The following is a 200850-nucleotide window of genomic DNA, read 5'->3' as shown; positions in this document are numbered from 1 at the left end:
GGGGGCTGAGCGACGTTGCGGCGGGGACTCGGGGGCGCCGAAGTTTCAGGTGCGGGTGGGCCCAGGCATGGGTTGCGGCAGGTCTGACACCGCCGGGAGGGCTCGGTGGGGGCTGGGCGCCGTTGCGGCGGGGACTCGGGGCGCCGGCGTCGTCTCGCAGCGCCGCTGCACAGGCCGAGGGGGCGCCCGGCCGGCCTTGGCTGCAACGCCCCCTCCGCCCGAGCACCGCAGGCTAGTGCGCTGCCGACTCCCAGTCCGGGCCCACGCCGACCGAGACGTCCAGGGGAGCTCGGAGGTGGACGGCGTTGGACATTTCGTGGCGGACGATCTGCTCGGCGGCCGACCGCTCGCCGGGGGCGATCTCCAGGACGATTTCGTCGTGGACCTGGAGGAGCATGCGGGACTTCAGGTCCGCTGCCCGCAGGGCGCTGTCCACCTCGAGCATGGCGATCTTGACGATGTCGGCGGCCGTGCCCTGGATGGGCGCGTTGAGGGCCATGCGCTCGGCGGCCTCGCGGCGCTGGCGGTTGTCGCTGTTGAGGTCGGGGAGGTAGCGGCGGCGGCCGAAGAGCGTCGCCGTGTAGCCCGTCGCCCGTGCCTCGTCGACCGCCCGGCGAAGGTAGTCCCGGACGCCGCCGAAGCGCTCGAAGTAGGCGTCCATCAGGGCGCGGGCCTCCGCCGCCTCGATGTTCAGCTGCTGGGACAGGCCGAACGCGGACAGGCCGTAGGCCAGGCCGTACGACATGGCCTTGATCTTGCGGCGCATCTCCGCGTCCACCGCGGCGGGCTCGACGCCGAACACCTGGGACGCGGCCGTGGTGTGCAGGTCCTCGCCGGAGGCGAACGCCTGGATCAGGCCCTCGTCCTCGGAGAGGTGGGCCATCACGCGCAGCTCGATCTGGCTGTAGTCGGCGGTCATCAGGGACTCGAAGCCCTCGCCGACCACGAAGCCGCGGCGGATCGCGCGGCCCTCGTCCGTGCGGACCGGGATGTTCTGGAGGTTGGGGTCCGTGGAGGACAGTCGGCCGGTCGCGGCCACCGTCTGGTTGAACGTGGTGTGGATACGGCCGTCGCCCGCGATCGTCTTGATCAGGCCCTCGACGGTGACCCGCAGCTTGGCCTGCTCGCGGTGGCGGAGCATGATCACCGGCAGTTCGTTGTCGGTCTGGGTGGCGAGCCAGGCCAGGGCGTCGGCGTCCGTGGTGTAGCCGGTCTTGGTCTTCTTCGTCTTCGGCAGGGCCAGCTCACCGAAGAGGACCTCCTGGAGCTGCTTGGGCGAGCCCAGGTTGAACTCGTGGCCCGCGGCCGCGTGGGCCTCCTTCACGGCCTGCTGCACCGCACCCGCGAACGTCTGCTCCATCGCCTCGAGGTGCGGGCGGTCGGCCGCGATGCCGTGCCGCTCCATGCGGGCGAGCAGGGCGGAGGTGGGCAGCTCCATGTCGCGCAGGAGGTCTGCGGCGCCGACCTCGGCGAGGCGGGTCTCGAAGGCCGTACCGAGGTCGAGGACCGCGCGGGCCTGGATCATCAGGGCCTCGGCCTCGGCGCCCTCGTCTGCGCCGAAGGCCAGCTGGCCGTCGGCCGCGGCGGCGGGCGCCAGCTCGCGGTGCAGGTACTCCAGGGACAGCGCGTCCAGGTCGAAGGAGCGGCGGCCCGGCTTGACCAGGTAGGCGGCGAGGGCGGTGTCCATGATCACGCCCTCGACGCTCCAGCCGTGCTCGGCGAAGACGCGCATGGCGCCCTTGGCGTTGTGGAACACCTTCGGGCGGCCGGCGTCGGCCAGCCAGGCCGCGAACGCGTTCTCGTCGGCCTCGTCCAGCTCGGCGGGGTCGAACCAGGCGGCCGCTCCCCCGGCCGCGGCCAGGGCGACCTCGGCGACCGAGCCGGCGCCCAGCGCCCAGGTGTCGACGGAGGCGATGCCCAGGGTCTCGGCGCTGTGCTCGGCGAGCCAGGGGGCCAGCTCGCCGGTGCGCAGGATCTTGCCGTCCAGCTCCACCCCGTCGGTGGCGATCGGTGTGGCCTCGGCCTCCTCTGAGCCGGGGTCGACGGCGAAGAGACGCTCGCGCAGGGACGGATTGCGGATCTCCAGGGTGTCCAGAACCATCGAGACGGCCTTGCGGTCGTACGCGGCCCGCTCCAGGTCGGCGACCGCCTTGGGCAGCTCGACCTGGCGCTCCAGCTCGGTGAGGACGCGGTTGAGCTTGACCGACTCCAGGTGGTCACGGAGGTTCTGCCCGGCCTTGCCCTTGACCTCCTCGACGCGCTCGACCAGCGCCGCGAAGGAGCCGAACTGGTTGATCCACTTCGCCGCGGTCTTCTCGCCGACGCCGGGGATGCCGGGGAGGTTGTCGGACGGGTCGCCGCGCAGGGCCGCGAAGTCCGGGTACTGGGCGGGGGTCAATCCGTACTTCTCGAAAACCTTCTCCGGGGTGAACCGGGTCAGCTCCGAGACGCCCTTCGTCGGGTACAGCACGGTGATGTTGTCGGTGACCAGCTGGAAGGAGTCACGGTCGCCGGTGACGATCAGCACCTCGAAGCCCTCGGCCTCGGCCTGGGTGGCGAGTGTGGCGATGACGTCGTCCGCCTCGTACCCGTCCACGGCGAAGCGCGGGGCGTGCATCGCGTCGAGGAGCTCGCCGATCAGCTCGACCTGGCCCTTGAACTCGTCCGGGGTCTTGGAGCGGTTCGCCTTGTACTCGGTGAACCGCTCGGAGCGCCAGGTCTTGCGCGAGACGTCGAAGGCCACCGCGAAGTGCGTGGGCGCCTCGTCACGCAGGGTGTTGGCCAGCATCGACGCGAAGCCGTAGATCGCGTTCGTCGGCTGGCCGGTCGCGGTCGTGAAGTTCTCCGCGGGCAGCGCGAAGAACGCGCGGTAGGCCAGCGAGTGCCCGTCCATGAGCATCAGCCGGGGACGGGTACCGCCGGGGGTCTTGTCGGTCTTGTTCGATGCTGTCTCTGCCACGTCCCCGATCCTGCCACGCCGCACTGACACTCCGGTCCGGGACCGAGTGGAGGGCTGCGCAGGGTGGCCCTCGGTCACTGAGAGTGCCGGTGTTCTCGTATGGCCTCCGGGCACGGTTGTCGGTGCCCCGTGGCAGGATCGGCACCGTACTTCTCACACGCAGTCGAAGGGGAGCGTGCGATGGCGACGAAGCCGCCCAAGGGTGATCCGGTTCAGGACGCGCCGCAGGTCGCGGAGCCGAAGCACGCGGCGGCGGGGCTGCCCGCCATCGGGCACACGCTGCGCATCGCCCAGCAGCAGATGGGTGTGCGGCGCACGGCGCTGACGTTGCTGCGGGTGAACCAGAAGGACGGGTTCGACTGCCCGGGCTGCGCCTGGCCGGAGCCGGACCACCGGCACAAGGCGGAGTTCTGCGAGAACGGCGCCAAGGCGGTCGCCGAGGAGGCCACCCTGCGCCGGGTCACCCCGGAGTTCTTCGCGGCGCACTCCGTGGCCGACCTGGCGACGAGGAGCGGGTACTGGCTGGGGCAGCAGGGCCGGCTCACGCACCCCATGTATCTCGCCGAGGGCGGCACGCACTACGAGCCGGTCGGCTGGGAGCACGCCTTCGACATCGTCGCCGAGGAGATCACCGCGCTCTCCTCCCCCGACGAGGCCGTCTTCTACACCTCGGGCCGCACCGGCAACGAGGCCGCGTTCCTGTACCAGCTCTTCGCGCGCGAGCTGGGCACGAACAACCTGCCGGACTGCTCCAACATGTGCCACGAGTCGTCCGGGTCGGCGCTCAGCGAGACCATCGGCATCGGCAAGGGCAGCGTCCTGCTGGAGGACCTCTACAAGGCCGACCTGATCATCGTCGCGGGGCAGAACCCGGGGACGAACCATCCGCGCATGCTGTCGGCGCTGGAGAAGGCCAAGGCGAACGGCGCGAGGATCATCAGCGTCAATCCGCTGCCCGAGGCCGGCCTGGAGCGGTTCAAGAACCCGCAGACGCCGCAGGGCCTACTGAAGGGCGCCGCCCTCACCGATCTGTTCCTGCAGATCCGCATCGGCGGCGACCAGGCCCTCTTCCGGCTCCTCAACAAGCTCGTCCTGGAGACGGAGGGCGCGGTCGACGAGGAGTTCGTCCGCGAACACACCCACGGGTTCGAGGAGTTCGCCGAGGTCGCGCGAGCCGCCGACTGGGACGGGACCCTGAAGGCGACGGGCCTCACCCGCGCGGAGATCGAGCAGGCCCTCGGCATGGCGCTCGCCTCGAAGCGCACCATCGTCTGCTGGGCCATGGGCCTCACCCAGCACAAGCACGCCGTCCCGACCATCCGCGAGGTGGTCAACTTCCTGCTGCTGCGCGGCAACATCGGCCGGCCGGGCGCGGGCGTGTGCCCGGTGCGCGGGCACAGCAATGTCCAGGGCGACCGCACCATGGGCATCTTCGAGCGGCCCGCTCCGGCCTTCCTGGACGCGCTGGAGAAGGAGTTCGGGTTCGCGCCGCCGCGCGAGCACGGCTTCGACGTCGTAGGGGCCATCCGCGCGCTGCGCGACGGCGAGGCGAAGGTGTTCTTCGCCATGGGCGGCAACTTCGTCTCCGCCTCCCCCGACACCGAGGTCACCGAGGCCGCGATGCGGCGCGCGCGGCTGACAGTGCACGTGTCGACCAAGCTCAACCGCTCGCACGCCGTCACGGGCGCGCGGGCGCTGATCCTGCCCACGCTGGGCCGCACCGAGCGGGACCTGCAGGCGAGCGGCGAGCAGTTCGTGACCGTCGAGGACTCGATGGGCATGGTGCACGCCTCGCGCGGGCGGCTCGCCCCGGCGAGCGCGCACCTGAGGTCCGAGCCCGCGATCATCTGCGGCCTCGCGCGCCGCGTGCTCGGCGCGGACAGCGTCGTGCCGTGGGAGGAGTTCGAGAAGGACTACGCCACGATCCGTGACCGCATCGCGCGCGTGGTCCCCGGTTTCGACGACTTCAACGCGCGCGTGGCCCGGCCGGGCGGCTTCGTCCTGCCGCACGCCGCGCGCGACGAGCGCCGCTTCCCGACCGCCACGGGCAAGGCGAACTTCACGGCGGCGCCGGTGGAGTACCCCGAACTGCCCGAGGGCCGGCTGCTGTTGCAGACCCTGCGGTCGCACGACCAGTACAACACCACGATCTACGGCCTGGACGACCGCTACCGGGGCATCACGGGCGGCCGCCGGGTGGTGCTGGTGCACCCCGAGGACGCGCGGGCGCTCGGGGTCGCCGAGGGGTCGTACGTCGACCTGGTGAGCGAGTGGAAGGACGGCGTGGAGCGGCGGGCGCCCGGTTTCCGGGTCGTCCACTACCCGACGGCCCGTGGATGCGCGGCGGCGTACTACCCCGAGACGAACGTCCTCGTCCCGCTCGACGCCACCGCCGACACCAGCAACACCCCGGCCAGCAAGTCCGTGGTCGTACGTCTCGAAAGTCACACCGGTGACGCGGACGCCCGTCTGGAACAATCGGCGACCGACTGAGCGTTTGCTCAGCCATACAGACAGGTGTACGACGAAGGAGCCGGGCCCATGGGCGAGCAGCAGCAGGTGCAATTCCCACAGGAGGTCATCGACGAGTACGCCGCGCTCGGTGTCGACCTGCCCGCCCTGTTCTCGGCCGGGCATCTCGGCACGCGGATGGGCGTGCAGATCCTGGAGGCCTCGGCGGAGAAGGTCGTCGGGACCATGCCGGTTGAGGGCAACACCCAGCCGTACGGCCTGCTGCACGGCGGTGCCTCCGCGGTGCTGGCGGAGACGCTCGGCTCGGTCGGCTCCATGCTGCACGGCGGCAGCTCGAAGATCGCCGTCGGCGTGGACCTGAACTGCACGCACCACCGCGGGGTCCGCTCGGGCCTGGTGACCGGTGTGGCCACGCCGGTGCACCGGGGCCGTTCGACGGCGACGTACGAGATCGTGATCAGCGACGAGGAGGGCCGCCGGGTGTGCAGCGCCCGGCTGACCTGTCTGCTGCGGGACGTGAACGAGGGCGACGCCGCGCGCGTCCAGGGCGCCCGCCCCTGACACCGGCCGGCGGGGCCGGCCGGCCCCGCCGAGCCGTCATGCCCGGCGAAGAGGCTGCTCCCTGTAGCGGCCCGCCGGGCGCGGACCCCGGGCAAGGAACGACAACGGGCCAGTTCTGCTGTCGATTTGACGGGCCAACAGGTCCCGCCGGAGCCCGACCGACCGCCCGTCACACGACTCCGTCCCCGGCGCGGAAACAGGAAGAAGTTCCGAAGCCTTGCCTGCCGCCCCTGCTTCCGCCCCCGCCTCCGCTCTCCCCTTCCAGCCTCAACTCCCTTTTCCTGAGCGTAACACTGCGTAATATGCGTGCAATACACATTCATATTTTCACGCCTGCGCCCCCCGATGCACAACGGCACTCGGGACCACGGAAGTCGCCTGCAGCAACGGGTGTTGTGTAATCACCAAAACCCCCGAGACGCCTGAACCGATTACGGCAAGGCCTGCAGGTTCTCAGAATGCGGACGGGGTGAATCGGGCTGAATTCCTGCTTTCCCCCCACGGAGTACCGCTCTGCATTACCCCGTGTCATAACAAGAGCGTCACAGCCTTGGTCAAGCACTCCTCCACGTTCCTCACACACGCTTAGAGTCACGGCCAGTCACCGCTCCATAGGGAGTTCGGTACCGGCGCGGCATCCTCCGTGCCCCAAGGGGCGGAACGTGCCTGCGGAAAGGATCGATAGTGCGACAGCGTTCTCTGGTGATTCTTACCTCCGTGCTGACCACCGGAGCTCTGACCCTCACCGCTTGCGGCTCCCGCAACAACGACAGCAAGGGCGGCGACAGCGGCAACGTGACGGTCACGATCGGCGTCGATGCTCCGCTGACCGGCCAGAACTCCGCCACGGGCCTGGGTATTCAGTACGGCGCCCAGATCGCCGTCGACGACGCCAACAAGAACAAGACCGTTCCCGGCGTCACCTTCAAGATCAAGCCCCTGGACGACAAGGCGATCCCCGCCACCGGCCAGCAGAACGCCACCCAGCTCGTCTCCGACAAGAGCGTGCTCGGCGTCGTCGGCCCGCTCAACTCCGGTGTGGCCACGCAGATGCAGCAGGTCTTCGCCACCGCCAACCTGGTGGAGATCTCCCCGTCCAACACCAACCCCGAGCTGACCATGGGCAAGAACTGGCAGACCAGCAAGTCCCGCCCGTTCAAGACGTACTTCCGCACCGCGACCACCGACGAGCTGCAGGGCGCCTACGCGGCGGACTACGCCTACAACGGCATCCACGCGAAGAAGGCGTTCGTCGTCGACGACAAGCAGACCTACGGCGCGGGCCTGTCCAAGATCTTCACGGCGCAGTTCGCCAAGCAGGGCGGCAAGGTCATCGGCACCGACCACGTCAACACCGGCGACCGTGACTTCTCCACCCTGGTCACCAAGATCAAGAACTCGGGTGCCGACCTGCTCTACTACGGCGGCCAGTACGACGAGTCCCAGGTGCTGACCAAGCAGCTCAAGGACGCCGGCGCCAAGATCCCGCTGTTCGGCGGCGACGGCATGTTCACCCCGACCTACATCAAGACCGCCGGCAAGGCCGCCGAGGGTGACCTGGTCACCTCCATCGGCGTCCCGGTCGACACCCTGCCTGCCGCCAAGAACTTCGTCGACACCTACAAGGCCAAGAAGTACCCCGGCGACTACGGCACCTACGGCTCGTACGCCTACGACGCCGCCACCGCCATCATCAAGGCCGTCGGCCAGGTCGTGAAGGACGGCAAGCTTCCGTCCGACGCCCGCGCCCAGGTCGTCGACGCCGTCCAGAAGACCTCCTTCGACGGCATCTCCGGCAAGATCTCGTTCGACGAGTACGGCGACACCACGAACAAGCAGCTGACCGTCTACCAGGTCAAGAACGGTGAGTGGAAGTCCGTCAAGAGCGGCACGGCCAACCCGAAGTAAGCCACCGAAGCACATCGCCTCACCAGGGCCGCGCGGCGCAGACCACCGTCACCGCGCGGCCCGCCTTCTACCGCCCCCTTGACTCTCCCCACCACATGGAGGCCACGCGGTGAACACCCTGCCGCAGCAGCTGGCCAACGGGCTGTTCCTCGGCTCGATGTACGGGCTGATCGCCATCGGCTACACGATGGTGTACGGCATCGTCCAGCTCATCAACTTCGCCCACGGCGAGATATTCATGACCGGAGGCTTCGGCGCCCTCACGGTCTACCTCGTCCTGCCGGACGGCATATCCATGTGGATAGCCCTACCGGCGATGCTGATCGGCGGTGCACTGGTCGCCGTACTCATCGCTGTCGGCGCCGAGCGTTTCGCCTACCGACCACTGCGCGGCGCGCCACGCCTCGCCCCGCTGATCACCGCGATCGGCCTGTCGCTCGCGCTGCAGCAGGCGGTCTTCAACTGGTACCACGTCGACGGCGACGCCAAGTCCGCCCGGGTCTTCCCGCAGTTGCCGTTCGGCCCGCTGCACATCGGCTCCGTGACCGTGCAGAGCGGTGACGTCTTCCTGATCATCGCCGCCCCGGTGTGCATGGCGGTCCTCGCCTTCTTCGTCCGGCTCTCCCGCACCGGCCGCGCCATGCAGGCCACCGCCCAGGACCCGGACACCGCCCAGCTGATGGGCATCGACACCAACCGCATCATCGTCATCGCCTTCGCCATCGGCGGCTTCTTCGCGGCCGTCGCCGGTGTCTCCTACGGCCTGAAGTACGGCTCGGTCTCCTATGACATGGGCTTCATCGCCGGTCTGAAGGCGTTCACCGCGGCCGTCCTCGGCGGCATCGGCAACATCTACGGCGCCATGCTCGGCGGCCTCGTCCTCGGCCTCGCCGAGGCCATGGCCACCGCCTACATCGCCGACATCCCCGGCATGCACCAACTCGGCGGCGGCAGCTGGGCTCCCGTGTGGGCCTTCGTCCTCCTCATTCTCGTACTCCTCTTCAGGCCACAGGGCCTGCTCGGCGAACGCGTCGCGGACAGGGCGTGAGCAGCATGACCGACACCACCACCGAGACCACCGCCCAGGCCCCGGAACCGGCCGAGCGCGGACCCGTCCCGCTCCCGTCGGCCGCGGCCCGCCTGCTCATCGCGGTCGGCGCGATCGGCACCATCGCCAGCACCTTCCTCAGCTGGACCTGGACGCCCGACTTCCCCGGCGACCTGACGGTCTACGGCTACCCGGCGGGCCTGCAGGTCATCGCCCTCGTGGCCGGCGCCCTCACCCTGCTGTACGGGCTCACCCTGTGGAACGTACGCGGGCTGAACTGGCCGAACCCGGGCAAGTCCACCACCCCGGTCCTCCTGATCACCCTCTCGGCGTTCGCCGTCTGCTGGTTCACCGGCATCGCCATCGCCGTCGACCTCGGCGGCCTGGTGAACCTGGACCCCGGCGCCTACGTGGCGATGGCGGCCTCCGCACTGCCCGTCGTCGGCGCCCTCGCGCTGCCCCACCCGGCCCCCGGCACGGGCCTGCGCGGCTACCTCACCAAGCCCGACCAGCCCCGGCCCGGCGCGCTCTCGCCGCTCGCCGAGCGTGTCGCCATCACCGTCGGCACCGCTCTCGGCCTGGTGGTCTTCACCTACGGCATCGGCATCAACGACGACGACAGCGAGACCTTCATCGGGTTCCTGCTCGTCCTCGTCTTCGGTGCCTGGGGCCTGGTCCACTCCGGCCTCCTCGACCGGTACGCAACGATGTCCGCCCGCCACAAGGGCTTCGCCACCACTCTGGCCTTCGTCGCCGCAGTGATCTTCCCCTTCACGCAGAGCGACGACCACAACGCCAACATCGGCGTGAACATCCTCATCTTCGCCACGGTCGCCCTCGGCCTGAACATCGTCGTCGGCCTCACCGGTCTGCTCGACCTCGGTTACGTCGCCTTCCTCGGCGTCGGCGCCTACGCCGCCGCGCTGGTCTCCGGCTCCGAGTACTCCCCCTACGGCGTCCACTTCCCCTTCTGGGCCGCCGCCCTCACCGGCATGGCCGCCTCGCTGGTTTTCGGCGTCCTGATCGGCGGCCCCACGCTGCGACTGCGCGGCGACTACCTGGCCATCGTCACCCTCGGCTTCGGAGAGATCTTCCGCATCACCGTCAACAGCCTGGACGGCGACTCCGGACCGAACGTCACGCGCGGCCCCAACGGCATCACCCAGATCCCCGACATCAAGATCTTCGGGTTCAACCTCGGCGACCCCCACGACGTCGCCGGATTCACCCTCGGCCGCTTCGCCAACTACCTCTTCCTGATGCTCGTCATCACGGCGATCGTCGTGCTCGTCTTCACCCGCGCCGCCGACTCGCGCATCGGCCGCTCGTGGATCGCCATCCGCGAGGACGAGACCGCGGCCACCGCCATGGGCATCAACGGCTTCCGGGTCAAGCTCATCGCCTTCGCGCTCGGCGCCTCCCTCGCGGGCCTCGCCGGCACCGTGATGGCGCACGTCAACTACAGCGTCAACCCGCAGCCGTACCAGTTCGCCGGCGCCGCCCCGCCCAACTCGGCCTTCCTGCTGGCCGCCGTCGTCCTCGGCGGCATGGGCACCGTCAGCGGCCCGCTGCTCGGCGCGAGCGTGCTCTATCTGGTCCCGGAGAAACTGCAGTTCCTGCAGAACTACGAGCTGTTCGCCTTCGGCATCGCGCTCGTCCTGCTGATGCGCTTCCGGCCGGAGGGCATCATCGCCAACCGCCGCCGCCAGCTGGAGTTCCACGAGACCGACCAGCTCGACGTACCGGCGCAGAAGACGCTGACCGACGAACCGGCCGTCACCAAGGCAGGGGCGTAAGGAACCATGACGACACCTGTACTCGAAGCCCGTGACGTCACGATGCGCTTCGGCGGTCTGACCGCCGTCCGGTCCGTCGACTTCACGGTGAACAGCGGCGAGATCGTCGGCCTCATCGGCCCGAACGGCGCCGGCAAGACCACCTTCTTCAACTGCCTCACCGGCCTGTACGTCCCCACCGAGGGCACGGTCGCCTACCAGGGCAAGGTGCTGCCCCCCAAGCCGCACCTGGTGACGCAGGCGGGCATCGCCCGCACCTTCCAGAACATCCGGCTGTTCGCCAACATGACCGTCCTGGAGAACGTCCTCGTGGGCCGCCACACGCGGACCAAGGAGGGCCTGTGGTCGGCGCTGCTGCGCGGCCCCGGGTTCCGCAAGGCCGAGAAGGAGTCCGAGGCGAAGGCCATGGAACTCCTGGAGTTCGTCGGCCTCGCCGCCAAGCGCGACCACCTCGCGCGCAACCTGCCCTACGGCGAGCAGCGCAAGCTGGAGATCGCGCGGGCACTGGCGAGCGAGCCGGGCCTGCTGCTGCTCGACGAGCCGACGGCCGGCATGAACCCGCAGGAGACCCGGTCCACCGAGGAACTGGTCTTCGCCATCCGGGACAAGGGCATCGCCGTCCTCGTCATCGAGCACGACATGCGCTTCATCTTCAACCTGTGCGACCGGGTCGCCGTGCTCGTACAGGGCGAGAAGCTCGTCGAGGGCACCTCCGACGTCGTACAGGCCGACGAGCGTGTCGTCGCCGCCTATCTGGGTGAGCCCTTCGAAGGCGACCCCGGGGCGGCGGAGGTCGCGGAGGTCGAGGCCGCCGAGGCCGAAGCCGAAGCCGCGGCAGGCGAGGCCGAAGCCGAGGCAGCAGGAGAGGCAGCAGAAACCGACTCGGAGACGGAGTCCGCCGACGCGGAGAGCACCGGCACCACCAAGGGAGAGGCCCAGTGACCGCACTGCTGGAGGTCGAGGACCTCAGGGTCGCCTACGGCAAGATCGAGGCCGTCAAGGGCATCTCGTTCAGTGTCGAGGCCGGCCAGGTCGTCACCCTCATCGGCACCAACGGCGCCGGCAAGACGACGACGCTGCGCACCCTGTCGGGCCTGCTCAAGCCCACGTCCGGAAAGATCGTCTTCGACGGCAAGCCACTCACGGGCGTGCCGGCGCACAAGATCGTCGCGCTCGGACTCGCCCACTCCCCCGAGGGCCGGCACATCTTCCCGCGCCTGACCATCGCCGAGAACCTCCAGCTCGGCGCCTTCCTCCGCAAGGACAAGGAGGGCATCGAGAAGGACATCCAGCGCGCCTACGACCTCTTCCCCATCCTGGGCGAGCGGCGCAAGCAGGCCGCGGGCACCCTCTCCGGCGGTGAACAGCAGATGCTGGCGATGGGGCGCGCCCTGATGTCCCAGCCGAAGCTGCTCATGCTGGACGAGCCGTCGATGGGCCTGTCGCCGATCATGATGCAGAAGATCATGGCGACGATCGACGAGCTGAAGTCCCAGGGCACGACGATCCTGCTGGTCGAGCAGAACGCCCAGGCGGCGCTCTCGCTCGCCGACCAGGGCCATGTCATGGAGGTCGGCAACATCGTCCTGTCCGGCACGGGGCAGGACCTGCTGCACGACGAGTCGGTCCGCAAGGCCTACCTCGGCGAAGACTGACCCGTACGACGACACAGGCCCGCGCCCCCTTCTCCGGGGCGCGGGCCTCTGTCGTACAGACCAGCCGTCAGCCCTTCTTGGCCGCCCTCTTCTCCTCGCTGTCCGCGATGACCGCCTCCGCGACCTGCTGCATCGACATACGACGGTCCATCGACGTCTTCTGGATCCAGCGGAACGCGGCCGGCTCGGTCAGGCCGTACTCGGTCTGGAGGATGGACTTCGCGCGGTCGACCAGCTTGCGGGTCTCCAGGCGCTGGGTGAGGTCGGCGACCTCCTGCTCCAGCTGCTTCAGCTCGGTGAAACGGGAGACCGCCATCTCGATGGCCGGGACCACATCGCTCTTGCTGAACGGCTTGACCAGGTACGCCATGGCACCGGCGTCCCGGGCGCGCTCGACGAGGTCGCGCTGCGAGAAGGCGGTGAGCATCAGGACCGGCGCGATGGACTCCTCGGCGATCTTCTCAGCGGCCGAGATCCCATCGAGCTTGGGCATCTTGACGTCCAGGATGACCAGGTCCGGCCGGTGCTCGCGGGCCAGCTCCACGGCCTGCTCACCGTCCCCGGCCTCGCCGACGACGGTGTACCCCTCCTCCTCCAGCATCTCTTTCAGGTCGAGCCGGATCAGGGCCTCGTCCTCGGCGATGACGACACGGGTCGTCAGCGGAGGCACGTGCGACTTGTCGTCGTCGGGCACGTCTACGGGCTGGGGCGACTCGGCGGTCACGGGGGCTCCTCGTTCCAGGCAGGGGTACTGCTGACAAGAGCCTACCTAGCTACGGTATGGTGGACGCGCGGAGGGTCGGGGGAGACCTTGGATTCTGCGAGCCCCGGTAGCCCAATTGGCAGCAGGCAACGGATTCAAAACCCGTACAGTGTCGGTTCGAGTCCGACCCGGGGCACTTTTCCTTGCAATCCAAGGTCGGATCTGGCAAGCGGAGGATCACATTCGCGTGATGCTCCGCTTTTTGCTGCACGCAGCATCGATCAGTGACTCAGAGTGGTCACATGGACGACATCAGCACGCGCAAGCCCTTGCCCTGGTGAGCCAGGGACGCAGCCTCAAATCCGTCAGCAAGGAGACCCGGCATATCCCGGGCTGCGATCCACTCGTGGCAGCACCGCCCGTAGCCACCCTCATGGACACCCACGTCGGCCCCAAACACTGAAAAGGGCCCCACAAACGGAGCCCCGCCCACCTACTTCGGGCTGTCGTCCTCCCCGATGTGGTGGACCCGAACCATGTTGGTCGAGCCGGAGACGCCGGGCGGGGAACCCGCCGTGATCACCACGACGTCGCCCTTCTCGCAGCGGCCGTACTTCAGCAGCAGTTCGTCCACCTGGTCGACCATGGCGTCGGTGGAGTCGACGTGCGGGCCGAGGAAGGTCTCGGCGCCCCAGGTGAGGCTGAGCTGAGAGCGGGTGGCCGGCTCGGGCGTGAAGGCGAGCAGGGGGATCGGGGAGCGGTAGCGGGAGAGGCGGCGGGCGGTGTCTCCCGACTGGGTGAACGCCACCAGGAACTTGGCGCCCAGGAAGTCGCCCATCTCCGCCGCCGCGCGGGCGACCGCGCCGCCCTGGGTGCGGGGCTTGTTGCGCTCGGTCAGCGGGGGCAGGCCCTTGGCGAGCATGTCCTCCTCGGCCGCCGCGACGATCTTGGCCATGGTGCGCACGGTCTCGACCGGGTACTTGCCGACGCTGGTCTCGCCGGAGAGCATCACCGCGTCCGTGCCGTCGAGGACCGCGTTGGCCACGTCGGAGGCCTCGGCGCGGGTCGGCCGGGCGTTGTCGACCATCGAGTCGAGCATCTGGGTGGCGACGATGACCGGCTTGGCGTTGCGCTTGGCGAGTTTGACCGCGCGCTTCTGTACGATCGGCACCTGCTCCAGGGGCATCTCCACGCCCAGGTCGCCGCGCGCGACCATGAGCCCGTCGAAGGCGGCCACGATGTCGTCGAGGTTGGCCACGGCCTGCGGCTTCTCGACCTTGGCGATCACCGGGAGGCGGCGGCCCTCCTCGGCCATGATCCGGTGCACGCCCTTGGCGTCGTCGCCGCTGCGGACGAAGGAGAGCGCGATGACGTCGAAGCCGGTGCGCAGCGCCCAGCGCAGGTCCTCCTCGTCCTTCCCGGACAGGGCCGGGACGGAGACGGCGACGCCGGGGAGGTTGAGGCCCTTGTGGTCGGAGATCATGCCGCCCTCGACGACGAGGGTGCGGACGCGCGGGCCGTCGACCTCGGTGACCTCCAGGCACACCTTGCCGTCGTCCACGAGGACGCGCTCACCGGGGGTGATGTCGGCGGCGAGGCCGGCGTAGGTGGTGCCGCACTGGTGGCGGTCGCCCTCCACGCCCTCCTCGACGGTGATGGTGAAGGTGTCGCCGCGTTCAAGGAGTACCGGTCCTTCGGCGAAACGGCCGAGCCGGATCTTCGGACCTTGAAGGTCGGCGAGAATTCCGACGCTGCGGCCGGTTTCGTCGGCCGCCTTGCGCACTCGCCGGTAGCGCTCCTCGTGTTCGGCGTGGGTGCCGTGGCTGAGATTGAACCGGGCCACGTCCATTCCGGCGTCGACCAGTGCCTTGATCTGGTCGTACGAGTCGGTGGCGGGCCCCAGAGTGCAGACGATCTTTGCTCGGCGCATACGTCGAGCCTAGGCCTTACCCGTGGGTAGAGAATCGGCCCCACATGACCACTCAACAACCTTTGAGTAAAGGGTTATTGACAAGTGTTGAATTGTGCGGTCACTCGCTCCGATGAGCGAATTCCACTCGCGTGAGGTCTGGCGCCGCGGGTCATGTTCAAGTCAGAATCTACGCGCGTCGTTGACTGATCCACGAGGAGACCATGAGATGCCCTTGAACCGCCGGAAGTTCATCAAGCAGTCCGCCGCCACCGGGGCGGGAGTGGCGATCGCCGGCGCGGCGGCTCCGGCGGCCGAGGCCGCGCAGCCCCACCCGCCCGTTCACCCCGTCAAGCGGTACTCCCTGACCGTCATGGGCACCACCGATCTGCACGGTCATGTCTTCAACTGGGACTACTTCAAGGACACGGAGTACTCCGACAAGGCCGGCAACGCGATGGGCCTGGCCCGCATCTCGACCCTGGTCGAGGAGGTGCGCAGGGAGAAGGGCCGCCGCAACACCCTGCTGCTGGACGCCGGTGACACCATCCAGGGCACCCCGCTGGCCTACTACTACGCCAAGGTCGACCCGATCACCGCCGAGGGCGGCCCGGTGCACCCGATGGCGCGGGCGATGAACGCGATCGGGTACGACGCGGCGGCGCTCGGCAACCACGAGTTCAACTACGGCATCGAGACCCTGCGGAAGTTCGAGGACCAGCTCGACTTCCCGCTCCTCGGCGCCAACGCGGTCGACGCGAAGACCCTGCGGCCCGCCTTCCCGCCGTACGTCGTCAAGACCTTCCACGTGCCCGGTGCCAAGCCGGTCAAGGTGGCCGTGCTGGGCCTGACCAACCCCGGCATCGCGATCTGGGACAAGGCTTATGTACAGGGCAAGTTGGCGTTCCCGGGGCTGGAGGAGCAGGCCGCGCGCTGGGTGCCGAAGCTGAAGTCGATGGGCGCGGACGTGGTCGTGGTGTCCGCGCACTCGGGTACGTCGGGCACCTCGTCGTACGGCGACCAGGTGCCGTACGTGGAGAACGCGGCCGCCGCCGTGGCCCGGCAGGTGCCGGGCATCGACGCGATCCTGGTCGGGCACGCGCACGTGGAGATCCCCGAGCTGAAGGTCGTCAACGAGAAGACCGGCAGGACGGTCGTGCTCTCCGAGCCGTTGTGCTACGCCGAGCGGCTCACCCTCTTCGACATCGAGCTGGTCTTCGGCAAGGGCGGGTGGGAGGTCGAGTCGGTCTCCGCGTCGCTGCGCAACTCCAACACGGTCGCCGACGACCCGGAGATCACCCGGCTGCTGAAGGAGGAGCACCAGAAGGTCGTCGCGTACGTCAACCAGGTCGTGGGCCGGGCCACCGAGACGCTGACCACGGTCGAGGCCCGCTACAAGGACGCCCCGATCATCGACCTGATCACCAAGGTGCAGGAGGACGTGGTCAAGGCGGCCCTGGCGGGCACCGCGTACGCCTCGCTGCCGGTGATCGCCCAGGCCTCGCCGTTCTCCCGGACCTCCGAGATCCCGGCGGGCGATGTGACCATCCGGGACCTGTCGGGCCTGTACGTGTACGACAACACGCTGGTCGCCAAGCTGCTGACGGGCGCTCAGGTGCGGGCGTACCTGGAGTACTCGGCGCAGTACTACGTCCAGACGGCCGCCGGCGCCCCGGTCGACGTCGAGAGGCTCACCAACGCCGGTGGCCGACCCGACTACAACTACGACTACGTCTCCGGGCTGTCGTACGACATCGACATCGCCCAGCCGGCGGGGTCCCGGATCAAGGATCTCACCTTCAAGGGCGCCCCGCTGGACGACGCCCAGCAGTTCGTCCTGGCGGTGAACAACTACCGGGCGAACGGCGGCGGTGCCTTCCCGCACGTGGCCACCGCGAAGGAGCTGTGGTCGGAGTCCACGGAGATCCGCACCCGGATCGCGGAGTGGGTCACCGCGAAGGGTGTGCTGGACCCGAAGGACTTCGCGTCGGCGGACTGGAAGCTGGTGCGGGACGGCGAGCCGGTGTTCCAGAGGGTCGCGTAGCTCCGCGCTGGGCGGAGGTGGCGCGGCGGCCGCGTTGAGCCGCCGCCCGTCACCTTCCCTCGGCCCGTGGCGTGCGGCGCGGTGCCTGGCGGGCCTGCGGCATGCGGTGCTGGGGCGCCTCGAGTCCGAACGAGGTGAAGGCGGTTCGCGAGGGCTGCGGGTACGGCTCCTTTCCGGTGAGTGAGTTGAGGATGGTGGCGCTGCGCCAGGCGGCCAGGCCGAGGTCGGGTGCGCCCACCCCGTGGGTGTGCCGTTCGGCGTTCTGGACGTACACCGAGCCGGTCACGGACGGGTCGAGGACGAGCCGGAACTCCTCGTCGATGCACAGGCGTTCGCTGCTGTCGCGGCGGATGCAGGGGTCGAGCCCGGCGAGGACGCGGCCGAGCGGGCGTTCGCGGTAGCCGGTGGCGAGGACGACGGCGTCGGTCGTCAGCCGGCAGCGGCTGTCCTGCTGGAGGTGTTCCAGGTGCAGCTCGATCCCGGTGTTGGCCATGCGGCCCGCCGTGCGGACCCGGACGCCCGGGGTGAGGACGGCGTCGGGCCAGCCGCCGTCGAGGGTGCGCCGGTACAGCTCGTCGTGGATGGTGGCGAGGGTGCCGGCGTCGATGCCCTTGTGCAGCTGCCACTGGGCAGCGACAAGCCGGTCCCGGACGGGCTCGGCGAGGGCGTGGAAGTAGCGGGTGTAGTCGGGGGTGAAGTGCTCCAGGCCCAGCTTGGAGTACTCCATCGGCGCGAACGCCTCGCTGCGGCCGATCCAGTGCAGCTTCTCCCGTCCGGCGGGGCGGTGCCGCAGCAGGTCGAGGAAGACCTCGGCGCCGGACTGTCCGGAGCCGACGACGGTGACGTGGTCCGCAGCGAGGATCTCGGCGCGGTGGTCCAGGTAGTCGGCGGCGTGGACGACCGGCACACCCGGGGCGTCCACCAGGGGCTTGAAGGGACCGGGCACATGGGGCGCGGTGCCGACGCCCAGTACGACATTGCGGGTGTAGGTACGGCCCAGCGTCTCGGCCTCGCCCTCGGCGTCGAGCTGGATGAAGTCGACCTCGAACACGTCCCGTTCGGGGTTCCAGCGGACCGCGTCGACCTGGTGGCGGAAGTGCAGCCCGGGCAGGCTCTGCGCGACCCAGCGGCAGTAGGCGTCGTACTCGGCGCGCTGGATGTGTATGCGCTCGGCGAAGTAGAAGGGGAAGAGCCGCTCGCGGGCTCTGAGGTAGTTCAGGAAGCTCCACGGGCTGGTCGGGTCGGCGAGGGTCACCAGGTCGGCCAGGAACGGCACTTGGATGGTGGACCCCTCGATGAGCAGGCCGGGGTGCCAGTTGAAGCCGGGTCGCTGTTCGTAGAAGACGGCGTCGAGTTCGGCGAGCGGGTGGGCGAGGGCTGCCAGCGAGAGGTTGCACGGGCCGATGCCGATGCCGACCAGGTCGCGGGGGGATGTGGGCTCGTGCCGTGGGGGGTTGGTCATGCCAGGGTGCCTTCTTCGACGAGTTTCAGGAGCTGGGCCAGGTCGTCCGGCCGGGTGTGGGGGTTGAGGAGGGTGGCCTTGAACCAGAGGCGGCCGTCGAGCCGGGCGCGCCCGAGGACGGCCCGGCCCTCGTGCAGCAGCCTGCGGCGTACGGCGGCGACGGCGTCGTCGGTGGCGTCCGCGGGCCGGAACAGGACGGTGCTGATCACTGGCCGGTCGTACAGCTCGAAGCCGGGGTGTTCCTCGACCAGCGCGGCGAACTCGCCTGCGTGAGCGCAGATCTGGTCGACCAGGGCGCCGAGTCCGGTGCGGCCGAGGGTCTTCAGGGTGACCGCGGTCTTGAGGACGTCGGGGCGGCGCGTGGTGCGCAGGGAGCGGCCGAGCAGGTCGGGGAGTCCGGCCTCGGTGTCGTCGTCGGCGTTCAGATAGTCGGCGCGCTGGTGGAGGACGGCGAGTTCGCCGGGGCGGGCGACGGCGAGGAGGCCGGCGGCGACCGGCTGCCAGCCGAGCTTGTGCAGGTCGAGGGTGACGGTGTGGGCTGCCTCCAGCCCGGCGAGTTTCTCCCGGTGCCGGTCGCTGAAGAGCAGGCCTCCGCCGTAGGCCGCGTCGATGTGCAGGCGGGCGCCGTGCGCGGCGCACAGGCCGGCGATCTCGGGCAGCGGGTCGATGAGGCCGGCGTCGGTGGTGCCGGCGGTGGCGGCGACCAGCAGCGGGCCGGAGAGCGTGGTGAGGGCCTCGTCGAGGGCGGCGAGGTCGAGGGCGCCGCCCGCCGCCGGGACGACGACCGGGTCGGGCAGGCCGAGCAGCCAGGCGGCGCGCGGCAGCGAGTGGTGGGCGTTGGCCCCGCACACGAGGCGCACACTGCCGCCGTGTGCCTCGCGGGCGAGCAGCAGGGCGAGCTGGTTGGACTCGGTGCCGCCGGTGGTCACGAGGGCGTCGGCGAGACCGGCGGCGTGCGCGAGGGCGCGGGTGACCGCGGCTTCCAGGGCGGAGGCGGCCGGGGCCTGGTCCCAGGAGTCCAGGGACGGGTTGAGGGCGCTGACGGCGAGGTCGGCGGCGGTGGCCACGGCGAGCGGCGGGCAGTGCAGATGGGCCGCGCACAGCGGGTCGGCGGGGTCGGCGGCGCCCTCCGCGAGGGCGCGCACGAGGGCGCGCAGGGCGTCGGGGTCGCCATGGTCCGGAAGCACGTCCCCGAGCACGTCGGTGACACGTGCGGCGACGGCATCCGGTCCCCCGCCGGGCAACGGCCCGCCGCGCGCCCGGGCACCGGCCGCGAGCGCGTCGAGGACGGTGCCGAGGAGCGGGCGCAGGGCGTCGGGGCCGTGCGGGCCCGAGGCGAGGGGCGGCGTGCGCAGAGGTTCCGCACCGCTCATCGGCTGTCCCTCCGCTCGTGGACCGACCCCGGCTTCCGGCTTTACGGGGCCTTGGGCTTCCAGCTTGTATGGGAAGCGCCCCGTGTGTCCTGAAAGCTCAACGATCGGAACCCGAAAGTGGGTACGGCGGAAGGGCGTGCTCAGAACTTTCCGCCGAAGTCCTCCGCGTGATCCCGCGCCCACTGGGCGAAGGTCCGCGCGGGGGTGCCGGTGACCTTCCCCACCGTGTCGGTGATCTCCGGTGATACGCCGACCGTCTCCTCGAAGGTCCGCAGCAGCCGTTCGAGCATCTGGGGCGGGACGTGCGGAAACAGCTCCGGGCCCGCCTCGCGGGGGTCGACCTCCACGAACGTCAGCTCCCTGCCGACGGCCGCGCCGATCGCCGCGACCTGCTCGGCGTTGGTGGTCGCCGCGGGACCGGTCAGCCGGTGCGTGGCGCCCTGGTGTCCGCCGTCGAGCAGGACCCGCTCGGCGACGGCCGCGATGTCGTCCTCGTGGATCGGCGCGGAGAGCCCGTTCGCGAAGACCCCGCGGACGGTGTCCCCGGCGCGGACCTGCGGCGCCCACTGCAGGGCGTTGGTGGCGAAGGCGTTGGGACGCAGGAAGGTCCAGTCGAGCCCGCTGTCGCGGATCTGCCGTTCCACGGTGGCGTGCATGACGTGGATGGGGTGGGTCTCATCGGCGCCCTCCTGGATGATGCCGCTGGAGAGCAGGACGACATGCCGCACCCCGTGGGCGCGGGCGGCTTCAAGGAGGTCGGGCGTGCCGGCCTGTGCGTACAGGAAGAGGGCCGTCGCCCCGCCGAACAGGGTGGCCGGGTCGTCCGGCCGGAACCGGACCACCTCGGCGCCGGCGGGCAGGGCGGCCCGCTGCGGGTCGCGGGTGAGCGCCCGCACGGGCCGGCCCGCGGCGAGGAGACGGTCGACGAGGGCACGGCCGACGTTGCCGGTCGCGCCGGTCACCACGATCACGGAAGGTGCCTCCGAAGGCTCGGCTGATCGCTTCTGACAGCTCGAGCCTAGGGGGACGGTCCGGACCGCGGCATCGTCGGCACGGACCAGCCGAGTCCTAGGACGAGGGACCTACTCCACTCGTGCCACCTGCGCCTCTTCCGTCTCCTCGCCGCGCACCCGCAGGGCGCGGGCCAGGTCGTCGAGGCGGTCGGCGAGGGTGCGCCGCAGGGCCGGGGTGGGGTCGGCTTCGCGCAGACAGGCCTCGCCGAGCCGCAGGTTCTCGGTGTCGACGGCATGGGCCGGGAAGGCCCAGCGGCCGGCGGCCTGCGCGATGGCGGGCCCGCGCCGGGCACTGAGGGCGACGGCGTCCGCGTAGAAGCGCGGCACGTACTCCCGTACCAGATCGGCCTGTTCGGGCTGCCAGAAGCCCTGGGCGGTGGCCGTGAAGAGGTAGTTGGACAGGTCGTCGCCGGCGAACATCGCCTCCCAGGCCGCCCGCTTGGCCTTCGGGTCGGGCAGGGCGGCACGGCAGCGGGCGGCGCCCTCCTGGCCGGTGGCGCTCGGGTCGCGCTCCAGCTCGGCGGCGATGGCGGCCTCGTCGGTGGCGCCGAGCACGGCGAGCCGGCCGAGGATGCGCCAGCGCAGCTCGGGGTCGAGCTCCGGCCCGCCGGGCACCGTGCCGTCGGCGAGCCAGGCGGCGATGGTGTCGGGGTGGGCGGCCACGCCGATCAGGTGCCGTACGGCGAGCAGCCGCAGGCCGGGGTGGTCGCCGTCCTCGGTGCGCCGCAGCAGGTCGCGGCAGAGGGCGGTGAGGGTCGCCAGGGCGGCCGGGCGGTCCTCAGGCCTCAGGTACTGGTCGGCGATCTGGCCGGAGGCGAAGGCGAGGACGCCTTGGACCAGGGCGAGGTCGGTCTCGCGCGGCAGGTGGGCGCGGGCCGTCTCCAGGTAGGCGGCGGGCGCCAGTTCGCCGTCGCGTACGGCGTCCCTGAGGGCGTTCCAGACGACCGCGCGGGTGAGCGGGTCGGGCAGGCCCGACAGGCCGGCGCGGACCGTCTCGAAGGACTCGGCGTCGAAGCGGACCTTGGCGTAGGTGAGGTCGCCGTCGTTGAGCACGAGCAACGCGGGGCGCTTGCCGATGGGCTGCGGGTCGCTCTGCGGGACGTCGAGGTCGAGGCGCTCGCGCAGCACCAGCCGGCCCTCGTCGGCGACGTCGTGGTCGTACAGGCCGGCGGTGAGGCGGTGCGGGCGGCTGCCGGCGCGGTCGACGGTCAGCGCGCAGGTGCCGTCGGCGGAGGCGACGACGGGCGTGAGCTTGTCCACGCCCGTGGTGCGCAGCCAGCTGTCGGCCCAGGCGGGCACGTCGCGCTCGGTGGCGGAGGCTAGGGAGTCGATGAAGTCGGCGAGGGTGGCGTTGCCGAACCTGTGCCGGGCGAAGTGGGTGTTGATGCCGGCGAGGAAGTCCTTCTCGCCGAGCCAGGCGGCGAGCTGGCGCAGCGCGGAGGCCCCCTTGGCGTAGGAGATGCCGTCGAAGTTGAGCAGTGCGGAGGCCGTGTCGTCGACCTTCTCGGGGGCGACCGGGTGGGTGGTGGGCCGCTGGTCGGCGTCGTAGCCCCAGGCCTTGCGGGTGACGCCGAACTCGGTCCAGGGGCCGGTGAAGCGGGTCGCCTCGGCGGTGGTCTGGTAGCCCATGTACTCGGCGAAGGACTCGTTCAGCCAGATGTCGTCCCACCACTTGAGGGTGACGAGGTCGCCGAACCACATGTGGGCCATCTCGTGCGCGATGACCATGGCGCGGGTCTCCCGCTCGGCGTCGGTGACGGCGGAGCGGTAGACGAACTCGTCGCGGAAGGTGACCAGCCCCGGGTTCTCCATGGCGCCCGCGTTGAATTCGGGGACGAACGCCTGGTCGTAGGAGTCGAAGGGGTACGGCTCCTCGAACTTCTCGTGGTAGCGGTCGAAGCACGCGCGCGTGACGTCGAGGATCTCCTCGGCGTCGGCCTCCAGATGGGGGGCGAGGGAGCGGCGGCAGTGGATGCCGAAGGGCAGTCCACGGTGCTCGGTGCGCACCGAGTGCCAGGGGCCGGCGGCGACGGCGACCAGGTAGGTGGAGATCAGCGGGGTGGGAGCGGCCTGCCAGACGCCGTCGGCGCGCTGCCCGGTGATGCCGTTGGCGAGCACGGTCCAGCCCTCGGGCGCCCTGACGGAGACCTCGAAGACGGCCTTCAGGTCGGGCTGGTCGAAGGCGGCGAAGACACGCTGGACGTCGTCCATGAACATCTGCGTGTAGACGTAGGTCTCGCCGTCGCTCGGGTCGGTGAAACGGTGCATGCCCTCGCCGGTGCGGGAGTAGCGCATGGCCGCGTCGACGCGCAGCTCGTGCTCCCCGGTGGAGAGGTTCTTCAGCGGCAGCCGGCCGTCGTCGAGCGACTCGGGGTCGAGGGACTCCCCGTCCAGCGTCACCGCGCGCAACTCGGCGGGCTTCAGCTCCACGAACGTGTCCCCGGCGGACCGCGCGGTGAACCGGATCACGGTACGGGAGTCGAAGGTCTCGTCCCCGGTCGTGAGGTCCAGTTCGACCGTGTAGCGGTGGACGTCGAGGAGCTGTGCACGGAGCTGCGCTTCATCGCGCGTGAGTACGGACATGCAGGCCATGCTGCCTGATCGCACTGACAGCGCACAGGGGGTGGACGGCTTCACGGCTTATGTCCGACTCGCCGCCCCGACCCGTGCCCGCGCCCCGGCTGTCTCCGTCCCCTCCCCGACCGCCCTGCCCGTGACCGCGCCGCGCCTGCTTCTGCGCGCTCCCGACCACACCCGGCCGGCCCCGACCACACCTGGACCACGTGACCCGTCCCGACCGATCGCGCCCGATCCCCGAAAACCCCCTGCTCGCTCCCGACCGTTCCCGCACCCCGCCCTGGACCTCGCGCGCCCCGCCTCCGTCCAGCTGTCCCAGACCGGCCCTAGACTGCCCGCGCCCCGCTCCTGTCCAGTCGCCCTCGACCGCCCGCGCCCCGCTCCCGTCCGGTCGTCCCGGTCCGGCCTCCGACCGCCCGTGCCGCTCCCGGCCGTCCCCATCCGGCCTGCCCCCGACCGCCGCGCCGCTGCCGGCCGCCCCCGTCGGCTCCCTCACCGCTGCCGGCCGGCTCCGGCCGGGATCAGGCGTCCGTCTGTTGGCCGTTCGCGGTGTCCTCGGCGATGCGCTCGTGGTGCCGGATGACCTCGGCGATGATGAAGTTCAGGAATTTCTCGGCGAAGGCCGGGTCGAGCTTGGCGTTCTCGGCCAGGCGGCGCAGCCGCGCGATCTGGCGGGCCTCGCGGGCCGGGTCGGCGGGCGGCAGCTGGTGCACGGCCTTGAGCCGGCCGACCTGCTGGGTGGCCTTGAACCGCTCGGCGAGCAGGTGGACTACGGCCGCGTCGATGTTGTCGATGCTGTCGCGCAGCCGCTCCAGTTCCTGGCGGACCCCGGGGTCCACGTCACCGGTTCCGGTGTTGCTGGTGGTCATGCCCGTCACCCTATGGGTTCTCCGGGCCGCGCCTCCGGGCTGTCCGGAGAGTGGATCATCGGCGGATCGTCCGGGTCCGGAACGCGGTCGCTCCAGCCGCCGGGCACGCTGCGGCCCTGCTGGGCGCGGAAGCGGACCGGGGCGAGGCCCACACGGCGGGTGAACAGCCGGGAGAAGTACGCGGGGTCGTCGTAGCCGACGCGGCGGGCGACGGCGGCGACGGGCAGCTCGGTGGCGGCGAGGAGTTCCTTGGCGCGGCCGAGGCGGATGCCGAGCAGGTAGTCCTTGGGGCTGCAGCCGGCGGCCCGGCGCACGGCACTGCGCAGCTCGGCCGGGGTCATACCGTGCACGCGCGCGTGGTCGGCGACGCTCATCGGCGTGCAGGCGTCCCGCGCGAGCGCCTGGAGCACCTGGTCGCCGTCCGGCGCGAGGTCGGCGCGGGCACGGCGCAGGGCGACGAGGAGTTCGTGCACCGCGGCGCCGGTCTCCACCTCCAGCAGCGGGTTGCCGCGGCGGGCGGCGCGGGCGATGCGGGCGACCACCGCACGGGGCCCGGAGGCGTCGGAGAGCGGGACGACGGGCCGCTCGGGTTCGATGTAGCCGAGGTCGGTGTACGTCGTGGTGGCGGGTCCGGCGAAGTCGACGAAGCCCTCGTCCCAGCCGGTGTCCGGATCGGGCGCGTAGTGGTGGGGCACGCCGGGGGTGAGCCAGAGCAGCGCGGGCGCGGTGACGGTCGTTCGGCGGCCGTCGGCGCCCCGGTACCAGCCGCGGCCGGAGCTGATCACGACGGCCACGTGGTGGTCGAGGGCGCGCGGGCCGACCGTGGGCAGGGCGCCGTGCTGGAGCCCGACACCGAGGCAGACCAGGCCGAGGCGGTGGTGGGCGGGGCCGGGGCTGAAGAACCGCATCCAGGTCTGGTACATCGGCGCTCCTCCCGGCGTCGGCGACCGCGGACTTTCGTCCAGACGTTTCGTCCAGACATTCCGTCCAGACATTCCGTCCAACGTTTTGTCCAAGCAGCGACGATCTTCGTCCATGGCGCGGACCCCCGGAAGGGGTGAGGCTGGCGCGCATGAGCGAGTTCACGGTGGGGGAATCCGACTTCCTGCTGGACGGGCGGCCGGTACGGCTGCTGTCCGGGGCGCTGCACTACTTCCGGGTGCACGAGGGGTACTAGCGGCACCGGCTGGCGGTGCTCCGGGCGATGGGCCTGAACTGCGTGGAGACGTACGTCCCCTGGAACCTGCACTGGCCGGTCCCGGGCGGCTACCGGGACGTGCAGGCGCTCGGCCGGTTCCTGGACGCGGTCGGGGAGGCCGGGATGTGGGCGATCGTACGGCCGGGCCCCTACATCTGCGCCGAGTGGGAGAACGGCGGAGTGCCGCCCTGGGTGACGGGCGAGGCGGGCACGCGCGTGCGCACGCGTGACGAGCGGTATCTGTCCCGTGTGGAGATCTGGTTCCACCACCTGATGCACGAGATCGTGCCCCGGCAGATCGACCGCGGCGGCCCGGTGATCCTGGTGCAGGTGGAGAACGAGTACGGCAGTTACGGCAGTGACACCGGCTATCTGGAGGCGCTGGCCGGTCTGCTGCGCGCCAAGGGGGTCACGGTCCCGCTGTTCACCTCGGACGGCCCCGAGGACCACATGCTGACCGGCGGTTCGCTGCCCGGGGTGCTCGCCACGGTGAATTTCGGCTCCCACGCGCGCGTGGCCTTCGAGACACTGCGCCGCCATCGCCCCGAGGGCCCGCTGATGTGCATGGAGTTCTGGTGCGGCTGGTTCGACCACTGGGCCGGCGAGCACGCCGTACGGGACCCCGGGGAGGCCGCCGGGGCGTTACGGGAGATCCTGGAGTGCGGGGCGTCGGTGAACCTCTACATGGCGCACGGCGGCACGAGTTTCGGCGGCTGGGCGGGCGCCAACCGGGGCGGTGGCGAGCTGCACGAGGGCCCGCTGGAGCCGGACGTGACCTCCTACCACTACGACGCCCCCGTGGACGAGTACGGCCGCCCCACGGAGAAGTTCTGGCGCTTCCGCGAGGTGCTGGCCGAGTACCGCTCAGGGCCGCTGCCCGAACCGCCGCCGTCACCCGCCCCGTTGGGCCGCCCGGTGGAGGTGACGCTCGACGGCTGGGCGCCCTTGGGCGAGGTCCTGGAGACGCTGGGCGGCGAGGAGACAGTCGCCCCCCTGCCGCCCACCTTCGAGGAACTGCACGTCACCCGGGGCCTGGTGCGCTACGAGGTGGACGTGCCGGGCCCCCGGCAGCCGTACCCGCTGACCCTGCGCGGGCTGCGGGACCTAGCGGTGGTGTACGTCGACGGGGAGCGGGCCGGGGTGCTCACCGAGGAGGAGCCGCGCCTGAAGGAGCCCGTCGCCGGCCCCGCGCGCGTGGAGCTGTGGGTGGAGTCGCTCGGGCGGGTGAACTACGGGCCGCGCTTCGGCGAGGCGAAGGGGATCACCGGCGGCATCCTGCACGAGCGGCAGTATCTGCACGGGGTACGGGCGCGTGGACTGGATCTGTGCGCGTTCGACGACGGCGTGGACGCGGTGCGGTTCGGCGCGCTGCCGGAGGAGGGCACACCGGGGCTGTACCGGGGCACCGTCATGGTCCGCCGGGCCGGGGACGCCCGGCTGGCTGGAGCTGCCCGGCCGGACGCGCGGGTTCGTCTGGATCAACGGCTTCAACCTGGGCCGCTACTGGTCGGTGGGGCCCCAGCGGTCCCTGTACGTCCCCGGACCGGTGCTGCGGGAGGGCGAGAACGAGGTGTGGGTGCTGGAGCTGCAGGAGGCCGACCCGGACTGCCCGGCCCCCCGCCTCCTGCCGGTGTGACCGGCCCCCGGCCCGCCTACAGTGGAAAGGGGTTCCGGCGTCTTTGGGGGTGCGGACGTGGCGAACGGCGGACCGGTCCAGCACGGCTATCCGCATCTGGAGACGGTGCGGGCCGCCATCACCGCGCTGTACAAGCGGCTGTCCCGCGACACCGTCCAGACCTTCTCCACCAGTGTGATCCCCGCCGACGTGGCCTTCTGCGACACCGACGACCTGCATCTGGGCGCGCAGCGGGTGGCCCGGGAGATCGTGCGGCACTTCCGGCTGCCGGACGCGCGGCTGATCGTCGGCTTCCGGGAGATGACCCACGCGGCGAACGTCGAACTGGCGGCGGGCCCCGAGTACTTCGTGGAGCTGAACGACCGTTTCCGCACCCACCGGGGGGACATCGGCGCGGCGCTCGCCCACGAGGTGGCGCACGTGTACCTCCACCGGCTGGACCTCTCCTTCCCCACCACGGCGGAGAACGAGATCCTCACGGACACGGTGACGACGTATCTCGGCGCGGGCTGGCTGCTGCTGGACGCCTTCCGGGAGGACGCGGTCTCCTCGCAGAAGCTCGGCTACCTCACCCCGGAGGAGTTCGGTTACGTGCTGGCCAAGCGGGCGCTGCTCTTCCACGAGGACCCCTCGGTGTGGTTCACCAGCCCGCAGGCCTACGACGCGTACGTCAAGGGAATGACCCTGGCCCGCCGGGACGAACAGCAGCCGCCGCTGACCGGGGCCGGCTGGGCGGGGCGGCGCCGCTACGCCCACGACCGGCGGCACGTCTCCGGCGTCCAGCCGACGGCGCCCTACGCCTTCTCCCCCGACCCCACCGGCCAGCTCCGCGTGTCCTTCTCCTGCCCTACCTGCCATCAGCGGATCAGGGTGCCGGTGAAGGGGCGCGTACGGGCGCGGTGCGGGTTGTGCCGGACGGTGCTGGAGTGCGACACCTAGGTTCACGGCACCGCGCCGGGGCTCCGCCCCCAGCGGGTCCGGGGTGTCAGCCGAGCTCCTCGGACGCCGCCCGTCGGGGGAGCGCCGCACACAACCCCCCGCACACCACGAACGCCCCCACCACCCACGGCATCGCATCCCCCAACGCCCCGGTCATCCCCGAGGACACCCGCCCGAAGAACACAGTGCCGACCACGGCGGCACCCAGCGCTCCGCCGAACTGCTGAGCCGTGGAGAAGATCCCGGACGCCCCGCCGGCCAACTCCCCCGGCACCGCCGACAGCACCACGTTCACCAGCGGCACCACCAGGAACCCGAGTCCGGCCCCGGCGATCAGCAGCCCCGGCACCAGCGGCCACGCCCCCGCGTTCACAGCCGGCGCGCCGTCGACCACGGACCACACCCAGCCGAAGCCGCCCGCCATCAGCAGCGCGCCCGCGCCGAGCACCAGCCGCCCGTACCGTACGGCGAGCCCGTCCGCGGCGGGCGCGGTGAGGAAACCGCCGGCAGAGAAGGCGACCGTCACCAGCCCGGCCTGCATGGGCGTGTACCGCTCACCGGCCTGCAGCCAGACCGCGAAGACCAGGAAGAAGCCCTGCATGCCGACGGAGAACAGCAGTTGGACGAGCACGCCCACGGAGAACGCGGGGAGCCGGAAGGCACGGGCGGGCAACAACGGCGCGGTTCCGGGCCGGTGGCGTCGCGCCTCGTACACGCCGAGCCCCACCACGGTCACGACACCCGTGCCGAGGCAGACCCAGCCCCACAGCGGCCAGCCGTTCTCCCGGCTCTGCACCAGTGGCAGCACGATCGCGACCAGGCCGCCGGCCAGCAGCAGGCTGCCCAGGACATCCGGCCGGCCCGCCGACCGCTCGCGCGTGGCCGGGACCAGCAGCAGTCCGCCGACGAAGGTCGCCACGGCCACCGGCACGTTCACCAGGAACACCGAGCGCCAGCCCCAGCCGAACAGATCGGCGTCCGTGAGCACCCCGCCGAGCAGCAGCCCGACGGCGGAGGCGAAGCCGGCGACGGCGCCGTACATCCCGAACGCGGCCCCGCGTTCCTTGCCCTGGAAGAGGGTGCGGAACGAGCCGATCACCTGCGGCACCAGCACGGCGGCGAGGACGCCCTGCACCGCCCGTGCGGCGATCAGCTGTCCCGGTGACTGGGCGATCCCGCAGACGAGGCTCGCCAGCCCGAAACCCGCCGTGCCGGCGAGGAAGAGCGGGCGGCGGCCGATACGGTCGCCGAGGTGGCCGGAGACGATCAGGGCGGCGGCGAAGCCCAGCAGATAGGCGGAGACGACCCACTGCAGATCGCTCGCCGAGGCGTGCAGATCCCGGCTGATCGAGGGCACGGCCACGTTGACGATCGTGCCGTCCAGCAGGTCCATGAGCGCCGCGGTCATCATCACGACGGCGGCCGCCCAGCGGCGCGGATGGGGTTCCGCCACGGTGGCGGTGGGTTCGGTGAGCGTTGCGGACATGGAGGTCTCCTCGGCTCCTTGGCATCGGCCCCCGGAAGGGAAGCCCGAGATTTATTTCGTTCGAGCTAACGAAAGAGTTGCACCCACACCTCCGCCTCCGCAAGTCCTTAGTTCGATCGAACGAAATTTTTGCTAGCCTGGAGGCATGGCCAAGGCAGACGAGAAGCGGGACGAGGCGGCGCGGTCCGAGACGCTGGCGCAGCTCATGGAGGTGGGCCGGATCCACAGCGGGGTCACGGTCATGTTCCACTCGGCCGTCGCCGCCAAGCAGGGGCTGAACGCGACGGAGGAGAAGACCCTCGACCTCCTCCAGCGGCAGGGCCCGCTCACCGCGAAGGACCTCGCCGAGCTGACCGGACTCGCCCCCGCCTCCGTCACCGGGCTGCTCGACCGGCTGGAGACCAAGGGTTTCGTGCGCAGGGTGAAGCACCCGACGGACAAGCGCCGGGTGCTGGTCGAGCTGAACCAGGAGAAGATCGCCGAACTCGCCGTGTTCTTCGAGGACTGGGCGCGGGACGTCGTCGAGGCCTGCGAGGAGTTCAGCACGGACGAGCTTCGGACCGTCGTCCGCTTCCTGTCCGTCATGAGCGACCGCCAGCGCGCCGCCGCGGCCCGCCTGACCGGCTGACGCGTACGCCGACCCCTACGGCGCGCTATGCGCGTACGGCGATCCCGTCCAGCACCATCGACAGATACTGGCGGGCGATCTCCTCGGGACTGTGCCCGCCGCCGGGCCGGTACCAGGAGGCGGCGACCCACACGGTGTCGCGCACGAACCGGTAGGTGAGGCGGACGTCGAGGTCGGCGCGGAAGACGTGCTCGGCGACCCCGCGTTCCAGCGTGCCGAGCCATGCCTTCTCGAACCGCACCTGCGACTCGGCGAGGAACGCGAACCGCTCCTGGGCGACGAGTTGCCTGCTCTCCTTCTGGTAGATCGCGACGGCGGCGCGGTGCCGGTCGATCTCCCGGAAGGACTCGGTGACCAGCGCCTGAAGCGCCTCGCGGGGGCCGAGTCCGCCGGCGAGGACGGTGTCGTAGCCGTCCCACAGCTCGTCGAGGAAGGTCCGCAGGATCTCCTCGAGCATCGACTCCTTGGAGTCGAAGTGGTAGTACAGGCTGCCCGCGAGCATCCCGGCGTGGTCGGCGATCCTGCGGACGGTGGTCGCGTTGTAGCCGTGCTCGGCGAAGACCTCGGCGGCGACGCCGAGGAGTTCACCGCGCCGGGCCGCCGCCGCGGTCACCTGGGGCTTCTTCTTGGTCGGCACGACACCCATTGTTTCAAACGCTTGTTAGGGAATCCGTACGACGCCCGCGGCGCGCGCGGCGGCCAGCCACTGCGGGAACTCGCCGACAAGACGGTCGTACAGTTCGGCGTCGGTGACGCGCCGCGGGTCCTGGCCGGCATGGAAGAAGCCGGCGTTGTCCACGATCCGCCTGTCCGGCACGGCCAGTTCGTCCAGCTTCCGCAGGAACTCGAACTGCCGGCTGCCCGGGTCGCCGAAGCCGACGAACTGCCAGAACAGCGGGAGCTTCGCCGCCTTGCACAGATAGCGTTCGGCGGCGAGCTTGTCGATCGGGCCGCCGTCGGTCTGGAAGACGACCAGGGCGGGGTCGGTGGCGCCGCTGTCCAGGTAGTGGTCGATGACGGCGTCCATGGCCAGGTGGTAGCCGGTCTTGCCCATGTGCCCGAGCCGGGCCACGATCCGCTCGATCCGGCCCTCGTGCTCGTCGAGGGCGATGTCGGTGACCGCGTCGACGTCCGTGGAGAAGGTTCCACATATGGTCCCCTTGAGAGGACATCACCAGGAGGGGCCATGGCCACGGCAGCAGCGACACCGACCGCCAGGGAGTACCTGCGCGTCAGCAAGGGCAAGGGGCGCGTCGCCCGCAGCATCACCGACCAGCACAAGGACAACCTGAAGGCAGGGCAGGAGCACGGCCCGTGGACGTGGGGCGAGCCCTATGCCGACACCGGTAGCGCGTCCAAATTCGCGCGGAAGACTCGCGACGATTTCGACCGGCTCATGGCCGATCTGGAATCGAAGGAGTTCGGGGAGCCAGGGACGGTTCTCGTGTTGTGGGAGATCTCCCGCCTAGCGCGTGAAACCCTCATGGGCGTCTCCCTGGTCAACGCGTGCGAGAACGGCGGATATCGCATCCACGTGACCAGCCTTGGCCACACCTACGACCCCCAGAACTACGGGGACCGGCACAGTCTCATCTCCGGAATCAACGACGCGGAGAAAGAGGCTCGGCTGCTGTCTGTCCGTACGCTGCGCGGCGTGAACTCCGCATTGGATGAGGGCAGGCCGCACGGAAAGACCCCGTTCGGATACGCCAGGGACTATGAACTGATTGATGGCCGTCCACGGCCCGTGTGTCAGTATCCGCACCCTGAAGATGCTCCGTTGGTCCAGGAGTTGTTCAGGCGCGTCCTGGGCGGCCCTGGAAAGGCTCCGGAGCCCATCCGGTCCGTGGCCATGGATTGGGAGCGGCGGGGGGTGGTGAGTCGGCAGAGTGGGGCTACGTTCTCGCCGCAGAACCTGCGCAACATGCTCATGCGTAAGGCCTACGTCGGTATCCGCGTCCATGGCGGCAGTGAGCGCCCCGGTAACTGGGAACCGCTCATCGATCCAGAGACATTCGAGGCAGTACAGCGACTACTCGCCAACCCTGAGCGAAAGACGTACACCACGGCCAACGTTCAATACGTGCTGACCGGCACGCTGCGCTGCGACAAGTGCGGTGGACGCATGGGCGTCAAGAAGGGCACTAAGCGCCAGATCCGTCCGGCGTACGCCTGTTCCGCGTACGGGCATCTGCGGATCGATAAGGCGGAGACTGACGCATTCCTGATCGGGGATGCGGAACACCCTGGCGTGATCCTGGCCTATCTCTCACGGCCGGACGTGGCCGCAGGCCTTTCCGCCCCTGGCGACAGTGAAGAACTGACCGCCCTGCGCGCCGACATCGCTGCGACGCGCACCACCCTGGAGGCATTCGAGGCGGAGGACCCGGAGACCCCGGCGGAGGCGCGCATCATCGCCCGGAAGATCTCCACCCTGGAGACCACCATCAGGGAGATGGAGGAGCGCGAGAGGGCGCTCTCCGCGCCCAATCCCCTGGCGTCCATGTTCGATGTGGGCCCGGGTGCGGCGGAGCGCTGGGCGGCCACGGAGGTGACCGCACAGCGGGCTGTGGCGGCCTTCCTGCTCTCCCCCGCCATCCTCGGTCAGCCTCACGTTCGGCCGGTCTCTGACAGCCCCTCTGAGGCTGTGCCGGACCGCATCCGGTGGGCCAGGTAGCAAGAGGCCAAAAACGGCTCTGACAAGGCGCTTTGCAGATTTGTTTGGGGATCTGCGGAGCGCCTTGTACGTTCTGGATCGCCGAGCCAAGGAGAGGGCTGGCCGTAACGACGTGGGGTCGTTGCGTCGACCTGCCCTCCTGGAGAACGGCAATGCACAGCGTCCCTGTGCCGTCCGACCTGATCGGACCGATTCAAGCGGCGGAGATACTTCACGTCAGTCGCAGCACGATCTACAACATGCTCAAGTCCGGTGAACTCACCGGATATCGCGTCACGGATGGACTCACTCGGATATCCGAGACCGAGGTGCGCGCCCACATCAAAACCACGGCTCCGACAGTCGTAGAGCTGGACGCGCATATTCGCCGGATAGTTGACGCTGCGCCCGCGCTTACCCCTGAGCAGCTCGAAAGGCTGCGGGCTTTGCTGGCTCCGGCCCCTGCGCAGTCTGAGGCTGCCTGAGCAAAAGAGAACCGCCCCGAGGAGCACAGATATCCGGGGCGGTCTCAACACCCGCCCGATGAAAGGCATGACCAGCATGACATAGCGCGTGACTTCGGACCCCGGAGGAGAGGAACCCCGCCCTAGGCGGGGGCTAACGGCAGGTTCGAAAGCAAAGACAACCGCCCCGGAGAGGGAGAGGAATCCCACCGGGGCGGTTATGAGCCGTAAGGAAAAGAATGCCAGACCTCTCCGCCGATCGCGCAGCGGTGCACACGTTCCTTTCGACCAGGTACGGCGGAATCCCCGGCCTGTTCCAGGTCTGTTCAGATCCAGACAACTGGACCGGTCGCTTCTTCAACACGGACACCGTAGGGATTGACCGTGCCACCGCGTACGTCATGGAACTGGACGCGAGCAAGGTGCGCGGCATCTATTCACGGATGACCACGGTCACCGGGCTGCCTGGCCAGGGGAAGCGCGGTCAGGCTGATGACTCCTTCTGCTTCTCCGGCCTTTGGTCAGACCTGGACTTCGGAACGGTGGGCCACAAAGGGAGTGAGAATCCGCCGGACCCGGAGACCGCCCACAAGGTCTATCAGGCAACGGGACTTCCCAAAGCCACAATTCTGGTGAATTCGGGCGGCGGTCTGTATCACCATGTACTCCTGGGCAAGTCCGTGGATATCCGGGACCCGGAAACGCGAGAGAGGGTGAAGAACCTCTCTCAGCGCTGGCAGGCACACATCGAAAACACCGCCAAGGAGATGGGGTTCACGTACGGCCGGGGTGTTTCCGACCTGGCCCGTGTCCTGCGTATCCCGGGCACGGTGAACCGAAAGGCTCCGGACAACCCGCGTCCGGCGCAGGCCCGGTACTTCGACAACCGGTACTCACTGGAGGAGTTGGAGGCCGCGCTCCCTGCGCCCCAGGGACGGCGCTACGTGGCCGGAGGAGGCCGCAGCGGCGGCCACCGCGCCCAGGACAGCACGGGACGGCTCAGGGAGCTTCTGAGGGGCGTTCAGCGGGGCGCCACGGTGCAGGAGGACTTGCGCGTCCTGGTGGACACGTTCCGCACGAACTATGAGCGCGACGGAGGCCGCAACAACGCGCTCTACATCCTGGCCGGAGCGGCATTCCAGTACGCGGCTGCCGAACAACTCGACTTCGAGGACGTGAAGGAGGCGTTCACAGAGGCCGCGTACGAGCTGGAGATGGACACGGACACCGGTGGCGCGGAGGCCATCGAGAAGACGTTGGAGAGCGCGGAGAGGTACGGCAGGAACAACCCCCGGGCATTCGAGCCACGGCGTACGCCGACCGATCCGGAGAAATACTTCGCCCGTATCGAGGGAACGCGAACCTTCCTCGCGGCGACCCTGGCGACAGACGTTCTCGACATCGGACCGCTCGCGGCCGGTATCGACAGCCTCTTGTGGCAGTACCGGGAGGGAGTTTGGGTGCCATCCAAGGACGTGGCGCGTCACCGCGCTGCGAATCTCCTTGGGGAGAACTACCGGCGCAGTTACGCGGTCAACGCCGAAGACGTTGTCCGCAGTCGCATCCCGGACATCGAATGTGAGCCGATCTCAGAGGTCATCAACTTCCGTAACGGCCTGTACTACTGGCAGACGGGGATACTCGCCCCGCATTCACCGGACGTGCTGTCCACGGTTCAGCTTTCCGTGGACTGGGAGCCGGCTGCCACCTGCCCTGAATTCGACGCGTTTCTAGGCCAGGTCTTGCATGCCGACACGGTCGACATGATGTGGGAGCTGATCGGCTATCTCATGTACTCCGGCAACCCGCTCCACAAAGCGGTCATGCTGACCGGCAGCGGACGCAACGGGAAAGGCACGTTCCTGCGCGTGCTGGAGACGCTGCTCGGAAAGCAGAACATCAGCTCCGCGTCACTAACCGACCTGGTCAGTAATCGGTTCGCCACCGCGTCGCTGTTCGGGAAAATCGCGAACATCGCGGGTGATATCGACGGGACCTACCTGGAGACCACGGGCGTCTTCAAGAACATCACGGGGCTGGACTCGATCAGGGCCGAACACAAGGGGCGCGACGGATTCGAGTTCACGCCCTGGGCGGTCCCGGTGTTCAGCGCCAACAAGATTCCCGGGTCGGCGGACACCACCGTCGGCTACCTCTCGCGCTGGGTTATCCAGCACTTCCCGCACAACTTCGAGGGGCGCGAGGACCGCACGCTTGACCAGCGGCTCCAGACGAAATCGGAGCTGGCGGGAATCGCGGCCAAGGCCGTTCCGGCACTGAAGCGACTTATGGCGCGAGGGGACTTCGAGCTGTCCACGTCCGCGCAGGAGGCGCGGGAGGAGTTCATCCGCAGGGTGGACCAGGTGCGCACGTGGATATCGGAGTGCACCGCACCTGATCCCGCCTCCTGGTCTCCGCGCACCGCGCTGTACGCCGTTTACAAGAACTGGGCCGCCCGCGACGGCCACGGGACACTCAAAGCCACCGAGTTCTATGACCGGCTGGAGTCCGCCGGAGTACGGCCAGCAAAGGTGAACGGGAACCGTGGCTTTGCCGGAATCAGGGTCACGGACACGGCCGAAGGGACGGGCCGTCCACGGTGAACAGGGGGCACAGGGGGCAGGAACTGCCCTACCCCCCACGCGTACGTACGTAAGGGGGGTTAGAGATTTGTGCCCCCTTGTGCCCCCTGGCAGAGCCGGTATCGCTCTGATCAGCACGAATGCAGAAATCGGAGGGGGCACAGATTGTGCCCCCTGGAATCGAAGAGAAGGAGTGGCCGCTGTGGTCGACCGCCCCATGCCCACACCCGACGACTTTCCGTGCCCCCACTGCTCCGCTCCGGTCGGTGAACCGTGCGTCATGAAGAACGGCCGGACCGGCCCTCACGCCCCCAGGACGTGCCTTCAGATACAGGCCGCCATCAAATGGGCCACCGCACACGCAACCGAGGATGAGAAGTGACTGACACGCAAAACCAGTCCGACTACGGCCGCGCTCTGCACGCAGAGCCCCGACTCCAGACCGTCGTCAATGTCGTGGACGCGTTGGCCACACTTGCCCGGCCGACGGACGCGCTGTGCTCCTCATGCATTTGGGAGCACCTCGTGAAACCGATGATCGTGCCCCTCATCGGATGGGAGCGCGGCTATCTACCCCAGTCCGCAAAGGACCCCGCGCCGGGCGAGAACTCCTGGCGCCCCGTATCTGCGGCCGAACTCCTGGGCTCCGAGGAACGCCGGACCCCGGCCACCACGGAGACCGAGAAATGGCTCCGGTCATCGGAGGCATGGAACGGCTTTGTCGGTCCGCTCCTGAAGCGGCTGGAAGTGATGGACCCCGGTAACGGCCACGGCATTGGGCCCGTGGACTCCGCCGCATAAGCGTGTGGCCCACCCCCGGCCGGACCCCGGGGGTGGACCACTAATCCCTCAACGCCAATCAAGAGGAGGCGATCGTATGTCGCCCATCCCCGTGATCGCCATGTGCGGTCTCACTCGGCCACGCAATGAAGACAAGCCCTGCCAGCGAAAGCCAGGGCATCGAGGACTGCACAGGGACCGGTTCGGTATCCAGTGGCCGAACAGGGAGCGGCGGACAAAGCGGGTGCCCTATGTCCGGCCGGGCCTTGAGCGATTCCCCGGACAGCCCGGCCGGTATCTCCCGCCACACAAGCGAGACAAGGTCGCGGCGAACGCCTAGACCTTCACCGAGGAGGAGATGGCCTTGGGCATGGATATCGATATGGACCCCGGCAGCCGGCTCGGGGGGTCCATTTCCCCGGTAACCTGCTTTCACCGTCGGATCGCCCGGCCCCGGCGGATCTAAGTCCGGAGCGGAATCCCACCTAGTCCCCGCTGGGTGGCGGCCTTGAAAGGGGGCCCGTCGTGAGCTATTCGATGGGCTACTACGACGGCAACGAGTACGCCGACGAGTACGAAGAGCAGGACCAGTACGAAGAGCAGCCCCCGCAGCGCCAACGGCGCGACGGGCAAGGACTGCGCGCTTATGCGCAGAAGGTGCAGCGGGAAAACGCTGCCCTTAAGGAGAAGCTGCGGGAGCAGGAGGATGCGATCCGGGATCTGATGGGCGGACAAAGCCCACAGCCCGCCGGAGGCGCGCCTCAGAACATCCTCACGCAGCAGCCACACTCTCCCCGGCTCACGCAGGCGGAGATGATGCAGATGCAGCGGATGCAAGAAATGGGCGTTGTCGGCGTAGCCGCGCCCATGGGCACTGATCGCGAACAGGCCGCCCGCATCCAGAACGCACAGAGCCCTCAGGAACTCATGGACTATCTCCAGAGTCAGGGCAACCAGAACGGCACCGGTAACTACCAAGGGATGGGGTACTGATGGACTCCACGCGTGCCGTTCCCGGCACAGACCTTTCCGGCGACCCCGGCCACGAGGGCGGTTCTCAGCCCATGAGCGCGCTTAAGGGCGGCTGCGCCGCCCCGAATGTCGCTCCGCCTCTCGGGGGCACCAACAGCGGCGCACAGCGCCCCGGACCGAACGCCATGGACACGGAGTCTCCGAACTCCGGATTCATGGGCGGCTCCATGCAGACCTACGCAGGCTGAGACTGCACAAGCACCTGACAGGTCTGCATTCACGCTGAGGGATCCCGCTGACGCCATGGCAGACCGGCGTGAATAAGCCCTGACAGGCCATGAGAAAACCCACCGGCTCACCACCCCGGTGGGTTTTCCTATGCCTGCACTGTAAATGCAGCGCTTTTCCACGATAAAAGCCGCAGATGCAGAGCATTTCCTGGCGCTGCGCGCGGTAAGGGGACGACTCCTGCGCTCCCCCTACCGCTCTTGCGCCTCTACTCCTGCACTTACACAGCAGATGTCAGGCGTGTCGCCACAAGCGACACGTTGTAGATCACGGATGCCGTTGCGGCACCGGTGGCGTTCACTGAGAAGTTCGTGGTGCCGTCCGACGTGAAGTAGGTGCGCCACACCGTGGGCACGTTGTTGGCGGGGACGAGCGGAACGGATGCCAGGGTGGTGGCACCGAATCGAAACTCGATGTTCTTGTTGTCTGCGGCTGCGGGCGTGCCGGAGCCGGACAGGTAGGCCACCACATCTATCTGAAACAACCCCTTGCCGCCCGGCGGCAGTGAGGTCGCGATAGCGGCTCCGGCGGTCGGTGCTGTCACCGAGCCGAATGCCATGGAGGCATTCGCCAGCGGGCCGTTGTAGGTGCTCATCTCGGGCATTGCGCCTCCATGGGGACTGTCTTTTGGGGCCCCAGGTTAGGCAAGAGAAAGGCCACCCTGTTCAGGGGTGGCCCAGTTCTCAGTGTGGCTACGTCGTGACTCCTACCGCTCCTGTCGCTCTCCCTCATCCTTCGGGTAGAGCCTGCGCCATTCGGCGTCCCGTTCAGCGGCACGCTGGCGCAAGGTGCGGATGTCTTTCTCGGTGGCCTTGATGCTGGCGCGTGCCTGGCCGATGAGCCAGGCGACGGCCATTCCGGCGAGGAACTGAATCACGCGCTCTTCTCCCCGCCCTTCTGTGGCCTTGAGTTCATCCGAGCACGCGTTGCGCGGATGCGGGTCAGGATCGCTACCAGTTGCGGGTCCGGCTTCACGAGATGGGCGTGTGCCCGGTGGGCGTAGACACTCCAGCCGGGGCCGCTGTTGCTCATCTCGTGCCATACGAGAACTGCGTCTTCGGGGTCGGTGATTACCTCGTCGCAGTGGCGGCATACGTGGACGGCGCCGGTCATGATGCCGCCCGGTGACGCGGGCAGCGGCACGGCGGCCATTCGCCGGTCATCAGGGGCTCTTTGATGTCGGGTACGTGGACGGTGCCCCGATCCTCCACAACGGCACCGGAGGCGCTCACGCGGTAGACCCGGATAGTCAGGCGGGGGATATCGTCGGCCATGTCGACTCCTACTCAGTCGGCCATGCCCCGGGACCGTTCGCGCGGTCGCCGGGGTCCTTTCGGTTCACACGGTATCTGGGTGTACTACCCCCGGCTACCCCCATGGGTAGCTATGGCACGACTGGGCCAGTCACCTAACGTCCTGGATCATGAGTGCTATCGACCGTGAGGGACCCGTTCCGCCGTACCGGCAGATCGCCGATGATCTCCGTCGCCAGATCGCGGACGGCACGATCCCCGTTGGCCGACGCATTCCGAGCATCGTGGAGATGGAGGCCACCTACGCAGTGGCCCGTGACACGTTGCGGAAGGCCGTCCAGGTGCTCAAGGACGAAGGGCTTGTGGAAACGGTCACCGGCATGGGGACCTTCGTGGTGAAGCAGCCGCCGGGGGCGCTGGCCTGAGAGGTCTGGCACGCATGTGCGGGGTGGGTTCAGCCCAGCCCAGGAGCCCCGGCTTAACACCCCCGGGTCAGAGCTGGCGGCTCAGCCCTCTGACCTGCGGTGATGCGCGCCAGTCGGCGCGGCGGGCGTTTGCTCCGGCTCCGCTCGGACTGCGGCGCAGGGCTCGGGCAGGCCGCTGGCCTGCTCGTTCTCATGTATGTACGACCTTGCCACTGGTTGCTCAGCAAACCGGGCAATGCGCAGGCATGGTCACAGTCATGGACAGGCAATGCAGCGATGGCTGCGCCGTGCATGCGTGGCCAGTGAAAGAGCGCTCTCGTGCTGGCCGCGTCTTCACCGCGAACATCTCCACGGAGGCGGTGGTCTAGGTGGTGCTCACCATGGTCGTCACGGCCCTGTTCTTCGGCGTGAGCGTGGCCGTGCTGGCACGGCTCCGGTGGGCCAGTGCTGGCCGTCCCCAGGGCGGCTCTGCCAGCCTCCGGCGGGCCAGCCGGACCGGTGGGCCAGGGCGCCCCCTGGCCGCTCTCAGGGGCGCTCAGAGGGGCGAGTGTTTGCAGTCCGCAAATCCAGCATGATCCGCATGGTTATGCAGCGCTCTGACCTGCACTGATGCTCGGACCATGATCACGGACGATGGCCGCTCGCAGACGCACCCCATGTGGAACGTTGTCCGTGGAGAAGAACACGACCGGCACCCGGCCGTCGTCGTCCAGGTGCGCGGACAGGCCCAGCACCCGGTCGGCGAGCGCCTGCACGCTGCCGTCCTTGTAGTACGGCTTCATCGAGCCGGAGTAGTCGACCACCAGGTAGACCGCGGCGCGCAGCCCGTCCAGGCCGTGCTTGGTGAGCGACACGCCCGCCGACTTGTAGGCGCCGACGAGCGCGGGTGCGGTCTCCTCCACCTTGCGCAGACTGATCGCGGCCATGATCCCCCCTCGGCTTTCCGGGAAGCCTATGCGATCACTGGGCCCTGTTGTCGCTCCTGTCACAGCAGTTCGCTATTTTGTTCGCCGCCGTCCCCACCGGCTCATCCCGTCCCGACCTTCCTCAAGGAGCCGGCCGTGACCGCCGAGTCCGCCGTCACCACCTGCTTTCGTCATCCCAAGGTGGAGTCCCACGTCCGCTGCACCCGTTGCGACCGCTATATCTGCCCGGACTGCATGCGCGAGGCGGCCGTCGGCCACCAGTGCGTGGAATGCGTGAAGGAGGGGGCGCGGTCCGTCCGGCAGGCGCGCACGGCGTTCGGCGGCCGGATCAGCGCGGTGCCGCTGGTGACGTACGTCCTCATCGGGCTCAACGTGCTCGCTTATCTGTCCGAGTTGGCGCGGCCGTCCATCGAGGACCGCTTCGCGATGCTCGGCACGGTGCCCGCGGGCTACCTCCCGGAGGGCGTCGCGCACGGCGAGTGGTACCGGCTGCTGACCGGCGCGTTCCTGCATCTGACGCCCGGTGAGGGCACGTTCGGCATCACGCACATCCTGTTCAACATGCTCGCGCTGTGGAACGTCGGCCGGGTGGTCGAGGCACAGTTGGGCCGGGTCCGCTACCTCGCGCTGTATCTGCTGTCGGCGCTGGGCGGCTCGGTGCTGGTGCTGCTGCTCGCCCCCACGTCCTTCACCGTCGGCGCGTCCGGCGCGATCTTCGGCCTGGGGGCGGCGTACTACGTGATGGGCCGTCGCCTCGGCTACGACATGCGGGCGGTCAACCAGTACATGGGCGGGCTGCTGGCATGGCTGGTGATCTCCGCCTGGCTGACCTCCTGGCAGGCCCACCTCGGCGGTCTGCTCGCGGGCGGAGTGGTGACGCTGGCCTACGCGTACGCGCCCCGGGACGGCCGGCGCACACCGGTCCAGGCGGGAGTGTGCGTGGCGGTGCTGGCGCTGCTGCTGGTGCTCACCTGGATGAAGGTGACCTCGCTGACGGCCTGAGCGAGCGCGGGAAATCCAGGTGTCCGGCCGCCGAGCCGACCGTACGCTTCCGGCCATGCCTGAGCACCCGTGGTTCGTCATCGAACCGGAAGACGACGAAGAGTTCGAGTTCACCGACGACGAACGCGCCTTCGCGGCCGCGCTGCGGGAGCGCACCGCCGGTTGGGCCTCGGCAGGGGTCGGCGGAGAGCTCGCGCGGACGGACGCGTGGGATTCGCTGGTGGCCTACCTGTCCTTCAGCGATCCCGGGGGCCGGCTCCATCTGCTCTACGCAGGTGTGCACTTCAGCGGGGACCGCGTCCGCGGAGACCGTCTGCACAACCAGTTGTTCACGCTGACCGACCGCCCGTCGAGCTGGGCCCTGGAGACCACCGGCACGGTCGAGGAGCTGGCCGACCGGTCGGCGGACTGGTTCCGGACGGTGCTGGACAAGCCCGTCGTGCTGTACGTATGGCTGAACCCCGACCGGTACGCCTACGCGGCACGGTTCGCCTTCGCCGACGACGACCGGACGATCAGCCAGCTGTACCGCAAGGATCTGGCGCCGCCGGGGCAGGCGGAGGAGCTGATCGCGGCCGGGCATGTGCGCGGCCGTGGCTGGATCCAGACCGTCGGCCTGCCCACGCCCACGCTGTACCAGCACATCCGCGGCGATCTGGGCAGGGCCGCTCTGCCGCCGGGGGTGAGGGCCGTCACCGAGCGCAGGCCCCTCGCGGGCGTCTGGTACGAGTAGGCACGGCCCGCGGAAAAGCAACGACGCCTGCCCAGGCGTCCGGTCGGGGACAGGGGCAGGCGTCGTCTGGTGTTCCGTACGCCGTTGTACGGGACGTCTCTCGGGGTGCCGTCAGACCGCCAGGGCGCGGTCGGTCGGGCGGATCGGGGCCGGCAGGTCACTGGCACCGGTCAGGAACCGGTCGACACCGCGGGCGGCCGAGCGGCCCTCCGCGATCGCCCACACGATGAGGGACTGGCCGCGGCCGGCGTCACCGGCGACGAACACACCCGGCACGTTGGTCTGGAAGTCGGCGTCGCGGGCGATGTTACCGCGTTCGTCGAGGTCCAGGCCGAACTGCTCCACCAGGCCGTTCTCCCGGTCGGTGCCGGTGAAGCCCATGGCGAGGGTGACCAGCTGGGCGGGGATCTTGCGCTCGGTGCCCGGCTTGGAGGTCAGCTTGCCGTCCACGAACTCCACCTCGGCGAGGTGCAGCCACTGCACGTTGCCGTCCTCGTCGCCCTCGAAGTGGGTGGTGGAGGCGGAGTAGATGCGCTCGCCGCCCTCCTCGTGGGCCGAGGTGACCTTGTACAGGATCGGGAAGGTCGGCCAGGGCTGGTTGGTCGGGTGCCGCTCGTCGTTCGGGCGGGGCATGATCTCCAGCTGGGTGACGGAGGCCGCGCCCTGCCGGTGGGCGGTGCCCACGCAGTCCGCGCCGGTGTCACCGCCGCCGATGACGACGACGTGCTTGCCCTCGGCCGAGATCGGCGCGGTGACGTAGTCGCCCTCCTGGACCTTGTTCGCCAGGGGCAGGTACTCCATGGCCTGGTAGATGCCCTTGAGCTCGCGGCCCGGCACCGGCAGGTCACGGGCGGTCGTGGCGCCGGCGGCGATCACGATCGCGTCGTACCGCTTCTTCAGGTCGCGGCCGTTGATGTCGCGGCCGATCTCGACGCCGGTACGGAAGCGGGTGCCCTCCGCGCGCATCTGCTCGATACGGCGGTTGATGTGCCGCTTCTCCATCTTGAACTCGGGGATGCCGTACCGGAGGAGGCCTCCGATGCGGTCCGCGCGCTCGTAGACGGCGACCGTGTGGCCGGCCCGGGTCAGCTGCTGGGCGGCGGCCAGACCCGACGGGCCCGAGCCGATGACCGCGACCGTCTTGCCGGACAGGCGCTCGGGGATCTGCGGGGCGACGGTGCCCGCGTCCCACGCCTTGTCGATGATCGAGACCTCGACGTTCTTGATGGTGACCGGCGGCTGGTTGATGCCGAGCACACACGCCGACTCACAGGGGGCCGGGCAGAGGCGACCGGTGAACTCCGGGAAGTTGTTGGTCGCGTGCAGGCGCTCGGAGGCGGCCGTCCAGTCCTCGCGGTAGGCGTAGTCGTTCCACTCCGGGATCAGGTTCCCCAGCGGGCAGCCGTTGTGGCAGAACGGGATGCCGCAGTCCATGCACCGGCTGGCCTGCTTGCTGATGATCGGCAGCAGGGAGCCGGGAACGTAGACCTCGTTCCAGTCCTTGACGCGCTCACCGACGGGACGGGTCTCGGCGACCTCGCGGCCGTGGTTCAGGAAGCCCTTCGGGTCAGCCATTGATCGCCGCCTCCATCATCTTCTCGGTGATCTCGGTCTCGGAGAGACCGGCTCGCTCGGCGGCGTCCTTGGCGGCGAGCACTGCCTTGTACGTGCTGGGGATGATCTTGCTGAACCGCTCCACGGCCTGCTCCCAGTCGGCGAGCAGCTTCTCGGCGACCGTCGAGCCGGTCTCCTCGGCGTGGCGGCGCACCACGTCGTGCAGCCACTGCTTGTCCGCCTCGTCCAGCGCCTCGACCGACTGGGCGTTGCCGACGTTGACGTTGTCGCGGTCGAGGTCGATGACGTAGGCGATACCGCCGGACATGCCGGCCGCGAAGTTGCGGCCGGTCGGGCCGAGGACGACCGCGCGACCACCGGTCATGTACTCGCAGCCGTGGTCGCCCACGCCCTCGGACACGACCAGCGCGCCGGAGTTGCGGACGCAGAACCGCTCACCGGTACGGCCGCGCAGGAACAGCTCGCCGCCGGTGGCGCCGTAGCCGATGGTGTTGCCCGCGATGGTCGAGTACTCGGCGAGGTGGTCGGCGGCCCGGTCCGGGCGGACGACGACACGGCCGCCGGACAGGCCCTTGCCGACGTAGTCGTTGGCGTCGCCCTCCAGGCGCAGCGTGACGCCGCGCGGCAGGAACGCGCCGAAGGACTGGCCGGCCGAGCCGATGAAGGTGATGTCGATGGTGTCGTCGGGCAGACCCGCGCCGCCGAACTTCTTCGTCACCTCGTGGCCGAGCATGGTGCCGACCGTGCGGTTGATGTTGCGGATGGCGACCTGGGCGCGCACCGGCTGGGCCTCGGTCGCGTCGTTCGCGGCCAGGGCGTCGGCGGCGAGCTTGATCAGCTCGTTGTCCAGCGCCTTCTCCAGGCCGTGGTCCTGCTCGATCAGCTGGTGGCGGACGGCGCCCTCGGGCAGGTCCGGCACGTGGAACAGCGGCTCCAGGTCCAGGCCCTGCGCCTTCCAGTGGTCGACGGCGCGCTCGACATCCAGCACCTCGGCGTGGCCGACGGCCTCCTCGATGGAGCGGAAGCCCAGCTCGGCCAGCAGCTCGCGGACCTCCTCGGCGATGAACCGGAAGAAGTTCACCACGTACTCGGCCTTGCCGGAGAAGCGGTCGCGCAGGGTCGGGTTCTGGGTGGCGATGCCGACCGGGCAGGTGTCCAGGTGGCAGACGCGCATCATGACGCAGCCGGAGACGACGAGCGGCGCGGTCGCGAAACCGAACTCCTCGGCGCCGAGCAGCGCGGCGATGACCACGTCTCGGCCGGTCTTCAGCTGGCCGTCGGTCTGCACGACGATCCGGTCGCGCAGGCCGTTGAGCAGCAGGGTCTGCTGGGTCTCGGCGAGGCCGAGCTCCCAGGGACCACCGGCGTGCTTCAGCGAGGTGAGCGGGGAGGCACCCGTACCGCCGTCGTGACCGGAGATCAGGACGACGTCCGCGTGCGCCTTGGACACACCGGCCGCGACCGTGCCGACGCCGACCTCCGACACCAGCTTCACGTGGATGCGCGCCGCCGGGTTGGCGTTCTTGAGGTCGTGGATCAGCTGGGCAAGGTCCTCGATGGAGTAGATGTCGTGGTGCGGCGGCGGCGAGATCAGGCCGACACCCGGCGTCGAGTGACGCGTCTTTGCGACCCAGGGGTAGACCTTGTGGCCGGGCAGCTGGCCGCCCTCGCCGGGCTTGGCGCCCTGGGCCATCTTGATCTGGATGTCGTCCGCGTTGACCAGGTACTCGGAGGTCACGCCGAAGCGGCCGGAGGCGACCTGCTTGATGGCGCTGCGCCGCGCGGGGTCGTACAGACGCTCCGGGTCCTCGCCGCCCTCACCGGTGTTGGACTTGCCGCCCAGCTGGTTCATGGCGATGGCGAGGGTCTCGTGCGCCTCCTTGGAGATGGAGCCGTACGACATGGCGCCCGTGGAGAACCGCTTGACGATCTCACTCGCCGGCTCGACCTCGTCGATCGGGATCGGGGCGCGGCCGGACTCGAAGCCGAACAGGCCGCGCAGCGTCATCAGGCGCTCGGACTGCTCGTTCACGCGGGACGTGTACTTCTTGAAGATGTCGTAGCGGCCCGTGCGCGTGGAGTGCTGCAGGCGGAAGACCGTGTCCGGGTCGAACAGGTGCGGCTCGCCCTCGCGGCGCCACTGGTACTCGCCGCCGATCTCCAGCGCGCGGTGCGCCGGGGCGATGCCGGAGGCCGGGTAGGCCTTGGCGTGGCGGGCGGCGACCTCCTGGGCGATGACGTCGATGCCGACGCCGCCGATCTTGGTGGCGGTGCCGTTGAAGTACTTCTCGACGAAGGCCTCGTCCAGGCCGACGGCCTCGAAGACCTGGGCGCCGCGGTAGGAGGCGACGGTGGAGATGCCCATCTTCGACATGACCTTCAGAACGCCCTTGCCCAGGGCGTAGATCAGGTTCTTGATGGCCTTCTCCGGCTCCAGGCCGCTCAGGAAGGTGCCGGCGCGCAGCAGGTCCTCGACCGACTCCATCGCCAGGTACGGGTTGACGGCGGCGGCGCCGTAGCCGATCAGGAGGGCGACGTGGTGGACCTCGCGGACGTCACCGGCCTCGACCAGCAGGCCCACGTGGGTGCGCTGCTTGGTACGGATGAGGTGGTGGTGGACGGCCGCGGTGAGCAGCAGCGACGGGATCGGCGCGTGCTCGGCGTCCGAGTGGCGGTCCGACAGGACGATCAGACGGGCGCCGTTCTCGATCGCCGCGTCGGCCTCGGCGCAGATCTCCGCGATGCGCGCGGCGAGCGCGTCACCGCCGCCGGAGACCCGGTACAGACCGGAGAGGGTCGCGGCCTTGAAGCCGGGCATGTCGCCGTCGGCGTTGATGTGGATGAGCTTGGCCAGCTCGTCGTTGTCGATCACCGGGAAGGGCAGGGTGACCGAGCGGCAGGAGGCGGCCGTCGGGTCGAGCAGGTTGCCCTCCGGGCCCAGCGACGAGCGCAGGGAGGTGACCAGCTCCTCGCGGATCGCGTCCAGCGGCGGGTTGGTGACCTGCGCGAACAGCTGGGTGAAGTAGTCGAAGAGCAGCCGCGGGCGCTCGGAGAGAGCGGCGATCGGGCTGTCCGTACCCATCGAGCCGATCGGCTCGGCGCCGGCGCGGGCCATCGGCGCGAGGATGACGCGCAGCTCCTCCTCGGTGTACCCGAAGGTCTGCTGGCGGCGGGTGACCGAGGCGTGGGTGTGGACGATGTGCTCGCGCTCGGGCAGGTCGCCCAGCTCGATCTCGCCGGCCTCCAGCCACTCGGCGTACGGCTTCTCGGCGGCGAGGGTCGCCTTGATCTCGTCGTCCTCGATGATGCGGTGCTCGGCGGTGTCGACGAGGAACATCTTGCCGGGCTGCAGCCGGCCCTTGCGGACGACCTTGGCCGGGTCGATGTCGAGGACGCCGACCTCGGAGCCGAGGACGACGAGGCCGTCGTCGGTGACCCAGTAGCGGCCGGGGCGCAGGCCGTTGCGGTCGAGCACGGCGCCGACCTGGGTGCCGTCGGTGAAGCAGACGCAGGCGGGCCCGTCCCAGGGCTCCATCATCGTGGAGTGGAAGCCGTAGAAGGCGCGCCGGGCCGCGTCCATGGAGTCGTGGTTCTCCCACGCCTCCGGGATCATCATCAGCACGGAGTGCGGCAGCGAACGGCCGCCCAGGTGCAGCAGTTCGAGCACCTCGTCGAAGGAGGCGGAGTCGGAGGCGTCCGGCGTGCAGACCGGGAAGATCCGCTCCAGCTTCTCCTGGGGGCCGAACAGGTCCGACACCAGCTGCGACTCGCGGGCGCGCATCCAGTTGCGGTTGCCCTGGACGGTGTTGATCTCACCGTTGTGCGCGACGAAGCGGTACGGGTGCGCGAGCGGCCACGACGGGAAGGTGTTCGTGGAGAACCGGGAGTGCACCAGCGCGACGGCCGACGCGAAGCGGCGGTCGGACAGGTCCGGGAAGAAGGGCTCCAGCTGGCCGGTGGTCAGCATGCCCTTGTACACGATCGTGCGCGCGGAGAGCGACGGGAAGTAGACACCGGCCTCGCGCTCGGCGCGCTTGCGCAGCACGAACGCCTTGCGGTCCAGCGCGATGCCCTCGCTGGCGCCGTCGGCGACGAAGATCTGCCGGAACACCGGCATGGTGGAGCGGGCGGTGGCACCCAGCAGCTCCGGGGCGACCGGAACGTCACGCCAGCCGAGGACGGTGAGACCCTCCTCGTCGGCGATCGTCCCGATCCGCGAGACGGCGTCCTCGGTGCCATCGGTCGGCAGGAAGGCGATACCGACGGCGTACGAGCCGGCGGCGGGCAGTTCGAATCCGGCCACCTCGCGGAAGAAGGCGTCGGGCACCTGGGAGAGGAGACCCGCGCCGTCGCCCGAGTCGGGCTCGGAGCCGGTGGCACCGCGGTGCTCCAGGTTGCGCAGGACGGTGAGTGCCTGCTCGACCAGGGTGTGGGACGCCTCGCCGGTGAGGGTGGCGACGAAACCGACGCCACAGGCGTCGTGTTCGTTGCGGGGGTCGTACATACCCTGCGCAGCAGGGCGAGCATCCATGAACGACCAGTTCTGGCCATTCGCGGAATGCTGGGACGGCTGGCGCGGCGTACGCATCGGCTCTCCCGTCGTCGTCATGAGGCATGTGGCAAGTGCCGAGGGACGACGTTGGCCCTCTGCGTGATCTCAAAATTTCGTGCAGGTTACATGATGGGGCGGTTCCCGGGAAGCGGATAGGCCGTCCCAACATGCGGACGCCACGGGGTCCGTGGCGAAGGCGCCGCGCGGCGGCGGGATGCCGCGCGTGGCGGAGGACCGCGCCGGGCGGCCCGGATGCCGCGGTGGCGGCGAACGTGTGAGGGGGACCGTACGGACGCGATCGGTCGGATCGGCGGCCGGCGGCCCGATGGGGGGCGGAGGGAGCGGCTTCACTCACCCCGCAGGGGTGCGGCAGGCGTCATTGCCCACGGCGCTTACGGCTCATGCCCGGTGGTCACGCGGTCGAAACCAGCGAGTAACGGGCGATCGCTCGGCTACTTATGCGGCCCAACGCATAAGTACCGGCGCCACTATCCTACGGCCGTTCCGAACAGGGTACCCAGGGCGTACGTCACACCGGCCGCCGCGCCGCCCAGCGCGAGCTGCCTGAGACCGCTGTACCACCAGCTCCGCGCGGTCACCTTGGCCACCACGGCACCGCAGCCGAAGAGTCCGGCGAGGGCGAGCAGCACGGCGGGCCACAGCACGGTCGCACCGAGCAGATAGGGCAGGACGGGGAGCAGGGCGCCGAGGGCGAAGGACCCGAAGGAGGAGACGGCGGCGACCAGCGGCGAGGGCAGGTCACCGGGGTCGATGCCCAGCTCCTCGCGGGCGTGGATCTCCAGAGCCTGCTCGGGATCCCTGGACAGCTGGCGCGAGACCTCCCGGGCGAGGCCCGGCTCCACACCCCGTGCGACGTACAGCGCCGCGAGCTCGTCCTCCTCGTCCTGAGGGTGCTTGCGCAGCTCACGGCGCTCGACATCGAGTTCGGCCTCGACCAGCTCCCGCTGGGAGGCGACCGAGGTGTACTCGCCGGCCGCCATGGAGAAGGCACCCGCCGCGAGCCCCGCGAGGCCGGTGATGACAATGGTCTGGTGGCTCACGGATCCGCCGGCCACACCGGTCATCAGGGCGAGGTTGGAGACGAGTCCGTCCATGGCGCCGAAGACGGCGGGGCGCAGCCAGCCGCCGTTGACGTCGCGGTGCGTGTGGTTGTCGCGGTGCGCTTCGTGCAGCGCGGCCTGGGTTTCGATGACGGCCATGCGGGCCCCTTGAATAGCTTAGCCAAAGCTAACTTTGGACGAGTTCTACTTTTCGACAACACGGAACCTACGCCCCTTCTTCCGCTGCCGCCAGCAAGGAAAGGCTCGGCTAACCTGCACCTTTACCTGTTTATGCTCATCCGTGCATGATCTAGCTCAGTTGCCAAGTGGGTGACTTCGAGTCGGCGAGGCTCGCGGGGGCGTGCCCCGTGGCACACATCCGCAAAGCGCGTTCCCGGCCCCGAAGGAGTCCGCCCATGGCATCGTTCGCCTGCACTCCCCCGGCTCCGGCGCCCGACGACGCCGTCGGGGTCCGCGCGAGGGCCCGCGGCGCGCTGCTCGGCCTGGCCGTCGGGGACGCGCTGGGAGCGCCCGCGGAGAACCTCAAGCCATCCGAGATCCGCGCCCGCTGGGGTCGCATCACGGGCTATGTGGCCGAGATTCCGTCCGGCACGGACGACACGGAGTACGCGATCTTCTCGGGCCTGTTGCTCGCCCGGCACGGCTCGGCACTCACCCCGGCCCATGTGGAGGCGGCCTGGCACGAGTGGATCGCCGACCGGGCCGAGGGCCCCTTCCGGGGCGCGGGCTTCAGCGAACGCGGCACGCTGGAGAACCTGCGCCGAGGCCTCGCCGCACCGATCTCGGCCCAGCACCGGCACGCCTGGAGCGACGGACTGGCCATGCGGGCGGCCCCCTTCGGCGTCTTCGCCGCCGGCCGCCCCGCCGAAGCGGCCCGGCTGGTGGCGATCGACGGTTCGGTGAGTCACGAGGGCGAGGGGATCTACGGCGGCCAGGCGGTCGCGGCGGGGGTGGCGGCGGCGATGACGGGCGCCCCGGTTCCGGTGGTGATCGCCTCCGCCCTGGCGGTGATCCCCGAGGACTCCTGGACGGCGCGCTCCCTGCGCCGGGCGGTGGCCGTCGCCCACCGCGGCGAACGCGCGGTCCGCTCCGCGGTCGTCATCGGCGGCTATCCCTGGACCGACCTGGCCCCCGAGGCGGTCGCCCTCGCCTTCGGCGCGTACGCGGCGGCCGACGGCGACTTCAGGGAGGCGGTCCTCACGGCCGTCAACATGGGCCGCGACGCGGATACGACGGCAGCGCTGTCCGGCGCCCTGTCCGGCGCGACCCACGGCATCTCGGCGATCCCGCCCGCCTGGGCCGAGGCCATCGGGCCGGTCAGCGGCCGCTGCCTGCCGTCGATGGCCGGCCATCACGTACTGGACGTGGCGGAGCTGCTGATGCCCGGGGAGGGCGGGAAGTGGGGGGTGGTGGTGCCGGAGGTGCCGGCGGAAGGGTTGCGGGCGGAGGTGCCGGTGAAGGCATCGGTTCCGGCGGAAGCACGGGGGGCGGTGAGGGAGGCAGCCCCACCCCTCCCGTCCACCGTCCAGGCGACCGGGGCCAGGGGGCGCAGCCCCCTGGCCCGGGCGGGGAACACCGGGCACCCGGGCGGCGAGGGTCAGTCATGACAGCGCGCCGTATCGAGGGACTCCTGCTCGGCCTGGCCGCAGGCGACGCCGCCGGTTGGCCCGCCGCCCGGCACCGCGCCGCCCGCATGCCCGAGTGGACCCGCCGCCTCACCCGCGAGCTGGACACCTTCGCCGAGCAGAACGCCACCACCACCCTCCCGGTGCCGATCGCCCTCAACCAGCCCCCCGAACCCCTCTGCCTCGGCCCCTCCGACGACGCCGAGTGGGCGGCCTTCGCCGCGGAGGCGATCCTCCGGGCCGGCGCCGACGACGTCCTCGGCGACCTCAGCCGGGAGCGCCGTACCCGCGCCGCCATCGACCTCACCTGGACCGCCGTGGCCGCGGAAGTCGCCGCCGCGGCGGACCGCGCACCCGAGGTCGAGTCCGCCGTCCTCCCCCTGCGCGCCCGCATCTCCGTCCGCGCCGGCCTCGGCAACCTCGCCGCCGGCCTGCGCCCGCCCGCCACCGGCCACGACAACCCGCACTACTTCGACGACGCCGCCTGCGTCCGCGCCTGCGTCCTCGCCGTCGCCCACCCCGGCGACCCCGAACGCGCCGCCGCCCTCGCCGAGTTCGACGCCCGCTACACCCAGGACGGCGACGGCGTGCACGGCGCCCGCGCCATGGCCGCCGCCCTCGCGCTCGCCCTCGCGGACGCCGAGACGGGCACCTGTGTGACCGCCGCGCTCACCGAGCTCCCGCCCGACACCGAGATCGGCCGCAACGCCCGCCACGCGCTCGCCCTCGTCGAGGACGGCGAGTCCGCCTTCGCCCTCGTCCCGCTCCTGGAGCACCAGATCGTCGACCACGTCTACAGCTACGGCATCGCCGCCGCCGAGACCGTCCCGGTCGCCCTCGCCCTGGCCACCGCCGCCCGCGGCCGTATCACCGAGGCCGTGCCCGCCGCCGCCTGTCTGTCCCGGGTCGCCGACTCCGCCCCCGCCCTCGCGGGCGCCCTCACTGGAGCCCTCGGCGGCGGCGCGGCCATCCCGCGGACCTGGCGGGACGCCTGCCGCACCCTGTCCGGCTGCGCCCTGCCCCGCCTCACAGGCACCGACCTCGTGGAACTCGCCGGACTCCTGGAAGCCGCACAACCGGTCCACCCAGGAGGATGATTCGGGGCATGACGCCCAAGGAGCCCAAAGGACTCAAAGAAGAAGAAAGCAGCAGTCCATCCCTGCTCGGTCTCGACGACCGGATCACCGGCGCCCTCGTCGGAGCCGCCGTCGGTGACGCCCTCGGCGGCCCGGTCGAGGGGTACTCCCCCGACCAGATCGCCGAGCGTCACGGCGGCCGCGTCCACGGCGTCGTCGGCCCCTGGCACGGCGACGACTGGCGCACCGCCCGCCCCATCGCCCCCTACCACAAGGGCGACGGCCACGTCACCGACGACACCCTGATGACGCATGCGCTGATCCGGGTGTACGCCCGCGTCCGCGACCACCTTGACGCGTACGCGATCGCCGACCACCTGGTCCCGGACCTGATGACGAACCCGCGCTGGATCCCGGAACTGGAGGCCGAGGCCCTGCCCCTGCACCGCCTCTTCCTCGCCGAGAAGTGGCTCGTGGCCCGGCTCGCCTACGGTCACGCCGATCCCCGGGAAGCGGGCGTCGGCAACATCGTCAACTGCGGCGCGGCGATGTACATGGCCCCCGTCGGCCTGGTCAACGCGGCCAACCCGGCCGCCGCCTACGCCGAGGCCCTGGACATCGCGGGTGCGCACCAGTCGTCGTACGGCCGTGAGGCGGCCGGTGTCCTCGCCGCGGCCGTCGCCGCCGCCGCGACCCCGGGCGCGACATCGGACTCGGTCGTCACCGCCTGCCTGACCCTGGCGAAGGACGGCACGCGCGAGGCGATCGAGAAGGTCTGCGAAGTGGCCCGTGATCACAGCGACTTCGAGTCGGCGCTACGGCCGCTGCGCGCGGCGGTGGCCCCGTACGACACCGTCGGCCCGGACTACCGCGCGCCCTCGCTCGCCGCCCGCCGTCCCTCCCGGCTGCACGCCATCGAGGAACTGCCCATCGCCCTCGGCATGCTGCTGGTCTCCGGCGGCGACTACCGGCACGCCGTGCTCGGCGCCGTCAACTACGGCCGCGACTGCGACTCGATCGCCACGATGGCCGGCGCCTTCGCGGGCGCACTGGGCTCGCCCGTCCCGGAGGACTGGGCGAAGACGGTGGCGGAGGCCAGCCGGCTGGACCTGTGGGAGCCGGCCCGCACGCTCACCGAGGTGACGCGGGAGGTCTTCGAGCGGGACGTACGCCGGCGCCGCGTCCACGAGCGGGCGTTCACGGCCCTCGGAGGCACCGCATGCTCCGACTGACCTGGGTCCAGCCGGAGGACCTGCTCGGCCACGAGCTCCGCCAGGCCCGCCTGGACGGGCGGGAGCCGTCGGCGATCGAGGCGCGGTGGCGGGCGGCGGGCGGCCCGGACGCCCCGCCCCGGGCGGGCGCCTCCGCCCACGGCGTCTCCCGGTATCTGCGCCTGCTGGCGGAAGACCTCCTGGACGAACTCGCCGACCTCCCCAGCGGTTTGTCCCACGACGAGCCGACAGACCTCGCTCGCATCGAGTCCCTGTGCACGGACTGGCCGGCGTCTCCGAGCAGGACGCAACGGCCGTCACGCGACTGCGGGCCGGATGTGGCTGGTCGCGCAGGTCCCCGCGCCCCTTACGGGACGCCCTCGCCGCCGCGGCCTGAGGGTGCCCTCTCCGGGGGAGCCACCCCGCCGGCGCGGGCAAGCGACCCCACCCCCACGCCGGCCCCCTCCCCGGCCGCCCTCGAAGCCGCCTGGCTCGGGCGGGCCATCGGCTGTCTCCTCGGCAAGCCGGTCGAAAAGCTCCCCCTCGACGGCATCCGCGCCCTCGCCCAGGCAACCGGCAACTGGCCCCTGACCACGTACTTCACGGCCCGCGGCGTCCCCGACGACCTCCTCGCCCAGTACCCCTGGAACCGCCGCTCCGCCCCCACCTCCCTCGCCGAGAACATCGACGGCATGCCGGAGGACGACGACCTCGACTACCCCCTCCTGAACCTCCTGCTCCTCCGCCGTCACGGCAAGACCTTCACCACCGCCGACGTGGCCCGGCTCTGGCTGGACGAGCTCCCGCCCGGTCGCACCTTCACCGCCGAACGCGTCGCCTACCGCAACCTCCTCACCGGCATCGAGCCCCCGCACACCGCCCGCCACCGCAACCCCTTCCGCGAGTGGATCGGCGCCCTGATCCGTGCCGATGTGCACGGCTGGACCAACCCGGGCGACCCGGCCGCCGCAGCCGAGCAGGCGCACCGCGACGCGGTCCTCACGCACACCGCCAACGGCGTCTACGCGGCGATGTTCACGGCCGCCGTCATCGCCACCGCCGCCACCGGAAGCCATGACGTCCACGCCTGTCTGCGCACCGGCCGCAGGGTGATCCCACCCCGCTCCCGGCTCGCGCGGGCGATCGACCACGCCGTCCGACTGGCCGAGTCCCACGAGGACTTCGCCGACGTGGTGGACGAGCTCCACGCCCGCTACTCCCCCACCCACCACTGGGTGCACGCCATCCCCAACACCGCCCTGCTCACCGCCGCCCTCACCCACGCGGACGGCGACTTCACCGGCACCATCTGCCGTGCGGTGTCGGGCGGCCTGGACACCGACTCGAACGGGGCGATGGCCGGCAGCGTCGCGGGACTGCTCGCGGGCGACCCCGCCGCGCTCCCCGACCACTGGCGGGCCCCGCTGAAGAACCGGCTCGCCACCACCGTCGCCGACTTCGACGGCACCGGCTTCGACACCCTCGCCCACCTCACCCACCTGGAGGCGACCCGACCATGACCCACATCGTCGTCCTCGGCAGCACGAACATGGACCTCGTCACCTATGTCGCGAAGGCCCCGCAGCGCGGCGAGACCGTGACGGGACGGGAGTTCCGTACGATCCCCGGCGGCAAGGGATCCAACCAGGCGATCGCCGCGGCCCGCGCCGGCGCCACCGTCTCGATGATCGGCGCGGTCGGCAACGACGCCTTCGGCCTGCGGCTGCGCGACACGCTCGAACACTCCGGCGTGGACACCGACTTCCTGCGGACGGTCGAGGGCCCGTCCGGCACCGCGCACATCGTGGTGGACGACGAGGGCGCCAACTCCATCGTCGTCATCCCCGGCGCGAACGGCACCGTCGACCACCTCTCCCCCGGCGACGAGGGACTGATCGCCTCCGCCGACGCCGTGCTGCTGCAGCTGGAGATCCCGCTGCGCGCGGTCGTCCTGGGCGCTCAGGCGGCGCGCCGGCACGGGGTCCGTACGGTGCTCACCCCGTCGCCCGCCCAGCCGCTGCCGCCCGAACTCCTCGACGCGACCGACCTGTTGGTGCCCAACGAGTACGAGGCGATCACCCTCACCGGCCGCACCGATCCACGCGAGGCCGCCGCCGACCTGCTGCACCTGGTGCCGGAGGTCGTCGTCACCCTGGGCGCCACGGGCAGCCTCTACCTGACCCGGGGCACCGACCCGCTGGTGATCCCGGCACCACAGGTGACCGCCGTCGACTCCACCGGCGCCGGTGACACCTTCGTCGGCGCGCTCGCGGTGGCCCTCGCCGAGGAGAAACCGGTACGGGAGGCCCTGTCCTGGGCGGCGGCCGCCGCGGCGATCTCCGTCCAGCGGGCCGGGGCGTCGGTGTCGATGCCGTACCGCCCGGAGATCGACGCCCAGTTCACCGCATGAGGTTCGACGCAGAGGTAGGACGCATGAGTACGACGACTCCACCGCCTCTCACCGGTCTGCGGGTGCTGGACCTCGCGACCCTCTTCGCCGGCCCGCTGGCCGCCACGCTGCTCGGTGACTTCGGCGCCGAGGTGATCAAGGTCGAGCATCCGCTCCGGCCCGACCCCTCCCGTGGACACGGCCCGGCCAAGGACGGCGTCGGCCTGTGGTGGAAGGTGCTCGGCCGCAACAAGCGGACCATCACCCTGGACCTGTCCACGCCCGGCGGCCGTGCCACCCTGCTCCGGCTCGCCGCCACCGCCGACGTCGTGATCGAGAACTTCCGCCCGGGCACCCTGGAGAAGTGGGATCTGGGCTGGGCGGAACTGGCGGCCGCCAACCCCCGGCTGGTCCTCGCCCGGGTGACGGCCTTCGGTCAGTTCGGCCCGTACGCCCACCGCGCCGGCTTCGGCACGCTCGCCGAGGCGATGAGCGGCTTCGCCGCGATCACCGGCGAACCGGACGCGCCGCCCACGCTCCCGCCCTTCGGGCTCGCGGACTCGGTCGCGGGCCTGGCGACCGCCTACGCCGTGCTCACCGCGCTGGCCGCACGGGAGCGCACCGGCGCCGGGCAGGTGGTCGACATGGCGATCATCGAGCCGATCCTGTCGGTCCTCGGCCCCCACCCCACCTGGTACGACCAGCTCGGCCACGTCCAGGAACGCACCGGAAACCGGTCCGCGAACAACGCCCCGCGCAACACCTACCGCACCGCGGACGGCCACTGGGTCGCCGTCTCCACCTCCGCGCAGTCGGTCGCGGAGCGGGTGATGCGCCTGGTGGGCCGCGCGGAGCTGATCGAGGAACCGTGGTTCGCCACCGGCGCGGACCGCGCCGCCCACGCCGACGTGCTGGACGAGGCGGTCGGCTCCTGGATCGCCGCCCGCACCCGCGCCGAGGTCCTCGCGGCCTTCGAGAAGGCGGAGGCGGCCGTGGCCCCGATCCAGGACGTGCGGGACGTCCTGGCCGACCCCCAGTACCGGGCGCTGCACACGGTCACCACCGTCGACGACCCCGAGCTGGGCCCGCTGCGCATGCAGAACGTCCTCTTCCGGCTCTCCGCGACGCCCGGCGCGATCCGCTGGGCCGGCCGCCCGCACGGCGCCGACACCGAGGCCGTGCTCACCGAGCTGGGCCTCACCCCCGCCGAACTGCGCACCCTGCGCGAGGAGGGCGCCCTGTGACCCCGCACCCGCTCACCTGGCTCTACGTCCCCGGCGACCGCCCGCCCGTGGTGGCCAAGGCGCTGGCCACGGGCGCCGACGTGGTGGTGATCGACCTGGAGGACGCCGTCGCGCCGGACCGCAAGGAGTACGCCCGCGCGGCCACGGCCGAGCTCCTCACCGGCCCCCCGCCGGTCCCGGTCCACGTCCGCGTCAACGCCCTGGACAGCCCCTGGTCCGCCGGCGACCTGGCCGCCGTGGCCGCGCTTCCCGGCCTGGCGGGGCTACGGCTGCCGAAGGTGACCGCCCCGGCCGAGATCAGGCAGGTCGCCACGGCCACCCCCGTGCCGCTGTACGCGCTGCTGGAGTCGGCCCTCGGCATCGAGCACGCCTACGCCATCGCCACCGCCCACCCGGCCCTGAGGGGCATCGCCGTCGGCGAGGCGGATCTGCGGGCCGACCTGGGGGTACGGGCCGACGCGGGCCTCGACTGGGCGCGCTCCCGGGTGGTCGTCGCCGCCCGCGCGGCCAGCCTCGCCCCACCGCCGCAGTCGGTCCACCCCGACATCCGGGATCTGGACGGCCTCGCCGCCTCCTGCGCCCACGGCCGTTCCCTCGGCTTCCTGGGCCGCGCCGCCATCCATCCCCGGCAGCTCCCGGTGATCGAACGGGCGTACCTTCCGACCCCGGCAGAGATCGAACACGCCGAGACGATCATCAAGGCAGCCGCGACGAAAGAGGGCGCCCAGGCCCTCCCCGACGGCCGCTTCATCGACGCGGCGGTGGTGACGATGGCCCAGCGAACCTTGTCATTGGCGCGCCGGCGATGACATCCACGTCTTACGCCGAGGGCGCCCGGAGAGAACTCCGGACGCCCTCGGTGCCGTAGAAAAACCAGTCGTCAGCTCTTCTTGCTCGCCGACCCGGCCTCGTCCTTCGCCTCCGCCGCCTCCGCCGCGTCCACGGCCTCCGGCTCAGTCTTGTCCTCGACCTCGTCGGCACCTTCCGTACCGTCGGCCGAACCGTCGGGGACACCCGGCTCGACCACGGCTTCCCTGCCAGGCCGCTTCTTCGACGACACCACGATGTACGTCACCGCCAGCAGGAACACGATCAGCGCGGTCCAGTCGTTCAGGCGGAGGCCCAGGATGTGGTGCGCGTCGTCCACGCGCATGTACTCGATCCAGCCACGGCCCACGCAGTAGGCCGCGACGTAGAGGGCGAACGCGCGGCCGTGGCCGAGCGTGAAGCGGCGGTCGGCCCAGATGACCAGGAGAGCCACACCGATGCACCACAGGGACTCGTACAGGAAGGTCGGGTGGTAGTAGCCCGGCACCCGGCCGCCCTCGGAGGAGGTGATGTGCAGCGCCCAGGGAACATGCGTCTCACGGCCGTACAGCTCCTGGTTGAACCAGTTGCCCCAGCGGCCGATGGCCTGCGCGAACGCGATGCCGGGCGCGACGGCGTCGGCGTACGCCGGCATCGGGACGCCCCGGCGCCGCGCGCCGATCCACGCGCCGAGCGCGCCGAGCGCGATCGCGCCCCAGATGCCCAGGCCGCCCTGCCACACCTTGAAGGCGTCCGCCCAGTCACGGCCCGGGCTGAAGTACAGCTCGTAGTCCGTGATCACGTGGTAGAGCCGGCCGCCGACCAGGCCGAACGGCACAGCCCAGACCGCGATGTCGGCGACCGTGCCGGGCCGCCCGCCGCGGGCGATCCAGCGCTTGTTGCCGAGCCAGACGGCGACGAAGACGCCGATGATGATGCAGAAGGCGTAGGCGCGCAGCGGAATGGGGCCGAGGTGCAGCACCCCGCGCGCCGGGCTGGGAATGTAGGCAAGTTCCATGGCAAGTCCGACGCTACCCTGTCGGGCCGTGGTGACGGCAAGCAGCCCGGCTACGGGTGCATAACGGGGGTGTGAGAAATACGGGCGGCGGAAGGGGGATCCTTACCCGCGGTTGGCCGCCTCCACCATCTGCTTGAGCTTGGCCGGCGTCATGCCCTGCTCCTTGTAGATGTTCTTGCCGTCGAGCAGGACCGTGGGCGTGGCATTGAGGCCGCTGGTCTGGAAGGACTTGTGGGACTTGTTGACCCAGCCGTCGTGGGTGCCGTCCTTGACGCACTTCTGGAAGGCGGGGGTGTCCAGGCCGCCGACCTTGCCGGCCAGGTCGATCAGCTTGGCGTCGTCCGCGAAGGCGTCGTCGGTCTCGTTGGGCTGGTTCGCGTACAGCACGTCGTGGTAGTCGCGGAACTTTCCGGCGTCCTGGGCGCAGGCCGCGGCGTTGGCGCCGCGGAGGGAGCCGGTGCCGCCGCGGTTGCCGTCGATCAGCCGGACCAGGTGGTACTCGATTCTGAGTTTGCCGCTGTCGACCAGTTCATGGAGCGTCGGGCGGTAGGCGACCTCGAAGGCCTGGCAGGCCGGGCAGCGGGCGTCCTCCCAGACGGTGAGCGTCGACTTGGCGCCGTCCTTGCCGACCGGGATGGCGAGGCTGTCCTTGCCCTGCGCGCCCGAGGGCACCACGACCGGGCCCGCCTTCTCGCTGCTCTTGTTCTTGCCGGCGTTCGCGGCGAGCACGCCGATCACCGCCGCGAGGCCCAGGACGCAGATGATGCTCGCGCCCACGATCAGCGTGCGCCTTCGCCTGTCCGCGGCCTTCTGCTTCTCACGCTCGACCGCCAGCCGCTCCCGGGCGGTGCGCTTTCCGTCACGGTTCTTCTCGCTCACACCCCCAGAACGAACCGGGCAGGCGCAGCGCGCCTCCCCGGTTCCAGGTCCACTCGTTCGAGTGACCGAATGTTCTGACGGGGGTGTTCTGATAGGGAAAGCGAGCCGCGGTTACGCCTGTTCGCGCACGCCCTTCGCCAGCTCCGCGGCCAGCTCGCGGACCGCCTCCACGCCGGCCGCGTGGTCGGGGGCGTCCAGCATCCGCTTCACGAAGGCCGAGCCGACGATGACGCCGTCGGCGAAGCCGGCGACCTCGGCGGCCTGAGCGCGGTTGGAGACGCCGAGTCCGACGCAGACGGGCAGCTCGGTGCCGGTGGCGCGGGTGCGCTCGACCAGGTTCTGGGCCTGCGCGCCGACGGATTCCCGGGTGCCGGTGACGCCCATCAGCGAGGCCGCGTAGACGAAGCCGCTGCCCGCCGCGGTGATCTGGGCGAGCCGCTCGTCCTTGCTGCTCGGCGCCACGACGAAGACGGTCGCGAGGCCGTGCTTCTCGGCGTGCTCCCGCCACAGCGTCGACTCCTGGACGGGCAGGTCGGGCAGGATGCAGCCCGCTCCGCCCGCCTCGGCCAGCTCGGCGGTGAACCGCTCGACGCCGTAGCGGTCGATGGGGTTCCAGTACGTCATGACGAGCACGGGCTTGCCGGTCGCCGCGTACACCTCGCGGACCGTACGCATCACGTCAGCGATCTTGACCCCGCCGCGCAGCGCGATGTCGTCGGCGGTCTGGATGACCGGGCCGTCGAGGACGGGATCGCTGTGCGGCAGGCCCACCTCCACGACATCCGCCCCGCCGTCGAAGACGGCCTTGATCGCCTCGATGCCGCCGTCCACGGTCGGAAACCCGGCCGGGAGGTAGGCGATGAGCGCGGACCGGCCCTCTGCCTTGGCGGCGGCCAGGGTGCCCGACAGCAGCTGGATCTTCCCGCTCACTTGGCGTCCCCCTCGATCTCGGCGGTGTCGGCTTCGTCGGCGGCCACCTCGGCGTCGGTGTCGTACAGGCCGAAGTAGCGGGCGGCGGTGTCCATGTCCTTGTCGCCGCGGCCGGACAGGTTGACGACGATCAGGCCGTCCTTGCCCAGTTCCTTGCCGACCTCCAGGGCACCGGCGAGGGCGTGGGCGCTCTCGATGGCCGGGATGATGCCCTCGGTGCGGGACAGCAGCCGCAGCGCCTGCATGGCCGCGTCGTCGGTGATCGCGCGGTACTCGCCGCGGCCGGAGTCCTTGAGGTAGGAGTGCTCCGGGCCGATGCCCGGGTAGTCCAGACCGGCCGAGATGGAGTACGGCTCGGTGATCTGGCCCTCGTCGTTCTGCAGGACGTACGAGCGGGAACCGTGCAGGATGCCCGGCTCGCCCGCGGTCAGGGTGGCCGCGTGCTCGCCGGTCTCGATGCCGTGCCCGGCGGGCTCGCACCCGATGAGCCGGACGCCCTCGTCGGGGATGAAGGCGTGGAAGAGGCCGATCGCGTTGGAGCCGCCGCCGACGCAGGCGATCGCGGCGTCGGGCAGGCGCCCCGCGCGCTCCAGGAGCTGGCGGCGGGCCTCCACGCCGATCACGCGGTGGAAGTCGCGGACCATGGCCGGGAAGGGGTGCGGGCCGGCGACCGTACCGAACAGGTAGTGGGTGTGGTCGACGTTCGCCACCCAGTCGCGGAACGCCTCGTTGATGGCGTCCTTGAGCGTACGGCTGCCGGACTTCACCGAGACGACCTCGGCGCCGAGCATGCGCATGCGGGCGACGTTCAGGGCCTGGCGCCTGGTGTCGACCTCGCCCATGTAGATGGTGCAGTCGAGGCCGAACAGGGCGCAGGCGGTCGCGGTCGCGACGCCGTGCTGACCGGCACCGGTCTCCGCGATCACGCGGGTCTTGCCCATCCGCTTGGTGAGCAGGGCCTGGCCGAGAACGTTGTTGATCTTGTGGGAGCCGGTGTGGTTGAGGTCCTCGCGCTTGAGGAACACGCGCGCGCCACCCGCTTCCGCGGCAAAGCGCGGGACCTCGGTGAGGGAGCTGGGGCGGCCGGTGTAGTTGACCATCAGGTCGTCGAGTTCTCGGGCGAACTCGGGGTCGTGCTTGGCCTTGTCGTACTCGACGGCGACCTCGTCCACGGCGGCGACGAGGGCCTCCGGGATGAACTTGCCGCCGAATACGCCGAAGTAGCCTTCGGTGGTGGGGACTTGCCCCTGTGGATCAGGGAAGAAGAAGTTGCTGGGCATGCCGAAACCTCACGGTGAGTGCGTGGAAAAACACTATTCGCCGTGGGGGCGGAGTTCGTCGTACGACCTCAGGCCGTGTGTGGCTGGTCGCGCAGTTCCCCGCGCCCCTTTGGGGCGCGCTGCCATCGACGTCCGTTTACCTGCCCAGGTTCGTCACCGATGACGTATCGCACGCGACGGCCGTGCACACGCCGGGCCGGGGCGCGGCAGCCCCTCGGGCGGCAGCCGCGCGCCAGGCGGGCGTACCGGTCCACGGTCGTCACGGTGAGAGTCATCGGGATCAGCCTACCCGGTGATCAGCTCCGGCCGTGCCGCAGCGCGGGATGTTCGCCCGCGGCGACCAGGTCGGCGACGGCGGTCTTGGGGTCGCGCCCGGTGACCAGGGACTCGCCGACCAGGACCGCGTCGGCGCCGGCGTTGGCATAGGCGATCAGGTCGTGCGGGCCACGGACACCGGATTCGGCGACCTTGACGAGGTGGTCCGGGATCTCCGGCGCGACCCGCTCGAACGTGCCGCGGTCGACCTCCAGCGTCTTCAGGTTGCGCGCGTTGACACCGATGACCTTGGCACCCGCGTCCACGGCCCGCTCGACCTCGTCCTCGTCGTGCACCTCGACGAGCGGGGTGAGTCCGATCGACACCGCGCGCTCGATCAGCGACTCCAGGGCCGGCTGGTCCAGGGCGGCCACGATCAGCAGCGCGAGGTCGGCGCCGTACGCCCGGGCCTCCCACAGCTGGTAGGACGTGACGATGAAGTCCTTGCGGAGCACCGGGATGTCCACGCGCGCACGGACGGCCTCCAGGTCGGCCAGCGAGCCGCCGAAGCGGCGCTGTTCGGTGAGGACGGAGATGACGGCCGCACCGCCCGCCTCGTAGTCCGCGGCGAGTCCGGCCGGGTCGGCGATCGCCGCCAGCGCGCCCTTGGAGGGGCTGGAGCGCTTGACCTCGCAGATCACCTTGACGCCGTCGCCCTTGAGAGCGGCCACCCCGTCCTTGGCGGCGGGAGCCTTGGCCGCGCGCTCCTTGAGCTCGTCGAGGCTGACGCGTGCCTGCCGCTCCGCGAGGTCGGCACGGACTCCGTCGATGATCTCGTCGAGCACACTCACGCGAGCGGCCCCCTTTCCTGACGGTGGTTCCTTCAGGTTTTGAAAACCCGTGGTCACTGCGATGGTATCCGCAGGAGCGCGGAGCCCTCGCATCCGGCGGACACCGGTCCCACTACCTGGACGTTCACGATGTGATCAAGGGTGCAGCCAGCCACCCGACGGCAGGTTCCGGACAGCCGTGAACACCAGCAGCAACGCGCCGATCGCCCACAGGTGCGCCGGCCGCGGGTCCAGCCGCATCGGCCGGCCGCGTACGGAGTGGACCACCCATACGGTCCACAGCACCGCGAAGCCCAGGTAGGCGGCCACGCCCAGCGCGTTGTCGCGCAGCGCGGCGAGCAGGTCGCCGTGGACGAAGGCGTGCGCGCTGCGCAGACCGCCGCAGCCGGGGCAGTACAGGCCGGTGAGCCGGTAGAACGGGCAGACGGGGTAGTGACCGGGTTCGTTCGGGTCGACCGCGCCCACGTACGCGAAGGCCCCGGCGACGGCCGCGAGGAGCCCCGCCGGGACGGTGAGGCGCCGCCATGGCGGGCTGACCGGGGCGTGACGGGTCACGAGCGGGAACGGACGGCTCTCGGCGTTCACGTCAGCATTGTCTCCGGCGCGTGGGCATCGCGCGCGCCGGTCCGCCCGTCGTGGACGTCGTAGACCAGGAGGGGCGGCCCCGCACCTTCCGCAGGTGCCGGGCCGCCCTCGGGAAAACCGCTGGCTCAGCTCTCGACGCCGGCCGGCTCACGGGTCGTGAGGGGGGCGCCGCTCATCTTGAGAGGGGCCTGCTTCGCGCCGAGGCCCATGGCGCGCATGATGCCGCCGACCACCGCGCCGCCGAGGATGAGCACCATGCCGGCCCAGAAGCCGACCGGCTGGGCCATCACCATGAAGGCGCCCGCGACGCAGAAACCGATGAAGGAAATGATGACACCGGTCCAGGCGGCCGGGGTGTGACCGTGGCCGTGGCTGCTGCCCGCCATGTCTGTGCTCCTCGTTGCTGTGTACGTGTCCCAGGAGAGCGGCGTACGTGTCGTACGGCTCCGAGCCCGACCGTCACTGTCGTCACTGTCCGAGCCGGACGCTCGTCGTCCATTGTCCCGTACGAGCACGCGCCCCGGACGCGGGGGTCGCGTCTGTTTCGCCACACCCCGGCCGCGGATCAGGCTCCGGTGGGGTCCTCGCCGCGGTCGAGGGCCTTCCAGATCTCCTCGGGCCGTTCCGGGTCGACCGGGCGGGCCGTGCGGCGCGGACGGTCGGCGCCGCGCTCGTAGCGGCCGGACATGGCGGGCCACCGGCTGCCGTAGCGCAGCGCCAGCAGGCCGGCCAGCAGGATCAGCAGGCCGCCGGCGGCCGCGACGTAGGGCCAGCCGGTGTGGCTGAGCGCGGCGACGGTGGCGGAGGTGTCGCCGCTGGCCTGGGCGGCCTTCTCGTCCAGCGCGGAGCTGTCGGAGGCGGCCCTGAGCGCGGCGGCGACGATGCCGGCGCCGGACAGCGCGAGCAGCCCGGCGACGACGAGCCGGCCGGCCCCGCGGACGGCGAAGACGGCGACGAGCGCGGCGAGGCCCACTATGGCGAGGGCCGCGGGGACGCCCGTGACGTCGCTGCCCTTGGCGGTCAGCGGGAACGCGCCGCCGGCCACCGTCGCGGTGCCCTCGGCCCAACGCTGCCGGGTCGCGAGCAGCGCCACGGCCGCGCCGAGCGCGCCGCACAGGAGGGCCACGGCGAGGCTCCGCCGGCCGGACCGGACGGGCGCGGCGGCATCGGTACGAGGGGGAGGTACGGCAGTCACGTACTCCACTATCGCCTGAACGCCGTGCGAACCGTCACCCGGGTCCGTCAAGCCATGGGCGGGTCGAGTTTCGATCATGATCCGCCCAGGAACGGCACATGAACGTCTCAGGAACTGCAAAGGAATGTTCCTACTTCAACATCCATCTTGTTGACGTGGCCCCGCCATTCGTACGTTCTGCGCCACCACGGTGCGACACCACGCGCCGTGGTGGCACCCGCGCACCCCCCACAGCCCTTCCCGGTTCACCCACCTCGTGGAGGACGTAAGTTGCGCAGAACCGCTTCCCTCACCGCCGTGGCCACACTCGCCACGGCCGCGCTCGCCCTGGCCGCCCCGGTCGGCCAGGCCGCCCAGTCCACCGCCTCCTCGTCCCATGGCGTCACCGTCGCGCATGCCTGCGGCGCCCCGACGCAGAAGGGCGAGATGGCCTGTAACGCCCTCAAGGTCACCTCGGGCACCCCGAAGTCGGCGCACGCGGAGAGCGATCTGACCGCGGCCGCCGCACCCTCCGGCTACGGCCCCGCCTCGCTGCAGGCGGCGTACAACCTGCCCTCCGCGAGCGGCGGTTCGGGCCAGACGGTGGCGATCGTCGACGCCTACGACGACCCGAACGCCGAGTCCGACCTCGCCGTCTACCGCTCCCAGTACGGCCTGTCCGCCTGCACCACGGCCAACGGCTGCTTCCAGAAGGTGGACCAGAACGGCGGCACCAAGTACCCGCGCGGCAACTCCGGCTGGGCCGAGGAGATCTCCCTCGACCTCGACATGGTCAGCGCGGCCTGCCCGAACTGCAAGATCCTGCTGGTGGAGGCCAGTTCGGCCACCATGACCAACCTGGGCACGGCCGTGAACACCGCCGTCCGCCTCGGCGCGAAGTTCGTCTCCAACAGCTACGGCGGCTCCGAGTCCTCCAACGACGCGACGTACGACTCCTCGTACTTCAACCACCCGGGTGTCGCCATCACCGTCTCCTCCGGTGACAACGGCTACGGCGTCGAGTACCCGGCGGCGTCGAAGTACGTGACGGCGGTGGGCGGTACGTCCCTGAAGACGGCCTCCAACTCCCGTGGCTGGACCGACACGGTGTGGAGCGGGGCCGGCTCCGGCTGCTCCGCGTACGACGCCAAGCCCAGCTGGCAGAAGGACTCCGGCTGCGCGAACCGCACGGTCGCGGACGTCTCGGCGGTGGCCGACCCCAACACCGGTGTCGCGGTGTACGACACGTATGCCCAGGGCAGCGGCTGGATGGTCTTCGGCGGCACCAGCGCCTCCTCCCCGCTGATCGCGGCGACCTACGCGCTGGCCGGCGCCCCGTCCGCCGGCTCCTCCCCGGCGTCCTTCCCGTATGCGCACACCTCGGCGCTGAACGACGTCACCAGCGGCTCCAACGGCAGCTGCGGCGGCTCGTACCTGTGCACCGGCACCACCGGGTACGACGGGCCGACCGGGCTCGGCACCCCGAACGGCACCGCCGCGTTCACCGGCTGAACTCTCCTATGAGTTGAGCCTGTTGGCCGTGTGCACCGCGCGGAGGACCGCCGCCGCCTTGTTGCGGCACTCCTGGTCCTCCGCCACCGGGTCGGAGTCGGCGACGATGCCGGCTCCGGCCTGCACGTATGCCGTGCCGTCCCGGAGCAGCGCCGTACGGATGGCGATCGCGGTGTCGGAGTCGCCCGCGAAGTCCAGATAGCCGACACAGCCGCCGTACAGGCCGCGCCGGGACGGCTCCAGTTCGTCGATGATCTGCATCGCGCGGGGCTTGGGGGCGCCGGAGAGGGTGCCCGCCGGGAAGCAGGCGGTGAGCACGTCGAAGGCGGTGCGGCCCTCGGCCACCCGGCCAGTGACGGTCGAGACGATGTGCATCACGTGCGAGTAGCGCTCGATGGACATGAAGTCGACCACCTCGACCGAGCCGGGCTCGCAGACCCGGCCGAGGTCGTTGCGGCCGAGGTCCACCAGCATCAGGTGCTCGGCGCGCTCCTTGGGGTCGGCCATCAGTTCCTCGGCGAGGGCCTGGTCCTCCTGCGGGGTGGTCCCGCGGGGCCGGGTGCCGGCGATGGGGTGGACCATCGCCCGTCCGTCCTCGACCTTCACCAGGGCCTCGGGGGACGAGCCGACGACGTCGAAGCCGTCGAAGCGGAACAGGTACATGTACGGGGACGGGTTCGTGGTCCGCAGCACCCGGTAGACGTCCAGCGCGCTCGCCGTGCACGGGGTCTCGAAGCGCTGGGAGGGCACGACCTGGAAGGCCTCGCCCGCGCGGATGCGCTCCTTGACGTCCTCGACGGCGACCTGGAAGTCGGGGCCGCCCCACAGCGCGGTGTACTCGGGCAGCTCGGAGGGCGGCAGGACGGCCGGGGGCTGGGCGACCGCGCGCGTGAGGTCGGCCTCCATGGCGTCGAGCCGGGCCACGGCGTCGGCGTAGGCCTCGTCCACACCGGTGTCCAGGTCGTTGTGGTTGATCGCGTTGGCGATCAGCAGGACCGAGCCCTCCCAGTGGTCCATGACGGCGAGGTCGCTGGTCAGGAGCATGGTCAGCTCGGGCAGCCGCAGGTCGTCGCGCTCACCGGGGCCGATCTTCTCCAGGCGGCGGACGATGTCGTAGCCCAGGTAGCCGACCATGCCGCCGGTGAAGGGCGGCAGGCCCTCCTGCCGCGGGGTGTGCAGGGCCTGGAGCGTGGCGCGCAGGGCCTTCAGGGGGTCGCCGTCGACCGGGACGCCGACCGGCGGGGTGCCGAGCCAGTGCGCCTGTCCGTCGCGCTCCGTCAGCGTCCCGGCGGACCGGACGCCGACGAAGGAGTACCGGGACCAGGAGCGGCCGTTCTCCGCGGACTCCAGCAGGAAGGTGCCGGGGCGCTCGGCGGCCAGTTTGCGGTACAGGGCGACCGGCGTGTCGCCGTCGGCGAGGAGCTTGCGCGTCACCGGGATGACGCGCCGGTCGGTGGCGAGCTTGCGGAAGGTCTCGAGGTCCATGGCGGCCGACCTTACTGATCAGATGCCGGAACGGCGGAATCGGCGTCGGCGGCGTCCTTCAGGAGCACGTCCTCGTCGAAGCAGGTGCGCGCGCCGGTGTGGCAGGCCGCGCCCACCTGGTCGACCTTGACCAGGACGGTGTCGGCGTCGCAGTCCAGCGCGACCGACTTCACCCACTGGACGTGGCCCGAGGTGTCGCCCTTGACCCAGTACTCCCGGCGGCTGCGCGACCAGTAGGTGCAGCGGCCGGTGGTCAGCGTGCGATGCAGCGCCTCGTCGTCCATCCAGCCGAGCATGAGCACCTCACCGGTGTCGTACTGCTGGGCGACGGCGGGCAGGAGACCGTCCGCGCTGCGCTTGAGGCGAGCGGCGATCTCCGGGTCGAGGCTGCTGGGCCGGGGCGTCCCGGTCGTACTGGTCATGGATGCCATTGTGCCGCGCGGCTACGACAACGCCGGTGCCGTGTCCACTGCGCGGACTCGGCGCCTGGTCGTAGGCTGACTCCATGTCGACCTTCGCCAAGCGTGAACGGCTCCTGCTCGCCGACCTCTTGGAAACCGTCGGTCCGGACGCCGACACCCTCTGCGAGGGCTGGCGGACCCGGGACCTGGCCGCGCATGTCATCGTGCGCGAGCGCCGCCCGGACGCGGCCGGGGGCACGCTGATCAAGCAGCTCGCGCCGCGCCTGGAGAAGGTGATGGCCGAGTACACCGCGAAGCCGTACGAGGAGCTGGTCAAGCTGATCCGTACCGGCCCGCCGCGCTTCTCCCCGTTCCAGCTCAAGCAGGTCGACGAGGCGGCCAACATCGTCGAGTTCTACGTCCACACAGAGGACGTGCGCCGGGCCCAGCCGGACTGGAGCCCGCGCGAGCTGGACTCCGTCTTCCAGGACGCCCTCTGGTCCCGGCTGGAGCGCACGGCGCGGCTGGTGGCCCGGGGTGTGCCGACGGGTCTGGTGCTGCGCCGCCCGGACGGGCAGACGGCGGTGGCGCACCGGGGCGCGCCGGTGGTGACGGTGACCGGCGAGCCGTCGGAGCTGCTGATGTTCGTGTTCGGGAGGCAGAACGCGGCCAAGGTGGAGGTCGAGGGCGAGACGGACGCGATCACCAAGCTGAACGAGTCCAGGCAGCTGGGCATCTGAACCTGCGGCGAGCTCGTGGAGCCGCTTCGGCCGGGGGGGTGAACCGCGGTCAGCCCGGGAGTTCGGCGCGGCTCAGGGCCGGTACGGCGAGGGCGACGACCCCGCCGAGGCCGCAGACGCCGGCGCTGACGACGTAGACCGGCCCCAGGCCCCAGGCACCGATCGCGGCGGCCGCGAGCGGCATGCTGAGCGGGGTCAGACCGAGGCTGATCAAGCCGGCGACGGCGGTGACCCGGCCCAGGTAGGCGGGGTTGGACTGGGTCTGCAGCAGAGCCCCGCACAGGGCGCCGCTGAGCCCGGCGAGCAGGCCGACGAGCAGGGCCACGCCGACGGCGGCGACGAGCGCGGGGACGAAGGCGAGGGCGCCGATGGCCACGGCCCCCGCGGCACACGCCGACCCGGTGACGAGTCCCGCGCGTGGCAGCCGCCCCCGGACCGTGAGCAGCAGCGAGGAGGCTGCGGCCCCGACCCCGAACCCGGCCAGCACCCAGCCCATGCCGGAGGAGCCCCAGCCCCGCCGCTCGGCGAGCAGGGTCAGCCCGACGTTCAGCGGGCCGACGAAGCCGAGGTCGCCGAGGGCGATGGCCAGCATCAGCGGGGCGAGGACGCGGTGGCGGCGGATGTAGTGCAGACCGGCGCGTAGGTCGCTCCAGGCGGTTCCCGCCACCTCGGGCGTGTCGTCCTTCGGCAGGTCCCGTACCCGCACCGAGAGCAGCAGCGGCACCGAGACGGCGATGAGCAGCCCGGCGAAGGCGAACGCGGCCGGGGCACCGCCGACGGCCACGCCGAGGCCGCCGAGCGGGGCGCCGACCACACTGGAGAACCGGATCGCGAGGCCGCGCATCCCCTGGACCCGGGCGAGCTGGCCCTTCTCGGTGAGCCGGGCCGGAAGAGCCCCCACGGCGGGCATGAACACGGCGTCGACCGTGCCGAAGACCAGCGCCAGCAGGGCGAGCGGCCACAGCCCCGGCCTGGTGAGGAACAGCAAGGCGGCCACGGCGAGGACGGCCGCGCAGCGCACGGCGTCGCTGCCGATGACGACCCGGCGCGGCCCGAACCGGTCGGCGATCACCCCGCCACCGAGCATCAGCACGGCCCGGGGCAGCGCGCTCGCGGACATCACCAGGCCGGCCTGAGCGGGCGTTCCGGCCTGTACGGCGGCCCAGGACAGAGCGAGGTAGTACACGCTGTCGCCGAGCATCGAGGAGGTGTAGGCGACGAGCCAGCGCAGGACGTTGGGGTCGCGGTGGGCCTGCGGCGCGGTCACCGGCGGTGTGAGCGTGGCGGTCACGGGAGGAGGGTCCTCTCAGACGCGGAACGGGAAGCCGTACAGGTGGAGCGCGACGTGCTCGCGTCCCTCGGTCTCGCCCGCGGTCTCGGCGGCCCGGCCCCGCTCGTCGTACCTGCGCAGGACCGCTTCCAGTTCGTCCTTCAGCGCGGTGAGCTCCGCCGGGGTCAGCCGCAGCCACGACTCGTTGTCCACGGACGCGGTGTTCCACTCGGGCCCCCAGGTGGGGCGTTCGTCCAGGTAGCGGCGGTACTGGTCGGCCCGCTGGTCGTGGAAGAGACGCGTGGCCGCGAGGTGTGCGGCGGCCTTTCCCGGCTCGCCCCGGAAGTCCTCGTCCCGGATGCTCACCCCGTCCGACGCCGGCTGCCACCAGCGCTCCCGCCCGTCCGCCGTCTGCGGCCGGGCCTCCTCGATCAGCCCGTGGTCGGCGAGCTTGCGCAGGTGGTAGCTGACCAGGGACACCGCCTCGTCCACGTGTTCGGCCAGCTGGGAGGCGGTGGCCACCCGCTCCATGCACAGCAGCCGGTACAGATGGGCGCGCAGCGGGTGCGCGAGGGCCTTGAGCGTGCCCACGTCCGTGATCCGGCGGTTCTCTTTGGTCGCCATACACGCACCGTAGATAGAAAAGAAAAGTTGCGCAATAGATTTTGCGCAACTTCTCTTTCGTATCTGCCCACGAGAAAGCCCCGGCCGCCCGAAGAGGCGACCGGGGCTCAGCGCGGCGTCAGCGTACTGGGTGTCCCGCCTCCCGCAGCGTCTGCTTCACCTCGCCGATCCGCAGGTCGCCGAAGTGGAAGACGGATGCGGCCAGGACCGCGTCGGCGCCGGCGGTGATGGCCGGCGGGAAGTCGGTCAGCTTGCCCGCGCCGCCCGAGGCGATCACCGGGACGGTCACGTGCTTGCGGACCGCCGCGATCATCTCCAGGTCGTAGCCGTCCTTGGTGCCGTCCGCGTCCATGGAGTTGAGGAGGATCTCGCCGGCGCCCAGCTCGGCCGCCCGGTGCGCCCACTCGACGGCGTCGATGCCGGTGCCGCGCCGGCCGCCGTGCGTCGTCACCTCGAAGGAGCCCGACTCGGTGCGGCGCGCGTCCACGGACAGCACCAGCACCTGCCGGCCGAACCGCTCGGCGATCTCGCGGATCAGCGCGGGGCGGGCGATCGCGGCGGTGTTCACGCCCACCTTGTCGGCGCCCGCCCGCAGCAGCTTGTCCACGTCCTCGGCGGTACGGACGCCGCCGCCGACCGTCAGCGGGATGAACACCTGCTCCGCGGTGCGCCGCACCACGTCGTACGTCGTCTCCCGGTCGCCCGAGGACGCGGTGATGTCCAGGAACGTCAGCTCGTCGGCGCCCTCGGCGTCGTACACCTTGGCCATCTCGACGGGGTCGCCCGCGTCGCGCAGGTTCTGGAAGTTGACGCCCTTGACGACCCGGCCGTTGTCCACGTCCAGGCAGGGGATGACTCGGACCGCCAGGGTCATGACTGCTCAGGCTCCTCTGAATGCTTCAAGTTCCACTTCCACCAGGATGCGCGGATCGACGAACCCCTCCACGACCAGCAGGGTCGAGACCGGGCGCACGGAGTCGAAGATCTCCTTGTGTGCCCGGCCCACGGCGTCCACGTCCCGCACATGGGTGAGGTACATCCGCGTACGGATCACGGACCCGATGCCGAGCCCGAACTCGGCGATCGCCTCGATGGCGCTGGTGAACGCCACCTTGGCCTGTTCGTACGGGTCGCCCTCGCCGTACAGCACATCGCCCCGGAAGGACGTCGTGCCGGCGACCAGCACGCGGTCCCCCGCCGCGACGGCACGCGCGAAACCGAAACTCTCTTCCCAGGGACTTCCGCTCTGCACGCGCCGCACGGCTTCCGACGTCATGACGACACAGCCTCCAAGGCCTCTTCCAGGGTGAACGCCTTCGCGTACAGGGCCTTCCCGACAATGGAGCCCTCGACACCGAGGGGTACCAGCTCGGCGACGGCGCGCAGGTCGTCCAGGGACGACACGCCGCCGGAGGCCACGACCGGACGGTCCGTCGCGGCGCACACGTTCTTCAGCAGCTGAAGGTTGGGGCCCTGGAGGGTGCCGTCCTTGGCGATGTCGGTGACGACGTAGCGGGCGCAGCCCTCCTTGTTGAGGCGCTCCAGCGTCTCGTAGAGGTCGCCGCCGTCGCGGGTCCAGCCGCGGCCGCGCAGGGTCGTGCCGCGCACGTCCAGGCCGACCGCGATCTTGTCGCCGTGCTCGGAGATGACCTTGGCGACCCACTCGGGGGTCTCCAGGGCCGCCGTGCCGAGGTTGACGCGGGTGCAGCCGGTGGCCAGGGCGGCCGCCAGCGAGGCGTCGTCGCGGATGCCGCCGGACAGCTCCACCTTGATGTCCATCGCCCCCGCGACCTCGGCGATCAGCTCACGGTTGTCACCCGTGCCGAAGGCCGCGTCCAGGTCGACCAGGTGCAGCCACTCGGCGCCGGAGCGCTGCCAGGCGAGGGCGGCCTCCAGCGGGGAGCCATAGGAGGTCTCGGTCCCGGACTCGCCGTGCACGAGGCGGACGGCCTGGCCGTCGCGGACGTCGACGGCGGGGAGGAGTTCGAGCTTGGCCATGGTCTACAGGGTTCCGATCCAGTTGGTGAGGAGCTGGGCGCCGGCGTCGCCGGACTTCTCGGGGTGGAACTGCGTGGCCCACAGGGCGCCGTTCTCCACGGCGGCCACGAACGGCTTGCCGTGCGTCGACCAGGTCACCTTGGGCGCCGCGATCACCGGGTTGTGCGACTCCAGCTGCCAGTCGTGTACGGCGTAGGAGTGCACGAAGTAGAAGCGGGCGTCGGCGTCGAGGCCGGCGAACAGCTCCGAGTCGGCGGGGGCGTCGACGGTGTTCCAGCCCATGTGGGGCACGACCTCGGCCTGGAGCGGCTCGACCGTGCCGGGCCACTCGTCCAGGCCCTCGGCCTCCACGCCGTGCTCGATGCCGCGCGCGAACAGGATCTGCATGCCGACGCAGATGCCCATCACGGGCCGTCCGCCGGACAGCCGGCGGTCCACCACCCAGTCACCGCGGGCGGCGCGCAGCCCCTGCATGCAGGCCGCGAACGCCCCGACGCCCGGAACGAGCAGGCCGTCGGCGTTCATGGCCTTGTCGAAGTCGCGCGTGATCTCGACATCGGCGCCCACGCGCGCGAGGGCGCGCTCGGCGGAGCGGACGTTGCCGAAGCCGTAGTCGAAGACCACGACCTTCTTGCTGCCAGTGCTCAATTCCACACCCCCAGCCGCATGACGCCCGCGACCAGGCACATGCCCGCGCCGATGGAGAGCAGCACGATCAGGCTCGTGGGCATCTTCTGCTTGACGAAGGAGATGATGCCGCCGACCAGGAAGAGACCGACGACGATCAGCACGGTGGAGAGGCTGTTCATGGGTTTACAGCGCGCCCTTCGTGGAGGGGAGGATGCCGGCCGCGCGGGGGTCGCGCTCGGAGGCGTAACGCAGCGCCCGGGCGAGGGCCTTGAACTGGCACTCCACGATGTGGTGCGCGTTGCGCCCGTACGGCACGTGCACGTGCAGCGCGATCTGTGCCTGGGCGACGAAGGACTCCAGGATGTGCCGGGTCATCGTGGTGTCATACTCGCCGATCATCGGCGCCATGTTCTCGGGCTCGGTGTGCACGAGGTACGGGCGACCGCTGAGGTCGACCGTCACCTGGGCCAGGGACTCGTCCAGCGGCACCGTGCAGTTGCCGAATCGATAGATCCCCACCTTGTCGCCGAGCGCCTGCTTGAAGGCGGCGCCGAGCGCGAGGGCGGTGTCCTCGATGGTGTGGTGGGAGTCGATGTGCAGGTCGCCGTCGGTCTTCACGGTCAGGTCGAACAGACCGTGCCGGCCGAGCTGGTCGAGCATGTGGTCGTAGAAGCCGACGCCGGTGGCGATGTCGGTCCGCCCGGTGCCGTCGAGGTCTATCTCGACGAGGACCGAGGTCTCCTTGGTGGTGCGCTCCACGCGTCCAACGCGGCTCATGCCTCAAGCTCCTTCTTCAACTCACGGACCGCGTCGAGGAACGCGTCGTTCTCCTCCGGGGTGCCGGCGGACACCCGCAGCCACCCCGGTACGCCGTTGTCCCGGACCAGGACGCCCCGGTCGAGGATCTTCTGCCAGGCCTCGTGGGCGTTCGCGAACCGGCCGAACTGCACGAAGTTCGCGTCGGACTCGGTGACCTCGTAGCCGATCGCGCGCAGCTCGGCGACCAGCCGATCCCGCTCCGCCTTCAGCTGCTCGACGTATCCCAGCAGGGTGTCGGTGTGCTCCAGGGCGGCCAGGGCGGTCGCCTGGGTGATCGCCGACAGGTGGTACGGCAGCCGGACGAGCTGGACGGCGTCCACGACCGCCGAGTCGGCGGCGAGATAGCCGAGGCGGAGCCCCGCCGCGCCGAACGCCTTGGACATCGTGCGGGAGACGACCAGATTCGGGCGGCCCCGCAGCAGCGGCAGCAGCGAGTCGCCGTGGCTGAACTCGATGTACGCCTCGTCCACGATCACCATCGACGGCTTGGCCGCCTGCGCCGCCTCGAACAGCGCGAGCACCGTCTCCGGCGGGACCGCGTTGCCCGTGGGGTTGTTGGGGGTGGTGATGAAGACGACGTCCGGCTTCTGCTCGGCGATCGCCTCGCCGGCCGCCGCGACGTCGATCGTGAAGTCCTCGTTGCGCGGACCCGAGATCCAGCCGGTGCCGGTGCCGCGCGCGATGAGCGCGTGCATCGAGTACGACGGCTCGAAGCCGATGGCCGTACGGCCCGGCCCGCCGAAGGTCTGCAGCAGCTGCTGGATGACCTCGTTGGAGCCGTTGGCGGCCCATACGTTCTCGATGCCGAGCGGGTACTTGCCGGTCCTCGTCAGGTACTTGGCCAGCTCGGTGCGCAGCTGGACCGCGTCCCGGTCCGGGTAGCGGTTCAGGTCGCGGGCGGCCTCCCGCACCCGCTCCGCGATCCGCTCGACCAGCGGCTCGGGCAGCGGGTAGGGGTTCTCGTTGGTGTTCAGCCGTACGGGGACGTCCAACTGGGGCGCGCCGTAAGGGGACTTGCCGCGCAGCTCGTCCCGTACGGGGAGATCGTCGATGCGGGTCACTTGCTCTCGGGTACCTTCCAACCGAACCGTGCCTTGATCGCCGCGCCGTGCGCCGGCAGGTCCTCCGCCTCCGCCAGCGTCACCACGTGGTGGGCGACCTCGGCGAGCGCGTCCTTCGTGTAGTCCACGATGTGGATGCCGCGCAGGAAGGACTGGACGGACAGGCCCGAGGAGTGGCAGGCGCAGCCGCCGGTGGGCAGGACGTGGTTGGACCCGGCCGCGTAGTCGCCGAGCGACACGGGGGCCCAGGGTCCGATGAAGATCGCGCCCGCGTTCTTGACGCGATCGGCGACCTCGGAAGCCCGGGCGGTCTGGATCTCCAGGTGCTCGGCGCCGTACGCGTCGACGACCCTCAGGCCCTCCTCGATGCCGTCGACCAGCACGATCGCGGACTGCCGGCCCCTGAGCGCGGGCACGATCCGGTCCTCGACGTGCCTGGTGGCGGCGACCTGCGGCTCCAGCTCCTTCTCCACCGCCTCGGCGAGCTCGACGGAGTCGGTTACCAGCACGGCCGCCGCGAGCGGGTCGTGCTCGGCCTGGCTGATCAGGTCCGAGGCCACGTGCACCGGGTCGGCGGTGTCGTCGGCGAGGACGGCGATCTCGGTGGGTCCGGCCTCGGCGTCGATGCCGATCCTGCCGGTGAAGAAGCGCTTGGCGGCGGCGACCCAGATGTTGCCGGGGCCCGTGACCATGTTCGCGGGCGGGCAGGACTCGGTGCCGTAGGCGAACATCGCGACGGCGGTGGCGCCGCCGGCCGCGTAGACCTCGTCCACGCCGAGCAGGGCGCAGGCGGCGAGGATCGTCGGGTGCGGCAGCCCGCCGAACTCGGCCTGCGGCGGGGAGGCGAGCGCGATGGACCCGACGCCGGCCTCCTGGGCCGGGACGGCGTTCATGATCACGGACGAGGGGTAGACGGACCGGCCGCCCGGCGCGTACAGCCCGACGCGCTCGACCGGCACCCACTTCTCGGTGACGGAGCCGCCGGGCACCACCTGGGTGGTGTGGGTGCTACGGCGCTGCTCGCGGTGGACCAGGCGGGCGCGGCGGATGGACTCCTCCAGCGCGGCGCGCACGGCCGGGTCCAGAGCGTCGAGGGCATCGGTGAGGGCCTGGGCCGGCACACGGACGGATTCCAGCCGTACTCCGTCGAACTTCTCGGCGAAGTCGATCAGCGCCGCGTCGCCACGATGATGCACGGCCTCGCAGATCGGGCGCACCTTCTCCAGGGCGGCCGATACGTCGAAGTCGGCTCGGGGCAGCAGGTCGCGAAGGGCGAGGCCCTCGGGAAGGGCGTCGCCGCGCAGATCGATTCGGGAAATCACAGCCCCAATTCTCTCAGACCGCCGTCGCGGGCCGTGGACGCGTATCAATGACTGATACAGAACGTGGCGGAACTCGGAAGATCGCCTTCACGTCTAGTGTTCCGGACGTCACTCAGCGGGCATGACCGGCTGTACGAAAGCACTGGACCAGGAGAGGACGAAGGTGACCGAGGGGACCGGCGTCGTCGCCGGGGACCTGCCGGACGAGCTGACCGCGGCCGAGGCGGGCATGTGGCAGGCCTTCCGCAACGGCAGTTTGTACGACCTGAGCTGTGGGGACGCCGTGGTGGACGATCCGCACGGCGGACACCCCTGGGGTCCGGAGCGCACGGTGCGGGCGCGGATCGTGGCCTGGCTGCTGCTGGACGGCCCGCCGGCGCTCGCGGGCCGGGTGTCCGCGCTGAAGCTGACCGGCGTGCGGATCACCGGCACCCTGGACCTCTCCGGCGGCACGGTACGGCCGTACGTCGAACTGCGCGGCTGCCGCTTCGACGAGGAGGTCCTGCTGCCGGAGGCCCGGTTCACGACCTTGCGCATGGTGGACTGCGCGGTGCCCCGGCTGGAGGCGGCCCGGGTGCACACCGAGGGAGACCTGCATCTGCCGCGCTGCCGGTTCCAGAACGGGGCCCGGCTGACGGACGCGCGCATCGGCACCGATCTGATGCTCAACGAGGCGGTGGCGTACCGCGACCGCAGCGGGCGGTCGATCTCGGCGGACGGCATGACCGTCGGCCAGGACCTGCAGGCGGAGATGCTGCAGTCGCACGGCGAGCTGCGGCTGCGCGGCGCCAAGGTCGGTGTCTCGCTCAGCCTGCGCGGCGCCAACCTGGACAACCCCTACTCCCGCTACGCCCTGAACGCCCCCCAGCTGACCGTCGAACGCACCCTGTACCTGACCCCGGCCGGCGTGGGCAGCCCGCTGCTGAGTGGTACGACACCGGCGCGCGGGACGCGGATCCAGCGCTTCGAGTGCCGGGGCGGGATACGCCTGGACGACGGCCGGTTCGGGGACGCCGTCGACTTCGAGCGGGCCCGGTTCACCCTCACCGACGACCAGGAGCTGTCGCTGCGCCGGGTGCACGCGTCGGAGCTGCGCTTCCTCGGGGACGGGCCGCAGCGCGGCAAGGTGGTGCTGTCCGGCGCGCGGATCGTCAGCCTGGTGGACCGGGCGGCGAGCTGGCCGGGCCCCGGCAATCTGCACATGGGCGGCTTCGTGTACGAGAACCTCGTCCCGCGCGGCCCGTTCCCGCTGGCCGGCCGGCTGGACTGGGTGGCAGCGGCCACCGCGGAGTACGCCCCGGAGCCGTACGAGCGGCTGGCGGCGGTGCTGCGGGCGGCCGGGGAGGACGAGGACGCGCGGGAGGTGCTGCTCGCCAAGCAGCGCCGGCGCCGCGAGACGCTGCCGCTGGCCGGGAAGTTCTGGGGGTACGTCCAGGACTGGACGGTCGCCTACGGCTACCGGCCCGGCCGGGCCGCGGTGTGGATGGCGGTGCTGTGGGCGGCGGGCACGCTGGCGTTCGCGCACGCGGACCATCCGCCGATGAACCATGACGCCCATCCGTACTGGAGCCCGGCCCTGTTCACCCTGGACCTGCTCCTGCCGGTGATCGACCTGGGCCAGGTCGGCCAGTGGCAACTGCGCGGCGGCTGGCAGTGGCTGGCGGCCGTGATGATCCTGCTCGGCTGGATCCTGGCGACGACGGTGGCGGCGGGGGCGACCCGGCTGCTGCGGCGGGGCTGAGCTTCGACGCCGGTGCGAACCGGCCGCTCCCGGGGGTGCACGATCGACGCAGAAGCCACAGGCGTCTCAAACGTTGAAGAATCACCTTTACCGGTCCTTGACCGTCCGCCATACAACTTTCCATGACTTGCCCGAAGCCTCTGGCGCGCGGCCGACCTGCGGACTTTCAATGGTCAGCACCATGGTTGCGCTCCCCCCGTTCATCCGCCCCACCCGGATGTCCAAACGCTCCGCGCGCCCGGCCGACCGACCGCCCGCCGGGGACGAGGTCGTACTCGACGCACCCGACGACCGCCTCTCGCCCGCGCTCGTCGCCGCCGGCCGCGGCGAGTACCGGGCCGCGGCCGACCTGCTCGCGACCACCCGCACCGGGGGCGAGTGGGAGAACCACGACCGGTACGTCCGGCATCTGGCCGCCTTCGCCCGTTCGCGCCCCGAGTGGTTCGAGTCCTGGCGGGCGGCCGGCCCGGCGAAGCCCGACGCCCTGCTGGTCGAGGCACAGCTGGCCGTCGACCGCGCCTGGCCCTCGCCGGCCCGCGCCGAGCTGCTGCGCGAGGTGAGCCCGCTGATCACCGCCGCCGCCCGCGCCGACGACCGCGACCCGGTGCCGTGGCGGATCGCGCTGGACCACGCGCGCGGCTCGCGGGCGGGCCACCGCTACTTCGAGGAGCTGTGGGAGGCGGCCGTGCGCCGCGCCCCGCACCACTACGGCTGCCATGTGGCCGCCCTGCGCTACCTGGCCAGCTTTCGGCCCGGTTCCCACGGCGCCTGCTTCGACTTCGCCGAGCGGGCGGCGCAGGACGCCCCGGCCGACTCGCTCGTCCAGGCCCTGCCGGCCCGGGCCGCCTTCGGCTATCTGATCGACGGCCGCGACCACGAGATCCCGCGCGCCCGGCTGGACGCCGCGGCCGACCAGGCGCTCGCGCTCTCCGCCCGCTTCCCGGCGGCCGACCCGTGGGCCGCCCAGGTCCGCAACAAGCTCCTGTACGTCCTGCTGCGCCTGCACCGCTGGGAGGACGCGCGCGCCGAGCTGAGCCGGATCGGCCCGTACGCCACCTCCTTCCCCTGGGACCGGTTCTCCGAGGACCCGCTCGGCCACTTCCTGCGGCTGCGCGAGCACCTGCTGACGGCGGGATCCAGGCTCGCCCCCGCAGGCCTCATGGCCCTGGTGAGCGCTCCCCACGTGCCCCTCGGCAAGCGCGGCGGACACGCGCGCGCCGGTGACCACTAGGCTGGGGCGTCGTGACCACCGCCCGTCTCCCGCTCTTCCCGCTGAACACGGTGCTGTTCCCGGGGCTCGTGCTGCCGCTGAACGTCTTCGAGGAGCGCTATCGCGCGATGATGCGCGAGTTGCTCAAGACACCGGAGGAAGAGCCGCGCCGGTTCGCCGTCGTGGCCATCCGTGACGGCTACGAGGTGGCGCCGAGCGCCCCCGGCATGCCGGACCCCACGGCAGAGCCCGACCGGGGGCCGGCCGCGGGCTTCGGCCCGGACCCCCTCAAGGCCTTCCACGGGGTGGGCTGTGTGGCGGACGCGGCGACCATCCGGGAGCGGGCTGACGGCACGTTCGAGGTGCTGGCGACGGGCACGAGCCGGGTGCGGCTGCTCTCCGTCGACGCGTCGGGCCCGTTCCTGACCGCCGAGCTGGAGGAACTGCCGGAGGAGCCGGGCGACGAGGCGGGCGCGCTGGCCGAGGGGGTCCTGCGCTCGTTCCGGCAGTACCAGAAGCGCCTGGCGGGCGCCCGCGAGCGCTCGCTGTCGACGGGTGCGGAGCTCCCGGACGACCCGAGCGTGGTGTCGTACCTGGTGGCGGCCGCGATGGTGCACGACACACCGACGAAACAGCGACTGCTCCAAGCCCCCGACACCGCGTCCCGCCTGCGCGACGAGCTGAAACTCCTTCGCTCCGAGACGTCCATCATCCGTAGTCTTCCGTCGCTGCCCGCGTTCGAGCTGACCCGGGCACCGACGAGCCTGAACTGAGCAAGACGGCTGCTGAAAAAGACGTCCGAGGAACACGGCCGAGGAAGACGGATGGCGAAGAAGTCGAAGAAACAACAGTCCGGCGGCACCCCCGCGACCGTCGCCCTGTCCGCGGCCGGCGTGGACTTCACGGTCCACTCCTACGACCACGACCCCTCCCACCCCTCCTACGGCGAGGAGGCGGCGGAGGCGATGGGCGTCTCCCCCGACCGCGTCTTCAAGACCCTGGTGGCCGACGTCGACGGCGCTCTGACCGTGGCGGTGGTCCCGGTGTCCGGCTCCCTGGACCTGAAGGCCCTCGCGGCGGCGGTGGGCGGCAAACGGGCCACGATGGCCGACCCGACCCTGGCCGAGCGCACCACGGGCTATGTCCGCGGCGGCATCTCACCCCTGGGCCAGCGCAAGAGACTCCCGACGGTCCTGGACGACTCCGCCGAGGCCCACGAGACGATCTGCGTCTCGGCGGGCCGCCGGGGCCTGGAGGTGGAACTGTCCCCGACAGACCTGACCAAGCTGACGAGCGCGGTGCTGGCGCCCATCGGGCGGGGCTGACGGGTCCAGGGGGACGAAGCCCCCTTGGTCAGGGTGCCGGCAGCTCGGGGTCGCGGGGGCCGAACAATGCCGTGAGGCCGAGGTGGACCAGCAGCGCGCCCAACGGCCAAGCCAGCAGCGCGCCCTTGGCGCCCAGTTTCAGCGGCGCCGAGAAGGTGACCCCCTTCCCCGCGGCCTTGGCATGCGCCAGAACGTCGGACGTGGGTCCGAGCCACACTCCGAGCCGCCACGCCACCACCGAGCCGAGCAGCGCGCCGAGGCCGAGGGCCACCACGACCGGCACACCCCCACCCCGCCGCAGCAGGAAGACGACCATCGCGCTGACGAGCCCGAACGCCAGTCCCAGCAGGGCGAACGTGCCGTCCACCCCCGCGGCCTGCTCGCCCTCGCTGTCCTTGAGGTAGACGACCCAGTTCTTCTCGACCACATCGCCGACCAGCGGCACATGCGGCGCCAGCCACCACCACAGCAGCCCGAACAGCGCACCGACCAGGGCCATGGCCACCGTGATGACGGCGGCGTCCCGCAGTTCGGTCTTCATCCCGGGGCCGTCCTGTTCGTACACGCCCCCGGGCATCCCGGCAGGCGGCGGCGCCTGCCAGACGTCGTTCGAGGACTGGTTGTGCGGCGGCGTAGGCGGAGTCAACGGTGCGGTCACCCTGACATCGTGCCAGGTCGCCCTGTGCGCCGCGTCACCGGACGGCGGCCCTGCGGTACGCCCGGGCCGCCACGGCCAGCGAGACGACTCCGACACCCGCGCACACCCCCAGGTCGACCAGGACGACGGCCCAGTCCGGATGGGCCCCGAAGGTCCTGGCGTACGCCTCCACACCGTACGTCGACGGCAGCAGATCCCGGGCCAGCCGTACGATCTCCGGCATCCGGTCGGCCGGCAGCACACCCAGCAGCAGCGCCGCCGACATGCCCAGTTGCCCGAGCAGCGTGGCCAGCTCGGGCCGCGGCGCGAGCAGCCCGCAGGCGGCGCCGAGCCCGGACAGCGCGGCCCCGGCGAGCGGGATCACGGCCACCAGAATCCACAGATTGCCCAACGGCAGCCCGAACAGGACGCACCCGAAGACCGCGGTCACCAGCGTCCCCGGCACGGTGAAGGAGGCGTACGCCGCCGCCGCGCCCAGCACCACCGCGGCCGGCGGCACCGGCAGGGTGGCGTAGTGATCGAGCCCGCCGCTGGCCCGCAACTGCCCGAAGTACTGCGCCAGCAGATTCAGCGCCACATACGCGACGACCAGCACCGACGACCCGGCCACCACGGACTGGGCCTCGCTGCCGCTGTCGACGACACCCCGCATCATCACGGTGATGCCGACGGACTGGAAGGTGGCCACGAACAACAGCGGGATCCGCGCCACCCGGGCCCGGGACAGCTGCGCCCGGTAGACGGCCGCCAGCGACGGCCACAACCGCGCGGCCGGCCCGAGCTCGGCCGCGCCCGGAGCCGTCTGCGGCACCACCCGGCCGCCGCCCGGCAGCACCTCGGCGGGTACGACACTCACGACGAGCTGCTCCCCTTCCCTGCCCCGGTCCCACCGACCACAGTCACACGGACCGCGGTCGCACAGACCGCAGTCGCACAGACCCATACGCACCGCACGTCCGCCGCGCTCATGCCTTCACCAACCCCTGGCGGGCCGCGCCGCCGAGCGCCAGGTAGACGTCCTCCAGGCTGGGCGTGGCAAGTGTGAAGTCGTCCAGGGCGGCGAAGGCGGCCCCGCCGGTCACCGTGGCGACGGCGGCACGGGCCTCCTCGGGCGCGAGCCGCAGCGTCCAGCGCCGGCCGGACTCCACCGCGCGCTCGCGCAGCACGGCGACCTCGGGCACCTGAAGCGGCGCCCGGTCCCGCCACACCAGCTCGACCCGCACCTCGCCGGCGACCTGCTCCTTCAGCCCCGCCGGGGTGTCACAGGCGATCACCCGGCCCTGGTCGATGACGGCGACCCGGTCCAGCACGGTCTCGGCCTCGATGACGTTGTGGGTGACCAGCAGCACGGTCGTACCGCGCTCGGCGCGCCGCCGGTCCACGGCCGCCCACACCGCGCGCCGGGCCACCGGGTCCATGCCGGTGGTCGGCTCGTCCAGTACGAGCAGCGGCCGCTCGCCGACGAGGGCGGCGGCGAAGCAGGCGAGCCGCCGCTGCCCGCCGGACAGCTTCTTCAGCGCCCGCCCGGCGATCGGCGTGAGACCCAGCTCCTCCAGTACGGCGTCCCGCTCGGCCCGGGCCCGCCGTACCTCCAGGCCGCGCAGGCGTCCGGTGGTCTCGGCGGCGAGGGAGACGGTCAGCTCGTCCAGCGCGGAGGACTCCTGACCCAGGTAGGCGAGGAGGCGCGCGGCCCGCTCGGGGTGCCTGACGATGTCGTGCCCGAGGATCTCGACGCTGCCGGTGTCCGGCCGCAGCAGCCCGGTGAGCTGTCGTACGAGCGTGGACTTGCCGGCGCCGTTCGGACCGAGCAGTCCGAAGACCTCGCCGCGCCGCACCGCCAGCTCGACCCCGTCGGTGGCCCGCACCTCGGGGGTGCCGGGCGCACCCCGCCGCCCCTTCACGGCCGGATAGGTCTTGGCGAGCCCGCGCACGCGTACGACCTCGTCATGCCGAGGTGCCTGTGCCACGCGCGTACTCACAAGGGACGAGAGTACGGGGTCGGGCCGCTTTACTCGCCTTTGGGGCCGCTTCCGTACGCGACCGGTAAGGATTCCCCGCCGTCACTCCCCCGTCGCGCTCTCCGCCGCCGCCGGCACGTCGATCTCCCGCCAGAACCCCGCCCGAATGGCGTAACGGTCGTGCTCGTCGATCTGGTCGTCCTTGTGGGCGAGCAGCCCGAACCGCGCCGCGTACCGCAGCAGCTCGCCGTCGATGCGGTGCGGGATCCGCGGATACAGCTGCGACAACTTCTGCAGATGGGTCTGGTCGCCGAGCCGGGACATCCAGCGGCGCGCGAAGACCTGCCCCACCTCGTAGGGGTCGCCGCCGACGGTGGTGATGTCCTCCTCGCGGTCGGCCCACCGCTGCTCCGCCGTGGTGAGCTGGGCGAGCGTCGGCATGGAGGCTACCTCGGGCGGCTCGGCGACCACGCCCGGCCGGTCCACCCAGCCCTTGTCGGAGGACCAGCGCAGGGTCGCGGTCGCCGGGTGCTGGGCGGACTGGGTGCCGGGGGCGCGCAGCGCGGCGAGGTCCTTGGGAGTGGGGACGCCCTTGTGGGCGGTGGCCCGCTCCTGGGTGCCGTTCTCCGTCACCGAGGCCGGCTGGGGCCCGCCCTCTTCGGGCGGCCGCTCGGCCGCCGCGGTGAGCGCGGACTCGGGCAGCGGTGCGGAGAGGATCGCGGCGATCTCGGGCCGGGGCGCGGGCGGCGGGGCGCAGACGCCGGTCAGTTCCTTGGCGTGGACGGCCTGGGTGATCCAGGCCCGGTCCAGCACGCGCCGCTCGTCGGCCTCGGCGACCAGGTCCTCGGACTGGTTGTAGTCGCCGTCGGCGGCCTGTACGGCCCACAGGTGGACGGCGACGCCGTGCTCCTTGGCGGCCATCATGCCGGGCAGCAGATCACCGTCGCCGGTGACGAGGACGATGTCGGAGCAGGCTCGGTTGCGGGCCAGCTCGGTCAGCTCGGCGTGCATGGCGGCGTCCACGCCCTTCTGCGCCCAGCGTCCGTCGCTGCGGGTGAGGGCGCCGAGCCGGACGGTGACCCGGGGCATCACCCGCAGCCGGCGATGCTCCGGTTGGGGGACACGGTCGGGGGCGCCGTCGAACCAGTAGATGCGCAGCAGGGGACGCTCGGTGTCGGACTCCGCGCGTTCCCGCAGCGCCTGGATCAGTGCGGCGTGGTCGACGGTGATCCGGGACCGCGAGGGCTCACCGGCGAGGAGGCTGGCGGCGGCTCCCAGCAGGTACCCGGCGTCCACCAGGACGATGCAGCGGTCCACGCGACTCACCCTCTTCCCGGGAGGTTTTGCTTCGGACTTCCTTCGAGTCTGCCCGACGGCGCGGGGGTTAACGGCCCGAACTCGATCTTCGGCGTGGCGTTTGCGGGTCCCGCACGCCCACCTGCCCTGTCACACACGGTAATTATCCGACATGCGCTTGATGTCAGCGTATGTGAATCTGGTCCCGGCCCTGGCCCCTAGATCCCCCACAGGAGGCAGATCACCATGGCCAAGAACAAGAACCGTAAGCAGGCCGGCCCGCAGAACCGCGCGTCGCACCCCGAGCAGTCCAACGAGCACGCGCAGCGGCAGACGGAGGCGCATGAGTCGCCGGTGTCGCACATTCAGGGCAGCCCGGCTGATGTTGCCGGCAAGAAGCGGAAGAGCTTCGGCCACAACTAAAGGGCAGTTGAAGCCCAGGCACACAGGAGGGGCGCACCCTTGGCGGGTGCGCCCCTTCGTGCGTGCTCTCGCGTGGTGCGGTGTCAGCCGGCCAGGCAGGACGGGCCGAGCAACACCTTCAAGTCGCCGAAGAGCGCGGGGTCGGGCTTGACCCGGTGCCGGTCCAGGCGCAGCACGGTGGTCTTGCGCGGGCCCTGCAGCTTGATGCGGACCTCGCTGTCGCCCTTGTGGTGGCTGAGGATCTCGCCGAGGCGGCTGACCATGGGCGGAGTGACCTTCACGGCCGGGATGGTGAGGATCACCGGCGCGTTGGTGCCGGCGTTGGACAGGTCCGGGACCATCAACTCCATGGCGACGAGCCGGGGCACGTCCTCGCGCTTGTCGAGGCGTCCCTTGACGAACACCACGGCGTCCTCGACGAGTTGGGTCGACACCAGCTGGTAGGTCGCCGGGAAGAACATGCACTCGATGGAGCCGGCGAGGTCCTCGACGGTGGCGATCGCCCAGGCGTTGCCCTGCTTGGTCATCTTGCGCTGCAGACCGGAGATGATGCCGCCGATGGTGACGACCGCGCCGTCGGCGTGTTCGCCTCCGGTGAGCTGGGCGATGCCCGCGTCGGCCTTGTCGGCGAGGACGTGTTCGAGGCCGAACAGCGGGTGGTCGGAGACGTACAGCCCGAGCATCTCCCGTTCCTGGGCGAGCAGATAGGTCTTGTCCCACTCGTCGGTGGAGAACTCCACGTCGAGTCCGAAGCCGGGCTCGCTGCTGGTGTCCTCGCCCATGCCGCCGAAGAGGTCGAACTGCCCCTCGGCCTCCTTGCGTTTGACCGCGACCACGTTGTCGATCATCGGCTCGTACTGCGCCATCAGGCCCTTGCGGGTGTGCCCCATGGTGTCGAAGGCACCGGCCTTGATGAGCGATTCGGTGGTGCGCTTGTTGCAGACCACCGCCTCGACCTTGTCGAGGTAGTCGGGGAAGGAGGCGTACTTCCCCTTCGCCTTACGGCACTTGATGATGGACTCGACGACGTTGGTGCCGACGTTGCGGACGGCGGAGAGGCCGAAGAGGATCACGTCGTCGCCCTGGGCGGCGAAGTTGGCCTCGGACTCGTTGACGTTCGGCGGGAGAACCCGGATGCCCATGCGGCGGCACTCGTTGAGGTAGACCGCCGACTTGTCCTTGTCGTCCTTGACGGAGGTGAGGAGGGCGGCCATGTACTCGGCGGGGTGGTTCGCCTTGAGGTAGGCGGTCCAGTAGGAGACCAGGCCGTACGCGGCGGAGTGCGCCTTGTTGAAGGCGTAGCCGGCAAAGGGGACCAGCACGTCCCACAGGGCCTGGATGGCTTCGTCGCTGTAGCCGTTCTTGCGGGCGCCGGCCTGGAAGATGGTGAAGTTCTTCGCCAGTTCCTCGGGCTTCTTCTTGCCCATCACGCGGCGGAGGATGTCGGCCTCGCCGAGCGAGTAGCCCGCGATGATCTGGGCGGCCTTCTGCACCTGCTCCTGATAGACGATCAGGCCGTAGGTGACGTCCAGGACCTCCTTGAGCGGCGCCTCCAGCTCGGGGTGGATCGGCGTGATCTCCTGCTGCCCGTTCTTGCGCAGGGCGTAGTTCGTGTGGGAGTTCATGCCCATCGGGCCCGGTCGGTACAGGGCCGACACGGCGGAGATGTCTTCGAAGTTGTCGGGCTTCATCAGCCGCAGCAGGGACCGCATGGGGCCGCCGTCGAACTGGAAGACGCCGAGGGTGTCGCCGCGCTGGAGCAGGTCGAAGGTCGTGGGGTCGTCGAGCGGCAGGGACAGCAGGTCGATGTCGAGGCCCTTGTTGGCCTTCACCATCTTGACCGCGTCGTCCATGATCGTGAGGTTGCGCAGGCCCAGGAAGTCCATCTTCAGCAGGCCGAGCGACTCACAGCTCGGGTAGTCCCACTGGGTGATCGTCACGCCGTCGGTGTGCCTGACCCAGACCGGGACGTGCTCGGTGATGGTCTCGCTGGACATGATCACGCCGGCGGCGTGCACGCCCATCTGCCTCACCAGGCCCTCCACACCGCGGGCGGTGTCGATGACCTTCTTCACGTCCGGCTCGTTCTCGTACATCCCGCGGACCTCGCCGGCCTCGCTGTAGCGCGGGTGCTGCGGGTCGGTGATGCCGGACAGCGGGATGCCCTTGCCGAGGACGTCGGCGGGCATGGCCTTGGTGATGCGGTCGCCCATCGCGTACGGGTAGCCCAGCACGCGCGCGGAGTCCTTGATCGCGTTCTTGGCCTTGATGGTGCCGTAGGTGCCGATCATGGCGACCTTGTCGGCGCCGTACTTCTCGGTCACGTACCGGATCACCTCGACGCGCCTGCGCTCGTCGAAGTCGATGTCGACATCGGGCATCGAGATGCGCTCGGGGTTGAGGAACCGCTCGAAGATCAGGCCGTGCGGGATCGGGTCGAGGTCGGTGATGCCCATGGCGTAGGCGACGATCGAGCCGGCCGCGGAGCCTCGGCCGGGGCCGACGGCGATGCCGTTGTTCTTGGCCCACATGATGAAGTCGGCGACCACGAGGAAGTAGCCGGGGAAGCCCATCGAGATGATGACGTCCATCTCGTAGTCGGCCTGCTTCTGGCGGTCCTCGGGGACGCCGCCCGGGTAGCGGCGCTCCATGCCGCGGCGGACCTCCTCCTTGAACCAGGTGACCTCGGTGTAGCCCTCGGGGATGTCGAACTTGGGCATGAGGTCGCGCTTCTCGAACATGCCGTCCGTGTCGACCATCTCGGCGACGAGGAGCGTGTTGGCGCAGCCCTCCTGCCAGGCGTCCGAGGAGTCGATCGCGTACATCTCGTCCGTGGACTTCAGGTAGTAGCCGGTGCCGTCGAACTTGAAGCGGTCCGGGTCGGAGAGGTTCTTGCCGGTCTGGATGCACAGCAGGGCGTCGTGGGCGCCCGCCTCGTGCGCGTAGGTGTAGTGCGAGTCGTTGGTGACCAGCGGGGGGATGCCGAGCTTCTTGCCGATCTCCAGCAGGCCGTCGCGGACCCGGCGCTCGATCTCGATGCCGTGGTCCATCAGCTCCAGGAAGTACCGGCCCTTGCCGAAGATGTCCTGGTAGTCGGCGGCGGCCTTCAGGGCCTCGTCGAAGTGGCCGAGCCGCAGCCGGGTCTGGACCTCGCCGGAGGGGCAGCCGGTGGAGGCGACGATGCCCTCGGACCACTGGGCGATGGTCTCCTTGTCCATCCGGGGCCACTTCTGCAGCCAGCCCTCGGCGTAGGCGTCGGAGGAGAGCCGGAAGAGGTTGTGCAGGCCGGTCTTGTTCACGGCCCACATCGTCTTGTGGGTGTAACCACCGGAACCGGAGATGTCGTCCCGCTTCTGGTGCGGCTGGCCCCAGAGGATCTTGCGCTTGTTGCGCCGGGACTCGGGGGCGACATATGCCTCGATCCCGATGATCGGGGTGACTCCGGCCTTCTTCGCGGAGTGGAAGAAGTCGTACGCCCCGTGGAGGTTGCCGTGGTCGGACATGGCGATATGAGTCATGCCCATCTCGTTGCAGGCGTTGAACATGTCCTTGAGCCGCGCGGCACCGTCCAGCAGCGAGTACTGGGTGTGGACGTGCAGGTGCGTGAAGGGCGGCTTTGACACGGTATGGCCTCCGGCGGAAACACTGGGCGACGGGCGGGCGGACAGTTCTGGGGTCAGCGTCGAAGTCTATGCCTCGGGACTGACACACGCGGGCCCCATCCGCGTACCTTCATGCGGGAACCGGGCACTCCCGCGTGGCGTCGCCCGTTGGAGACGACGGAAACGCTGTCGTACTCATTCACGCACATTCATGCACCGCACCAGGAGGCACCCAGCGATGTCGGCACCCCAGCTCAGCGACGAGCAGCGCGGCGAGGAGATCCTCGCCGTCTTCGACACCGCCTTCGGCCGGCTCCTGGCCGCCGACCCGGCCGCGTTCCGGGTGAAGTTCCGGAAGATGGCGGCCTCGGCCTTCGCGTTCTACCGGGGCACGGCGTGCCTCTTCTACCACGACCTGACCGCGAACAAGGAGTTCGGCTCGAAGCGCGGAGGTCCATTTCTGGACGACCGCACCTCGCGGGTGTGGATCCACGGCGATCTGCACGCGGAGAACTTCGGCACGTACATGGACTCCAACGGCCGCCTGGTCTTCAACGTCAACGACTTCGACGAGGCCTACGTCGGCCCGTTCACCTGGGACCTGAAGCGCTTCTCGGCGTCGATCGCGCTCGTCGGGTACGCGAAGGCGCTCAGCGACGAGCAGATCACCGAGCTGGTGACGGTCTACGCGGCCGCCTACCGCGAGCGCATCCACGCCCTGGCCACGGGCGCGAAGAGCGACGAGGTGCCGCCGTTCACCCTGGACACCGCCGAGGGCCCCCTGCTGGGCGCCCTGCGCGCCGCCCGCTCGCTGACCCGCTTCGAGCTGCTGGACTCGATGACCGAGATCCGCGACTTCGAGCGCCGCTTCGCCCCCGGCGGCGGCTCCATCGAGCTGGACGCGGCCACCCGCTACAAGGTCCTCGCGGCCTTCGACGGCTATCTGGAGACGCTGCCGGACTCCTCCCTGGCCCGCCCCGACTCCTACCGTGTGAAGGACGTCGTCGGCCGCCGCGGCATCGGCATCGGCTCCGCCGGCCTGCCGTCGTACAACATCCTGCTGGAGGGTCACAGCGACGCCCTGGAGAACGACGTCGTGATCTACATCAAGCAGGCCCAGACCCCGGCCGTCTCCCGGCACATCACGGATCCGGCCATCGCCGGCTACTTCCAGCACGAGGGCCACCGCACGGTGATCTCCCAGCGCGCCCTGCAGGCGCACGCCGACCCGTGGCTTGGCTGGACGGAGCTGGACGGCGCGGGCCAGCTGGTGGCCGAGGTCTCGCCGTACGCCGTCGACCTGGACTGGGGCGACATCGACGACCCGGAGGAGATCGCCCAGGTCGTCGCCGACCTGGGCCGGGCCACGGCGACGATGCACGCGGCGGCGGACGACACCTCCGGCGAGTCCCTGGTGCCGTTCTCCACCGAGCGGGCCATCGACGCGGCCATCGCCGCCGACGAGGAGGGCTTCGCGCCGCTCCTGGTGGACTTCGCGCACGGCTACGGCGCACGCGCGCGTGCCGACCACCAGATCTTCGTCGACCTGTTCCGCAACGGCCGGATTCCGGGGCTGTAACCTTCGCAACTCACAGGCGCCCTTTAGGGGGCTCTTAACCGCCTTCGTGTCAGACTCTTCTTTCGCTATGGACATATCCGGGATCCAGCTCAGAGCCGTGCGCGCGGCGCTGTTCACGGCTGTCGTCGTGACGCTCAGCACCGCGTCGCACGTGCTGCTGTCCCGGGCCCCGCTGCCGGCGGCGACCGTGCTCGCGGTCGCCGCCGCGGTGTTCGCCACCACGTATGCGCTGGCGGGCCGCGAGCGCGGCTTCGGCCGGATCGCGGCCCTGCTGATCCCGCTGGAACTGGCCGCCGACACGGTGTTCACCACCGGCCAGAACACCTGTTACGGCCGGGCGGGCGGCCCGGTCGCCGGCCCCCTGCACGCGTTCGGCTTCGACGTGCTGTGCCGGGGCGGTGCCGTCGGCTCCCCGCTGGCCCAGATGACCGGGGCGCACGGCCGTCCCGGGGCGCTGCTCGCGCACGCCAGTCCGGCGACCGCCTGGCTGCTGCTCGCCGCCCATGTCTGTGTGGGCCTTCTCGCCGCCGCCTGGCTGCGCCGGGGCGAGCGGGCGCTGGTGCAGTTGCTGCGCGCGGTCGCCGCCACCACCTTCCGGCCGCTGCTGCTCGCGGTCGCCGCGGTCGCCGTCCGGCTGACCCCGGCGCGCCGGCTGCCGCGCCCGGCTCCGCGCCGGGCCGCCGCCCGCGACCGGCTTCTTGCGCACTCCCTGGGACGGCGTGGACCGCCGTGCTCGCCCACCCTCGCCGCCGGCTGAGCATCGCCGGCTGAGCGGCACCGGCTCCGCGACGCCCGGTCGAACGGCGCCCGAGCGGCGGCACTGAGCACACCCAGTCCCCCACACGTATCCCGCGTACGGCAGGTGCGCGTCCCACACGGAGATCACCAACATGAGCAAGCGGAACAGCCAGTCGGCGAAGACGGCGGCAAGGGAGCGGCTGCGCGAGGAGCGCGAGCGGCAGGCCAAGCGCGACAAGGCCAGGCGGCAGGTCATCGTGGCCGCCTCGGTCGTGGCCGTGCTGGCCGCGGCGGGCGGCATCGGCTATGCCGTCGTCCAGGCGAACAAGCCCACCGGGTGGGACGCCGCCAAGACCCAGACGCTCGTGAAGCCGGCCAACACCACGGGCACGGACGGCACGACGGTCGTCATCGGCAAGAGCACCGCCCAGAAGACCCTCACCATCTACGAGGACCCGCGCTGCCCCGTCTGCGCGCAGTTCGAGCAGACCGTCGGCTCGACGGTGAAGCAGGACATCGACAGCGGCAAGTTCAAGCTCCGGTACGTCGGTGCCACCTTCCTCGACAACAACCTGCCCGGCGTGGGCTCCAAGAACGGGCTCAGCGCGCTCGGCGCCGCGCTCAACGTCAGCCCGGAGGCGTTCCTCGAGTACAAGGCCGCGATGTACTCGACGAAGTGGCACCCCGACGAGAACGACGACAAGTTCAAGGACGACGCCTATCTGATCAAGATCGCCGACACGGTCCCCGCCCTGAAGGGCAACGCGGCGTTCCAGAAGGCCGTGAAGGACGGCACCTACGACCGGTGGGCGCTGGAGGAGTCCAAGATCTTCGACAAGGACGGCATCCAGGGCACGCCGACCCTGAAGATGGACGGCAAGACGCTGACGGGCGCCGACGGCAAGAACCCGCCCATGACCGTGGCCGACTTCAACAAGGCCGTCGACGCGGCCGTCAAGGGCTGACATCCCGGCGGAATCCGACGTTCCCGTGAAGAGCGGGCGAACATTGAGCGTTCGCCCGCTCTTGCGCGCGTACCGGTCAGTAACCTGATGGGCCGTGACCAGTCGAAAAAGATCACTTCCGGCCGTCGAAGGCCTCAACTCCCTCTCCCCTCGCCGCCGTACGGTCGTCAAGGCCGCGGCGGCGACCGCTGTCCTGGCCGGCCCGCTCGCCGCCTCCCTTCCGGCGCGCGCCGCCGACCAGGCCCCCGCCTTCCTGCACGGTGTCGCCTCCGGTGACCCGCTGCCCGACGGCGTCCTGCTGTGGACCCGGGTGACCCCGACCCCCGACGCCGTACCCGGCTCCGGGGTCGGCCCGGACACCGAGGTGAGCTGGGTCGTCGCCCGGGACAAGGCGTTCACCAGCATCGTCGCCAAGGGCACCGTCACCGCGACCGCTGCCTCCGACCACACTGTGAAGGCCGACGTCCGCGGCCTGCAGCCGGCGACCGACTACTGGTTCCGCTTCTCGGCCGGCGGCACCGACTCGCCGGTGGCGCGCACCCGCACCGCGCCGGCGGCGGACGCCACCGTGTCCTCCTTGCGCTTCGGCGTGGTCACCTGCGCCAACTGGGAGGCCGGCTACTTCGCCGCCTACCGCCATCTCGCGGCCCGCAGCGACCTGGACGCCTGGCTGCACCTCGGCGACTACATCTACGAGTACAAGTCCGGCGAGTACGCGGCGCGCGGCACGGTCGTCCGCCCGCACGCGCCGGCCAACGAGATCATCACGCTCGCCGACTACCGGATACGGCACGCCAGGTACAAGACCGACCCCGACCTGCAGGCCCTGCACCTGAAGGCGCCGGTCGTCGCGATCTGGGACGACCACGAGTTCGCCGACAACGCCTGGTCGGGCGGCGCGGTCAACCACACCGAGGGCGCCGAGGGCACCTGGACCGCCCGCAAGGCGGCCGCCAAGCAGGCCTATTTCGAATGGATGCCGGTCCGCACCGCGATCGAGGGCACCACCTACCGGCGGCTGCGCTTCGGCAAGCTCGCCGATCTGTCCCTGCTGGACCTGCGCTCCTTCCGCTCCCAGCAGGCTGCCGCCGGCAGCGGCTCGGTGGACGACCCCGACCGGACGATCACCGGCCGGGCCCAGCTCGACTGGCTGAAGGCGGGGCTCAAGGCCTCCGACACCAAGTGGCGGCTGGTCGGCAACTCGGTGATGATCGCGCCGTTCGTCGTCGGCTCCCTCACCGCGGACCTGCTCAAGCCGCTCGCCGAGCTGCTCGACCTGCCGCAGGACGGCATCGGCGTCAACACCGACCAGTGGGACGGCTACACCCACGACCGCCGCGAGCTCCTCGACCACCTGCGCTCGAACGCCATCGGCAACACCGTCTTCCTGACCGGTGACATCCACATGTCCTGGGCCAACGACGTGCCGGTGGACGCGGGCACCTACCCGCTGTCGCCGTCGGCGGCCACCGAGTTCGTGATCACCTCGGTGACCTCGGACAACCTCGACGACATCGTCAAGGTCCCCGAGGGCACGGTCTCCGCGCTCGCCGCGCCGCTCATCGAGGCCGCCAACCGGCACGTCCACTGGGTGGACACCGACCGGCACGGCTACGGCGTGCTGGACATCACCGCCGACCGCGCGCAGATGGACTACTACGTCCTGTCCGACCGTACCGACGCGAACGCGACCTCCAAGTGGGTGCGCTCCTACCGCACCCGCAGCGGCACCCAGAAGGTCGAGCGGACGTACTACCCGGTGTAGCCGGCGGCTACGAGTCCTGCAGGCTGTCGAGGAAGCCGAGCGCCACCCGCCAGGTGGCCTCGGCCGCCTCGGCGTCGTAGTCCGGGAGCTCGGGGTCGGTGTAGAGGTGACCGGCGCCGGCGTAGCGGTAGACCTCCACGTCGGCTCCGGCGCGGCCCATCTGCAGATACCAGGCGGTGAGCCAGTCGTCCGTCTCGAACGGGTCCGGCTCGGCCACATGCAGCTGCACCGGCAGCTCGTCCACGTGCGCGGTCGGCGCGATGTCCGAGGTGCCGTGCAGAAGCAGCAGCCCGCGCGCCTTGTCGTCGCCGAGTGCGAGGGTCTGGGCGATCGAGGCGCCGAGCGAGAACCCGGCGTACACCAGCCCGCGGTCCGAGTACGGGGCCGCCGCCAGCACGGCCCGCTTCAGCAGTTCCTCCTTGCCGATCGACTCGTTGAACTCCATGCCCTCCTCGACGGTGTCGAACGTGCGCCCCTCGAAGAGGTCCGGCGTCCACACCTCGTGGCCGGCCGCGCGCAGCCGGTCCGCGGCCTCGCGCACCGCGGGCCTGAGGCCGTAGGTCGAGTGAAAAAGCATGATGTTCATGAGGCCATGGTGCCAGCCGGTGCGACACCGCCGGAGCCGCCGTACCCGCGAACGCGCCGAACTCACATGTTCATGCCCGCCGGGCTCCGGTAAGGAGCGCAGGCATGGAGAACCTAGTCCGTCCTGTGATCGTGATCGGCGGCTCGGTCCTGCTCACGCTCGTCATCGGCTGGGCCACCGACCGGCTGCTGCGCAAGGCTGACGAACGCGACCACGACTCACCGCTGTGGGAACTGCTGCGCCGCGGCCGCATCCCCTACCAGCTCGTGCTGTGCGCCGCCCTGCTGCGTGGCTCCTACGACCAGGCGAAGGTGCTGGAGCCGCACCAGGTCGGCATCGGCCGGGCGCTGACGCTGGTGCTGATCGGCTCCGCCGCCTGGCTGGTGATCCGGATCGCCGCGGCGATCGTGGAGGCCACCTACAGCCGCTACGCCCGCGCGCATCGGGATCCGGCCCGGGTACGCAGGGTGCGCACCCAGGTGGAGCTGATCATGCGGGTGGTGTCCGCGATCGTCATCGTCGTGGCGATCGCCGCGATGCTGCTGACGTTCCCGGCGATGCGCGCGGCCGGCGCCTCGCTGCTGGCCTCTGCGGGCGTCCTCGGCATCGTGGCCGGTGTCGCCGCCCAGTCGACTCTGTCCAACATGTTCGCCGGGCTGCAGATCGCCTTCGGGGACATGGTGCGCATCGGCGACACGGTGGTCGTGGACGGCGAGTGGGGCACGGTCGACGAGATCACCCTGACCTTTCTGACGGTACGGACCTGGGACGAGCGCCGGATCACCATGCCGGTGTCGTACTTCACCTCCAAACCCTTCGAGAACTGGTCGCGGGGCACCCCGGAGATGACCGGCACCGTCTTCTGGCATGTGGACCACAGCGCGCCCCTCGATGCGATGCGCGAGAAGCTGCGCGACATCCTGCGCGAGAGCCCCACCTGGGACGGCCGCGCCTACGGCCTCGTGATGACGGACAGCACACCCAACACCGTCCAGGTGCGGGCCCTGATGACCGCGAAGGACGCCGACGACATCTGGACGGTGCGGGTCACGGTCCGCGAGCGGATGATCGCCTGGCTGGCGGCGGAGCACCCCTACGCGCTCCCCCGCGTCAACACCTCCGAGGCGGTGCCGCGTCCCGCGGATCCGGTCAATGGCCGCGCTCCGCGCCCCCGTTCACCTGGATGACCTGGGAGGTGACATGCCCGGCGCCGGGCGAGGCCAGCCAGTGCAGGGTCGCGGCCACGTCTCCCGGTATCCCAGCGCGACCGGTCAGCGTGTCGGCGATGAGCCGCGCCCGCCGGGCCTCGTCCATGGAGTCGCCGAAGAACTCGGTGTCCTCGACGAAGCCCGGCGCGACCACGTTCACGGTGATGCCGTGCGGTCCCAACTGCCGGGCCAGGTCGTGCGCGTAGGGATGCAGCCCGGCCTTGGCCGCCGCGTAGGCGCCGCTGCCCGAACCCCGGTATGCGGCGATGGACGAGATGAACAGCACCCGCCCGCCGGGCTCGGCGAGACGGTCCCGCAGCGCCTCGGTGAGGAGCGCGGCCGTCAGCGCGTTCTGCCGGAAGTTGGCGGTCCAGTCGTGCGCCACACGGTCGAGGGGGTCGTCACTGCCGGCCGGGGGCTCCGGATCCCCCGCGCCGCCGGCACCGTGCACGAGGACGTCGACGGTACCCAGCTCCCGGGCGACGAACCGGGCCACCCCGCGTACCTGATCGGGCTCGGAGAGGTCTGCCGCATAGGTGAGCGCCCCGGGCACCGCGGCCTTCTCCAGCACCTCAGCGCGCCGCCCGAGCAGCAGCACCCGGTCGCCGTCCGCCGCGAACGCCTGCGCCGCCGCCAGCCCGATGCCGGTACCGCCACCACTGATCACGATGTTGCGAGTCATGATCCGAGGGTAGGAGCGTGCCGCCGTTGATGCCGGGATTTATCCACAGGACCGGCATATTTGTATGACTATCCACGCACAAGGACTAGCGGAACGGCGGACACAGGACCGCGCAGGGGCTGTGGCCACACGCGTCACCGCAGGCTGCGGACGTCGAGATGCCTGAGCACCCGGTCCACGATCTCCGGATCCGCTCCCGGCTCGCTGCGCGCCGCCAGGACCTCGTGGCGCGCCGCGCTCAGCATCTCGTTCTGGATGTTCCGGACCCGCTTCAGCCGCTTGGCCCGCTGGTGCTGCGCCTCCCGCCGCTCCTCCTCCCCCATGTCGGGGCTGATCCGGATACCGATGTCGAAGGCGCGCCGCAGCATCTGCTCGGACAGGTCCTCGGGCAGGTCCTCCACCTGTTCGATCTCCCGCAGCCTGCGCTTGGCCGCCTTCGCTGCCCGCACCGCCAGCTCCTTCTCGAAGTCCTTCTCCCGCTCGGAGTCGGCCCGGACCCCGAGCCACCGCACGAGGGACGGCAGCGTGAGCCCCTGCAGGACCAGCGTGACGATGATGACCCCGAACGCGATGAAGACGATCTCGTCGCGGTCGGGGAACGGGGCGCCGGCGTCAGTCCGCAGCGGGACGGCCAGCGCCAGCGCCACCGAGGCCACCCCGCGCATCCCGGACCACCACATCACGACGGTCTCCCGCCAGCTGACCGGGATCTCCTCGTCGTAGTCCCGCCGCGCGTGCAGCCGTTTGGTCAGCCAGGTCGCGGGCAGCAGCCACACCAGCCGTACGACGATCACCACGCCCACGATCGCGGCGGCCCAGCCCAGCAGCTCGCCCCAGCGCCCCTGGGCCGTGCGGATGGCGTTGTGCAGTTCGAGGCCGATGAGTCCGAACGCGACGCCGGTGACCAGGGTGTCGATGATGTCCCAGAAGGTGTGCCCGGCCAGCCGGGTCATCACGTCGTCGGCGTCGGTGGCGTACTCGGCGAGGAACAGCGCGGTGGTGAGCACCGCGAGCACCCCTGAACCGTGCAGCTTCTCGGCCAGCACGTAGGAGGCGTACGGCACCAGCAGGGTCATGCCGATCTGCAGCGTCGGATCGCCCAGCAGGTCCATGAGCCTGTTCGCGCCCCAGCCGAGCACCAGGCCGACGGCCACCGCGACGACGCCGGACAGCACGAGGTCCACGGCCGCCCGCCACGCCGAGAACGAGCCGCTCACGACCGCGGCGATGGCCACGTGATACAGCACGATGGCGGTGACGTCGTTGAACAGCCCCTCGCCCTCCAGGATCGACACCAGGCGGCGCGGTAGCCCCAGCTGCCCGGCGACACTGGTCGCGGCGACCGGGTCGGGCGGCGCGATCAGCGCGCCGAGCGCGAAGGCGGCGGCGATCGGCAGCCCCGGCACGATCGCGCTGGCGACGAACGCCACGCACGCCATCGTGACGAACACCAGCGCGACGGCCAGCAGCAGGATCGGGCGGACGTTGGCCGCGAACTGCCTCCAGGAGGTGCGCCGTACGGCGGCGTAGAGCAGCGGCGGAAGCAGCCCGGGCAGGATCAGCTCCGGCGGGATGTCCACGTTCGGCACGAAGTCGGCCACCGCGAGGGCCCCGCCGAACACGGTCATCAGCACCGGCGCCGGCACCCTGAACCGGTCCCCCACCGGGACGCTCACCAGGGCCCCGAGCAGCAGGACGAACAACAGAGCCAACTGATCCACGGCCGGCGCTCCGGGGGTCGACGGTCACACGGCAGGCCTCAAGCCTGCCATCCGACCGGCGGCGACGCCCGCAGCCGCGGGACCGCGGCGCAGGGGCGCGGCGCAGGGCCTACGGGGCCCGCCGCACAGGCCTACACGGCGCGGCGCATCGCCCGGTGCGGAATGCCGGCGTCCGGGAACTCCGGGCCGTACGCCACGTAGCCGAGCCGCTCGTAGAAGCCCAGCGCGTGGGTCTGTGCGTGCAGGTCCACCGCGGTGAGGCCACGCGCGCGTGCCGCCTCCTCGATGGCCCGCACCAGAGCCACGCCGACACCGAGCCCGCGGGCCTCGCGGGCCACGGCGAGCCGCCCCAGGGAGCCCACCGAGGTGTCCGCGCCGGTCTTCGCCGCCGCGGCCTCGCCGTGCAGCAGCCGCCCGGTGCCGAGCGGCACACCGTCCTCGCGGACCGCCAGGACATGCACGGCGATCGCGTCGTAGGCGTCGTACTCGATGTCCTCGTCGACGCCCTGCTCACGGACGAAGACCTCCTTGCGGACCGCGAAGCAGGCCTCGCGGTCGGCGGGGTCCTCGGCGACCCGGACGGTGTACGGCGCGCTCACGCGTACGTCTCCTCACGGACCTGGTCGAGTGCCTTCTGCAGGTCCTCGGGATAGGCGCTCTCGAACTCCACCCACTGGCCGTCCCCGGGGTGCTCGAAGCCGAGGCGCACCGCGTGCAGCCACTGGCGGGTCAGGAGCAGCCGCTTGGCGAGGGTGGGGTCGGCGCCGTAGGTGAGGTCGCCGACGCAGGGGTGGCGGTGGGCGGACATGTGGACGCGGATCTGGTGGGTGCGGCCGGTCTCCAGCTTCACGTCCAGCAGGGAGGCGGCGCGGAACGCCTCGATGAGGTCGTAGTGCGTCACCGAGGGCTTGCCGTCGGCCGTCACCGCCCACTTGTAGTCGTGGTTCGGGTGGCGGCCGATGGGCGCGTCGATCGTGCCGCTCGTCGGGTCCGGGTGGCCCTGGACCAGGGTGTGGTAGCGCTTGTCGACCGTGCGCTCCTTGAACTGGCGCTTGAGCGAGGTGTACGCCCGCTCCGACTTGGCGACCACCATCAAGCCCGAGGTGCCGACGTCCAGGCGGTGCACGATGCCCTGGCGCTCGGCGGCGCCGGAGGTGGAGATCCGGTACCCGGCGGCGGCGAGACCGCCGATCACGGTGGGGCCGCTCCAGCCCGGCGACGGATGCGCGGCCACGCCGACCGGCTTGACGATCACGACCACGTCCTCGTCGTCGTGCACGATCTCCATGCCCTCGACGGGCTCGGCGACCACCTGCACCGGCGCGGGCGCCTGAGGCATCTCGACCTCGAGCCAGGCACCGCCGCGCACCCGCTCGGACTTGCCGACCACCGTGCCGTCGACCTGGACCTTGCCGGCCGCGGCCAGATCCGCCGCCTTGGTGCGGGAGAAGCCGAACATGCGGGAGATGACGGCGTCGACGCGCTCGCCCTCCAGGCCGTCGGGCACGGGCAGGGTACGGATCTCGGGAATCGTGCTCACCCGTCGAGTATGCCGGACAGGTGGAACCGGCCCGCACGAGCCTGTGGAAAACCGCCCGTGGACGGCCCTGGCCTCAGTCCTTGTGCACCGTGCCGTCCGGGTCCAGGCCCCGGAAGGACAGCAGGACGATCAGGATGCCGCCGCACACGATGGCCGAGTCGGCCAGGTTGAACACGGCGAAGCCCTTCGGCGCGATGAAGTCCACGACCTTGCCCTCGAAGACGCCGGGCGAGCGGAAGATCCGGTCGGTGAGGTTGCCGAGGGCGCCGCCGAGCAGCAGGCCGAGCGCGATAGCCCAGGGGTAACTGTAGAGCTTGCGGGCCAGGCGCATGATCACCACGATCACGGCCGCGGCGATCAGGGTGAAGATGATCGTGAAGGCCGCGCCGAAGCCGAAGGCCGCACCCGGGTTGCGGGTGGCGTTCAGCTCCAGCCAGTCCCCGACGAGCCTGATCGGCTCGCGGCCCTCCAGCTTGGCGACCACGAGCAGCTTGCTGATCAGGTCGAGGGCGTACGCGAACGCGGCCACCGCGAAGAGCAGGGCGATCCGGCGCCCGCGGCGTCCCCGGGCCTCGGCCGGGGCCTGCTGCTCGCCCGCGGCGGCCGGGGTGGACGCGCCGGAGCCGGCGGGTGCTCCGGCCGCAGCCGTGTGCTCGCCGCCGTCGTCCGGGGTGTCCGGCGTACCGATGATGCGCTCCGCCTCTGCCACGTGAGTCCCTCAACCTAGGTGCCTGACTGGGGACGAGACTACGGCACCGCCCCGCACACTCAGGAGCGGCGTTCCTGCTTCTGCTTGCACTCGACGCACAGCGTGGCCCTGGGGAAGGCCTGCATCCGGGCCTTGCCGATGGGGTTGCCGCAGTTCTCGCACAGGCCGTAGGTGCCCGCGTCCAGCCGCTCCAGCGCGTGCTCGTTCTGGATCAGCATCTCGCGCGCGTTGGCGGCGAGCGCCAGCTCGTGCTCGCGCGTGATGTTCTTGGTGCCGGTGTCGGCCTGGTCGTCCCCCGCGCCATCCCCGGAGTCCCGCATCAGGCCCGCGAGGGACACCTCGGAGGAGCTGATCTCGGCGCGCAGCCGCTCCACCTCCGACAGTAGCTCGGCACGGGCCTCGGCGACCTCTTCCGGGGTCCAGGGGTCCTCGCCGGGGCGGACCGCCAGCTCGCCGGGCTCCGCCGCGGCGACCCGCGCCTTGGGAACGGCGGACTCCGCCGTGGCCGTGCCAGGAGTCTTCTTCGCAACCACTGTCGTGGCTCCCGTCTGCTTCGCGGCCCGCGCCGCGCCCGCCTTCTTGGCCCTGCTCGTGTCGGCCGCCCGCGTGGAGACGCCCTCCGCCCCCGCCTTCCTGCCGCCGGCCTTCCTGGCCGCCGCCTTCTTGACGGCCGTCTCCTCCACCGCTCCCTTCGCCGCGGGCTTCTTTCCGCCGGCTTTGCCGGCCACCGCCTTCTCGGCCGACGCCTTCTCGGCGGCGGCCTTCTTGGCAACGGCCTTCCTGGCCGGCCCCTCCTCGGCGCCGGTCTCCTTACCGGCCGCCTTCTTGGCAGACCCAGCCGCCTTCTTTGCGGCCGTCTCCTTGGCCGTGGACTTCTTCGCAGCCGTCTTCTCAGCGGCCGTCCTCCTGGTGGCCGTCTTCCTGGCTGCCGTCTTCTTGACGGCGGTCTCCTCTTCGGCCGTCATCGCCTTGTCCACGGGCTTCCTGGGCGCCTTCTCCTCGGCGGCCGGCTCCTTCGCGGCGGTCTTCCGCGCGGCCGTCTTCCCGGCGGCCGGCTCCTTCACGGCCGTCGCCCTCATCGCCGTCTTCCTCGCGGCCGGCTGCGCGTTCCTCCCCGCGGTCGGCCTCTTCGTGCCGTCCACTCCCTTGGTCTCGCCGCCGGAGGCAGCCGCAGCGCCGGGGGCCGCGCCCCCGTGCCTGCCGGTCGCCGGCTGCTGTACGGCGGTCCTTTTCGCCACCATGGCCGCGACCCCTTCACATATTGTGATGTTGCTCGCGAATCGTTCTGGGACGATAAATCGACTTGAGTCCCGCGGCAACGGGCCACACCGCCCGATTCGCCCGCCCGCACTCCCCCGAGCAGCGGGCCTGCATCCGTTGTGCCCAGCTCTCCGCCGGGTAATCCGCCGGGCCCGGCCCGCCCGGAACCGAACACCCGCCCCCTGGCCATTCGGGTCATCCCGGACGTCACGCCCCGGCGGCCGCGCCGCGCGGAAAACCGGTCGGCCGCTGTCCGCGCGGCGCCGTACACTGGGCGGAGCGAAAAGCGTGGATGGGGACGAGTAGCGGCGTACGCAGCCCAGAGCGACCCGGGGACGGTGTGAGCCCGGGGGCGAGCGCGACGTGAAGATCACCCCGGAGCCGCCGGAAGAAAGCCCAGCCATCTGGCCAGGGCGAGTAGAACCGGCTTCGCGACCCCAATGAGGGGGCTCACCGCCGCGAACGGCGTGACGGAGGGCCAAGGAGGGTGGTACCGCGGGAGCGCGCCGCACACGGCGTAGACAGGATCGAAGGCTCTCGTCCCTCCGACGGAAGGCAGCAAGTCCGTTGGAGGATGCTCGCAGATGACAGCGCCGACGTACCGCCAGGTGCCCGCACAGGTCGACCTGCCCGCTCTTGAGCACGCCGTGCTCGACTTCTGGCGCGAGCAGAAGATCTTCGCCAAGAGCCTGGAGCAGTCCGGGGGCCGCCCGGAATGGGTGTTCTACGAAGGCCCGCCCACCGCCAACGGCATGCCCGGCGCCCACCACATCGAGGCGCGCGTCTTCAAGGACGTCTTCCCGCGCTTCCGCACCATGCGCGGCTACCACGTGGCCCGCAAGGCCGGCTGGGACTGCCATGGCCTGCCGGTGGAGCTGGCCGTGGAGAAGGAGCTCGGCTTCTCCGGCAAGCAGGACATCGAGGCGTACGGCATCGCCGAGTTCAACGCCAAGTGCCGCGAGTCGGTGACCCGGCACACCGACGCCTTCGCCGAGCTGACGACCCGCATGGGCTACTGGGTCGACCTGGACGACGCCTACCGGACCATGGACCCCGAGTACGTGGAGTCGGTCTGGTGGTCGCTGAAGGAGATCTTCACCAAGGGCCTGCTGGTCCAGGCCCACCGCGTCGCCCCCTGGTGCCCGCGCTGCGGCACCGGCCTGTCCGACCACGAGCTGGCGCAGGGCTACGAGACGGTCGTCGACCCGTCCGTGTACGTCCGTTTCCCGCTCACCTCCGGTCCGCTCGCCGGCGAGGCCGCACTCCTGGTGTGGACGACGACCCCCTGGACCCTGGTGTCCAACACGGCGGTCGCCGCCCACCCGGAGGTCACCTACGTCGTCGCGAGCAACGGCGAGGAGAAGCTCGTCGTCGCCGAGCCGCTGCTCGCCAAGGCGCTCGGCGAGGGCTGGGAGAGCACGGGCCAGACCTTCACCGGCGCCGAGATGGAGCGCTGGAACTACCAACGTCCCTTCGAGCTCGTGGAGTTCCCCGAGCCGGCCCACTACGTGGTGAACGCCGACTACGTGACCACCGAGGACGGTACGGGTCTGGTCCACCAGTCCCCCGCCTTCGGTGAGGACGACCTCAGGGTGTGCCGTTCCTACGGCCTGCCGGTCGTGAACCCGGTCCGCCCGGACGGCACCTTCGAGGAGGATGTCCCGCTGGTCGGCGGCGTCTTCTTCAAGAAGGCGGACGAAAAGCTCACCGAGGACCTGAAGCAGCGCGGCCTCCTCTTCAAGCACCTGCCGTACGAGCACAGCTACCCGCACTGCTGGCGCTGCCACACCGCGCTGCTCTACTACGCACAGCCCTCCTGGTACATCCGCACGACGGCGATCAAGGACCGCCTGATCCAGGAGAACGAGAAGACCAACTGGTTCCCCGAGACGGTCAAGTACGGCCGCTTCGGCGACTGGCTGAACAACAACATCGACTGGGCGCTGTCCCGCAACCGCTACTGGGGCACCCCGCTGCCGATCTGGCGCTGCGAGGACGACCACCTCACCTGCGTCGGCTCCCGCGCGGAGCTGACCGAGCTGACGGGCACCGACCAGTCGGCCCTCGACCCGCACCGGCCGTACATCGACGAGGTCACCTTCACCTGCCGCCACGACGGCTGCGGCAAGACGGCCACGCGCGTGCCGGAGGTCATCGACGCCTGGTACGACTCGGGCTCGATGCCGTTCGCCCAGTGGGGCTACCCGTACAAGAACAAGGAGCTGTTCGAGAGCCGCTACCCGGCGCAGTTCATCTCCGAGGCGATCGACCAGACCCGCGGCTGGTTCTACACGCTGATGGCCGTGGGCACGTTGGTCTTCGACAGGTCGTCGTACGAGAACGTCGTGTGCCTGGGCCACATCCTGGCCGAGGACGGCCGCAAGATGTCCAAGCACCTGGGCAACATCCTGCAGCCGATCCCGCTCATGGACCAGCACGGCGCGGACGCGGTGCGCTGGTTCATGGCGGCCGGCGGCTCCCCGTGGGCGGCCCGCCGGGTCGGCCACGGCACCATCCAGGAGGTCGTCCGCAAGACCCTGCTGACGTACTGGAACACGGTCGCCTTCCAGGCGCTGTACGCCCGCACGTCGGACTGGGCGCCCAGCGCGGCCGACCCGGCCCCGGCCGAGCGCCCGTTGCTGGACCGCTGGCTGCTGTCCGAGCTGCACGCGCTCACCGACCAGGTGACCCAGGCTTTGGAGGCGTACGACACCCAGCGTGCCGGCAAGCTGCTGTCCGCGTTCGTGGACGACCTGTCCAACTGGTACGTCCGCCGTTCGCGCCGCCGCTTCTGGCAGGGCGACAAGGCCGCGCTGCGCACCCTGCACGAGGTGCTGGAGACGGTCACCAAGCTGATGGCGCCGATCACGCCGTTCATCACCGAGCGGGTGTGGCAGGACCTGGTCGTGCCGGTGACCCCGGGCGCGCCGGAGTCCGTGCACCTGGCCTCCTGGCCGGAGGCGGACCTGGCGGCGATCGATCCGGAGCTGTCGAGGCAGATGGTCCTGGTCCGCCGGCTGGTCGAGCTGGGCCGGGCCACGCGCGCGGAGTCGGGCGTCAAGACGCGTCAGCCGCTGTCCCGCGCGCTGATCGCGGCGACCGGCTTCGAGTCCCTGGACCGCGAGCTGCACACGCAGATCACGGAGGAGCTGAACGTCTCCTCGCTGGCCTCGCTGTCCGAGGTCGGCGGCAGCCTGGTGGACACCACCGCCAAGGCCAACTTCCGTGCGCTCGGCAAGCGGTTCGGCAAGCGGGTGCAGGACGTGGCCAAGGCGATCGCCGCCGCCGACGCGGCCGCGCTGTCCCTCGCGCTGCGTGAGGGCACGGCCTCGGTGGAGGTCGACGGCGAGACGGTGGCCCTCGCCCCCGACGAGGTGATCATCACCGAGACCCCGCGCGAGGGCTGGTCGGTGGCCTCCGACTCCGGTGCCACGGTGGCGCTGGACCTGGAGATCACCGAGGCGCTGCGGCAGGCGGGCCTGGCCCGTGACGCGATCCGGCTGATCCAGGAGGCCCGCAAGAACAGCGGTCTGGATGTGGCCGACCGGATCGCCCTGCGCTGGGTGTCGACCGACCCCGCGGTGGTCGCCGCGCTGGCCGAGCACGCCGAGCTGATCGCCGACGAGGTTCTGTCGACGGACTTCGCGCAGGGTGAGGGCGACGACAGCTTTGGTGAGCCGTTCACCGATGAGGGGCTGTCCCTCACGTTCCGGCTGCGGAAGGCGTAAGCGCCGAGCGGTTTGAGAAGGGCCCGGTCTCCCTTTCGGAGGCCGGGCCCTTCTTCTCCCCATCGCCCCGGCACTCACACCTCAACCCGCGTAAAAAGGGCGGGCCCCCAGGACCGAAAGTCCAAGGGGCCCGCCCTATTGAGCGCTGCCGACGCCGTTGTCGTACTAGTGCCCGGTGCTCAGTTGTCGTCCTCGTCGATCAGGAACCCGCGCATCGGCGAGGGTGCCTGACCCATCGGGGACGGGCCCTGCGGGCGGACCGGGGCCATGGGCTGGGTCATGGCCGGGGTCATCTGCTGCTGGCCGCCGTAGGACGGGGCGGACGGACCGGGGTTGCCGCCCATCGTCTGGTTGCCGCCGTAGGACGGGGCGCTCGCGCCGGCCGGGGCCATGGAGGGCGCCGGGGACGGCGGCAGCGACGCGGTGGCCGGGGTGCGCGGCGGGGCCAGGGAGTCGTCGGCCTGGGTCTCCAGCTGGCGCAGCTGGGACTCGAGGTACGACTTCAGGCGGGTGCGGTACTCGCGCTCGAAGCCGCGCAGGTCCTCGACCTTGCGCTCCAGCGTGGCGCGGGCGGACTCCAGGGAGCCCATCGCGACGCGATGCTTCTCCTGCGCGTCCCGCTCCAGGGCGTCGGCCTTGGCACGGGCGTCACGCTCCAGACCCTCGGCGCGGCTGCGGGCCTCGCCGACGATCTTGTTGGCCTCGGAGCGGGCCTCGGCGATCGCCTGGTCGGCGGTCTGCTGGGCCAGCGAGAGGACACGGGCGGCGCTGTCGCCACCGGGGCCCTGACCGGGGCCGCCCATCGGACCGCCCATGGGGCCGCCCATCGGGCCACCCATCTGCTGCTGCATGGGCGGCTGGCCGCCCATCGGACCCTGACCCATCGGACCCTGACCCATCGGGCCCTGGCCCATCGGACCCTGACCCATCGGGCCGGGACCCTGCGGGCCGCCCTGACCGCCGGGACCGGCGGGCAGCTGCGGGGCGCCGCTCGGCAGCTGGGGCGGGCCACCCATGGGGCCGCCCATCTGCTGCTGCGGCGGGCCCGATATGCCGGCGGGCACCGGAGCGCCGGGACCTCGCATGCCCTGCTGAGGCATGCCCTGCTGCTGCGGGTGCGGCTGCTGGTCCTGGTCCGGCGGGCCCTTGCGCATGTTCTGCTGGTTCTGCGCGGCCGCACGGGTGGCCGCGGCCAGCTTGGCGCGCAGGTCCTCGTTCTCGCGGAGCAGACGGGTCAGTTCGGCTTCGACCTCGTCGAGGAAGGCATCGACCTCGTCCTCGTCATAGCCTTCTCGGAGGCGGACGGTCGTGAACTGCTTGTTCCGCACGTCCTCGGGGGTCAACGGCATCTCTTCACCTCAACGTAGTCATCGGCAGTCGGCAAGACCGTATCGTCCACCCTCATCACATGAAGCTCCCCGTGATGGAGAGGAGGATGTAGACGATGATCATCAGTACGAAGAAGGACAGGTCGAGCGCCACGCCCCCGAGACGCAGCGGCGGGATGAACCGCCGCAGAAGCTTCAGCGGTGGATCGGTGACAGTGTAGGTGGCCTCCAGTACGACCACCATCGCCTTGCCGGGTTGCCACGAGCGGGCGAACTGGAACACGTAATCCATGACCAGCCGGAAGATGAGCACGGCGAGGAACACCAGCAGCGCGGTGTGGACCACCGTGACGAACACGCTCATGGCCTGCGCTTCCCTCTCCCCTGTTCCATGCTCTTCCGAGCCTCGATCCGGATGTTGCGTCTCAGCTCTGGTTGAAGAACCCGCCCTCTGCGATGCGGGCCTTGTCCTCCGCCGTGACATCGACGTTAGCAGGCGACAACAGGAACACCTTCTGCGTCACCCGCTCGATGCTGCCGTGAAGACCAAACACCAAACCGGCCGCAAAGTCGACAAGTCGCTTCGCGTCTGTGTCGTCCATCTCAGTCAGATTCATGATCACCGGGGTGCCCTCACGGAAGTGTTCCCCGATGGTACGGGCCTCGTTGTACGTCCGCGGGTGAAGCGTGGTGATCCGGTAAGGCTCTCGCTCGGACACAACCTTGGGCATGATCACCGGTGCGTTCTTCTCGAGGGACTGACGTTCTTGTGTGATGGACGCCACGGGCGCAATCCGCGCCGGACGTCCGGATTCCGCGGCGAGCGAAGTCGACCGGACCACCGGCTCGCGCGGCGCGGGCGGTTGCGCGATTCGCACCTCTTCGTCCCTTTGAGACTGATGTGCACTGTGCGATTGGTGTGAAGGTTCGTGCCTTCGGTGATCCCGTTCGGGTTCCGGGTCCAACTCGGGCTCGAAGTCGTCGTCGGGGTCGAATCCGCGGCCGTCGTACCCATCGTCCTCCACGAGGCCGAGGTAGACCGCCATCTTGCGCATCGCGCCGGCCATGCTCTGAGTCCTCCGCTCTGTGGTGGATCGGCTGACGACTGCCAAGTGCCCGCGATCCACGAGGTCGTTGCGCCCGCCTTCGCAGGCACTGACCATATTTTCTGCTGTGGTCCGACTTCTTGGCGACGTTACCCGAGCCTGGGGCGGACTCCGAGTACCGCAGTGCCGACGCGCACATGTGTCGCCCCGGCGGCCACGGCCTGTTCGAGGTCCGCACTCATCCCTGCCGACACCATGGTTGCAGCCGGATGGGCTCGGCGCAGGTCGGTCGACAAATCCATGAGGCGTTCAAACGCCGCCTGTTCGCGTCCCGCGTACTCGCCGGTGAGCGGAGCGACGGTCATCAGCCCGTCGAGCCGCAGTCCCGGCGCCTCGCCGATGAGGTCGGCCAACTCTTCGATTCCGTCAGGGGCGACGCCTCCGCGCTCACCCCGGCCGCCCTCCCCCGCGTCGAGCGCGACCTGGATGAGACACCCCACCTCGCGCCCGGCTCGCACGGCCTCCTTCGACAGAGCTGTGACGAGCTTGGAACGATCCACGGACTGCACTACATCGGCATAGCCGACCACGGAACGCACCTTGTTGGTCTGCAACTGGCCGACGAAATGCCACTTAAGCGGCAGATCCGTACACGCGGCGGCCTTCGGTGCCGCGTCCTGGTCACGGTTCTCGGCGACATGGCGCACACCGAGTTCCGACAGGATCCGCACATCGCTCGCCGGGTAGGTCTTGGTGACCACGATCAGGGTCACCTCCTCCCGCTTGCGCCCGGCCGCCACACACGCGGCGGTGATGCGCTCCTCCACTTTCGCCAGATTCGCGGCGAGTTGGGTCTTACGGTCCGTCATGCCCCATCAGTCCAGCCAGACATAGCCCGCGAGCCGCCCGGTGGTGCGGTCACGGCGGTACGAGAAGTGGTCGCCCGACTCCAGCGTGCACTCCGGCGACTGCGCCCGGTCGCACACCCCGAGCCGGTCGAGCTGCGCGTGCACCCCGGCGCTCACGTCGACCGCCGGCGTACCCCAGCTCGTTTCAGCGTGCGCCGCCGGCTCGACGGCCGCCACCTCGGCGCGCATCGCATCCGGCACCTCGTAGCACCGCCCGCACACGGCCGGTCCGGTGCGGGCGACGATCCGGGCCGGGTCGGCGCCGAGTCCGGCCATGGCCCGTACGGCGGCCGGGACGACCCCCTTGACCATGCCGGGCCGGCCCGCGTGCGCCGCCGCGACGACCCCGGCGACGGGATCGGCCAGCAGCACCGGCACACAGTCGGCGGTGAGCACGGCGAGGGCGAGTCCACGGCGGGCGGTGACGATCGCGTCGACCTCCGGCACCGGACGCTCACCCCAGGGCTGGTCCACCACGGCCACGTCGGCGCCGTGCACCTGGTTCATCCAGACGACCCGGTCCGGGTCGATGCCGAGCGACTTGGCCGCGATGTCCCGGTTGGCCCGTACGGCCTCGGAATCGTCGCCGACCGCGCCGCCGAGGTTGAGCTCCTCATACGGAGCGGCGCTCACCCCGCCCCACCGGTCGGTGAAGGCGAAGTGCGCGCCGCTCACGCTCTCGCGCCGTCCTATCACTTCAGGAAGTCCGGGACGTCCAGCTCCTCGGCCGCGCTGTCCGCGTAGGGGGACCGCGGGGCCGGGGTGACCGGCGGGGCGGCCGGGATGTCGGCCACCGGCTCGGGCGCCGGCTCCGGCTCCTCCTTGGGCTTGACGCTGCCCAGCGAGCCGAAGGACGGACGGCTGGGCTCGCTCGGCCGGGCCGGAGTGGTCTCCTCGCGGCGGGAGCCCGCCGAAGTCGAGGCCGAGCCGAGGACGTTGTCCCGGCGGGCCGGGGGCTGGCCCCCGTCGAAGCCGGCCGCGATCACGGTGACCCGGACCTCGTCGCCGAGGGCGTCGTCGATGACCGCGCCGAAGATGATGTTGGCCTCGGGGTGGGCGGCCTCGCTGACCAGCTGGGCCGCCTCGTTGATCTCGAACAGGCCGAGGTCGGAGCCGCCGGAGATGGAGAGCAGCACGCCACGGGCGCCGTCGATGGACGCCTCCAGCAGCGGCGAGGAGATCGCCATCTCGGCCGCGGCCACCGCGCGGTCGTCGCCGCGGGCCGAGCCGATGCCCATGAGGGCCGAACCGGCCTCGGACATGACCGACTTCACGTCGGCGAAGTCGAGGTTGATGAGGCCGGGGGTGGTGATGAGGTCGGTGATGCCCTGGACACCGGAGAGCAGGACCTGGTCGGCGGACTTGAAGGCGTCCAGGACCGAGACCTGGCGGTCCGAGATGGACAGCAGCCGGTCGTTGGGGATGACGATGAGGGTGTCGACCTCTTCGCGCAGCTCGGCGATGCCGTCCTCGGCCTGGTTCGCGCGGCGCCGTCCCTCGAAGGTGAACGGGCGCGTGACCACACCGATGGTGAGGGCGCCGAGGGAGCGCGCGATGTTGGCCACGACGGGCGCGCCGCCGGTGCCGGTGCCGCCGCCTTCACCGGCCGTCACGAAGACCATGTCGGCCCCCTTGAGGACCTCCTCGATCTCCTCGCGGTGGTCCTCGGCGGCCTTGCGGCCGACGGCCGGGTTGGCTCCGGCGCCGAGTCCGCGGGTGAGTTCGCGGCCCACGTCGAGCTTGACGTCGGCGTCGCTCATCAACAGCGCCTGAGCGTCGGTGTTGATGGCGATGAACTCGACGCCCTTGAGACCGACCTCGATCATCCGGTTGATGGCATTGACACCACCGCCGCCGACACCGATGACCTTGATGACTGCGAGGTAGTTCTGCGGTGCTGCCACGTCGAAGGCCTCTCGCCTCGAATTACGTTGTCGCCGCCGGGCGGTGCCCCGCGCCGGGACGACGGATGCCGAATGGGACGGTCCGTAGTGCCGACCCGAACCCTAACCCTGAAGTTTAGGGTTACCAGTGTGTCTGTTCCCTGGAGTCTTCTGAACAGGACACTAAGTCGACAAGTGGCGCCCGTTCAACGAACACGCCGAACCTCCCGTTTTTCTTTTCACCCTATGTGATCAGCCGTAGCGGTGCCCAACCAGGGTGCTGGCCTGCGCTGATGCGCGTCAACTGCCCGAAGACGCAGGGGCGGTGGGAACACTGACGTCGAAGTGCCGCGCGCCGGGAGCTGCTTTCATGAGAGCTGCGAGGGTCCGTGCCTTGGCGCGGCCGTTCTCACCACTGCCCCACGCCACAGCGCGACCGTCGGCCAACTCCAGCGAGATGTCGTCGTAGGAACGGACTTGGACGGTCCGGGTGTCCTTCGCGACGGCGGCCGGCAGATCGCCGGCGACCCGGACCGCCTCGCGCACCAGACGGTCGGTTCCGAAGCGGCGGAAGCTCGCGGCACCGGAACCGGTACGGGAGGCGGACAATTCCAGCACCGGAACGCCTTTCGGTGCCTCAGAAACCGTAGCGAATCGGACACCTTCGTCGTCGACTTCGACGAAGTTCCCGCCTTTTCGGACAAGTAGAACCGGAGCACGCTCGGTCACTTTCAGGCCGATTCCATGGGGCCAGGAACGGACGACATCAACGGTGTCAATTCTGGGCAATTTCTGGCGAAGTCGGGCTTCGATGCCCTCGCTGTCGACGGAAATCATCGGCGCCCCGACCGGTACGGCCGCCGCGTCCCGCACCTCGGCGGGGGTCAGCACGCGCGTGCCGGACACCGAGACGTGCCGGACGCGCAGCCAGCTCGAGCCGTACAACACCCAGGTGCCACCGGCCCCGAGGAGCACGGCGAGCGCGGCCAGAATGACGATCGTACGAAGGCGCGTTCTCCTGAGCCTGCGGACGAGCGGCGGGCCGGACGACTCCTGCTGGCGTTCACCGCGCTCCGCGGTGGAGGGTCCGGCCACACCCGCTCCCTTTCTTGGCTCGGTTCACCTCCGGGGCGCCCAAGCCGGTGTCACTCGCCGATGCTAGTGGTGGCGCGAGGCGATCGCCTCGTACACCATGCCGACGAGCAGGTCGTCGGCGTCCCGGCGGCCGAACTCGCTTGCCGCGCGGGACATCTCGTACAGCCGGTGCGGGTCGGCGAGCACGGGCAGGACGTTCTGCTGCACCCACTCGGGCGTGAGTTCCGCGTCGTCGACGAGGAGTCCGCCGCCGGCCTTCACCACCGGTTGGGCGTTGAGCCGCTGCTCGCCGTTGCCGATGGGCAGCGGGACGTAGGCGGCCGGGAGTCCGACGGCGGAGAGTTCGGCGACGGTCATCGCGCCCGCGCGGCAGAGCATCATGTCGGCCGCGGCGTACGCGAGGTCCATCCGGTCCAGGTAACCTACCGGAATGTAGGGGGGCATTCCCGGCATCTGGTGCACCTGTGGCAGTTCGTTCTTCGGACCGACCGCGTGCAGGATCTGGATGCCGGCCTGCTGGAGCCAGGGCGCGACCTGCTGGACGACCTCGTTGAGGCGGCGGGCGCCCTGGGAGCCGCCGGAGACGAGCAGCGTGGGCAGGTTCGGGTCGAGGCCGAAGCGGTGCCGGGCCTCGGGGCGGACGGCCGCGCGGTCCAGGGTGGCGATGGACCGGCGCAGCGGGATGCCGATGTAGCGGGCGTCACGCAGCTTGCTGTCGGGCGTGGAGACGGCGACCCGGGCCGCGTACCGCGAGCCGATCTTGTTGGCCAGGCCCGGACGGGCGTTGGCCTCGTGGATCACGATGGGCACGCCGAGGCGCTTGGCGGCCAGATAGCCGGGCAGGGCGACATAGCCGCCGAAACCGACCACCACGTCCGCCTTGGTGCGCTCCAGGATCTGCTCGGCGGCCTTGATGGTGCCGCGCAGCCGGCCCGGGACGGTGATCAGCTCGGGGGTCGGCTTACGGGGCAGCGGCACCGCCGGGATCAGCGCCAGCTCGTAGCCGCGCTCCGGGACGAGCCGGGTCTCCAGGCCGCGCTCCGTGCCCAGGGCCGTGATCCCCACGGTCGGGTCCTGCCTGCGCAGGGCGTCCGCGAGGGCGAGCGCGGGCTCGATGTGGCCGGCGGTCCCCCCACCGGCGAGTACGACATGCACCGAAATTCACCGCTCTCCGGACGAACGCGCCGCCGAGGCACGCCGTCGCATCGTGTTCCATCTCCGAGGCCCCCGCTCGACACCGGAGCCTCCCGCCCGCTTTCTACCAAAGCGAGGTTGCCGCATCGCAAGCGCTGCCCGCGCAGCGGGCTCGTCGCGTGCGAAGGCGATCAGCAGCCCGATGGCGAACATGGTCGGCAGCAGGGCGGACCCTCCGTAGGAGAACAGCGGGAGAGGGACGCCGGCGATCGGCAGCAGGCCGAGCACCGCACCGATGTTGATCACCGCCTGGGCGGTGATCCAGGTGGTCACGCCTCCCGCGGCGTACCTCACGAAGGGGTCCTCCGTGCGTCCGGCCACGCGGATACCCGCATAGCCTAGAGCCGCGAACAGGGCGAGCACCGACAGCGTCCCCGCCAGACCCAGTTCCTCACCGGTGACCGCGAAGATGAAGTCGGTGTGGGCTTCGGGGAGTTGGCCCCATTTTTCCACACTCGCACCGAGACCGGAACCGAAGAGTCCGCCGGAGGCGAGGGCGTAGATGCCGTGCGCGCCCTGCCAGCACATGTCGTTCGGGCCGGGGTCGGTGGCGGCGATGCAGCTGAGCCGGTTCAGCCGGTGCGGGCTGGACCAGATGGCGAGCGCGGCGAGCACCCCGGCGACGCTCAGCACCCCCGAGAACAGCCGGGTCGGCGCTCCCGCGAGCCACAGCAGTCCGAACAGGATCGCGGTCAGGATGATCGTCGTACCCATGTCGCCGCCGAGCATGATCAGCCCGAGCAGCAGGAAGGTGACCGGCACCAGCGGCACCAGCATGTGCTTCCACTGGGTCAGCAGCCTCTTCTCCTGCTTGCGGGCGATCAGGTCCGCGCCCCACAGCACCAGGGCCAGCTTGCCGAACTCGCTGGGCTGGATCTGGAAGGAGCCGCCGAGGGAGATCCAGTTCTGGTTGCCGTTGACCGCCATCCCTATCCCGGGGATCTGCACCAGGACCATCAGGAAGACGGCGGCGGCGAGGATGGGGTACGCCAACGCCCGGTGCAGCTTCACCGGCATGCGGGAGGCCACGAACAGCAGTACGCCACCGATGACCGCGGCGAGGAACTGCTTGCGGAAGAAGTAGGACCCGGGCAGCGAGAGCTGCAGCGCGGTGATCTGGGAGGCCGAGTAGACCATCACCAGACCCAGCACCATGATCAGCAGGGTGCCGCCGACGATCAGGTAGTAGGCGGTCAGCGGCCGGTCCCAGGCCTTCCGGGCGCGGCCGTAGAGGCGTTGTACGGGGTTCTCGCGCGGGCTGCGGAGCGCCGCGGTCCTACTGGCGGCGCGCTGAACCGGTGGACGGCCCGTACGGCTACCGGACATCACCAGCTCCTCGCACCCGCCGACCAAACCCGAGCCACATCCGCCTCACGCGTCCCTCCAAGGGTCCCGAAGCACCCCAGGTGGCCGAGACCCGCCGTCAGGCGCCCGCGCCGAGTTCGCGGACCGCCGCCGCGAACGCGTCACCGCGCTGGTTGTAGTTGGTGAACATGTCCATGGACGCGCAGGCCGGGGCCAGCAGTACCGTGTCGCCGGGCTGAGCGAGCCGCTCGGCCTCCGTCACCGCCTGGAGCATCGCCCCAGTGTCGGTCCGGTCGAGCTCGACCACGGGTACTTCCGGGGCGTGTCGCGCCAGGGCGTCACGGATCAGCTCACGGTCGGCGCCGATCAGGACGGCACCGCGAAGCCGCTTGGCCGACTTGGCGACCAGTTCGTCGAAGGTCGCCCCTTTCGCCAGACCGCCCGCAATCCATACGATCGACTCATATGCCGCCAACGAGGCTTCCGCGGCGTGGGTGTTGGTCGCCTTGGAGTCGTCGATGTACGCGACCCCGCCGAGGTCGGCGACGTGCGCGATACGGTGCGCGTCCGGGCGGAAGGCCCTGAGCCCGTCCCGTACGGCCTGGGCGGGCACCCCGAAGGCACGCGCGAGGGCCGCAGCGGCAAGGGCGTTGGCGATGTTGTGCGGGGCCGGCGGGTTGACGTCGGAGACCTCGGCCAGCTCCTGGGCGTTCTTCTGCCGGTTCTCCACGAAGGCGCGGTCGACCAGGATGCCGTCCACGACGCCGAGTTGGGAGGGCGCGGGGGTGCCGAGGGTGAAGCCGACGGCCCGGCAGCCCTCCTCGACGTCGGCCTCGCGCACCAGCTCCTCGGTGAGCTTGTCGGCCACGTTGTAGACGCAGGCGACCCGATTTCCTTCGTAGATACGGCCCTTGTCCTTGGCGTACGCCTCCATGGAGCCGTGCCAGTCGAGGTGGTCCGGGGCGAGGTTGAGGACGGTGGCCGAGTGGGCGCGCAGCGAGGGCGCCCAGTGCAGCTGGTAGCTGGACAGCTCCACGGCGAGGACGTCGTACTCCTCGTCCCCGAGCACGACGTCCAGCAGGGAGACGCCGATGTTGCCGACGGCGGCCGTGCGCAGGCCCGCGGCCCGCAGGATGGACGCGAGCATCTGCACGGTCGTGGTCTTGCCGTTTGTGCCCGTGACGGCCAGCCAGGGCGCCGCGCCGGGACCGCGCAGGCGCCAGGCCAGCTCCACGTCGCCCCAGACCGGCACGCCCTTTTCGGCCGCCGCCGCGAAGAGGGGCTTGTCGGGCTTCCAGCCGGGCGCGGTGACGATCAGCTCGGTGCCCTCCGGCAGGGTCGCCCCGTCGCCGAGGCGCACGGTGATACCGAGCGCCTGAAGTTCGGCGGCCTGCTCACGCGCGCGTGCGTCGTCGCCGTCGTTGACGACCGTGACGATCGCCCCGCGCGCGTGCAGCACCTTGGCCGCCGGGACGCCGGAGACACCGAGCCCGGCGACGGTGACGTGCTTGCCCTGGAAGTCGAAGAGCTCCGAGGTGGAGGTCACTTGTCCGCTGCCCATCCTGCATAGAAGAGGCCAAGTCCGACAATCACACAGATTCCCTGGATGATCCAGAATCGGACCACCACAAGGACTTCGGACCAGCCCTTGAGTTCGAAGTGGTGCTGGAGTGGCGCCATCCGGAAGACGCGCTTGCCGGTCAGCCGGAAGGAGCCGACCTGGATGACCACCGACATGGTGATGAGGACGAACAGACCGCCCATGATGGCCACCAGCAGCTCCGTGCGGGAGAGGATGGCCAGACCGGTGAGGACACCACCGAGGGCGAGCGAACCGGTGTCACCCATGAAGATCTTCGCCGGCGAGGTGTTCCACCACAGGAAGCCCAGGCAGGCACCCATCAGCGCGGAGGCGATCACCGCGAGGTCGAGCGGGTCGCGCACCTCGTAGCAGGCGGCCGGGTTCGTCAGGGTCTGCGCGTTGGCGCAGGACTCCTGGAACTGCCAGACGCCGATGAACGTGTAGGCGCCGAAGACGAGCACGGAGGCGCCGGTGGCCAGACCGTCCAGACCGTCGGTGAGGTTCACGCCGTTCGACATCGCGAGGATCATGAACAGCGCCCAGACGACGAACAGCACCGGGCCGATCGTCCAGCCGAAGTCGGTGATGAACGACAGCTTGGTGGAGGCCGGGGTGTTGCCGCGCGCGTCGGCGAACATCAGCGACAGCACCGCGAAGGAGATGCCGACGATCAGCTGGCCGGCCATCTTCGCCTTGGCCCGCAGACCCAGCGAACGCCGCTTGACGATCTTGATGTAGTCGTCGAGGAAGCCGACCAGACCCATGCCGAACATCAGGCCGAGGACCAGGATCCCGGAGTAGGTGGGCGGGTAACCGGTGATGAGCTTGCTCAGGAAGTACGCCGCGATGGTCGCCAGGATGAAGGCGATACCGCCCATGGTCGGCGTACCGCGCTTGCTGGCGTGCTCGCGCGGACCGTCGTCACGGATGTACTGGCCGTAGCCCTTGCGGGCCAGAAGCTTGATCAGCAGCGGCGTGCCGATCAGCGTCAGGAACAGGCCAATGACTCCTGAGAACAGGATCTGCTTCATCATCGGGCGGCAACCTCGCCCTCGGCACCGGTCTCGACGAGCGCCTGGGCAACGCTCTCCAGACCCACCGAACGGGACGCCTTCACGAGCACGACGTCCCCTGGGCGCAACTCGCTGCGCAACAGGTCGATCGCCGCCTGTGCGTCGGACACGTGCACCGACTCCTCACCCCACGAACCCTCGTTATATGCGCCCAGTTGCAGCCAGGAGGCCTCAATCCCCCCGACGGCGACGAGCTTGCTGACGTTGAGCCGGACGGCGAGCCGTCCGACGGCGTCGTGCTCGGCGAGCGCCTCGTCCCCCAGCTCGGCCATCTTGCCGAGCACCGCCCACGTGCGGCGCCCCTTGCCCATGGCCGCGAGCGCCCTGAGGGCGGCCCGCATGGACTCGGGGTTGGCGTTGTAGGCGTCGTTGACGATGGTCACGCCGTCCGGGCGCTCGGTGACCTCCATGCGCCAGCGGGAGAGGGAGCCCGCCTCGGAGAGCGCGGTGGCGATCTCTTCCGCGGACATGCCCAGCTCATGGGCGACGGCGGCCGCGGCGAGCGCGTTCGACACGTGATGCTCACCGTACAGGCGCATGGTCACATCGCTTGCACCGGAGGGTGTGTGAAGCCTGAAGGCGGGCTGTCCGCTGTCCATGAGTCGCACGTTCTCGGCGCGTACGTCCGCTTCGGCCGACTCTCCGAAAAGGACCACCTTCGCCTTGGTACGGGCGGCCATGGCGCGGACCAGCGGGTCGTCGGCGTTGAGGATCGCGGCGCCGTCCTCCGGCAGGCCTTCGACGAGCTCGCCCTTGGCCCGGGCGATCTGCTCACGGCCGCCGAACTCGCCGATGTGGGCGGTGCCGACGTTGAGGACCAGGCCGATCTTCGGGGGCGTGAGGTCGGTGAGGTAGCGGATGTGCCCGATGCCGCGGGCGCCCATCTCTAGCACGAGGAACTTCGTCTCCTCGGTGGCGGACAGGGCGGTCAGCGGCAGCCCGATCTCGTTGTTGAGCGAGCCGGGCGTGAACACCGTCGGCGCCTTGCGCTGGAGCACCTGCGCGATCAGGTCCTTGGTGCTGGTCTTGCCCGCCGAGCCGGTCAGGGCGACGAGGGTCGCGCCGAGTCGGCGTACGACGTGCCGGGCGAGGGCGCCGAGCGCGGTCTGGACGTCGTCGACGACGATCGCGGGCACACCGACCGGGCGCGACGCCAGTACGGCGACCGCGCCCGTCTCGATCACCTGTGGTGCGTAGTCGTGTCCGTCCACGCGTTCGCCGACGAACGCGGCGAACAGGCTGCCGGGCAGCACCTCGCGGGAGTCCCGGACGACCGGTCCCGTGACCTCGACGGACGGATCCGGTATGTCGTGCGTCTGCCCGCCGACGACTGCTGCGATCTCGGCGAGGGAGAGGGCGATCACAAGTTCATCCCCTGGGTCTTCTGGATTTTCATCCCTGGGTTTTCTGGATGGCTTCGCGGAGCACCTGGCGGTCGTCGAAGGGACGGACGACGCCGGCGATGTCCTGGCCCTGCTCATGCCCCTTGCCCGCGACCAGCACGGTGTCGCCGGCCTGGGCGCGGCCCACGGCGGCGGCGATCGCGGCGGCCCGGTCCTCGAACAGGAGCACCTCGCCACGCTCGTGCGCGGGCACGGAGGCGGCGCCCTGCAGCATGGTCGCGAGGATCGCGAGAGGGTCCTCGGAGCGGGGGTTGTCGGAGGTCAGTACGGCCGTGTCGGCGAGCCGGGCCGCGGCGGCGCCCATCGGGGCGCGCTTGGTCTGGTCGCGGTCGCCGCCGCAGCCGAGCACGATGTGCAGCCGGCCCTTGGTGACCTTGCGCAGCGCCTTGAGCACGGACTCGACGGCGTCGGTCTTATGGGCGTAGTCGACGACCGCGAGGTAGGGCTGCCCGGCGTCCACCCGCTCCAGCCGGCCGGGGACGCCCGGGACGGCGGCGACGCCGTCGGCCGCGGTCTGCGGGTCGAGACCGGCGACGGCGAGGGCGACGATGGCGGCGAGGGTGTTCGCCACGTTGAAGGGGCCGGGGATCGGCGACTTGGCGTGGATCCGCTCGCCGTTCGGGCCGAGGACGGTGAACGTCGAGTCCATGGGACCGACCTGGACGTCCTCGGCGCGCCAGTCGGCGTCGGGGTGGCCCTCGGCGGAGAAGGTGACGACGGGGACCGTGGCCTCCTCGGCCAGCCGGCGGCCGTACGCGTCGTCGGCGTTGATCACGCCGAGTTTGCTGCGTTTCGGCGTGAACAGCTGCGCCTTGGCCCGGAAGTAGTCCTCCATGTCGGAGTGGAACTCCATGTGTTCCGGGCTGAGGTTGGTGAACACGGCGATGTCGAAGACACAGCCGTCGACCCGGCCGAGGACCAGGGCGTGGCTGGAGACCTCCATGGCGACCGCCTCGACGCCCCCTTCGCGCATGACGGCGAACAGGGCCTGGAGGTCGGTGGCTTCGGGAGTGGTGCGCTCCGACTTGATGCGCTCGTCGCCGATGCGGATCTCCACCGTGCCGATGAGGCCGGCGGGGCGGGACACGTCCAGGCCGCCTTTGACGAGATAGGCGGTGGTGGTCTTGCCGGAGGTGCCGGTGATGCCGATCTGGAGCAGGTCGCGGCCCGGGTGGCGGTAGATCGTCGCCGCCAGCTCGCCCATCTGGGCGCGCGGGTCCTCGACGACCAGGACGGGCAGTCCGGTCGCGGCGGCGCGCTCGGCACCCGTGGGGTCGGTGAGCACGGCGACGGCACCCAGGCTCGTGGCCTGGGTGACGAAGTCGGCGCCGTGCAGCCGGGCGCCCGGGAGGGCGGCGTACAGGTCGCCGGGGCGGACGGCGCGCGAGTCATGGGTGATGCCCTTGACCTCGGCGGCGCCCTCCGGCGCGGCGACACCCAGCTGGTCGGCGAGCTCCGCGAGGGGTGTGGCGGGGAGCAGCGTCGGCCTGGGCAGTCCCGGATATGTCACGGGTTGGCCCTTCTGGGTGGTTTGTGACTGATCAGCGTGTGGCACGGCGGTGAGCGTACCGGGCGTACCCGCTCCGGAGCGAAGTGAGGGGTTCTCGGCCCCTTGGTTCCCGGCATCGGGGGTGATCGTCGTCACGGGCTCGTTCCTGGTGTTTCGGGTGCTGATCAGGTCTTGCGTCAGGGCTTGTAGTCGACGGGCAGGTTGGCGGGCGGCGCACCGGTCGGCGGGACCTGGAGGGTCTTCAGAGCGAACTCCATCACCTGCTTGTAGATGGGACCGCAGATCTGACCGCCGAAGTAGTTGCCGGAGGTGGCGTTCTGGATGGCGCAGTAGACAGTGATGCGGGGGTTGTCCGCGGGGGCGAAACCGGCGAACGACGAGGTGTACCCGTGGTACTTGCCGGTGGCCGGATCCACACGGTTGGCCGTGCCGGTCTTGCCCGCGACGCGGTACCCGGGAATGCGGGCCTTGACGCCGGTGCCCTGCTCGTCGTACACGACGGACTCCAGCATCCGGGCGAGGGCCCTGGCCGTCTTCTCGCTGACCACGCGGGTCTCCTTGGCCTTGGGCGCGGGAGTGAAGCGGCCGTCGGCGCCCTTGGTACCGCGCACCAGGGTCGGCTCGACCCGGACCCCGCCGTTGGCGATGGTCGAGTAGACGGAGGCGGCCTGGACGGCGTTGATGGAGAAGCCCTGGCCGAAAGGAATCGTGTACTGCTGCGAGGTGGACCACTTCTGGTACGGCGCGAGGATGCCCGGGGTCTCGCCCGGGAAGCCGAGTCCGGTATAGCTGCCGATGCCGAACCTGCGCAGGTAGGAGTAGAGGACCTTGTCGGCCTCGGGCTGGGTCCTGCCGAGCTGGCCGGTGGCCAGGATGGTGCCGATGTTGCTGGACTTGGCGAGGACGCCGTTCAGCGTGAGGTACCAGGTGGCGTGGTCGACGTCGTCGGAGAAGAGCCGGTCGCCGCGGTGCAGCCGGTTCGGTACGACGACGTGGGTGAGCGGGGTGGCCGCGTTCTCCTCCAGCACGGCCGCCATGGACATCACCTTGGCGGTGGAGCCGGGCTCGTAGGCGTCCTGGATGGCCGCGTTGCCCAGGTCGGCGGAGTTCGCCTTGGACAGGTCGTTCGGGTCGAAGCCGGGCGAGTTGGCCATGGCCAGGATCTGCCCGGTCCGGGTGTCCTGGACGATGACGTAACCGCGGTCGGCCTTGGACTTCTTCACCTGCTCGGTGATGGCGTTCTGCGCGGCCCACTGGATGTCGCGGTCGATGGTCAGCTCGACGTCGGAACCGGGCACGGCGGGCGTCTCCGTCGATCCCGCGGTGGGCACCTCACGCCCTCCGGACTGGGCGTAGCGGATCTTGCCGTCCCTGCCGGACAGCTGCTTGTTCAGCTTCTGCTCGATGCCGCCGCCGCCCTGGCCGTCGGCGTTGACCCAGCCCAGTATCCCGGCGGCGAGGTCTCCGTTGGGGTACACCCGTTGGCTGCTCGGGTCGGCGAAGACGCCGGCGAGCACGTTGACGGTGTTCTTGTCCGTCTCCGCCTTCTTGGCGAGCGCGCTCTTCAGGTCCTTGATCTGCTTCCAGACCTGCGGGGTCTGCCGGGTGGCGAGCCGGGCGTACCGGGAGTTCGGGTTCTTGGGCCGCAGCTTCTTCACGAGCTTGCCCTGGCTCTGCCCGAGGATCGGCGAGAGCAGCGCGGCGGCCTGCTCCGGGCCGTCGTCGACCTTCAGCTGCTTCCTGCTGAACATCGTCGGATCGGCCGTGATGTCGTACGCGTCCTCGCTGATGGCGAGGGCCACGCCGTTGCGGTCGGTGATCCCGCCGCGCTCGGCGGCCAGCGTGTGCACGACATACCGGTTCTGCTCGGCGCGCGCGGCGTACGCGCTGGCGTCGACGGCCTGCACCTGGAGCAGCCGTAGGACGAAGGCGATCAGGACCAGGGTCAGCGTGAGGCTGACCAGGCGCAGCCGGGGCCGCGGGCTGCCGAGCCGGAGCGGGCGCTGATACGGCGGCCGAGCGCCACTCGGCCGCCGCACGGGACGCGCACCGGGCTCCGGCTGCCGCCGCACGGCACTCCTCGGCCGCGGCGGCCTGGCCGGCCCGGGCACACGACGGCGCGGCGGTTCCCTGTCGGACACTTCCGTCACCTGCCGGGGGTCGGGGTGGGGGTGGGCTGGGGGGTGGAGAGGAGCGGGGGAATGGCCCCCGCGGGGGCGGAGGCCATGGGGGCCGACTGGGGCTGTCCCTGTGCCGATGCGGTGGAGGAGGGCGTGGCCGAGGCCCAGGTGGTGGGCGTGGCCGTGGTCGCGGAGGGGGACGCGGCCGGAGTCAGGGCCTCCGGGGCGACCGGGTCGGTGAAGGCGGCGGACTCGGGGGCGGCGGCGCTCGGGACGCCCTTGACCTTGCCGTCGGGGCCGAGGAAAACAGGGTCGCCACCGGGGACCATGCCGAGTTCGCGGGCGCGGAGCTGGAGGGCGTCGGGAGAGGAGTAGGCGTCGATGTCCCGCTGGAGGGCCTGTTCCTCGTCGGTGAGGTTCTTCGTCTGCTTCTGCAGGTCGGCGAGTTTGAACGAGCCTTCGCTGAGCGCGGAGTTGAGCACCAGCAGCCCGATGAGGCCGCCACCGAGGAGCAGGACGACGAGCAGGACGAACGGGGTACGGGCGGCCCGCGCCCGGCCGGCCGGAAAAAGCCGGACAAGCCGCGCGGCCCGCCCCCTCAGTTGTGGTTTCCTACTCACGGCTCCCCCGGTCGGTTCGGGGGTCCTGGAAGCTCCACCGGTCGGGTCCGGAACCCGCGTGGCTCGCCAGGTGGGCACGGGGGTCCTGGCGGCGCTCCCGGTGAGTTCCGGAGTCCGCGCGGCGCGCCCGGTGATTCCGGGACCCCTCATCGGTCCCCCGGTGCGTCCGAAGATCCTCGCGACCGTCCTGGTGGGCCTGGCAATCCCCGCGAGCCACCCTGTGTGTCCGGGAATCCACGCGACCGCCATGGAGAGCCCGGCAACCCCTGCGAGCCACCCGGTGTGTCCGGGAATCCACGCGAACCCCCCGGCGAGTCCGGGGATGCCCCCGACCCCCGTGCCGAGGCCGGGAATCCCCGTGAGCCCCCCGGTGAGTGCGGGAATCCAACCGACCCGTCTCGGTCACTCGGCGTCCTCCCTGATGCGTTCGGCGCCGCGCAGCCTGGCCGGTGCGGCCCGGCGGTTCTCGGCGACCTCTTCCTCGGTGGGAAGTTCGGCACCCCGGGTGAGCAGCTTGAGCCGCGGCTGGTAGCGCTCGGGCACGACCGGCAGGCCGGGGGGCGCGGTGGAGGCCGCGCCGGCCGCGAAGACCTGCTTGACCAGGCGGTCCTCCAGCGAGTGGTAGGAGAGGACGGCGATGCGGCCGCCGACGTCCAGGGCCTTCACCGCCGCCGGGATCGCCCGCTCCAGGACGGACAGTTCGCCGTTGACCTCGATGCGCAGCGCCTGGAAGGTGCGCTTGGCGGGATTGCCGCCGGTGCGCTTGGCGGCCTGCGGCAGAGCGTCCCGGATCAGCTCGACCAGCCGCGCGCTGTTGGTGAACGGCTCCTTCTCACGCTCACGCACGATCGCGGCCACGATCCGCTTGGCCTGCTTCTCCTCGCCGTACGCGCGCAGGATCCGCACGAGTTCGCCCGCCGGGTAGGTGTTCAGGACCTCGGCGGCACTGATGCCGGTCGTCTGGTCCATCCGCATGTCCAGCGGCGCGTCCTGGGCGTAGGCGAAGCCGCGGTCGGCCTCGTCCAACTGCATGGAGGAGACCCCGAGGTCGAACAGGACGCCCTGCACGCGCGCGATGCGGAGCTTTTGGAGGACGTCGGGCAGCTCGTCGTATACGGCGTGCACCAGGGTGGCGCGCTCACCGTAGGGCGCCAGCCGCTCACCCGTCAGGCGCAGCGCCTCCTTGTCCCGGTCGAGACCGATCAGCCCCGCCTCGGGGAACCGGCTCAGCAGCGCCTCGCTGTGTCCGCCGAGGCCGAGGGTGCAGTCGACGACCACCGCTCCCGGGCGCGCCAGGGCGGGCGCCAGCAGGTCCAGGCACCGCTGGAGCATCACCGGGACGTGTCGACTCTGGCTCAAGGGGGCCTCTCATCTTCCGGCGGGCCGCACGCACCGCCGGGTCCCCGCCAGCTCGTGTAGGGGAGGCCTGCCGGCGCCGGAAGCGTCAGCCGGACCGGGAGCGGGAGGAGGCCGAGCCGTACGTACGCGCCGCGCACGTGGGGAGACGGTCCGGGGTGAGCCGGGGTCTCCGGGGGTTTTACCAGCAGGGAGAGCCGCGTCTCCCGCTTCGCGTCACTTTAGTCCACCCTGTCTCGCGGTCAATCAACCGGCCTGCGCGTCGCCTACCGCATCGCGGCGGGCGCCGCAATCCGGCGGGATTCACCCGTCCGGGTCAGGTTTGCCCTCCCTATGGGATAGCTCACAACAAGCCACGATGACGTTTTTTGTCCCGCTCTTACAGGAGGACGGGACCGGGGGTGACCAGTAACGTCTTGAGTATGACGACTTCCGCAGCAGTGCCCACTGGATCCGAAGGCGCCATAACCGAAGGCGGCACCGTGACGGATCGCCTGGTCGAGGCCAACCGGGCGTACGCCGCCGAGTTCACCGACCCTGGAATGGACGCCCGGCCCGTTCTCAAGGTCGCGGTCGTGGCCTGCATGGACGCCCGACTCGACCTGCACGCCGCGCTCGGCCTGCAGCTCGGCGACTGTCACACCATCCGCAACGCGGGCGGTGTCGTCACCGACGACGTGATCCGCTCCCTGACCATCAGCCAGCGCGCGCTCGGCACCCGCAGCGTCGTGCTCATCCACCACACCGGATGCGGCATGGAGAGCATCACCGAGGACTTCCGGCACGACCTGGAGATGGAGGTCGGCCAGCGGCCGGCCTGGGCGGTGGAGTCCTTCCGGGACGTCGACCAGGACGTGCGCCAGTCCATGCAGCGCGTGCGCACCTCGCCGTTCCTGCTGCACACCGACAACGTGCGCGGTTTCGTCTTCGACGTGCGCACCGGTCTGCTGCGCGAGGTCGACCCGGCCTGACCGGGCGCACCGGCCGGCCGCCCCGGAAGCATCCCGCCATCGCCGTATCGCCGCATCGAGGATGCGGTCAAAGACACGTAAGACCGACATAGTGCGGGCAGTTGTCCACAGGCGAGTGACACGAATCGGTAACGGCGGCAAGAATGCGGGGTGTGGCGTCGCGCGGAACTATTCCCGCGCGGTGTCCGTGTTTCGGGGTGGGCCGGTTTCGCACGCAGCGTCGGCCCGGAAAGAACGGGCCGAGGAGGGCCGGGTGACGACCTATGACGATCGAGCGAGCCTCACTGATCTGACCGCCACGGTGGAGCGGGTGCGTGGTTCGGTGGAGGGCGTGATCGAGGGCAAGCCCGAGGTCGTACGGCTCGCGCTGACCGTGCTGCTCGCCGAGGGCCACCTGCTGATCGAGGATGTCCCCGGAGTGGGCAAGACCATGCTGGCCAAGGCGCTGGCACGGTCCATCGACTGCTCGGTGCGGCGCATCCAGTTCACGCCCGACCTGCTGCCCTCGGACATCACCGGTGTGTCCATCTGGGACCAGCAGCGCCGGGACTTCGAGTTCAAGCCGGGCGCCATCTTCGCGCAGATCGTGATCGGCGACGAGATCAACCGCGCCTCGCCCAAGACCCAGTCGGCGCTGCTGGAGTCCATGGAGGAGCGGCAGGTCACCATCGACGGGCAGACCTACGAACTGCCCAGCCCCTTCATGGTGGTGGCCACGCAGAACCCGGTCGAGATGGAGGGCACCTACCCGCTCCCCGAGGCCCAGCGCGACCGTTTCATGGCCCGGGTCTCCGTCGGCTACCCGAGCGTGGAGGCCGAGTTGCAGATGCTCGACATCCACGGCGGGGTGAGCCCGCTGGAGGACCTGCAGCCGGTGGCGCACGCGCACGAGATCATGAAGCTGATCGAGGCCGTGCGCACCGTGCACGTCTCCGAGCCGGTCCGGCGGTACGCGGTGGAGCTGGTCGCCGCCACCCGCACCCACCCCGACCTCAGACTCGGCGCCTCCCCGCGCGCGACGCTGCATCTCCTGCGCGCCGCGAAGGCGTCCGCCGCTCTCGCCGGCCGGGAGTACGCACTGCCGGACGACCTTCAGGCGCTCGCCGTCGCCGTCCTCGCGCACCGTCTGCTGCCCACCGCCCAGGCCCAGCTGAACCGCCGTACGGCCGAGCAGGTCGTGCAGGAGATCCTCCAGCACACCCCGGTGCCCGCGGCACGGGGCCCGCAGAGCGGCTTCCACGGCCTCGGGCACGACGTCCCGGCGTATCCCCAGCAGCCCCCGCGGGGTCTGTGATGAGCGCCGGGGGGACGGGGCAGGCGGAGGCCGACCGCGGGGAGAGCGGCGGCGTCCGTACGGCCCTGGCGGGCCTGACGACCCGTGGCCGTTCCTTCCTGGCGGCCGGGATCGCGGCCGCGATCTGCGCGTACGTCCTCGGCCAGAGCGATCTGCTGCGGGTCGGCCTGCTGCTGGCCGCACTGCCGCTGACCTGCGCGACCGTGGTGTACCGCACGCGCTACCGGGTGGCCGGCACCCGCCGGCTCTCCCCCGCGCGCGTGCCGGCCGGCAGCGAGGCCCGGGTGCACCTGCGGATGGACAACGTCTCCCGACTGCCCACCGGCCTGCTGATGCTCCAGGACCGGGTGCCGTACGTCCTCGGGCCGCGCCCGAGGTTCGTGCTGGACCGGGTGGAGCCGGGCGGCCGCCGCGAGGTGTCCTACCGGGTCCGCTCCGATCTGCGCGGCCGCTATCCGCTGGGCCCGCTGCAGCTGCGGCTCACGGACCCCTTCGGGATGTGCGAACTCACCCGTTCCTTCTCGACGTTCGACACCCTCACGGTCATCCCGCGCGTGGAGCCGCTCGCCCCGGTCCGCTTCAGCGGCGAGGCCAAGGGGTACGGCGACGGACGGCAGCGCTCGCTGGCCCTGGCCGGCGAGGACGACGTGATCCCGCGCGGCTATCGCTACGGCGACGATCTGCGCCGGGTGCACTGGCGGTCCACCGCGCGCTACGGCGAGTTGATGGTGCGCCGTGAGGAGCAGCCCCGTCGCTCGCGGTGCACCGTCCTGCTGGACACCCGGGGCGGTGCCTACGAGGGCGCCGGCCCCGCCTCGGCCTTCGAGTGGGCCGTCTCCGGTGCCGCCTCGGTGCTGGTGCACATGCTCGAACGCGGCTTCTCGGTACGCCTGTTGACCGACAGCGGCAGTGTGGTGCCGGGAGAGGGCGCCGACGGGTTCGCGGGCACCGGCCAGGAGACCGCGGAGGCGGCCGGGCTGATGATGGACACCCTCGCGGTGATCGACCACTCCGACGGCACGGGCCTGTCCCGGGCGTACGACGTGCTGCGCGGCGGCAACGAGGGGCTGCTGATCGCCTTCCTGGGCGACCTGGACGAGGAGCAGGCCGCGACGGTCGCCAAGATGAGCCGGCGCAGCGGCGGTGCGGTCGCCTTCGTGCTGGATCCGGACACCTGGGTGCGGGAGGCGGCCGATGTGCCGCGGCCCGGCGACCGGCACGCCGAGCGGCTGCGGATGCTGCGTGAGGCGGGCTGGACGGCGCTGAGCGTGCCGCGCGGCGCCGCGGTGAACGCGCTGTGGCAGCAGGCGGACCGGGAGCGCTCGGGCCTGGCCGCGGTGGGCGGGGAGGCGACGCGATGAGCGGGCGGGCACGACTGGCACTGTGCGCGGCCGCGGCCACGCTGATGGCCTCCTGTGCGCTGCTGCCCCTGGTGGCCGAGCCGACCTGGCTGCTGCAGTTGGTCCCGCTGGTGGTCGTGCAGACCGGGGTGGGCGCGGCGGCCCGTCGGGTGCCGCTGGGCCGGCCGCTGACCGTGGCGGCACAGGCGCTGGTCACCCTGGTGCTGCTGACCCTGGTCTTCGCCCGGGAGTACGCGGTCGTCGGGCTGATCCCCGGCCCGGACGCCGTCCGGCACTTCGCCGACCTGCTCCAGCAGGGCTCGAACGACGTCAGCGAGTACGCGATACCGGCGCCGCTGACGGACGGCATCAAGCTGATGCTGATCGGCGGCGTGCTGGTGATCGGCCTGCTGGTGGACACGCTCGCGGTGACCTTCCGCAGTGCGGCCCCGGCCGGGCTGCCACTGCTCGCGCTGTACTCGGTGGCCGCCGGGCTGTCCGAGGGCGGCGCCGACTGGCTGTGGTTCCTGGTGGCGGCGGCCGGCTACCTGATGCTGCTGCTCGCGGAGGGCAGGGACCGGCTGGCGCAGTGGGGCCGGGTCTTCGGCGGTGCTGCCCGTTCCCTGGGCTCCCCGGAGGGCGGTGCGGTGGCCCCGGTGCGCACCGGACGGCGGATCGGCGCGGTCGCGCTCGGCGCCGCCCTGGTGGTGCCGCTCGCCCTGCCCGCGATGCAGGGAGGCCTGCTGGACGCCGCCGGCACGGGTGTGGGAGCGGGCAACGGCAACGGCGGCACCATCTCCGCGGTCAACCCGCTGGTGTCGCTGCGCGACAGCCTGAACACGAACAACGACCGCCAGGTGCTGTCCGTGAAGACCAGCACGAACGACATCTCGGACCTGTATCTGCGGATAGTGTCCCTGGACGACTTCGACGGCACCACGTGGAAACCCGCCCAGCGGCACATCGTCGGCGTACCGGCCCGGTTCCCCACGCCCCTCGGCCTCGGCGGTGACGTCAAGCGCGGCACGGTGACGACCACCGTCTCGGCGTCGGACTGGTACGCCCAGGACTGGCTGCCGATGCCGTACCCGCCGAGCGGTGTGAAGATCGGCGGCCGCTGGCGCTACGAGCCGGTCGGCATGACCCTGGTCGGCGACCGCGGTCAGACCACGCGCGGCGAGACCTACCAGGTGACCAGCCTGGACGTGCAGCCGACCGCCGAGCAGCTGTCCACCGCGCCGGAGCCGCCGGCCGCCCTGCTGCGCGAGTACACGAAGGTGCCGTCCTCGCTGCCGAAGGTGGTGGCCAGGACCGCAAAGGAGATCACGGCGGGCGCCCGGAGTCACTACGAGGAGGCCGTCAAGCTCCAGGACTACTTCGCCGTGACGGGCGGCTTCCAGTACGACACCCAGGTCGAGGTCGGCCGCGGCCCCGACGCCATCGCGAACTTCCTGAAGAAGAAGGAGGGCTTCTGCGTCCACTTCTCCTTCGCCATGGCGGCGATGGCCCGCACCCTCGGCATCCCGGCCCGGGTCGCGGTGGGCTTCGCGCCCGGCACCCCGCAGCCCGACGGCACGGTCGCGGTGAACCAGAAGGACGCGCACGCCTGGCCCGAGCTGTACTTCGAGGGCGTGGGCTGGACCCGCTTCGAGCCGACCCCGACCCGCGGCACCACGCCGTCGTACACCCAGTCGGACACGCCCGGCAGCTCGCTGCCGGACCAGACCCTGCCCTCGCACCAGTCGTCCTCGGCGCCCTCGGCGGCGGCCTCGCCGAGCCGGAGCTGCACGCCCGAGCTGGTCAAGCTGCAGGGCTGCGACATCGCGTCCGCCGCCGCGGCCCCGCACAGCGGCGGCGGTGGCACGGGCCCGTGGTGGTATCCGCTGATCGGCCTGGCCGCGCTGGTGGTACTGGCGATTCCGCTGTCGCCGCTGCTGTGGCGGATGCGGGTGCGCTCGGTGCGGCTCGGCGGGCACGCCCGGACCGAGCAGGGCGCGGCGGCGCACACCCTCGCGGCCTGGGAGGAGTTGACGGACAGCGCCTGGGACCACGGCATCGCGCCGGACGAGTCGCTGACCCCGCGCCGGGCGGCCGCCCGGATCGTCGAGCTCGGACGGATGGATCCGGCGGCCGGTGCCGCGGTGCACCGGGTCGCCGACGCGGTGGAGCAGGTGCTGTACGCGCCCCGGCCGCGCCCGGCGGCGGGTACGGCGGCGGACGTGCGCCGGGTGATCGAGGGGCTGCGGGGCCAGGCGAGCACCGGCGCACGGCTGCGGGCGCTGTTCCTGCCCCGCTCGTCGGTGCGGGTGCTGTGGGCGGTGTCGGCCCGCTGGTCGGCGCTCAGGACGCGGGTGGTGCGGGCCCGGCCCGGCGGCCTGCGACGGCCGACGCAGCAGCAGGGCTGAGAGCATGGATGAGGGGCGACCACCGCTGGTGGTCGCCCCTCACTCACACGTTGTCTGTCGGCGTCCGGGAAGTCCGGGGAAACCGCCGGTGGGCGCTAATGGCCGTGTTCGTCCCGGCGGCGCTGCCAGCGCTCCTCGATGCGCTCCATCATGGAGCGCTTGGGCCGCGCCTGGCGGCGGACGGCACCCGCGGGCTGCTCGCCCGGCTTCGGGGCCTTGCGCCAGCCGGTGACGGCGAGCACGGCGCAGCCCAGCATGACGAGGAAACCCACCACGCTGACCCAGATCAGCTGCGCGACCATTCCGGCCATGAGGAGCGCGATACCCACGAGGAAGCCTGCGACCGCCTGGTAGACCCGCCGCCGGGTGTACGTACGCAGCCCGCTTCCCTCAAGCGCCGACGCGAACTTGGGATCTTCGGCGTACAGCGCTCGCTCCATTTGCTCGAGCATGCGCTGCTCGTGCTCCGAGAGCGGCACGGAGTCCTCCTCATCGTGCAGTCGCCGGGGCGACCCGGGGGGTCCCTTCAGGATAGGCAGGGAATCGCCCCCGTGAAACCCGCCCCTCTACGCCAACTGGCCAACCGGAATCCGTCATGGCCAACCGGCTCGCTGAGGCTTCCATTCCCCGGCGGCCGACCCGTCATGCCGGGCGGTGTACCTCGATCATACGGCGCAAACCCCACGATCGGGGGTCTTGTGGCGTACTCCATCCGCCGCCAAGGCCCTGATCAGCGGCGGGTCACGGCGGTCCGTTCAGGCGTCGGCGGCACCCGGCGTCTCACCGAGCACGTGCAGCTGGGTCGCGACGGAGTGGAACGCGGGCAGCTCGGCCGCGGCGGCCTCCAGCTTGAGCAGCGCGTCCAGGGCGCCGGGCTCGGTGTCCACGAGGACGCCGGGGACCAGGTCGGCGAAGACCCGCACGCCGTGCACGGCACCGACCGTGAGGCCCGCGCCCTCGACGAGCGCGGTGAGCTGCTCGGCGGTGAACCGGCGCGGCATCGGGTCGCCGGTGCCCCAGCGGCCCTCGGGGTCCTGCAGCGCCTGCCGGGCCTCGGTGAAGTGGCCGGCGAGGGCACGGGCGAGCACGGCGCCGCCGAGACCGGCGGCGAGCAGGCTGAGGACGCCCTCGGAGCGCAGCGCGGCGACGGCGTTGCGGATGCCCTCGGCCGGGTCGTCGACGTACTCCAGGACGCCATGGCACAGCACGGCGTCGTAGCCACCGCGCTCGACCACGTCGAACAGGCCGTGCGCGTCGCCCTGGACGCCCCGGACCCGTTCGGCGACGCCGGCCTCGGCGGCCCGGCGCTCCAGCGCGAACAGCGCGTTGGGGCTGGGGTCGACGACGGTGACGCGATGGCCGAGCCGGGCGACGGGCACGGCGAAGTTGCCGCTGCCGCCTCCGGTGTCGAGGACGTCCAGCGACTCCCGTCCCGTGGCCTTGGCCCTGCGGTCGAGGGCGTCCTGGAGGACCTCCCAGACCACGGCGGTACGCAGGGACGCGCGGGATCGAGGAGTGTCGGAGCGCAGCGACGCCGTGTGCGGGTGGTGATGGGAGACGGGCGGGCGCATCGGGTCCGACACGGCAGTTGACTCCTCGGCAGGGCTGGATCGCTTCAGACCCCACCCTATTGCCTACGCCTCCGTGCCGGTCACCGCGGGCGGATACGGCCGGGCGCGTCTCGAACGGCGGACTTCCGGTGGTCAGCCCGCGTCCGGGAGGTCACCGCGCGCTCTCGGACCATCCCGTTCCCCTGGGTCCTGGCGGGGTTGGGGCAGGACCGGCTGAAGGACGAGCATCCGCTCGACGATGCGCAGGAACATCGCCACGTCCCGTATCAGGTCGTCGGCGTCGCGGTGGCTCGCGGCGCCCTGGATGCCGGCCTCGGCACGGGCCCGGCGGGCAGCGCCGGCGGCGAACAGCGCGCTCCACTCGGTCAGTTCGGGGGTGATCTCGGGCAGCACTTCCCAGGCGCTGCGGATCCGGGCGCGGCGGCGCGGGGAGGTCTCAGGGCGGCCGCGGGCGGCGAGCACGGCGGCGGCGGTGCGCAGGGCGGCGAGGTGGGCCGTCGCATAGCGCTCGTTCGGCGTTTCCAGGACGGTGGCCTCGTCCAGTCCGGCGCGGGCCTGGGCGAGCAGGTCGAGGACGGCGGGCGGGGCCGTGGCCCGGCGGAGCACGGGGTGCACATCGCTCGCCGGGCCGGTCAGTGAGGGGGCAGGGCCGGTGGCGCGGCGCCGGCGGGCGGCGGCTGCGGACGGGTTGGCCATGACGAACCTCCTGTCGTCTGGGTGACGGCACGGGTGCCGTATGTGCCCATCGTGAGGTATGGCACTGACAATCCGTTCTGACCTGGGGCTTTGCTTCGATCGTAGGTTCGGGCGTACTTTTGCACTGACCAGTCAGTTCAAAATCACGAAAGCCACAGGGGGGCTTGTGGACGGCGTGGACGTCAGGGCCGAGGGCCTCGGGCTCAGGGGACCGCGGGGGTGGGCCTTCCGCGGCATCACCCTCGACGCGGGGCCCGGCTCACTCATCGCGATCGAGGGACCGTCCGGCTCCGGGCGCACGTGTCTGCTGCTCGCGCTCACGGGACGGATGAAGACCACCGAGGGCACGGCCGGCGTCGGCGGGTTCCGGCTCCCCCGGCACATGGCCCGGCTGCGCCGCGTCAGCGCGGTGGCCAACGTGGCCGGGGTGACCGACCTGGAGCCGGCCCTGACCGTCGGCGAGCACCTGCGCGAACGGGCCCTGCTGCAGAGCCGGTTCGGCGACTCCCTGCGCGAACTGCTGCGCCCGCGCACCCAACGCCTGCACGAGGCACGGCTGCGCGTCGACGCGGCCCTGGCCGCCGCCGGACTCGACCTGGAAACGCTGCCCAGGGGCTCCCGGACGGCCGTGCGCGACCTGGAGCGGCCGCAGGAACTGCGCCTGTCCATCGCCCTGGCGCTGCTCGGCAGGCCCGGACTGCTCGGCAGGCTCGGACTGCTCGGCGTCGACGACATCGACACCAAACTCTCGGACGCCGAGCGTGCCGAACTGTGGGAGCTGCTGCGCTCACTCACGCGCGCGGGCACGACGGTGGCGGTCGTCTGCCGCACGGCCCCCGGCGACTGCGTCGTCGTACGGACCGGGGCGAAGGACGCCGGAGCGGAGGCCGGCACGAGCGACGAGACCGACGGCAAGAGCGCCGAGGAGAGCGACCGCAAGGAGGACGTCGATGCGCTCGCCTAGGCTGGCCGTGCTCGAGCTCAGGCGCTTCGGGCGGGGGCGGCTGCCGCGTGCCGCCCTGGTCGCGCTGCTCGTGCTGCCGCTGCTCTATGGCGCCTTGTACCTGTGGTCCTTCTGGGACCCGTACGGCCGCCTTGACCGCATCCCGGTGGCCCTGGTGAACGACGACAAGGGCGCCACCGCGGGCGGGAAGAGGATCACCGCCGGTGCCGACATCGTGGACGGACTGCGCGACAGCCGGACCTTCGAGTGGCACGAGGTGAGCGACGAGGAGGCCCGCGAGGGCGTCGAGAACGGCACGTACTACCTGTCGTTGACCATGCCGGCCGACCTCAGCCGGCGGATCGCCTCCAGCTCCGGCGACTCCCCGGAGACCGGCGCCCTCCAGGTGCGCACCAACGACGCGAACAACTACATCGTCGGCCAGATCTCCCGCACCGTCTTCCACGAGGTCCGCGCGGCCGCCTCCACCAAGGCCTCCCGTACCTTCCTGGACAAGATCTTCGTCTCGTTCTCCGACATCCACGACAAGACCGTCACGGCCGCCGAGGGCGCCGACCGGCTGAACACCGGCATCGGGAAGGCGGAGAAGGGTTCCAAGGACCTCGCCGACGGGCTGAAGGACGCCAAGAGCGGCAGCGGCAAGCTGGCCAAGGGCCTGAAGAAGCTGAACGAGGGCGCCGGTGCCCTGCAGGACGGGTCCCGCCGGGTCGCCGACGGCACCCAGTCCCTCGCCGACAAGGTCGACGGCGTCCACGGCAAGGCCGGCCCCTACCTGAAGGACAACGAGAAGACCATCGCGGACACCGCCCGCCTGGTCGCGGACTCGGCCAAAACCGTCAAGGACAATCTCGACGTCCTGGTGAAGCTCGCCCCGGGCGCCGCGAAGGTCGCCCATGCGAACGCGGACGTCCTGGCCGACGTCTACAGGACGCGCTGCGAGGGTGCGACCGTCCCCGACCCGATCTGCCCGGACCTGAAGCGGGCCAGGACGGCCGCCGCCGAGGTGGCCGCCGTCGCCGACGACCTCAACACACTGATCGCGGACCAGGACGGCGACCTGAAGACGATGCGCGACAACCTCGGCACCCTGCAGAAGCAGGCCGCGGCCCTCGAAAAGCGCGCACCGCACCTGTACGAGGACGTCGACGACGCCGTCAAGAGGATCGACAAGCTGAACACCGGCGCTCAGGAGGTCGCCGACGGGGCCAAGAAGCTGCACACCGGGCTCGGTACCGCCCAGACCGGCGCGACCGCGCTGGACAAGGGCATCGGCACGGCCGCGTCGGGCGCCAGGACCCTGAACGGCGGCCTGTACCGGCTGTCCGACGGCTCCGGGAAGCTCGCCGGCGGACTGCACGACGGCGCCGGGAAGATCCCGGACTACGACAAGAAGGACCGCGACCAGCGCACCGGCGTGATGGCCGACCCGGTCCAGCTGGCCTCCCACGACCTGCACAAGGCGCCGAACTACGGCACCGGATTCGCCCCGTACTTCATCCCGCTGTCCCTGTGGGTGGGCGCGATGGTCGCCTACATGCTGATCCCGCCGCTCAACCGGCGTGCCCTGGCGGCCGGTTCGCCGGCCTGGCGGATCGCGCTCGCCGGCTGGCTGCCGGTGGTCGCCGTGGGCGTGCTCCAAGTGGCCGCGCTGATGGCCGTACTGCACTGGGCGATCGGTCTGCAGATGCTCCGCGCGGCCGGCACGATCGGTTTCCTGTGCCTGGTCACGGCCTGCTTCGCGGCGCTCGTGCAGTGGCTGAACGCCCGCTTCGGCGCGGCGGGCCGGATCCTGGTGCTCGCGCTGCTGATGCTCCAGCTGACCTCGGCGGGCGGCACCTACCCCGTGCAGACCAGCCCCGGCTTCTTCACCGCGATCCACCCGTTCCTGCCGATGAGCTACATCGTGGAGGCGCTGCGCCGGCTGATCACCGGCGGCGGGCTCGGTCCGGTCTGGCAGGCGTGCGGTGTGCTGGCCGCGTTCACCGCGGGCGCGCTCGCGCTGACCGCCCTCGCGGCCCGCCGCCGCCAGGTGTGGACGCTCGACCGGCTGCACCCGGAACTGAGCCTGTGAACCGGGGGGAGGCCCCGCACGCGCGCGTACCTGTGAGAATCAGGGCCATGGAAAGCAGCAGCGCCAGGTCCGGCGGCAGCACGCGCCGCGAGGCCACCCGGCAGAAGCTCTACGAGGCGGCCGTCACGCTCATCGCCGAGCAGGGCTTCTCCGCGACCACGGTGGACGAGATCGCGGAGCGGGCCGGGGTCGCGAAGGGCACGGTCTACTACAACTTCGCGAGCAAGTCGGTCCTCTTCGAGGAGCTGCTGCGGCACGGGGTGGGCCTGCTCACCGCCTCGCTGAAGGAGGCGGCGGAGCAGACCGCGCGGGCGGGCGGCGGCAAGGTGGACGCGCTGGACGCGATGATCCGCGCGGGCCTGGTCTTCATCGACCGCTATCCGGCCTTCACCCAGCTGTACGTGGCCGAGCTGTGGCGCACCAACCGGGCCTGGCAGTCCACGCTGATGGTGGTCCGGCAGGAGGCCGTCGCGGTGGTCGAGGGTGTGCTGCGCGAGGGCGTGGCGGCCGGCGAGTTCAGCGACGAGATCGACATCCAGCTGACGGCGGCCGCGCTGGTCGGCATGGTCCTGGTGGCCGCGCTGGACTGGAAGTCCTTCCAGCCGGAGCGCTCCCTGGACGACGTCCACGCGGCGCTCTCCCGGCTGCTCCAGGGACGCGTGAGCGGAAAGGGCTGAGCCCATGGGGAGGGCGCCGGCCCGCTGCCGGACCGGCGCCTCCCGTTCCCCCGTACTCCCCCTGTGGTCCCCCGTGGGTGGTCGTCCCCGGGTCCCCCGGCTCGCTTCCGCCGACGGATCGGCGGAAGGAGCGGCCGGTGGCGGGCACCGTTCCGCCGCCCCGTGTCGGCGGTGCCGGGCCGCGCCCCCTTGCCGTGTCTCCACTGTCCCGTTCACACAGGTCGCGGCCCATCCGCGCGCGTACTCATCTCGCAACCTAGGTACGGATACTCAGGCCTGCGCACGCGTGCCCACGCTTCCGGGCCGGCCCGGCGGGCGGCTCCGGCCTCCCGCGGGCCGGATTGTCAGTGGCGGTCGATAAAGTCGCACGCATGGCACGGATTGCGGTGATCGGCGCCGGGATGGGCGCGATGGCGGCCGCCGCCCGGCTGGCCGTCGCGGGCCACCGGGTGGTGGTGTACGAGCGCACGGACACGTACGGCGGTGCGGTGCGCCGCTTCGAGCGGGACGGGTTCGGCTTCGACACCGGCCCGGGCCTGCTGACGCTCCCCGCCGTGTACCGCGATCTGTTCGTCAAGACCGGCAAGGAGCCGCTGGAGGACTGCGTCGAGCTGGTCCAGGTCGATCCGTCCTCGCGGCACCTCTTCGCGGACGGCACCGAGGTGTCGCTGCCGAACGCCTCGCGCGCGGGCGTGGTCGCGGCCCTGGACGAGGCGCTGGGCGGGGGCGCGGGCGAACGCTGGGGCGCGTTCCTGGTGCGGGCCCGGGAGGCCTGGGACCGCACCCGCAGGCCACTGCTGGAGGAGCCGCTGTGGCCCAACTGGCAGGTGCTGGCCGAGAAGGAGCCGTATCCGGCCGTCCCGCACAAGCGGCTGCTGCGCACGCGGCGCGCGCGCACGCTGTCCGAGATCGGCACCCTGGAGCTGCGCGACGAGCGCCTCGCGGCCCTGCTGGAGAGTTCCGTGCTCGCCCACGGCCTCGATCCACGGACCGCTCCGGCGAGCGCGGCCGTCCTGCCCTACATGGAGCACGCCTTCGGCACCTGGTATGTGCGCGGCGGAATCCGGGAGTTGGCGCGCGCGGTGTACGAGCGCTGTGTGAAGCGGCGGGTGGAGTTCGTCTTCGGCGCGGAGGTCACCCGAGTCCTGGAGAAGGACGGCCGGGCGGTGGGCGTGGAGTTGAGAGGCGGCGAGGCCGCCGAGGCGGACCACGTCGTGGCGGACGTGGACCCGGCGCGGCTGAAGACGCTGACGGAGCATCCGCTGGACGGGGACGGGGACGTACGGACCGATCCCTTCAGCCCCCGGCCTGGGCGGTTCACCGTGCTGCTGGCCCTGCGCGGCGGACGCGAGCCCGGTGCCGCGCACCGCACGGTCGTCCACGCGCCGGCCCCGGAGTCCGAGCTGGACTTCCTGGCCTCTCCGGGCGGGGACCAGCCCCCGCGTCCCACGGTGACCGTGCTGCGCCCCGGCGACCCGGCGCTCGGACCGGACGACGGGCACGAGTCCGTGGTGCTGTCCGCGGTCGTGCCGACCGAGGCCGACTGGGACCGGGAGGGCACGGTCCGGAGGTACACGGAGCATCTCCTCGCAGCCGCCGAGGCCGCGACACCGGGGCTGCGGGATCGCGTCCTGTGGCAGGAGGTGCGCACTCCCGGGCACACCGACGAGGAGACGGGCGCCTTCCTCGGCGCGGTGCCCGCCCCCGCCCTCGCCGCCGGCCAGGGGCGTTTCCTGCATCCGGCGAACACCACACGGCTGCCCGGTCTGTACCGGGTCGGCGGCTGGTCCCACCCCGGCGGCGGCCTGCCGCACGCGGGTATGTCGGGCGCGCTGGTGGCGGGGCTGATCGTGGAGGGCCCCGAGTTCCGCGGCTCCCAGTGAGCCGGGCCGGGCCTCACAAACGGTACGGCCTCAGAAGCGGTACTGCTCGTCGTACCCGGCACCGGGCTGCTGCTGGGCCTGCTGGTGCCCCTGGTTCTGGTACGGGTACGCCTGCTCCGGCGGAAGTTCGCCGCCGTAGGTCTCGTCGGTGCGCTGCTGCGGCACCCACACCCCGCCCGCCGGGGTCTCGCCGTAGCCGCCGCCGTACGGCGCCTGGGCGTAGCCCTGCTGGTCGTACTGCCCCGAGTAGCCGGTGTCGTACGAGGCGCCGCCGTAGGACTGGCTGCCGATGTACGGGTCGGAGTAGTTGGCGTAGCCCTGCTGGTCGCCGTTGTAGTAGCCGTACCCCTGCTGGGCGTAGCCCGAGTAGTCGTAGGCGTAGTTCTGCTGCTCGGTGCCCTGGGTCTGGGCGGCGGCCGCGTAGGCGGTGTCGCCGTAGACGCCGTAGGAGCCGGTGTCCTCGGGGAGGGGCTGCGGCTCGTAGACGGTGGTGGTCTCGGCCGCGGTGGGCTCCGTGGCCGGCCGGCCGCCCGGGGCGAAGACGTCGTCGCGGTCGTAGTCGTCGTAGTCGCCGTGCCCCTGGCCGTAGCCCGCCCGGTCGGCGTCCTGGTCGTCCTGCGGGCCTACCAGCTCGTGGTCGGGGTCGTCGTCCAGCGCCGGGTCGTGCCGGTCGGCCCTGCCGCGGCGGCGCTTGCTGCCGCCTCCGGCCTCGGCCTCGGCGTCGGGGCGCTTGACCGCCCAGCCGGCGGCGAAGCCGCGGCGGAACGACAGCGTGACATAGGTCTGGCCGATCGCGAAGGCGATGGCGCCGATGCCGATCACGATCACGGACGGCATCAGCACACCGACCACGACCCCGAGGAAGCCGGCGAACGCGAGCAGCCGCCAGCGCAGGCGTGCCTTGTACTGCAGCAGCACCTCGCCCAGCAACCACAGTGCGACGATGCCGAACGCGATGTAGAGGACCGTCCAGCCCATGTACGCCCCTCTCCCAGTGGCCGCTACGCAGTGTGTCGTATCACCGTGCGGCCGGTCTAGGCCTGCGGGGGGTGGTGCAGGCCCAGGTTCTCGTAGATTTCCAGGGTCGCCGTGGAGTTGTTGAGCGTGATGAAGTGCAGTCCGGGCACTCCCTCGGCGAGCAGCCGAGCGCAGAACTCCGTGGCGAAGTCGATACCGATGGAGCGTACCGCCGCCGGATCGTCCTTCGCTGTGAGGATCCGCTCTTTCAGGGCGTCGGGAAACAGCGCGGTGCTGAGCTTGGGCACCCGTTGCAGCATCTTCACGCTGGTGACCGGCAGCACCTCGGGAATGACGGGGGTCTCACAGCCCGCGGCCACCACACCGTCACGCAGCCGTAGATACGACTCCGGGTGGAAGAACATCTGTGTGATGGCGTAGTCCGCGCCCGCACGGCACTTGTCCACGAAGTGGGCGACGTCGGTGTCCCAGTCCGCGGAGCGAGGGTGCATCTCCGGGAAGGCGGCGACCCCCACACAGAAGTCGCCCGACTCCTTGATGAGCCGGACGAGTTCGGCCGCGTACGTCAGTCCCCGGGGGTGCGGCACCCACTCGCCCATCGGGTCGCCGGGCGGGTCGCCCCGCACGGCGAGCATGTTGCGGATCCCGGCGTCCGCATACTGGCCGATGATGTTCCGCAGTTCGGCGATCGAGTGGTCGACCGCGGTGAGGTGGGCGACGGGCGTGAGCGTGGTGTCCACGACGATCTGCTGCGTCTCGCGGACCGTGGTCGTGCGCGTGGAACCGCCGGCGCCGTATGTGACGGAGACGAAGTCGGGGGCGACGGCCTCGACCCTTCTGAGCGCGTTCCACAGGTTCCGCTCGCCCTGGGGGGTCTTCGGCGCGTAGAACTCGAACGAGTACGTCGTCTTGCCGCTGGCGAGCATGTCGCGCACGGTGCGTGCGCGATCAGTCCTGGTGGAGGGGGTTCCGAGGGCCATACCGGCAGGTTAGCCAGGGAGGGGCGGTCCCCCAACCGAAGGACGGAGATTTGCCCTGATTGTCGCTTTCCTGTCCACTCCTTGGACAGAAAGGCGGACAGAAAACCGGACAGAAACGCGGTCGGAAGAGCCGACAAGCCGTGTCGCTAGCCCTGCCGCAGCCGCTTCGCGAACTCCGCCGCGGCCGCTCCCGGGTCGTCGGCCTCGGTGATCGCGCGCACCACGACCACCCGGCGGCCGCCCGCGTCCAGCACCTGGTCGAGGTTGGCGAGGTCGATCCCGCCGATCGCGAACCAGGGGCGGTCGGTGCCCAGACCGGCCGTGTACCGCACCAGGTCGAGGCCGGGCGCGGGCCGGCCCGGCTTGGTGGGGGTGGGCCAGCAGGGGCCGGTGCAGAAGTAGTCCACGCCCTCCTGCGCGGCGGCCGCGGCGGCCTCGGACTCGGCGTGCGTGGAGCGGCCGATCAGCACCTCGTCACCGAGGACGGCACGGGCCGCAGGGACCGGCAGGTCGCCCTGGCCGAGGTGGAGCACGTCGGCGCGGGCGGCGTGGGCGACGTCCGCGCGGTCGTTCACCGCGAGGAGCTTGCCGTGCCGGGCGCAGGCGTCCGCGAAGACCTCCAGGTGCGCCAGCTCCTCGGCGGCCTCCATGGCCTTGTCGCGCAACTGCACGATGTCGACACCGCCGGCCAGGACCGCGTCCAGGAACTCGGGAAGGTCGCCCTGGCGCTTGCGCGCGTCCGTGCACAGGTACAGGCGGGCGTCGGCGAGCGCGGCGCGTGCGGTGTCGGACATACGTGGGTCCCCCTGGTCGGTGTCCCTGGCGGCTTCGGCGGGTGGCGTACGGGCCAGGACGGCCCGCACGCCACCCCTCATGTGCGATTCGGCTCAGACGGCGAGCGCCTGGGCGCGGCGCTTCACCTCCGTGCCGCGATTCTCGCTCAGAGCCTGCGCGGGGGTGCCGGGCAGGGTCGGGTCGGGGGTGAAGAGCCACTCGATCATCTCTTCGACCGTGAAGCCGTCGTCCCGCAGAAGCGTCAGGGTGCCGGACAGGCCCTTGACGACCTTGTCCCCGTCGATGAAGGCGGCGGGGACGTGCAGTGCGCGGTTCTCACCCCGGCGTACGGCGATGAGCTGGCCCTCCTTGACCAGCTGCCGCACACGCGTCACCTCGACGCCGAGCTGTTCGGCGATGTCGGGGAGGGTGAGCCAGGCGGGGACGAGAGCATCGATCTTTGCTTCAATCTCGGTCACAGGACAAGCCTGCCATCCCCCACTGACAGTCGGAAGTCAGGCAGGTCCGGGCGGGAGGACCCGGCTAGGCGGCCGTGGCGTCCTTCAGGGGCTTCGCCGGGTCCGCCAGGGCCCGCGCGTCCATCCGGCGGCCCGCCTCGATCAGCCGACGGCCCTGCGCCAGATCACGCGGTCGGCCCACCGCCAGCAGGGCCACCAGGCGGTCCTCGCGGAGCCAGCAGACCGTCCAGGCCGGGCCCTCCGGGTCGCCGCGCCAGACCATGCGGTCGGCCGCGGCGTGGTGGCCGACGTACTGCACGAACCGGCCGAACTGCTCGGACCAGAAGTACGGCACCGGGTCGTAGACCGCCGGGGTCTCGCCGAGCACGTTCGCGGCGACCGTGCGCGGGCCCTGCAGGGCGTTGTCCCAGTGGTGGACGAGCAGCCGTTCGCCGTAGCGGGCGGAGGGGAAGGAGGCGCAGTCGCCGACTGCGTACACGTCCTCGACCGAGGTGCGCAGCCGGTCGTCGGCGAGGACGTCCCCGTGCGGGCCCAGCTCCACGCCGGAGACGGCCAGCCAGGCGGTGGCGGGGCGGGCGCCGATGCCGACGACGACGGCGTCCGCGGGCAGCCGGGTGCCGTCGGCGAGCACGACCGCGCCGGGCTCGATGTGATCCACGCGCGCGTGGGTGCGCAGTTCCACACCCGCGTCGGCGTACCAGGCGGCCATGGGCGCCGTGACCTCGGCGGGCAGGGCGCCGGCGAGCGGACGGTCGGCGGCCTCCACGACGGTCACCGCACAGCCGGTCTCGCGGGCGGCCGTGGCGAACTCGGCGCCGATCCAGCCGGCCCCGACGACCACGATCTCGTGCTGCCGGGCGAGCACCGGCTTCAGCCGTTCGGCGTCGTCCAAGGTGCGCAGCAGATGCACGCCGGGCACCCCCTCGGTGCCGGGCAGGGTGATCGGCTCGGCGCCGGTGGCGAGGACCAGGACGTCGTACGGCACCGGGCCCGCCTCGGTGTCCAGCTCGTGTTCGGCGGGGCGCAGGCCCAGCACCTCGCAGCCGAGCCGCAGCTCGACGCCGAGGGACTCGAAGTCCACGTCGAAGGCGGAGTCCTCGGCCTTGCCGAGCAGTACGGCCTTCGACAGGGGCGGCCGGTCGTACGGCTGGTGCGGCTCCGCGCCGATCACGGTGACGGGACCTTTGAAGCCCTGCTCCCGCAGCGCGACCGCGGTCTGCACCCCGGCCATGCCCGCGCCCACCACGACCACGCGCCGCCCCGCCGGCGTGCCCCCTTGCGCTGTCTGCTCGCTCACCCGATCACCATAGACACGTGACAACGCGTCAGTCAGCGGGCGTGCCCGGTGACCTGTTCCACAACGCTCGTACCGGCGCCCGCCTGGGACTCCCACTCCCAGGTCTCCTCCAGCCGCACCCGCCCGTCCGGCAGCTCCACGACCGTGGAGACACAGTGCCCCGAGGAGGTCGTCCCGTCGGTCTTCAGCTGGACATAGCGGAAGTCCAGACGGTCGCCCTCCCGGGTGCCGACCAGATGACCGCGTACGACATCGCCGCCCGCGTACTCGGCCCATATCTCGCCGTCCTCCTCGTGGTACGCGAACCGGGTGCGGGTACCCACCTGACCTGGGGCTTGGTCCGCCAGGGGGGCGAGGATCAGTCCGTCGAGCGACCGGGCCATGGGCAGGGGCTCCCTTACGGGTGACGAGGGGGGCGGGCTAGGGTGGCCACCGTACAAGCACTCGCGGGAGCCCGGACGCACCGGGCTGAGAGGGAGGCTGGCGGCCTCCGACCGTACGAACCTGATCCGGGTCATGCCGGCGAAGGGAGGGGCTGGACGCCCATGTCGTCACGTACGTCCGACGTCCTCGTCACCGGGGGCGGAATCATCGGCCTGGTCACGGCCTGGCGCGCGGCGCAGCGCGGGCTCGCGACCGCCGTGGTGGACCCCGAGCCCGGCGGCGGGGCCGCGCGGGTCGCGGCCGGGATGCTGGCCGCGGTCACCGAACTGCACTACGGCGAGGAGCGGCTGCTCGCCCTGAACCTGGAATCGGCCCGCCGCTACCCGGACTTCACGGCCGAGCTGACCGAGCTGACCGGCCAGGACCTCGGCTACCGCCGCTGCGGCACCCTCGCGGTCGCGCTCGACGCCGACGACCGCGCACATCTGCGTGAACTGCACGCCCTGCAGCAACGCTCCGGCCTGGACTCGGAGTGGCTGTCCGGGCGGGAGTGCCGGCGCCTGGAGCCGATGCTGGCGCCCGGGGTGCGCGGCGGGCTGCGGGTCGAGGGCGACCACCAGATCGACCCGCGGCGGCTGGCGGCGGCCCTGGTGAGCGCATGCGAGCGGGCCGGCGTGGTGTTCCATCGCGCGTGGGCCGAGCGGCTGGACGTCGTACGGGACCGGGCCGCCGGGGTGATCACCGCGGACGGCACCGAGCTGCGCGCCGGGCAGGTGGTGCTCGCGGCAGGAAGCATGAGCGGGCGGCTCACGGGCGTGCCGGAGGCGCTGCTGCCGCCGGTGCGGCCGGTGAAGGGGCAGGTGCTGCGGCTGACGGTGCCGCGCCGGTACGCGCCCTTCCTCAGCCGGACGGTACGGGCCGTGGTCCGCGGCAGCCAGGTCTATCTGGTGCCCCGCGAGAACGGCGAACTGGTCGTCGGCGCGACCAGCGAGGAGCTGGGCTGGGACACGACCGTCACCGCGGGCGGCGTGTACGAGCTGCTGCGCGACGCCCACGAGCTGGTGCCGGGCATCACCGAACTGCCGCTCACCGAGACCCGGGCCGGGCTACGCCCCGGCTCCCCCGACAACGCGCCGCTGCTCGGCCCGTCCGGGCTCGACGGGCTGCTGCTGGCCACCGGGCACTACCGCAACGGCGTGCTGCTCACGCCGGTCACCGGGGATGTGATGGCCGAGGTGCTGGCGAGCGGCCGGCTCCCGGAAGAAGCCCGTCCCTTCACGCCGCAGCGTTTCGGCGCCGCCGTCCTCATGGAGCAGCCCGCATGAGCATCTCGATCTCTGTCAACGGAGAGCGCCGGGAGATCGTTCCGGGTACCGCTCTGGACATCGTCGTACGGTCGCTGGTCTCGGCGCCCTCCGGGGTGGCCGCCGCCGTCAACGAGACCGTCGTCCCGCGCGCGCAGTGGGCGTCCACGGCGCTGGCCGAGGGCGACCGGGTCGAAGTCCTCACCGCGGTCCAGGGAGGCTGAGCCATGGCCGACGATCCCTTGGTCCTCGGGGGTACGACCTTCTCGTCGCGGCTGATCATGGGTACGGGCGGTGCGCCCAGCCTGGAGGTGCTGGAGCGGGCGCTGGTCGCCTCCGGTACGGAGCTGACGACGGTCGCGATGCGGCGGGTGGACCCCTCCGTGCACGGTTCGGTGCTGTCGGTGCTGGAGAGGCTGGGCATCCGGGTGCTGCCGAACACGGCGGGCTGTTTCACCGCGGGCGAGGCCGTGCTGACCGCGCGGCTGGCGCGGGAGGCGCTGGGCACGGATCTGATCAAGCTGGAGGTCATCGCCGACGAGCGGACGCTGCTGCCGGATCCGGTGGAGCTGCTGGAGGCGGCGGAGACGCTGGTCGACGACGGGTTCACGGTGCTGCCGTACACCAATGACGATCCCGTGCTGGCGCGGAAGCTGGAAGATGTGGGCTGTGCCGCCGTCATGCCGCTGGGGTCGCCGATCGGGTCCGGGCTCGGGATCCGCAATCCCCATAACTTCCAGCTGATCGTCGAGCACGCGCGCGTGCCGGTGATTCTGGATGCGGGGGCCGGTACGGCGTCCGATGTCGCGCTGGCCATGGAGCTGGGGTGTGCTGGGGTGATGCTCGCCTCCGCCGTGACCCGGGCGCAGGAGCCGGAACTCATGGCGGCGGCGATGAGGCATGCCGTGGAGGGAGGTCGGCTGGCTCGGTTGGCCGGGCGGATTCCGCGCAGGCACTTCGCCGAGGCGTCGTCTCCTGCGGGGGGCCTGGCCGTGCTGGATCCCGAGCGTCCTGCGTTCTGACCCTGTGCCGCACTTGCCCACGGCTCTCCCACCCGCGCACCGCCCGTTACCGCCTGCTGGGGGGCTGGACTTATCCCGTGGGGCGTCCTCGCCGTCGGCGGCCGCGGGTTGTGGGGGCGGCACCGGCGGCAGCGGGACGCCTGCGCCGTCGGCGGGCGCGAGTCTTGGGGGCGCCGGCGGGCCGCACAGCTCGCGGTGACGACGCCGGCAGCCACCGAACGCCTGCAGCGTCGACGGCCACGAGTCGCGGGGCGACGCCGGCGGGCCACACAGGCCGTAGCAGCGGGTCGCCTGCGCCGCGACGGCCACGAGTCGTGGGGCGCGGGCGGCACGGGCCGCAGGAGACAGCGAACTGCACGGGGGGGCTGCCGGCGGCAGCGAGCGGCCTGGACGGTGGCCGTCGGCAGCCGACGGCCCGGACAGTGGGCGGCGCCAGCCAACCGCCTGGACAGTGCGCGGCGGCAGACGGCGGCCCGCGCGGTGCGCGGCGGCAGACGGCGGCCCGCGCGGTGCGCGGCGGCAGACGGCGGCCGGGCGGTGGGCGGCGGCAGACGGCGGGGGTGGGGGCGGTGTGGGGGTGTGGGGCTGGGGATCGGAACCCTTGTTCGTGTGTCGCGTCACAGGTCGGCTTCAGTGCCTGGGGGAAAGCGTTCTCGGCGGGGGAAGTGTCGGTGGGTCCTCGTAGACTCCCCTGCGTGGATACGACCCTTCAGGACCCTCTCGTCGGGCAGGTGCTCGACGGCCGTTATCGCGTCGACGCGCGGATCGCGGTCGGCGGGATGGCCACGGTCTACCGGGCCCTGGACACCCGTCTGGACCGTGTGCTCGCGCTGAAGGTGATGCACCCGACGCTCGCGGCCGACGGATCCTTCGTGGAGCGGTTCATCCGGGAGGCGAAGTCCGTCGCCCGGCTGGCGCACCCGAACGTGGTGCAGGTCTTCGACCAGGGCACCGACGGGTCGTACGTGTACCTGGCGATGGAGTACGTCGCCGGGTGCACTCTGCGGGACGTGCTGCGGGAGCGGGGGGCGCTGCAGGCCCGCGCGGCCCTCGACATCCTCGAGCCCGTGCTCGCCGCGCTCGGCGCCGCGCACCGGGCCGGTTTCGTGCACCGGGACATGAAGCCCGAGAACGTGCTGATAGGGGACGACGGCCGGGTCAAGGTCGCCGACTTCGGGCTGGTGCGGTCGGTGGACACCCAGACCAGCACGACCGGCGCCGTCCTCGGGACCGTGTCGTATCTCGCGCCCGAGCAGATAGAGCAGGGCACCGCCGATCCACGCGTCGACGTCTACGCCTGCGGTGTCGTGCTCTACGAGATGCTGACCGGCGGCAAGCCGCACTCGGGGGACTCCCCCGCGCAGGTCCTCTACAAGCACATCCACGAGGACGTGCCGCCGCCCTCGGCACTGGTGCCGGGGCTGCCGTACGAGCTGGACGAGGTGGTGGCATCCGCGACCGCTCGCAACCCGGACATCCGGCCGCACGACGCCGTGGCACTGCTCGCCCAGGTACGCGAGGCGCGCCAGGGGCTGAGCGACGAGCAGCTGGACGCCATACCGCCGCAGGCGCTGTCCGCGGAGCACGACAACGCCGGCGACCGTACGAGCGTGATACCGCGCTCGCTGACCGTGCCCCGGCCGCTGCCCGTCAACGAGGAGGAGCCGGCCGGGGGCGGCGTCCAGCACACCAGCCGGCTGCAGGCGCCTCCGGTGCCACCGCGGCGGTCGCGGCGCCTGGTGCTGACGGTCGTCGCCGCCGTGCTGGTGGTGTTCGGCGTGGGCGCCGGCGTCTGGTACATCAACTCCGGCCAGTTCACGAAGGTCCCGCCACTGCTGTCGAAGACCGAGGCGCAGGCCCGGGACCGGCTGAAGTCGGCCGGCCTCGAGGTCGGACAGGTCAAGCGCGAGTACAACGACGCGGTCCAGCGGGGCACGGTCATCGGCACCGACCCCGCGCCCGGCGCCCGGATCCGCGACCACGACTCGGTGACGCTGACCATCTCGCTCGGCCCGGAGACGGTGAACGTGCCGGATGTCGCGGGCCGCCCCCTGGCCGAGGCGCGTGCGCGGCTGAAGGCGGACGGGCTGGAACCGGGCATGGTCACCCGGGAGTTCAGCGAGGACGTCGCCAAGGGCTCGGTGATCGCCACGACACCGCGGGCCGGCACCGAGCGGCACGCCGGGTCGGCGATCGCGCTGACCGTCAGCAAGGGCCGCCCGATCGACGTGCCGGACGTCACCGGTGACGATCCGGCCGACGCCAGGCAGCAGCTGACGGAAGCCGGGCTGAAGGTGAAGATCGCGCCCCAGCAGGTCAACTCCGAGTACGACAAGGGCAAGGTGGCCCAGCAGAGCCCGGGCGACGGCAGCCAGGCCGCCGAGGGCGACACGGTGACGCTGACGTTGTCCAAGGGCCCGGAGATGGTCGAGGTGCCGGACGTGGTCGGCGACAGTGTCGACGACGCCCACAAGGCGCTGGAGGGCGCCGGGTTCAAGGTGGACGAGGACCGCGGCCTGCTCGGGCTGTTCGGCGACACCGTGAAGAAGCAGTCGGTGAAGGGCGGCGACAAGGCGCCCAAGGGATCGGCCATCACGATCACCATCCGCTGACCAGGGCACTTGCGGGCCCCTCGGGGGCAGTGTCAACTGGCCGCCGTCGATGGACTGTTGCCCCCTGCGTCCGCCCCCTCCGAGGCCGCTACTATGGCGGCTTCGCGGTGCTCGTCCGGTGGCGCGGCAGACGGGGGGAGAGGCGTCTTGGGGGTGGAACCGGTCGCGCAGTTGACCGCAACCGACGTCTGGCAGGTGAGCATCCTCGGGCCCACGGGCATGCCCGTGGGCGGAGGGGTCGTCATGCCGCCGCGGTACGTGCTGACGTGCGCCCACGTGGTGACGAGCGCCCTCGGCCGGCCGTGGCAGGACGACCCGGGCGCCACCGTGACGATCAGCCTGAGCAACGGCCTGCGGCTGAGCGGCTCCCCGGGCGGCGGGCACCACTATGGGGGCGGAAACTCGCACGAGGACTTCTCGGTGCTGACCCTGCACGGCGATCTGTCCCTGGCCGGCGACCGGTTACCCAGCTCGCACGGCCACCTGTCCGCCGGCTCCTACAGCGCGAAGCGGCGGATGCAGGTGTACGGCTACCCCCAGGGACAGCCGCACGGGGTGTGGGCGGACTGCCTCATGGCCGGCCCCGGCGGGCCGGCGTCGGCGCTGATCCAGCTGAACGACGCGCCCGACACGGGCCGCAAGGTCGGCAAGGGGTACAGCGGTTGCGGCGTGAAGGACGTCGCGACCTCCCGGGTCATGGGGCTGGCCGTCCTGCGGGACAAGGCACCGGACGCGGGGGTGACATGGATGATCCCCATGGCCCGGCTGGCCCGGTCCTGGCCCCCGCTGCGCGCCGCCCTCGCGCTGTCCGGAGAGCTGCTCACGGACCCCTCCGTGCCGGAGACCGACCTCCACCAGGGTCTGTACGACGACGGCCCGTTCGACGCCGAGGCCATGGACGACCTCTACCGCCTGCTGCTGGACGGCGCGGTGCCGCTGCCGGGTCTGGTGACGCTGCGCGACGAGGCGCTCGGCCCGGTGCGCCGCCCCTGGCAGGGCGCTCCCGAGGACATCCTCGGCATCGTGCACGACCTGCAGCAGATCGCGCAGGCCGGCCGCCCGGTGCCGCCACTGCTGACGTTCGTCGCGGCGCTGTCCCAGCGCGTCCCGGGAACGCGCGGGCAGGAGCTGGCCCGCTGGGTGCGCGGCCGGGCCGGACACTGCTCGCCGGTGGTCGATCCGGGCCCGCTGCTTCAGCGGCGCTCGCGTCCGGCGCGGGCGACCGCCCGGTGGACGTACGCCACCTTCCGCATCACTCCCGCCTCGCCGTCCCGGCACTATCTGCTCGACGTCTTCCAGGAGCACGAGGGTTCGCCGCGGGAGGCCGTGCAGCAGTACACCGAGGCCATGCGATTCGGCCACATCGAGCGCCTGATCCGGGAGGAGATCATCCGGATGCGCCGGGCCAAGGCCATCGACTCCCCGGATCTGTTCGTGGAGTTCGTCCTGCCGCGCGAGCTGCTCGGCAGGGCGTTCGACGGGCTCCCGATCACCACGCCCAGCGGCGCGGAGGTGCGTCTGGGGGTGGTGCATCCGGTCGCCGTGCGCAGTCTCGAGCGCCAGAACGCGTCGGTCTGGGTCGAGTGGGGGCATAACTGGTCCCGCAAGTGGGACAGGATGAGGGCGATGTCCGTACTCTCCGGAGAGCGGGTGGTGGATGTGGTGCCCGCCCGGAGCCAGGACCCGACGTCGTACGAAGTCATGTTCTCCGCGCTGTACCCGGAGGACGGGCCGCTCGCGCTGGTGCTCGGCTTCCCGCCGCGGGCCGCCCGGAAGCGCACGCCCGACCCGGAGTTCGACGCGGCCCTGGACGCGGGGATCCCCGCGCTGGTGTGGGCGCACGACGAACAGGACGGGCCGCGGGTCACCGGGGAGCTGCCGGGCCGGTTGCGGTCGACCAGCGTACGGACCCTGCCCGAGGCCGTGTTACGGGCCCGCCGGGGCGAGTGGTCGCCCGTGCCCGCGGGCGGCGGGCCGCGCATCGCCGGCGGACTGCGTCTGGGCTTCCTCTGGGACCCCTTCGACCGGCTGCCACCACAGACCCCCTTGGCCGCACCCGTTCCCGCCCCCGGAGGTGACCCCTCGTGACCGAGACCGGAAGCCCGCAGACACCCGGGTGGTGGCTGTACCGTGGCGACGGCGTTCCGCACGACGCGATCGACCGGCTGCCCGATCCCCCGGGCTGGCGGCCGATCCAGCAGGGCACGCCCCCGAAGGACGAGGTCCTCGCGCCGGAGCCGGCCGACGCCCGCCGGGGCCGGGTCTTCCAGGTGGACCGGGGACTGGTCGACGTCGTCAACGCGGCGCTGCTGCTGCGCCGCCCCCTGCTGCTGACCGGCCGTCCGGGCACGGGCAAGTCCACGCTGGCCCATGCCGTCGCCCATGAGCTGGGGCTCGGCCCCGTGCTGCACTGGCCGGTGACCTCGCGCACGACCCTGCGGGACGGGCTGTACGCCTACGACGCCATCGGGCGGCTGCACGAGGCGAACCTGCGGCGGGCCGGCCTGGACACGGGCGAGGGCACCGGCGACATCGGACGGTTCCTGCGGCTAGGGCCCCTGGGCACGGCTCTGCTGCCGCGCCGCCGGCCGCGCGTCCTGCTCATCGACGAGCTGGACAAGAGCGACATCGACCTGCCGAACGATCTGCTGACCGTGTTCGAGGAGGGGCGCTTCAGCGTCGAGGAGCTGTTGCGGCTGCCCCCGGAACAGCGCAGTGTGCCGGTGCGCACGGCGGACGGCGGCCAGGCGTTGGTGGCGGATGGCCAGGTGTCCTGCTGGGCCTTCCCGTTCGTGGTCATCACCTCGAACGAGGAGCGGGAGTTCCCCGCCGCGTTCGCCCGGCGCTGCCTGCGCTACGACATCGAGCCGCCGGGTCCGGAACGGCTGGCCGCGATCGTCGCCGCGCATCTGGGCGAGGAGGCGCTGGAGCAGGCGCGGCCGCTGGTGGAGGCCTTCCTCGTGGAACAGGGCAACGGCAGTGTCGCGGTGGACCAGTTGCTGAGCGCCATCCAGTTGGCACGCGTGGGAGCGGACGAGGACCCCGAGCAGTGGCAGGATCTGCTGCGCACCCTGTGGCGGCATCTCGAAACGGGGCCCTGATGTCGTACGAATCACCGGAGCGCCCCGCTCCGGACGCGCGGGAGATCGCCGAAGTCCTCTGGCTCGCGGCGCAGTTGGCGCGCGCCGCGGACGACGCGCCCGCGCGACCGGCCGCCCGCGGGCCGCACCGGCTGTCCGGGCTCGTGGGCCAGCTGGAGCCGGATCGGCCCCGACGCCGGCGTGGCACTCCCGCCGGCGAGGACTCCGCCGAGGCACAGGCGAACGGCGCGCCGCGGGCGGGCATTCCCGCTCCGCGCATGCGGGGACCGCAGCTGCACGCACGCGACTTCCGCGCGCCGGCGGGCGACGCCGGAACAGCCGTCCCCGCGTTGCCGGTCCGCTCTCCCGGGGTGCGCCCGCTGGGGAAGCCGGCCGAGCTGGGGCGGGCCCTGCGGCCGCTGCGGCGCCGCGCCTCCTCCACGGTGCGGCACCGGATGGACGAGGAGGCGACCGCCGACCGCGCGGCACAGACCGACGTCTGGGAGCCGGTGCTGGTCCCGGAGGAGGAGCCCTGGCTCGATCTGGTGCTGGTGGTCGACACCGGCGAGTCCATGGTGCTGTGGGACAGCGCGGTGGCCGACTTGCGCACGGTGCTGCGCCGGGTGGGGGCCTTCCGCTCGATCACCGTGCGCTGGCTGGAGCACCTGGCGGACGGCACCATCGCGGTGCGCAGCACGGCACCCCCCTGGTCCGGCGACGGTCCGCGCCGCCGCGCCGACCAGGGTCCGCCCGCCTACCACTCCCCGCGCGGCGCCGTTCTGGTCTTCAGCGACGGCATCGGCCCCGGCTGGCGCTCCGGCGCGGCGCTCCGGCTGCTGGCCCGCTGGGCGCACAGCCGGCCCACGGCCCTTGTGCAGCCGCTGGACCGGCGGCTGTGGCACCGCACCGCGCTGCGCCCCGTCCCCGTCACCCTGCACGCCGCCCGCCCCGGTGCCCCCAACCGCGACCTGCACGCCGGTGCGGACCAGGCCGGCGTGCCGGTGCCGGTCGTGGAACTCGCGCCCGCCGCACTGCAGATGTGGGCCCGGATGGTCGCCCACCCCGAGTCGTCGCCGTTCCAGGGGTATGCCGTGGCTGCGGACGGCGCGGCGCCCTCGGCGCCGGCGGAGACGGTGCCGCCGCGGCCGGCCGAGGAGGGGCTGTCCCCGCTGGACCGGGTGCTCGCGTTCCGTGCGCAGGCCTCGCCGCAGGCCTTCGAACTGGCCGGATACCTGGCCGCGGCTCCCTTGTTCCTGCCGGTCATGCGTCTGGTCCAGCAGGTCATGGCGCCCCGCACGACGCCGTCGCACCTGGCGGAGGTGTTCCTGTCGGGCCTGCTGCACCCGGTGCCCTGCGACCGGCCGCGCCCGGCCGAACAGACGGAGTTCGACTTCCCCGAGGCCGTGCGCTCGCTCCTGCTGGGCTCCCTGCACCGGCAGGAGAGCCGGCGGGTCCTCACCGCCGTCTCCGCCTACCTGGCCGAGCACTCGTCCGCGCCGTACCGGTTCGACGCGACGCTGGCCGATCCGTCAGCGGAGCTGCCCGCGCGCATCAGCGCGGAGAGCCTTCCCTTCGCCAAGGTCGATGCCGCGGTGGCCGACGCACTGGGCGGGGGCTTCACCACCCGGGCGCGCAAGCTGCGCGATCTCATCTCCGGGCAGCACCGCCCCGCGGGCGTAGGTAACCGTCCGCAGCCGTACAGTTACGATGTGACCGACACCACAACCACGAACAGCACTGCCGAGACCGGGATCGCCCGCCCTCACCCGGTCGAATCCGGCGGGGCGGCCAAGACGCCCCGGCCGCCGGCGGAAAGGGAATCACCCGTGGCCGAGTCCGCGTCTCGTCTGGCCGGCGTCGACGGCCCTCCGAGCACCGGGGGGCCCACCACCGCTCCCCTGTCGACGCTCACGCGGCCCGTGCGGTTCGAGGAGAGCGTCCCGCAGGTGTGGGGTCGGCGCATTCCGCCGCGGAACCACATCTTCACCGGCCGGGACGAGCTGATCACCCAGTTGCACGACCGGCTGGCCGACCGGCGCGCGGCGATCGTGCCGCAGGCCTTCTTCGGGCTCGGCGGAGTGGGTAAGACACAACTGGCCGTGGAGTACATCTACCGGTACCAGTCGCAGTACCAGCTGATCTGGTGGATCAACGCGGAGGATCCCGCGCTGGTCCGCTCGTCCATCGCCGCTCTCGCACCGCACCTGGGCCTGGAGGCGGCTCCCAGCGGTGACGAGGCGCTTCCCCTGGTTCTGGACTGCCTGCGGCGCGGAACCCCGTTCCGGAAATGGCTCCTGGTGTTCGACAACGCCGACCGGCCCGAGGACCTGGAGGAGTACTTCCCCTCCGGCGAGGGTCACATCCTGGTCACCTCACGCAACCAGAGCTGGGCCGGGCACGCCCATCCCGTCGCGGTGGACGTCTTCTCCCGGGCGGAGTCGGTCCGCTTCCTGCAGCGGCGCGTCCCGGGGATGCCCGTGCAGGACGCGTCCCGGCTGGCCGAGGCGCTGGGCGACCTTCCGCTCGCCGTGGAGCAGGCCGGAGCCTGGCACGCGGAGACGGCGATGTCCGTGGACGAGTACCTGGAGCTGCTGCGCGAGCACGCGGGACGGCTGCTCGACACCTCCGTACCGTCCGGCTATCCGCACTCCGTGGTGGCGACCTGGAACCTGGCCATGGAGCGGCTGGCCGAACGCAACCCGGCCGCGGTCCAGTTGCTGCGGCTGTGCTCCTGCATGGCGCCGGAGCCCATCAGCTGGGCCGTGCTGCGCAGCGCGGCCTTCGCCCCGCTGCCGTCCCCGCTGGCCGAGGCGCTGCGCGACCCGGTGGAGCTGGGCCTGGTCACCCGGGAGATCGGCCGGCTGGCGCTGGCCCGCATCGATCACCGCAGCAACAGTTTGCAAATGCACAGGCTCGTGCAGGCCGTGTTGTTCAACCAGATGTCCCCGCAGGAGCAGGAGGACACCTACCACCTCACCCATGTCCTGCTGGCGGCGGCCGACCCGAAGGAGCCGGAGGACGACGCGAACTGGCGCAGGTACGCCGAGCTTCGCCCGCACATCCGGCCCACCCGGTCGGTGGAGTGCGAGGAGCGGGACGTCCGCGACCTGGTGATCAACGAGGTCCGCTATCTCTACCAGCACGGCGACTACACCGGCGGCGCCCAGCTCGCCGAGTTCGCGCGCGCGGAATGGCGCGACCGGCTCGGCGAGGACCATCCGCAGACCATGCGCATCACCCGCGCCTACGGCAACCTGATCCGCAGCTTCGGACGGTTCGACGAGGCCCGGCAGCTCAACGCCGAGCTGCTCGAACGCACCCGCCGGGTGTACGGCGAGGACCACGAGGAGACCCTCGCGATCGCCAACAGCAACGCCGCCGACCTGAGAGTCCTCGGCGATTTCGAGGCGGCGGCGGAGCGGGACCGGGACACCCTGGATCGGCTGATCACCGGCTTCGGCCCGGACCATCCGCTGGCCCTGATGTCCGCGGCCAACCGCGCGCTCGATCTACGGCTGCTGGGCCGGTTCCAGGAGGCGCTGGAGCTGGACGCGGAGACCTACGAGCGACGGGTGCGCATCTTCGGCCCGGACGACCCGCTGACCCTGGTGGTGGCCGCGAACTACGCCCGCGACCAGCGGGAGATGGGCGACTACCGGGGCTCCACCGAGTCGTTGCGCGCCCTGTATCCGAAGCTGCGCGACCGGCAGGGCCGCGAGCATCCGTCCACCCTGGACGTGGCCAAGAACCTCTCCGTCTCCCTGCGGGCGATGGGCGCCTACGAGGAGGCGTACGAGAGGTCCGGGCGTACCGTGGCACGCTGCCGGGCGCGCTACGGCGAGGGAGACCTCAACACCCTGGCCGCGATCGGCAACCACGCCGTCGACCTGTTGCTGCGCGGTGAGCTGGAAGAGTCGGAGCGCCTGGCCGCGCAGACCGTGGCGGGATACGAGCAGTTGTTCGGCGCGGACCACCCCTATCTGCCGATGACGGAGACCAATCACGCCGTCGTCCTGCGGGCCCTCGGCGAGCACGAGCGGGCGCTGTCGCTGAACCTGTCCGCCTACGAGAAGCTGGAGCGCCGGTTCGGTCCGGAGCACAACTGCACGCTGCGCTGCGGCGTGAACCTCGCCAACGACCTGCACTCGGCGGGTCGGCACGAGGAGGCGATGCAGGCGAACACCCGCCACCTGGAGGCACTGCGCGGCACCCTCGGCCACGATCATCCGGTCACGCTGGTGTGCGGCGGCAACCTCGCGCACGACCTGCGCTCGCTGGGCCGGGAGGACGAGGCCGCGGCACTCCTCGACGACATCCTGACGCGGTTCGCCCGGACGCTGGGCGCGGACTATCCGGTGGCCGAGGTGTTCTCCCGCGGAGAGCGGGCGTTCTGCGACATCGAGACACCGGTGTTCTGACCCGCGCGGGCGCCCGCCTCCCCGGCTCAGACACCGGTGCTCTGCCCCGGGCCGGCGCCCGCCTCCCGGGCGACGGGTGCGCCAGCCAGCCAGGCCGCGAGGGCCAGTGGGTCCGGCGGTCGGCCTTCCTCAGCCGTCCCGCCGCCCGCTGTGAACTCCCGGTACCGGTCCAAACTGTCCGGTGGCCGAGGTATTCTCCCGCGGCGAGCGGGCGTTCTGCGACATCGAGACACCGGTGTTCTGACCCGCGCGGGCGCCCGCCTCCCCGGCTCAGACACCCGTGCTCTGCCCCGGGCCGGCGCCCGCCTCCCGGGCGACGGGTGCGCCGGCCAGCCAGGCCGCGAGGGCCAGTGGGTCCGGGGGGCGGGCCTCCTCGGGCGTTCCGCCGTCGGTGGTGAGTTCGCGGTACAGGTCACGGACGACCTCGGTGCGGCGGCGCAGCACGCCGGCGCCCGGCAGGCGCTCCTCCGCGGCGGAGGCGGCCAGGCCGGCCCAGCGTTCGGCGCGGTCGGGCTGGGCGGCGACGGCTTCGGCGGCCTCCCGGGCGGGCGGTGCCCGGTGGGCGCCGCGCTGCTTGGCCGCCCAGCGGCCGAACTCGGGGCCGGGCCCGGACACCGGCCCCGAGGCGGGTCGTATGTCGTCGGCGGGCAGCGCTCCGGCCGGCAGCCGGGCCCGCCAAAGCTCGGCCAGCTGCTTGATCCCCGTGCCGTCGGCCTCGGCCCAGCGCAGTCGCCAGACGGCCTCGACACCGGCCTCCACGCGTGCGGCGACGCGTGCCGGGCCCGGATCCGGAGAGACGGCCCGCACGGTCCGCGCGGCCCGGTCGAGGAACCGGGCGCCGAGCCGGGTGAGCCTGAGCCGGCTCGCCGCCTCGGTCACGCCCCGCTCGGCCTGGGCCCGGGTCAGCGCCAGCCGCCAGGCCGCATCCGCCCGTTCGGGTTCGGGCAGGCTGGCGCTGCGGTGCTGCCAGAACGCCAGGTCCCCCAGGTGGGCGTAGATCCCCTGGAGCAGCCCCGCGGGCGGGCGTGGGTCCGGCCGCCAGGGTGCGTACAGCCGGGGCCGGCCGTCCGGCTCGTGCAGGATCACCAGGTCGGCCAGCGCGCTGAGTTTGCTGTGCTGGAACTCGTGGAGCAGGGTCAGAGCCAGCCGGTCGGGGTCGGCGGGCCAGGAGGCCAGGACGGTGCCGAAGGCGTGCCGTGAGGTCGCGGAGGTGACCCCGCGCGCGGGTGCGGGCAGGGGGACGATGCCGCCCAGTCCGGCGGCGAGTTCCTCGGCGCGCCCCGGGTGGCTGTCGACCAGGAGCCGCCAGGCCGACCGCAGCAGTTCCTGCCAGGCCGCGGGGCGGGCGCTGGCCGTGTCGAGGGAGGGCAGCCGGGGATCCGCTGTCTCCAGCGGGACCCGCAGCGCCAGTCCCCGGTGCCGGGCCTCCAGGAAGGCCACGGGCTGCCAGTCGTGTCCCGCACGGCCCGGGTCGCGCGGCAGCGGCCGTACCTCGCCCGGAAGCCGGATGTCCACCTGGCAGCCGGGGAACCGGGTGGGCCGCGGGCCGGGCGGCGGGCCGTCCGGGCCGGGGTGCGCCTCCGGCCGGGTGGTGACCACGACCAGCGCCTCGCCGACCGGGCCGAGCCGGGTGGCCGTGCCCAGACCGGGCAGCCGCAGGGTGCCGTCGTGCACCGGCACGGTGATCTCGGTGCCGAGCCCGGCCCGTACGGCGGCGACCGCCGCGAGGGCGCCGAGGTCACGGGCCGTGCAGCCGGCGTGCCGATGGGCCGGGCAGTCGCTCGCGGCCCGCGCGGCCCAGGTGCCGAACGAGGAGGCGTCGATCACGCTCCGGGCCACGGCGGGGGCGGCCCGTTCCACCCGCGCAAGGAGGTCGGCGGCCGGCTCGGCGGCGGCCGCGCACGGGCCGTCCAGGATCCGCCGCAGCAGCAGGAGGTTCCGGCTGCGCCGGGCCTGCCGCAGCAGTCGTACGGCCTCGGGGCCGCCCCCGCCCGCCGCGAGCGCGTCGAAGACGGGGTCCGAGATGACATGTGTCCCGATCACTACGGCCGCCCCGCGGAGCCGGCCACCCAGCGCCGGATGTGCCGGATGAGCAGCAGAAGGTCCGCGCAGTAGACGGTCGGCCGGCGGTATCCGCCGTCCGGGCCGTAACGATGGCCGTACTCACCGCCGCCGCACACGGACAGTTCGGCGCAGCTCAGGCACTGCTCGGCGAGCAGCCGGCGGCCGGCCTGCCGGGCGGCGAACCCCGGGTGCAGCAGGACGTCGTCGAAGGAGTGGTGGAAGACGTCCAGGCCGGTGGCGGAGGCGCCGTCGTGCCCGGTGCGCAGGGCGTCGTTCTGGTGGATGCCGCCGTCGGCCTCGACGAAGGCGGAGACCGAACGGGTCAGGCCGACCCAGTCCAGCCGGCTGCGGCCGCCGAGCACGGCGTGCAGCAGCTCGTCCAGCAGGCGCACCGAGGTCTCCTTGCGGGGTGCTCCGGCCCAGCGGTCGAAGACGGCCGCGAGCCAGGTGCCGTAGGCCCCGGACGGTCCGGGCGGGCGGGCGCCCCAGTGTGCGTGCGGCAGCAGGAAGTCGATCAGCGGGGGGCGGGTGGGCAGCAGCGACTCGTAGACGGCCACGGGATCCCGGGTGGGGTCGATGGTGCACAGCAGCCCGGCGTACAGCTGCGGGAACTGGTCGGACAGGCGGTGCAGTCCGGCCATGACCCGGTCGTAGGAGCCGCTGCCGGACGCGGTGCGGCGGTGCGCGTCGTGGGCCTGCCGGTCCCCGTCCACGCTGACCCCGACCCGTACGCCGTGTTCGGCCAGGGTGTGCAGCATGCGGGGGCTGAGCAGGGTTCCGTTGGTCTGGACGGTGAACTCGGCCTCGGTGCCCGCGTCTTCGACGGTCTCGCGCAGGGCGCCCACAATTCGGCCGATACCCATCGGTCCGGCCAGCAGCGGCTCACCTCCGTGCAGCACGATCCGGACGTTCGGAACCGCGTGCCGCGCCGCGTGCTCGGCGATGCGCCGGGCCGTCTGCCGCACCGTCTCCGCGCTCATGACCCGGGGCTGACGGCGCCAGGTCTGATCGGCGTGTTCGTAGATGATGCAGTAGTCGCAGGCCAGATTGCACCGGCTGCGTATCTTGAGGACGAACTGGCGCAGCGGGACGGGCCGCCAGCCCTGTTCGAGAAGCGCCTCGACATCGGCCATCGGTCCGTCAGGGGCTCGACTGCCAGCTGTTGTACGCGTCCTCGCCGCCGGACTCCGCCGCCTCCGCCTCCAGCCGTTCCAGTGCCACCGCGAGCACGGATCCCGGCAGCGCGCGCAGTTCGTCGATGGTGAACGCGGCGATGTCCGGCAGCTCGCACTGGACCCCCGTCGTCTCTTCCATGCCTGTGCCCCTTCCGTCTCCCGGGACATCCGGCATACGGCCCGCACCACGGCGTCCGCGCCGCCTGGGCATCGTAGGCGGATCCTCCCGGCTGCGGGAGGAGGCCGCACGTACGCTGCGACGGATCCGGACACGTCGGCCGCGGCCGCGCCGGGCCCCGCTACTTCTCCCACACGGCCCGGACGACCAGGTGGGCCTCACCGGTCGCCTTGGCCAGGACCGCTCCGGTCTCCCCGCTGAGCTTCACCCCGAACTCCAGTTCCAGGCGCTGCGGGGCGACCGCGAGCGACGTGATCCGGGCGTGTGCCTCCGCGGCCATCCGCCGGATACCGTCGAGCGCCTCCCCGAGGCCCTCCTGGGCACGTCTGACGACCGTGCCGCCGTTGACCGAGATCTCCTCCAGGCCGTAGACGTCGTCGACCGGTTCGACGAGGACCCTGCCGCCGTCCGGCAGCGAGAAGCTGATGACGTCCCCCATGTACACCCTCCCCTGGCGTCCGCACAGGTGCGCTGGTGCAGTCGTACCCTGATCGGGGGCGTCCCCACACGTCCTGGCATGCTGGGTGAGCCATGACGTCACCATCTTCCCCCTCGCTCCCGGCCTCCCTTCCGCGCAATCCCGTCGGCGGCCACGTTCCCGTGGCCGGTGGCCTGCACTCCGTGGGGCTGTCGTACGCCCGTGAGCTGAAGGCGGAGACCGTGCAGGTCTTCGTGGCCAACCCGCGTGGATGGGCCACGCCCGCCGGGAATCCCCGGCAGGACGAGGCGTTCCGGGCGGCCTGCGCCGAGGAGTCGATCCCGGCGTACGTCCACGCTCCCTATCTCATCAACTTCGGCTCGCACACCGAGGCGACCGTGGAGCGGTCGGTGGAGTCGCTGCGGCACTCCCTGCGGCGCGGGCGGGAGATCGGTGCGCTCGGTGTGGTCGTGCACACCGGGAGCGCGACCGGCGGGCGGGCCCGTGAGGTGGCGCTGAAGCAGGTGCGCCAGCACATGCTGCCGCTGCTGGACGAGCTGACACACGACGACGACCCGTCTCTGCTGCTGGAGTCGACGGCCGGGCAGGGCGCCTCCCTGTGTTCCCGCACCTGGGACTTCGGCCCATACTTCGAGGCGCTGGACGCGCACCCGAGGCTCGGGGTCTGCCTGGACACCTGCCACATCTTCGCCGCCGGCCACGATCTGACCGGCCCGAGCGGCATGCACCAGACCCTGGACCTCCTGGTGGACACCGTCGGCGAGGGCCGCCTGAAGCTGATCCACGCCAACGACTCCAAGGACGTCGTCGGCGCGCACAAGGACCGCCACGAGAACATCGGCGCCGGCCGCATCGGCGAGGACCCGTTCCGGGCCCTGATGACCCACCCCGCGACCGAGGGCGTACCCCTGATCATCGAGACGCCCGGCGGCAAGGCTGGGCATGCGGCGGACGTGGAACGACTGAAGAAGCTCAGGGACGGCTGAGGCGGATCAGTTCTCGTTCTCGGGTGAAGAGATCTTGGTGCGGGGGTCCGTCGACAGTACGGGGCTCCCTGCATGCCTGTCGGAGTGACCGGCGCCGAGCTCAGCGGCGCTGAGAGCCCCGCCGGTCAGAGTTCCGGCCCCTCCCCCGGCTCCTCCTGATAGGAGTACCGCTGTTCCTTCCACGGGTCGCCGATGTTGTGGTAGCCGCGTTCCTCCCAGAAGCCGCGGCGGTCGGCGCTCATGTACTCGACGCCGCGGACCCACTTCGGGCCCTTCCAGGCGTACAGGTGGGGCACGATCAGGCGGACCGGGAAGCCGTGCTCGGCGGTGAGGAGTTCGCCGTCCTTGTGGGTGGCGAAGAGGGCGCGGTCGGAGGCGAAGTCGGTCAGGCGCAGGTTCGAGCTGAAGCCGTACTCCGCCCAGACCATCACATGGGTGACGTCCGGCGCCGGCGGAGCCAGTTCGAGGATGGTGCGGGCGGGAATGCCGCCCCACTCGGCGCCGATCATGCTGAACTTCGTCACGCAGTGCAGATCGGCCACCACGGTGGTGTACGGCAGGGCCGTGAACTCCTCGTGGTTCCAGATGTGCTTGTCACCGTCGGCGGTGGCGCCGAAGACCCGGAACTCCCAGCGCTCGGGGCGGAACTTCGGGACGGGGCCGTAGTGCGTGACCGGCCAGCCACGCTGGAGCCGCTGACCCGGCGGAAGCGCGGACCCTGCCGTTGCTCCAGACTCTCGCTCCACCGGATGACCCATGTATCCATCCTGACAGACCTCGGGCAGTGCCCTTGACCATGAGTCGACCATGAGCCCGCGAACCGGACAACTCACATCAAGCAAGCACTTACTTACTAAGTACCCACTTACTGGACGATCTTCGTCACCGGTGCAATCATGCGGCGGCACACCCCGTGTTTCCCGTGTGGAAGGAGCCGCTGCGATGCAGGGCGACCCCGAGGTCATCGAGTTCCTCAACGAGCAGCTCACCGGCGAGCTGACCGCGATCAACCAGTACTTCCTGCACGCGAAGATGCAGGAGAACTTCGGTTGGTACAAACTCGCCAAATACACGCGGCACGAGTCGTTCGACGAGATGAAGCACGCCGAGGTGCTCACCGACCGGATCCTGTTCCTGGAGGGGCTGCCGAACTACCAGCGGCTGTTCCACGTACGCGTCGGCCAGACCGTGAAGGAGATGTTCGAGGCCGACCGGCAGATCGAGGTCGAGGCGATCGACCGGCTCAAGCGCGGGATCAAGGTGATGCGCGAGAAGGGCGACATCACGTCCGCCAACATCTTCGAGGACATCCTCGCCGACGAGGAGCACCACATCGACTACCTCGACACTCAGCTGGACCTGGTGGAGAAGCTGGGCGAGGCGCTCTACATCTCCCAGGTCATCGAGCAGCCGGAGAGCTAGGCGGCTTCCGGGAGCTCGGCTTCCGGGAGCTCGGAGAGGACCGGCCTGCCCTGGTCGGCCAGCTCACGCCGCGGGCAGGCGCCCCGGCCGAGGAGGGCCTGGATCCGGCGGACACAGGAGCCGCAGTCCGTGCCCGCCTTGCAGGCGGAGGCTATCTGGCGGGGGGTGCAGGCACCGTCCTCCGCGTGCTGCTTGACCTGGGCCTCGGTGATGCCGAAGCAGCTGCAGACGTACACGCGGATTCACCTCCCGACGGGATCACTATGACTGCCATCCCGTTTCCCGGTGAGGCAAACCTAACCTTACCCATCCCCCGGTGGCCGGAAAAGTGGGTGGGGCGCGGAACCTGTGTGATCCGCGCCCCAGAAGTGCCCGGACGTACCCAGGGGTACCCCGGCGGTGCCTACTGGTCCCGGTACATCTCCGCGACGAGGAACGCCAGGTCCAGCGACTGGCTGCGGTTCAGCCGCGGGTCGCAGGCCGTCTCGTAGCGCTGGTGCAGGTCATCGACGAAGATCTCGTCGCCGCCGCCCACGCACTCGGTGACGTCGTCGCCGGTCAGCTCCACGTGGATGCCGCCCGGGTGGGTGCCGAGCGCCTTGTGGACCTCGAAGAAGCCCTTGACCTCGTCGAGCACGTCGTCGAATCGGCGGGTCTTGTGCCCGGAGGCCGCCTCGAAGGTGTTGCCGTGCATCGGGTCGGTCACCCAGGCCACCGTCGCACCGGACGCCGTGACCTTCTCCACCAGCTCGGGGAGCTTGTCGCGGATCTTGTCGGCGCCCATCCGGACGATGAAGGTCAGCCGGCCCGGCTCCCGCTCGGGGTCGAGGCGGTCGATGTACTGCAGCGCCTCCTCGGCCGTCGTGGTCGGGCCGAGCTTGATGCCGAGCGGGTTGCGGATCTGCGAGGCGAACTCGATGTGCGCGCCGTCCAGCTGCCGGGTACGCTCACCGATCCACACCATGTGGGCGGAGACGTCGTACAGCTTGCCGGTGCGCGAGTCGACCCGGGTCAGGGCGGACTCGTAGTCCAGCAGCAGCGCCTCGTGCGAGGAGAACAGCTCGACGGTCTTGAACTCCTCCGGGTCCGTGCCGCAGGCCCGCATGAAGTTGAGCGCGTTGTCGATCTCACGCGCGAGCTGCTCGTAGCGCTGGCCCGACGGCGAGGTCTTCACGAAGTCCTGGTTCCAGGCGTGCACCTGGCGCAGGTCCGCGTAACCACCGGTGGTGAAGGCGCGCACCAGGTTCAGCGTGGACGCCGACGCGTGGTACATGCGCTTGAGCCGCTCGGGGTCCGGGATGCGGGACGCCTCGGTGAACTCGAAGCCGTTGACGGAGTCGCCCCGGTACACCGGGAGCGTCACGCCGTCGCGGGTCTCGGTCGGCTTGGAGCGGGGCTTGGAGTACTGCCCGGCGATACGGCCGACCTTCACCACGGGCACGGCGGCCGCGTAGGTGAGGACGGCACCCATCTGGAGCAGCGTCTTCAGCTTGTTGCGGATGTGGTCCGCGGACACCGCGTCGAAGGCCTCGGCGCAGTCGCCGCCCTGGAGGAGGAACGCCTCTCCCTTGGCGACGGCCGCCATCCGGGCGCGCAGCTGGTCGCACTCGCCCGCGAAGACGAGCGGCGGATACGACTCGAGGTCCGCGATCACTGCGCGCAGAGCCTCGGGGTCGGGGTACTCGGGCTGCTGCGCCGCGGGCAGGTCTCGCCAGGTGTTGCCAGCGCTCGGGCTGGTCTTAGCGTGCACGGTCACCTCGTAAACATTACGGGGTCGTCTGCCGTGCCCCATCTTCTGGCTCGAAGGGTGAGACGCGCCGGTTGTCCCTTGGACGGTCGGCCGGCGCACGGGTGCGGTAGGGTTCCTGCCATGTTCGCGCTTTCGATCCAGAACTGGTGGTGGACCGCTCATCCGGCGGCCCACTGACTGCGCGTACGCAAGACTTCGCGAAGGCCGCCCGAGGGGCGGCCTTCGGCGTATCCGGGGTCGTTCCTCCTCACCGACGGAAGAGGACCCCATGGACCTGGCACAGCTCCTGCACGACGACCGCCCCTTCGCCCTGCTCCGCCGCCGTACCCCGGGCCGCGACGAGCACCCGGTGGAGGTGCTGCTCGGCCCGGTGACCTGCTGCGACCGGCTCGCCGATCTCCCCGACGAGGGCCTCGCGCTGGTCCCGTTCCGGCAGATCCGCGAGCGCGGCTTCGACGTCCGCGACGACGGCACCCCGCTGCTGGTGCTGACCCCCGAGGAGTCGTACGAACTCCCGCTCGACGTGGCGCTGGCGCAGCTCCCGGCGCACGAGGTGCGCGTCGGGGGCGGCGGCTTCGACGTCGGCGACGAGGAGTACGGCGAGATCGTCGGGCGGGTGCTGGCCGAGGAGATCGGCCGGGGCGAGGGCGCGAACTTCGTGATCCGGCGCACGTACGAGGGCGAGATCCCGGGGTTCGGCCGCGCCGACGCGCTCGCGCTGTTCCGGCGCCTGCTGGAGGGCGAGCGGGGCGCTTACTGGACGTTCGTCGTGCACACCGGAAATCAGAAGGGGCCCGAAGGGCCTTCCTTGGAAGGGCGGGGGCGGGACACGGGTGGGTGCACGCTGGTGGGCGCCAGCCCCGAGGTGCACGTGCGGATGTCCGGCGGCACGGTCGTCATGAACCCGATCAGCGGGACCTACCGCTATCCCGCCGAGGGCCCGACCCCTGAGCATCTCCTCTCCTTCCTCGCCGACGGCAAGGAGATCGAGGAGCTGTCGATGGTGGTCGACGAGGAGCTGAAGATGATGTGCACCGTCGGCGACATGGGCGGGGTGGTCGTCGGGCCGCGGCTGAAGGAGATGGCGCACCTCGCGCACACCGAGTACGAGCTGCGCGGGAAGTCCTCCCTGGATGTGCGGGAGGTGCTGCGGGAGACCATGTTCGCGGCGACGGTGACCGGCTCGCCGGTGCAGAACGCGTGCCGGGTGATCGAGCGCCATGAGGTCGGCGGCCGTGGGTACTACGGGGGCGCGCTGGCGCTGCTCGGCCGCGACTCCGGAGGCGCGCAGACCCTGGACTCCCCCATCCTGATCCGCACGGCCGACATCTCCGCCCGGGGGCATCTGCGGGTCCCGGTCGGCGCCACGCTGGTGCGCGGCTCGGACCCGGCGGGCGAGGTCGCCGAGACGCACGCGAAGGCGGCGGGCGTGCTGGCGGCCCTCGGGGTACGGCCGTCCCGGGCGCGCGAGGAGCGGGAGCGGCCCCGGCTGACCGACGACCCTCGGGTCCGGGCGGCGCTGGACGGGCGGCGGGCCGCGCTCGCGCCGTTCTGGCTGCGGATGCAGGAGCCGGCGCAGGAGCTGACCGGCCACGCCCTCGTGGTCGACGGCGAGGACACCTTCACCGCGATGCTGGCGCACGTGCTGCGCTCGGGCGGCCTGGAGGTGACCGTACGGCGGTACGACGAGCCGGGGCTGCGGGCGGCCGTGCTCGCGCACGAGGGGCCGGTGGTGCTCGGCCCCGGCCCGGGCGACCCGGCGGACCTGGCCGATCCGAAGATGCGGTTCCTGCGGGAGCTGACCGCCAGGGTGATCGGCGAGCACCGGCACGGGGTGCTGGGCGTCTGCCTGGGCCATGAGCTGATCGCGGCCGAGCTGGGGCTGGACATCGTCCGCAAGGAGGTGCCGTACCAGGGGGCGCAGACCACGATCGACCTGTTCGGGCGACCCGAGACGGTCGGCTTCTACAACAGCTTCGTCGCCCGCTGCGACGAGGAGGAGGCCCGGGAGCTGGCCGCGCACGGCATCGAGGTGAGCCGGGCGGCGAACGACGAGGTGCACGCGCTGCGCGGTCCCGGCTTCGCGGGCGTGCAGTTCCACCCGGAGTCGGTCCTCAGCCTGAACGGGGCCGCGGTGGTGCGGGAGCTGGTCGGTCAGCTGCACGGCACGAGCACGTGCTCCGAGCGGCGGCCCGCCCTGTAGGACCGCCCCCGGTGCAGCGGCCCTCGCGCGGCGAGGCGACGAGGGCCGGTACCGGGAACGCGCCGCGTTCAGCCGAAGAAGACCCCGACCTCCTGGTACAGCTTCGGGTCCACCGTCTTCAGCCGGGCCGTGGCCTCGGCGAGGGGGACGCGGAAGATGTCGGTGGCGCGCAGGGCGACCATCGTGCCGAAGTCGCCGTCGTGGACGCAGTCGATGGCGTGCAGGCCGAAGCGGGTGGCGAGCCAGCGGTCGAAGGCGCTGGGCGTGCCGCCGCGCTGGACATGGCCGAGGACCGTGGTCCGGGCCTCCTTGCCGGTGCGGCCCTCGATCTCCTTGGCCAGCCACTCGCCGACCCCGGAGAGCCGGACATGCCCGAAGGAGTCCTGCGAGCCGTCCTTGAGCACCATGTCGCCGTCCTTGGGCATGGCGCCCTCGGCGACGACCACGATCGGCGCGTACGACGCCCGGAAGCGGGAGGTCACCCAGGCGCAGACCTGGTCGACGTCGAAGCGCTGCTCGGGAATGAGGATGACGTTGGCGCCGCCGGCCAGGCCGGAGTGCAGGGCGATCCAGCCGGCGTGCCGGCCCATCACCTCCACGACCAGGACCCGCATATGGGACTCGGCGGTGGTGTGCAGCCGGTCGATGGCCTCGGTGGCGATGTTGACGGCGGTGTCGAAGCCGAAGGTGTAGTCGGTGGCGGACAGGTCGTTGTCGATCGTCTTGGGCACCCCGACGCAGGGCACCCCGTACTCGTCGGACAGCCGGGCGGCGACGCCGAGGGTGTCCTCGCCGCCGATCGTGATGAGGGCCTCGACCTCCAGCTTGGCCAGGTTGTCCTTGATCCGGCGGATGCCGTTCTCCGCCTTGAGGGGATTGGTGCGCGAGGAGCCGAGGATGGTGCCACCGCGGGGCAGGATGCCACGCACCGCGGGGATGTCGAGACGGACGGTGTCGCCTTCGAGGGGACCCCGCCAGCCGTCCCGGAAGCCGACGAAGTCATAGCCGTACTCCTGCACGCCCTTGCGGACGATGCCCCGGATGACGGCGTTGAGCCCGGGGCAGTCGCCGCCTCCGGTCAGTACTCCGACCCGCATGGAAAAGTCCCTTCACCGCGGTTCCCTGACACCGAGTCACGCTAATGGTGATTCACGTCACATCGGGAGAGGCGGGAAGGGTGATTCAGGCGTACGGCCGCGCGGCGGGGCCTACTCGTCGTCCAGTCCGCGCTCTATGGCGTACCGCACCAGCTCGACCCTGTTGTGCAACTGCAGCTTGCCGAGGGTGTTTTGGACGTGGTTCTGCACCGTGCGGTGGGAGATGACGAGGCGTTCGGCGATCTGCTTGTAGCTCAAACCCTTGGCGACCAGCCGCAGCACCTCCGTCTCCCGGTCCGTCAGCCGGGGCGCGCCGGGCTCGTCGGTGTCCGGGGCGGGCGCGGGCTCGGAGGCCAGCCGGCGGTACTCGCCGAGGACCAGTCCGGCGAGTCCCGGAGTGAACACCGGGTCGCCGACGGCCGTACGGCGCACCGCGTCCAACAGCTCCTCGGTGGACGCCGACTTCAGCAGATAGCCGGTCGCGCCGGACTTCACCGCCTCCAGCACGTCGGCGTGCTCACCGCTCGCCGAGAGGACGAGGACGCGCAACGCCGGGTTGTGGCCGACCAGTTCCTTGCACACCTGGACGCCGGGCTTGGCGGGCAGGTTGAGGTCCAGCACGAGGACGTCGGGGGCGGCGGCCTTGGCGCGGCGGACCGCCTGCTCGCCGTCGCCGGCGGTGGCGACCACGTGGAAGCCGGACTCGGTCAGGTCCCGGGCGACCGCGTCGCGCCACATGGGGTGGTCGTCCACCACCATGACCTTGATCGGGTCCTGCTGCTCGCTCATCGACGTCCCGCCTTCGCGTTCTTCGGTACCTTCAGTTCCACTTCCATGCCCTGCCCGGGGACGGAGACGAGCTCGGCGCTGCCGCCCAGGTCGCGCAGCCGCCCCCGGATCGACTGGGCCACGCCGAGCCGGCCCTCCCCCTCGGCCTGGGCGAGCCGGCCCTCGGGGATGCCGGGGCCGTCGTCCCGGACGGTCACGACGATCTCGTCCGGCTCGTCCTCGACCAGGATCCAGGCCCGGGCCTGCTCGCCCGCGTGCCTGCGGACGTTGTCCAGGGCTGCGCCGACCGCGGCGGCCAGCTCCCGCGCGGCCGGCCGGGGCAGCTCGACCGGCGCACCGGGCTCGGCCAGACTCACCCGGGCACCCGCGTAGAGGGCGAGCAGAGCGCGCAGGTCCATCGGCCCGTCGTCGTCCGGTTCCTCCACGGCGCGTACGACGGCCCCGGCCGCGGCGTCCTCCGAGACCCGGGAAACCGGCAGCAGACCGCCGGAGACCAGCGTGCGCAGCGCCACCTCCTGCTCCCCCGCGAGCCGGCCGAGCTCCGCCGCCTCGCCGCCGATGACCGCGCCGCGCCGCTGCACCATCGCCAGCACCTGGAGCACGCTGTCGTGGATGTCCCGGGCCAGCCGCTCCCGTTCCCGGGTCGCGGCCTCGATCTCCAGGGCGCGGGCGAGGGTGGCCTCGGAGGCGCGGGCGACCTCCACGACGTAGCCGATGGCGATCGAGGCCACCCAGACCAGGATCACGTTGTGCACGGTGTCCCGGGCGGGGTGGCCGCGCTCGACCAGATTGACGGCGGCCACGGCCGTGGAGGCGGCGGCCGCCCAGCGCCAGCCGCCCTTGAGGGCGAAGGCCAGCACCGAGCCGGCGGTCCATATCGACGGCAGGGTGGGGCCGCCGCCCGCGATCCGCTCGTGGTTGTCGGCGAGCGGGGTGAGCAGGACGCCGGTGAGCGCGACGGTCAGGTCGGCGGCGAGGAAGCGCCTGGTGCAGCTCGCCGCGTTCCGCACCCTGGGCAGGGTGGCGAGGGTCCACACGAACAGGACGGCGTAGTAGGCGAGGGCGATCCAGGGCCGTACGAAGTGGGAGTACGCGGTGGCGCACAGGCCGATGGCGTACAGCATGGTCAGGACCCGGTAGCCGGCGAGCGCGCGCCACAGCGGCAGCTCGACCGACATCCTCATCACGCGCTCGCGCCTGGGCATGTCCCCCCCGGCCCCTGAGTCAGGCTGTCTAAGCCTCTGCCTTCTTCTCCGTCTCCGCCTTCTTCTCCGCTTCCTTGGCCGCCTTCGCCGCCTCCGCGATCTGCCGCTTGGCGGCCGTCGCGTACATGTCGACATACTCCTGGCCGGACAGCTTCATGATCTCGTACATGACCTCGTCGGTCAGGGCGCGCAGCACGAAGCGGTCGTGCTCCATGCCGTGGTAGCGACTGAAGTCCAGCGGCTTGCCGATGCGGATGCCGGGCCGCATCAGCTTCGGCATCACCTTGCCGGGCGGCTGGATCTTCTCGGTGTCGATCATCGCCACCGGGATGACCGGAGCGCCGGTGGCGAGCGCCACGCGCGCGAGGCCGCCGGGCTTGCCCCGGTAGAGCCGGCCGTCGGGCGAGCGGGTGCCCTCGGGGTAGATGCCGAACAGCTCACCGCGCTCCAGCACCTCTATGCCGCTCTTGATCGCGGCCTCGCCGGCGCCGCGCGCCCCGGAGCGGTCCACCGGGAGCTGTCCGACGCCCTTGAAGAAGGCCGCGGTGAGCCGGCCCTTCACACCGGGCGTGGTGAAGTACTCGGCCTTCGCGATGAAGGTGACCTTGCGGTCCAGGACGACGGGGAGGAAGAAGGAGTCCGAGAAGGACAGGTGATTGCTCGCCAGGATGGCGGGACCCTCGGCCGGTATGTTCTCCAGGCCTTCCACCCAGGGCCTGAAGGCGACCTTCAGCGGCCCACCGATGGCGACCTTCATCGTGCCGTACAACACCCGCTTGCCTCCTGTTTCCGTCGAACAGACCTTAACCCTTCAGGACCGTCAAAGGCCCCGACGACCCTGGTCGGTGTCGGTGCCGTCGCGTACGGTGAAGCACATCCGCACGTTTTCCTCACGCCGCCGCCGTCCATCGGTGGGGCCCTCTTCAGGAACAGGAGCGTCGAAGGTGCCGGTCCTCCCCGGAGCCGAGCCGTACCGCCACCAGGGCGGAGATGTGGGGGTCCTCCTCTGCCACGGCTTCACCGGCTCGCCCCAGTCGCTGCGCCCCTGGGCGGAGCACCACGCGGCGCACGGCCTGACCGTGTCGCTGCCCCTGCTGCCCGGCCACGGCACCCGCTGGGAGGACATGCAGGTCACGGGCTGGCAGGACTGGTACGCGGAGGTGGACCGCGAGCTGCGCGTGCTCTCCGAGCGCTGCTCCCAGGTGTTCGTCGCCGGCCTGTCGATGGGCGGCGCCCTGGCGCTCAGGCTGGCCGCCCGGCACGGCGAGCGGGTGACCGGCGCGGTGGTCGTCAACCCGGCGAACAAGGTGCACGGCCTGTCGGCGTACGCCCTTCCGGTGGCCCGGCATCTCGTGCGGACGACGAAGGGCATCGCCAGCGACATCGCCAAGGAGGGCGCGGCCGAGCTGGGCTACGACCGGGTGCCGCTGCACGCGGCGCACTCGCTGCGGGTGTTCCTGCGCCGGCTGGACGGCGAGCTGCCCCAGGTCACGCAGCCGTTGCTGCTGCTGCGCAGCGCCCAGGACCATGTCGTCCCGGCGGCCGACTCGGCCCGGGTGCTCAGCCGGGTGTCGTCCACGGACGTGACGGAGATCGTGCTGGAACAGAGCTACCACGTGGCGACGTTGGACCAGGATGCGGACCGGATCTTCGAGGAGAGCCTCGCCTTCATGGGCCGGCTCGCACCCAGTCTCGGCAAGGAAGGGGCGGCCACAGGTGGCTGAGCACGAGTCCGACCGCGAGGACCGCGAGCCGGACGAGCAGAAGGTGCCCTTCGACGAGGACGCCGCCTGGCGGGCCATCGTCGCGGGGTACGGCGTGGAGCCGCCGGATCCGCCGGGCGCCAGGCCCTTCAAGCCGGTGGAGGACCTGGTGCTGCCGGAGCCGGAGCCGGAGAAGGACGCCGAGAGCGACACCGACAAGGCGCCCGTGCGGCCGTTGGGCGGCTCGGTGTCGTTCGCGCCCGGTGTCGGCCCGCGCGACTACAAGGCGCCCGAGCCGTCCGAGGACGACTTCGACGAGGACGACGAGGGCCACTTCGTCCCGCCGGAGCCGCCGCCGCTGCCGACCGCCGACCCCACCGCGAAGTTCGCCTGGCTGGGCGTCGTCGGCGGGCCGGTCCTGCTTCTGCTGGCGGTGCTGCTCGGCTGGGACATGACCTGGTGGCTGACGACCCTCGGCATCGGCGGCTTCCTCGGCGGCTTCGCCACGCTGGTGATGCGCATGCGTACGGACGACGAGGAGGACGACGACCCGGGCCGGGGCGCGGTGGTCTGAACTTTGTACAAGTCGTGCGGGGCTCACCTATCGTGAGCCCATGCCGCGCGACACCCTCACCCAGGAACAGATCGTCCGGACCGCCGTGGAGCTGCTGGACGACGAGGGTCTCGAAGGCCTGAACATGCGCAGCCTCGGCAAGCGCCTGGGGGCCGCGGCGACCGCCGTCTACTGGCATGTGAAGAACAAGGACGACCTCGTGCTGCTCGCCGCGGACCGGGTGTGGCAGGAGGTCGAACTGCCGGCGCTCGACGCGGACGACTGGCGGGACACCGCCACGGTGATGGCCGACCGGTTGCACTCGATGTTCGTAGGGCATCCGTGGCTGGTGCAGGCGATCGGCTCGCATCTCCTCTACGGCACCGGCAAGGCCCGCTACGACGACCATCTCCTCGGCGTCTTCGAGACCGCGGGGTTCACGCCCCAGGAGGCGGACCGGGCGGCCGGGGCGCTGGTGACGTATGTCCTGGGCAACGCGCTCGGCACCTCGGCTGTCGCCTCCCTGACCCGGAAGCTGCGGCGGGCCGGGGAGGATGCGGAGGGGATGCTGGCGGAGACCCTGGCCAAGGCGGCGCAGGTGGCGGAGCCGTTTCCGCGGTTGCGGGAGCGGCTGGGGACGCCGGCGGCCGCGGAGTACGGGGAGGCGCCCGACGGTACGTATGCGGCCGGCTTGAGGGCGCTGCTGGACGGGCTACGGCCGGGTGGTACGGGCGCTACTCGCTGAGAGGAGCCGCTGCGGCGGAGGGGCGAGGGGCCGCGCGACCAGTCGCCGCGCACCCGCAGTCGTCCGCGGCGGGTCAGGCCCGGCCGAAGAGGCGGCCGGCCAGATCGACCCCGGTCACCTCGCCGGCTTCCCCGCGGGAGAAGAAGCCTCGCTGGCCCTTCAGGCCGCCCTCCATGACGATGTACTCGTCATCGTCCCCCGGCAGGAAGCCGATGCCCGCGGCCGGACAGTCCGGCGGCATCTCCGCGTCGGACGCCGCGCGGATCTCCGGCTTGATACCGACGGCCAGCGTGAGCCGGCCGTCCGCCACCGCGATGTCGAGGTTCATCGCGTCGATCTCGTACCGCCCGGCGACCTCCCGCGCCCGCTCCTCGTCGTACGGCAGCGGCTCCGGTTCCCGCTCGACCACATCGAGGAACAGCTCCAGCGCCCGCTTCAGCACCGCCTGGTTGAACTGGTAGCCCTCCGGGCCGGCGTTCGCCAGCGAGACGACGGCGAAGTCCCGCTCCGGCACCAGCAGCAGCTCGGCGAACTGCCCGTTGCCCGAGCCTCCGTGGCCGACCGTGCGCACGCCCTCCACGTCCCGCAGGAACCAGCAGATGCCGAAGGCGTCGCCGAGCGTGCTGCCCCGCAGTTCGACGGTCGGTTCCTGCATGCGGCGCAGCGTGTCGGCTGCCATCAGACCCTCTCCGTCGCCGAGCTGGAACCGCGCCCAGCGCAGCAGGTCGCTCGCCGAGGAGACGATTCCGCCACCGGGGTTGTTGCCCCGCAGTCCGGCCCGCCAGGCCTTCCAGGGGCGGGCGAGGGTGAGGGTGCCGTCCTCGGCGCGGTTGTGGCCGGCGGCGAAGCGGCGGACCACGACGTCGTCCAGGTCGAAGACCGTGCTGGTCAGTCCCAGCGGCTCCAGGACCAGTTCGGCGAGCGCCTTCTCGAACGGCAGGCCGGTGACGTTCTCGACCACCCGACCGAGCAGGTTGTACCCGGCCTGGCTGTAGGAGGCGCGGGCGCCGGGCGGAGCGATCAGCGGCAGCCGGTCCAGCTGTCCGACGAACGCGGCGAGCGAGCCGTCGCCCTCGTCGGCGTCGACCAGGTTCCAGTCCAGGCCCGCCGTGTGGTTGAGCAGGTTCAGCACGGTGATCCGGGCGGCGGGCTCCTCGCCGGCGAGGCGCAGCTCGGGAACGTACCGGCGGACCGGCGCGTCGAGGTCGATCCTGCCCTGCTCGACGAGCCGCATCAGCGCGGTCGCCGTGAAGCTCTTGCTGACCGAGGCGATCGGGAAGAGCGTGTGTTCGTCGACCGGCAGGGGGTGATCGACGTTCGTCACACCCTGGTTGACATGGATCTCCTCGCCGCCGACCAGTACGGCGACGGCGGCCCCCGGCACCCCGAACTCCTTGGCCGCCGTCTCCACGAACGCGGCCAGCGACTCACGCTTCCCGGACATCGGTTCCCCCTCATGGCGACTTGAACTAAGTACAAGGAGGACTGTAGGCGGGCCCGGCAGGCGACACAAGGGCTTTTCTGTACTTAGTTCAAGCGGGGGCTCACGCCACCGGTACGCGCAGGGCGGCGAGGACCGGGAGATGGTCCGTGGCCGCGGTCAGGTCGGCCCGGGTGACGCCCGGCTGGGCATGGCGGTCCCCCCGCTCGGGCGAAGCCGAGAGTGGGGGAGGGACCCCGCAGCCGAGCACCTCGATTCCCCGGGTCGCGAAGACGGCGTCGATGCGCTGCGGGGGCTCGCTGTGCGGCCAGGTGTCCGCACCGCCCCAGGGGGCCACGGCCCGGCAGTCCTGGAGGCTCGCGGAGAGCAGACGGAAGGCGGGACCGTCGGGGCCCTCGTTGAGGTCGCCGCCGGCGACGGCGTGCTCCACGCCCAGGCCGGCGAGGCGGTCGAGGAGCATGGCGGCCTGCTCGCGGCGTTCGTCCCTCTGCAGGCTCAGATGACAGCTCAGCAGGCCGACGCGGACGGCACCGAAGCGGACCACTGCCGTGGCGAAGCCGCGTCGGTGGAGCCCGGGGGTGAGCGGGAGGAGTACGTCCTCGGTGCGCTCCACGGTGGCCCGGAGCGAGCAGAGGATCGCCGGGCCGGCCGCGGTGGCTCCGCCGGTGAGGAGGACCTGGCCGGAGGCCGCGGCGAGGCGGGCGAGCTTCTTGCGCCAGCGGAAGAAGCGGGGGGCTTCCTGGACGAGGACGACGTCGGGGGCACAGGCGGTGATGATCCTGGCCAGCGCGTCGGTGTCGTCGCGCATCGAGCGGATGTTGTAGCTCAGGACGCGGATGAGGGGTGAACCGTTGGGTTCGGTACGGGAGTTGGGGAGCAGCGGGGTTGCCATGCCGTCAATTTACGACGGCCCGGGTTTGGGCGCCCAATGGCTCGGGGCGCGGGATCTGTCCGCGACTGCCGGTGCGTTGTGGCTCGTCGCGCCCACGCGGCGCAGCCGCATGTCGATACAGTCCCGCGCCCCTGAGGTTGGCACAGTCGCCGCAGCTCAAGAAGCGAACGTCACATGATCGGATCGGGCTCGCGAGCCAGGTCCGCCGCGCCCACCAGGCCCGCCTTGTTGCCGAGCTGGGCGGCGATCACGTCGGCCACCGGGCGCCAGTTGCCGCCGACCAGCCAGCGCTTGTAGGACTTGCGGATCGGGTCGAGGACCAGTTCGCCCTCGTCGGAGAGGCCGCCGCCGACGATGAACGCGGACGGGTCGAAGAGGGAGGCGAGGTCGGCCAGGCCCGCACCGGCCCAGCGGGCCAGCTCGCGGTAGGAGTCGACGGCGACCGGGTCGCCCTGGCGGGCGGCCATGGAGATGTGCTTGCCCTCGATGCCGTCGGGGGTGCCGTCGCCGAGACCGAGCAGGATCTCGGCGTTCTCGGGGGTGGCGTTGGCGCGCTGCTTGGCGTATCTGACGAGCGCGCGACCGGAGGCGTACTGCTCCCAGCAGCCCTGCGAACCGCAGCCGCACAGCAGACCGTCCGGGACCATCCGGATGTGACCGAACTCGGCGGCCACGCCGAAGTGGCCGCGGCGCAGCTTGTTGCCGATGATGATGCCACCGCCGAGACCCGTGCCCAGCGTGATGCAGATGACGTTGCGGTGGCCCTTGCCGGCGCCGAACTTGTACTCGCCCCAGGCGGCGGCGTTGGCGTCGTTCTCGACCACGACCGGGAGGCCCACGCGGGCCTCGACCTCCTCCTTCAGCGGCTCCTGGCGCCAGTCGATGTTCGGCGCGAAGTACACCGTCGAGCGCTGCCGGTTGACGTAACCGGCCGCACCGATGCCCACGCCGACGATCTCGTGCCCGGCGCGCGCGCCTTCCACTGCCGAGGCGATGGCGTCCACGATGGCCTCGGGCGTGGTGGGGGTCGGCACCTTGAAGGTCGAGAGGATGTTGCCTTCCTCGTCGACCACGCCGGCCGCGATCTTGGTGCCGCCGATGTCGACGCCGATGGTGAGTCCCATGAATCCCTCAGTTTCGGTCGAGCCCCGCTACGGCCCACCGTACCCGAGGCCCTGCCGTGAAAGCGCTTCAGTCCAGGTCGATCCGCTCCCCCGGACCGGTGCCCTCGCCCTTGTCCCGGCGGTCGTCCCGACCCTCGTGGGTCAGGTCGTCGGCCGTGCGGGCGGTCCAGCGGCGCTCCTGGGCCTGGACGGCGGAACGGTAGGCAGCGAGCAGTTCGCCGCCGGCCGCGGCGAGGTGGTCGAAGACGTCCGGGTTGCGGTCTATGACGGGCTCGACGGCGGCCTTGGCCTGCTGGACGACCTGGCGCACGACCTGGTGGGCGGCGGGGCCGGCGAGGCCGCCGAGGAGCGGTGACGGGAGGCCGGACAGCTTGTCGGCCACCGTGTCCACGAGTTTCTTCAGTTCCTCCGCGGCCGAGCCCGGTTGTGGGCCGTACTCGGCGCGGCGGCGGGCCTTCTCGGCGGCGAGGTCCTCGGCGCAGGCCGTGGCCCAGGCGTCGGCGTCGGTCGCCCGCCCCTGTGCCTCATATTCCTCATACGAGTCGGATGCGGGACGCTCTTCGCTCATGGCGGACTCCTGACTACGGTTCGCCTTTACGACGTTACCCGAACAGGCGTACCCGGATCATCACCGTCCGGTGGCGGGCCACAGGTCGGGGTCCGGGGCGAACCGGATGCGCAGTTCCCCCTCGCGCAGGCCGGCCCCGGCGACGGTGCAGCGGCGCAGGGCGGAGGGCAGCGGGACGATCCGCCGGAACGGGCCCACGGTGATCACGAGCTCGTCGCCGCGCCGGACCAGATCCAGTTCGTCCCGTATAGCGCCGGGCAGCGGGATGTGCCAGACCAGGACGCCGTCGTCGCTCCTGCGGTCGGTGACGGGCCACTCGACCGGGGCGGGTGCCGGGTTGACGGGCGGTACCGCGAGGGCGGTGAGGTCGTCGGCGCCGCGCGGGTCGCGGCCGAGGTGCGGGACGGGGCGGACGTCGTACGGCTGCCCCTGCCAGTCGGCGAGTGCCTTGCGCTGCTGGGCGAGGAGTCCGGCGAGCAGGCTGTCCGGGTCGGCCTCGGGCAGGGTGCGGTTGGCGATCAGGGCCTCGGTGCGCAGGCCGCGCAGGGCGAGGCCGAGGCCGGCGGCCCGTACGGCCTCGGCGCCGGCCGGGCCGGGTTCGGCGACCAGACGTACGGCGGTGTTCCGGTCGGTGAGGACGGCCTCGACGGCGGCGAGTTCGACGTCCCAGCGGGCGGCCGTCTCGTACAGCCAGTCGGACGGCATCGGCACGCCGGCCAGCCGGCCGAGGACCGGGCGCAGGGCGCGGGCCGCCTGCCGCTCGGGCGGGAGGAGGCGGCGCAGGTAGCGGCGCAGTTCCTCGGGGAGGGCGAGCAGGGCGAGGGCCTGCGGGAGCGGCGGGAGGTCCACGACAAGCAGGTCATAGCGCTCGGACAGCGCCGCGTCCCTGACGGCCCGCAGGAAGCACAGCTCCTCGGCGCCGGGCAGCGGGGTGACCTCCTCGGCGTCCAGCCGGGCGGCGCCGAGCAGGTCGAGGACGCCCGCCGCGCGGCTCTGGAAGGCGGTGAGGTCCTCCTGGAACCGGGCGGCCGCGTCGGGACGCCAGGCGGTGACGTTCTCGGCGACCTCCTCGGGCACCGGTCCTGTCGCACGGCCCAGCGCGGCGCCGAGGCTGTCGGTGCGGTCGGCACTCAGGAGCAGCGTGCGGACGCCCTCGCCTGCGGCGCGCTGTGCGGTGGCGGCAGCGATGGTCGTACGACCGCTGCCGCCCGGGCCCGTGATCAGGATGGTGCGCATGAGGCTGAACGGTAACGGAGGGCGGGGGCACGGGGTGTTGGACGGTGACCCGACACAACACCGCCCCACAGCGACGCCATCGCCCGACGCCCGCGACTGCGGTGTGGGGCGGCGCGCGCGGCTGCGGTATTGGGCGGCTCCTGGAGCCGTAGGCGGGCCGGGGGTCGGCCGCGCAGCCCGGCGCCGGCGGGTCGCCGCCCGCGCCCACCCGTGCCGCCCCAGCGGCACGACTGCCCGCGGCTGAGCGGGCGGGGTGGGATGCGGCGGTGCGGCGGGCGGTTGTCTTGTGGCGGCGTCAGGGGCGGCTACTCGGCCGACTCCACCCTCTTCTTCAGGCCGGCCAGGGCTCGGTCGATGATGACCTTTTCCGCCTTGCGCTTGATCATGCCGAGCATGGGGATCTTGACGTCCACGGTGAGGAGGTAGGTGACCTCCGTCGTGGCGGGGCCCGTGGGCTTGAGGATGTACGAGCCGTCCAGGGAGCGGAGCATCTGGGACTTGACCAGGGTCCAGGAGACCTCGTTGTCGCCGGTCCAGGTGTAGGCCAGCGTCTGGTCGTCCTTGATCGCCCCCGCGTCCATGACGAGCCGGACCTGCTCGGCGCGGCCCTGGTCGTCGGTCCTGAGGACCTCTGCCTCCTTCACCTCGCCGGTCCAGTCCGGGTAGCGGGCGAAGTCGGCGATCACCCCCATGACGTCGGCCGGTGCCGCCTCGATGGTGATGCTCGAGCTGGTGTGTTCCGCCATCGCCGTGGCTCCTCCAGATGCGGGCCGGTACAGAGGTCGTCGTGCGCACGTGTGTGCAGCGTGAAGGCTACCGCGCCGCCGACCTGCCGCCTTCACCCCATGTCCCACACATCGCCGACCGATCGCCGGCGGATCACCAGGGGATCACCATTCCAGCGCCCAGGGCCTTCCCGTCCCGGCGAAGTGGCCCACGTTCACGCACTCGGTCGCGCCGATCCGCATCCGGCGCGCGAGCGGCTGATGGACGTGGCCGAAGAGCGCGTAACGAGGCTTAGTACGGCGGATCGCGGCCAGCAGGGCACGGCTGCCGCGCTCGAAGCGGCGCGCGACGGTGTCGTAGACCAGCTCGGGGACCTCCGGCGGGATGTGCGTGCACAGCACGTCGACCTCACCGACCGCCTCGATCTTCGCCGCGTACTCCTCGTCGCTGATCTCGTACGGCGTCCGCATGGGCGTGCGCAACCCGCCGCCGACGAAGCCGAAGGTCCAGCCGCCGATCTCCGCCCGCTGGCCGTCGAGCACGGTGGTGCCGGGGTGGGCGTACTCCATCCACAGCGGCGGCATGTCGACATTGCCGTAGGTGGCGTACGTCGGGGTCGGGAACGCGGCGAACAGCTCGGCGTACTGCTTGCGCACCGCCCTCTCGATGGCCGCGGCCCGGTCCGTGCCGATGCCCGCCCACAGCCGGGCGCCGAACTCCCGGGCCTCCTCGAACCGGCGGGCGGTGCGCAGCTCGACGATGCGGTCGGCGTTCTCCTTGCCGAACAGGTCCGGGAAGATGCCGCGCGCGTGGTCGGCGTAGTCGAGGAAGAGGACGAGGTCGCCCAGGCAGATCAGGGCGTCCGCACCCTCGCCCGCGCGGGCCAGGTCCCGGGCGTTGCCGTGCACGTCGCTGACCACGTGGACGCGCATCCTGCGCTTTCCGGCGTTTCGGTCACCGGAGGGTGTGGGTGCCATGGTGATCAAGCGTAGGCGTGTGGGATGTGCGTGAACAGTGTCGGTCCGGCCTGCCGTTACTCGCCGGTCGGTTCGGCCGTGGACTACTGTGCGCGAAGGAACGCCAACATGTGTGACGCAGCGAACATCTCACCGGGAACCCCTGTCCGGAACGCCATACCGGCGGGTAACGTCCGGGCAGTCCAGTCGTGCTCTGGATTTCAACAGCTGAATTCCCGAGCACCTGCCCGAGCCTTGGACCGCACCGTCGCATCACACAGTGTCGTGGCGCCGGCGCCCTATGAGGAGCAGCAGTCTTGCGCGAGTTCAGCCTTCCGGCTTTGTACGAGGTCCCTGCGGACGGCAACCTGACCGACATCGTCCGCAGAAACGCCGCGCAGCATCCCGACGTCGCCGTCATCGCCCGCAAGGTGGGCGGTGCCTGGCAGGACGTGACGGCCGCCGCCTTCCTCACCGAGGTGCGCGCCGCCGCCAAGGGTCTCATCGCCTCCGGCGTCCAGCCCGGCGACCGGGTGGGCCTGATGTCCCGCACCCGGTACGAGTGGACCCTGCTCGACTTCGCGATCTGGAGCGCGGGCGCGGTCACCGTGCCGGTGTACGAGACCAGTTCGCCGGAACAGGTGCAGTGGATCCTGTCCGACTCGGGCGCGACCGCCTGCATCGTGGAGCTGGCGGGCCACGCCGCGGCCGTGGAGTCGGTGCGCGAGACGCTGCCGGCCCTCAAGCACGTCTGGCAGATCGAGGCCGGGGGTCTTCAGGAGCTGGGGCGGCTCGGCCAGGACGTCTCCGACGAGACGGTGGAGGAGCGCAGCTCGCTCGCCCGGGCGGACGACCCGGCGACCATCGTGTACACCTCCGGCACCACCGGCCGTCCCAAGGGCTGTGTGCTCACCCACCGCAGCTTCTTCGCCGAGTGCGGCAACATCGTGGAGCGGCTGCGCCCGTTGTTCCGCACCGGCGAGTGCTCGGTCCTGCTCTTCCTGCCGCTGGCGCACGTCTTCGGCCGGCTGGTGCAGATCGCGCCGATGATGGCGCCGATCAAGCTGGGCTGCGTCCCGGACATCAAGCACCTCACCGACGAGCTGGCCGCCTTCCGGCCGACGCTGATCCTCGGCGTCCCGCGCGTCTTCGAGAAGGTCTACAACACGGCGCGCGCCAAGGCGCAGGCGGACGGCAAGGGCGCGATCTTCGACAAGGCGGCGGACACCGCGATCGCCTACAGCAAGGCGCTGGACAGCGCCTCCGGCCCGTCGTTCGGCCTGAAGGTCAAGCACAAGGTCTTCGACCGCCTGGTCTACAGCAAGCTGCGCGCGGTCCTCGGCGGCCGGGGCGAGTACGCCATCTCCGGCGGCGCCCCGCTGGGCGAGCGGCTCGGGCACTTCTTCCGGGGCATCGGCTTCACCGTGCTGGAGGGCTACGGCCTGACCGAGTCCTGCGCGGCGACCGCGTTCAACCCGTGGGACCGGCAGAAGATCGGCACGGTCGGTCAGCCGCTGCCCGGCTCGGTGGTGCGGATAGCGGACGACGGCGAGGTGCTGCTGCACGGCGAGCACCTGTTCAAGGAGTACTGGAACAACCCGGGCGCGACGGCGGAGGCGCTGGCCGACGGCTGGTTCCACACCGGTGACATCGGCACCCTGGACGAGGACGGCTACCTCAGGATCACCGGCCGGAAGAAGGAGATCATCGTCACGGCGGGCGGCAAGAACGTGGCGCCTGCGGTGATCGAGGACCGGATCCGGGCGCACGCGCTGGTCGCGGAGTGCATGGTGGTGGGCGACGGGCGGCCATTCGTGGGCGCGCTGGTCACCATCGACGAGGAGTTCCTGGGCCGTTGGTGCGCCGAGCACGGCAAGCCGGCGGGTTCCACCGCGGCGTCGCTGAGGGACGACCCGGATCTGCTCGCGGCGATCCAGGCGGCGGTCGACGACGGCAACGCCGCGGTGTCGAAGGCGGAATCGGTGCGGAAGTTCCGCATTCTGTCCTCCCAGTTCACGGAGGAGTCGGGCCACCTCACCCCGTCGCTGAAGCTCAAGCGGAACGTGGTGGCGAAGGACTACGCGGACGAGATCGAGGCGATCTACGCGAAGTAGCACGCCTCCTGACGGAGTGTCATGGCGCGGTGTCCTCGGCGAGGACCCGCGCCATCGTGCGTTCGGCGAGCGCGGTGATGGTGACGAAGGGGTTCACGCCGATGTTGCCGGGCACGAGCGAGCCGTCGGTGGCGTAGAGGTGTGAGTACCCCTTGACCCGGCCGTAGTCGTCGGTGGCCTTGCCCAGGACGCAGCCGCCCAGCGGGTGGTACGTGAAGTCGTCGGCGAAGACCTTGTTGCCCGAGCCGAACAGGTCGTAGCGGTAGATGGTCGCGTTGGCCAGGTTGATCCGGTCGAACAGCTTCTTGGCCATGCTCACCGACACCGCGCTCTGGGCGGCGCTCCAGCCGAGCTTCACCGCACCGGAGGCGGAGTCGTAGGTGAAGGACGCCCGTTCGGGATTCTTGGTGATGGCGAGGTAGAGGCTGATCCAGTGCTCGAACCCCATGGGCAGCGGGGCGATTTCTGCGAAGACCGGGTTGTCGGTGTTGGCCCAGTCGTCGATGCCCATCACCGGCATCGTCGCCTCGTCGGCGCCGACGGTGTCCCAGACGTGGTTGGCGCGGCCGAGCATGGTGTTGCCGTTGGTGCCCCAGCCCGCGCCCACGGCGGAGTTCAGGTCCGGCAGGGTGCCGGTGTCGCGGGCGCGGACGAGGAGTTCGGTGGTACCGAGGCTGCCGCCGCCGAGGAAGAGATACGTGCAGCCGTAGCTCTTGGTCTCGACGACCGCGCCGGTGCTGTCGATCCGGTCGGCGGTCAGGACGTACGACCCGTCGGCCGCCCGGCTGAGGGACTTCACCCTCTCCAGGGTGTGGACGGTCACGTTGCCGGTGCCGAGGGCGGCGGCCAGATAGGTCTTGTCGAGGCTGCGTTTGCCGCGGTTGTTGCCGTAGATGACCTCGCCGGCGAGCGCGGACTTCGTGGCCGCGCCGGCGGCCTCCTGCTGCATGTAGCCGAAGTCGTAGACGTTCGGCACGAAGGTGGTCTTCAGGCCCGCGTTGCCGGCGGCCTTACGGGAGGTGCGGGTGAACCGGTACCAGTCGGTGGACTCGAACCAGGCCGGGTCGATCGTGTTGACGCCGAGCATGGCGCGGGCGCGCGGGTAGTAGGTGCCGTACATCTCGTCGGCGTCCACGGTGGGGAACTGCTCGGTGAAGTACGACTTCAGGGGCGTGACCGCCATGCCGCCGTTGACGAGGGAGCCGCCGCCGACGCCGCGGCCGACGTAGACGGACATGTGGTCGTAGTGGACGCGGTCCAGGACGCCGGGATAGGCGCCGATGTCCTTGTTGACCACGTCCAGCCAGAGGAAGGTGGCGAGCGGGGCCTCGGTGCGGGTGCGGAACCACATGGAGCGCTGGTCGGGGGCCGAGGTGGAGCAGAACACCTTGCCGTCGCTGCCGGCGGTGTTCCACAGGCGGCCCATTTCGAGGACGAGGGTACGGATGCCGGCCTGGCCGAGGCGGAGGGCGGCGACCGCGCCGCCGTAGCCGGAGCCGATGACTATCGCCGGGGCGGATTCGACTGCGTCGGGCTCGGCGGCCCGGGCCGACTGGAGTCCTATGCGGGTGAAGCCGAGGGCGGCCGCTGTCTGCAGCGCTGCCATACCGAGTATGTGACGTCTCGTCAGCTGACGTCTCATCAGGTTTGCTGTCATGGGCGCAGCATGGGCGGATTATGGGGTTCCGCCAAGGGGCTCCGCCGGGGGCAGGGGCGCCATCCGGGGTGCCGGGTGCGCTTCGTCGGCGGGTGCGGGTTCGTCTTCGGCTGCTCGCGCCCACGCGGCGGAGCCGCATATCGATACGGCCCCGCGCCCCTTCAGGGGGTTCGCCCTAGCAAGTCTTCGAGTTTCTCGGCGAGCAGGTCCCAGCGCCACTTCTCTTCCACCCACTGTCTGCCCCGCTCGCCCATCCTGCGGCGCAGCTCGGGGTCGCCCAGCAGGGCCACGATCCGTTCGGCCGCCTCCGCCGGTTCGCCGCCCCTGACGACCCAGCCCGTCTCCCCGTCGAGTACGGCGTCGGGCGCGCCGCCCGAGTCGCCCGCGACCACCGGCAGGCCCGTCGCGGACGCCTCCAGATAGACGATGCCCAGGCCCTCCACGTCCAGGCCGGCGCGGCGGGTGCGGCAGGGCATGGCGAAGACGTCGCCCGCGCCGTAGTGGGCGGGGAGTTCGGACCAGGGGACGGCGCCGGTGAAGTGGACGGAGCCGGCCACACCGGTCTCGGCCGCCATCCGCCGCAGATCCCGCTCGTAGGGGCCGCCGCCCACGATCAGCAGGACGGTGTCCGGCTCGGCGGCGAGGATGCGGGGCATGGCCTGGATCAGGGTGTCCTGGCCCTTGCGCGGGACCAGCCGGGAGACGCAGACCACGACCGGGCGGTCCGTGAGGCCGAGGCGGGCGCGGATCTCGTCGCCGCCGGAGCCGGGGTGGAAGGTCTTCTCGTCGACCCCGGGAGGCAGCTGGACCATGCGGCTCGCCGCCTCCGGGGTCAGCGCGGTGGCGATCCTCGACCGCGTGTACTCGCCCAGATAGGTGATCGTTTCCGTGGACTCCCCGATGCTCCGGAGCAGTTGCCGGGCGGCGGGCAGCTGGGCCCAGCCGGCCTCGTGGCCGTGGGTGGTGGCCACCAGCCGCTCGGCGCCCGCTCTGCGGAGTGCCGGGGCCATGAGGCCGAGCGGTGCCGCCGCCCCGAACCACACCGAGGTGCAGCCGTACTCGCGGAGCAGGCCGACCGCCCGCCGGGTGGCTCCCGGCGTGGGCAGCATCATGGTCGTACGGTCGCGTACGACGGTGAAGGGCTGCTCGGCGTCGAAGGCGGCCGTGGCCTCGATGCCCTCCCGGTTTCGCTTCCAGGTGGAGGCGTAGACGACCAGCCGGCCGGGGTCCAGGCGGAGGGCCATGTTGTGCAGGAAGGCCTGGATGCCGCCCGGCCGGGGCGGGAAGTCGTTGGTGACGATCAGGGTCTTGTGCATCGCCGCCGACCCTACCGAATCAGCCGTCCGGAGCCAGGTCCGGCCGAGTATGTGGCATGGGCACAGACGGGCACGACATCATGGTCCCCGGCCTGAAATCGAACTGCAGGGGATCACGTGGAGACCAAAGGTGCCGGGCGGTCCCTGGCATGGCTGCTCGCGACCTGGGGCGTCACACGTGCGGTGCTGCTGCTGTTCGTCTTCCAGGTGTACGTCTTCCCGGGCCCGGACGTCACCTCCGACGTGTCGGTGATCTACCGGGGCTGGTACGAGGTGCTGCGCCAGGGAACGTTTCCGCTGGACGACGTGACCTGGCAGTATCCGCCGGCCGCCGCCCTCCCGGTGCTCTCCCCCGCCGCCCTGCCCTTCCTGTCGTACGCGCACGCCTTCTACGTGCTGGCGTTCCTCGCCGACCTGGTCGTCCTGGCGCTGCTGCTGTATCCGAGCAGGCGCCCTGGCCGCTGTCTGCGCGGCGCCTGGGTGTGGGTGGCGGGCGTACCGCTGCTCGGTCCGACGGTGTACGCCCGCTACGACGTGATGGTGACCGCGGTGGCCGTGGCGGCGCTGCTGGCCGGGGCCCGGCACCCGCGGGTGATGGGCGCGCTGACCGCGTTCGGGGCGCTGCTGAAGGTGTGGCCGGCGCTGCTGCTGGTCGGCGCCGTGCGGCGGCGGGCGTGGTGGTCGGCGGCGGTGACCGCGACCGGGCTCGCGGCGCTGTTCTCGGTGTCCATGCCGGGCGCCTTCGCCTTCCTGACCTTCCAGCGGGACCGGGGCACCGAGGTGGAGTCGCTGGGTGCCCTGGTCTTCCACGTGGCCCGGCACTTCGGCTGGCACGGCCAGGTGCTGCTGAACTACGGGTCGATCGAGTTCGTCGGCCCGCATGTGAACCAGGTCAGCACGGCGGCGCTGGCGCTGACCGTGGCCGCGTTCGGCTGGCTGCTGCTGTGGCGGCTGCGCATGACCCGCAGGGCCCCGCACACGCTCGCGGAGGCCGCCTTCACCGCGATCCTGCTGTTCACGGTCACCAGCCGGGTGATCAGCCCGCAGTACCTGGTGTGGCTGATCGGCCTGGCCGCGGTCTGTGTCTCGTACCGGGCGAGCCGGATGGGCGCGCCCGCCCTGATGGTGGTGGCCGCGTCCTTCCTGACGGTCCTGGAGTTCCCGCTCGGCTTCCAGCACGTGGTGACGAGCGACCGGTACGGCGTTCTGCTGCTGGTGCTGCGCAACGGCCTGCTGGTCGCGGCCTCGGTCACGGCGGCCCGCCGGCTGTGGGGCTCGACCGTGCCGCCGGCCCCCGCCGCGCCGCTGCCGCCGCAGCCGGCCCGGCCTCGGCAGACCCCGGTCTCCCCCTGAGCCGCGGCCGGCGCGCCGGGAGATGACGGCCGAGCCGGCAACCGGAGCAGCCCCGGACTCCGGGGAGCCCGCCGCCGGCCAGGCCCCGGCAGCCCCCGCCCGCTCCCGGCTCACCCGGCCCGCACCAGGGACACCCCGGCTTCCTCATGGCGGCCGGCCCTGCGCAGCAGCGCCGCCACGTCCGCGCGCTGCACGGCCATCGCGAGCGCCAGCGCCAGGCAGACACCGGGCAGGCCCAGGCCACCCAGGGCGTACGCCAGGGGCAGCTGGACGGCCGCGCCGAGCGGCGTGACCCGGAGCAGCGCCGGTGCTCCGCCGCTTCCCGAGCCGCGCCGCCGCCGAGGACCAGGCGGCCAGCGGCCCGCGCAGCAGCAGGCCGCCGGCCGCGACCACCGGTGTCACCAGCGCGCACAGGGCCCGGCCGCCCCGCACGGCGGCTCGTACGGCGGCCGGGTCCCGGGCCCCTCGGGCGTGCGCCACCAGCCGGTCGTACCGGAGGCGAAAACCAGCGCGACGCCTAGCAGCACGTTCTCGGTGTTGGTGGCGACGGCCACGGCCGCGACGGCGGAACCGCCGAGCCGGGAGACCCAGACGGTGTTGATGATCCCGGAGGCCACCGAGGCGAGCAGGGAGAGATGGACGGGGTGGGCGAGGGCTGTGAGCTGCTTGCGGCGGGCGTTCACCAGTTGCGGCAGGCGTTCACCAGATGGCTCCTCTTGTCGAACTACCTCGAAACGAGGTAGCTCGATACGAGCTAGCATGGCTTCCGAGGCCGCTGCAAGGAGGAAGGCGCGTGCTGGAGTTGTCGATCCTGGGTTTCCTCGCCGAGGAACCGCTGCACGGATACGAGCTGAAGGAGCGCATCAAGGCGCTGAGCGGTCATGTCCGCCCGGTCAGCGACGGCGCGCTCTATCCGGCCATCAACCGGCTCCTCGCCGGCGGACTGCTCGGCCAGCGCACCGAGGAGGGCACGAGCGCCGCCCCGCGCCGGGTGCTGTCCCTGACGGCCAAGGGGCGACAGGAGCTGCTCGCCCGGCTGCGCGACCCCAAGCAGGCGGAGATCACCGACCACGTCCGCTTCAACACGCTCCTGGCCTTCCTGCGCCACCTGGACGACCCCGCCGAGCAGGCATCGGTGCTGCGCCGTCGGCTGGACTTCCTTCAGACTCCGGCGAGCTTCTTCTACCGGCAGGGCGAGCCGGTGCGCGCGGAGGAGGCCGGGGACCTGTTCCGCGAAGGCATGCTACGGGTCACCCGGGCCACCGGGAAGGCGGAGCGGGCCTGGCTGCGCGAGGCCATCGAAACGCTCGGCGCATCCAACTGACCTGCTGGAAAAGAGGATTGGGCGTCACCCGGTCCGGGTCAGCTGCGCCCGCACGTACTCCCGCCACTGCTCGGTGAACGCTGCCGGTGTGGTCCCCAGCACCTTCCTCAGCGCGTCCTCGACCGCGCCCGCCCGCTGTTGACGGGTGCCGACGGCACGGTAGAAGGCGTCGAGCCGGGCCTGGCCCCAGTGGTCGGCGATCATCCGGCAGGCCAGCCAGCCGCCCTCGTAGGCCCGGGCGAGCTCGGCCGGGTCGCTGGTGAAGCCGAAGTCCTTGTCGGTGGGGAGCTCGGTGGGCGGGTGGCCGTCCTGGACGGCGCGGGTGAGTTCCGGCGCGGCCTCGGTGGGGGTGCGGCCGGTGCCGAGGTAGCCGATCCAGTCCGCGTAGCCCTCGGAGAGCCACAGCGGGGTCGCGGCGGTGGTGTGCGCGCGGGTGGCCACATGGGTGGTCTCGTGGGTGAGCACGACCTGCTTGCCGAGGTCGCCGAGGATGGCGTACGCCTCCGGGTTGACCACCACCCGGTCCGCAGGCGCCTTGCCCGAGCCGCCCGCCTCGCCGGTGGTGACGGCGGCGATCCCCCGGTAGTCGGCGGCGGGCGAGCCGAGCAGCTCCGCCATGCCCTGCAGGGACCGCGGGACCAGGACGACGACATGGCGGGTCCAGTCGGTGCCCCAGACCCGGGAGACGGCCGGTACGGCGCGGTCGGCCAGCGTGGCGTATCCGCGTAGCCGGGCGGCCGTCCGGCCGGTGCCCAGTACCAGACTGTGCGCACCCTTGACGGCGGTCACCGGGCCCTGGTCCCACAGCTGCTGCCCGCCGTTCTTGGCGGGCCTGTCGGCGGTGACGTACCACTTGCCGTCGGCGGTGCGGCCCAGGGTGAGGGTGCGGCGGACGTCGACGGGGGCCTTGTCGTACCCGGCGACGCGGTAGCTCAGGTCGGCGTCGGCGGTGGCGCCGGCGGTGGTCTGGTGCACGGCGGTGACCCGGTAGGTCCAGGAGGCCAGCGGGAGGGCGCGCAGCCGGGTGTACTCCGTGCGGGTGCCCGTCGCCCCGTACGCCGTCTCGTCGTGCCCGAGGAGCGCGGCCGAGCGCCGGTCGAGCAGCTGCTGCACCTCGGTGCGGGCGGAGTCGGCGGGGGTGCCGCCGCAGCCGGCCAGGGGCAGCAGCAGCCCGAGCCCCACGGCCCCGATGCTCCACGCCCGCCTGCGACCAGCCACTTCCCGATCGTAACGGCGCGCGGCGCGTTCAGGGCCTGGTGACCGAGGAGATCGGCATCATCCCGACCGGGTCGTAGCGCACCGCGGCGCCCGGATAGGGGGCGTGGATGACCTGGCCGTTGCCCGCGTACATCCCCACGTGGCCGGCGTCCGAGCGGTAGATCACCAGGTCGCCGGGGCGGGCCTGGGAGAGCGGGATGTGCCGGCCGGCGAAGCGCTGCTCCTGCGAGGTGCGCGGCAGCTGGATCCCGGCGTGCGCGTACGACCACTGCATCAGGCCCGAGCAGTCGAAGCCGGAGGGGCCGCTCGCGCCCCACACATACGGCCGGCCGAGGGCGGAGCGGGCGGCGGCCACCGCGGCGGCGGCGCGGGCGTCGGGGGCGCCGGCGCCGGTCAGGTCGGACAGGTAGGACAGGTCCATGCGGCCGGAGTCGTCGGAACGCGAGGCACGGCCGAACGCGGCGCGCTCGGCGGCCGGGAGCAGGTTGAGCAGCTTCTGGGCCTTGGCGAGCTTCTTCTCCACGGTCCGCTTGTGCGCGGCCACGGCCTTGCGGCTGCTGTCCAGCTCGGCGAGCTTCCCGGCCGTCTCCGTGCGCTCCTGGGCGAGCTCCCGCAGTGCCGACTGCAACTCCCGGAGCTGCCCGGCCTGTTGGCTGGTGATGCGGTCGAGGGTGGACGCCTTGTCGAGATAGTCGTCGGGGTCGCCGGAGAAGAGCAGGGCCACGGCCGGGTCGATGCCGCCCGCGCGGTACTGGGCTCCGGCCAGCGAACCGAGCTGCTCGCGCAGGGTGTTGATGCGCTGCTGCTGCCGGGCGATGTGGTCCTGGGCGTCGCGTACCTCGCGGCGCAGCGTGCCGGCGCGCTCCCGGGCCTTGTCGAAGGCCTGGGTCGCCTGCTCGGCCTCCTGGTAGAGCCGGTCCACCTCGGCACTCGTGTCGGTGTGCGGAGCCGCGTGCGCCGGTACGGCGCCGAGCGCGGCGGCCGCGGCCGACAGGACACACAGGGCGGCGGCGCCCCGGTCGAATCCGGAGGAGGCAAAACGGCGATGAGACCCCACGGCAGTCCTTCTGCTGGCGGACGAAGACCGCTTCCCCGGCGCCTGGGGACGGGGAGGCCCCGGCGCCGGGGAAACGCGGCAGACAGTAGCCGTGCGCGAGGGGCCCGACCAACGGCCGTGGCGGCGACATACGGTGACGCCCCGCCGCTGGCCCAGGTCAGTGGCGGGGCGGGGCGTCAGTTCCGGTCCAGGGGATTCGCCCGTTCGGGCGCCCCCGCGCGAGCGTTTCCCGCGGGATCGCGGGGGTATCAGACCCGGTTTCGCGGGGGTGTTGTGCCAGGGGCGTCAGACCCGGACGCCGAACTGGAAGGGCATGTCGGACATCGCCTCGTAGCGGACCACGGCACCGGTGTGCGGGGCGTGCAGCACCTGGCCGTTGCCGGCGTACAGACCCACGTGGTGCAGGTCGCCGTAGAAGAAGACCAGGTCGCCGACCTTGAGCTGGCTCTGGTCGTAGATCCGGCTGCCGATGTTGGCCTGCGCCTCGGAGGTGCGCGGTATGGAGACGCCGGCCTGGGCGTAGGCCCAGGAGGTCAGGCCCGAGCAGTCGAAGGAGGAGGGGCCGGAGGCGCCGTAGACGTACGGCGAGCCGATCCTGCTCTGGGCGGCGGAGAAGGCCGCCGAGGCGCGGCCCGAGGCGGGCGGGGCGTCGCCGAGGTTCACCCGCTGGCTGGAGGAGCGGTCGGCGCGCGCCTGCTGGGCGGCCAGCTCCTGCTTCTCCTTGGCCGTCAGGGTGTTGAGGAGCTTCTGCGCCGCGGCGAGCTTGCCCTGGACTTCCTTCTTCTTCTCCTCCAGCTGGGTGCGCGTGGAGGAGAGGTCCTTGAGCTTGTCGGCGGCCTCGGCGCGCTCCTGGGCGAGTTCGCGCTGTTTGTCCTGAATCTTCTTCAGCGCGTCGACCTGCTGGGCGCTCAACTGGTCGAGCGTGGAGGCCTTGTCGAGGAAGTCGTCCGGGTTGGAGGACAGGAAGAGCTGGACCGAGGGGTCGATGCCGCCCGAGCGGTACTGCGAGGTGGCCAGCGAGCCGAGGCCGTCGCGCAGCTTGTTCAGGTCCTGCTGACCGCGGGCGACGTTGTCCTGGATCGTGGATATTTCCTTCTGCAGCTTCTGCTGCTTGTCCTTCGCCCCGTTGAACTTCTCGGTGGCCTGCTCGGCCTCCTGGTAGAGCTTGTCGACCTTGGCCTTGACCTGGTCCTTGGTGAGCTTCTGGCTCGGCGCGGCGTTGGCGGCGTTCGCGCTCAGGACGACGGCAGCCGCGGCTGCGGTGGTCAGCACGGTCACGCGAGCGCGACTCTGCTGCTTGGGTCGACGGTGGGACGCCACGGAGGACGAACTCCTTCTTGTGAGTGATCACCCGTTCGGAGGTTCGAGCCATGACCCTAGTGACCCACTTGTGATCAGATCAAATCCTCACACCAAAAAACCTCGTCACACAATGCATTCTTTGCACACAAGTCACATGCGGTGAGGCGTGGTTGACACTACGTTGCGTGATGATCAACCCAATTCGGGCATTGCATGCGCCCGTTGGACCTTCAGGACAGTCGCTTCAGAAGCACCGCAGAGGCGACCGGACGGGCACCCGCTCTGGCGACTCCGTCGGCCACCTCCCGGTCGGTGGAGACGACGATGACCGGACGGCCCGGCGGCTCCGCGCGCACGAGCTGCCGGATCAGCTCGTCGGCCGTGACGCCCGGCTTCGAGAACAGCACCCGGACGCCGCGCGGCGGCGCCAGCAGCACCGGGGCGGCCAGTTCGGCGCCGTCGAAGACACAGGTCACCTCGGCGCCCGTCTGCGCGGCCAGTGCGGAGAGCTGGCCGAGGAGCCGGAGCCGCTGCTTCTCCAGCGGCATCTGCGGATAGCCGGTCTTGGTGACGTTGTAGCCGTCGACCACCAGATGCGCCTGCGGCAGCGCCAGCAACTGGTCGAGGATGCCCGGATCGTTCTCCGACAGGGCGCGCGCCGCGATGTCCTTCGGTGTCATTCGTCCCGGTTCGACCGCATCCACGGTCTCGGCGGGCCGTACGAACACGGGCGGCAGGGCGAGTTCGCGCCGCAGCCCCTGGGTCGCGTCCAGCAGGGTGTCGAGCAGCAGCCGTACCCGCATGTCCTCCACGCTGCGGCCCTCGCGGGCGGCACGGCGGGTGGCCTCCAGCGCGGCCTCGGCCTCGCCGAGGCGTGCCCTGAGCCGGCGGGACTCGCTCTCGGCGGCCGACACCTGCAGGTGCGCCTCGGCGCGCACGGCGGCCATCTCGCCCTGGGCCTTGCGCAGGGCGGCCTCGCCCCGCTTGACGTCACTGAGGGCGGCCCGGAGCTTACGGTGCAGCGACTCCGCTTCCTTCTTCGCCGACTCCAGCTCCGTACGCAGCCGTTCGGTCTCGGCGCGGGTGTGCTCGCGGGCCCGGGCCAGCTCGGCGCGCAGCCGCTCCAGCTCGGCCCGGCTCTCCTCGTCGGCGCGCTCGGCGTCCGCGCGCTGGACCTCCTCGCCGACCGCCGTGACCAGCTTCACCCAGCCCGTCGGGCGCAGTACATAGGCCGCGGCCGCCACGTCGAGCGGATCCGCGGCCGGGAGCGGCGAGCCGGAGTCGAGTGCGCCGGCGAGTTCCGGCTGCGCCTCTCTGAACTTCTCCCCGATCCGCTGCCGGAACAGCGCATCGGTCTCCAGCGCCGCCGCCATGGCGTTCCCGGCGAACTTCGCCCGGCGACTGGGGGTGAACCGGGCGTACTGCCTCAGCTGGGCGGGCAGTTCCGAGACGGTCAGCCGACCGAAGCCGTCCGAGATGATCTGGACGACTCTGCGGCGCACCCCGTCGGGCAGCGGACGGTCAAGCACCTCAGCGGTGCCGTCGCCCGGCCCCCCGCCTGTGGTCTCCACCATCCGTCACACCCCACTATGTCAACTTCTTCGGGGCCGCTCCGCTCAGGAGCCGGCGCCCGGCCTGTCCACGAGTTCCACCTGGTCCACCGCGTTGCACCAGCGGCACCGCACCGACTCGATGGTCTCACTGACCACCTCGCGCTCCTCCACGGTCGGCTCACCGGCCAGATCGAGGTGGACGTACTCGACGACCTTCGAGGAACGCGTCACGTCGAACCGGGTGAGGTTGCCGCACAGGGCGCAGCGCCATCGGGTGGTGGCGGTCGGCAGGGGAACCGTCATCGTGGCTGTCCGCTTCCTTGTCGTAGTCGCTCGCCGCGCCGCCGGCCGACGCGTGTGGCCGTAACCCTACGGCCTGGCGGCAACTCGCCGCTGGTCCGTCCCCGGCGGCGAGGCGGTCTGTCCGCTTGCGTCCCGTTACGCCATGCTCTGTATTCATGATCAGCCAGTGGAGCACGGCGGCCGGCAGGGCCTTCAGAGCGGTCCGGAGCAGCTCGGCACCCATGACGTACGGCCTCATCGCCCTGTGCTGCCTGCTCTTCGTCCTGGGCCCGGCCTCGGGGCTGACACCGGGATACGGCTCCCGGGACGGCCTGCCGGCCGCACAGCAGGCGTACTTCCGGCGCTGGGGCGTGGTGCCGGCCGAGCTGTTCGCCAAGCCGGTGCGGGACGCCCTGACCCCCGCCACGGCCCTGTTCGTGCACGGCAGCTGGGTGCATCTGCTCGGCAACATGCTCTTCCTCTTCGTCTTCGGCGCGATGACCGAGGAACGGATGGGCCGGGTCGAGTTCACCTTCTTCTTCGTCGGCTGCGGCTATCTCGCCCTGCTCGGCTACGCGGCCGCCAACGCCGCCTCCGAGCAGTCGCTGGTGGGCGCGTCCGGGGCGATCTCGGCGGTTCTCGGAGCGTTCCTCTACCTGTTCCCGCGCGCCCGTGTGACCAGTCTTCTGCCATTCCTGTTCTTCCTGCCACTGCGGTTCCCCGCGTGGGTCGTGCTGCCGTTCTGGGCGGCGCTGCAGTGGGCGGCGGCGGAGCAGAGCTCCGACGGCCCCGGGGTGGCGTATCTGGCGCACCTCGTCGGCTTCGGTCTGGGCTTCGGCTACGCGTGGGTCCGATACGGCCGTACGACTAGAGTGAAGTGCGCCCCAGCTCCGGCACCCGAGGGAGAGAACCAGCCGTGATCACCGCGATCGTCCTGATCAAGACCAGCGTGGACCGGATCCCCGAGATCGCGGAGCAGATCGCTTCGCTGGAGTCGGTGAGCGAGGTTTTCTCCGTCACCGGCACGTATGACTTGATCGCGATGGTCCGGGTGCGGCGGCACGATGATCTCGCCGATGTCATCCCCGGCCGGATCAGCAAGATCCCCGGTGTGGAGGGCACGGATACGCATGTGGCGTTCCGGACGTACTCGCAGCACGACCTGGAGGCCGCGTTCTCGATCGGCCTGGACAACTAGGGTTCGTCCCTGGTTGCCCGCGCCGTCCCCCCGCACCGTCCGGGTGCTGATCACACCGCCGGTACGCAGCGGCCGTCCTCCGTCCTGTACGTCCACTTCGCACCCTCGGTCACGAGTTCCCGGACCGCGGTGACGAAGCGGTCGACATGCTCGTCGGGGGTGCCCGCGCCGAAGCTCACGCGGATGGCGTTGAGGGACTTCTCGCCCGGCGCGGCCTCGGGGGCGCCGCACTCGCCCTGGGTCTGGGGGTCGGTGCCGAGGAGGGTGCGGACCAGGGGGTGGGCGCAGAAGAGGCCGTCGCGGACGCCGATGCCGTACTCGGCGGACAGGGCCGCGGCGAAGTGGGAGCTGTTCCAGCCCTCGACGACGAAGGAGATCACGCCGACGCGCGGGGCGTCGTCCCCGAAGAGGGACAGCACCTTCACCTGGGGAACCTCGGCCAGGCCCGCGCGGACCCCGGCGATCAGGTGCCGCTCGCGGGACACCAGGGCGTCCCAGCCGGCCTCGGTGAGCGCCTTGCAGGCCGACGCGATGGAGTAGGCGCCGATCACATTGGGCGATCCCGCCTCGTGCCGCGCGGCGCTCTCGTGCCACTCCACGTCCACGCCGCCGTCCTGCCGCCGGGAGACCGTGCGGCTGGCCCCGCCGCCCGCCAGGTACGGCTCGGCCGCGCGCAGCCAGTCGGTGCGGCCGGCCAGGACCCCGGAGCCGAAGGGCGCGTACAGCTTGTGGCCCGAGAAGGCGACCCAGTCGAGGTCCAGGTCACGGACGGACACGGGGTGGTGGGGGGCCAGCTGGGCGGCGTCCAGGACGATGCGGGCCCCGTGCGCGTGGGCGGCCGCCGCCAGCTCCCGTACGGGCCACAGCTCGCCGGTGACGTTCGAGGCGCCGGTGACGCAGACCAGGGCCGGGCCGTGGGGGTCGCGATCGGCGAGGGCCCGCTCCAGGGTCGTGACGGCCTGCTGCGGGGTGCGCGGGGCGTTGAGGTAGGTGACCTGGGCGTCCTGCCAGGGCAGCAGCGAGGCGTGGTGCTCGGTCTCGAAGACGAAGACCTGGCAGTCGGCGGGGAGAGCCCGGGCCAGGAGGTTCAGGGAGTCCGTGGTGGACCGGGTGAAGATCACCTGGTCGTCGGGGCGGCAGTCCAGGAACTCGGCGACCGTCTTACGGGTGTTCTCGAACAGGTCGGTGGAGAGCTGGGAGAGGTAGCCGGCGCCACGGTGGACGCTGCCGTAGTACGGCGCGTAGGCGGCTACGTCGTCCCAGACGCGCTGCAGGGCGGGGGCGCTGGCCGCGTAGTCGAGGGCCGCGTAGGTGACCTCGCCGCCGGTGACGAGCGGCACGGTGACATCCCGGCCCAGAACGGGCAGAGGGGAGCAAACGGACTGGTCGGAGGCAGCGGTGAAGACAGACATGGGTGGACTCCCGTGAGGACGTACGAGAAAAGGCGTACGTGGAGAAGCGAAAAAAAGGGTGTGCGGAGGCGGGGCTCGGCGGCCCTATCGCATTCGCTTGCTCACGGAAGGCTCCCTCGATGACCAGGACCCCTGGTCCCGCGCTCTCAGCAGCGCGCGAGGGGTCCGCGCTTGCCGTAGACCTCGCTGCCTACGGCCTGGTCCTCACCCGGGGCACCCCGCCACGGACGGAGGGTTGCCGGACAGCCGGCCGGGGCCGAATGGCTGTCACTCATGACCTGGTACAGGAACGTACGGGAAATGATCGTCGTCCCGCAACCCGAGTCCGGATTGCGGGACGATCCCCGGTGAGCACTAGGCGTTGCTCGCCGCCACCCACCGCTCCAGCGTCCGCTTCGCCGCACCGGAGTCGATCGACTCCGCCGCCGTCGCCATCCCGGCCCGCAGCTGCTCGGTCAGCGACGCGTCCGTGGGCCGCAGCGCGACGAGCGCCGCCGCCGAGTTCAGCAGCACCGCGTCCCGTACGGCGCCTGTCTCACCGTCGAGCAGGCGGCGGGCGACCTCCGCGTTGTACGACGCGTCCGCGCCGCGCAGGGCCTCCACGGGGACGAGGGCGATGCCGACGTCCCTCGGGTCGAAGGTCTGCTCGGTGACCTTGCCGTCCCGGACGACCCAGACCCGCGAGGTGGCGGTCGTGGTCAGCTCGTCCAGGCCGTCGTCGCCGCGGAAGACCAGGGAGGAGTTGCCGCGCTCGGCGAGGACGCCGGCCACGATCGGGGCCATCCGCAGATCCGCCACGCCGACGGCCTGGGCGCGGACCTTCGCCGGATTGGTCAGCGGACCGAGGACGTTGAAGGTCGTACGGATGCCCAACTGGCCACGGGCGGCGGCCACATGGCGCAGCGCCGGGTGGAACTTCACCGCGAAGCAGAAGGTGATCCCGGCCTCCTCGGCGACCTGCGGGACCCGCTCCAGCGGGAGGTTCAGATTGACGCCCAGCTTCTCCAGCACGTCCGACGCGCCCGACGCCGAGGACGCGGCCCGGTTGCCGTGCTTGACGACCTTCGCGCCGGTGCCGGCGACGACGATCGAGGACATCGTGGAGATGTTCACCGTCTTGGCACCGTCACCACCGGTGCCGACGATGTCGACGGTCTCCCCCGGCACCTCGATGACGTTGGCGTGGGCGTACATCGCGCGGACGAGCCCGGTGATCTCCTCCACCGTCTCGCCCTTGGCGCGCAGGGCCACGGCGAACCCCGCGATCTGCGCGTCCGTCGCCTCCCCGCGCATGATCCGGTCCATCGCCCATGCCGTGGCGTCCGCGCTCTGGTCCCGGCCCTCCAGCAGGGCGTTCAGTACCTCGGGCCAGGAACGGCCCGCCGCGGTGTCGCCTCCAGCGGGGGTCACAGCGCTCATCAGCCGCTCCTGGTGTCGTAAGAACAGTGTGATCCCAGCCTATCCACCCGCGGACACGGCGAAGGGCCCCGTCCGTAAGCCGGACGGGGCCCTTCAGCGTGGCGTGGCGACGCGGGGATCAGTGGTGGCCGTGGCCGCTCGTGATCTCCTTGTACTCGTCGACGGTCGGCTTCGGGATCTGGTTGTCCTCCCCGTAGTAGGCGCTGGACAGCTTCACCCGGAGCTTCTCCGAGGCCGGCACCTTGCGCTCGACACCGTTCTCGTCGACCGTCGGGCCGATCTCGGCCGGCTCGTACTGGTGGTGGGCCGTGAGGGTGTGCAGCTGCTCCTGGCTGAGCGGCTCGTGCACCTCGATGAACTCACCGTGCGGCAGGCGCTTGATGATGCCGGTCTCGCGACCGTGCAGCACCTTCTCGCGGTCGCGGCGCTGCAGACCCAGGCAGATCCGCTTGGTGACGAGGAACGCGATGACCGGGCCGACGAAGAAGAAGATCCGGACGAACCAGGTCACGGCGTTGATCGACAGGTGGAAGTGGGTGGCCCACAGGTCGTTGCCACCGCCGACCAGCAGCGTCAGGTACACCGTCATCCAGGCGACACCGAGACCTGTACGGGTCGGAGCGTTGCGCGGGCGGTCCAGGATGTGGTGCTCGCGCTTGTCGCCGGTGACCCAGGACTCGATGAACGGGTAGACCGCGATCGCCACGAGGACCAACGGGAAGATCACCAGCGGGATGAACACGCCCAGGACGAGCGTGTGACCCCAGAGGTTGATCTCCCAGCCCGGCATGAAGCGGATCAGACCCTCGGAGAAGCCCATGTACCAGTCGGGCTGGGCGCCGGTGGACACCTGGTCCGGACGGTAGGGGCCCATGGCCCAGATCGGGTTGATCTGGGCGATCGCCGAGATGGCCGCGATGACACCGAAGACCAGGAAGAAGAAGCCTCCGGCCTTGGCCATGTAGACCGGCAGCAGCGGCATGCCGACGACGTTCTTCTCGGTCTTTCCGGGACCCGCGAACTGCGTGTGCTTGTGGTAGAAGACCAGGATCAGGTGGCCCACCATCAGGCCGAGCATGATGCCCGGCAGCAGCAGGATGTGGATCGAGTAGAACCGGGCGACGAAGTCGTGACCGGGGAACTGACCGCCGAAGAGGAAGAACGACAGGTACGTGCCGACGATCGGCACGGACAGGATCGCGCCCTCCATGAAGCGGACACCGGTGCCGGAGAGCAGGTCGTCCGGGAGCGAGTAACCGGTGAAGCCGGTGAACATGCCGAGGACGAACAGCAGGAAGCCGAACAGCCAGTTGATCTCACGCGGCTTGCGGAACGCGCCGGTGAAGAACACGCGCATCATGTGCACGAACATGCCGGCGAGGAAGATCAGCGCGGCCCAGTGGTGGATCTGCCGGATTAGCAGACCACCGCGCACGTCGAAGGAGATGTGCAGGGTCGAGCTGAACGCCTCGGACATCAGCTGGCCCTGCAGCGGGACGTAGCTGCCGTGGTACTCCACCTCGTTCATCGACGGGTGGAAGAACAGCGTCAGATACACACCCGTGAGGATGATGATGATGAAGCTGTACATGCACACTTCGCCCAACATGAACGACCAGTGGTCGGGGAAGATCTTGCGCATGTTGGACTTGGCCAGGGCGTAGATCCCGAGCCGGCCGTCGGCCCAGTCGGCGACGCGCTCGCCGGCCGGTGCCTTCCCGCGAGAGCGGGGCGTCTCGTTCGCTGCAGTACTCATCCGCGCTCCCAGAATGCAGGACCGACGGGCTCCTCGAAGTCGCCGAGCGCCTGGAGGTAACCCTCGCTGTCCACACCGATGCGCAGCTGCGGCAGGGCGTGGCCGGCGGGGCCGAAGATCACTCGGGCACCGTCGGAGAGGTCGAAGGTGGACTGGTGGCACGGGCACAGCACGTGGTGCGTCTGCTGCTCGTACAGCGAGATCGGGCAGCCGACGTGGGTGCAGATCTTCGAATAGGCGACGATGCCCTCGTGCGACCAGTCGAGCTCGCGCTTGTCCTTGATGTTGCCGGGCTGCAGCCGGACGATCATCAGCGCGGCCTTGGCGATCTCCGTCTGGAAGTCCTCGTCCGTCTCCTCCAGCCCGTCGGGCTTGGCGAAGGTGAGGGAGCCGACGGCGACGTCCTCGGGGCGCAGCGGCTGGTTGGTGTTCATGTTGACCAGGCGCTTGCCCTTGGCCCACAGCGTGTGGCGCAGCGAGGTACCGGGCAGCGGACCCAGGTCGCGCAGCAGCATGACGCCGGAGAGCGGGAACAGCGCCAGCGCGCCGAACATGGTGTTGCGGAGCAGCTTGCGACGGCCGAGCGCCGACTCCTTGGCGCCCTGGCGGAAGTCCGCGTGGACCTTCGCCCGGACGTCCGCCGGCGCCTCGATGGCGTGCCGGTCGTCGGCGACCTCCACGTCGGACATCAGGGTGCGGGCCCAGTGGACCGCGCCCGCACCGATGCAGAACAGCGCCGCACCGAGGGTCAGGCCCAGCGCGAAGTTCATCGCGCTGAGGTGACCGATCGGGAAGACGAAGATGCTCTTGTCGTGCGGGATCGTCACGTACGAGACGATGAAGCCGACGGTGGCCAGCATCGACAGCGTGAACAGCAGGGCGACCGTGCGCTCGGACCGCCTGGCGGCCCGCTCGTCGATGTCCTGGATGCGATGCTCGTGGGGCGGCAGCCCCGGGTCGGCGAACGGGTTCTCCTCGTCCGCGACCGTCACCGCGCCGTGGGCGTGGTCCTGCTCAGCGGGCAGGTTCTCTTCTGGAATGTCTTGGCTACTCATGACTTCTTGGCCTTTGCGGTCCGAGCGGCGACCCAGACGGCGACGGCGATCAGCGCGCCGAGACCGAAGATCCAGGCGAACAGACCCTCAGTGACCGGCCCGAGGCCGCCCAGCTCCAGACCGCCGGGGTTCGTCGTGTCACTGCTGTCGACCGCGTGCAGGTACGCGATGATGTCCTTCTTGTTCTTCGAGGACAACGTGGTGTCGGGGAACGACGGCATGTTCTGCGGGCCGGTCTGCATGGCCTCGTAGATGTGCTTCGGGTCGACACCCTCCAGCGTGGGCGCGAACTTGCCCTTGGTCAGGGCACCGCCCTTGCCGGTGAAGTTGTGGCACTGGGCGCAGTTGGTGCGGAACAGCTCGCCACCCTTGGCGATGTCCGCGCCGTCGGGGCCGTACTGGTCCTTGGTCGGCACGTTCGGGCCGGCGCCCAGCGAGGCGACGTACGTGGCGAGCTGGTCGATCTGCGTCTGGTTGTAGACGACCTTCTTGCGCGGGACCTGGGCGCCCTGCGAGGTGGCGGCGGGCATACGGCCGGTGCCGACCTGGAAGTCGACGGCCGCGGCACCCACGCCGACCAGGCTCGGCCCGTCGGAGGAGCCCTGGCCACCGGTGCCGTGGCAGCTGGCGCAGCCGACCTCGTAGAGCTTCTTGCCCTCCTGGATGGTCAGAGACTGGGCGGAATCATCGGCCTGCGCCTTGCCCGCGGGTGCGAACGCGGCGTACAGCCCCCCAGTGGCCGCCAGCGCGAGGAGTAGGACGACGACCGCCGCCAGCGGATGGCGTCGTCGTGCGGAGAGCTTTTTCACGGATTACCCCGGTGTCAGGATCTTCTGCGTCGGTGCTTCTGGATGTGCGGGAGCCGGTCCCGGCTACTTGATCAGGTAGATCGTGGCGAAAAGGCCGATCCAGACCACATCGACGAAGTGCCAGTAGTAGGACACGACGATGGCGGCGGTCGCCTGCTCGTGGGTGAACCTCTTGGCCATGTAGGTGCGGCCGAGGACCAGCAGGAAGGCGATGAGACCGCCCGTCACGTGCAGGCCGTGGAAGCCGGTGGTCAGGTAGAACACCGAGCCGTACGGGTCGGAGGAGAGCGAGATGCCCTCGTCCCTCACCAGGCTCGTGTACTCGTAGATCTGACCGCCGATGAAGATCGCACCCATGATGAAGGTGACGATGAACCACCCTCTGAGCTTCTTCACGTCACCGCGCTCGGCCGCGAACACGCCGAGCTGGCAGGTGAGCGAGGAGAGCACCAGGATCGTGGTGTTCGTCGCGGAGAAGGGCACATTGAGCGCGTCGGCCATGTGCTTCCAGTGCGCCGGACCCGTCACCGATCGCAGGGTGAAGTACATCGCGAAGAGGGCCGCGAAGAACATCAGCTCGGAACTCAGCCAGATGATGGTTCCGACGCTGGTGAGGTTCGGCCGGTTGACCGACGGGTGCGCGTGCCCGGTTTCTACTGTCGTTGCTGTCGCCACGACCGACATTATGTCGGTCGCTTATCCCGCCCTCACTCCGGGGGGTGCCGTTCGGAGTGTTGCTGCCCGCCGAACCGGTGTTGACGTGGTGTTCATGGGGACTTCCACGGGAGTAAGCTCCGCCCGAACGGCCTTGTCCGTCCCGTCCGTACGACGCTGACGTCCCGGAGGAACAATGCAGCCGACCGCCACGGTGCTGGTCTACAGCGACGACTCCAACACCCGCGAGCAAGTACGGCTGGCCACCGGCCGCAGGCCCGCTCCCGACGCCCCCCTGGTCGAGTTCGTGGAGTGCGCGACGCCCGACGCGGTGCTGCGTGAGCTGGGCCAGGGTGGTATCGACGTGTGCGTGCTGGACGGTGAGGCCGTGCCGATGGGCGGCATGGGGGTGTGCCGGCAGATCAAGGACGAGGTGTTCAACTGCCCGCCGGTGCTGCTGCTCATGGGGCGGCCGCAGGATGCGTGGCTGGCGACGTGGAGCCGGGCGGATGCCGCTGTGACCCTTCCGGTGGATCCTGTGGAGTTCGCCTCGGCCCTTGCTTCTCTGCTCCGTCAGAAGCGGTTGCTGAGCGCCTAGCGGGGAGGGGCGCCTGGGGCGTGCGCGGGTGCGGGACGGTGGGTCCTCGTCGCGCCCACGCGGCGGTAGCCGCACATCAACACAGCCCCGCGCCCCTTCCGGACACGCTCACAGCGCCGCCGGCTGGAGGCGCACCGTGTCCACCTCGGACGGGCCGTCCGACTTGCCGTTGGTCAGCGCGCTGCCCTTGCGCCACTTCGTCCAGTCGACGTTCCAGTCACCGAAGCCGTTGCCGAAGTCCTCCATCTCGCGGCCGTTGGAGTTGACGACCTTGACGATGTCGCCCGTGTGAATGTTGTTGAAGAACCACTCGGCGTTGCCGGTGCTCATGCCCGTGCAGCCGTGGCTGACGTTCGCATAGCCCTGTGAGCCCACGGACCAGGGCGCGGCGTGCACATATTCGCCGGACCAGGTCACCCGGGTGGCGTAGTAGACCGACAGGTCGTAGGAGTCTGAGCTGCCCGCGGCGATGCCGATCGTGGTGCCGCGCAT

General features: G+C 71.1%; 172 protein-coding genes, 1 tRNA gene, 4 pseudogenes and 2 riboswitches (1 of these 179 running past the window's edge). Of the genes and pseudogenes, 68 read left to right on the top strand and 109 right to left on the bottom strand.

Features of this window, described 5'->3' with window-relative positions; translation table 11 throughout:
- Positions 1 to 232: 232 nt before the first annotated feature.
- Positions 233 to 2959, bottom strand: a complete 2727-nt coding sequence (polA, locus tag AB0M27_RS01675; RefSeq protein ID WP_365716767.1) for a DNA polymerase I — start codon at positions 2957 to 2959, stop codon at positions 233 to 235.
- A 180-nt stretch (positions 2960 to 3139) separates the two neighbouring features.
- Between polA and AB0M27_RS01670 the strand changes: the two genes are divergently transcribed.
- The 7 genes from AB0M27_RS01670 (at position 3140) to AB0M27_RS01640 (ending at position 12399) form a co-directional block, all read left to right on the top strand.
- Positions 3140 to 5452: an FdhF/YdeP family oxidoreductase gene (locus AB0M27_RS01670; RefSeq protein ID WP_365716765.1), complete on the top strand. Its 2313-nt coding sequence runs from the start codon at positions 3140 to 3142 to the stop codon at positions 5450 to 5452.
- Positions 5453 to 5500: 48 nt separating this feature from the next.
- On the top strand, positions 5501 to 5992 hold the full coding sequence (locus AB0M27_RS01665; protein WP_365716763.1) for a hotdog fold thioesterase: 492 nt from the start codon (positions 5501 to 5503) through the stop codon (positions 5990 to 5992).
- A 699-nt stretch (positions 5993 to 6691) separates the two neighbouring features.
- Positions 6692 to 7900 carry a branched-chain amino acid ABC transporter substrate-binding protein gene (locus tag AB0M27_RS01660; RefSeq protein WP_365716858.1) on the top strand — a complete coding sequence of 403 codons (1209 nt, stop codon included), beginning with the start codon at positions 6692 to 6694 and terminating at the stop codon, positions 7898 to 7900.
- A 109-nt stretch (positions 7901 to 8009) separates the two neighbouring features.
- Entirely contained in the window at positions 8010 to 8948 is a 939-nt protein-coding gene (locus AB0M27_RS01655) for a branched-chain amino acid ABC transporter permease (RefSeq protein WP_365716761.1), read from the top strand.
- A 5-nt stretch (positions 8949 to 8953) separates the two neighbouring features.
- Positions 8954 to 10744 (top strand): branched-chain amino acid ABC transporter permease, encoded by a 1791-nt coding sequence (locus AB0M27_RS01650; protein ID WP_365716856.1) that lies wholly within the window; start codon positions 8954 to 8956, stop codon positions 10742 to 10744.
- Between the two features lie 6 nt (positions 10745 to 10750).
- Positions 10751 to 11686 (top strand): ABC transporter ATP-binding protein, encoded by a 936-nt coding sequence (locus AB0M27_RS01645; protein ID WP_365716759.1) that lies wholly within the window; start codon positions 10751 to 10753, stop codon positions 11684 to 11686.
- Positions 11683 to 12399, top strand: coding sequence for an ABC transporter ATP-binding protein (locus AB0M27_RS01640; protein WP_365716757.1), 717 nt, complete (start codon positions 11683 to 11685; stop codon positions 12397 to 12399). The genes AB0M27_RS01645 and AB0M27_RS01640 overlap by 4 nt, the downstream gene beginning before the upstream one ends.
- Before the next feature lie 67 nt (positions 12400 to 12466).
- Here AB0M27_RS01640 and AB0M27_RS01635 read toward each other — a convergent pair whose 3' ends face one another.
- A complete protein-coding gene (locus AB0M27_RS01635; protein ID WP_365716755.1) occupies positions 12467 to 13123 on the bottom strand; it encodes a response regulator in 657 nt (218 codons plus the stop codon).
- Positions 13124 to 13223: 100 nt separating this feature from the next.
- Between AB0M27_RS01635 and AB0M27_RS01630 the strand changes: the two genes are divergently transcribed.
- Positions 13224 to 13298: transfer RNA gene (locus tag AB0M27_RS01630), tRNA-Leu, on the top strand.
- A gap of 297 nt (positions 13299 to 13595) precedes the next feature.
- Here AB0M27_RS01630 and pyk read toward each other — a convergent pair.
- Positions 13596 to 15032, bottom strand: a complete 1437-nt coding sequence (gene pyk, locus AB0M27_RS01625; RefSeq protein WP_365716753.1) for a pyruvate kinase — start codon at positions 15030 to 15032, stop codon at positions 13596 to 13598.
- A 208-nt stretch (positions 15033 to 15240) separates the two neighbouring features.
- Here pyk and AB0M27_RS01620 point away from each other — a divergent pair, with 208 nt between their 5' ends.
- A complete protein-coding gene (locus tag AB0M27_RS01620) occupies positions 15241 to 17055 on the top strand; it encodes a 5'-nucleotidase C-terminal domain-containing protein (RefSeq protein WP_365716751.1) in 1815 nt (604 codons plus the stop codon).
- A 49-nt stretch (positions 17056 to 17104) separates the two neighbouring features.
- Here the strand turns inward: AB0M27_RS01620 and AB0M27_RS01615 are convergent, their stop codons facing one another.
- The 6 genes from AB0M27_RS01615 to AB0M27_RS01590 form a co-directional block, all read right to left on the bottom strand.
- Positions 17105 to 18517 (bottom strand): SidA/IucD/PvdA family monooxygenase, encoded by a 1413-nt coding sequence (locus AB0M27_RS01615; protein WP_365716749.1) that lies wholly within the window; start codon positions 18515 to 18517, stop codon positions 17105 to 17107.
- Complete coding sequence (locus tag AB0M27_RS01610) at positions 18514 to 19890, bottom strand: aminotransferase class V-fold PLP-dependent enzyme (RefSeq protein ID WP_365716747.1); 1377 nt, start codon at positions 19888 to 19890, stop codon at positions 18514 to 18516. Before AB0M27_RS01610 ends, AB0M27_RS01615 begins: the two co-directional genes overlap by 4 nt.
- Before the next feature lie 140 nt (positions 19891 to 20030).
- Positions 20031 to 20861: an NAD(P)H-binding protein gene (locus AB0M27_RS01605; RefSeq protein ID WP_365716745.1), complete on the bottom strand. Its 831-nt coding sequence runs from the start codon at positions 20859 to 20861 to the stop codon at positions 20031 to 20033.
- 111 nt (positions 20862 to 20972) lie between these two features.
- Positions 20973 to 23486, bottom strand: coding sequence for an aminopeptidase N (gene pepN, locus AB0M27_RS01600; RefSeq protein WP_365716743.1), 2514 nt, complete (start codon positions 23484 to 23486; stop codon positions 20973 to 20975).
- A gap of 515 nt (positions 23487 to 24001) precedes the next feature.
- Positions 24002 to 24349 (bottom strand): chorismate mutase, encoded by a 348-nt coding sequence (locus AB0M27_RS01595; RefSeq protein WP_365716741.1) that lies wholly within the window; start codon positions 24347 to 24349, stop codon positions 24002 to 24004.
- Positions 24350 to 24354: 5 nt separating this feature from the next.
- Positions 24355 to 25272 carry an AraC family transcriptional regulator gene (locus AB0M27_RS01590; RefSeq protein ID WP_365716739.1) on the bottom strand — a complete coding sequence of 306 codons (918 nt, stop codon included), beginning with the start codon at positions 25270 to 25272 and terminating at the stop codon, positions 24355 to 24357.
- A 149-nt stretch (positions 25273 to 25421) separates the two neighbouring features.
- Between AB0M27_RS01590 and AB0M27_RS01585 the strand changes: the two are divergent.
- A pseudogene (locus tag AB0M27_RS01585) lies at positions 25422 to 27183 on the top strand (beta-galactosidase family protein).
- Positions 27184 to 27240: 57 nt separating this feature from the next.
- A complete protein-coding gene (locus tag AB0M27_RS01580) occupies positions 27241 to 28122 on the top strand; it encodes a hypothetical protein (protein ID WP_365716737.1) in 882 nt (293 codons plus the stop codon).
- A gap of 46 nt (positions 28123 to 28168) precedes the next feature.
- On the opposite strand, the gene AB0M27_RS01575 is transcribed toward AB0M27_RS01580, so the two are convergent.
- Complete coding sequence (locus AB0M27_RS01575) at positions 28169 to 29608, bottom strand: MFS transporter (protein WP_365716735.1); 1440 nt, start codon at positions 29606 to 29608, stop codon at positions 28169 to 28171.
- Positions 29609 to 29753: 145 nt separating this feature from the next.
- Here AB0M27_RS01575 and AB0M27_RS01570 point away from each other — a divergent pair, with 145 nt between their 5' ends.
- Positions 29754 to 30236: a MarR family transcriptional regulator gene (locus tag AB0M27_RS01570; protein ID WP_365716733.1), complete on the top strand. Its 483-nt coding sequence runs from the start codon at positions 29754 to 29756 to the stop codon at positions 30234 to 30236.
- A gap of 25 nt (positions 30237 to 30261) precedes the next feature.
- On the opposite strand, the gene AB0M27_RS01565 is transcribed toward AB0M27_RS01570, so the two are convergent.
- Together AB0M27_RS01565 and AB0M27_RS01560 are read right to left on the bottom strand one after the other, a co-directional pair.
- Positions 30262 to 30873 (bottom strand): TetR/AcrR family transcriptional regulator, encoded by a 612-nt coding sequence (locus AB0M27_RS01565; RefSeq protein ID WP_365716731.1) that lies wholly within the window; start codon positions 30871 to 30873, stop codon positions 30262 to 30264.
- A 24-nt stretch (positions 30874 to 30897) separates the two neighbouring features.
- Positions 30898 to 31377, bottom strand: a pseudogene (locus tag AB0M27_RS01560) (VWA domain-containing protein); the annotation flags it as partial.
- 45 nt (positions 31378 to 31422) lie between these two features.
- Between AB0M27_RS01560 and AB0M27_RS01555 the strand changes: the two are divergent.
- The 5 genes from AB0M27_RS01555 to AB0M27_RS01535 all read left to right on the top strand — a co-directional run bounded on the left by AB0M27_RS01555 (position 31423) and on the right by AB0M27_RS01535 (position 37711).
- The gene (locus AB0M27_RS01555) at positions 31423 to 32913 is read left to right on the top strand and encodes a recombinase family protein (RefSeq protein ID WP_365716729.1); all 1491 of its coding nucleotides are present in this window, start codon (positions 31423 to 31425) and stop codon (positions 32911 to 32913) included.
- 167 nt (positions 32914 to 33080) lie between these two features.
- Complete coding sequence (locus tag AB0M27_RS01550; protein WP_365716727.1) at positions 33081 to 33377, top strand: helix-turn-helix domain-containing protein; 297 nt, start codon at positions 33081 to 33083, stop codon at positions 33375 to 33377.
- A gap of 218 nt (positions 33378 to 33595) precedes the next feature.
- The gene (locus AB0M27_RS01545) at positions 33596 to 35959 is read left to right on the top strand and encodes a phage/plasmid primase, P4 family (RefSeq protein ID WP_365716725.1); all 2364 of its coding nucleotides are present in this window, start codon (positions 33596 to 33598) and stop codon (positions 35957 to 35959) included.
- Positions 35960 to 36316: 357 nt separating this feature from the next.
- Positions 36317 to 36739, top strand: a complete 423-nt coding sequence (locus AB0M27_RS01540) for a hypothetical protein (protein ID WP_365716723.1) — start codon at positions 36317 to 36319, stop codon at positions 36737 to 36739.
- A gap of 504 nt (positions 36740 to 37243) precedes the next feature.
- Positions 37244 to 37711, top strand: coding sequence for a hypothetical protein (locus AB0M27_RS01535; protein ID WP_365716721.1), 468 nt, complete (start codon positions 37244 to 37246; stop codon positions 37709 to 37711).
- Between the two features lie 487 nt (positions 37712 to 38198).
- Here AB0M27_RS01535 and AB0M27_RS01530 read toward each other — a convergent pair whose 3' ends face one another.
- The 3 genes from AB0M27_RS01530 to AB0M27_RS01520 form a co-directional block, all read right to left on the bottom strand.
- Positions 38199 to 38573 carry a hypothetical protein gene (locus AB0M27_RS01530; protein ID WP_365716719.1) on the bottom strand — a complete coding sequence of 125 codons (375 nt, stop codon included), beginning with the start codon at positions 38571 to 38573 and terminating at the stop codon, positions 38199 to 38201.
- 111 nt (positions 38574 to 38684) lie between these two features.
- Complete coding sequence (locus tag AB0M27_RS01525) at positions 38685 to 38855, bottom strand: hypothetical protein (protein ID WP_365716717.1); 171 nt, start codon at positions 38853 to 38855, stop codon at positions 38685 to 38687.
- Positions 38852 to 39130, bottom strand: coding sequence for a hypothetical protein (locus AB0M27_RS01520; RefSeq protein ID WP_365716715.1), 279 nt, complete (start codon positions 39128 to 39130; stop codon positions 38852 to 38854). The genes AB0M27_RS01525 and AB0M27_RS01520 overlap by 4 nt, the downstream gene beginning before the upstream one ends.
- Positions 39131 to 39401: 271 nt before the next feature.
- Between AB0M27_RS01520 and AB0M27_RS01515 the strand changes: the two genes are divergently transcribed.
- A complete protein-coding gene (locus tag AB0M27_RS01515; protein ID WP_365716713.1) occupies positions 39402 to 39656 on the top strand; it encodes a GntR family transcriptional regulator in 255 nt (84 codons plus the stop codon).
- 668 nt (positions 39657 to 40324) lie between these two features.
- Here AB0M27_RS01515 and AB0M27_RS01510 read toward each other — a convergent pair.
- A pseudogene (locus AB0M27_RS01510) lies at positions 40325 to 40582 on the bottom strand (VWA domain-containing protein); the annotation flags it as partial.
- A 135-nt stretch (positions 40583 to 40717) separates the two neighbouring features.
- Between AB0M27_RS01510 and AB0M27_RS01505 the strand changes: the two are divergent.
- Positions 40718 to 41584: a rhomboid family intramembrane serine protease gene (locus AB0M27_RS01505; protein WP_365716711.1), complete on the top strand. Its 867-nt coding sequence runs from the start codon at positions 40718 to 40720 to the stop codon at positions 41582 to 41584.
- A gap of 55 nt (positions 41585 to 41639) precedes the next feature.
- Positions 41640 to 42317 carry a hypothetical protein gene (locus AB0M27_RS01500; protein WP_365716709.1) on the top strand — a complete coding sequence of 226 codons (678 nt, stop codon included), beginning with the start codon at positions 41640 to 41642 and terminating at the stop codon, positions 42315 to 42317.
- A 111-nt stretch (positions 42318 to 42428) separates the two neighbouring features.
- Here AB0M27_RS01500 and AB0M27_RS01495 read toward each other — a convergent pair whose 3' ends face one another.
- The 3 genes from AB0M27_RS01495 to AB0M27_RS01485 all read right to left on the bottom strand — a co-directional run bounded on the left by AB0M27_RS01495 (position 42429) and on the right by AB0M27_RS01485 (position 49664).
- Entirely contained in the window at positions 42429 to 43892 is a 1464-nt protein-coding gene (locus tag AB0M27_RS01495) for a glutamate synthase subunit beta (RefSeq protein WP_365716707.1), read from the bottom strand.
- A complete protein-coding gene (gene gltB, locus AB0M27_RS01490; RefSeq protein ID WP_365716854.1) occupies positions 43885 to 48480 on the bottom strand; it encodes a glutamate synthase large subunit in 4596 nt (1531 codons plus the stop codon). Before gltB ends, AB0M27_RS01495 begins: the two co-directional genes overlap by 8 nt.
- A 452-nt stretch (positions 48481 to 48932) precedes the next feature.
- Positions 48933 to 49664: a VIT1/CCC1 transporter family protein gene (locus AB0M27_RS01485; RefSeq protein WP_365716705.1), complete on the bottom strand. Its 732-nt coding sequence runs from the start codon at positions 49662 to 49664 to the stop codon at positions 48933 to 48935.
- A gap of 257 nt (positions 49665 to 49921) precedes the next feature.
- Here AB0M27_RS01485 and AB0M27_RS01480 point away from each other — a divergent pair, with 257 nt between their 5' ends.
- The 7 genes from AB0M27_RS01480 to AB0M27_RS01450 are packed head-to-tail and all read left to right on the top strand — an operon-like array spanning position 49922 to position 57880.
- The gene (locus tag AB0M27_RS01480; protein WP_365716703.1) at positions 49922 to 51133 is read left to right on the top strand and encodes an ADP-ribosylglycohydrolase family protein; all 1212 of its coding nucleotides are present in this window, start codon (positions 49922 to 49924) and stop codon (positions 51131 to 51133) included.
- Positions 51130 to 52248 (top strand): ADP-ribosylglycohydrolase family protein, encoded by a 1119-nt coding sequence (locus tag AB0M27_RS01475; RefSeq protein ID WP_365716701.1) that lies wholly within the window; start codon positions 51130 to 51132, stop codon positions 52246 to 52248. Before AB0M27_RS01480 ends, AB0M27_RS01475 begins: the two co-directional genes overlap by 4 nt.
- An 8-nt stretch (positions 52249 to 52256) precedes the next feature.
- On the top strand, positions 52257 to 53459 hold the full coding sequence (locus AB0M27_RS01470; RefSeq protein WP_365716699.1) for an ADP-ribosylglycohydrolase family protein: 1203 nt from the start codon (positions 52257 to 52259) through the stop codon (positions 53457 to 53459).
- The gene (locus AB0M27_RS01465; protein WP_365716697.1) at positions 53447 to 54958 is read left to right on the top strand and encodes an ADP-ribosylglycohydrolase family protein; all 1512 of its coding nucleotides are present in this window, start codon (positions 53447 to 53449) and stop codon (positions 54956 to 54958) included. Before AB0M27_RS01470 ends, AB0M27_RS01465 begins: the two co-directional genes overlap by 13 nt.
- Positions 54955 to 55848 (top strand): ribokinase, encoded by an 894-nt coding sequence (rbsK, locus tag AB0M27_RS01460; protein WP_365716695.1) that lies wholly within the window; start codon positions 54955 to 54957, stop codon positions 55846 to 55848. The genes AB0M27_RS01465 and rbsK overlap by 4 nt, the downstream gene beginning before the upstream one ends.
- 23 nt (positions 55849 to 55871) lie before the next feature.
- A complete protein-coding gene (locus AB0M27_RS01455) occupies positions 55872 to 57071 on the top strand; it encodes a CoA transferase (RefSeq protein ID WP_365716693.1) in 1200 nt (399 codons plus the stop codon).
- Positions 57068 to 57880, top strand: a complete 813-nt coding sequence (locus tag AB0M27_RS01450) for a CoA ester lyase (protein WP_365716691.1) — start codon at positions 57068 to 57070, stop codon at positions 57878 to 57880. The genes AB0M27_RS01455 and AB0M27_RS01450 overlap by 4 nt, the downstream gene beginning before the upstream one ends.
- Positions 57881 to 57951: 71 nt before the next feature.
- Here AB0M27_RS01450 and lgt read toward each other — a convergent pair whose 3' ends face one another.
- The 8 genes from lgt to AB0M27_RS01410 form a co-directional block, all read right to left on the bottom strand.
- Positions 57952 to 58896 (bottom strand): prolipoprotein diacylglyceryl transferase, encoded by a 945-nt coding sequence (gene lgt / locus AB0M27_RS01445; protein ID WP_365716689.1) that lies wholly within the window; start codon positions 58894 to 58896, stop codon positions 57952 to 57954.
- Between the two features lie 102 nt (positions 58897 to 58998).
- Positions 58999 to 59775 (bottom strand): thioredoxin domain-containing protein, encoded by a 777-nt coding sequence (locus tag AB0M27_RS01440; protein WP_365716688.1) that lies wholly within the window; start codon positions 59773 to 59775, stop codon positions 58999 to 59001.
- A 111-nt stretch (positions 59776 to 59886) separates the two neighbouring features.
- A complete protein-coding gene (gene trpA, locus AB0M27_RS01435; protein WP_365716686.1) occupies positions 59887 to 60705 on the bottom strand; it encodes a tryptophan synthase subunit alpha in 819 nt (272 codons plus the stop codon).
- Positions 60702 to 61985, bottom strand: a complete 1284-nt coding sequence (trpB, locus tag AB0M27_RS01430) for a tryptophan synthase subunit beta (RefSeq protein WP_365716684.1) — start codon at positions 61983 to 61985, stop codon at positions 60702 to 60704. Before trpB ends, trpA begins: the two co-directional genes overlap by 4 nt.
- 296 nt (positions 61986 to 62281) lie before the next feature.
- Complete coding sequence (gene trpC / locus AB0M27_RS01425; protein ID WP_323375029.1) at positions 62282 to 63091, bottom strand: indole-3-glycerol phosphate synthase TrpC; 810 nt, start codon at positions 63089 to 63091, stop codon at positions 62282 to 62284.
- A gap of 135 nt (positions 63092 to 63226) precedes the next feature.
- Positions 63227 to 63646: a DUF2752 domain-containing protein gene (locus AB0M27_RS01420; RefSeq protein ID WP_365716852.1), complete on the bottom strand. Its 420-nt coding sequence runs from the start codon at positions 63644 to 63646 to the stop codon at positions 63227 to 63229.
- A gap of 155 nt (positions 63647 to 63801) precedes the next feature.
- Complete coding sequence (locus AB0M27_RS01415; protein WP_351800529.1) at positions 63802 to 64062, bottom strand: HGxxPAAW family protein; 261 nt, start codon at positions 64060 to 64062, stop codon at positions 63802 to 63804.
- Positions 64063 to 64241: 179 nt separating this feature from the next.
- On the bottom strand, positions 64242 to 64880 hold the full coding sequence (locus AB0M27_RS01410) for a TIGR02234 family membrane protein (RefSeq protein WP_365716850.1): 639 nt from the start codon (positions 64878 to 64880) through the stop codon (positions 64242 to 64244).
- A 417-nt stretch (positions 64881 to 65297) separates the two neighbouring features.
- Here AB0M27_RS01410 and AB0M27_RS01405 point away from each other — a divergent pair, with 417 nt between their 5' ends.
- Positions 65298 to 66362: a S53 family peptidase gene (locus tag AB0M27_RS01405; protein WP_365716848.1), complete on the top strand. Its 1065-nt coding sequence runs from the start codon at positions 65298 to 65300 to the stop codon at positions 66360 to 66362.
- 6 nt (positions 66363 to 66368) lie between these two features.
- Here AB0M27_RS01405 and AB0M27_RS01400 read toward each other — a convergent pair whose 3' ends face one another.
- Complete coding sequence (locus AB0M27_RS01400; protein WP_365716682.1) at positions 66369 to 67847, bottom strand: anthranilate synthase component I; 1479 nt, start codon at positions 67845 to 67847, stop codon at positions 66369 to 66371.
- Between the two features lie 11 nt (positions 67848 to 67858).
- Positions 67859 to 68269, bottom strand: coding sequence for a phosphoribosyl-AMP cyclohydrolase (gene hisI / locus AB0M27_RS01395; protein WP_365716680.1), 411 nt, complete (start codon positions 68267 to 68269; stop codon positions 67859 to 67861).
- Between the two features lie 83 nt (positions 68270 to 68352).
- Here hisI and AB0M27_RS01390 point away from each other — a divergent pair, with 83 nt between their 5' ends.
- On the top strand, positions 68353 to 68988 hold the full coding sequence (locus AB0M27_RS01390) for a TIGR03085 family metal-binding protein (RefSeq protein WP_365716678.1): 636 nt from the start codon (positions 68353 to 68355) through the stop codon (positions 68986 to 68988).
- A 49-nt stretch (positions 68989 to 69037) separates the two neighbouring features.
- On the opposite strand, the gene AB0M27_RS01385 is transcribed toward AB0M27_RS01390, so the two are convergent.
- The 10 genes from AB0M27_RS01385 to hisD all read right to left on the bottom strand — a co-directional run bounded on the left by AB0M27_RS01385 (position 69038) and on the right by hisD (position 76712).
- Positions 69038 to 70279 (bottom strand): MFS transporter, encoded by a 1242-nt coding sequence (locus tag AB0M27_RS01385; RefSeq protein ID WP_365716676.1) that lies wholly within the window; start codon positions 70277 to 70279, stop codon positions 69038 to 69040.
- A 15-nt stretch (positions 70280 to 70294) separates the two neighbouring features.
- Positions 70295 to 70882 carry a winged helix-turn-helix domain-containing protein gene (locus AB0M27_RS01380; protein WP_365716674.1) on the bottom strand — a complete coding sequence of 196 codons (588 nt, stop codon included), beginning with the start codon at positions 70880 to 70882 and terminating at the stop codon, positions 70295 to 70297.
- Positions 70883 to 71000: 118 nt separating this feature from the next.
- Complete coding sequence (gene hisF, locus AB0M27_RS01375) at positions 71001 to 71756, bottom strand: imidazole glycerol phosphate synthase subunit HisF (protein WP_365716672.1); 756 nt, start codon at positions 71754 to 71756, stop codon at positions 71001 to 71003.
- 6 nt (positions 71757 to 71762) lie between these two features.
- On the bottom strand, positions 71763 to 72158 hold the full coding sequence (locus AB0M27_RS01370) for a RidA family protein (RefSeq protein ID WP_365716670.1): 396 nt from the start codon (positions 72156 to 72158) through the stop codon (positions 71763 to 71765).
- Positions 72155 to 72880, bottom strand: coding sequence for a bifunctional 1-(5-phosphoribosyl)-5-((5-phosphoribosylamino)methylideneamino)imidazole-4-carboxamide isomerase/phosphoribosylanthranilate isomerase PriA (gene priA, locus AB0M27_RS01365; protein ID WP_365716668.1), 726 nt, complete (start codon positions 72878 to 72880; stop codon positions 72155 to 72157). Before priA ends, AB0M27_RS01370 begins: the two co-directional genes overlap by 4 nt.
- Positions 72881 to 72883: 3 nt before the next feature.
- Positions 72884 to 73534 (bottom strand): imidazole glycerol phosphate synthase subunit HisH, encoded by a 651-nt coding sequence (gene hisH, locus AB0M27_RS01360; RefSeq protein ID WP_365716666.1) that lies wholly within the window; start codon positions 73532 to 73534, stop codon positions 72884 to 72886.
- Positions 73525 to 73689: a hypothetical protein gene (locus AB0M27_RS01355; RefSeq protein ID WP_365716664.1), complete on the bottom strand. Its 165-nt coding sequence runs from the start codon at positions 73687 to 73689 to the stop codon at positions 73525 to 73527. The genes hisH and AB0M27_RS01355 overlap by 10 nt, the downstream gene beginning before the upstream one ends.
- A gap of 4 nt (positions 73690 to 73693) precedes the next feature.
- Entirely contained in the window at positions 73694 to 74287 is a 594-nt protein-coding gene (hisB, locus tag AB0M27_RS01350; protein ID WP_030783530.1) for an imidazoleglycerol-phosphate dehydratase HisB, read from the bottom strand.
- Positions 74284 to 75390, bottom strand: coding sequence for a histidinol-phosphate transaminase (locus AB0M27_RS01345; RefSeq protein ID WP_365716662.1), 1107 nt, complete (start codon positions 75388 to 75390; stop codon positions 74284 to 74286). Before AB0M27_RS01345 ends, hisB begins: the two co-directional genes overlap by 4 nt.
- On the bottom strand, positions 75387 to 76712 hold the full coding sequence (gene hisD, locus AB0M27_RS01340) for a histidinol dehydrogenase (RefSeq protein ID WP_365716660.1): 1326 nt from the start codon (positions 76710 to 76712) through the stop codon (positions 75387 to 75389). The genes AB0M27_RS01345 and hisD overlap by 4 nt, the downstream gene beginning before the upstream one ends.
- A gap of 163 nt (positions 76713 to 76875) precedes the next feature.
- On the opposite strand from hisD, the gene AB0M27_RS01335 reads away from it, so the two are divergent.
- The 4 genes from AB0M27_RS01335 (at position 76876) to ybaK (ending at position 80988) form a co-directional block, all read left to right on the top strand.
- On the top strand, positions 76876 to 78453 hold the full coding sequence (locus tag AB0M27_RS01335; RefSeq protein ID WP_365716658.1) for an oxidoreductase: 1578 nt from the start codon (positions 76876 to 76878) through the stop codon (positions 78451 to 78453).
- Positions 78454 to 78622: 169 nt separating this feature from the next.
- Positions 78623 to 79684: a hypothetical protein gene (locus tag AB0M27_RS01330; RefSeq protein ID WP_365716656.1), complete on the top strand. Its 1062-nt coding sequence runs from the start codon at positions 78623 to 78625 to the stop codon at positions 79682 to 79684.
- 11 nt (positions 79685 to 79695) lie between these two features.
- Positions 79696 to 80436 (top strand): LON peptidase substrate-binding domain-containing protein, encoded by a 741-nt coding sequence (locus AB0M27_RS01325; protein WP_365716654.1) that lies wholly within the window; start codon positions 79696 to 79698, stop codon positions 80434 to 80436.
- 51 nt (positions 80437 to 80487) lie between these two features.
- On the top strand, positions 80488 to 80988 hold the full coding sequence (ybaK, locus tag AB0M27_RS01320) for a Cys-tRNA(Pro) deacylase (protein ID WP_365716652.1): 501 nt from the start codon (positions 80488 to 80490) through the stop codon (positions 80986 to 80988).
- Between the two features lie 28 nt (positions 80989 to 81016).
- On the opposite strand, the gene AB0M27_RS01315 is transcribed toward ybaK, so the two are convergent.
- The 4 genes from AB0M27_RS01315 to AB0M27_RS01300 all read right to left on the bottom strand — a co-directional run bounded on the left by AB0M27_RS01315 (position 81017) and on the right by AB0M27_RS01300 (position 84921).
- Positions 81017 to 81646, bottom strand: coding sequence for an AAA family ATPase (locus tag AB0M27_RS01315; protein WP_365716650.1), 630 nt, complete (start codon positions 81644 to 81646; stop codon positions 81017 to 81019).
- A gap of 34 nt (positions 81647 to 81680) precedes the next feature.
- Positions 81681 to 82502, bottom strand: a complete 822-nt coding sequence (locus tag AB0M27_RS01310) for an ABC transporter permease (protein WP_365716648.1) — start codon at positions 82500 to 82502, stop codon at positions 81681 to 81683.
- A gap of 109 nt (positions 82503 to 82611) precedes the next feature.
- Positions 82612 to 83625, bottom strand: coding sequence for an ABC transporter ATP-binding protein (locus AB0M27_RS01305; RefSeq protein ID WP_365716646.1), 1014 nt, complete (start codon positions 83623 to 83625; stop codon positions 82612 to 82614).
- 81 nt (positions 83626 to 83706) lie between these two features.
- Positions 83707 to 84921, bottom strand: coding sequence for an NYN domain-containing protein (locus tag AB0M27_RS01300; RefSeq protein WP_365716644.1), 1215 nt, complete (start codon positions 84919 to 84921; stop codon positions 83707 to 83709).
- A 225-nt stretch (positions 84922 to 85146) separates the two neighbouring features.
- On the opposite strand from AB0M27_RS01300, the gene AB0M27_RS01295 reads away from it, so the two are divergent.
- On the top strand, positions 85147 to 85323 hold the full coding sequence (locus AB0M27_RS01295) for a hypothetical protein (protein ID WP_365716642.1): 177 nt from the start codon (positions 85147 to 85149) through the stop codon (positions 85321 to 85323).
- 83 nt (positions 85324 to 85406) lie between these two features.
- Here the strand turns inward: AB0M27_RS01295 and dnaE are convergent, their stop codons facing one another.
- Positions 85407 to 88946, bottom strand: coding sequence for a DNA polymerase III subunit alpha (dnaE, locus tag AB0M27_RS01290; protein ID WP_365716640.1), 3540 nt, complete (start codon positions 88944 to 88946; stop codon positions 85407 to 85409).
- A 217-nt stretch (positions 88947 to 89163) separates the two neighbouring features.
- On the opposite strand from dnaE, the gene AB0M27_RS01285 reads away from it, so the two are divergent.
- From AB0M27_RS01285 to AB0M27_RS01270, 4 genes are all read left to right on the top strand, one after another.
- Positions 89164 to 90504: a DUF2252 domain-containing protein gene (locus tag AB0M27_RS01285; protein ID WP_365716638.1), complete on the top strand. Its 1341-nt coding sequence runs from the start codon at positions 89164 to 89166 to the stop codon at positions 90502 to 90504.
- A gap of 67 nt (positions 90505 to 90571) precedes the next feature.
- Positions 90572 to 91261 carry a hypothetical protein gene (locus AB0M27_RS01280; RefSeq protein WP_365716636.1) on the top strand — a complete coding sequence of 230 codons (690 nt, stop codon included), beginning with the start codon at positions 90572 to 90574 and terminating at the stop codon, positions 91259 to 91261.
- 133 nt (positions 91262 to 91394) lie between these two features.
- Positions 91395 to 92207 (top strand): thioredoxin domain-containing protein, encoded by an 813-nt coding sequence (locus AB0M27_RS01275; RefSeq protein WP_365716634.1) that lies wholly within the window; start codon positions 91395 to 91397, stop codon positions 92205 to 92207.
- A gap of 94 nt (positions 92208 to 92301) precedes the next feature.
- Positions 92302 to 93972, top strand: a complete 1671-nt coding sequence (locus tag AB0M27_RS01270; protein WP_365716632.1) for an alkaline phosphatase D family protein — start codon at positions 92302 to 92304, stop codon at positions 93970 to 93972.
- Between the two features lie 7 nt (positions 93973 to 93979).
- Here the strand turns inward: AB0M27_RS01270 and AB0M27_RS01265 are convergent, their stop codons facing one another.
- Positions 93980 to 94558, bottom strand: a complete 579-nt coding sequence (locus AB0M27_RS01265) for a dienelactone hydrolase family protein (protein WP_365716630.1) — start codon at positions 94556 to 94558, stop codon at positions 93980 to 93982.
- 104 nt (positions 94559 to 94662) lie between these two features.
- On the opposite strand from AB0M27_RS01265, the gene AB0M27_RS01260 reads away from it, so the two are divergent.
- Entirely contained in the window at positions 94663 to 95745 is a 1083-nt protein-coding gene (locus AB0M27_RS01260) for a mechanosensitive ion channel domain-containing protein (RefSeq protein WP_365716628.1), read from the top strand.
- Here the strand turns inward: AB0M27_RS01260 and AB0M27_RS01255 are convergent.
- From AB0M27_RS01255 to AB0M27_RS01230, 6 genes are all read right to left on the bottom strand, one after another.
- Positions 95708 to 96448 carry an SDR family oxidoreductase gene (locus AB0M27_RS01255; protein ID WP_365716626.1) on the bottom strand — a complete coding sequence of 247 codons (741 nt, stop codon included), beginning with the start codon at positions 96446 to 96448 and terminating at the stop codon, positions 95708 to 95710. The genes AB0M27_RS01260 and AB0M27_RS01255 overlap by 38 nt on opposite strands.
- Positions 96449 to 96582: 134 nt before the next feature.
- Positions 96583 to 98169 carry a Na+/H+ antiporter gene (locus tag AB0M27_RS01250; RefSeq protein ID WP_365716624.1) on the bottom strand — a complete coding sequence of 529 codons (1587 nt, stop codon included), beginning with the start codon at positions 98167 to 98169 and terminating at the stop codon, positions 96583 to 96585.
- A 131-nt stretch (positions 98170 to 98300) separates the two neighbouring features.
- Complete coding sequence (locus AB0M27_RS01245; protein ID WP_365716622.1) at positions 98301 to 98768, bottom strand: GNAT family N-acetyltransferase; 468 nt, start codon at positions 98766 to 98768, stop codon at positions 98301 to 98303.
- A complete protein-coding gene (locus AB0M27_RS01240) occupies positions 98765 to 99709 on the bottom strand; it encodes an RluA family pseudouridine synthase (protein ID WP_365716620.1) in 945 nt (314 codons plus the stop codon). Before AB0M27_RS01240 ends, AB0M27_RS01245 begins: the two co-directional genes overlap by 4 nt.
- A gap of 73 nt (positions 99710 to 99782) precedes the next feature.
- A complete protein-coding gene (gene lspA / locus AB0M27_RS01235) occupies positions 99783 to 100418 on the bottom strand; it encodes a signal peptidase II (RefSeq protein WP_365716618.1) in 636 nt (211 codons plus the stop codon).
- 59 nt (positions 100419 to 100477) lie between these two features.
- Positions 100478 to 101659, bottom strand: a complete 1182-nt coding sequence (locus AB0M27_RS01230; RefSeq protein ID WP_365716616.1) for a histone H1-like repetitive region-containing protein — start codon at positions 101657 to 101659, stop codon at positions 100478 to 100480.
- Between the two features lie 603 nt (positions 101660 to 102262).
- Between AB0M27_RS01230 and ileS the strand changes: the two genes are divergently transcribed.
- Positions 102263 to 105406 carry an isoleucine--tRNA ligase gene (gene ileS, locus AB0M27_RS01225; RefSeq protein WP_365716614.1) on the top strand — a complete coding sequence of 1048 codons (3144 nt, stop codon included), beginning with the start codon at positions 102263 to 102265 and terminating at the stop codon, positions 105404 to 105406.
- A gap of 179 nt (positions 105407 to 105585) precedes the next feature.
- On the opposite strand, the gene AB0M27_RS01220 is transcribed toward ileS, so the two are convergent.
- The 16 genes from AB0M27_RS01220 to rsmH form a co-directional block, all read right to left on the bottom strand.
- On the bottom strand, positions 105586 to 106755 hold the full coding sequence (locus tag AB0M27_RS01220; RefSeq protein WP_365716612.1) for a DivIVA domain-containing protein: 1170 nt from the start codon (positions 106753 to 106755) through the stop codon (positions 105586 to 105588).
- Between the two features lie 55 nt (positions 106756 to 106810).
- Positions 106811 to 107098, bottom strand: a complete 288-nt coding sequence (locus AB0M27_RS01215; protein ID WP_055707297.1) for a YggT family protein — start codon at positions 107096 to 107098, stop codon at positions 106811 to 106813.
- Between the two features lie 61 nt (positions 107099 to 107159).
- Entirely contained in the window at positions 107160 to 107801 is a 642-nt protein-coding gene (sepF, locus tag AB0M27_RS01210) for a cell division protein SepF (RefSeq protein WP_365716610.1), read from the bottom strand.
- Positions 107802 to 107929: 128 nt separating this feature from the next.
- Positions 107930 to 108649 carry a YggS family pyridoxal phosphate-dependent enzyme gene (locus tag AB0M27_RS01205; protein WP_365716608.1) on the bottom strand — a complete coding sequence of 240 codons (720 nt, stop codon included), beginning with the start codon at positions 108647 to 108649 and terminating at the stop codon, positions 107930 to 107932.
- 6 nt (positions 108650 to 108655) lie between these two features.
- Entirely contained in the window at positions 108656 to 109384 is a 729-nt protein-coding gene (gene pgeF / locus AB0M27_RS01200) for a peptidoglycan editing factor PgeF (RefSeq protein WP_365716606.1), read from the bottom strand.
- Complete coding sequence (gene ftsZ / locus AB0M27_RS01195) at positions 109381 to 110592, bottom strand: cell division protein FtsZ (protein WP_365716604.1); 1212 nt, start codon at positions 110590 to 110592, stop codon at positions 109381 to 109383. Before ftsZ ends, pgeF begins: the two co-directional genes overlap by 4 nt.
- A 279-nt stretch (positions 110593 to 110871) precedes the next feature.
- Positions 110872 to 111666 (bottom strand): FtsQ-type POTRA domain-containing protein, encoded by a 795-nt coding sequence (locus tag AB0M27_RS01190; protein ID WP_365716602.1) that lies wholly within the window; start codon positions 111664 to 111666, stop codon positions 110872 to 110874.
- Positions 111667 to 111729: 63 nt separating this feature from the next.
- A complete protein-coding gene (gene murG, locus AB0M27_RS01185; protein WP_365716600.1) occupies positions 111730 to 112821 on the bottom strand; it encodes an undecaprenyldiphospho-muramoylpentapeptide beta-N-acetylglucosaminyltransferase in 1092 nt (363 codons plus the stop codon).
- A gap of 6 nt (positions 112822 to 112827) precedes the next feature.
- Positions 112828 to 114186, bottom strand: a complete 1359-nt coding sequence (gene ftsW / locus AB0M27_RS01180) for a putative lipid II flippase FtsW (RefSeq protein ID WP_365716598.1) — start codon at positions 114184 to 114186, stop codon at positions 112828 to 112830.
- A gap of 97 nt (positions 114187 to 114283) precedes the next feature.
- Positions 114284 to 115726, bottom strand: coding sequence for a UDP-N-acetylmuramoyl-L-alanine--D-glutamate ligase (gene murD, locus AB0M27_RS01175; protein WP_365716596.1), 1443 nt, complete (start codon positions 115724 to 115726; stop codon positions 114284 to 114286).
- Positions 115708 to 116781 (bottom strand): phospho-N-acetylmuramoyl-pentapeptide-transferase, encoded by a 1074-nt coding sequence (mraY, locus tag AB0M27_RS01170; protein WP_228622721.1) that lies wholly within the window; start codon positions 116779 to 116781, stop codon positions 115708 to 115710. The genes murD and mraY overlap by 19 nt, the downstream gene beginning before the upstream one ends.
- Positions 116778 to 118184 carry a UDP-N-acetylmuramoyl-tripeptide--D-alanyl-D-alanine ligase gene (gene murF / locus AB0M27_RS01165; protein ID WP_365716593.1) on the bottom strand — a complete coding sequence of 469 codons (1407 nt, stop codon included), beginning with the start codon at positions 118182 to 118184 and terminating at the stop codon, positions 116778 to 116780. The genes mraY and murF overlap by 4 nt, the downstream gene beginning before the upstream one ends.
- A gap of 28 nt (positions 118185 to 118212) precedes the next feature.
- Positions 118213 to 119868, bottom strand: a complete 1656-nt coding sequence (locus tag AB0M27_RS01160; RefSeq protein WP_365716591.1) for a UDP-N-acetylmuramoyl-L-alanyl-D-glutamate--2,6-diaminopimelate ligase — start codon at positions 119866 to 119868, stop codon at positions 118213 to 118215.
- 41 nt (positions 119869 to 119909) lie between these two features.
- Complete coding sequence (locus AB0M27_RS01155) at positions 119910 to 121874, bottom strand: penicillin-binding protein 2 (protein ID WP_365716589.1); 1965 nt, start codon at positions 121872 to 121874, stop codon at positions 119910 to 119912.
- Positions 121875 to 121879: 5 nt separating this feature from the next.
- Complete coding sequence (locus AB0M27_RS01150; RefSeq protein ID WP_365716587.1) at positions 121880 to 122473, bottom strand: septum formation initiator family protein; 594 nt, start codon at positions 122471 to 122473, stop codon at positions 121880 to 121882.
- A gap of 402 nt (positions 122474 to 122875) precedes the next feature.
- A complete protein-coding gene (gene rsmH / locus AB0M27_RS01145; protein ID WP_365716585.1) occupies positions 122876 to 123832 on the bottom strand; it encodes a 16S rRNA (cytosine(1402)-N(4))-methyltransferase RsmH in 957 nt (318 codons plus the stop codon).
- Between the two features lie 419 nt (positions 123833 to 124251).
- Between rsmH and AB0M27_RS01140 the strand changes: the two genes are divergently transcribed.
- The 4 genes from AB0M27_RS01140 to AB0M27_RS01125 all read left to right on the top strand — a co-directional run bounded on the left by AB0M27_RS01140 (position 124252) and on the right by AB0M27_RS01125 (position 129839).
- The gene (locus AB0M27_RS01140; RefSeq protein ID WP_365716583.1) at positions 124252 to 124800 is read left to right on the top strand and encodes a carbonic anhydrase; all 549 of its coding nucleotides are present in this window, start codon (positions 124252 to 124254) and stop codon (positions 124798 to 124800) included.
- Positions 124801 to 125053: 253 nt separating this feature from the next.
- Complete coding sequence (locus AB0M27_RS01135; protein ID WP_365716581.1) at positions 125054 to 126094, top strand: MoxR family ATPase; 1041 nt, start codon at positions 125054 to 125056, stop codon at positions 126092 to 126094.
- A complete protein-coding gene (locus AB0M27_RS01130) occupies positions 126094 to 127455 on the top strand; it encodes a DUF58 domain-containing protein (RefSeq protein ID WP_365716579.1) in 1362 nt (453 codons plus the stop codon). The genes AB0M27_RS01135 and AB0M27_RS01130 overlap by 1 nt, the downstream gene beginning before the upstream one ends.
- The gene (locus AB0M27_RS01125) at positions 127452 to 129839 is read left to right on the top strand and encodes a DUF3488 and transglutaminase-like domain-containing protein (protein WP_365716577.1); all 2388 of its coding nucleotides are present in this window, start codon (positions 127452 to 127454) and stop codon (positions 129837 to 129839) included. The genes AB0M27_RS01130 and AB0M27_RS01125 overlap by 4 nt, the downstream gene beginning before the upstream one ends.
- Before the next feature lie 95 nt (positions 129840 to 129934).
- On the opposite strand, the gene AB0M27_RS01120 is transcribed toward AB0M27_RS01125, so the two are convergent.
- The 3 genes from AB0M27_RS01120 to AB0M27_RS01110 form a co-directional block, all read right to left on the bottom strand.
- Positions 129935 to 130318, bottom strand: coding sequence for a DUF3040 domain-containing protein (locus tag AB0M27_RS01120; protein ID WP_365716575.1), 384 nt, complete (start codon positions 130316 to 130318; stop codon positions 129935 to 129937).
- A gap of 276 nt (positions 130319 to 130594) precedes the next feature.
- Positions 130595 to 131422, bottom strand: coding sequence for a methyltransferase (locus AB0M27_RS01115; protein ID WP_365716573.1), 828 nt, complete (start codon positions 131420 to 131422; stop codon positions 130595 to 130597).
- Between the two features lie 120 nt (positions 131423 to 131542).
- Positions 131543 to 132106, bottom strand: coding sequence for an SAV_6107 family HEPN domain-containing protein (locus tag AB0M27_RS01110; RefSeq protein WP_365716571.1), 564 nt, complete (start codon positions 132104 to 132106; stop codon positions 131543 to 131545).
- A 166-nt stretch (positions 132107 to 132272) separates the two neighbouring features.
- Here AB0M27_RS01110 and AB0M27_RS01105 point away from each other — a divergent pair, with 166 nt between their 5' ends.
- The 4 genes from AB0M27_RS01105 (at position 132273) to AB0M27_RS01090 (ending at position 137701) form a co-directional block, all read left to right on the top strand.
- Positions 132273 to 133070, top strand: a complete 798-nt coding sequence (locus AB0M27_RS01105; RefSeq protein WP_365716569.1) for an ATP-binding cassette domain-containing protein — start codon at positions 132273 to 132275, stop codon at positions 133068 to 133070.
- Complete coding sequence (locus AB0M27_RS01100) at positions 133057 to 135141, top strand: YhgE/Pip domain-containing protein (RefSeq protein WP_365716567.1); 2085 nt, start codon at positions 133057 to 133059, stop codon at positions 135139 to 135141. Before AB0M27_RS01105 ends, AB0M27_RS01100 begins: the two co-directional genes overlap by 14 nt.
- Positions 135142 to 135188: 47 nt before the next feature.
- Entirely contained in the window at positions 135189 to 135818 is a 630-nt protein-coding gene (locus tag AB0M27_RS01095) for a TetR/AcrR family transcriptional regulator (RefSeq protein WP_365716565.1), read from the top strand.
- A 371-nt stretch (positions 135819 to 136189) separates the two neighbouring features.
- Positions 136190 to 137701, top strand: a complete 1512-nt coding sequence (locus tag AB0M27_RS01090) for an NAD(P)/FAD-dependent oxidoreductase (protein WP_365716563.1) — start codon at positions 136190 to 136192, stop codon at positions 137699 to 137701.
- Between the two features lie 30 nt (positions 137702 to 137731).
- Here AB0M27_RS01090 and AB0M27_RS01085 read toward each other — a convergent pair whose 3' ends face one another.
- The 6 genes from AB0M27_RS01085 to AB0M27_RS01060 all read right to left on the bottom strand — a co-directional run bounded on the left by AB0M27_RS01085 (position 137732) and on the right by AB0M27_RS01060 (position 142592).
- A complete protein-coding gene (locus AB0M27_RS01085; protein WP_365716561.1) occupies positions 137732 to 138679 on the bottom strand; it encodes a hypothetical protein in 948 nt (315 codons plus the stop codon).
- Positions 138680 to 138735: 56 nt separating this feature from the next.
- On the bottom strand, positions 138736 to 139659 hold the full coding sequence (gene metF / locus AB0M27_RS01080) for a methylenetetrahydrofolate reductase [NAD(P)H] (RefSeq protein WP_365716559.1): 924 nt from the start codon (positions 139657 to 139659) through the stop codon (positions 138736 to 138738).
- Positions 139660 to 139805: 146 nt separating this feature from the next.
- A complete protein-coding gene (thiE, locus tag AB0M27_RS01075; RefSeq protein WP_365716557.1) occupies positions 139806 to 140453 on the bottom strand; it encodes a thiamine phosphate synthase in 648 nt (215 codons plus the stop codon).
- 93 nt (positions 140454 to 140546) lie between these two features.
- Positions 140547 to 140912, bottom strand: a complete 366-nt coding sequence (locus AB0M27_RS01070) for an Rv2175c family DNA-binding protein (protein WP_365716555.1) — start codon at positions 140910 to 140912, stop codon at positions 140547 to 140549.
- 64 nt (positions 140913 to 140976) lie between these two features.
- Complete coding sequence (locus AB0M27_RS01065) at positions 140977 to 142209, bottom strand: FAD-dependent oxidoreductase (RefSeq protein WP_365716553.1); 1233 nt, start codon at positions 142207 to 142209, stop codon at positions 140977 to 140979.
- 32 nt (positions 142210 to 142241) lie between these two features.
- Positions 142242 to 142592 carry a hypothetical protein gene (locus AB0M27_RS01060; protein ID WP_365716551.1) on the bottom strand — a complete coding sequence of 117 codons (351 nt, stop codon included), beginning with the start codon at positions 142590 to 142592 and terminating at the stop codon, positions 142242 to 142244.
- Between the two features lie 53 nt (positions 142593 to 142645).
- Positions 142646 to 142757: riboswitch (TPP riboswitch) on the top strand.
- Between AB0M27_RS01060 and thiO the strand changes: the two genes are divergently transcribed.
- The 7 genes from thiO (at position 142755) to fxsT (ending at position 155029) form a co-directional block, all read left to right on the top strand.
- Positions 142755 to 143918: a glycine oxidase ThiO gene (thiO, locus tag AB0M27_RS01055; RefSeq protein WP_365716549.1), complete on the top strand. Its 1164-nt coding sequence runs from the start codon at positions 142755 to 142757 to the stop codon at positions 143916 to 143918. It overlaps the preceding riboswitch by 3 nt.
- A 2-nt stretch (positions 143919 to 143920) precedes the next feature.
- Positions 143921 to 144121, top strand: coding sequence for a sulfur carrier protein ThiS (gene thiS, locus AB0M27_RS01050; RefSeq protein WP_365716846.1), 201 nt, complete (start codon positions 143921 to 143923; stop codon positions 144119 to 144121).
- Positions 144122 to 144124: 3 nt separating this feature from the next.
- On the top strand, positions 144125 to 144919 hold the full coding sequence (locus AB0M27_RS01045; protein WP_365716547.1) for a thiazole synthase: 795 nt from the start codon (positions 144125 to 144127) through the stop codon (positions 144917 to 144919).
- 695 nt (positions 144920 to 145614) lie between these two features.
- On the top strand, positions 145615 to 147531 hold the full coding sequence (pknB, locus tag AB0M27_RS01040) for a Stk1 family PASTA domain-containing Ser/Thr kinase (RefSeq protein WP_365716545.1): 1917 nt from the start codon (positions 145615 to 145617) through the stop codon (positions 147529 to 147531).
- Between the two features lie 153 nt (positions 147532 to 147684).
- Entirely contained in the window at positions 147685 to 149619 is a 1935-nt protein-coding gene (locus AB0M27_RS01035) for a hypothetical protein (RefSeq protein ID WP_365716844.1), read from the top strand.
- Positions 149616 to 150632, top strand: a complete 1017-nt coding sequence (locus AB0M27_RS01030; protein WP_365716543.1) for a MoxR family ATPase — start codon at positions 149616 to 149618, stop codon at positions 150630 to 150632. Before AB0M27_RS01035 ends, AB0M27_RS01030 begins: the two co-directional genes overlap by 4 nt.
- Positions 150632 to 155029, top strand: a complete 4398-nt coding sequence (gene fxsT / locus AB0M27_RS01025) for an FxSxx-COOH system tetratricopeptide repeat protein (protein WP_365716541.1) — start codon at positions 150632 to 150634, stop codon at positions 155027 to 155029. The genes AB0M27_RS01030 and fxsT overlap by 1 nt, the downstream gene beginning before the upstream one ends.
- A 270-nt stretch (positions 155030 to 155299) precedes the next feature.
- On the opposite strand, the gene AB0M27_RS01020 is transcribed toward fxsT, so the two are convergent.
- The 4 genes from AB0M27_RS01020 to AB0M27_RS01005 all read right to left on the bottom strand — a co-directional run bounded on the left by AB0M27_RS01020 (position 155300) and on the right by AB0M27_RS01005 (position 158885).
- Positions 155300 to 157072 carry an HEXXH motif-containing putative peptide modification protein gene (locus AB0M27_RS01020; protein WP_365716539.1) on the bottom strand — a complete coding sequence of 591 codons (1773 nt, stop codon included), beginning with the start codon at positions 157070 to 157072 and terminating at the stop codon, positions 155300 to 155302.
- Positions 157072 to 158226 carry an FxsB family cyclophane-forming radical SAM/SPASM peptide maturase gene (locus tag AB0M27_RS01015; protein ID WP_365716537.1) on the bottom strand — a complete coding sequence of 385 codons (1155 nt, stop codon included), beginning with the start codon at positions 158224 to 158226 and terminating at the stop codon, positions 157072 to 157074. Before AB0M27_RS01015 ends, AB0M27_RS01020 begins: the two co-directional genes overlap by 1 nt.
- A gap of 7 nt (positions 158227 to 158233) precedes the next feature.
- On the bottom strand, positions 158234 to 158407 hold the full coding sequence (locus AB0M27_RS01010) for a hypothetical protein (protein ID WP_365716535.1): 174 nt from the start codon (positions 158405 to 158407) through the stop codon (positions 158234 to 158236).
- 160 nt (positions 158408 to 158567) lie between these two features.
- Positions 158568 to 158885 carry a CU044_2847 family protein gene (locus tag AB0M27_RS01005; RefSeq protein ID WP_365716533.1) on the bottom strand — a complete coding sequence of 106 codons (318 nt, stop codon included), beginning with the start codon at positions 158883 to 158885 and terminating at the stop codon, positions 158568 to 158570.
- A gap of 92 nt (positions 158886 to 158977) precedes the next feature.
- On the opposite strand from AB0M27_RS01005, the gene AB0M27_RS01000 reads away from it, so the two are divergent.
- Complete coding sequence (locus AB0M27_RS01000) at positions 158978 to 159871, top strand: deoxyribonuclease IV (RefSeq protein WP_365716531.1); 894 nt, start codon at positions 158978 to 158980, stop codon at positions 159869 to 159871.
- Positions 159872 to 159996: 125 nt separating this feature from the next.
- Here AB0M27_RS01000 and AB0M27_RS00995 read toward each other — a convergent pair whose 3' ends face one another.
- Complete coding sequence (locus AB0M27_RS00995) at positions 159997 to 160629, bottom strand: sulfite oxidase-like oxidoreductase (protein ID WP_365716529.1); 633 nt, start codon at positions 160627 to 160629, stop codon at positions 159997 to 159999.
- 184 nt (positions 160630 to 160813) lie between these two features.
- On the opposite strand from AB0M27_RS00995, the gene bfr reads away from it, so the two are divergent.
- A complete protein-coding gene (bfr, locus tag AB0M27_RS00990; RefSeq protein ID WP_365716527.1) occupies positions 160814 to 161293 on the top strand; it encodes a bacterioferritin in 480 nt (159 codons plus the stop codon).
- Here the strand turns inward: bfr and AB0M27_RS00985 are convergent.
- Positions 161290 to 161529, bottom strand: coding sequence for a (2Fe-2S)-binding protein (locus tag AB0M27_RS00985; RefSeq protein ID WP_365326633.1), 240 nt, complete (start codon positions 161527 to 161529; stop codon positions 161290 to 161292). The genes bfr and AB0M27_RS00985 overlap by 4 nt on opposite strands.
- A 167-nt stretch (positions 161530 to 161696) precedes the next feature.
- The gene (locus AB0M27_RS00980; RefSeq protein ID WP_365716525.1) at positions 161697 to 163049 is read right to left on the bottom strand and encodes a class II 3-deoxy-7-phosphoheptulonate synthase; all 1353 of its coding nucleotides are present in this window, start codon (positions 163047 to 163049) and stop codon (positions 161697 to 161699) included.
- A gap of 114 nt (positions 163050 to 163163) precedes the next feature.
- On the opposite strand from AB0M27_RS00980, the gene AB0M27_RS00975 reads away from it, so the two are divergent.
- Together AB0M27_RS00975 and AB0M27_RS00970 are read left to right on the top strand one after the other, a co-directional pair.
- Positions 163164 to 163220 (top strand): trp operon leader peptide, encoded by a 57-nt coding sequence (locus tag AB0M27_RS00975; protein ID WP_115913573.1) that lies wholly within the window; start codon positions 163164 to 163166, stop codon positions 163218 to 163220.
- Positions 163221 to 163311: 91 nt separating this feature from the next.
- Entirely contained in the window at positions 163312 to 165246 is a 1935-nt protein-coding gene (locus tag AB0M27_RS00970; RefSeq protein ID WP_365716523.1) for an anthranilate synthase family protein, read from the top strand.
- Between the two features lie 68 nt (positions 165247 to 165314).
- Here the strand turns inward: AB0M27_RS00970 and AB0M27_RS00965 are convergent, their stop codons facing one another.
- The 4 genes from AB0M27_RS00965 to AB0M27_RS00950 all read right to left on the bottom strand — a co-directional run bounded on the left by AB0M27_RS00965 (position 165315) and on the right by AB0M27_RS00950 (position 169094).
- On the bottom strand, positions 165315 to 166343 hold the full coding sequence (locus AB0M27_RS00965; RefSeq protein WP_365716521.1) for a 6-phosphofructokinase: 1029 nt from the start codon (positions 166341 to 166343) through the stop codon (positions 165315 to 165317).
- Positions 166344 to 166454: 111 nt separating this feature from the next.
- On the bottom strand, positions 166455 to 167132 hold the full coding sequence (locus AB0M27_RS00960) for a response regulator transcription factor (RefSeq protein WP_365716519.1): 678 nt from the start codon (positions 167130 to 167132) through the stop codon (positions 166455 to 166457).
- Positions 167129 to 168337, bottom strand: coding sequence for a DUF5931 domain-containing protein (locus AB0M27_RS00955; RefSeq protein ID WP_365716517.1), 1209 nt, complete (start codon positions 168335 to 168337; stop codon positions 167129 to 167131). Before AB0M27_RS00955 ends, AB0M27_RS00960 begins: the two co-directional genes overlap by 4 nt.
- Positions 168338 to 168365: 28 nt before the next feature.
- Positions 168366 to 169094 (bottom strand): lysophospholipid acyltransferase family protein, encoded by a 729-nt coding sequence (locus AB0M27_RS00950; RefSeq protein ID WP_365716842.1) that lies wholly within the window; start codon positions 169092 to 169094, stop codon positions 168366 to 168368.
- Positions 169095 to 169281: 187 nt separating this feature from the next.
- On the opposite strand from AB0M27_RS00950, the gene AB0M27_RS00945 reads away from it, so the two are divergent.
- The 3 genes from AB0M27_RS00945 to AB0M27_RS00935 are packed head-to-tail and all read left to right on the top strand — an operon-like array spanning position 169282 to position 171338.
- The gene (locus tag AB0M27_RS00945) at positions 169282 to 170061 is read left to right on the top strand and encodes an alpha/beta fold hydrolase (RefSeq protein ID WP_365716515.1); all 780 of its coding nucleotides are present in this window, start codon (positions 169282 to 169284) and stop codon (positions 170059 to 170061) included.
- Positions 170054 to 170614, top strand: a complete 561-nt coding sequence (locus tag AB0M27_RS00940) for a hypothetical protein (RefSeq protein WP_365716513.1) — start codon at positions 170054 to 170056, stop codon at positions 170612 to 170614. The genes AB0M27_RS00945 and AB0M27_RS00940 overlap by 8 nt, the downstream gene beginning before the upstream one ends.
- Before the next feature lie 40 nt (positions 170615 to 170654).
- A complete protein-coding gene (locus AB0M27_RS00935; protein ID WP_365716511.1) occupies positions 170655 to 171338 on the top strand; it encodes a TetR/AcrR family transcriptional regulator C-terminal domain-containing protein in 684 nt (227 codons plus the stop codon).
- A gap of 73 nt (positions 171339 to 171411) precedes the next feature.
- Here AB0M27_RS00935 and AB0M27_RS00930 read toward each other — a convergent pair whose 3' ends face one another.
- The 7 genes from AB0M27_RS00930 to AB0M27_RS00900 all read right to left on the bottom strand — a co-directional run bounded on the left by AB0M27_RS00930 (position 171412) and on the right by AB0M27_RS00900 (position 178302).
- The gene (locus AB0M27_RS00930; protein WP_365716509.1) at positions 171412 to 172782 is read right to left on the bottom strand and encodes a serine hydrolase domain-containing protein; all 1371 of its coding nucleotides are present in this window, start codon (positions 172780 to 172782) and stop codon (positions 171412 to 171414) included.
- Between the two features lie 100 nt (positions 172783 to 172882).
- Positions 172883 to 173671, bottom strand: a complete 789-nt coding sequence (locus AB0M27_RS00925; RefSeq protein ID WP_365716507.1) for an endonuclease/exonuclease/phosphatase family protein — start codon at positions 173669 to 173671, stop codon at positions 172883 to 172885.
- 170 nt (positions 173672 to 173841) lie between these two features.
- A complete protein-coding gene (locus tag AB0M27_RS00920) occupies positions 173842 to 174795 on the bottom strand; it encodes an ROK family glucokinase (protein WP_365716505.1) in 954 nt (317 codons plus the stop codon).
- Between the two features lie 67 nt (positions 174796 to 174862).
- Entirely contained in the window at positions 174863 to 175363 is a 501-nt protein-coding gene (locus AB0M27_RS00915; RefSeq protein ID WP_365716503.1) for a DUF5304 domain-containing protein, read from the bottom strand.
- A gap of 60 nt (positions 175364 to 175423) precedes the next feature.
- Positions 175424 to 176599 (bottom strand): ArsA-related P-loop ATPase, encoded by a 1176-nt coding sequence (locus tag AB0M27_RS00910; protein WP_365716501.1) that lies wholly within the window; start codon positions 176597 to 176599, stop codon positions 175424 to 175426.
- A 305-nt stretch (positions 176600 to 176904) separates the two neighbouring features.
- Positions 176905 to 177345: an SRPBCC family protein gene (locus AB0M27_RS00905; RefSeq protein ID WP_365716498.1), complete on the bottom strand. Its 441-nt coding sequence runs from the start codon at positions 177343 to 177345 to the stop codon at positions 176905 to 176907.
- A 144-nt stretch (positions 177346 to 177489) separates the two neighbouring features.
- Entirely contained in the window at positions 177490 to 178302 is an 813-nt protein-coding gene (locus tag AB0M27_RS00900) for a metallophosphoesterase (RefSeq protein WP_365716496.1), read from the bottom strand.
- Between the two features lie 296 nt (positions 178303 to 178598).
- Here AB0M27_RS00900 and AB0M27_RS00895 point away from each other — a divergent pair, with 296 nt between their 5' ends.
- On the top strand, positions 178599 to 180395 hold the full coding sequence (locus tag AB0M27_RS00895) for an AMP-dependent synthetase/ligase (protein ID WP_365716494.1): 1797 nt from the start codon (positions 178599 to 178601) through the stop codon (positions 180393 to 180395).
- A 19-nt stretch (positions 180396 to 180414) separates the two neighbouring features.
- Here AB0M27_RS00895 and AB0M27_RS00890 read toward each other — a convergent pair whose 3' ends face one another.
- Together AB0M27_RS00890 and AB0M27_RS00885 are read right to left on the bottom strand one after the other, a co-directional pair.
- Positions 180415 to 182001 (bottom strand): GMC oxidoreductase, encoded by a 1587-nt coding sequence (locus tag AB0M27_RS00890; RefSeq protein ID WP_365716492.1) that lies wholly within the window; start codon positions 181999 to 182001, stop codon positions 180415 to 180417.
- A gap of 212 nt (positions 182002 to 182213) precedes the next feature.
- Positions 182214 to 183368, bottom strand: coding sequence for a glycosyltransferase family 4 protein (locus AB0M27_RS00885; protein WP_365716490.1), 1155 nt, complete (start codon positions 183366 to 183368; stop codon positions 182214 to 182216).
- 117 nt (positions 183369 to 183485) lie between these two features.
- On the opposite strand from AB0M27_RS00885, the gene AB0M27_RS00880 reads away from it, so the two are divergent.
- Entirely contained in the window at positions 183486 to 184721 is a 1236-nt protein-coding gene (locus tag AB0M27_RS00880) for a glycosyltransferase family 87 protein (RefSeq protein ID WP_365716488.1), read from the top strand.
- 351 nt (positions 184722 to 185072) lie between these two features.
- Here AB0M27_RS00880 and AB0M27_RS00875 read toward each other — a convergent pair.
- Positions 185073 to 185404: pseudogene (locus AB0M27_RS00875) on the bottom strand (MATE family efflux transporter); the annotation flags it as partial.
- A gap of 110 nt (positions 185405 to 185514) precedes the next feature.
- Here AB0M27_RS00875 and AB0M27_RS00870 point away from each other — a divergent pair.
- Entirely contained in the window at positions 185515 to 186045 is a 531-nt protein-coding gene (locus AB0M27_RS00870) for a PadR family transcriptional regulator (protein ID WP_365716486.1), read from the top strand.
- A 24-nt stretch (positions 186046 to 186069) separates the two neighbouring features.
- On the opposite strand, the gene AB0M27_RS00865 is transcribed toward AB0M27_RS00870, so the two are convergent.
- From AB0M27_RS00865 to AB0M27_RS00845, 5 genes are all read right to left on the bottom strand, one after another.
- Positions 186070 to 187263 carry a hypothetical protein gene (locus tag AB0M27_RS00865; protein ID WP_365716484.1) on the bottom strand — a complete coding sequence of 398 codons (1194 nt, stop codon included), beginning with the start codon at positions 187261 to 187263 and terminating at the stop codon, positions 186070 to 186072.
- A gap of 28 nt (positions 187264 to 187291) precedes the next feature.
- Positions 187292 to 188320, bottom strand: a complete 1029-nt coding sequence (locus AB0M27_RS00860; protein WP_365716482.1) for an NlpC/P60 family protein — start codon at positions 188318 to 188320, stop codon at positions 187292 to 187294.
- A gap of 285 nt (positions 188321 to 188605) precedes the next feature.
- Entirely contained in the window at positions 188606 to 189640 is a 1035-nt protein-coding gene (locus AB0M27_RS00855) for an NlpC/P60 family protein (RefSeq protein ID WP_365716480.1), read from the bottom strand.
- Positions 189641 to 189852: 212 nt separating this feature from the next.
- Positions 189853 to 191196: an NYN domain-containing protein gene (locus AB0M27_RS00850; protein WP_365716478.1), complete on the bottom strand. Its 1344-nt coding sequence runs from the start codon at positions 191194 to 191196 to the stop codon at positions 189853 to 189855.
- A gap of 42 nt (positions 191197 to 191238) precedes the next feature.
- Entirely contained in the window at positions 191239 to 191478 is a 240-nt protein-coding gene (locus AB0M27_RS00845) for a hypothetical protein (RefSeq protein ID WP_029382693.1), read from the bottom strand.
- 155 nt (positions 191479 to 191633) lie between these two features.
- On the opposite strand from AB0M27_RS00845, the gene AB0M27_RS00840 reads away from it, so the two are divergent.
- Together AB0M27_RS00840 and AB0M27_RS00835 are read left to right on the top strand one after the other, a co-directional pair.
- The gene (locus AB0M27_RS00840; protein ID WP_365716476.1) at positions 191634 to 192377 is read left to right on the top strand and encodes a rhomboid family intramembrane serine protease; all 744 of its coding nucleotides are present in this window, start codon (positions 191634 to 191636) and stop codon (positions 192375 to 192377) included.
- Positions 192374 to 192655 carry an Lrp/AsnC ligand binding domain-containing protein gene (locus AB0M27_RS00835; RefSeq protein ID WP_365716474.1) on the top strand — a complete coding sequence of 94 codons (282 nt, stop codon included), beginning with the start codon at positions 192374 to 192376 and terminating at the stop codon, positions 192653 to 192655. Before AB0M27_RS00840 ends, AB0M27_RS00835 begins: the two co-directional genes overlap by 4 nt.
- A gap of 50 nt (positions 192656 to 192705) precedes the next feature.
- Here the strand turns inward: AB0M27_RS00835 and AB0M27_RS00830 are convergent, their stop codons facing one another.
- From AB0M27_RS00830 to AB0M27_RS00805, 6 genes are all read right to left on the bottom strand, one after another.
- Positions 192706 to 194067, bottom strand: a complete 1362-nt coding sequence (locus AB0M27_RS00830; RefSeq protein ID WP_365716472.1) for an aminotransferase class V-fold PLP-dependent enzyme — start codon at positions 194065 to 194067, stop codon at positions 192706 to 192708.
- A 162-nt stretch (positions 194068 to 194229) separates the two neighbouring features.
- A riboswitch (SAM riboswitch) is annotated at positions 194230 to 194346 on the bottom strand.
- Between the two features lie 75 nt (positions 194347 to 194421).
- A complete protein-coding gene (trpD, locus tag AB0M27_RS00825) occupies positions 194422 to 195486 on the bottom strand; it encodes an anthranilate phosphoribosyltransferase (RefSeq protein ID WP_365716470.1) in 1065 nt (354 codons plus the stop codon).
- Between the two features lie 118 nt (positions 195487 to 195604).
- Complete coding sequence (locus AB0M27_RS00820; protein ID WP_365716468.1) at positions 195605 to 197242, bottom strand: cytochrome bc complex cytochrome b subunit; 1638 nt, start codon at positions 197240 to 197242, stop codon at positions 195605 to 195607.
- Entirely contained in the window at positions 197239 to 198297 is a 1059-nt protein-coding gene (locus AB0M27_RS00815; RefSeq protein ID WP_365716466.1) for a Rieske 2Fe-2S domain-containing protein, read from the bottom strand. The genes AB0M27_RS00820 and AB0M27_RS00815 overlap by 4 nt, the downstream gene beginning before the upstream one ends.
- Positions 198294 to 199106 carry a c-type cytochrome gene (locus tag AB0M27_RS00810; RefSeq protein ID WP_365716464.1) on the bottom strand — a complete coding sequence of 271 codons (813 nt, stop codon included), beginning with the start codon at positions 199104 to 199106 and terminating at the stop codon, positions 198294 to 198296. Before AB0M27_RS00810 ends, AB0M27_RS00815 begins: the two co-directional genes overlap by 4 nt.
- 63 nt (positions 199107 to 199169) lie before the next feature.
- Positions 199170 to 199790 carry a heme-copper oxidase subunit III gene (locus AB0M27_RS00805; protein ID WP_153534828.1) on the bottom strand — a complete coding sequence of 207 codons (621 nt, stop codon included), beginning with the start codon at positions 199788 to 199790 and terminating at the stop codon, positions 199170 to 199172.
- Between the two features lie 166 nt (positions 199791 to 199956).
- Here AB0M27_RS00805 and AB0M27_RS00800 point away from each other — a divergent pair, with 166 nt between their 5' ends.
- Positions 199957 to 200358, top strand: coding sequence for a hypothetical protein (locus tag AB0M27_RS00800; protein ID WP_365716462.1), 402 nt, complete (start codon positions 199957 to 199959; stop codon positions 200356 to 200358).
- A 108-nt stretch (positions 200359 to 200466) separates the two neighbouring features.
- Here AB0M27_RS00800 and AB0M27_RS00795 read toward each other — a convergent pair whose 3' ends face one another.
- Positions 200467 to 200850 carry the end of an Ig-like domain-containing protein gene (locus AB0M27_RS00795; RefSeq protein WP_365716460.1) on the bottom strand. Its footprint extends 879 nt past the window's final position, so the window shows 384 of its 1263 coding nt (coding positions 880-1263); its start codon lies off the right edge, out of view — the gene reads right to left on this strand; its stop codon occupies positions 200467 to 200469.

This window comes from Streptomyces sp. NPDC052107 (assembly GCF_040680215.1).
GTDB lineage: Bacteria > Actinomycetota > Actinomycetes > Streptomycetales > Streptomycetaceae > Streptomyces.
The sequence above is the reverse complement of the archived record's forward strand: the minus strand, read 5'-3'. Positions and strand labels throughout refer to the sequence as shown.

Excerpts from the sequence above, each read along its gene's own strand:
- AB0M27_RS01670 (WP_365716765.1), top strand. The coding sequence starts at position 3,140 with ATGGCGACGAAGCCGCCCAAGGGTGATCCGGTTCAGGACGCGCCGCAG.
- AB0M27_RS01665 (WP_365716763.1), top strand. The coding sequence starts at position 5,501 with ATGGGCGAGCAGCAGCAGGTGCAATTCCCACAGGAGGTCATCGACGAG.
- AB0M27_RS01650 (WP_365716856.1), top strand. The coding sequence starts at position 8,954 with ATGACCGACACCACCACCGAGACCACCGCCCAGGCCCCGGAACCGGCC.
- AB0M27_RS01645 (WP_365716759.1), top strand. The coding sequence starts at position 10,751 with ATGACGACACCTGTACTCGAAGCCCGTGACGTCACGATGCGCTTCGGC.
- pyk (WP_365716753.1), bottom strand. The coding sequence starts at position 15,032 with ATGCGCCGAGCAAAGATCGTCTGCACTCTGGGGCCCGCCACCGACTCG.
- AB0M27_RS01620 (WP_365716751.1), top strand. The coding sequence starts at position 15,241 with ATGCCCTTGAACCGCCGGAAGTTCATCAAGCAGTCCGCCGCCACCGGG.
- AB0M27_RS01615 (WP_365716749.1), bottom strand. The coding sequence starts at position 18,517 with ATGACCAACCCCCCACGGCACGAGCCCACATCCCCCCGCGACCTGGTC.
- AB0M27_RS01610 (WP_365716747.1), bottom strand. The coding sequence starts at position 19,890 with ATGAGCGGTGCGGAACCTCTGCGCACGCCGCCCCTCGCCTCGGGCCCG.
- pepN (WP_365716743.1), bottom strand. The coding sequence starts at position 23,486 with ATGTCCGTACTCACGCGCGATGAAGCGCAGCTCCGTGCACAGCTCCTC.
- AB0M27_RS01595 (WP_365716741.1), bottom strand. The coding sequence starts at position 24,349 with ATGACCACCAGCAACACCGGAACCGGTGACGTGGACCCCGGGGTCCGC.
- AB0M27_RS01590 (WP_365716739.1), bottom strand. The coding sequence starts at position 25,272 with ATGTACCAGACCTGGATGCGGTTCTTCAGCCCCGGCCCCGCCCACCAC.
- AB0M27_RS01575 (WP_365716735.1), bottom strand. The coding sequence starts at position 29,608 with ATGTCCGCAACGCTCACCGAACCCACCGCCACCGTGGCGGAACCCCAT.
- AB0M27_RS01570 (WP_365716733.1), top strand. The coding sequence starts at position 29,754 with ATGGCCAAGGCAGACGAGAAGCGGGACGAGGCGGCGCGGTCCGAGACG.
- AB0M27_RS01555 (WP_365716729.1), top strand. The coding sequence starts at position 31,423 with ATGGCCACGGCAGCAGCGACACCGACCGCCAGGGAGTACCTGCGCGTC.
- AB0M27_RS01545 (WP_365716725.1), top strand. The coding sequence starts at position 33,596 with ATGCCAGACCTCTCCGCCGATCGCGCAGCGGTGCACACGTTCCTTTCG.
- AB0M27_RS01530 (WP_365716719.1), bottom strand. The coding sequence starts at position 38,573 with ATGAGCACCTACAACGGCCCGCTGGCGAATGCCTCCATGGCATTCGGC.
- AB0M27_RS01520 (WP_365716715.1), bottom strand. The coding sequence starts at position 39,130 with ATGGCCGCCGTGCCGCTGCCCGCGTCACCGGGCGGCATCATGACCGGC.
- AB0M27_RS01515 (WP_365716713.1), top strand. The coding sequence starts at position 39,402 with ATGAGTGCTATCGACCGTGAGGGACCCGTTCCGCCGTACCGGCAGATC.
- AB0M27_RS01500 (WP_365716709.1), top strand. The coding sequence starts at position 41,640 with ATGCCTGAGCACCCGTGGTTCGTCATCGAACCGGAAGACGACGAAGAG.
- AB0M27_RS01495 (WP_365716707.1), bottom strand. The coding sequence starts at position 43,892 with ATGGCTGACCCGAAGGGCTTCCTGAACCACGGCCGCGAGGTCGCCGAG.
- gltB (WP_365716854.1), bottom strand. The coding sequence starts at position 48,480 with ATGCGTACGCCGCGCCAGCCGTCCCAGCATTCCGCGAATGGCCAGAAC.
- AB0M27_RS01485 (WP_365716705.1), bottom strand. The coding sequence starts at position 49,664 with ATGGCCGTCATCGAAACCCAGGCCGCGCTGCACGAAGCGCACCGCGAC.
- AB0M27_RS01480 (WP_365716703.1), top strand. The coding sequence starts at position 49,922 with ATGGCATCGTTCGCCTGCACTCCCCCGGCTCCGGCGCCCGACGACGCC.
- AB0M27_RS01475 (WP_365716701.1), top strand. The coding sequence starts at position 51,130 with ATGACAGCGCGCCGTATCGAGGGACTCCTGCTCGGCCTGGCCGCAGGC.
- AB0M27_RS01470 (WP_365716699.1), top strand. The coding sequence starts at position 52,257 with ATGACGCCCAAGGAGCCCAAAGGACTCAAAGAAGAAGAAAGCAGCAGT.
- AB0M27_RS01465 (WP_365716697.1), top strand. The coding sequence starts at position 53,447 with ATGCTCCGACTGACCTGGGTCCAGCCGGAGGACCTGCTCGGCCACGAG.
- rbsK (WP_365716695.1), top strand. The coding sequence starts at position 54,955 with ATGACCCACATCGTCGTCCTCGGCAGCACGAACATGGACCTCGTCACC.
- AB0M27_RS01455 (WP_365716693.1), top strand. The coding sequence starts at position 55,872 with ATGAGTACGACGACTCCACCGCCTCTCACCGGTCTGCGGGTGCTGGAC.
- lgt (WP_365716689.1), bottom strand. The coding sequence starts at position 58,896 with ATGGAACTTGCCTACATTCCCAGCCCGGCGCGCGGGGTGCTGCACCTC.
- trpB (WP_365716684.1), bottom strand. The coding sequence starts at position 61,985 with ATGCCCAGCAACTTCTTCTTCCCTGATCCACAGGGGCAAGTCCCCACC.
- AB0M27_RS01415 (WP_351800529.1), bottom strand. The coding sequence starts at position 64,062 with ATGGCGGGCAGCAGCCACGGCCACGGTCACACCCCGGCCGCCTGGACC.
- AB0M27_RS01405 (WP_365716848.1), top strand. The coding sequence starts at position 65,298 with ATGGCCTGTAACGCCCTCAAGGTCACCTCGGGCACCCCGAAGTCGGCG.
- AB0M27_RS01400 (WP_365716682.1), bottom strand. The coding sequence starts at position 67,847 with ATGGACCTCGAGACCTTCCGCAAGCTCGCCACCGACCGGCGCGTCATC.
- hisI (WP_365716680.1), bottom strand. The coding sequence starts at position 68,269 with ATGACCAGTACGACCGGGACGCCCCGGCCCAGCAGCCTCGACCCGGAG.
- AB0M27_RS01390 (WP_365716678.1), top strand. The coding sequence starts at position 68,353 with ATGTCGACCTTCGCCAAGCGTGAACGGCTCCTGCTCGCCGACCTCTTG.
- AB0M27_RS01380 (WP_365716674.1), bottom strand. The coding sequence starts at position 70,882 with ATGGCGACCAAAGAGAACCGCCGGATCACGGACGTGGGCACGCTCAAG.
- hisF (WP_365716672.1), bottom strand. The coding sequence starts at position 71,756 with ATGACCCTGGCGGTCCGAGTCATCCCCTGCCTGGACGTGGACAACGGC.
- AB0M27_RS01370 (WP_365716670.1), bottom strand. The coding sequence starts at position 72,158 with ATGACGTCGGAAGCCGTGCGGCGCGTGCAGAGCGGAAGTCCCTGGGAA.
- priA (WP_365716668.1), bottom strand. The coding sequence starts at position 72,880 with ATGGCCAAGCTCGAACTCCTCCCCGCCGTCGACGTCCGCGACGGCCAG.
- AB0M27_RS01355 (WP_365716664.1), bottom strand. The coding sequence starts at position 73,689 with ATGAACAGCCTCTCCACCGTGCTGATCGTCGTCGGTCTCTTCCTGGTC.
- hisB (WP_030783530.1), bottom strand. The coding sequence starts at position 74,287 with ATGAGCCGCGTTGGACGCGTGGAGCGCACCACCAAGGAGACCTCGGTC.
- AB0M27_RS01330 (WP_365716656.1), top strand. The coding sequence starts at position 78,623 with ATGGTCAGCACCATGGTTGCGCTCCCCCCGTTCATCCGCCCCACCCGG.
- ybaK (WP_365716652.1), top strand. The coding sequence starts at position 80,488 with ATGGCGAAGAAGTCGAAGAAACAACAGTCCGGCGGCACCCCCGCGACC.
- AB0M27_RS01295 (WP_365716642.1), top strand. The coding sequence starts at position 85,147 with ATGGCCAAGAACAAGAACCGTAAGCAGGCCGGCCCGCAGAACCGCGCG.
- AB0M27_RS01285 (WP_365716638.1), top strand. The coding sequence starts at position 89,164 with ATGTCGGCACCCCAGCTCAGCGACGAGCAGCGCGGCGAGGAGATCCTC.
- AB0M27_RS01280 (WP_365716636.1), top strand. The coding sequence starts at position 90,572 with ATGGACATATCCGGGATCCAGCTCAGAGCCGTGCGCGCGGCGCTGTTC.
- AB0M27_RS01275 (WP_365716634.1), top strand. The coding sequence starts at position 91,395 with ATGAGCAAGCGGAACAGCCAGTCGGCGAAGACGGCGGCAAGGGAGCGG.
- AB0M27_RS01265 (WP_365716630.1), bottom strand. The coding sequence starts at position 94,558 with ATGAACATCATGCTTTTTCACTCGACCTACGGCCTCAGGCCCGCGGTG.
- AB0M27_RS01260 (WP_365716628.1), top strand. The coding sequence starts at position 94,663 with ATGGAGAACCTAGTCCGTCCTGTGATCGTGATCGGCGGCTCGGTCCTG.
- AB0M27_RS01255 (WP_365716626.1), bottom strand. The coding sequence starts at position 96,448 with ATGACTCGCAACATCGTGATCAGTGGTGGCGGTACCGGCATCGGGCTG.
- AB0M27_RS01230 (WP_365716616.1), bottom strand. The coding sequence starts at position 101,659 with ATGGTGGCGAAAAGGACCGCCGTACAGCAGCCGGCGACCGGCAGGCAC.
- ileS (WP_365716614.1), top strand. The coding sequence starts at position 102,263 with ATGACAGCGCCGACGTACCGCCAGGTGCCCGCACAGGTCGACCTGCCC.
- AB0M27_RS01220 (WP_365716612.1), bottom strand. The coding sequence starts at position 106,755 with ATGCCGTTGACCCCCGAGGACGTGCGGAACAAGCAGTTCACGACCGTC.
- AB0M27_RS01215 (WP_055707297.1), bottom strand. The coding sequence starts at position 107,098 with ATGAGCGTGTTCGTCACGGTGGTCCACACCGCGCTGCTGGTGTTCCTC.
- sepF (WP_365716610.1), bottom strand. The coding sequence starts at position 107,801 with ATGGCCGGCGCGATGCGCAAGATGGCGGTCTACCTCGGCCTCGTGGAG.
- AB0M27_RS01205 (WP_365716608.1), bottom strand. The coding sequence starts at position 108,649 with ATGACGGACCGTAAGACCCAACTCGCCGCGAATCTGGCGAAAGTGGAG.
- ftsW (WP_365716598.1), bottom strand. The coding sequence starts at position 114,186 with ATGTCCGGTAGCCGTACGGGCCGTCCACCGGTTCAGCGCGCCGCCAGT.
- murD (WP_365716596.1), bottom strand. The coding sequence starts at position 115,726 with ATGGGCAGCGGACAAGTGACCTCCACCTCGGAGCTCTTCGACTTCCAG.
- mraY (WP_228622721.1), bottom strand. The coding sequence starts at position 116,781 with ATGATGAAGCAGATCCTGTTCTCAGGAGTCATTGGCCTGTTCCTGACG.
- AB0M27_RS01140 (WP_365716583.1), top strand. The coding sequence starts at position 124,252 with ATGACGACTTCCGCAGCAGTGCCCACTGGATCCGAAGGCGCCATAACC.
- AB0M27_RS01130 (WP_365716579.1), top strand. The coding sequence starts at position 126,094 with ATGAGCGCCGGGGGGACGGGGCAGGCGGAGGCCGACCGCGGGGAGAGC.
- AB0M27_RS01125 (WP_365716577.1), top strand. The coding sequence starts at position 127,452 with ATGAGCGGGCGGGCACGACTGGCACTGTGCGCGGCCGCGGCCACGCTG.
- AB0M27_RS01110 (WP_365716571.1), bottom strand. The coding sequence starts at position 132,106 with ATGGCCAACCCGTCCGCAGCCGCCGCCCGCCGGCGCCGCGCCACCGGC.
- AB0M27_RS01100 (WP_365716567.1), top strand. The coding sequence starts at position 133,057 with ATGCGCTCGCCTAGGCTGGCCGTGCTCGAGCTCAGGCGCTTCGGGCGG.
- AB0M27_RS01095 (WP_365716565.1), top strand. The coding sequence starts at position 135,189 with ATGGAAAGCAGCAGCGCCAGGTCCGGCGGCAGCACGCGCCGCGAGGCC.
- AB0M27_RS01090 (WP_365716563.1), top strand. The coding sequence starts at position 136,190 with ATGGCACGGATTGCGGTGATCGGCGCCGGGATGGGCGCGATGGCGGCC.
- AB0M27_RS01085 (WP_365716561.1), bottom strand. The coding sequence starts at position 138,679 with ATGGGCTGGACGGTCCTCTACATCGCGTTCGGCATCGTCGCACTGTGG.
- metF (WP_365716559.1), bottom strand. The coding sequence starts at position 139,659 with ATGGCCCTCGGAACCCCCTCCACCAGGACTGATCGCGCACGCACCGTG.
- thiE (WP_365716557.1), bottom strand. The coding sequence starts at position 140,453 with ATGTCCGACACCGCACGCGCCGCGCTCGCCGACGCCCGCCTGTACCTG.
- AB0M27_RS01060 (WP_365716551.1), bottom strand. The coding sequence starts at position 142,592 with ATGGCCCGGTCGCTCGACGGACTGATCCTCGCCCCCCTGGCGGACCAA.
- thiO (WP_365716549.1), top strand. The coding sequence starts at position 142,755 with ATGTCGTCACGTACGTCCGACGTCCTCGTCACCGGGGGCGGAATCATC.
- AB0M27_RS01045 (WP_365716547.1), top strand. The coding sequence starts at position 144,125 with ATGGCCGACGATCCCTTGGTCCTCGGGGGTACGACCTTCTCGTCGCGG.
- fxsT (WP_365716541.1), top strand. The coding sequence starts at position 150,632 with ATGTCGTACGAATCACCGGAGCGCCCCGCTCCGGACGCGCGGGAGATC.
- AB0M27_RS01015 (WP_365716537.1), bottom strand. The coding sequence starts at position 158,226 with ATGGCCGATGTCGAGGCGCTTCTCGAACAGGGCTGGCGGCCCGTCCCG.
- AB0M27_RS01010 (WP_365716535.1), bottom strand. The coding sequence starts at position 158,407 with ATGGAAGAGACGACGGGGGTCCAGTGCGAGCTGCCGGACATCGCCGCG.
- AB0M27_RS01005 (WP_365716533.1), bottom strand. The coding sequence starts at position 158,885 with ATGGGGGACGTCATCAGCTTCTCGCTGCCGGACGGCGGCAGGGTCCTC.
- AB0M27_RS01000 (WP_365716531.1), top strand. The coding sequence starts at position 158,978 with ATGACGTCACCATCTTCCCCCTCGCTCCCGGCCTCCCTTCCGCGCAAT.
- AB0M27_RS00995 (WP_365716529.1), bottom strand. The coding sequence starts at position 160,629 with ATGGGTCATCCGGTGGAGCGAGAGTCTGGAGCAACGGCAGGGTCCGCG.
- bfr (WP_365716527.1), top strand. The coding sequence starts at position 160,814 with ATGCAGGGCGACCCCGAGGTCATCGAGTTCCTCAACGAGCAGCTCACC.
- AB0M27_RS00970 (WP_365716523.1), top strand. The coding sequence starts at position 163,312 with ATGGACCTGGCACAGCTCCTGCACGACGACCGCCCCTTCGCCCTGCTC.
- AB0M27_RS00965 (WP_365716521.1), bottom strand. The coding sequence starts at position 166,343 with ATGCGGGTCGGAGTACTGACCGGAGGCGGCGACTGCCCCGGGCTCAAC.
- AB0M27_RS00960 (WP_365716519.1), bottom strand. The coding sequence starts at position 167,132 with ATGAGCGAGCAGCAGGACCCGATCAAGGTCATGGTGGTGGACGACCAC.
- AB0M27_RS00955 (WP_365716517.1), bottom strand. The coding sequence starts at position 168,337 with ATGCCCAGGCGCGAGCGCGTGATGAGGATGTCGGTCGAGCTGCCGCTG.
- AB0M27_RS00950 (WP_365716842.1), bottom strand. The coding sequence starts at position 169,094 with ATGAAGGTCGCCATCGGTGGGCCGCTGAAGGTCGCCTTCAGGCCCTGG.
- AB0M27_RS00935 (WP_365716511.1), top strand. The coding sequence starts at position 170,655 with ATGCCGCGCGACACCCTCACCCAGGAACAGATCGTCCGGACCGCCGTG.
- AB0M27_RS00930 (WP_365716509.1), bottom strand. The coding sequence starts at position 172,782 with ATGTCCGGGAAGCGTGAGTCGCTGGCCGCGTTCGTGGAGACGGCGGCC.
- AB0M27_RS00925 (WP_365716507.1), bottom strand. The coding sequence starts at position 173,671 with ATGGCAACCCCGCTGCTCCCCAACTCCCGTACCGAACCCAACGGTTCA.
- AB0M27_RS00920 (WP_365716505.1), bottom strand. The coding sequence starts at position 174,795 with ATGGGACTCACCATCGGCGTCGACATCGGCGGCACCAAGATCGCGGCC.
- AB0M27_RS00915 (WP_365716503.1), bottom strand. The coding sequence starts at position 175,363 with ATGAGCGAAGAGCGTCCCGCATCCGACTCGTATGAGGAATATGAGGCA.
- AB0M27_RS00910 (WP_365716501.1), bottom strand. The coding sequence starts at position 176,599 with ATGCGCACCATCCTGATCACGGGCCCGGGCGGCAGCGGTCGTACGACC.
- AB0M27_RS00905 (WP_365716498.1), bottom strand. The coding sequence starts at position 177,345 with ATGGCGGAACACACCAGCTCGAGCATCACCATCGAGGCGGCACCGGCC.
- AB0M27_RS00900 (WP_365716496.1), bottom strand. The coding sequence starts at position 178,302 with ATGGCACCCACACCCTCCGGTGACCGAAACGCCGGAAAGCGCAGGATG.
- AB0M27_RS00890 (WP_365716492.1), bottom strand. The coding sequence starts at position 182,001 with ATGGCAGCGCTGCAGACAGCGGCCGCCCTCGGCTTCACCCGCATAGGA.
- AB0M27_RS00885 (WP_365716490.1), bottom strand. The coding sequence starts at position 183,368 with ATGCACAAGACCCTGATCGTCACCAACGACTTCCCGCCCCGGCCGGGC.
- AB0M27_RS00850 (WP_365716478.1), bottom strand. The coding sequence starts at position 191,196 with ATGGTGGAGACCACAGGCGGGGGGCCGGGCGACGGCACCGCTGAGGTG.
- AB0M27_RS00845 (WP_029382693.1), bottom strand. The coding sequence starts at position 191,478 with ATGACGGTTCCCCTGCCGACCGCCACCACCCGATGGCGCTGCGCCCTG.
- AB0M27_RS00840 (WP_365716476.1), top strand. The coding sequence starts at position 191,634 with ATGATCAGCCAGTGGAGCACGGCGGCCGGCAGGGCCTTCAGAGCGGTC.
- AB0M27_RS00830 (WP_365716472.1), bottom strand. The coding sequence starts at position 194,067 with ATGTCTGTCTTCACCGCTGCCTCCGACCAGTCCGTTTGCTCCCCTCTG.
- trpD (WP_365716470.1), bottom strand. The coding sequence starts at position 195,486 with ATGAGCGCTGTGACCCCCGCTGGAGGCGACACCGCGGCGGGCCGTTCC.
- AB0M27_RS00820 (WP_365716468.1), bottom strand. The coding sequence starts at position 197,242 with ATGAGTACTGCAGCGAACGAGACGCCCCGCTCTCGCGGGAAGGCACCG.
- AB0M27_RS00815 (WP_365716466.1), bottom strand. The coding sequence starts at position 198,297 with ATGAGTAGCCAAGACATTCCAGAAGAGAACCTGCCCGCTGAGCAGGAC.
- AB0M27_RS00805 (WP_153534828.1), bottom strand. The coding sequence starts at position 199,790 with ATGTCGGTCGTGGCGACAGCAACGACAGTAGAAACCGGGCACGCGCAC.
- AB0M27_RS00800 (WP_365716462.1), top strand. The coding sequence starts at position 199,957 with ATGCAGCCGACCGCCACGGTGCTGGTCTACAGCGACGACTCCAACACC.